Source organism: Mycobacterium sp. URHD0025 (genome assembly GCF_000426065.1).
Classification (GTDB): Bacteria; Actinomycetota; Actinomycetes; order Mycobacteriales; family Mycobacteriaceae; genus Mycobacterium.
The window spans coordinates 169402-400087 of the sequence record NZ_AUEQ01000009.1; the positions used below are offsets into that span (position 1 = coordinate 169402).

Here is a 230686-nt window from a genome sequence, read left to right on the forward strand (position 1 = left end):
GGCGGCCACACCGCGGCGGAGTGGGCCGAGCACTACTACGAGCGGTTGCGCGACAAGCCCCAGGATCTCCTGCTCTCCGATCCCGGACCCGAGGACATGTTCGACGATCGCGTCTACAAGCGCGGCGCACTGACCCTGCACGCGCTACGCACCCTGATCGGTGACCGCAATTTCTTTGCGCTGCTGCGGGATTGGACAGCCCGTCACCGGCACAGCACAGCGTTCACCGACGATTTCACCGGGCTGGCCGCCGGGTACACCGAGGAACCGCTGCAACCCCTGTGGCAGGCCTGGCTCTATTCGAAAGAGCTGCCGGACCTGTGACCGATGCCGGCGGCACTCCCGGGTTCGATGCTCTTCGCGCAAGCGGCTCATCGGCGTTCGATGCTCTTCGCGCAAGCGGCTCATCGGCCACAGGCCCGATCACGCGCAGCAGCGTCGTCCGCGTCGGGCTGGCCACGGCGATCAGCGCACTGTGCGGCTACGCCGTGCTGTACCTGGCCGCGCGTGACCTGGAGCCCGCCGGCTTCTCCGTGTTCAGCGTGTTCTGGGGCGCGTTCGGCCTGGTGACCGGTGCCGCCAACGGTCTGCTGCAGGAAGCCACCCGTGAGGTGCGCTCGTCTCGAAACCGGGATCTCAGCGGTGAGCCCACGACCCGTCCCATGCGGATCGCGGCCATGGTCGGCATCGTCGCGGCCTTGGTGATCGCAGCCAGCTCCCCGCTGTGGAGCCCACACGTGTTCGCCGAGTCCCGGGCACTGAGCGTGGTGCTGCTCAGCGTCGGGCTGGCCGGATTCTGCCTGCACGCCACCCTGCTCGGCATGCTCGCCGGCGTGAACCGCTGGACCGAGTACGGGGCCCTGATGGTCACCGATGCCGGAATCCGGGTGGCCGTCGCGGCAGCGACGTTCGTGCTCGGCTGGGGACTGGCCGGATTCCTGTGGGCCACCGTGGCCGGGGCGGTCGCGTGGTTGATCATGCTGATCGCCGCACCCGCGGCGCGGATGGCCGCCGGGCTGCTCACCTCGGGTAGTCCCGCGACGTTCTTGCGCGGAGCCGCGCACTCGATCGCCGCGGCAGGCGCCAGCGCGATCCTGGTGATGGGATTCCCCGTGCTGCTCAAGGCCACGTCGGGCGATCTGGGTGCGGCCGGCGGTGTGGTGATCCTGGCCGTCACGCTGACCCGGGCACCCCTGCTGGTTCCGCTCACCGCGATGCAGGGCAACCTGATCGCGCACTTCGTCGACCAGCGCGACAAACGGCTACGGGCGCTGCTGGCCCCGGCAGCCGCGGTGGCAGGGCTGGGCGCGGTGGGCGTGGCCGCGGCCGGACTGCTCGGCCCCTGGCTGCTGCGGGTGGGGTTCGGCGACGAGTACCGCGCCGGCGGTCCCCTGCTTGCCTGGCTGACGGCGGCCGCCGTCGCCATCGCAATGCTCACCCTGACCGGCGCCGCGACTGTGGCGGCCGCGCTGCACCGGGCCTACGCGCTGGGCTGGATCATGGCCACGGTCGCGGCGGTGGCGCTGCTGCTGCTTCCGGTGGGACTGGAAACCCGCACCATCGTCGCGCTGCTGTGCGGACCGCTGGTGGGCATCGCGGTTCACCTAGGTGCCCTGGCGCGTGCGAACCTTGCGTGAAACCGAGCGGCTCCGGCCGCGACATCTGGCCGGAGTGTAGTTTGGTGCCCATCGACATGCGCTTTCAGGACGTTTGGATCATCATCCCCGCCTTCAACGAGGCGAGCATCATCGGCGACGTCATCTCCGACGTGCGCTCGGTTTTCCCTAACGTGGTCTGTGTCGACGACGGCAGCCGTGACGGCACCGCCGAGATCGCGTTGCGGGCCGGCGCCTACGTCGTCCCCCATCCGGTGAATCTCGGTCAGGGAGCGGCGATCCAGACCGGCGTCGAATACGCGCGCAGCCGCCCCGGGGCCCGGGTGTTCGCCACCTTCGATGCCGACGGTCAGCATCAGGTCAAGGACGTCATCCGGATGATCGACCGGCTCGACACCGACGCCGCCGATCTCGTGGTGGGCACGCGGTTCGCCAACCCCGACGCCCACGCGGTCACCCACACCCCGCCGCTGAAGCGGATCATTCTGCGTGCCGCGGCATTCCTGAGCCCGCAGAGCCGCGCGCTCGGGCTCACCGATGCGCACAACGGCCTGCGGGTATTCGGCAAGAAGGTGGCCGATGAACTCAACCTCACAATGAGCGGCATGAGCCATGCCGGCGAGTTCATCTCGCTGGCTTACGAAAACCATTGGCGCGTGGTCGAAGAACCGGTCGAGATTCTCTACACCGAATATTCGAAGTCGAAGGGACAACCACTGCTCAACGGGGTGAACATCGTCTTCGACGGCTTGTTACGCAGGAGGCTGTCCCGATGAACTGGATTCAGGCGCTGTTGATCGTCGCGGTGCTGGTGCTGCTGGCGTACCTGCTGGGGTCGCGGCGGAGCGCACGGTCCAAGGCATGGGTGAAGGTCGGTTTCGTGCTGTTCGTCGCCGCCGGCATCTACGCGATCCTGCGCCCGGACGACACCACCGTGGTGGCCAACTGGCTCGGCGTGAAACGTGGCACGGACCTGATGGAGTACATGCTCATCATCGCGTTCGTGTTCGTCACTCTCTCGACATACCTGCGTCTCAAGGACATCGAGTTGCGCTACGCCAGGCTGGCCCGCGCGGTGGCGCTGCAGAACGTGCGGAGCCCCGAGGACGCCTAGCGGCTGAGGAGCGCCGCCAGCGCCGCGATCCTGGACTCTTCCAGCTCGGGCAGCGGCAGTACGCGCCGCACCATGGCGGCGCCGTCGAACGTGTTGATGACAATGGTCAGCAGCACGACGAACACCTCCTCGGGAATCTGATCAGCTCCCGGCGCGCTCTTGGCGGTTTCGTAGATGTTGTCGATGTACTCAGCCAGCACCGTCTGCAGTGGGCCCCGCAGCTTTTCGTCGGTGCGAGCCGCCATCATCAGTTCGTGCCACACGGTGTTCGTGTCACTGCCCGCGATGTCGCGCAGGATCGTCAGCACCGCCGGCAGCGGCGGCTGCTCGGCGGGGATCTGCGCTACAAGCTTGCCGCCCAACTCCAACTGACGGCGCGCCACCTCTTGTGCCGTGGCCGCCATGAAATCACTCATCGTCGGGAAGTGCCGGAACAGCGCACCGTCGGAAACCTTGGCCCGCTTGGCGATCACCGCCGCCGACGCCCGCGCATACCCGACCTCGATGATGGTGTCGATGGCGGCGTCGAGTAGTCGTGCGACAGTTTCCTCGCGGCGCTGCTGCTGGGTTCTGGCCATCTCAGACCGGTGTACGGTCCCGGTGCTCAGCACCGGCCCGGAGGTAGCGGCCCGATTTCACCGACTCGCCGTAGCCGTCGCGGAACTGGCCGTCGCGGAACACCACGGCACCGTTGACGGCCGTCGCCACGACGGCGTCGTCGCTGCGGTTGACCATGCGGCTCAGTCCGCCGTAGAACGCCACCGGCTCCTCGTGATAGGCCTCGACCGTGTCGTTGAGTCCGCCCGGATCGATCACCACGAAATCGGCCCGGTCGCCTTCACGCAGCGTGCCGGCCGGGACACCGAACCAGTCGGCCACCTCGGCGGTCAACCGGTGCACGGCGTGCTCGGTGGTCATGAACCCTCTGCCCGCCAACTGCGCGTCGCGCACCCGCTTGAGCAGCTTCACCGGGTAGTTGTAGAACGCCATATTGCGCAGGTGCGCACCGGCATCCGAGAAACCCATGTGCACCGACGGCTCCTTGGCGAGCTTGTCGAGGTACTTGGGCCGGTCGTTGGCGACGATGGTGGTCCATCTGACGTTCCGTTCCCCATTGTCCACGAGGACGTCGAGGAACGCGTCGAGCGGGTGGATGCCCCGCTCGTCGGCGATCTGGCCGAAGGACTTGCCGATCAGCGTCGCGTCGGGGCATTCGACAATGGTGGCGTCATGAAAATCGCGGTGCCACAAGGTGGGTCCGAGCACCCGCCGGTCGAACGACCTGCGGAACCGGCGGCGGTACTCGGGATCCGCGAGCAGCTTGTTGCGCTCGAATTGATCCTTGAGATGCAGGGCGGCGGTACCGGCACCGAACTCTTCGAAGACCGGCAGATCGATTCCGTCCGAATACAATTCGAACGGCACCGGAAGATGCTGGAAGCGCACCTTGGCACCGAGGACGCGGTTGAGCAGTCGGACGCCTGGCCCCAGCACACGCACTGCACCGGGCGAGGACTTGGCGTCGGCCGAGACCAGCAGGCTCATCCGGACGTCCCGGCGGCGGCCGAACCAGCCGCTGCTCTCCAGGAAGAAGTTCAGTGCCTCATGGATTTTGGCCACGTTCGGCGCGCTCTGCAGCATCCGTCCGCGCTTGCGCAGCACCTTGATCAGGCGCCGGCGCTCACGCCAGGTCGCGAATGTCGACGGCAATGCTCGCGACCGGAACCGGTCTCCGTCGAGCTTGTCGATGGCCGCGTCCATCCCGGACAGGCCGAGCATGCCCGCCATGAGCGCCTCGTCGAGGCGGGCCGCCATGGCTTCCAGTTCGGCGTCGGTCGGAGTGACCCCACGGGTGGTGGCGCGGTCGAGCCCCAGCACCGAGGCGCGCAGATCCGAATGCCCCAGCAGCGAAGCGATATTCGGGCCGAGTGGCAACTCGTCGATGGCTTCGATGTACTCTGCCGGGCCCGTCCATGTGCGGTGCTCTTGCAGGGCGCCCAGCACGAACTGACGCGGGACCGCCTCCACCCGGCTGAACAGGTCGGCAGCGTCCTCGGTGTCGGCGTAGACGGTGGACAGTGAGCACATGCCCAGCAGCACCGTGGTCACCCCGTGGCGCACCGACTCCCGCAGGCCCGGGTCGAGCAGGACCTCGGCGTCGTAGTGCGTGTGGACGTCGACGAAACCGGGCAGCACCCATTTTCCGCCGGCGTTGATGACGTCGGGACAGCCGGTCTCGTCGAGCGGTGTGGCCGACACCGTGGCCACCACCCCGTCGCGGATTCCCAGCGATCGGACTTGCGGCGGGGCGCCGGTGCCGTCGAACCACAGGCCGTTGCGAACGATGACGTCATAGGGCATGGCGCAACGCTAGACGAGAAAGTGAGTACTCACAATCTTTTAGCGAGGATTGGTCCTGAAGAATTCGACCGTCTTGGGGATACCCGCGGCCAGATCCACCTGCGGCCGCCAGCCCAGCACGTCCCGGGCCCGGCTGATGTCGAGCTGGGAACGACGCAGGTCACCGAGCCGCGGCGGGTGCATCTCCGGTTCGTCCGCGGCTCCGACGGCCAGGGCGATCGCGGTGTGCATCTCGCGGGTCGACGTCTCCACCCCGGTACCGACGTTGAACCGCTGGCCACCGCCGGCGGAGCCGGAGGCCTTCACGAACGCGTCCACCACGTCGTCGACGTACACATAATCGCGGGTGTCGCTGCCGTCGCCGAAGATCTTGGTTGGCCGCCCGGCCAGCAGCGCCTGGGCGAAGATCGCCACCACGCCGGCCTCACCGTGCGGGTCCTGACGCGGACCGTAGACATTGGCCGGGGCGATATGTGAGCAATCCAGGTCATAGAGATTGCGGAACATGTTGAAGTACACCTCGCCGGCCACCTTGCTGGCCGCATACGGCGACGCCGGATTCGTCGGCGCGTCTTCGCTCGTCGGATACGACGGCGGAGTCCCGTACACCGACCCACCCGAGGAGGTGTGCACCACCTTGCGTACGCCGGCCTGACGGGCCGCCTCGGCCAGCCGGACCACGCCCACCACATTCACCGTTGAGTCCCGCTGCGGATCGTCCACCGAACGCTTCACCGAAATCTGGGCGGCGAGGTGAAAGATCACCTCAGGCTGGGCCTCCTTGAGCAGGCCCAGCAGATCTGCGTCGACGATGTCGGCCTTGACGAACTCGAAATTGTCGTCGTTCTCGGCGTTGCTGAGGTTCTCTGCCCGCCCCGAGCTCAGGTCATCGAGCCCGACGACGCTGTGCCCGTCTGCCAGCAGCCGGTCGACCAGTGTCGATCCGATGAACCCTGCCGCTCCTGTCACCAGTGTTCGCACCGGCTCACCATACCGACGGCCGCCGGCGCCCCGCTGGGTCCGTACAGTCGGCAAGAGTGAACAAGGTCGCCCGCACAGCCGCTGCGCTGATCGCGCTGCATCTGGCGGTCCGGGCGATACTGGCCTTCGGCGGCTATTTCTACTGGGACGATCTGATCCTGATCGGCCGGGCCGGAACCCAGGATCTGCTGTCGCCGTCCTTCCTGTTCGACGACCACGACGGGCACGTGATGCCCGCGGCGTTCCTGGTGTCGGGCGCGATCACCCGCCTGGCACCGTTCTCCTGGGTACTGGCCGCGGTGAGCCTGGTGGTGATGCAGTTGCTGGCCTCGCTGGCGTTGCTGCGGGCCCTGTGGGTGATCCTCGGCTGGCGGCCGGTGCTGCTGGTGCCGCTGACCTTTGCGCTTTTCACCCCCCTGGCCCTACCCGGATTCGCGTGGTGGGCCGCGGCGCTGAACACGCTCCCGATGCAGGCCGCGCTGGCCTGGGTGGTTGGTGAGGCAGTGCTGCTCGTGCGCACGGGTAATCCCCGACACGCGGTTGTCGGTGTGCTCGTCTTTTTGGGCGGGCTGTTGTTCTTCGAGAAGGCCGCCGTGATTCCCTTCGTCGCGTTCGCGGTGGTGGCGCTGCTCGGATACGTGACAGGGACTTTTGGCGTGCGCGAGGTGTGGCGTCGCGGTCTTCGGCTGTGGGTCGGGTGTCTGGCCCTGACGGTGGCCTGGATCGGGGTGTACCTCGTCGTCGTCGATCAAAAGCGGTGGAGCTTCGACCTGGCGATGACCGGCGACCTGCTCAGCCGATCGTTCACCCACGGCATCGTGCCGGGGCTGGTCGGCGGCCCGTGGTCCTGGCAGCGCTGGGCCCCCGCCTCGCCGTGGGCCACACCTCCGCTCTCCGTGATGGTGCTGGGCTGGATCGCGCTTGCCGTCGCCATCGCGGTGGTGCTGGCGCGCAAGACCCGCATCTGGCCGGTGCTCATCGTGGCTCTGGGCTACGCGGTGGCGTGCCAGATCCCGATCTATCTGATGCGCTCGTCTCGGTTCACCGCGCTGGAGCTGGCACAGACGCTGCGCTACTTGCCGGATCTGGCGGTGGTACTGGCCCTGTTGGCGGCCGTGGGATTCTGTGCGCCGAACCGGGAATCATCTCGCCTGCTTTCGGCATCCCGGGCACGCACTGCCGTATGTGTCAGCGTGGCAGCGCTTTTCGTGGCCAGCAGCCTGTATTCGACGTTCACCTTCCTGAAGGTGTGGCAGGACAATCCCGTGCCCACCTACCTCAACAATGCCCGCGCATCGTTGGCATCCACCTCGTCGGCCGCGCCACTACTGGATCAAGAGGTCGATCCGCTGATCCTGCAGCGGGTGGCCGCGCCCGAGAACCTGGCCAGCCACATGTTCGCCCTGGCCAGGCCGCGGCCTGAGTTCGCCTCGGCCACAACCGATCTACGCATGTTCGACCGGACCGGCACGTTGGTCGACGCCAAGGTGACCTGGGTGCGCACCATCGTCGCAGGCCCCGCGCCGAAATGCGGATTCCTGGTGCAGCCCGACGAGCCCGTCGTCATGCCACTCGACGGGCCACTGCTGCCGGCCGACTGGACCGCCGAGATCAACTACCTCGCCAACAGCGACGGCTCCTTGATCATGGCCCTGGCCGAAGGACCCGAGGTGAAGGTGCCGGTGCGGCCCGGGCTCAACCGGGTTTTCGTCAGACTGCCCGGGGCCGGGCAGTCGATCGCGGTACGCGCCAATACCGCTGCGCTGTCGGTGTGCATCTCCCCCGGGCCCGTCGGATTCCTGGCACCGAGCTAGGTAAACCACTGGGATACTGAGGGGCAACTGCCGGGATCCTGTCGAGGGGGACGTTCTGTGAGCGCGCTTGATGGCTTCTATTCGACGTGGTCGAAAGCGCGGGCCACCTTCGGAGAAGGCACTCCGAGCGACGGCAGCCATTACGACGGCAGCAGCTCCCAGTTGCTGCGGATGAAGGGCATGATCGAGTCCGCCGCGCCGGACGACCGCTGGCAGGGCAAAGGGTCTGAGGCCTACGCCGCGGCGAACAAGGAACACGCCGGCGTCTACGAGAAGCTCGCTGAGCTCGACAAGAAGATGGCCGCCGAGGTCACCAACGCCGCCAACGTCGTGACCAGCGGGCGTAATCAACTCAACGCCACGAAGTCCTGGGTCGACAGCATGGTCGCCTCGCTACCGGCGACCAGCGCCCAGGACCGCGAGAACAAGCTGATCCCGATCGCCAATCAAGGCATCAGCCAGGTCAATACCACGGTCCAGAACGCCAACCGGGACATGTTCGCGATCGGTACCCGCGTGACCGGGATCAAGGGCGAGTACGACGGGCTGACGAACCAGAAGTTCGGGCGGGGCGAGGAGGAGGGCAACTCCCAGCAGGAAAAGCCCGACGATGACAAGAAAGCCGACGGTAAACCAGCCGAACCTGGCTCGAATCCAGGTGAGCCTGGCGGACCAGAGTTTGTCATCGGACCACCTACGAAACCCGATATCCCATGGGACGAAGACTTTGACTACAACTCCGCCGAACCCGGTTTGCAGGATTATCTGAAGCGGGCCGAATGGGAGGCAAAGCTCGCAGGCGGGAGGCTACTGCGGGGAGATCTCGATGACGCCACCCAGATGTACCGGCACTATTGGGATAACGACGGCAAGCCAATCGAATTCGACTACGAGGAAGCCTACCGTGAGGATCCAGGCATCCGCGCCAACGTGGATGATCAGGTCAGCCGAGCACAGCGCGGAGCCGAGGAACTGATCAGGGCAGGCAACACGTCGTTCTCGATGACCGGCGATCCGAATCCGACCAAGAACTATCCCACCACAGAAAACTGGCAGAAAGCGGTTGGCGGATACCAACAGTGGAGCAGCGCGGACGTCAAGGTCGAAGGCAACAAAGTCACGATGACTGTGACAGTGCACGCCGAGGACCACTACAACTTCAATCGAGGCCAATCAGACATCGGCACCGGAGCCTCCGACAACGAGAACGGTAGATTCACCGAACTGGGATGGGCCAGACCGTTCGACTCCCACGGGGAAGTCACCCGGACCGTCACCTGGGAATTGGGCAGTGCCCCAAGTGCTGACCAAGGGACCCAACCTCAATTCAATCCCGGACGCGAGGATCGTGCGGACGGCAGAGGTAGCCCAGGCGGCGTAAGACCGCCCGACAACAATCGCAACACCGGAGGAGTGACACTGCCGTGACGAATTTCCCTGGGGCGAGCAGGATAAGCGCAGTGACCTTGTCGCTGACTTTGGCCGTTGTCGCACTTTCAGCGTGTTCCCCCAGTTCGCATGATGGGCAACAGATGGAGAGAACCGTGACCGCTCCCGCCGCCAAAACCACGTCCAATCCCGTCCGGCATGAGCTAGAACCGCTGACCAAACGTTTCCCCGCGCTCGGGTCACCCGTCGCCGCAGCGTGGGTCAGCGGAGACATGGGTGATCCGGATGTTCCTGGGCCATCGTTGTACTGGATCGACAGCATCGTCGAGCTGACTCCGTCAGTCGCGGAGGATCTGAAGACGCGATACCGGCCGATACCGACTACAAACCAGCCCGACGTATGGGAAACGCTGAGGGCAGATCTGCCACACGGCGGGTTCCTTGCTAGCGACCAGCTCGACGTGGCATTCACCAGCACAAGAATCAAGTCAAAGGTGTACCTGGCTGCAGACGCGCCAGTTGTCGTCATCACCGCAACTGGAGAGTAGACAACCACCTATCGCCGAGGTGGTGGCAAGGCATCAGCAGAGAGGATCGGCGATCTGCCGCCTATCTCGACAGCGGTCGAGCACGCGCGCAATGCCATCGATCGATGTCTGATTCGCAGCGTCGAACCGCCTAGGCACGACGCTGCAGTCGCCGCCTCACGGTCCCACCAGTGCCAGGGGAATCACAGCCACGCCATCCGGGCGCCGATATGCGAACTGCCCGGTGTTCACCACGATCCGGTCCACCAACCGATCACCGATCTGACTCTTGAGCCAGTTGAGATGGCGTACGTCTTTGTCGTCGACTGTTGCCGCCAGCTTCACTTCGATCGCGATCACCCTCATCCCCGGCCCTTCAACGATCAGGTCGATCTCGTGGTCCCCGTTCTGAGTGCGCAGGTGACCCACAGTCGCCTCAGCAGCCTCCGCGTAGACTCGGATCGACTGTGCGACAAGGGATTCGAATAGTGATCCGAGCCAAGTGCCCGCAGGCCCCGGAGCGGTGGCCCCGCCGAGCAACGCGTCGACGTCGACGCCGGCCATTGCGGCGGCGAGTGCTGGATCTACAAGGTGATGCTTGGGCGTCTTCGTCAGCCGCTTGAGCGGAGTGAACGACGGCATCCACGGACTGACCGGATCGAGGATGAACAGTCGTTGCAGATGCTCTCGGTACTGCGCGACGGTCTGCCTGGCAGGCTTGTCAGACTCGCCTGGAGTGGCCGAGTCGAGGATCACGCTGTACGCGGCGTCCGTTGACGTCGCTGCCCCATATGCCGCGAGCCAAGCCCGGAGCGCGGCAGGTTGGCGCACCGCCATCCCATTGTCGGGGAGCTCGCGCTCAACGATCCGGCTCAAGTATCCGTTTAGTTGCGCTCGGCGGACTCGCGGAGGCAGATCTCGGATCCCCGGAAATCCGGAGCGGACGACCTCCTCGGCGTAGTCGGGCAGCGCGACGTCCGTCTGCCCCTCAACCGGCGTCTGGCTGCCGGTCAGAAGCGCACGCAGCGACACCGCAGGGCTGGTCAACCCACGTTCAGACAGGGACATTGGCCGCATGACCAAGCTGAGGATGCGGCCCGCACCGGAATGAATTCTGGCGCTCGCCGACGCCTGCGCCGATCCAGTCAGCAGAAATTTTCCGCCTTCAGATGACTGATCGACGCCGCGGCGAACTCGGTCCCATACCGACGGGAGTAGCTGCCACTCATCGATGAGAACCGGCGGGTCCAGCCGGTCAATAAGTCCGAGATCAGCTGCCAGTACAGATCGTTGCGAATCGTCATCCAAATTCAACGTCGACTTGGCACGCTGGGCCGCAGTCGCCGTCTTCCCCACTCCTTTGGCACCCTCGAGCGCGATTGCGCCTGCATGCGGGAAAAGGTCATCAAGAACCTGGTCAACTACCCGCGGCCGATACCCCACGGACTCAATCTAACAAATCGCAGCACCTCTAACTAACAAATCGCAGGATATCTACCTAACAGATCGCATCAACTGGTGCCGGACCTCAGAGCCAGCATCAGCGCACCCGTCGCCATTTCTGTTGGAGGCTGACGACCGATTCTGAGGCCGTGCCAAGCTGGCAGGCATGACAGACGTACGTGAACAGGGCCTGCGAGTCCTCCAGGAGATGGTTCCGCACCTGCCGGCAGGCGTCGTCGAGCCAGACGGATCATTCGGCGACGAGATGATGGCCATCGGAGTCGACAATGTCTTCGGTCGGCTGTGGAGCCGCGAAGGGCTGAGCCGGCGTGATCGCAGCCTGGTCACCATGGGCATTCTGATCGCCCTGCGGGCCACCGACGAGTTCGAGTCACACGTCAGGATCGGCCTGAGAAACGGCCTCACCGAGGACGAGATCGCCGAGGTCATCTACCACTCCAGCGGCTACGCCGGATTCCCCAACGCCAACACTGCGATGAAAGCGGCCAAAGGGGTACTCGACGGTTCGTGACCGCAGTAACCCATCACCGGACCACCGTCGACGGCATCGACACCTTCTACCGGGCGGCCGGCCCCGTCGACGCTCCGGCGTTACTACTCCCCCACGGCTACCCGGCCTCGTCTTACGTCTACCGCAACCTGATGGCGCGCCTGGGCGACCGCTGGCGGCTGATCGCGCCGGATCTACCCGGATTCGGTTACAGCGCAACGCCTTCACCCGACGACTTCGCATACACCTTCACCGCGTACAGCCGTTTCCTCCAGTCCTTCGTCGACGCCATGCACCTGAGCCGCTATGCGATCTGGTTGCACGACTACGGATCTCAATTCGGCTTCCAGCTCGCCATCGCCAAGCCGGAACGGGTTGCGGGCCTGGTCATCCAGAACGGTGACATCTACGAAGACGCCTTCGGCCCGAAGTACGACTTCCTCAAGGAATCCTGGAGCAATCCCGGGCCCGAGGCCCGACGCCAGATTGCCCAGCACGTCAGCTTGCACGGTTTCGAAACCGAGTTCCGCGGTGAGCTTCCCGAGGACGTCGCCGATCGGATCAGCCCCGACCTGTGGACACTGCACTGGTCGCTGATGTCCACACCTGAGCGAATCGCCAATCTGATCCGGCTATTGGAGGATCAACCCACGACCCTGGACTGGTTCGCCGACGAACAGGCCTACCTGCGTGAGCGCCAGCCGCCGACATTGATCGTCTGGGGTCCGCACGATGGCTACATGCCGGAGAAGTCGGCCCGCGCATATCTACGCGATCTGCCCGACGCAGCGATTCACCTGCTCGATGGCGGGCACTGGCTACTGGAAACCCACCTCGACGAGGTGGTTCCGTTGGTCGACGAGTTCCTGACCACCGTCCACGCCGATTGACGCAAAAAAAATGGAGCCACCCAGGGGAATCGAACCCCTGACCTATTCATTACGAGTGAATTGCTCTACCGACTGAGCTAGGGTGGCGCGCTCGGCGAACCGGGCGGCACGAGTCTACGGCAGCCATGCCCGAGCCTCCAAAGTGATCCCCGAGTCGCTACGTCCCGCCCTCCGGACGTCACCCACGCAGCGCCTGCCCGACAGTGGCCACCATGGCATCGACGGCGAACTTCGGCTTGACGTTGACCGCCAGAGCTTCGCGACATTCCAGCACGGCCTCGATACAGCGCAGCAGCCGGTCCGGTGGCACGTGAGCAGCCATGGCCTCGACTTTCTCGGCCATGTCCGGGTGATTCGCCGTGACACCGCCGGCGCCCGAGGAGACGAGCAGCGCATCACGGAAGTAGGTGGCCAGGTCGATCAGGGCCCGGTCCAGCGCATCGCGGGACGCCCGGGTCTGCCTCGATTTCTGCCGCCTCTCCAAGTCTTTCAGCGCTCCGGCGGTCCCACGGGTGGTCGCCGCGGTGCCTTTTCCGGTCCCGCCCGCGCCGAGAGCAGTCTTGAGCTCCTCGGTCTCGGTCTCGTTGCGTCCGACGGTCAACGCCAATGCCTCGGCCTCGGCGACGGCCACCATCTCCTCAGCCGCCGCGTAGGCCCGCGTCGGCGTCGCTGCGTCCCGGGCCAGCCCGAGCGCCCGTTTGCGACGCTCCCTGGCCTCGGGATCGGTCGCCAGCCGGCGGGCGCGACCCACATGCCCGCCGCTGACCGACGCCGCCCAGCGGGCGTCCGCCTCCGGCAGCCCGTCTCCGGAGATCAGGACGTCGGCGATCGCGTCCACCGATGGGGTGGTCAGCGCGACGTGCCGGCACCGCGAGCGCAATGTGATCGCGATGTCCTCGGGGTCCACCGACGGCGCACACAGCAGGAACACGGTCGACGGTGGCGGCTCCTCCACCACCTTGAGCAGCGCGTTGGCCGCGCCTTCGGTGAGCCGGTCGGCATCCTCGATCACGACGATCTGCCACCGTCCGGTCCCGGGGCGGCGCGACGCGATCTGGACGATCTCGCGCATGTCCTTGACCGCGATCGACAGCCCCTCGGGCACGATGCGGCGCACATCGGCATGGGTGCCGGCCATCGTCGTCGTGCACGCCCGGCACTGCCCGCACCCGGGAACCCCGTCAGAGGTGCACTGAAGGGCCGCCGCGAAACACAGCGCCGCCACCGAGCGCCCCGATCCGGGCGGGCCGGTGATCAACCAAGCATGTGTCATGGTGCCCACACTGGTGGCGCTGTGCCCCGAATCACTACGGGTGTCACCCCGGGCCGCCATCGCGGCCGCCACCAGCTCCTGTTCCACCGCGTGCTGGCCTACCAGCCGCGAAAAGACCCCGCTCATCGTCCCCAACAGTAGTGGTCAAGCCGACACAACCACGTCACAGCAGACGCTCAACGTCCCTGCGGCCCGATACGGTGAACAGGTGACCACGGAGCCCATACCGATCGCGCGAATCGGTGCATTCGCGCGGTGGGTGGCGCGTACCCCGTGGCCGGTGTTCACCCTCGGCATGCTTCAGGCCGACATCATCGGCGCGCTGTTCGTGCTGGGCTTCCTCCGCTTCGGTCTACCACCCGAAGACCGGATCCAGCTCCAGGATCTTCCGGTCGCCAACCTGGCGGTCTTCCTCGGCTACCTGTTCGTGTCGTTCACCGTCGGCGCCTACCTGGCCCTGCGGCTGCTGATCCCGGTGATCCGGTGGCAGCGCCGTGACACGCTGCTGGCCAAGTCCGATCCCGGCATCACCGAGCTCGCCCGCGTGCGAGCGCTGAAGATGCCGTTCTACCGCACCCTGATCAGCGTCACGAACTGGTTTCTGGGTTCCATCGTGTTCATCGTGGCCAGCTGGCCGGTCGCCAGTAAATCGGCTCCCGTGGTCCTGGTCGCCACGGCGCTGGGAGCGACCGCCACCGCGATCATCGGCTACCTGCAGTCCGAGCGCGTGTTGCGGCCGGTCGCGGTCGCCGCGCTGCGCGGCGGGGTGCCGGAGAACTTCCGCGCTCCCGGGGTGATCCTGCGCCAGGTGCTGACCTGGGTGCTCTCGACAGGTGTGCCGGTCCTGGCCATCGTGTTGGCCCTGGTGGCCAGCAAGTTCTCGATCCTCACCGCGTCCGCCGATCGGCTGATCACCCCGCTGTTGCTGCTGGCCATCGCGGCGCTGGTGATCGGGCTGGCCGGCACCCTGCTGGTGGCGATGTCGATCGCCGACCCGCTGCGTCAGCTGCGCTGGGCACTGGGCGAGGTGCAGCGCGGCAACTACAACGCGCACATGCAGATCTACGACGCCAGTGAGCTGGGCCTGCTGCAGGCCGGGTTCAACGACATGGTGCGTGAGCTGGCCGAGCGGCAACGGTTGCGTGACCTGTTCGGCCGGTACGTGGGTGAGGACGTGGCCCGGCGTGCCCTGGAGCGGGGCACCGAGCTGGGCGGTCAGGAACGCGACGTGGCGGTGCTGTTCGTGGACCTGGTGGGGTCGACGCATTTGGCGTCGACCATCCCGGCCGCCGAAGTGGTGAACCTGCTCAACGAGTTCTTCCGGGTCATCGTCGACACCGTGAACCGTCACGGTGGATTCGTCAACAAGTTCCAGGGTGACGCGGCGCTGGCCATCTTCGGCGCACCCATCGAGCATCCCGACGCCTCGGGCGGCGCGCTGGCCGCGTCCCGCGAACTGCACGACGAGCTGCTCAGCGTGCTGGGCACCGACACCGAGTTCGGTATCGGGGTCTCGGCCGGACGGGCGATCGCCGGCCACATCGGCGCTCAGGCCCGTTTCGAGTACACCGTGATCGGCGACCCCGTGAATGAGGCCGCCCGGCTCACCGAGCTCGCCAAGCTTGAGGAAGGCCACGTGCTGGCCTCGGCCATCGCGGTCAGCGGCGCGCTCGACGCCGAGGCGTTGTGCTGGGACGTCGGCGAGATCGTCGAGTTGCGTGGGCGCACCGTGCCCACCCAGTTGGCCCGCCCGGTGAACCTGGTGCTGCCGCGCCATCTGGAGCGCGAAACGCAGAGCGACGCCACGGGCTAGCCAAGTCGCCGAATGGCCACTTGATGCACGCCTTTTCGCGGATCGCGTGCCACAACTGGCCGCTCGGCGCAGAGGCTAGGCCTTCTTGGCGGCAGCCTTCTTCGCCGGGGCCTTCTTGGCAGCCTTCTTGGCCGGGGCTTTCTTCGCGGCCTTCTTGACCGGCCCGCGGGCGCGGCGGTCGGCCAGCAGCTCGGAGGCCCGCTCGTCGGTGATCGACTGGACGTCGTCACCCTTGCGCAGGCTGGCGTTGGTCTCACCATCGGTGACGTAGGGCCCGAAACGGCCGTCCTTGATCACCATCGGCTTGCCCGAGGCCGGGTCGGTGCCCAGTTCGCGCAGCGGCGGGGCCGCGGCGGCCTGGCGCCCACGACGCTTGGGCTCGGCGTAGATCTTGAGCGCCTCGTCGAGGGTGATGGTGAACATCTGCTCTTCGGTGGCCAGCGAACGAGAGTCGGTGCCGCGCTTGAGGTATGGGCCGTAACGGCCGTTCTGCGCGGTGATCTCCTCGTTGTTCGACGGATCGACACCGACAACGCGAGGCAGCGACAGCAGCTTGAGCGCGTCGTCGAGCGTCACCGTCTCCAGATCCATTGAGCGCAAGAGCGATCCGGTGCGAGGCTTCGGGCCGGTCGGCTTCTTGCCCTTCTTGGCTGTCGCCCCGGCATCCGGATCCTCGGGAGGTTCCGGGAGGATCTCGGTGACGTAGGGGCCGAATCGTCCGTCCTTGGCGACGATTTCGTGCCCGGTGGCCGGGTCGACGCCCAGCACCCGGCCCTCTTGTGGTGTGGCGAAGAGCTTTTCGGCCAGCTCCAGAGTCAGCTCGTCAGGAGTCAGCTCATCCTTGAGATTGGCGCGCTGCGGCTTGAGCTCCCCGGGATTATCCGGGTCGGCGATCATGCGCTCCAGGTACGGCCCGTTACGGCCCACCCGGACGACGATCGCGCGACCTTCGGCATCGCCGAAGAGCTTGATGGAGTTGACTTCTCGCGCGTCGATGCCCTCGAGATTTCCACCCACGAGGTGCTTGAGCCCACCGGCCCTGGCGATCGAGCCCTCGACGCCGTGATCACCACCGAAGTAGAAGTTGGACAGCCAGTTGGTGCGCTGCTCCTGACCGTTGGCGATCTCGTCGAGCTCGTCCTCCATGGCCGCGGTGAAGTCGTAGTCCACCAGCCGGCCGAAGTGCTGTTCGAGCAGTCCGACCACGGCGAAGGCGACCCAGGACGGCACCAGGGCGCTGCCCTTTTTGACCACGTAGCCGCGGTCCTGGATGGTCTTGATGATCGAGCTGTACGTCGACGGCCGTCCGATGCCCAGTTCTTCGAGAGACTTGATCAGCGAGGCCTCGGTGTAGCGGGCCGGCGGGCTGGTGGTGTGTCCATCAGCGGTCAGGTCGGCGGCGTCGACGCGCTGCCCCTGAGTCAGGTTCGGCAGACGGCTCTCGGCGTCGTCGGCTTCGCCGCCGGCCTGCTCGTCAAGACTCTCGACGTAGGCCTTGAGGAAGCCCGGGAACGTGATGGTGCGACCGGAGGCGTTGAACACGACCTGCTCGCCCGAACTGGCGGCACCGGCGATGCGCAGCGACAGCGTGGTGCCGCGCGCATCGGCCATCTGTGAGGCCACGGTGCGCTGCCAGATCAGCTCGTAGAGCCGGAACTCGTCGGTGTCGAGCTGCGCGTGCAGCTGGCCCGGGGTCTGGAACACGTCACCGGCAGGGCGGATGGCCTCGTGGGCCTCCTGGGCGTTCTTGACCTTGCGCGTGTACTGCCGCGGCGACGGATGCACGTACTCGTCGCCGTAGAGCTGCCTGGCCTGGTTGCGCGCGGCGTTGATCGCGGACTCCGACAGCGTCGTGGAGTCGGTACGCATGTAGGTGATGTAGCCGTTCTCGTACAACCGCTGCGCGATGCTCATGGTGCGCTCCGAGGAGAACCGCAGCTTGCGGGCGGCCTCCTGCTGCAGCGTCGACGTCATGAACGGCGCGTACGGGCGCCGGGTGTACGGCTTCTGCTCGACGGAGCTGACGGCCAGCTGGGCACCGCGCAGCCCGGCGGCCAGGGCACCTGCACTGGCCTCGTCGAGCACCAGCACCTCGTCGGGCTTCTTCAGCTGGCCCAGCGAGTCGAAATCGCGGCCTGCGGCAACGCGGCGGCCGTCGACGGTGTTGAGTTTGGCGGTGAACTTGGGCGGGGTGGCCTGCGGATCGGACACCGACGCGTCCAGCTCAGCGCTGACATCCCAGTACGCAGCGCTGCGGAACGCCATGCGCTCCCGCTCACGCTGCACGATGATGCGCGTGGCCACCGACTGCACGCGGCCCGCCGACAACTTCGGCGCGACCTTCTTCCACAGCACAGGCGAGACTTCGTAGCCGTAGAGCCGGTCGAGGATGCGGCGGGTTTCCTGCGCGTCGACCAGGGCGATGTCCAGGTCACGCGGGTTTTCGGCGGCGGCGCGGATGGCCGGTTCGGTGATCTCGTGGAACACCATCCGCCGGACCGGCACCTTGGGCTTCAGCGTCTCCAGCAGGTGCCAGGCGATCGCCTCGCCCTCGCGGTCACCGTCCGTCGCGAGGTAGAGCTCGTCAACGCCCTTGAGCAGGTCCTTCAGCTCCGTGACGGTGCTCTTCTTCTCGGGGCTGACGATGTAGAGCGGTTCGAAGTTGTCGTCGACATTGACCCCGAGGCGCGCCCACGGTTCGGATTTGTACTTGGCGGGCACGTCCGCGGCATTGCGCGGCAGGTCACGAATGTGTCCCCGCGAGGATTCGACCACATAATTGGAGCCCAGGTAGCCAGCGATCTTCCGCGCTTTTGTCGGCGACTCCACAATCACGAGTCGCCGGACGTTTCCCTTGCTACCGCTGCCGCTATCGCCAGCCAACTGTGCTTACGCTCCACTTCTATAGTTGCCGCGCCATGCCCGGCAACTGACAATTTCGCATTACGCGCGAGCCTACGCAAACCGGCTCTCCGCGTGGGCACCATTAAATACTGGGCCAATGCGCCAACGCCGCGCCCTCCCCCGGTGGTTCCCCGACGTTTTCCACCAGGCGTGACAGGCGTCGCCGCCCACCGATCCGCAGGGCCGGATGTGAACCTCTCGTACCGATCAGCGTCGGAGCGATTCCCACCCGCATCATGGCCGCGGCCAGCGCGGGATGGGTGTCGGGCGCATGTGGGTCGAGCCCCAGGAGATAGCGGTCGTCGGCTTCGGGTTCGCCGGCCGCCAAAGTCCAAGCCCGCAGCTCACGGGCCCCGGGAAGCCATCCGGGCGGCACTGTCTTGACCGCGCCCCTGGTCCATTCCCGCGCGATCAGCATCAGCTGCGGATCCGGTGCCGTACGCACCAGCGGATTGTTCTCGTCGGTCCGCGAGATCTCCGACACGAGCCCGGCCTCGCTGATCATCTCGGCCAAGCCCTGGGCTCGCCACATCTGGTCGACGACCACCGAGATCCGGGCCGCCTGCTGGCCCCCGTTACCCGACAGAACGATCTGTCCGGGTCCGGCGAGCACCCCGGTCAGGTCGGCCACCGCGGGCGGCACCGACTCGGCCGAGAAGAAGGACAGCTGGCTCACGAATCGACACTAGGCCAGCACAGGCCTCAAAAACGAGAACACCCCCGCGGTGTCCTATGCGGACTCACGCGAGGGTGTCTCGTTGGGTTTTGTGGCTCAGACGGCCCGAACACCCGTAGCCTGCGGCCCCTTGGGGCTCTGGCCGACCTCGAACTCAACCTTCTGGTTCTCCTCCAGGGTGCGGAAACCGCTGCCCTGGATTTCCGTGTAGTGGACAAACACGTCGGCAGAGCCGTCCTCCGGAGCAATGAAGCCGAAGCCCTTCTCCGCGTTGAACCACTTCACAGTTCCCTGTGGCATCTTTTGTTCTTTCCTTCTCTTTCAACCGGGTGCGGTCCACCGACTTCCGATGTACCGGGCCCGTTCCGACCGCCATACCAACGCGCGAGTCGTCGGAACTGACCCGACCTACAACCCTCGCAGGAACCGCGATCGCAACGACGATCCTGCGAGTGCGAGTACAAACACAGAAGCTGCGACCGTGATCAGTCAATCATGTTCGGGGCTCCCGCGACAGTCTCGAAACTCGGCGCGTGGTGAACAATTCGTTTACAAATCCGGGCCGACAACGGCGGGGTGGAGCGTAGGAGGGCGAGCGGTGCTGCATCAGGGGTCCGATTTCGGCCGTGAGCTGCTCGCTTGCGCTGTCGACGGCACTCCTTCCGGCGAAGATCCGCTACGCCATGTCGCGGATATACCGGCGCGGCAGGGCAAACCGCTGCAGTGGCCGCAGTGGGCCCATCCTGAGGTCGTCCGGGCGTTGACCGACCGGGGGATCGCCGCGCCGTGGTCGCACCAGCTCGCCGCCGCCGATCTGGCCCACGACGGGCGCCACGTGGTCGTGTCCACCGGAACCGCGTCGGGCAAGTCCCTCGCCTATCAGCTGCCGATCCTGACGGCGTTGGCCGAGGACCGGCAGGCTCGCGTGCTCTACCTGTCACCGACCAAGGCGCTGGGTCACGACCAGCTGCGCACGGCCCAGACCCTGACCGAGACGGTGGCCGCATTGCGCGACGTCGCGCCCGCGCCATACGACGGCGACAGCGCCACCGAGGTGCGCCGGTTCGCCAGGGAGCGCTCACGGTGGATCTTCTCCAATCCCGACATGATCCACCTGTCGCTGCTGCGCAACCATGCCCGATGGGCCGTGTTCCTGCGCCATCTCAAGTTCATCGTCGTCGACGAATGTCATTACTACCGTGGCATTTTCGGCTCCAACGTGGCCATGGTGCTGCGTCGGCTGCTCCGGCTGTGTGCCCGATACTCCCCCGACGGTTCGGGGCCGACGGTGATCTTCGCCAGCGCCACCACGGCATCACCCGCCGAGACCGCCGCCGAGCTGATCGGACAGACCGTCGCCGAGGTGACCGAGGACGGCTCCCCGCAAGGCGCACGCACGATCGCGCTGTGGGAGCCGGCTCTGCTGACCGACCTCATCGGCGAGAACGGCGCGCCGGTACGACGTTCGGCCGGCGCCGAGGCTGCGCGGGTGATGGCCGACCTGATGTCCGAAGGGGCACGCACCCTGACGTTCGTCCGGTCCCGGCGCGGCGCCGAACTCACCGCGCTGGGAACCCGGGCCCGGCTGGAGGAGACCGCCCCCGAGCTGGCCGATCAGGTGGCGTCCTACCGCGCCGGCTATCTCGCGGAGGACCGCCGGGAGCTGGAACACGCGCTGACCGACGGGCGGCTTCGCGGGCTGGCCACCACCAACGCTCTCGAACTCGGCATCGACATCGCCGGGTTGGACGCGGTGGTGCTGGCCGGCTTCCCCGGCACCGTCACCTCGTTCTGGCAGCAGGCCGGCCGGTCCGGCAGGCGCGGACAGGGCGCGCTCATCGTGTTGATCGCCCGCGACGATCCCCTGGACACCTACCTCGTGCACCATCCCGCGGCGCTGTTGGACAAACCGATCGAGCGCGTGGTGATCGACCCGACGAATCCGCATGTGCTCGGCCCGCAATTGCTCTGCGCCGCAGCCGAGCTGCCGCTCACCGAGGCCGAGGTCCGGCTGTGGAGCGCCGAGGCGGTGGCCGAGACTCTCGTCGACGACGGCTTGTTGCGCAAGCGCCCGGGCGGCTACTTCCCCGCTCCCGGGGTGGATCCGCACCCGGCCGTGGACATCCGTGGCTCCAGCGGTGGCCAGATCGCGATCCTGGAGGCCGAGACCGGCCGGATGCTGGGCAGCACGGGAGCGGGCCGAGCGGCAGCCACGCTGCATCCGGGTGCGGTGTATCTGCACCAGGGCGAGACCTACCTGGTCGACTCGCTGTCTTTCGAGGACGGTGTCGCATTCGTGTATGCCGCGGACCCCGGCTACAGCACGTTCGCCAGGGAACTCACCGACATATCGGTGACCGGACCCGGCGAGCGTAGGGAGTTCGGCCCGGTCACGGTGGGTCTGGTCCCGGTGTCGGTGACCAACACCGTGGTCGGCTACCTGCGCCGGCGCATCGACGGCGAGGTGATCGACTTCGTGGAGCTGGACATGCCGCCCAGCACGCTGGACACCATGGCGGTGATGTGCACCGTCACCCCGGAGTCGTTGCAGGACAACGGCATTGACTTACTCGCCGTGCCCGGGAGCCTGCACGCGGCAGAACACGCCGCGATCGGCCTGCTTCCGCTGGTGGCCAGCTGCGATCGGGGCGACATCGGCGGGGTCTCGACAGCCGTCGGGCCGGTGGACGGCCTGCCGTCGATCTTCGTCTACGACGGCTATCCGGGCGGTGCCGGTTTCGCCGACCGCGGATTCCGCAATCTGGGTACGTGGTGGGGCGCGACGGCCGATGCGATCGAGGCCTGCGAATGCCCGAACGGCTGCCCCTCCTGCGTGCAGTCACCGAAATGCGGAAACGGCAATGACCCGCTGGACAAATCGGGCGCGGTAAAAGTGCTCCGCCTGGTGCTCGGCGCGCTGAGTACTTCCTCAGCGATCCCCCGACCGCGTTGACGACCGACCCCTCGACGGCCGACTACGCGGATCGACAACTACGTGGCTGCATTCGGCCACGCCGAACACACAGACGTTGCGACGAACGGTCGGACAACGCGATCCGTTCCCAATCCCGGAGGCCGGGCGCAGTGGCAAATTACGTGAACTCACTCATGTTCGCAACCCGACAGACCCGACATGGGTAACCCGTGACCGCGATCCGCGGGCTTTAGCTACGGAATCCGTCGTCATCGAACGTGAAGGCCGCAACGGCCACGCCGGTAAAATGCCGCGCATGACCCACGACTGGCTGCTCGTGGAGACACTGGGTAGCGAGCCTGCGGTGGTCGCACGAGGTCTGCAGACGAAGAACCTCGTCCCGATCAGTGTGTTTCTGCGCCGAAATCCGCATCTGATGGCGATTCAGAGCGCGATCAGGGAAACGGTGCAGGCCGGCCAGGGTCTCAGCAGCATCACTCCGAAGAATGACCGCGTAATCCGCACCGAGGTGGTGCGGATGTCGGACGGACACATCCACGGGGTGCACGTCTGGATCGGACCGACCGATGCGGAGCCGCCGCAACGCCCCGTTCCGGGCCCACTGGTCTGGGATCTGACGACGGGCGTGGCCACCGATACCGCCGAATCCCTGCACAACAGCGGCATGAACCCCGAGACCGAAGCCACCCACGACCGGGCGTTCGCCGATGATCTGCCTGGCAGGGACCTCAACGGCAGTGAGGCGAAGGTCCTGGCCATGACACTCAAACCGGTGGTGGGCAGTACGTTGTGCACCACCTGGGATGTCACCGACCACAACGGAGAGCTCATCACCGTGGGCTTCGTTGCCCGAGTGACTCTCGAACCTCACGACGACGGCTCCGAGCGACTGATCTGCCGCGCGATGAACTGGCGCAGCGAACGTGAAAAAGCTGTGGTGCGCCCCGACAATCTGGCCCAACGCATCCTCGACGGACTCGCCCAGCCGGGTGTGCACCGCGCACTGGTCGGCCTCGACGACTGGAAACTGCTGAAATGGCTCGACGAACCCGCGCCATTCTTCGACTGGCGTAACCGCGACGGCGGGCAGGCCCGCATCCACCCGGCCGACGCCCGGCACATGGCCCGGATGACCGCGGATTTCACCGACGGTGTCACCACGGCCGTGTTGCGGATGCGCGCCGAGGACGGCGGCTGGCAACCCGTGCACATGACGATCAACCGCATCGAACTCGACGAGGACACGTTCGCCGGCCTCATCGCGCTGCGGCTGCCCACCGACGACGAGGTAGTCGCGGCAGACCTCGACTAGCGTCCCGCCCCGCCTACTCCTCGCTGTATCGAATCGTGTTCAGTTCTTCACCTCGAAGCTGGCGTCGGTTTTGTTGGTGACGTTGTCGCCCGCGGTGATTGTTGGATACCGCGAGGGTGTGAGGGCGCTGAGACAGGTCGGCACCGTCTCGATGACCGCGTCATAGTTGGGTTGGCAGAAGAACGGCAGTGACAGTCGGCGGCTTGCGGGTCCGGTGATGGTGGGGTTCTGCACGCGGTGCAGGGTCGAGATCCATTTGTCGTTGGTCCACCGCGCCATCAGGTCACCGATGTTGACGACGAACGAGTCGGGGATCGGCACCACGGGGATCCAGCTGTCGTCGAGATTCACCTCGAGCCCACCCACGGCGTCACGTTGATAGAGCAGGGTCAGGCTTCCGTAGTCGGTGTGCTCGCCGATGCGCAGTTGGCCGGGTTCGGGCTGCCGGTCAAGTGGCGGATAGTGATTGGCGAACAGGTTACTGATCGGCTTGTCGACTTTGTCGTCGAACCAATGCTCGTCGAGGCCGAGGGCCAGTGCAAAGAGTCGCATCACATCGAAGGCCAGGCAAGACATTTCGTAGTAGTAGCGCTCCCATGTGGCGCGGAACGCAGGGCTGTCCGGCCACAGGTTGTCATGGAAGTGTCCGTGTTGGCGGGCTCGGGTGAACCAGGCGTCACCCGTGGGGACATCAGGCAGGCCGATGGAGAAGAACTCGACCAAGTCAGCCGGGGTCATCTTGCCGCGGGTACGGGCCAGTGCCCTTGATTTCGGGGGCATGTAGCCCCGGCTGGTGCCCGGTTGAGCACGCACTGCGAGCTTTTCGGCGTCGCCGCATTCAAAGAACTCGGCGGTGACGTCGTACATGTCATCGAGCAACCGAGGTGAGACGCCGTGGTTGATCACCGCCAGGAATCCGACCTGGGAGTTGGCATCGTCGATCTGCCGGGCTACCCGTTGGCGGTCCTGGGTGCTGCCACGCGCTCGCCCGAGATCGATGAGCGGGACGGTGTCAGACATCAGTGTCTCCCTTTGCGCGGGTGATGGGCCATCCTGCCCGTTGCTTGGGACCGGCGGCGTAGGTCCGGATCTTGCTGGTAGTCAGCGACATTGCGACGAGATCTTCAGCGAGTGCGACGGCGCCCCCTCGCGGCCATGTTCCCCGAACCCTGCCATCACAACTGCGTCGACGAAGCTGTCGTAGTACACCTCGGGGGAATCGGGGGTCATCGGCGGTCATCGATAACCGTGTGTTGCAGTTCATCACCACGATCCGAGTCACGCCGGCACCACCTCGGTGCCGGATTCCGATTGGCGGGTCGACCAGGCGATGGGGACGTAGAACAACGTGGCCAGGATGGCGCCGATCGCCCATGAGAACGGTGCCCACACACCGAAGGTGGGAACCAGGGCCAGGATCGCCGCGACGACCGTGGCCGGAACCAGCGCGACCAGGGCTCTCGGATTGAACCCACGGGTGAAGTAGTACTTGCCGCCGGGATCCGCGCGGAAAAGATGGTCGACGTCGACGTGGCCGCGCCGGATGATCCAGTAGTCCGACATCAGCACGCCGAATAGCGGGCCGAGGAAGGCACCGAGTCCGCCGACGAAGTAGGCGATCGACTCGGGATTGTTGTACAGGTGCCACGGCAATGGCAGCACAGACAGCACGGCTGCGATGAGACCGCCTCGGAAGAAGTTGATGTGTTTGGGCGCCACATTCGAGAAGTCGTAGGCACAGGAGATGAAGTCGGCCACGATGTTGATACCGATCGTGGCGATCGTGAAGACCAGGGCGCCGAACAGGATTATCGCTGTGCTGTCGGTCTTTTCGATCAGTTTCACCGGGTCGGTGATGGCCTCACCGAATACGACGATGCTCGCGGACGTGACGGTAACCGCGACGATCGCGAACAGAACGAAGTTCACCGGCAGGCCGAAGAAGTTGCCGCGGGTGATGGCCCGCTTGTTCGGAGCGAGCCGGCCGAAGTCGGCGAAGTTGACGAGGAACGTGGCAAAGAACGACACGTTGAGCGCGATCGCGGCGAACATCTCGTAGGTGAGATCCCAGCCATGCGCCTGGTTTGGGCTCAGATCGAACGAAACATTGCCCCCAGCCTTGATGACCATCCAGATGGCAAGCGCGAACATAACCACCCACACCGCGGGGCCGGCCCAGTCCTGAAACCGGCGGACAGCATCCATGCCGTGGCGCACCACCAGAAGCTGGATCACCCACATCATGGCGAAGCAGATCCAGCCGAGAGCATGAAGCCCGAGAAAGGTTGGGTGCGTGAGAGGTTCAACAGCACCGTGCGCGATTCGCAGTGCGGCGATCTGCAGACCGGTGGAACCCAGGTAGGTCAGGATTCCGTAGTAGATGACGGCGATCGCTGCCCGGATCATGGCCGGGATGTTGGCGCCCCAGATTCCGAAACTTGAGCGCGCCAGGACCGGGAACGGCACACCGGTCCGTTGGCCGGCGATCCCACTCAGGTTCATCAGACCCCAGATGATCAAGACGCTGACCGTGAGTGCGATGAACACCTGGCCACCATTGAGGCCCATGAAGAACAACGATGCGGCGAATGTGTAGACGGTGATGCTGTGGATGTCCTGCATCCACATCGCAAAGAAGTTGTAGACACCCCAGTTCCGTTTCGTGACGGGCGCGAGATCCTCGTTGTGCAGGCGCGACGATCGCGAGACAGGAGGGAGAATGGGCAGCGGCGGATCCTGTAAAGGGCTTACGGACATCAGGTTTCACTTCCTGAGGGATAAAGCAGTCGAATGGGTCGCGCGGCACGATCGGGCGAGGTTCGAACCAGGCACGGGCGGTGCGGCGGGCACGGAGAAATGGTGGCGGGAGCACAGTCGGACAGCTGCGTAGCCGCTCGATGCTGATCGGTGTCCGCGCGGATGGTCGCCGGGCGTAGGACACACGGGTGGCGCGGTTAGCGGCCCTCGCGCTCTTTTGAGATCGACAGCAGCGCCAGCGGGACCCGCTGGGCCGAGATCGCCCGCAGGCACTCCTCAACCGTGAAGGTGATGCCCCACACCACCATCGCGAAAGAGATGCCACGGACAATCATCAGTCGTGCCGCTCCTATTTGAGGGTTCAAACGCCTCCGAGGCGAGGCATGGCCGCAAAATTAGCCGTCGCGTGCTACCGCCGTGTTACGCACTGCAACGCGCGCATGAAGAAATGCATGGCCGGTTCGGGTGCCTAACCAGCGGACTCCACCGGACCAAGGGGGCGGGGCCCATCCTGGGAATCACACGAATCACTGTGCGCCGAGCGATGCAGATCTTGCACCAACGCAACGTGATCCACCGCCGGCACACCGACTTCGCCACCTTTGCCGACCTCGACGACGTCGACTAGGTTTCCACCGGGCCGGCGCGCGCGGCCGCCCGAGCCGGGCCGACTCCCCACCGACCGAGCCGAACGGGAACCGAAACCTCGAGCACCACGTCGAGTCCCTCGATCCGGCAGTCCGCGACCACCGACCGCATTCGGGTCGCCACCTGGCCCGCCTGCCGGCACGCCGCATCCGGACCGGACACCACCGCGCCGGCCGCGCCCACGGCGGCCAGGTCCGCCGCGGCTTGGGCCCGGTGCCGGGCCGTCACCGCCGCGCCGAGGTAGGCGCCGCCGGCGGCGAACGCGATCACCATCGCGATCATGGCTGCGGCCACCAGCGTGGCCGACCCCCGCTCACCCGACGCCGGGTTCGGGAACCGCGGCGGCCTCCGCGGACACCGTGAGCCCCGGCAGCATCGTCGCCGCGCTGACCCGTACCACCACCAAACCGCCGTCCTGGCCGACGTGCACCACCGCGCCCGACGGGCCGACCCGGCGAGCGACTGCCGTCGCCGCCTCACCCTCGCCCCGGGCCGCAAGGCGGGCGGCTTCACGTGCGGCGTCGATGCAGCGGATCTGCATGCCGACCGCACTGATGCCGCCCACACACAACGCCAGAACAACCACCAGTGAGGCGATGGCAAAAGCCGCCTCGACCGTGACCGCGCCCCGGTCATCCAGACAGTCACCTAGATATTGGTGTTCAGTGCCCGGCTGATGATGTTGGTCAGTGCCGTCACGATCGAGTCCCCGGTGACCACTGTGTAGAGGATCGCCCCGAAGGCCGCCGCGGCAATGGTCCCGATTGCGTATTCGACCGTGGACATCCCTGATTCGTCGAGCATCAACAGCGCCGCCCTGGCGTACGCCCGCCGAATCATGTTTGCTGCCATGGTTGTTCCTCCCTTTGTGTTGCCTGTTCACAACAGACCTGAACCCAGCACGTCACCGGCCAGACCGGCGACCACAGGTATGACGCCCAGACACAGGAACGCCGGCAAGTAGCACAACCCGAGCGGACCGGCGACCAGGACCGAGGCGCGTTCCGCAACCGCGTCGGCCGAGGTGGCCGCGTCGTGACGGGTCTGTGCGGCAAGCTCGGCCACCCCCTCAGCCAGTGCACTACCCGAGGCGGCCGACCGGCGGGCCAGACGCAACAATGCCTCAGCGTTCTTGTCTTGGGGCACAGCGGCATTGCTTTCATGGCGACCGGACCAGGCCCTTGCTGGATCCGCACCGAGCGCCAGAAGTTCGGCGGCCCGGCGCAGCAGTGGCGCCAGTGCCGGTGGAGCCGCCGGGGCAACGGCCGCCGCCGCCGTCGACACCGCCAACCCGGCGGTCAGACAGGCGGCGAACAGATCGAAGGTCGATGCGGCCGCCATCGGGTCGTCGGTCTGTGGCAGCTGCAGGTTCGCCCGCCGCACCGGCGGGGGCGCGGCGCGGTTGCGGACGCGAGCCGGATCTGCGCCGATGAGCAGAGCGATGGCGAGAAGCACGGCCGCCCAGCTCATCTCAGTGCCCGTTCGGTGATCCGGTCCGACCACATCAGTCCGGCACAGGCGAGTAGGACTCCGACCACCAGAAACCATCCACCTGGGCCCGCAGCGCACAGGAACTCCAGGGGGCGCGCACCGATCAACTGGCCCAGCGCGATTCCCGCGACCGGCAGTCCGGCGAGCACCGCCGCCGTCGCCCGCGGGCCTGCCATCGCGGCGTCGACGTGGGAGGAAAAGCGTTCGCGCTCAACGATGTCTCGCTGCGCCGTGCGCATCAGGGTGGCTATCGAGAGTCCATACGCGTGGGCCAGGCGCCAACAGTCCGCGAGCCGGCGCCAGTGCGTCGGCAGGTGGGAGGCTGCCGCCGCGTCGTCCAGTCCGGCCGCGACGTCGGCGCCCAGGCGTGCCCGGGCAGCCACGGCACTCAGGCCCTGGTGAACCGGTCCGGACACCTCGTCGGCCGCGGTCGCGAAGGCGTTGACCGGATGGACACCGGTGCGCAGTTCCCCGACCAACACATCGAGGGCTGCCTGCAGCGCCGCGGATTCGCGTTGCCGCTGACGACGGGCAGCGCGGTGTCTGCGGCGTAGCGCCGCGGTGCCTACCACCAGTGCCACAGCCACAATGACCGTCACCGGTACCGCACAGGCCAGGGCCGCTCCCACCGCCACGGCGATCGGCGCTGTATGCACCCGCCGCCGGACCGGCGCATCCAACCGCCGCAACGCGGCTGTCCGCCGGGGTGTGGCCGGCCACAGCAGAAGGGCCGCTGCCAGCGCCAGTGCACTCGCGGTCACGACGGCAGCCGACGTTCGACCAGGGCGGTGAGAGTGTCTGCGCCACAACCCAACCCGGAGTCGGCATGCCAGGCCGTCACGACCTCCAGGTCACCTGCGACCGAGCGGCGCAGGACTGCGATCTCGGCCAGCCTGCGCCGCCCGGCACGGTCGCGCCCGACGTGTAGCAAGACCTGCACGGCCGCTGCGAGCTGACTGATCAGCGCGGCACGGTCCAGGCCGCCGAGCGCTCCGAGGGCCTCCAACCGGGCCGGTACCTCCGCGGGACTGTTGGCGTGCACGGTGCCGGCCCCACCGTCATGCCCGGTGTTCAGCGCAGCCAGCAGGTCGACCACCTCGGCCCCCCGAACCTCACCGACGACGATGCGGTCCGGACGCATTCGCAATGCCTGGCGGACCAAGTCGCGCACGGTCACCTCACCGACGCCTTCGACGTTGGCGGCACGAGCCACCAGCTTGACCAGATGTGGGTGCGGCGGGGCCAATTCTGCGGCGTCCTCGACACAGACGATGCGTTCATGGCCGGGGACGGCACCGAGCGCCGCGGCCAGCAGGGTGGTCTTACCGCAACCGGTCCCGCCCGAGATGAGAAACGCCAGCCGCGCTTCGATGACCGCGCACAGCAGGTCGGCAGCCTGTGGAGGGATCGCCCCGGATCTGGTGAGGGTTTCGAGATTCTGGGTGGCGGGCCGCAACACTCGCAGCGACAGACAGGTCCCCGCCGCAGCGATCGGCGGCAGTACCGCGTGCAGACGCACGGTGAACGGTCCGACGCCGGTGAGCTGACCGTCCACCCACGGCTGCGCCTCGTCGAGTCGGCGTCCCGCCAGCAGCGCCAACCGCTGCGCCAACCGGCGGACCGCGCCTTCGTCGGGGAAACGTACTGTGCTGCGGTGCAATCCGCTGCCGTCATCCACCCACACTGCATCGGGCCCCGTGACGAGCACATCGGTGGTGGTCGGCGCGCACAGCAGCGGTTCCAGGATTCCGGCACCGGTCAGTTCGGTCTCCAGCAGCCGCAGGTTGCTCAGTACCTCGGTGTCGCCGAGCAGGCCGCCGGACTCGGCCCGGATGGCCGCGGCGACCACGCCCGGGCTCAGCGGCGAAGATTCGGTGACCAGTCGCTCACGCACCCGGTCGATCAGCGAGGCGCTCATGCGGCCCCCGCCTCCTGCGCCGGGTGATCCGCCAGGACCGACAACACCCGCCGCGCCGCCGCGCCCAACGGGGATCGCGACCGGACCCGTAGCCCGCCGCGCTCCAAGACCTCGGCGATACCGGCCTGGGGGCGCATCGCGGCCAGCAGCGGCAGGTCCACTATGCGGGCGACCTCGGCTGCCCGCAGACCGCCGGGCGACGGGCCCCGCACCACCACACCCGCATTCGGGTTACAGGCCAGCACCCACGGCCGCGCGGCGGCCGCCGCGGTACACGAACGCACATCGGCTGGGGTCACCATGACCACCAGATCGGCTGCGTCCAAAGCTGTTTCGGCTGCTTCGGTGGCGCGCCGGGGCACGTCGCACACGACCGTCACGCCTCCGCGGCATCCCGCGTCGATGACTGCGCTCAGCGGTCCGGCCTCGATATCGGTGCCCGCACGCCCACTGGAGAGCACGCTGACTCCGTCACGGCAAGGCAACGCGTCACGCAGCGCCGGATAACCCAACCGTCCACCCTGCAGGGCCAGGTCAGGCCAACGCAGGCCGGCGAGGTCCTCACTGCCGGCCACCAGGTCGATGCCTCCGCTCCACGGGTCGGCCTCCACGAGCAACGAGGTGGGCGCCGTTTGTGCCAGCGCCACCGCGAACACCGACGCCCCGGCGCCGCCTCGTGCGCCCACCACGGCCACCACAGGACCTCGGCCGCCGTCATCCCGGGATGAGGCTTCGGACAGCGCCGCCACCAAATCGGCGTCTTGGGCGGGAAGTGTCACCACATGTTGCGCGCCGACGGAGATCGCGGCCTGCCAGTCATCCGGACGGGGGTCATCGTGGCCGATCAGGATCACCCGGGCACGACGGGGTAGGCCCCGGGCGGCGCATCGCTGCGCGGCCGGTGCATCGAGCAGCACCGCGGCCGCCGCCATCCAGGCCTTGCGCGAGGGTTCGTCGACGAGAACGAGTCCGACGCCGGCAGCGGCGGCGACCCGGGACACGTCATCACGCAGCAGTGGGTCGCCGATGAGCGCCAGCACAGTGCCGGCGGGGGTGATCGAGCTCTTCGAGACGGCCATATGCCCACCTTGCGGGCTACCGCAGGGCAGGCACCATCACCAATTCACGGATTGTGGATGAAGTCGGGCCTGTGGATCGATTCCGGACAGCAGAGCCGGGATGTGCGGCCGGAGGACAGACTGAAAATACGGTTCCGCAACCAATGGGGTTCGGTGGCCGAAGATTCTTGCCCCAGAAAAGGGACGACCCCCGCCAGGGGGGGAGGAGGCGGAGGTCGTCGTGTATCAGCCCCGGGGGGTCGGGCTGATACACCTCGGCATAAGCCGAGTAATGCTCACTATACACACGGAACTGCCAAAACACGCAAGAGACACTGCTGCCGGCTACCGACCGGGATTCCGGCATCCACGTCCGAAAGAATGTGTCGTGAACTGCCATTTTACGTCGCAGCTCGATTAACGGGACGCAGCTGCCTCTATGCTGGCGCTGTGACCGCTTCCGATGGGGCTGCCGGAGAATTGAGCGCACCGCAATCCGAGCCACTCACCCCACGGCCAGTACGCACCGCAGCCTTCTTCGACCTCGACAAGACCGTCATCGCCAAGTCCAGCACGCTTGCTTTCAGCAAACCGTTCTTCAATCAGGGTTTGCTGAATCGGCGGACGGTCCTCAAGTCGACATACGCCCAGTTTCTGTTCCTGATGTCGGGCGCCGACCACGACCAGATGGACCGCATGCGCAGCTACATCACCAACATGTGCACCGGCTGGGACGTCGAACAAGTCAAATCGATCGTCGGCGAAACCTTGCACGACATCGTCGACCCGCTGGTGTTCGCCGAAGCCGCCGAGCTGATCGCCGACCACAAGCTGTGCGGCCGGGACGTCGTGGTGGTGTCGGCTTCGGGCGAGGAGATCGTCGCGCCGATCGCCAGGGCACTCGGTGCCACCCACGCCATGGCCACCCGGATGGTGGTCGAAGAGGGGCGCTACACCGGAGAGATCGCGTTCTACTGCTACGGCGAGGGCAAGGTCGAGGCGATCCGCGCGCTGGCCGCGCGCGAGGGCTACGCCCTGGACCATTGCTACGCCTACTCGGATTCGGTGACCGACATCCCGATGCTCGAAAGTGTGGGCCATCCCACCGCGGTCAATCCGGACCGGGGGCTGCGCAAGGAGGCCGCGACCCGCGGCTGGCCGGTGCTGACCTTCACCAGGCCGGTGTCGTTGCGGGACCGCATTCCGGCGCCGTCAGGAGCCGCGGTCGCGACCACCGCGGCCGTCGGAATCAGCGCACTGGCAGCCGGCGCACTGACGTATTCGATGTTGCGCCGCTTCACTTCGTGACCTTCCGCGTGCAGTAGCTGAAAGCCCGGCGTAACGATCAGAAGTCGAGAGCATTTCACCCTTGCTGTGACCGTGGTCACGTAGTACAAAGGAACCACGGAAGCTTGGATGAGGCCAAGGTCTAGCCGGAAGAGAAGGCTAAATCTCCCGAACCGAGCTCCCTAGCACGGGTCCCGGAACCCACGCGGAGCACATGCCGCGGAATAGGCAAAAGTGTTGCGGGCCTGCGTGATTACGAGGAGCGGACGGCCACGACGGCCCTTTGGGTAGGGTTGCAGCCGAAGCGCATCGTAAGGACGCCGAGGCCACCCACGCGACCCACATTGGCACGCTTGGTAACCGGTATCCGTGCTAGCGGGCGACGAGCTGAGACATCGTTTCGGACCGTCGCCCGCTTTCGTTTGCTGAGACCACCGCGGCCGGTGAGTTCAACCCGCCGCCGACTGGGCGATCTGAAGCGCTTCCCGCGCGCCACCTTGCAGGGCCTCGCTACTGAGCAGCAGCCATGCGGTCAGACCGTCGGCCGTACCCGAGGCGAATCCCCGTGCGGCACCCCGGTACTCCCCCGACTTGCGCATCCAATGCACCTCGGGAACCCCGAGTCCGTGCGGGTCCAGCCCGCTGGCAATGGTGACCAGCCGCGAGACTGCGCGGGCCACCACACCGTCGGCCGTACCGAACGGAGCCAGGCTGAGTAGTTCGCCGTGGGCGACAGCGGCCAGCACGGGGGCGGGCACCTTGGAGCCGCCGACCAGAATGTCGGTCAACAGCTCGAGACGACGTCCGACGTCCGGGTCCGTGCGGGGCCGGCCCAGATGCTCGTCGTCGGTGAGGTCCGCGGCGGCCAGCGCGTGCAGGCGGGCCAGGGCCTGCATCGGAGCTCGCTGCCACACCCCGACCAGCGCGGTGGCCCCGCCTTCGAGAGCCTCGGCCACGCGGATGGCGCCGGCGGTCACCGGATCGGGTTCACCGTCGGCGGAGAGCTGGAGGGCACCGCCGTCGAGTACCGCCGAGGCCCGCGCGGCCCGCAGAGCGGCCTCGGCCGCGGTCTGCGGCCAACCGCGCAGATTGAATTTGTGTCGATGCGCCCGGCCCAGCGCCTCACGGGCCTCGTCGCTGGCCGCAGAAACACCGGGCAGATCGACCAGCGGTGCGAGTGGATCGGTCATACGCGAAACGCTAGCGGACCGCTGAACGCCATCTCGCCGACCGTTAGGCGCAGAACGGGCACCGCCCGGCAACCGCCTTGTGAGGTCCCAACGTCGCTGCAACCTTCGGTGACTAGGCTCACACCCATGTCAAACGCGCCAGCGACGTCTACTGATGTTCCGACAGCCTATCCGCCGCCTGCCGATTTCGCGGCCAACGCCAACGCGACGCGCGAGTTGTACGCCGAGGCCGAGAAGGACCGGCTCGCGTTCTGGGCCGCCCAGGCCGACCGGCTGACGTGGCAGACCCCGTTCAGCGAGGTGCTCGACTGGTCGCAGGCACCGTTCGCGAAGTGGTTCGTGGGCGGCAAGCTCAACGTCGCCTACAACTGCGTCGACCGTCACGTCGAGGCAGGCAACGGCGATCGGGTGGCGATCCACTGGGAGGGCGAGCCGGTCGGTGACGCCCGCGACATCACCTACGCCGAGCTCAAAGACGAGGTCAGCAAGGCGGCCAATGCGCTGACCGCGCTCGGGCTGACCGCCGGCGACCGCGTCGCCATCTACATGCCGATGGTGCCCGAGGCGATCGTGGCGATGCTGGCCTGTGCGCGCCTGGGCGCCATGCACAGCGTTGTCTTCGCGGGGTTCTCCGCTTCTGCTCTCAAGGCACGCGTCGAGGACGCCCAGGCCAAGCTCGTCATCACCACCGACGGCCAATACCGGCGCGGCAAGGCCGCCTCGCTCAAAGACGCCGTGGATGAAGCCGTCTCGGACCAGCCTTCGGTCGAGCACGTACTGGTGGTGCGCCGCACCGGTATTGACGTGAACTGGACCGAGGGCCGCGACCTGTGGTGGCACGAGACCGTCGACAAGGCGTCAACCGAGCACACCCCGCAAGCCTTCGACTCCGAGCAGCCGCTGTTTTTGCTGTACACCTCGGGAACCACGGGCAAGCCCAAGGGCATCGTGCACACCTCGGGCGGCTACCTCACCCAGGCGGCCTACACCCATTACAACGTCTTCGACCTCAAACCCGAGACTGACGTGTACTGGTGCACCGCCGACATCGGCTGGGTCACCGGTCACACCTACATCACCTACGGCCCGCTGGCCAACGGCGCCACCCAGGTGGTCTACGAGGGCACCCCCACCTCGCCGACCGAGCACCGCCACTTCGAGATCATCGAAAAGTACGGCGTGACAATCTATTACACCGCGCCCACGCTGATCCGCACCTTCATGAAGCTGGGCCGCCAAATTCCGTCCGCGCACAACCTGTCGAGCCTGCGGCTGCTGGGGTCGGTGGGCGAGCCGATCAACCCCGAAGCCTGGCGCTGGTACCGGGAAGTCATCGGCGCCAACAAGACTCCGATCGTGGACACCTGGTGGCAGACCGAGACCGGGGCGATCATGATCTCCCCGCTGCCCGGTGTCACCGCGGCCAAGCCCGGCTCGGCGATGACCCCGCTGCCCGGTATCTCGGCCAAGATCGTCGACGACGAGGGCAACCAGCTGGTACCCGGCGCCGACGAAGCCGAGCACGTCACCGGCTACCTGGTGCTGGACAAGCCGTGGCCGGCGATGCTGCGCGGCATCTGGGGCGACCCACAGCGGTTCAAAGACACCTACTGGTCGCGCTTTTCCGAACAGGGCTGGTACTTCGCCGGGGACGGCGCCCGCTACGACTCAGACGGCAACATCTGGGTCCTGGGCCGCATCGACGATGTCATGAACATCTCCGGGCACCGCATCTCGACCGCTGAGGTGGAATCGGCACTCGTCGGGCATTCCGGGGTGGCCGAGGCCGCTGTGGTCGGCGCGTCCGACGACACCACCGGACAGGCGATCTGCGCGTTCGTCATCCTCAAGGCCTCCGCGCACGGCGGGGCCGACACCATGATCGAGGAACTGCGCGCCCAGGTGGCCACCGAGATCTCCCCGATCGCCAAGCCCCGCGAGATCCACGTGGTCCCCGAGCTGCCCAAGACCCGCAGCGGCAAGATCATGCGCCGCCTGCTGCGCGATGTGGCCGAGGGCCGCGAACTCGGCGACACCTCGACCCTGGTCGACCCCAGCGTCTTCGAAGCCATCCGCGCAAGTAAGTAACTCCGCCGAGCAGACGCAGACTCGCACGAAAACCGGCCTGGCGGTGCGAGTCTGCGTCTGTTCGCGGTGATCAGGCGATCGGGACGAAACCCGTTCCCGGTCGGTTCTTGGCGGTGATGTCGGCCAGCTGGGTGTTGAACGACATCGTGACCGCCGGCGTGTGCAGGGGAACGAACTGCACCACGCAGGTGGGCAGATCGTCGGAGTAGGCGCCGTGGATCATGCCGACGAGCCGGTTGTTGACGGTGACCGGCGCGCCCGAGTCGCCGGGCTGTCCGCACACCTGGTTGACGATGGTGCCCGGATCTTTGCCCGGACCCCAGGTGACGCCACACGAATAGCCCGTTGTGCGGCCGAGCTTGCAGGCCACATCGCCGAACGCCGGATCCGGACCGAGCCCGTCGATCTGGAAGCCGTTCACGTTGCTGGTCGGAGTCACCTTCGCCGGATCGAACTGGATCACCGCGTAGTCCAGCCCGTCGTTGCCGGCCACCATCGTGCCCACGACGCCGGCGCTGTTGGCGCCTTCGGCCGACACCACAGCACCCGGACCACCGCAGTGGGCGGAGGTGAAACCGATGAGGCGGCCGGCGTTGTCATGTCCGATCGTGGTGAGCGTGCAGAACGACTCGCCGTTCACCACGATGCCCGAGCCGCCGCCCAACACCACCGGTGGATCGGCGTGGGCAAGCGCGGGCGTGAAGATCGCAGCGAGGGCGATGATCGGCGCGCCAATCAGCGACTGCCAGCGGTGCCTGCTCGTCAAGTGTCCTCCGATCGACGCGCCCGACCCGCGCAACTCAAGATTGCGGTCAGTCTACTAAGACCGTGATGTCGGCCGGGATCGTTAACGGCTTCGCCGCATGGCAACATGAACGCCATGAGCACAGGCGACCGCAGGGACGGCGTTCCGACGACGGTGACCTCGATTCCGCTCGTCGACCCGCATGCCCCCAAGCCGGATCCGTCGATCGGTGACCTGGTCAAAGATGCCACCGCGCAGGTTTCCACCCTGCTGCGCGCAGAGGTGGAGCTGGCCAAGGCGGAGATCACCCGGGATGTGAAGAAGGGCCTGACCGGCAGCGTGTTCTTCATCGCCGCGCTGGTGGTCCTGTTCTACTCGACCTTCTTTTTCTTCTTCTTCCTGGCCGAACTCCTCGACACCTGGCTCTGGCGTTGGGTGGCCTTCCTCATCGTGTTCGGCCTCATGGTGCTGACCACAGGGGCGCTGGCGCTGTTCGGCTTCCTGAAGGTGCGACGGATCAAGGGCCCGCAGCAGACCATCGAATCGGTCAAGGAGACACGCGAGGCGCTGACACCTGGCCATGACAAGGTCGCGGTGCCCGCTCTCCAGACCCGGCCTGCCACCGACCCGTCGGGCTGGTAGTGCCCCCACCCGACCCGTCGATCGTCAGGATCGAGGGGCCATGGCGGCATTTGCAGGTGCATGCCAATGGCATCCGCTTCCATGTCGTCGAGGGCGAGAGCTCGCAGCCCGACCATGTGACCGAGGGCGAGAGCTCGCAGCCCGACCATGCGATGGAGGGCGAGAGCTCGCAGCCCGACCGCCCGCTGGTCATCCTGTTGCACGGGTTCGGATCGTTCTGGTGGTCGTGGCGTCATCAACTGACCGGACTGACCGGCGCCCGGGTCGTGGCGGTCGACCTGCGCGGCTACGGCGACAGCGACAAACCACCGCGCGGTTACGACGGCTGGACACTGGCCGGGGATACCGCCGGGCTGGTTCGCGCGCTGGGACACAAATCAGCCACGCTCGTCGGGCACGCCGACGGCGGCCTGGTGTGCTGGGCGACGGCCGTGCTGCACCCGCGCGCGGTCGACGCGATCGCCCTGGTCAGCTCACCGCATCCGGTGGCGCTGCGGGCCTCGACCCTGACACGTCGTGACCAGGGCCGTGCCCTGTTGCCGTCGATGCTGCGCTACCAGCTGCCCGGGTGGCCCGAACACGCGTTGACCCGCCACGACGGCGCGGAGTTGGAGCATCTGGTCCGCAGCCGGGCCGGGGCCAATTGGCAGACCGGCCAAGATTTCTCCCGCACCATGGGTCATCTGCGTCAAGCCATCCAGATTCCGGGTGCCGCGCACTGCGCGCTCGAATACCAGCGGTGGGCGGTGCGCAGCCAGCTGCGCAGTGAGGGCCTGCGGTTCATGCGCTCGATGAAGCGCCCGATCAACGTGCCGGTGTTGCACATGCGCGGTGACGCCGACCCGTATGTCCTCGCCGACCCGGTGCGCCGGACCCAGCGCTATGCGCCGCACGGCCGCTACGTATCGATCGCGGGTGCCGGGCATTTCAGCCACGAGGAACAGCCCGAGGCGGTCAACGAGCAGCTGCGCCGGTTCCTGGCGCAGCTGCGTGCGAACTGATCAGGAGTTGATGCAGGTCCCGGTGGCGACCCGCTGGGTGTTGCCGATCTGGGCCAGCTGATGCTCGACTTCCTTGGCGGTCAGCACAAACCCGGTGTCGGCGTCGTCGACTGCCGCACCGAACACGACGCCGAGCACCTTGCCTGCCCGGTTGATCATCGGCCCGCCCGAATTGCCTTGCCGCACCGTGCCCCTGACCGTGTAGACCTCGCGGGTCACGGTAGTGCTCCGGTAGATGTCGGGCCCGTTGAGCTCGATGATCTCGCGCACGCGGGCCGGGGTGGCCAGGAAGTCACCGCCACCGGGGTAACCCATCACGACGGCGTCGGTGCCTTTGGGCGCCGGTTGGTCGGCGAACTGAAGCGGAGCGACCGGCAGGTTCGGGACGTCGAGGATGGAGATGTCGGCGTTGGGGTCATAGGACACCACGCCCGCGTCGTAGGTCTTGCCGTCGGCTTCGATGGTCACACTGTCGGCACCGGCGACCACGTGGGCATTGGACATCACCCTGTTGGGTGCGACGACGAATCCGCTGCCCTCCAGCACCTTCTGGCAACTGGGCGCGACACCGCGGATCTTGACGACGCTGGGCCGGCTGGTCGTCACGATGGGATCGGCGGCCAGCGAGGCGTCGGGGGCGTCGACGTTGACGATCGGGGTGCGGCCGAACGGTTCGAGCACGTCGGGCAGCCCGGAGGTGTCCAGCAGGGCCGACAACCGGTTCGGCACCGAACGCATCCAGGTCGGGGTGTACTTGTCCACCTCGGTCAGCACTCGTGAATTCTTCACGGCCGCAGCCAGATTCGGTTGGTCGGAGGAGGTCAGCAGGCTACCCAGCAGCCAGGAGGCGACGAGGACCGCGACCAGCATCAGGCTCACACCGACCGCGGAGTCCAACACGCGGAAGAACGGGTTGCGGATGGTGCCGCGCACGGCACGGCCCAGCACCACGCCGGCGATCTCACCGATCACCACGAGCGCGAGGATCAGGAACAGGGTGGCGAACAGCTTGGTGCGGTCACCGCTGACGTGCGGGATGACGTGCGGCGCCAGCAGCACACCGGCCACCGCACCGAGCACCACACCGATGAACGACAGCAGGGAGCCGAGCGCGCCGGAACGCCAGCCTGAGATGGCTGCGACGAACCCGATGCCGAGGATTGCGAAATCGAGCCAGACCGAGGGTGTCATCTATATCCACTTCAACATGGGGCTTCACCGTAACCGTTGTCATGCCCGACGAGGGCCATTGCGTCATCGAGTCCGCGGACATCCTCGGTGTTCCAGGGCTCGGCCCAGCCCGCGACGTCGAGGATCGCCGAGATGACTTGGCCGGTGAAACCCCACACCAGCATCTCGTTGAGCAGGAAAGCCGGTCCGGCGAACCGGCTGGTGTTGGCCTCGCGATAGACCATGAGCCGGTTCTCCGGGTTGACGAAGGCCCGCACGGGAACCCGCGCCACGACGGCAGTCTCGGATTCGTCGACGACGGCCACCGGCCCGGGATCGGGCGAATACGCCAGCACCGGGACCACATGGAAGCCCGATGGTGGGATGAACATCTTCTCCAGGGTGGCCAGCGGGTACAGCCGGTTGGTGTCGATGCCGGTCTCCTCCCACGCCTCCCGGAAGGCCGTGCCGACCGGTCCCTCGTCGCCGGGATCGGTGGCCCCGCCGGGGAACGCGGCCTGCCCGGCGTGGTGGCGCAGTGTCGAGGCGCGGACCGTCACCAGCAGATCGGCATCCTCGGGAAGGAGCGGGGCCGTGCCTTCGCGCGGTCCCGAGAACAGCACCAGTACCGCGGCATCGCGCAGCGCGCCGGCCTGGGCGGCTTGATGGTTGGCTTCGACGATGCCGGCCAGCACCTCCGGCGGAACCCGGCGACGGTACGCGTCCGGCACCCGGTCGAGGTTGTCCACCAGCGGCTTGAGCCAGGCCGGGGCGGCATCGGGGAACAGCCCGTCGCGCGTCGATCTCACTCCGGGTGCTCCTATCGGCTAGAGCGGATCTTCTCGTCGACCGCCGCCGCGATCTCGTCGGCGCTGACGAAGGAGCGGGGCAGGGTCCCGGCCACGCTACCGTCCGGGCGCAGTACCACCGTCGCAGGCATGACGTTGGGCACCTTGAGCGCGGCCGCGATCAGTCGCCGACCATCCTGCAACGTCGGCAGCCGCACTCCGAGTTCGGCGAGTCGGACCAATGCCGCCGTCTCGTTCTCGTCCTGGTGCACGGTCAGCACCAGCACGTCGGGCCCGACCCGTCGCTGGTATTCGGCCATCGCGGGCAGCTCGTCGGCGCATGGCCCGCACCAGTACGCCCACAGGTTGAGCACCACGGTCCGGCCCGCGAGTGCGGACGCCACGTCGACGGGCTTCCCGTCACCGGCGCAGTCCAGGGTGATGCCGCGCAGCGCTGCGGGTCCGGCGCCGTTGCCGGGTCCCGGACACGGCGGAAGATCGGCACGCGCCCGGGGGCCGGCCAGGGCCTCGGGGGTATCGGCGTCACGGTGATCGCGGGAGGTGGACTGGCCCGGGCCGGTCTGCGGTGCCGGCTCGTCGCGCAATTCCATCCAGAACGCGGTCCCAAGGGCCACCAGGACCACCAGCACCGCCACGGTCCAGCGGGCCGAAACGCTCACGGTGCGCCCGTCGCGGCGTTCACAACCCGGCCAGCGCCAGCAGATGCTCGGTTTCCGGGCCCTTGACCAACGCTGCAGCGGTCTCCGGATCGGTGGGTCCGAGCCCGAACGACGGACAATCCTTGGCCAGCACGCACACTCCGCACGCGGGCTTGCGGGCGTGGCAGACGCGGCGGCCGTGGAAGATCACCCGGTGGCTGAGCAAGGTCCACTCCTTGCGTTCGATGAGCTCACCGATCGCGTGCTCGACCTTGACCGGATCCTCCTCGCTGGTCCAGCGCCAGCGCCGCACGAGCCGCCCGAAGTGCGTGTCCACCGTGATGCCGGGGATGTCGAAGGCGTTACCGAGGATGACGTTTGCGGTCTTGCGGCCCACGCCGGGCAGGGTCACCAGGTCTTCGATGTTGTCGGGAACCTCGCCGTCGAATCGGGCCTCCAGCTCCTGGCCCAGCCGGATCAGCGAGTTGGCTTTGTTCCGGTAGAAACCGGTCGGCCGGATCAGCTCCTCCATCTCGGTGCGGTCGGCCTGCGCGTAGTCCAGCGCCGTGCGGTATTTGAGGAACAAGGCCGGTGTCGTCAGGTTCACCCGTTTGTCGGTGCTCTGCGCCGACAAGATGGTGGCCACGGCCAGCTCCAGGGGATTGGTGAAGTCCAGCTCGCAGTAGACGTGCGGGAACGCCCGTGCGAGTTCACGATTCATCCGTCGAGCCCGACGTACCAGCCCCAGGTGGGTTTCGGCGTCCCACTTCTTGGACCGGCTCGTTTTCCCTGTTGAGGCGGCAGCCGCAGTCACGCCAATCAGCGTACTGACGTCGTCGGACATTCTTCTGCGCGGACCGGTGATCATTCGTGACCCCACTGAGACCTGCGCCGTGTTAACTACTGCCTTGTGTCGTGGTTGCTGGTGGCGCTCACCCCGGGGTTGCTCATGCTGGCGGCGTTCGGGCTCGAGCGGCTCGAATCGGGTTTGGCCCGTGAGCCGGCCCCGCAGGCCGCCGTACCGCGGGTGAAGCCCCTGACCATCGACCTCGAGAGTGAGCGTTTGCCGACGCGCTACTACGAACCGCAGGCCATAAATACTGGGTTTCCTGCGTCTCGACCTGTCAATCGTGTGTAGCGTGGGCTAGTCGCGAAACCGCGTACCTCTAGACTGAGCAGGAAGTATCAGTAAGAGGACAACACACTTAATAGCTTAAGGGGCAACGTGGACGAGATCCTGGCCAGGGCCGGAATCTTCCAGGGCGTCGAACCGACCGCCGTATCGGCGCTGACGAAGCAGTTGCAGCCCGTCGACTTCCCGCGCGGGCATACAGTCTTCGCCGAGGGCGAGCCCGGCGACCGCCTGTACATCATCATTTCCGGCAAGGTGAAGATCGGCCGCCGTTCGCCGGACGGTCGCGAGAACCTGCTGACCATCATGGGTCCGTCGGACATGTTCGGCGAGCTGTCGATCTTCGACCCGGGGCCGCGTACCTCGAGCGCCACCACCATCACCGAGGTGCGCGCGGTGTCGATGGACCGTGACGCGCTGCGCGCGTGGATCGCCGACCGTCCCGAGATCGCCGAGCAGCTGCTGCGCGTGCTCGCGCGCCGTCTGCGCCGGACCAACAACAACCTGGCTGACCTCATCTTCACCGACGTCCCCGGCCGAGTGGCCAAGCAGCTGCTGCAGCTGGCCCAGCGGTTCGGGACGCAGGAGGGCGGGGCGCTGCGCGTCACGCACGACCTCACCCAGGAAGAGATCGCCCAGCTCGTCGGCGCGTCCCGCGAGACCGTCAACAAGGCACTGGCCGATTTCGCCCACCGCGGCTGGATCCGGCTGGAGGGCAAGAGCGTGTTGATCTCCGACAGCGAGCGGCTGGCACGGCGCGCCCGCTAGTTTTCCCGCCGAGCAGACACAAAACTGCCCCTTTTCACTGGAAAAGGGGCAGTTTTGTGTCTGGTCGCGCTACGAACGTAAGTAATCCAACTGGGCCTGCACGGACTTCTCGGCGGCGTCCCAGAGTTTCTGGTCGACATCGGTATAGACGTGCTCGACGACCGCGCGGGCCGAGGCGTCCTCGCCGAGGTCCCGTAGCGCTGCCCGGATCTGATCCAGCCGCTCCTCGCGGTGGGCCAGGTACATCGCCGTCACCGCTCGGAGATCGGGAAGCTCCGGTCCGTGTCCGGGAAGCACCGTGCGAGTGCCAAGGCCGTGCAATCGGCGCAGGGATTCCAGATAGTCACGAAGGCTGCCGTCCTCGGTGTCGATGACGGTGGTGCCGCGGCCCAGTACCGTGTCGGCGGTCAGCACAGCCCCTTGTCCGCTGTCGTCGTCGAGCACGAATGACAGTGAATCCACGGTGTGCCCGGGGGTGGCCATCACCTTGATCCGCAACCCGGCCGCGTCGATGACCTCGCCGTCGGTCAACGGGCCGCCGAGGCCGCGAAGGAAACCGCTGCCGACCGAACGGACGGTGGCACCGGTCAAGTCGACGAGCTTGTCGATCCCGCCGGTGTGGTCCTCGTGCTTGTGGCTGATCAGCACCAACGCGACGGTGCCCAGTTCGGCGACGCGCGCGATGTGGGCCTCATCGTCGGGCCCGGGGTCGACGACGACGATCTCGTCGCTGCCTCGGCCCCGCAGCACCCAGGTGTTGGTGCCCTCCAACGTCATCAGGCCGGGGTTGTCGCACAGGAGCACCGAGGCCGATTGGGTGACGGGCCGCAGCAGCCCGTAGGCCGGGTGCTGCAGACCGGGCCCAGCTGTCACGCGACCTCTACGGTGATTTCGACTTCGACCGGCGCGTTGCGCGGTAGTTCCGACACGCCGACGGCTGAACGCGCGTGAGCGCCCGCCTCGCCGAAGATCTCACCGAACAACTCGGAGGCGCCGTTGATGACGCCGGGCTGTCCGTTGAATCCGGGTGCGGAGGCGACGAACCCGACCACCTTGACGATCTTGACGACGGAGTCGACGCCGACGAGCGCGTGCACGGCGGCGAGCGCGTTGAGACCGCAGATCCGGGCGAGTTCATGACCCTGCTCGGGGCTGACCTCGGCGCCGACCTTGCCGGTGGCCTGCAGCTCGCCGGCCTGGATCGGCAACTGACCAGCGGTGTAGACCAGGTTGCCGGTCCGCACGGCGGGCACGTAGGCGGCCAACGGCGCCACCACGTCGGGCAGTTCGATGCCGAGCTCGGTCAGCCGCGCCGACCAGGTCCCCCGGTCGCCGCGCGCCTGCCCGGTGGCACCACTCATTTGGGCCGCTTCAGGTAGGCGACGTGCTGCTCGCCGGTCGGGCCGGGAAGCACCGAGACCAGCTCCCAGCCGTCCTGTCCCCACTGATCGAGAATCTGTTTGGTGGCATGGGTCAACAACGGCACCGTGGCGTACTCCCATTTGATCGCTTCGCTCACGCCGCCCACCTAGTTCCTTCGCTCATGGGCCGAGCTTATCGGTCGGACACCCAGGCTTGGTTAGCATGCACTGGTGGCAACCACTGAGAGCGGCGCCAAACATGTCGGCTGGCCGTCGCGCCTGACCAAGGCCCGACTGCATTTCGTGACGGGCAAGGGCGGCACCGGCAAGTCCACGGTCGCCGCGGCCCTGGCCCTGGCCCTGGCCGCCGGCGGCCGCAAGGTGCTGCTGGTCGAGGTCGAGGAGCGCCAGGGCATCGCGCAGCTGTTCGACGTGCCACCGCTGCCCTACGAGGAAGTCAAGGTCGCCACCGCCGACGGCGGCGGTCAGGTCAACGCCCTGGCGATCGACATCGAGGCCGCGTTCCTGGAATACCTCGACATGTTCTACAACCTCGGCCTGGCCGGCCGGGCGATGCGCCGCATCGGGGCCATCGAATTCGCCACCACCATCGCGCCCGGTCTGCGTGACGTGTTGCTCACGGGCAAGATCAAGGAGATCGTGACGCGCACCGCGAAGGACGCGAAGGGTAAGCGCGACGTTTACGACGCCGTGGTGGTGGATTCCCCTCCCACAGGCCGTATTCCGCGATTCCTGGACGTCACCAAGGCGGTCTCGGACCTGGCCAAGGGCGGGCCCGTGCACTCGCAGGCCGATGGTGTGGTCAAGCTCCTGCATTCGGAGCAGACGGCCATTCACCTGGTGACGCTGCTGGAGGCGTTGCCGATCCAGGAGACGCTGGAGGCCATCGACGAGCTCACCGAGATGGGTCTGCCGATCGGCAGCGTCATCGTCAACCGCAACATCCCGGCCTACCTGTCGGCCGAGGATCTCACCAAGGCCGCCGAGGGCGATCTCGACGCCGACGCGATCCGCGCAGGCCTGACCGAGGCTGGAATCACGTTGCCGGACAATGACTTCGCCGGTCTACTCACCGAGTCGATCCAGCATGCCACCCGGATCGCGGCCCGCGCCGAGAGCGCCGAGCTGCTCGACGCGATCGATGTCCCCCGCCTCGAGCTGCCCGCGCTGACCGACGGCGTCGATCTGGGCAGCCTGTACGAACTCGCAGAAGCACTCGAACAGCAGGGGGTCCGCTGACCATGAGCACCAAACCACCCGCGCTCGACATGCACGCCATCCTGTCCGACACCGCCAACCGCGTCGTGGTCTGTTGTGGCGCAGGCGGAGTGGGCAAGACCACCACCGCCGCCGCAATGGCGCTGCGGGCCGCCGAATACGGCCGGACCGTCGTCGTGCTGACCATCGACCCAGCCAAACGACTCGCCCAGGCGCTGGGCATCAAAGATCTCGGCAACACCCCGCAGCGTGTTCCGCTGGCCCCTGAGGTCACCGGTGAACTGCACGCGATGATGCTGGACATGCGCCGCACCTTCGACGAGATGGTGGTGCAGTACTCCGGATCCGACCGCGCCGACGCCATTCTGGAGAACCAGTTCTACCAAACGGTGGCGACCTCGCTGGCCGGTACGCAGGAGTACATGGCGATGGAGAAACTCGGCCAGCTGCTGGCCGAGGACAAGTGGGACCTTGTGGTGGTGGACACCCCACCGTCCCGCAACGCGCTGGACTTCCTCGACGCACCGAAACGGTTGGGCAGCTTCATGGACAGCCGGCTGTGGCGGATGCTGCTGGCGCCGGGCCGCGGGATCGGACGGTTGGTGACGGGTGCCGTCGGGCTGGCCATGAAGGCCCTGTCCACCGTGCTGGGTTCCCAAATGTTGTCCGATGCAGCAGGTTTCGTCCAGTCACTGGACGCCACATTCGGCGGATTCCGGGAGAAGGCCGACCGGACCTACGAATTGCTCAAGCGGCGCGGCACCCAGTTCGTGGTGGTTTCCGCGGCCGAGCCGGACGCCCTGCGTGAGGCTTCGTTCTTCGTCGACCGGTTGTCGAACGAGCACATGCCACTGGCCGGACTGATCCTGAACCGCACCCATCCGACGCTGTGCGATCTGCACGCCGACAAGGCCGAGGAAGCTGCTGACACGTTGGCGGCCGAGGACCCGGAATCGCTGACCGCGGGCGTGCTGCGCATCCACGCCGATCGGGCGAACACCGCCAAGCGTGAGGTGCGGCTGCTGTCCCGGTTCACCGGTGCCAATCCGCATGTGGCGATAGTGGGTGTGCCGTCGCTGCCGTTCGATGTATCCGATCTCGACGCGCTGCGTGCGATCGCCGATCAGATCACCGGAGAGGCGGCCGACGCCGCCTGACCGGCGTTCTCCAGATATCGGCGGATCTCGTTGCCCAGCAATCTCATCGCCGTCAAACACGCGTCGCGGTGGTCCTCACCCCAGGCCCAGTTGGCCAGGACCGCATAGCCGACCCGGCGTCCGCCTGCCGGGTGCCCGACATGTCCGATGTCGATGCGCGCATCGGAGATGGTGCCGGTCTTGTTCCAGAGTTCAAAGCCGGCGTCGGGCTCGGTGTGGGCCAGCGGGTCGAGGCCCAGCGCCCCCGCCACCATGGACAGATCGGTGTTGACGCTCAGCCATCGGCGCACCCGCTCGGACACCGCGGCACTGTGGATGTCGCCGGCGTGCAGACGTGCGACGAAATCGCACAGTTCGGCGGCACTGCCCGTCGAGAGGGTGAGCGGATCATCCTGGGATCGGTTCAGCCGCACCCGGTCTCGTAACCCGCTCATCGTGAATCCGAGGTCGCGAGTGGCGCGCTGCACCTCGTCGAGCCCGAGCCGGCGAAGCAGCATGTTGGTGGCCATGTTGTCGCTGACCGCACCGATCAACAGGCACAGGTCGTCGATCCGATGGTCCTGCTGCCGCAACAGGTAGAGGATGCCCGAATCCGCCACCTGATCCTCGGCGGTGGCGGCGACGACTTCACCCGGGTCCAGGGTCACGTCGTCGAACCGGCGTGCCACCTCGGCCAGTAAGAAGACCTTCCCCACACTGGCCGTCTTGAGCACGCGGTGTGGAGTGTGCTCCCACAATGTCTGGCCGGTGCTCAGGTCCGTGACACGCGCCGACCAGGTCGCCGATCCGGTCAGCCAGGACGATGCACCGACGAAGTAGTCGCTCATGCCCGTTCGTCGAGTTTCGCGACCTCACCGACTTCTGCGGCTTCGGTGACGTCACCGGTGACGGGCACTCGTCCGAACCGCTTGCGCAGGACGTAGGCCACCACGACCACGATGAGACTCAGCACGCTGGCCAACAGCTGCACGCGCTGATCGACGTCGAACAGCATGGCAAGCAGGACCAGTACGAAACACGCGATCACCACGATGGTCAGGTACGGGAAAAACCACATCTTCAGCCTCAGCTTGGATGGGTCTTCACGCTCGATGGCCCGGCGCACCCGCAGTTCGGAGACGCCGATCATCACGTACATGAAGATCGCGACCACGCCGCAGGAATTCACCAGGAACAGGAACAGGGAATCGGGGGCGATGTAGGCGAGCACCACGGAGATCCAGCCGATGACCGTGCTGGCCAACACGGCCCGGGTCGGTACGCCGCGGGAGTTGGTGCGCACCAACCACTCTGGTGCGTCGCCATGCGATGCCAGGACCCGCAGCATGCGGGAGGACGTGTAGATCGACGAGTTCAGCACGGAGAGCACCGCGGTGAGGATGACGAAGTTCATGATCGCGCCGGCACCGGGGATCTGCAGTTTGTCCAGGGCGGCCACGTACGGGCTGGACAGCACGGACGCGTCGTTCCACGGCAGGAGGCACACGACCAGGAAGATCGACCCGACGTAGAAGAGAATGATGCGCCAGATGACCCCGGTGGTGGCCCTGGCCACCGACTTCGCCGGCTCGGCGCTCTCCGCGGCGGCGATAGTGACGATTTCGGCTCCACCGAATGCGAAGATCACCACCACAACGGCGCCCAGGATCGCTCCGACGCCGTTGGGCGCGAAGCCGCCATGGGACACCAGGTTGCTCAGTCCGCTGGTGTCGCCGGGCCACAATCCCGTGACCCACAACAGGCCCAGCACGATGAAGGACACGATCGCGGCGACCTTGATTCCGGAGAACCAGAACTCGAATTCGCCGAACCAGCGCACCGAGATCAGGTTGGTCACGGTCATCACCGCCATCAACAGCATGGCCATGACCCACAGCGGCAAGCCGACCCAGACGGACAGAATCTTCGCCCCGGCAACGGCTTCCACCGCGATGATGATCACGTAGTAGTACCAGTACAACCAGCCCAGGGTGAAGCCGGCCCACGGCCCGATGCCCATCCGGGCGTAGTCGGCGAATGCACCGGTCCTCGGCTTTGCGACCACCATCTCGCCCAGCATGCGCAGGGTGCACAGCACCAGCGCGCCGGCCAGGACGTAGGACAGGATCGCGGCCGGGCCGGCGGTCTTGATCACCGCGCCGCTACCGACGAACAGCCCGGCGCCAATGGCCCCGCCGATCGCGATCATGGTCATGTGACGTGTTTTCAGCGACCTGGCCAGGCCGGAGCGCGGTTCGTCGCCGGAGGACAACTGGGATTTCGATTCGAGCATGTGGGCGGTCGCAATCAGTCGCAGGGGCGGATGGGCAGTGGCACGAGTGTGGGTTCGCCGGCCTCGGTCACGATCTGTTCGACCGTCTGGGCACGCCGGACCAGCGACCAGCGTCGGCCGCCGTCCGGATCGGTCTCCACCGCGTAAACCGCGGGGCGCGGTAATGCGTTGTAGGAGAAGTGGGTTGAGAAGTAGTAGCCGCCGGTATCCGGAACGGCCACCAGGTCACCCTGATGGACGAAAGGTAGTTCACGCCCGACGGCCAGCATGTCGCCGGTGAAGCAGGCCGGGCCGGCGATGTCCTGCCCCTGACGCTCCTGCGCCCGGCGCCGCCCGAGCGCGTCGTACACGTCGATCCTCAGCGGCCACTCCGCCGGCCCGAAGATCGTGCGAGTCGCCACCTGCACACCGGCATGGGTGATGGCGATCTGCCTGCCACCGGTGACCTTCGTGTACTCGACCCGCGCCACGATGGTGCCGGCTTTGGCCGTCAAGGCCCTACCGAACTCGGTGACCAAACCGTATGTGCCATCGAACAATTCCGGCACCGTGTCTTCCAGGACGACGCGGTGATCGGCGAAGGTCGGGGTGATGTCGTCGGAGCCGAAGTTGACGGGCAACCCGCCGCCGATGTCGATGCGGCGAACCTGCTGATGCCCGGCGCGGGCCGTGATCTCGGCGGCGAGATCGGTGATGAGCCGGACTCCTTCGGCAGCATGTTCGAGGCGCAGACCCTGCGAGCCGCTGTGCACGTGGAGCTGGGTCAGCCAGGGCCGGGCGGCGAACGCGGTGATGATCGCTTCCCGGTGGTCGGCCAGTCCGATTCCGAATTTGGATGTCGAGGTGGCCGTGCTCATGGCCCCGATGGCGCCGGCACCGGTCTGCGGATTCAGCCGCATGCCGATGACCGATCGATGCCCGCCCACCCGGGCGATGGCCTGGTCCACCCGCGCCAGTTCTTCGAAGTTGTCGACGTTGAACGAGATCCCGAGTTCCAGTGCCTGCCCGATCTCGGTCGTGGTCTTCGCCGGGGAGTCGAACACGATGCGCTCGGCGGGAAAGCCTGCGGCCAGCGCGAGTTCGAGTTCGCCGGGGCTGGCCACCTCGCAGCCGAATCCCGCCTCGGCGAACCGTGCCAGCACCGGCCGCAGCGTGATCGCCTTGGCCGCAATGGTGTGTAGCGCCGGCATCCCCGCCGGATAGGCCCGGGTCAACGACCGCATCAGCTCGTCGAGCGTGTCCAGGTCCATCACTCCGCACAACGGGTGCAGGTCGTCGATGAATCCCTGCCGGGCAACATCGGCGACCACCTGTTCGCGACGGCGCAGCAGTATGTCCGGAGTCGGCAGGGTATCCCTGGCCCGCGGAGGTGCATCAATCACAAGCTAAACCCTATGAATGCAGCGGTTGGTGGTGAGAGCCGTGCGGGCTGAGGAATTCCGCGCGCATCTTCGTCGGAATCGGAGGAAGTCCCCGAGACACCGATGGTGGTTTCTCCGAAATGCACTAACCGGATCCCGGATTGTTGTCGATATCGCCGAAAGCACGCCCGGCGCGCCGTTCCCACACCAGTAGCCCCAAGGATGCGCGGAGGCGGGCGGCCGGTGACTGCAGATCGATGTCGGAGACCACCCGGATCCGGTCCAGGCGGTACCGCAGCGAGTTGGCATGGATGCCCAATTCGCGGGCCGCTCCGCTCAGATTGCCCGGGTGGTCGAGGACGGCCGCGACGGTGTCGATGAACGCTGTGCCGTGGTCGGAGTCGTGCCGGCGAAGGGCTGCCAGCGGTTCGGTGATCGTGTCGGCCATCGGATCGAGCAGGTCGGCTGCCCGGACCAGGGTCAGCGCGTCCGGCACGTCGGCAGCGGTGAGCACGGGCCGCTGCCCGTGCGGCGGCTGCGCGGCGTTGAGTGCGGCTGCGTCGAGGACCTGTCGCGCGACGATCGCGGATTTCCGCAAGTAGGCGATGGCGTCGACGACGGGCCCGACGGCGACCGGACCGGCGTGGGCGCCCGAAACCCGTGTCATGTGCCTCGACAGGCTCTCAGCGAGATCCACCTCGGCCGACTCGTCGTCCAGCACCGGCAGCACGACGAGCAGATCGTCGCCGACCCGTGCGGTCCGGGCACCGGCCCGCAGGGCTTGGACGTGGAACATCAGCGAGCGGGACGCGGCGGTATCGGAGCCCAGCGCGACGACGGCATGTCTGCTGTCCGGCTGCAGTCCGAGCAACGCCGCCGGGACTCCGGGATCCACCCCACGCGACAACAGGTCGACCAGCGCCGACTCCTGGAGCCGGCGCTCGTATTGGTCCCGGTGGACTTCGCGCAGCATCATGGCGGCAGCGGTCTGGCGCACCTGCAGCAGCAGCTGTCGCAGTTCGTCGCGGTCCGTGTCGTCGTCCAACGCCGCCCAGATCGTGCCAAGCGTTTCGGTGCCGGATTTCATCGCGACCACCATGCGGGCCGGGTCGTCATCCTCGGCATTGCGCACGACGACGTCGTCGGACCGCCAGACAGCGGGCAGGAATCCGGTCGACATCAGCCGCTCGATCCGCCAGGCGGGTACCGCGCCACCCAGGATCGTCTGGTTTCGAATCGGGTCGACACCCGGCCCGATGACGGCATATGCCAGGACTCGGGAATCCAGGTCCTCGATCGTCACCGCGGCACCGGTCCGGCTGCTGATCCAACGGGCCAGGGCCTGCAAGTTGTCCACCTGCGGGGCGGGGCTGACGATGCGGCCCGCTCCGAGCAGCCTGATCAGGACGCGGAACAGCTCACTCCAGCCGACCCATGGGGACCGCCGGAACAGCCTGGTGGAGTGGCTGGGCAACATCGATATGTCGGTTGTCGCATCGGGTGGAAGCACAACGGCCGCAGCGGTTCCCACTTCATCGAGCAACGAGCCGAGCGCGAAGCGGTCCTCGACCCGCGTGCTGACCAGGACGACGGTGCCGCTGTAGTCCGCGGCGGTGCCGGGCTCGTGCAGAGCCACGTCGTTCAACAACGGATCGTCGCCGATTTCCGCCCCGGGCAGCGGCATCAACATGCCGGCGGCACCAGAAACCATCGCCGACAACGGAAGAACGCTGGCAGGCTCACTCACTGCTGCTGATTACCATGTGCCACAACCGAATACACTACCGTCGGCTGCACTTTGGCGCGCGGGGAGGAAAGCCCGCGCGGGGCATGGGGCCTAGACCGCGCTGCGGTGGTGCTTGCGCTGGGCGGCGAAGAACTCTGCCCAGGAGATGACTTCGGGATGCTGCTTGAGCAGCGCACGACGCTGACGTTCGGTCATTCCGCCCCACACTCCGAACTCGACGCGGTTGTCCAGTGCATCGGCACCACATTCGAGGATCACGGGGCAGTGCCTGCAGATCACCGCGGCTTTGCGTTGTGCAGCACCGCGGACGAACAACTCATCGGGATCGGCCTGACGGCACCTGGCCTGGGAAACCCAGGCGATCCGGGCTTCGCCCTCACCTCGCTGGACCAAGTTGGCGGCTGGGGCGGAAGCGTTCGTCTTGTCTGCGACAGTTCTTGTACCTGACACCAGCGATCCCTTCGTTCCAGCCATCTCCCCAGATGGCGGGCGTTGAACCTTCCGGTGTAGAACGCCGTTGCGATCTACGCCACATTGCGCCAGCCCGTGTTACCTGGATCGCACTGTGTGTCCAAGCTAGGTGGTCAGAGGGTATTTACGCAACAGTTTGCGAACCACTTTTTTGGGACGGCCGTGCCGTCTGACCGGTGTCCGCGCGCATTGCGGTATTTCTGCAGGCAAGCGCGATATGCCGCTACGCCCCGCTCGCGGGGAACCGGCCCCGGCGAGATAGCTACTCTGTACCCATGCCGGAGCCGCCGACACGACCGCCCGCGCAGCCTCCCCAAGCGGTCACCATCATCAAGCTCGCCTGGTGCTGCCTGCTGGCCAGCGTGCTCGCGGCCGCATTCATGTTCCCCGTCGTGGGCGGAATCGGCCTGATGTCGAACCGGGCCTCCGACGTGGTGGCCAATGGTTCGGCCGCCCTCGTGGACGGCGAGGTCCCCCAGGTCTCGACCATGGTCGACGCCAAGGGCAACACGATCGCCTGGCTGTATTCACAGCGCCGTTTCGAGGTGCCCAGCGATCAGATCGCCAACACCATGAAGCTCGCCCTCGTCTCGATCGAGGACAAGCGCTTCGCCGAGCACAACGGCGTGGACTGGCAGGGCACGCTGACCGGCCTGACCGGATACATGCGGGGAGATACCGATACCCGCGGCGGTTCGACGGTCGAGCAGCAGTATGTGAAGAACTATCAGCTGCTGGTCGTGGCCCAGACCGATGCCGAGCGCCGCGCCGCGATCGAGACCACACCGGCACGCAAATTGCGCGAGATCCGGATGGCGCTCACGCTGGACAAGACGTTCACCAAGCCCGAGATCCTGACCCGCTATCTGAACCTGGTCTCCTTCGGCAACGGCGCGTTCGGCGTTCAGGACGCCGCACAGACCTATTTCGGCGTCAACGCCTCTGAGCTCAACTGGCAGCAGGCCGCCCTGCTGGCCGGCATGGTGCAGTCCACCAGCGCGCTCAACCCCTACACCAATCCCGACGGTGCACTGGCCCGGCGGAACCTGGTGCTGGACACCATGATCGACAACATCCCGCAGGAGGCCGAGGCGCTGCGCGCGGCCAAGCAGCAGCCGCTGGGCATCCTGCCTCAACCCAACGAGCTGCCGCGCGGCTGCATCGCCGCCGGTGACCGCGCGTTCTTCTGTGATTACGCGCTGGAATACCTGGCCCGCGCCGGCCTGTCCAAAGAGCAGGTGGCCAAGGGCGGCTATCTGATCAAGACCACGCTGGATCCCGATGTGCAGGGTTCGGTGAAATCGGCGATCGACGGCATCGCCCGACCCGATGCCCCCGGCATCGCCAGCGTCATGAGCGTGGTCAAGCCGGGTAAGGAAACCCACCCGGTGCTGGCGATGGCCAGCAATCGCACGTATGGCCTGAACACCGATGCGGGCGAGACGATGCAACCGCAACCGTTCTCACTCGTCGGCGACGGCGCCGGATCGATCTTCAAGATCTTCACCACGGCCGCGGCCATGGACATGGGGATGGGCATCAACACCCAGCTGCCGGTGCCCGGGTTCTTCCAGGCCAAGGGGCTCGGCAGCAGCGACACCCCGGGGTGCCCGAAGGACACCTGGTGTGTGAAGAACGCCGGCGGTTACCGGGGCTCGATGAGTGTCACCGATGCCCTGGCCACCTCCCCGAATACCGCTTTCGCCAAGCTCATCTCGCAGATCGGCGTGCAGCGGTCGGTCGACATGGCGGTCAAACTGGGGCTGCGCTCCTACGCGCTGCCCGGTACGGCCCGCGATTACGACCCCGAGAGCAACGAGAGCCTGGCCGACTTCGTCAAACGGCAGAACATCGGCTCGTTCACGCTGGGGCCCATCGAGGTCAACGCACTCGAGTTGTCCAATGTGGCGGCGACGTTGGCCTCCGGCGGCACCTGGTGCCCGCCCAACCCGATCGCCCAGGTGCTCGACCGGCATGGCAATGAGGTGTCGGTGACCACCGAGACGTGCGATCAGGCGGTGCCCGAGGGCCTGGCCAACACCTTGGCCAATGCGATGAGCAAGGACGACCAGGCCGGCGGTACCGCGTCGGGGTCGGCCGGTTCGGTGGGCTGGGATCTGCCGATGTCGGGCAAGACCGGGACCACCGAGGCGCACCGCTCGTCGGGCTTTTTGGGTTTCACCAACCAGTACGCCGCGGCCAACTACATCTACGACGATTCCTCCACCCCCGGGGAGTTGTGCTCGTTCCCGCTGCGCCAGTGCGGGGACGGCGACCTGTTCGGCGGTAACGAGCCGGCCCGCACCTGGTTCACCGCACTGAAGCCGATCGCCAACAACTTCGGTCCGGTGGCCATGCCACCGACCGATCCGCGTTACGTCGACGGCGGCCCGGGCTCGGTGGTGCCCACCGTGACCGGACTGGACGAGACGGCCGCGCGCCAGCGGCTCAAGGAGTCCGGTTTCCAGGTGGCCGACGGCGCCGCCTCGGTCAACAGCAGCTCGCGCTACGGCACCGTCGTCGGCACCGCGCCGTCCGGGCAGACGATTCCCGGCTCGATCATCACGATCCAGGTCAGCAACGGAATCCCGCCGGCTCCGCCGCCGCCCCCGGTGGCGTTCCCGTTCCCGGGCGGGCCGCCGCCCGAGATCGGCCAGACTGTCGTCGAGATCCCGGGCCTGCCGCCGATCACCGTCCCGGTGCTCGGGCCGCCACCACCCCCGTGAGCATTGGTTCGCAGTAGGCTGGCGGGCATGTCAGTGAAGAAGGCAGCCGCCGTCACCGCCGGTTCGTTGGTAGCCGGGATCGGCTACGCGTCCCTGATCGAGCGCAACGCGTTCGTGCTGCGGGAAGCGACCATGCCGGTGCTGGCCCCGGGCTCCTCGCCCCTGCGCGTGCTGCATCTGTCGGATCTACACATGCGTCCCAACCAGCGCCGCAAGCAGGCCTGGTTGCGCGATCTGGCGCGCCTCGAACCCGACCTGGTGGTCAATACCGGCGACAATCTGGCGCATCCGAAGGCCGTGCCCGCGGTGGTGCAGTCGCTGAGTGAACTGCTGTCGGCACCTGGGCTGTTCGTGTTCGGCAGCAACGACTACTTCGCGCCGCGGCTGAAGAACCCGTTGAACTACCTGACCAACCCGGAGCATCGCTCGCATGGAGAGCCGCTGCCGTGGCAGGACCTGCGCGCGGCGTTCACCGAGCGCGGCTGGCTCGACATGACTCACATCCGCCGTGACGTCGAAGTGGCCGGGCTGCACATCGCGGTCGCCGGCGTCGACGATCCGCACCTCAAGCGCGACCGGTACGACACCATCGCCGGGCGGGCCAACGGCGCGGCCAACCTGACGCTGGGGCTGACTCACTCTCCCGAGCCCCGGGTGCTCGATCGTTTTGCCGCTGACGGTTACCAGCTGGTGCTGGCCGGGCACACCCACGGCGGGCAACTGTGCCTCCCGTTCTACGGCGCCCTCGTGACCAACTGCGAGCTTGACCGCTCGCGGGCCAAAGGCGCGTCCAAGTGGGGATCGCACATGCAGCTGCATGTGTCGGCGGGCATCGGCACGTCGCCGTTCGCGCCGATGCGGTTCTGCTGCCGTCCGGAGGCCACTCTGCTGACGCTCGTCGCGGCACCGACCGGCGGTGGGCATGTGGGGACCAGGGCCGGGCAATCCAGCCCGACCGTCTCGGCCCGGTGAGCCGGCCGGCCGGTACCGCGTCGCACCCCCGGCCACGTCGGTGGGTCGACAATGCGGTGCGGCTGATCGAGGCGGATTCTCGACGCAGCGCCGACACGCATCTGTTGCGCTACCCGCTGCCGACGGCCTGGACCGGCAGCCTCGGGCCGGACGTGGATGTGGCGCTGTATCTCAAGGACGAGTCCACCCACATCACCGGCAGCCTCAAGCACCGGCTGGCCCGTTCCCTGTTCCTGTACGGGTTGTGCAACGGCTGGATCGGTGAGGGCACCACGATCATCGAGGCGTCCTCGGGGTCCACGGCGGTGTCCGAGGCTTACTTCGCGGCCCTGCTGGGCCTGCCGTTCATCGCGGTGATGCCCGCCTCGACCAGTGGCTCGAAGATCGCGCTGATCGAAGCCCAAGGTGGCCGTTGCCATTTCGTGGCCCAGTCATCACAGGTGTATGCCGAGGCGCACCGGTTGGCCGAAGAGACCGGCGGGCACTATCTGGACCAGTTCACCAACGCCGAGCGGGCCACCGACTGGCGCGGCAACAACAACATCGCCGAGTCGATCTACGAGCAGATGCGGCTGGAACCCCATGCGGTCCCGGAGTGGATCGTGGTCGGAGCGGGCACCGGCGGCACCAGCGCGACGATCGGCCGCTACATCCGCTACCGCAGACACGCCACGCGGTTGTGTGTGGTCGATCCGGAGAATTCGGCGTTCTTCCCCGGCTACGAGCAGGGCCGCGACGACGTCGTCACCGGAGCGTCCTCACGTATCGAGGGCATCGGCAGGCCGCGGGTGGAGCCGTCGTTTCTGCCCGGCGTGGTCGATCGCATGATCGCCGTCCCCGACTCTGGGTCGGTGGCCGCGGCGCATCACGCCAGCCGGGTCCTCGGCCGCCGGGTCGGCCCGTCGACGGGAACCAATCTGTGGGGCGCGTTCGGCTTGCTGGCCGAGATGATCGCGCATGGCCGCAGCGGCTCGGTGGTGACCCTGCTGGCCGACAGCGGCGACCGCTACGCGGACACCTACTTCGACGCGGACTGGCTCAAGGCCCAGGGGCTGGACCTGTCGGAGTCCGCGGAGCTGCTCTCGGAATTCGAGCGTTCGGGCAGCTGGTCCTGATCCGTCTCGGCCGTCACGAACAGCCACAACGCTGCCAGGGCGAAGAAACCCAGGTAGATGAAGGCTCCCAAGACGGTCATGGATCCTATAACGCCGCCGACGGGTGAGTTCCTTCCCTTCCCGCGCCGCTGGTTCGCCGATTTCTACGCATGGGTCGCGATGCGCGGCCAACGACTCGCCGATTTCTACCTAGGGGTCGCCATCCAGGCGAAGCGCGACCCTGGGGTAGAAATCGGCGCACACACGACGGGCATCTGGGGCCAGCTGGGCGTTTGGCTTTCGAGGTACCCGGTGCGATACGCTGTCGGAGCTTCACGCGGGGTGTGGCGCAGCTTGGTAGCGCGCTTCGTTCGGGACGAAGAGGTCGTGGGTTCGAATCCCGCCACCCCGACAGTGCAAGCAAGGCCCAGACCAAAGTTATCCGGTCTGGGCCTTGCTTTTTATCGGGTCGGAACAGGCTCAGTCATGCGGATGGCCCTTTTTGCCGTGGCCCTTGCCATTCCCATGACCGTTGCCGTTGCCGCCCTGATCCCACTCGTCCTCGGGCAGGGTCGGCGTGAAAGTGGGCACGCTGCTGACGGCCGGCACAGTCGGCTCGACGCTGGTGGTGACCGGCGTGACGGGTGTGCGCTGCGGCGGCGGGTCGGAGATCAACAGGATGGCCGCCAGCGCCACACCGGCCAGAAGGCCCGCGGTCAGCAAGGCCATCCGCACGCGCGAACGCCGCGGCGGAGGTGGCGGTGGTGGTAGCTGCTGCGACGGGGGCAGCATCAGGGTCGGGGGCCGAGCCGGCGGCACAGGCGCCGGGTGGAGCGCGGCCCGCATCTGCGCGGCGTCGGCGAAGCGGTACGCCGGATCACGCGACATCGCCCGTTCCACGACGTGGATGAGAGCCGGATCGACGTCGGGGCGCAGTACCGCGATCGGCGTCAGCGGCTCTTCGAGCACCGCTCGCATGGTGGCCACCGGGGTCTCACGCTCGAACGGCAGCCGCCTGGTCAATGCCTCGTAACCGAGGACACCGAGCGCGTACAGATCGTCCGACGGCGAGGCCGGCTGGCCGGTGATCCGTTGGGGGCTCAGGTAATTCGCGGTACCGAAGACCATGCCGATGCGGGTGTGGGCGGCCCCGTCGGTCTTGGCGATCCCGAAGTCGGCGAGCTTGGCGGCGCCGGTTCTGGTGATCAGGACGTTGCCGGGCTTGATGTCGCGGTGCAGGATGCCCGCACCGTGGGCGGCGGTCAACGCAGCGAGCAGGTCGGTCAGTACCCAGCGCACGCGGTCGGCCGACAGCGGGCCGGCCGCGATCTCCTCGGCCAGAGTGGGGCCGGGCAGCCGTTCCATCACGATGTACGGCGTCCCGTCGTCCTCACCGCTGTCGTGCACCGCGACGATGTTCGGGTGGTTCAGTGCGGCGGCGGCCCGCGCCTCGTTCTCGAAGCGCCGACGCGTCACCTCGTCGGCGGCCAGCTCCGGATAGAGCAGTTTGACCGCGACCGGACGCGACAGTCTGGTGTCCCAGCCATCGTGCACCTCGGCCATGCCGCCGCGGCCGAGCACGCCGCGTAGCTCGTAGCGGCCGCCGAGCGCCGCCGTCATAGCGCTCCTCTCCGGTATGCGCGGTATGCGCCTGAATCCAAGTATCCCGCAGTGCCGTCGTGCGGCATGCTGGCACCATGCCCCGGTTCACGTTGGAACCCGCCGATGCCGATTTCTTCACGACGGCTCCGCATATCTTCACCTATCAGAAGCGCTTCGCCGCACCACCCGAAAAGGTGTGGGAATCATTGGTGTCCGATGAGTCCCTGGCCGCATGGGGGCCGTCGGTCACCAAGGTGAAGTGGTTGGCGCCGAGGCCCTTCGGTGTCGGGACCTCGCGTGAGGTGACGCTGACGCCCGGCGTGGTGCGGGTGCATGAGACGTTCTTCCGCTGGGAGGAGGGCCGGCGCTACTCGTTCACCGTCGATCACGCCAATATCCCGTCGCTGCGCCGGTTCGCCGAGGATTACCTGGTAGAGCCCGCCGGCGACGGGCAGACGCAGTTCACCTGGATCGTGGCCCTCGAACCGAAGCCGCTGTTCGCATGGCCGTTCAAGGGCTTGGCGCCGGTGGTGAAGGCGGCGTTCGGGCGACTCGCCTCCGACGGTCAGCGCTACTTCGCCGGGCAGGTGTGAGCGCGGTCCCAACCAAGCAGTTGATAGCCTCGGCCGATGGCCGCGCTGAGCTGGATCGCCCAACTGTTGCAGTTCGATCGCCACGGCGATGACTTCTGCATTCGCCAGCCGCGCCGAGGTGCGACCGAGCGGCTGTTCGGCGGCCTGATCGCGGCGCAGTCACTGGGGGTTGGCGGGGCGACCGTGGAGGACGGCAAGCTGCCACAGTCGCTGCACGCCTATTTCGTACGTGGTGGCCGATACAACGCCGACGTCGAGTTCCACGTCGACCGCACCCGCGATGGACGTGCATTCGCCACCCGGCACATCACAGCCAGCCAGGACGGGAAAGTGATCCTGGAGATGATGGCCTCGTTCCATCAGCCCGAGCCGGGCCTGGACTGGTCCCCCGATGCTGCGCCTGCGCTGGAATTCGACGCGGCCACCCCCAAGCTCGACGTCATGGACTTCGGGGACAAGTTCGATCTACGCACCATGTCCGACGACACCTCGGAGTTCGCCCTCCCTCCGTTCTGGATCCGCACGCAGGACGAGATCGAGGACGATCCACTGATCCGGGCGTGCACCCTGACGTTTCTGTCCGACCTCGGCCCGGTCCCGTCGGCACTACCTCCGACGGTGCCGCTGCGGTCGGACCTCGGCTTCGCCGCCAGCCTGGACCACTCGATCTGGTTCCATCGTCCCTTCGACCCTCACGGCTGGCACCGCTACGAGTTGCAGTCGGCGAACCACAACGATTCGCGTGGGCTGGCGCGCGGCTCGCTCTACGACGCCGCGGGTGCGCTGATCGCGAGCGTCAGCCAAGAAGCACTCTGGCGCATCTAGCCCGGCACGTTTGCAAGGCCGCCGGGGCGGGCAGTCGGTGGCATGAAGATCTCCGATGTCGCGTCCTGGCCGATCGAGATCGGTGCTGCCGTGCGGCACCGGCGACTGTTCCACCCGAGCGGCGTGCTGGCACGCGGCACCCTCGAGCGCACCGCGCCATCCGGTAGGGGGCTGCCGCTCTACTCGTGCGATGTCGTCGGCAGATTGTCGAAAGGGATCGGGACACCCGATTCCGTGCCGGACATCGCCGGCCTGGCTTGGCGGATGCCACCGCAACTGTCCGGCACTCCGTGGGATGTGCTGCTGGCCTCGACCCTGGCCGGCAATCGATTTGTGTTGTGGCCGGCCAATTCCTGGGCTGGGATCACGTTCTCGAGCGTGATGCCGCTGCGATTCGACGGTGCACTGTGGTGGCTGCGGGCTCGTCTGACCACCGAGTTCGACGGCGGCGGGCTCTGCCTCGACAGCGTGAACAGTCAGTTGGAACGTGGTGGAATCCGGTTCGACATCGAACAATCCCCCGCCACCGGCGAATTCGAGCCCTTGGCCCGGTTGTCGCTGCTCGAGAAACTGCCGCACGGCCGCGACGTCTCTTTCGATCCCGCGCTGCATGAGGCCGACGGTGTCCGCCTGGTGCCCAGTTGGCTGGCCGACGTTCGCCGCAGCGCGTACCACAGCAGCCGGGTCGGGCGTTCCGCTGAATAGCCTCGCGCGCGGCGCTCAGTCGGGCGGCTCCTGGCTGGTGCTCTCGGTGGTGTCGACGTCCGGGGTGTCCTCCGGCACGTTCTTGGCACGAGCCCGCTGTGCGGCATCGCCCTTGTCACCTTCGCCGCCGCGATCCTCCCGGTGCTCTCCGTCGTAGATCCCTTTACCCGTTGGCATCTAGCTGAGATACCCGCCGCCGTGGGTTTCAACCCGATGGCCAGGGGCATGTGCATCAACTCTGACGCACGCCGACGGCCGGTTCCCTGCCCGGGCACCGGCCGTCGGCTTTCAATCACGCAGTAGCGGTGTGTTGTTCATGGGTGAACGGCTTTTCGCCGTGCACGGCGGGGACGCCGTCGGGATTGTCCTCGGCACCGCGGTTCTTCCGGGCCTCGCTGCCGAGCCAGTCCTTCTCCGGCTTCTCGACGTACTGCCACTCCATGCCCTCGACCCACGGCCCCTGCCCCTCGTTCCAGGGCCCTCGCACGCTGCCGTGCCCGTTGGACATGTTGAACGCGACGTTCTGGAAGCGGTCGTCTCCCGGCAGCTGCCCGGGCGGGAAGTTCACCGGCAGGTCATTGAGCGCCGCGGTGAACTGCTGGAAGTGCGTGACCTCGCGGGTCATCAGGAACGTCAGGGTGTCCTGTACGCCGGGATCGTCGGTGAACTGCTTGAGATATTCGTAGACGATCTTGGCCCGCGATTCGGCGGCCAGATTGCTGCGCAGGTCCACCGACGGATCACCGTTCGAGTTGACGTACGAGCCGCTCCACGGCACCCCGGCGCAATTGCTCACGTCGGGGCCGCCGCCGGTCAGGGCGAAGTAGAGCGGGTTGGCCGCGACTCCGTGGATGATCTGGTCCCGGCCGTCCGTGCTGGCCACCGCCGGCATCCAGTCACAACGCTCGTTGGCGATCTTCAAGTCGTCATTGAGCCCGTCGAGCAGCATCGTGATCATCGAACCGACCATCTCGAGATGGGACAGCTCCTCGGTCGCGATGTCCATGAACAGGTCGTACATCTTCGGATTCTTCTCCCGCAGCACGAACGCCTGGGTGAAGTACTGCATGGCGGCCTTCAATTCGCCGTTGGCGCCGCCGAATTGCTCCTGCAGCAGCGTGGCGAAGCGCGGATCCGGTTCGGTGACCCGAACCTCGAATTGCAAATCCTTGTTGTGAACAAACATGCCGGGTACCTCCAGGGCTGATCGACGGCTAGGGATGCGAGCGGGTACCCGGCACCTACCGCCTCAAACTCCCTGCGGGGCCTAGAGACGCGCCTTGACCGCCGCCGACAACCGCGCGCCGTCGGCCTTCCCTGCCGCGATGGCCGTGGCGGCCTTCATCACCTGGCCCATCTGACGCATGCCCGGGCGCTCCCCGTTCTGTTCGGCGACCTGAGCGATGGCGGTATCGGCGACGTCGGCCAGTTCGGCGTCGGTCAGCGGAGTGGGCAGGTACTCGTCGATCACGCGGGCTTCGGCGTGCTCGCCGGCCGCGAGTTCCCCCCGGCCGTTCTGGGTGTAGATCTCCGCCGCCTCGCCGCGCTTCTTCGATTCGCGGGCCAGCACCGCGATCACCTCGGCGTCGGACAGCTCCCGGGCCTGCTTGCCCGAGACCTCCTCGCTCTGGATCGCGGCCAACACCATCCGCAGAGTTGCGGTGCGCAACTTGTCCTGCGACTTCATCGCACTGGTCAGATCCGCACGCAGCTTGTCCTTGAGCTCGGCCATAGCGTCAACCTACGCCGCGGTCACGGCTGGCCCACATGGAATTTCGCATCGACCGAGGCGGAGACCTCGATATCGGCGGGGGCGAATTCGAGTTGGGGCCCTCCGCTGCCGCCCGCGGGCGCCGCCAACGCCCGCACCATTCCCGGCCCGGACGGCCCCTCGGGGCTGCGCCCCAACATTCCGGCGTCTGCGATCGCCACGGGACGAACCTTTCCGAGGCCCAGGGCATCGGAGTAGCGCTGGGCCCGCGTCACCGCATCCTGCACGGCAGCGGTGTGCACCTGGCTCACCAGCTCGTCACGATGCTTGGCCGTCAGTGCCCATTCGATCCGCGACAGCGAGAACCCGACGGTGCCGGTGACGTGTTCACCGACCCACCGCGACAGCGCGGTGAAATCGCTGAATTTGACCTTGATGTCGACGGTGGCGTGGTGCACCAGCGGCAGCTGCTTGCCCTCCTTGTTCCATGGCCGGTTGGCCCAGGTGCGCACCCGGCCGGTGGACCACCAGGTGACCGGCCCCGAGTCGGGCTTGTGCAGCGGCGTGATCGAGGATTTCACCGCATCCAGATCACCGACGACCCGCTCGTACACCGGCTCGATGGCCGGCCCCTCATAGCCGAGCGTGGCGTGGACGGTCGCCCGTTCGGGCGGCTGGAAGGCGGAAAACGATCCGCGCACGATGATCTCGGTCGGCATGTCCCCACCGTAGTTGCTGAGCGGCGACCCGGGAGGACAGGATGGGGAGCATGACGAGCGCTCGGCCATACCTTGCTCACTTTTCGGCAGGGACCGTCATCCCGCTTCGTCCGCTGAGCCTGACCGACATCTTCAACGGCGCGGTTGCCTACATCCGCACCAACCCGAAGGCGACGCTGGGGCTGGCCACCGTGGTTGTCCTCGCCTCACAGATCGTCACGCTCGCACTGCAAATCGGGCCGCTGTCCGCGCTCGGCGAATTCGACCCCTCGCTGCAGGGCGAGGCGCCGTCATCGGGGACCATCGCGGCGTTCGCCGGTGGCGCGTTCACCGGCATCGTCGTCACGACACTGGCCTCGCTTCTGCTCAGCGGCATGCTGACGGTGGTGATCGGCAGGTCGGTGTTCGGTGCGGGCATCTCCGTCGGTGAGGCCTGGCAACGGCTGCGGAGCCGGTTGCCGGCGCTGATCGGGCTGACGGCGTTGCAGGCGCTGGCGTTCGTCGTCGTCGTCGCCGTCGTGGCGGTGGCGATCGCGGGCGCCGGCACCGTCGGCGGCGGCCTGGCCGCGTTCGCGGTAGGTGCGCCGTTGGTGCCGCTCGCCCTGATCGGGGTGCTCTACGTGTCGACGGTTCTGCTGTTCGCCCCGGCGGTGATCGTGTTGGAACACCTCGGCATCGTCGCGGCGGTCAAGCGCTCATTCAAGTTGGTGAACAAGGACTTCTGGCGGGTGTTCGGCATCTGGCTGCTGGCCACGATCGTGGCCGCGGTGATCGGCTGGGGTGTGGGTGCGCCGTTCAATGTGGCCGGAGAGATCATGTCGATGGCCGCCGACGGTCCCACGCTGCCGGCGCTGATCCTGAGCGCCGTCGGGTCCGCGATCGGACAGATCGTCACCGCACCGTTCAGCGCGGGAGTCGTGGTGTTGCTGTATGCCGATCGCCGGTTCCGGGCCGAGGCGTTCGATCTGATGCTGCAGACCGGCGCGACCGCCCCGGTGGAGACCACCGACCAACTGTGGCTGTCCCGGTACTTCTGAGGTGACGAGCATCGACATCGACCGTGACGCGGCGCACGACGCCGCGCAGAACGAACTGGCCAAGCCCATCTATCCCCGGGCTTCGCCGACCGATCAGATCGGCGAGTGGCTCAACGATCTGCTGTACCGGATCACCGCCGCCGGATCGAGGATCCCCGGCGGCTGGTTCACCATCTCGGTGCTGGTGATCCTCGTCGTGGTGGCCGTTGTGGTCGCGGTGCGGATCGCGCGTCGCGCGATGCGGACCTCCCGGACCACGGACCAGGCCCTGTTCGACAGCCAGGAGCTCAGCGCCGCGCAACACCGCTCGATCGCCGAACAATATGCCGCACAAGGTGATTGGTCGGCCGCGATCCGGCACCGGGTCCGCGCGCTGGCCCGTCACCTTGAAGAGACCGGGGTGCTCGCCGCGGTCCCGGGCCGCACCGCCACCGAACTCGCCCGCGACGCCGCGGCGGCCCTGCCCGGCTTGTCGGCTGAACTGTTCAGGGCGGCAACCATATTCAACGACGTCACCTATGGTGAACAGCCGGGCACCGAGTCCGCCTACCGCACGATCGCGGCCCTCGACGAGGTCCGCGCGCGATGAGCACCCGTTCGGTCAAGCCCCGTCTGCGCACCGCTCGCTGGGTGCTGCTGACATTCGCCGTCATCGTCGCGGTGGCGGTCCTCACGGTCTACCTCACCGCGCCGCGCCCAGGCGGGGCGATGGACCCGGAGTCGACGTCACCGGAGGGGACGCACGCGTTGGTCAGCCTGTTGCGCGATCACGGTGTCGAGGTGATCACCGCTGACGACGTCGACGAGGTGCGCCGCGCCGCCCGGCCCGGCACCCTGCTGGTGGTCGCGCAGACGATGTTCCTGGCCGGCGACGAGACCATCGACCGGCTGACCGAGGCCCCGGGCGATCTGCTGCTCGTGGCGCCCGCAGGCCACACCCGGGAGAAGCTCGCTTCGCAGGTCAGGCTCGACACGCCCACGGAGTTCGGCGGGAGCGAGCCGGATTGTGAACTGCCCGAGGCGAACCGGGCCGGCAGGACCCAGCTGGGTACCACCGATACCTATGCCGCTGCCGGGAGTACGCCGGTGATGCTCTGCTACGGCGGCGCGCTGGCCCGCTACCACGACGGGCCGCGCACCGTGACCGTGGTGGGAACGGGCGAGTTCATGACGAACTCACGTTTGCTCAAAGAGGGCAACGCCGCCTTGGCGATGAATCTGGCGGGCGCCGCGCCACGGGTGATCTGGTATGCACCACAGCATTTCGAGGCCAGCTCGAGCGGCGACAGCAAGTTGTCGGATCTGATCCCGCCGCAGATCCGGTGGATCGTCCTGCAACTGTGCCTGGTGGTGGCACTGCTGGCGGTGGCGCAGGCCCGCCGTCTCGGCCCCTTGGTCGCCGAATCGCTGCCCGTCGTGGTCCGCGCGTCGGAAACCGTCGAGGGACGTGGGCGGCTGTACCGCTCCCGACGGGCTCGTGACCGCGCCGCCGACGCGTTGCGCACCGCGGCGATCGGCCGGCTGTTGCCGCGGCTCGGTTTGAACGCCGCGGCGCCTCCGCAGGCCGTCGCGGCCGCCGTCGCCGCACGCTGCGGCACTGCCACGAACGCGGCCGGCCACATTCTGTTCGGCCCGCCGCCGGCCTCCGATGCCGAACTCGTCCATCTCGCACACCAACTCGACGACATCGAAAGGCAGGTCGCACACTCGTGACTCAGCCCCGCCCAGAAAACACCGGCCCAGACCCGGCCCGCGAAGCCCTGCTGGCCCTGCGCAACGAGATCGCCAAGGTGGTGGTCGGTCAGGACGCGGTGATCAGCGGTCTGGTGGTGGCGCTGCTGTGCCGAGGACACGTGCTGCTGGAGGGGGTGCCCGGCGTAGCCAAGACCCTGCTGGTGCGCACGCTGGCGGCGGCCCTGCAACTGGAGTTCAAGCGGGTGCAGTTCACGCCGGACCTGATGCCCGGCGACGTCACGGGCTCCCTGGTGTACGACGCACGGACCGCCGAGTTCGAATTCCGCTCCGGCCCGGTGTTCACCAATCTGCTGTTGGCCGATGAGATCAACCGGACACCTCCGAAAACCCAAGCGGCACTTCTGGAGGCCATGGAGGAGCGTCAGGTCAGCGTCGACGGCACGCCGCGTCCGCTACCCGACCCGTTCATCGTGGCGGCCACGCAGAATCCCATCGAGTACGAGGGCACCTACCAGCTTCCCGAGGCCCAGCTGGACCGCTTCCTGCTGAAGCTCACGGTGCCGCTGCCGCCACGGGATCAGGAGATCGCGATCCTGAGCCGGCACGCTCACGGTTTCGATCCGGGCGATCTGTCGGCGGTGCGGCCGGTGGCCGGCGCCGCCGAGCTGGCGGCCGGGCGCGACGCGGTGCGCAAGGTGCTGGCCGGTGACGAGGTGCTGGGCTACATCGTCGACATCGTCGGGGCCACCCGACATTCCCCGTCACTGCAGCTCGGCGTGTCCCCACGTGGCGCGACCGCGCTGCTGGCGACGTCACGGTCGTGGGCCTGGTTGTCGGGCCGCAATTACGTCACCCCCGATGACGTCAAGGCAATGGCCCGCTCGACGCTGCGGCACCGGGTGGCGCTGCGCCCGGAGGCCGAGCTGGAGGGCGCCACCGCCGACGGGGTGCTGGACGGCATCTTGGCCGCCGTTCCGGTACCGCGCTGATGGTTCTCACGGGTCGCGCCGGTCTGGTGGCACTGGTCTGTGTGCTGCCGATCGCGTTGGCCCCCTGGCCCGCAACCGCTTTCGCGGTGTTGGCACTCCTCTTGACCGCGGCCGTGGCCGCCGATGTCGCCCTGGCAGGCCGGGTCGGCGGGCTTCAGCTGACCCGCGGCGGTGAGTCCACCGCGCGGCTGGGTCAGACGGTCGACGCGGTGCTCACCGTCCACAACACGGGTCGCCGTCGGCTTTGCGGCGCGATTCGTGACGCCTGGCCGCCGAGCGCCTCGGCTCAGCCGCGCGCCCATCACGTGAATATCGCTGCCGGACAACATGTTTCTCTGGTCACGCGGTTGCATCCGGTACGCCGGGGCGACCAACGCTGCGAGCTGGTCACCGTGCGCTCGATCGGCCCGCTCGGGCTGGCCGGCCGGCAGCGTTCGCAGCGGCTGCCCGGACAGGTACGGGTGCTGCCGCCGTTCCTGTCCCGTAAGCATCTGCCGTCCCGGCTGGCGAGGTTGCGGCAGCTGGACGGCGCGATACCGGTGCTGATCCGTGGCCAGGGCACCGAATTCGACTCGCTGCGTGAATATGTGGTCGGTGACGATGTCCGCTCGATCGACTGGCGCGCCACGGCACGGCGGGCCGACGTGGTGGTGCGTACCTGGCGCCCGGAGCGCGACCGGCGGGTGGTGATCGTGCTCGACACCGGACGCACCTCGGCGGGCCGGGTCGGGGTCGATCCCACCTCGCTGGATCCTGGCGGCTGGCCGCGACTGGACTGGTCGATGGACGCGGCGCTGCTGTTGGCGGCCCTGGCCTCGCGGGCCGGAGACCATGTCGACTTCCTGGCCATCGACCGGGTGCCCCGCGCCGGGGTATGGGGCGCCTCGCGCACCGAACTGCTGGCCTCGATCGTCGCGGCGATGGCCCCGTTGCAGCCGGCACTGGTGGAATCCGATTCCACCGCAATGGTTTCGGCGGTGCTGCGTCGGGTGCGAGGCCGGGCACTGGTGGTGCTGCTGACCGATCTGAACGCCTCGGCCCTCGACGAGGGACTGATGGCGGTGCTGCCGCAACTGTCGGCACGTCATCAGGTGCTGCTGGCCGCGGTCGCCGATCCGCGGGTGGACCAGCTGGCGGGCGGTCGCTCCGACGCCGCGCACATCTATGACGCCGCCGCTGCCGAGCGGGCCCGCAATGACCGGCGGTCCATCGCGTCGCGGTTACGCGGACATGGTGTCGATGTGGTCGATGCCCGGCCGGAAGATCTGGCCCCGGCCCTGGCCGATCACTACCTGTCGATGAAGGCTGCGGGCAAGCTCTAGTTTTCTCCCCGCGACTCCTCCCCGCGAGCAGACGTAAAACTGCCCAATTTCAGGCAAAAGAGGGCAGGTTTGCGTCTGCTCGCGGGAGGAAGTCAGCCCGTGGGGACTACATCGGGCGCATCGTCGAGGTCGCCGCTCTCCCCCGCCCGCACGGCCTTGCGGCCGAAGTGGACCACATAGCCCAGGAAGACCAGTTCGGCGAAGACGCCGATACCGATCCGCGTCCACGTCGGCAGCGGCGACGGCGTCACCAGGGCCTCGATCAGGCCGGAGGCCAGGAGTACGACGGCCAGACCGATCGCCGCCGCGACCACCGCTCGGCCCTGTTCGGCCAGCACCTGCCCGCGGGGCCGGTCGCCGGGGGCGATCACGGTCCAGCCCAACCGCATCCCCACTGCCCCTGCCAGGAACACCGCGGTCAGCTCCAGTAGTCCGTGCGGCGTGATCAGGCCGAGGAACAGATCCCCCTTGCCTGCGCCGAACATCAGCCCGGCGTTCACACCGAGGTTCGCCGCGTTCTGAAACAGGACGTACGGGATGGGCAGCCCGAGCAGGATCGCGAAGGCGATGCACTGGGCGGCCACCCAGGAGTTGTTCACCCAGACCTGCAGCGCGAACGACCCGGCCGGGTGCTCGCTGTAGTAGGACTCGAAGTCGTGGTTGACCAATTCATCGATCTCACTGGGGGTTCCGATGGCCGCATGCACCTCGGGGTTGCCCGCTATCCACAGCGCCATTGCCACGGCGACGATGAAGAACGCCACCGCCGACCCCAGCCACCAGCGCCAGGACCGGTAGGCCACCACCGGAAACGACACGGTCCAGAACCGGACGAATTCCCGCCACAGCGGCGCATGGGCACCGGTGACCACGGCGCGGGCCCGCGCCACGAGCCCCGACAGCCGCCCGACCAGCACCGAATCCTGCGAGGCCGATCGCACCATCGACAGATGCGTGGAGACCCGTTGATAGAGGTCGACGAGCTCGTCGACCTCGGCACCGGTCAACCGTCGGCGTCGTTTTACCAACTGCTCCAACCGGTCCCAGGTGGGGCGATGGGCCATCACAAACGCATCGACATCCACCTGGCAAAGCGTAGTCGGTAGCGTGTGTCGGTATGGTTTGGCAGCCCGCGCCGGTGGTCACCGGGGACGCCGTGGTCCTCGACGTTGCGATCGCCCAATTGCCGGTGCGCACGCTGGCCGCCCTGATCGACATCGTGGTGATCGGCATCGCGTACGTGGTGGGCGTGGCGTTGTGGTCGATCACCCTGACCCGGTTCGACGAGGCGTTGTCGGCGGCGATCCTGATCATCTTCACGGTGCTGACCCTGGTGGGTTATCCGGTGGTGATGGAGACCGCGACGCGTGGCCGTTCGCTGGGCAAGATGGCGCTGGGTCTGCGGGTGGTGGCCGAGGACGGCGGCCCGGAACGGTTCCGCCAGGCCTTGTTCCGAGCGCTGGCCGGGTTCGTCGAGATCTGGATGCTCACGGGTGGGCCCGCGGTGATCTGCAGCCTGCTGTCGGCAAAGGGCAAGCGGCTCGGCGACATCTTCGCCGGCACCGTGGTGATCAGTGAGCGCGGACCCAAGCTGAATCCGCCTCCGGTCATGCCGCCCGCGCTCGCGTGGTGGGCCGCGTCGCTGGAGCTGTCGGGACTGGGCCCCGAGCAGGCGGAGTTGGCCAGGCAGTTCCTCTCCCGGTCGGCGCAACTCGATCCGCGGGTACGCCATGAGATGGGGTACCGAGTCTTCGGCGAGGTGGCCTCGCGCGTCTCGCCCCCGCCGCCGCCGGGCGCGCCGGCCGAGTACGTGCTGGCCGCCGTGCTGGCCGAGCGGCACCGTCGTGCGCTCGCCCGGCTGATGCCGCAGGCCCGCTCCGTGGCGTTCCCGCCTCCATATTCGAGCCCTCCGCCACCGCCCCCGACCAGCGGGTTCACTCCGCCGAGCTAGCGTGTGGGACATCACTGTCTCATTTTGACCCAATTGTGCTACATTTTGATTCATGACCGGATCGGTATCGACGCACAGCGGGCCGCGTGAGCGCACCCGCAAGGCGATTCTCGATGCCGCGATGACGGTCCTGGCCGACAATCCGTCGGCCTCGCTCAGCGATATCGCCACCGCAGCCGACGTCGGCCGCAGCACCGTGCACCGGTACTACCCCGAGCGCACCGAGCTGCTGCGCGCCCTGGCCCGGCACGTCCACGAGCTCAGTAACGCCGCGATCGACCGTGCCGATCCGACGCACGGCCCCGTCGATGCGGCGCTGCGCCGCGTGGTGGAAAGCCAGCTGGACCTGGGCCCCATCGTGATCTTCGTCTACAGCGAACCGACGATCCTGGCCGATCCCGAGCTGGCGGCCTACCTGGATACCGGGGACGAGGCGATCGTCGAGATACTCAACCGATCCTCGGTCGACAGGCCCGAATATCCCCCAGGATGGGCCCGGCGAGTGTTCTGGGCGCTGCTTGACGCCGGATATGAATCCGCCAAGCAGGACGGCACACCTCGCCATCAAATCGTCGACGCCATCATGACCAGCCTGACCGCGGGCACCATTGCGCTCCCGCGCGGCTGAAAACCTCTTTTCAAGCCTTTGGAGTCAATCCCATGTCCACCCATCTCGAAGGCAGCCAGTCGGTGACCTCAACACCCAAGCGATCGTGGGTCGCTCTGGCCGTGTTGATGTTGCCGGTGCTGCTGATCGCCATCGACAACACCGTCCTGGCCTTCGCCCTTCCGGCGATCGCCGAGGACTTCCGTCCCGCGGCCTCCACCCAGCTCTGGATCGTCGACGTCTACTCACTGGTGCTGGCCGCGTTGCTGGTCGCCATGGGCGGGCTCGGCGACCGGTTCGGCCGGCGCCGCCTGCTGCTCATCGGTGCCACCGGCTTCGCGATCGTCTCGGCCGCGGCGGCTTTCGCGCCGAGCGCGGCCTATCTGGTCGTCGCGCGTGCGGCGCTCGGCGTCTTCGGCGCGATGCTGATGCCGTCGACGCTGTCGCTGATCCGCAACATCTTCACCGAGACGTCGTCGCGCCGGCTCGCGATCGCCATCTGGGCCTCATGCTTCACCGCGGGCTCGACACTGGGGCCCATCGTCGGCGGCGCGCTGCTGCAGCATTTCCATTGGGGCTCGGTGTTTCTCGTGGCGGTGCCGATCCTGCTGCCCTTGCTGGTGCTCGGGCCGCGGCTGGTTCCGGAATCACGTGACCCGAACCCGGGTCCGCTGGATTTGACCGGTGTGGCGCTGTCGTTCACCGCGATGCTGCCGTTCGTGTGGGCGATCAAGACCGCGGCCCACGACGGCTTGTCGGGCAGCGTCGTCGCGGCATTCGCGATCGGCGTCGTGTCCGGGGTGCTGTTCGTGCGCCGGCAGAACCGCAGTGCCACACCGATGCTCGACATGGGCCTGTTCTCCTATGCGCCGTTCAGCGCGTCGATCTTGGCGAACTTCTTGTCGATCGTCGGCCTCATCGGGTTCATCTTCTTCATCTCGCAGCACCTGCAGCTTGTGCTCGGCCTCTCGCCGCTGGCGGCCGGTCTGGTGACGCTGCCGGGCGCGGTGGTGTCGATGATCGCCGGCCTGGCGGTGGTCAAGGCCGCCAAGAAGTTCGCGCCGGACACGCTGATGATCTTCGGCCTGGTGTTCGTCGCGGCCGGGTTCGGCTTGATCCTGGCCTTCCGTCACGACCTGTCGGTGGTCGCGGTGATCACGTCGTTCGTGGTACTGGAGCTGGGCGTCGGTGTCTCGCAGACGGTGTCCAACGACACCATCGTGGCATCCGTACCCGCCGCGAAATCCGGTGCGGCCTCGGCGGTGTCGGAGACCGCGTACGAGTTGGGCGCAGTGGTGGGCACCGCGACGCTGGGCACGATCTTCACGGCGTTCTACCGCAACAACATTCAGGTGCCGGCCGGGCTGACCCCCACGCAGGCCGCCGATGCCGGCGAAAGCATCGGCGGAGCGGTGTCGGTGGCCGCCGAGCTGCCCGCCAAGACCGCTGACCTGCTGATGGGTTCGGCCCGCACGGCATTCGATTCCGGCATCGCGCCGACGGCGATCATCGCGGCGACGCTGGCGCTGGCGGCAGCGGCGATCGTGGCGGCGGCGTTCCGCAGGCAGGCTCAGCGGAGTTGACGCCCGGTGGCCAGTTGTGACACGTGATCCGCGAGAATCCGTGCCACAACTGGCCGCTCGGCGCCGTGGCATTCAGCGGTGAGCCAGCCCGGCCAGCATCAGCACCGCACCGGCGAACCCGGTGACAGTGCGGACATGGTTCCACGCCGTCCAGGTGGTGAAGTAGGCCTGCCATTCGGCGGCCGCGTCGGCCAGGTCGATCTGGTCGAGGTGATTGTTGAGCGGCACGTTGAACGCCATGGTGATCACCATTCCGAGGACACCGAAGATCGCACCGGCCAGCAGATACCAACTGCCCGGCCGGCCGATCTGGACCACCGCGATCACACCGACGATCACCGACAGCAGCGCCGAGCCCAGCAGCAACAGCAGGAACGGCGCGTTGTTGTTCGCTTCGGCGTTCATGCCGCGCATGGCGGTGATCGCGGCGGCCGGCCCGGTGTGGTCGAGCCCGCGCATCACGAAGGTGGAGAACGCGTAGAAGATTCCGCCTGCGGCGGCACTGCCGAGGGAGGCGGCTGCGGTGAGGACGACGACGGGGCTCAGGTTCATACCTACAGTGAACCGATGCCCGGCCGGGCGCTCCATCGCCGACAGTCCTGATTCCATACGTGGGAGTCTTGACCGATGACAGCTGATTTCGACGCCCTGGTGGCCGAGGCCGACGCGGCACCGGTGGACGGCTGGGACTTTTCGTGGCTGCGGGGTCGGGCTACCGAAGCCCGGCCCACGTGGGGCTATCAGCGTTTGATGAGCCGGCGTTTGACGACCGTGTCCTCGGCTCTGGACATCCAGACCGGCGGCGGTGAGGTGCTCGCCGGTGCGGCCACGTTCCCACCGACCATGGCGGCCACCGAATCCTGGCCGCCCAACCTGGACCGTGCGACCCGGTTGCTGGGCCCGCGCGGAGTCGTCGTGGTCGCCGACCCTGACGAGCCGCCACTGCCCTTCGCCGATGCGGCGTTCGAGTTGGTCCTCAGCCGGCACCCGGCCACCGTGTGGTGGGACGAGATCGCGCGCGTGTTGGCTCCGGGCGGCGCCTATCTGGCCCAACATGTCGGACCGGCAAGTGTTTTCGAGTTGACCGAGTACTTTCTCGGACCACAGCCGCAGGCCCGCAGGGCGCGTGACCCAGAAACCGAGTCGGCCGCGGCACGGGCTGCCGGCCTCGACATCGTCGATCTGCGGGCCGAGCGGCTACGGGTGGAGTTCTTCGACATCGGCGCGGTGGTGTATTTCCTGCGCAAGGTCATCTGGATCGTGCCCGGCTTCAAAGTGGACACCTACCGCGACCGACTCGCGGCGCTGCACCGGCAGATCGTGGCCGACGGTTCGTTCGTCGCGCACTCGTCACGCCACCTTATCGAGGCGCGCAAACCGGGTTGAGCGTTACCCTACGGTCGTGGATGCCCTGGTCGGACTGCTCGACGGGGTACGCGCGCGGGGTGCGTTCGTGTTGCGGCTGCGCATGGATCCGCCCTGGTCTCTCGCCATCCGCGACGAAGCACCGTTGGCGCTGATCTGTCAGACCCGCGGTGACGCCGTCATCGTCGGCGCTCACAGCGGCACGTACCGGCTGGCTGCGGGTGACGTCGCGCTGACCCGCGGCACTGAAAACTACGTCTTCGCAGACGATCCGGGCACCCCGCCGAGCATCGTCATCCAGCCCGGGCAGCGTTGCACGACGCCGTCCGGGGAGGATCTGCACGTCGAGATGTCGCTGGGCCTGCGCAGCTGGGGCAACAGCGCGACCGGTTCATCGGAGTCGATCGTCTGTGCCTACGAGGGCCGCAGCGAGGTCAGTGCCCGCCTGCTCGACGCGCTGCCGACGGTGCTGGTGCTGCGAGCGGACGAGTGGGACACCCCGCTGATCGATCTGCTGTCCGCCGAGGCGGGCCACGACGGACCCGGTCAGGAGGCCTACCTCGACCGCCTGCTCGACCTACTGCTGATCGGGGTGCTGCGCACGTGGTTCGACCGCGACGGCAATGCCCCGCCGTGGTGGCAGGCCGAACAGGACCCTGTCGTCGGGCCTGCGCTGAAACTGATCTACAACAATCCGGCACATCCCTGGACAGTGGCCAATCTTGCTGCAGCCGTGGGATGTTCACGTGCAGTGTTCGCCCGCAGGTTCGCCGAGCAGGTCGGCGAGCCGCCGATCGCCTTCCTCACCGGCTGGCGGCTGGCGCTGGCGGCCGACCTCTTGCGGGGCAGTGAGGCCACGATCGCCGCCGTGGCCCGCCAGGTCGGCTACTCGACACCGTTCGCGTTGAGCAGCGCGTTCAAACGGTCCTACGGGGTCAGCCCGAACGAGCATAGGGCGGTGTGATCGCGAAAGTGACACTACGGTCGCGATTTGCGCCGGGCAACGACCCTACCGTCACTCTGGCGACGCAGCTGCAGGCCGATTGGCCCGGGCCGCCACCGCCCCGGCGATCGACGTGGTCGCGATGGTCAGCAGCGCGCCGAGCATCAGGGCCGCGGGCTCACCCGGTGCCAACAGGTGCTGCTCGGTCCCCAGTGTGGCGGCCGCGACCGGGACGCCGAGCTGGGCAGCTGAGAACACCGCGAGTGTCACCGGCTGGCCGAACAGCCGGCCCGCGCTGTGAGCGAGGATCGCGGCGAGGCCCAATGCCACGCCGAGCGCGATGAATTCGGGATGGTCACCGAGTTCGCGCACTTGCAGCGAGGCGCCGAGCCAGACGAAGAACAACGGGCCGAAGAACCCGTCGGTGATACCGAACAACTGCCTGGCCAGCCGGCGGGGCTCCCCGATCGCCGACACCACCAGGCCCAGCGCGAATCCGGCGAGCATGATCGAGACGTGGGTGGTCAACGCGACCGCCGAAAGTCCGAACAGGAAGATCAGGCTGAACCGAAGCTCGAGCGCGAACTTGTGCTTCGCCGAGTAGTGGTGCACGCGGCGACGCAGGCCCCGCGCATACCCGGCCCGCAAGACGAGGAAGAGCGCGCCCGCACAGCCCGCGATGGCCAGCGCCCCCATGGCGGCGCGGGGGGCCCGCTGGATGTCGATCACCAACGGCAGCAACACGATCGATGCGGTGTCGGCGATGGCGATCTGCGCGGTGACCGACAGCACGGGTGGTCCCTCCAGTCGTAGCCCGTCGATGACGGGCAGCGCCAGGGCTGCCGACGACGACGCCATCACCACGGCATACAGCGCCGCATGCCCGGTGCCGAACGCGCGCGCGATCACGACGCCGAGCACCGCGGCCAGCACACCGATGAAGACGGCCCGCAGCAGCGCCTTGGGGATCGCGGTACGCAGCGTCCTGTCGCGCACCGGGACATGGGTGCCGACGACAAACATCACCAGGGCGAAGCCGATGTTGGCCAGCAGGGTGAACGTCGGGTCACTGTGATCGACGATTCCGAACCCGGTTCTGCCGACGACGATCCCAGCGACCAGCTCACCGATCACCACGGGAACGCGCAACCGCGGCACGGTCGCCAGCGCCGGTCCGGCCAGGCCGATGACCGCGATCAGCGCCAGTGTGTCGAACCCGAACCCTGCCACCGGGTCACATTAGGCGCTGATCCAGTTCCCGTGGAACCCGTAGGGCACGCGGCGCGGCAGTTTGATGGTGGCGACCGGTTTTCCACCGAAGTCCGACGCGTCCAGGATCACGAGGTCGCTGCCGTCGCGTTCGGGGTCGTACACGTAGCCCAGGTACCACCCGTTGCTCTCGTCGGCCGGGCCCGCGCCGGGAATGAACACCGCCTCTCCTGGCCCGCCGGCGCCGAGTTCGTGTCGCATGCCGGCACCGGTGGTCAGGTCGTACCGCAGCCAAGAGTTACCGCCAACCGCAACGGCGTAGCGCGCGGGCAGGCCGGCCAGCCGGTCGTCGATGCGGGGGAACTCCACCCCGAGATCATCGAGCTGACGCTCGCGGACCGTCCCGGCCGCCAGGTCGATCCGCCACTCCCACAGCACGCCCTCGACATCGAAACCGCCGTCGTTGCGCCACAGCTCGGGATAGCGAACCGCCTGCAGCACAATCGAATTACCGTCGTCATGGGCGTTGGCAACATGGAACACGTAACACGGGTCGATGTCGAACCAGCGGATGGGCGCGTCGGGGTCGTCACGGCGCAGCACACCGAACCGGGCGCCGTAGTCATCGCTCCAGCGGTACGGCATATCTCCTTCGCGCTTTACCGCGATGTCCAGATCGAACACCACGGGCAGGTCCATGAAGATCACATGGCCCGCGGTCATCGCGAAGTCGTGCATCATGGTGTGCGCCTTGACATCCACCGGCCTGTTGATGGTCAGCTCACCGCTGGCGTCGGCGCGGTGATAGGTGACGTAGGGCTCGAAGATGCTGCCGTATCCGAAGAAGTGCAGCTCGCCGGTCGTCGGGCAGATCTTGGGGTGGGCGGTCATCGAGTCGACCAGTTTCCCGCCGAAGTCGTAGGCGCCCACGGTTTCCAGATCGTTGGTGATCTCGTAGGGCAGAGAGGATTCCACCAGAGCGAGCGTCTTGCCGGCGTGGTTGACGACGTGGGTGTTGGCGACGGCGGACCGCAGGTTCCGCGTGCCGTCGTCGTTGTACAGCGGGAAGTCCTTGACGAAGCTGTCGGTTCGGACCCAGCGGTTGCGATACCACTTGGCCGCGCCGTTCTCGATGCGGATGCCGTGGATCATCCCGTCCCCGGCGAACCAGTGCTCGGTCGCCTGGCGCGGGTTCGGCCCGTTGCGCAGGTACCAGCCGTCGAGTTCGGCGGGAATGGCGCCGTCGACAGGCAGGTCGTGTTCGGTGAGTTCGTCGGCAATGGGCGCGTAGTTGCCGCGCAGGAAGAAGTCGGTTTCGCCGATGGGCAGGGCTGAGGTCATGCACTCAACGGTGACATTCCACAACTGACATGTCAATAGTGGACGGTAGGCTGTCGGCATGAGTCTGCGCATGGCGGCACTTGGTTTGTTGGCACAGCACCCCGGCAGTGGGTACGACCTGCTCAAACGGTTCGAGAAATCGATGGCGAACGTCTGGCCCGCCACCCAGAGCCAGCTTTACGGCGAGCTCAACAAATTGGCCGGAGCGAGCCTGATCGAGGTGTCGGCGATCGGCCCGCGCGGCCGCAAGGAGTACCGCATCACCGACGCCGGCCGCACCGAACTGCAGCACTGGATCGCCCATCCCTCCGACGATCCCCCCGAGCGCAGCGCCGCCTTGCTGCGGGTTTTCCTACTGGGCGAATTACCCCGCGACCAGGCACGCGAGCACCTCATGACACTGGCCGCCCGCGCCGACGCCGAGATCGCGCGTCTCGAGGAACTCGATGCGTCGATCCCCTGGGCCGACACGGACGAGGACCTCTACGGGCACGCAGCCCTGGAGTACGGCCTGCGCTTGAACGCCATGCAGGCCGAGTGGGCACGCCGGCTCACGGAAACTCTCGACAACCGATAGGTTCCGATATATCGTTGACGCATCGGCAGCGCGATCAGGCGCTCCTCAACGACAACGAAGGATTCATCCAATGACCCACCCATTCAATTCACCAGGCGGCTTCGGTTTCGTACCTCTCGGACGCGAAGAAGCGCGCCTCATGTTCCACCAGGCCCGGGCCGCGCGCCGCGACATGCGCCACCAGATGCGCGCGCAGGCAGAAGCTGCCCGTGAGGGCGTCGACGCCACGTGCCAGACCGGATTCGGCTTCGACCCGCGCGGCGGGCGAGGACTCGGCTTCGGATTCGGGCCCGGTCCCCTCGGCGGCCCTCTCGGCGGACCGTTCGGCGGGCACCGCGGCCGTGGCGGGCGACGCGGACGGCGCGGCGATGTCCGTGCCGCCATCCTCACCCTGCTGACCGAACGGCCCATGCACGGCTATGAGATGACGCAGGAGATCGCGGCCCGCAGCAACAACCTGTGGAAGCCCAGCCCCGGCTCGGTGTACCCGACGCTGCAGCTGCTGGTCGACGAGGGACTGATCGTCCCGACCGAATCCGAGGGCAGCAAGAAGACTTTCGAGCTGACCGAAGAGGGCCGGCAGGCCGCGGCCCAGATCGAGACCCCGCCGTGGGCGCAGATCGCCGACGACGCCGATCCCGGTGCCGTCAACCTGCATGCGGCCGTCACGCAGTTGATGGCTGCCGTCGGCCAGTCCGCCTATGCCGGCGGTGAGGAGCAGCGGCAACGCATCCTCGACGTCGTCAACAACGCCCGCCGCGAGATCTACCAGATCCTCGGCGAGGAGTAGCAGCCCGTAGGCTGCCCTCGTGAGCAGCCTCGTCACAACCATCGCGCCGGCCGTCGTCGCAGTCCTGACCGCGGCCGGCGCGGTCATCGGACTCCAATTCCGCGATGTCGACGCCTACGAGCGTCGGCGCAATATCTGGCAGTGGCTTCTGGTCCTGCTCGCCGCGGCCGCGACGTTGGGCGCGATCGGCTCGGCCTCCGGCGTGGGAAGCCTCATCGAGGCCACCATCATGGCGGTGGTCGGAGTGGCCGCCGTCGTCCTCGCGCACGTGCTGTGGCGCCGGCGTGTTCCCGATGCCGAGCCCCGCAACGTGGCGATCGCGACGGCCGCGGCCGCCTGCGCGGTCCTGGTCATCGTCGGCATGACCGCGCTGACCTACACCGGGAACAAGGGCTGCCGTCAGGTCGATCCGCTGGTGCAGACCAGTCGCGCGAGCTCGGGCGCGCTCATGCCCACGATCGAAGCCAACCAAGGGCCGACGGTGGGCGACTTCACCGACTGGGCCAAGATCATCCGCGAGCAGGCCGATCAGGTGACCGACGGCGAGGTCGCGGCGCACGCGCACCGACTGGGTGAGCTCGCCGGACAGATCGCCGATTCCGTCCGGAGTAACGACAAGGCCCAGCACGCGTTGCTCGGCAAGCAGTACTACGACGAGCTCGGGGCGATCCTGAAGAAGTGCCAGATCCAGGTGACCCGCTAGATCTCCACCCAGTCCAGGGTGCGCGAAACAGCTTTGCGCCAACCGGCGTAACCGCCGGATCGCTGCTCGTCATCCCACTGCGCGCTCCACCGCTGGCCCTCCTGCCAATTGGCACGCAGGTCGTCTGCACCGTCCCAGAATCCGACGGCGAGCCCGGCCGCATAGGCCGCGCCCAGCGCAGTCGTCTCGGCCACCACGGGTTTGACCACGTCGACCCCCAGCACGTCGGCCTGGATCTGCATGCACAGCGCGTTGGCGGTGATACCGCCGTCGACTTTCAGAACCTCAAGGTGCACACCGGAATCGGCCTCCATGGCCTCCACCACGTCGCGGCTCTGATAGCAGATCGCCTCCAGCGTGGCGCGCGCCAGGTGGGCGTTGGTGTTGTACCGGGACAGCCCGACGATCACGCCTCTGGCGTCGGACCGCCAGTACGGCGCGAAGAGACCGGAGAACGCCGGCACGAAGTAGACGCCGCCGTTGTCGGCGACCTGTCTGGCCAGCGCCTCGCTCTGCGCCGCCCCGCTGATGATGCCGAGCTGATCCCGCAGCCACTGCACGGCCGAGCCCGTCACCGCGATCGAGCCTTCAAGTGCGTAAACCGGTTTCGCGTCACCGAATTGGTAGCACACCGTGGTGAGCAGTCCGTTTTCCGAACGCACGATCTTCTCGCCCGTGTTGAGCAACAGGAAATTGCCTGTGCCATAAGTGTTCTTGGCCTCGCCGGGTTCCAGACACACCTGGCCCACCATCGCGGCCTGCTGGTCGCCCAGGATTCCCGTCACCGGCACCTGCCCGGCCAGCGGGCCGTTGTCGCGGGTGACCCCGAACGAGGCGGGGTATGACGACGGCTTGATCTCGGGCATCATCTGCCGCGGAATGGAGAAGAACGACAACAGTTCGTCGTCCCAGTCCAGCGTTTCCAGGTTCATCAACATGGTGCGGCTGGCGTTGGTGACGTCGGTGACGTGCACGCCGCCGCGGTAACCACCGGTGAGATTCCAGGTCACCCATGTGTCGGACGTGCCGAAGATCGCGTCGCCGTTCTCCGCGTCGCGCCGTACCCCCTCGACGTTGTCGAGAATCCACTGAATCTTGCCGCCGGAGAAGTACGTCGCCGGCGGCAGCCCCGCCTTGCGCCGGATCACGTCACCGCGGCCGTCTCGGTCCAGCGCGGCGGCGATGCGATCGGTGCGGGTGTCCTGCCAGACGATGGCGTTGTGGTACGGGCGGCCGGTGTGGCGGTTCCACACCAGCGTGGTCTCCCGCTGGTTGGTGATGCCCAGTGCGGCAAGGTCGTCGGACACCAGGTTGGTGCTGTTCAGCGCGGTCATGATCGCCGAAGCGGTGCGCTCCCAGATCTCGACCGGGTTGTGTTCGACCCACCCGGCCTTGGGCAGGATCTGCTGATGCTCGAGCTGATGGCGCCCCACCTCGGCACCGGCGTGATCAAAGATCATGCACCGGGTACTGGTGGTGCCCTGGTCGATCGCAGCTACGAAGTCGGCCACTGTGCCCCTTTCCCGGGTCGCTGTCGCTTCTGCCCTCCGAAACGTCCATCATGGCTTACATGGCTCCCGACCCCCCAGATATCGACCGGATGCCACGGGGCGGGTTCCGCGCCTCGTGTTTGGACCGGCTGCTGGAGACCGACCGGTTGGAGTACCTCGACCGCGACGACGTCAGCGTTTCGGTCAAGCATCAGGTGATCGGGGCCCTGGACTGGACCGGACGGTTCTTCAAGAACCATCAGCGCTTCGCCGCGATCGCGCTCGATCTGGTCGCCGATGTGCCCGATCCACGAATCCTGGAGTTGGGTGCGGGCCACGGCGGGGTGTCGCGTCAACTGCTGGATGATCACCCGTCGGCGCGGGTCACCGTCACCGACGTCGACGCGGAATCGGTGGCCCGTATCGCCGCAAGCGATCTCGGCAGCCATCCCCGGGCCGAGGTCCGCCAGATGGACGCCACCGCCATCGACGCCGCCGACGGCAGTTACGACCTGGTCCTGTTCGCGCTCTCGTTCCACCACCTGCGCCCGGCGCAGGCCGCGCGGGTGTTCGCCGAGGGCACCCGGGTCGCCGACATCCTGCTGATCATCGACCTTCCCCGGCCGCCGGCTCCCCTGCACCTGTTGCGCCTGGCGACGATGCTGCCGGCGGCAGTCGTGCTTCCGTTCGCGCACGACGGCGTCATCAGCTCACTGCGCAGCTACAGCCCGTCGGCATTGCGGAGCCTGGCCCGTCATGCCGACCCGTCGATCGAGCTCACGCTGCGCAGCGGCCTGAACCTGCCTCAGATCGTCATCGCCAGGCGCGCACGGTGAATCGCGTCAGGCGCGCCGTTTGACCTGTGGTGCCACCGAGAAGAGGTCGGCGACGGTGGAGGCCAGTTCGAGGAAGGACTGCCGGGTGGCGCGGCTGAGGAAGCCGAGGTCCACCTCGGCGCCTTCGGCGAGGTGATCGTCGAACGGGATCACGTGCAGGGCGCGAACCCTGGGCAGGAAATGGTTCGACAGCTGCGCCATGTCGAGCCCCAATGCGCCCGGCCGCGACGCGCTGACCACGACGATCGCCTTCGGCACGAGATGTGAATAGCCATGGCGCTCAAGCCAATCCAGAGTCGCCAGGGCACTGCGCGCCGAATCGATGGCAGGCGACGCGACGATCACGATCGCATCCGCGGCATCGAGCACACCGGCCATCGCCGAGTGCACCAGTCCGGTACCGCAGTCGGTCAGGATGATGTTGTAGAAGCGCTGCAGCACGCTCAGCACGCCGCGATAGTCGTACTCCGAGAACGCCTCCGAGGTGGCCGGGTCCCGCTCGGACGCCAAGATCTCCAGACGGCTTGTGCTCTGGGAGGTATGGCGGCGGATGTCGGAGTAGCGCGATATGCCGTCGTCGAGAAGCACGTCGCGCACGGTGGAGCTGCATTCGTTGGGCCCGCGCTGGGCCAGCGTGCCGAAGTCGGGGTTGGCATCCACCGCGATCACCCGGTCGCCACGCGTGGCCGCCAGCGTGGCACCCAGCCCGATGGTGGTGGTGGTCTTGCCCACGCCGCCCTTCTGCGACAGCAGAGCGATGTTGAACGGACCGCCGACCACCGGCTGGTTGACCCGGTCGATGAGTGCCTTGTGGCTGGATTCCTGCTCGGACACCCCGGGGTTCAACCCTGTGGCCCGGTAGACGGCCTTGCGCCAGCCCGACTTTGGCGTGGCCGCGGTACGGACCAGACCGAGGTCGCCGTTGCTCGGCACCACCGACCGATGCTGCCCCTCGGACTGCATGGAGGTGAACGGAGTCTGCTCCGGCGGCCCGAGCGTGAGCCGCTCGTCATCGCTGTCGGTCATGGCTGCTTCCTTCCGTCAACTCGATGCCGTCATGCCGAGTACCTGCTTGAGTGCCGCCCGCATATCGGCCAATTCGATCCTCATCAGCTGCGTCTCATCGAGCTCCGACAGGTTCGCGCCGTGGATCTCGCTGAGCCGGTATTCGCGTTCTTCCTCGGCCGCTTCGATCACGTTGCGCACGAATCGGCCGTTGCCGGCCAGGTCGATGCCGGGCCGCAGTTGTCCCGTGGAGTCGAGCGCCTCGCTCTGGCACAGTGCGACACAGGAGCTGACGAGTTCGTCATAGGCGGCCTCGGACAGTTCGGAATCCCTGGTGCGGGCGACCAGCTTTCCGATGTCCCCGAGTTCGTGCGGACCGTAGGAACCGAAGCGGATCCGTTTGGTGAACCGCGACGCCAGACCGTCGTTGGAGGCCAGGAAGCGATCGATCTCTGCGTCGTAGCCGGCGATGATCACCACCAGGCGGTCGCGGTCGTTCTCCATGCGGGCCAGCAGGGTGTCGACCGCCTCACGGCCGAAGGCGTCGCCGCCGGACAGCCCGGTCTGGATCAGCGTGTAAGCCTCGTCGATGAACAGCACCCCGTCCATCGCCGAGTCGATCAGCGCGGTCGTCTTGATCGCGGTGCTACCCAGATGCTGGCCGACGAAGTCGTGCCGCTTGGCCTCCACGATGTTGGGTGTCCGCAGCAACCCGAGCCCGCAGTAGGTCTGCGCCACCACCCGGGCGATCGTGGTCTTGCCGGTTCCGGGCGGTCCGGTGAACGCCAGGTGCAGACTGCGCGCCGCGGAGCTCAGCCCCTTGTCCCCGCGGACCTTTGCCAGCATCGCCGCCGATTTCAGTTTCGCGACTTGGAGTTTGACCTCCGACAAGCCGATCTGCCGGTCCAGTTCCTCCTGCGCCGCCCTGAGGTATTCGTTGCCACGCTCGGACAGGTCGTCGGCCATGAGGTCTTCTGCCGACGGCACGCTGGCCGGATCCCAACGGTCGGAGCGCGAATCGATGATCTCCTTCGAGGTGATCACCAGGCGGTACTTCGGATCGGCCAACGCCGCGGCATTGGCCTCGAACCCGGGGTCCTCACTGTAGATCCGTTCGAAGATCACCCGGGCGTCCTGCTCTTCGCCCATCTCGCGCAGCGTCAGCCCCTTGCAGAACTCCGCTGCCCGCCGTGCTCCCGGAACGGGGCCCTCGATCGCGCGGTCCAGCCGCCGGATGCCCTCACCGAACAACCCCATCTGCGCGCATGCCGAACCGACCATCAGATCGGCGCCGGCGCCGATGTAGCTGTCGGTGAACGATCCCGACCTGCTCAGCGCGCTCAGCACGTCGGGCCAACGCTGCGTGGTGAAGTGCAGCACCCCACGGATATACGCACAGATCTCGCCGGTGTCGCCGTCCTGGGTGGTCGTGGCCTGTTCCAGTCTGTCGAGCACCTGCTCGGCCTCGTCGAAATCCTTGGCGCCGATCATGCTGGCCGCGTAGGCAAGCCACATCTCGGTCTTGGTGCTCAACGGATAGTCGAGGTACAGCCCGGTCTGGAAACGACCGCTCAGCGCCCGTTGCGGCAAGCCGAGTCGGCGCTGTTCACGGAACAACGAGAGTGTGCTGGTGCGGTACAGGTGGTAGATGACCTCGGGAGAGGTGTCACCGGTGGCCGCGCGCCCAAGCCACGCGTCGCACATATCGGGGTCGTACTCCGTGGCCCGGCGGAACGCCAGCGCCGCGTACTGCAGGTCGCGCTCGGTTTCCAAGCCGTCGATGGGGATGCCGAGCGACAGCACTCCGGCATCGAAAACCCGCTGCGCATCGGTGGATCCACTCATCGGAGGTGACACATCTCCTCACTGCACGGTCAGCCGCGATTCACGCGCCATCTCACCATTACGTCGCGCTTGAGCGCCGGACGGACGCCCGCGAGTGTACTAAGTTTGGCGGTCGGAGCACCTTGGTGCTGAAGAAAACAGTGCCGCAGCTCGGGTTCGAGGGAGGCCACGATGGCGCAGCCGGTGCAGTCGGCTGGCGGAACGATTTCGGTGCACACCACCGAACGCGGGCTGCCCGTCGCGTTACGCCTCGATCCGGTCGAGTTGAAGAAGCCGCCCGCCCAGCTGGCCGACGAGATCGTGGCGCTGTGCCGCTTGTCAGCGGCCCGCGCCCAGGTCGAACGCAGGCGCGAGCTGACCGAAAAGGGTTACAGCACAACGGTCATCGACCCGCTGCAGCTGGCGACCGAGGATGAGTTGGCCCGCGCCGAGGATGAGGTGCTCGGCGCGGAGGACGAGCTGCCGACCACCTGGGGCAGGTCGGTATGAGCGGTCTCGCCGACTCCCTCATCGGCCGCATCCGCAAGCAGCGTGACCTGGTGCAGGCCATGGATGAGCACTGCCAATCGATTTCGGCGCGCGTCACCAGCCGGGACGGGAATGTCAGTGCCGAGGTCGACGGCATGGGCGCCATGACCGGACTGTGGCTCGGGCCGGCCGCGCACAAGCTGGGTGCCGACGCCCTTGCCAAGCTCATCGTCGAAACCGCCGGTGCTGCGGCGCAGGTGGCGACGGCGCGCCAGCAGTTTCTGTCGCAGGAATTCGCTCAACGTCTGCAGGAGCTGAACCAGGCTCCTTTGACCCGTTGGGACGGGAGCGCTTTCGAACCTGAGCGGTGAGGGGCCACTGGGCAAACTACGTGCGCTCCGCCGCACCTGACCAATCGGTTGACCCCTGAGCTGCGAAGCCGTCCCCGCCATGGCCGCGCAATACCTACGTGAAGCGGTATTCCAGCAATTTTTGCTGTCGCGCTAATTACCAATACGAACGATCTACACGCATTATTTGCAGAAAATTCAGTTAGCTGCGGTCGGTCCGCACAGCTATAGTTTGTGGGTCTCGTGCCCACACAACGCCAGCTTCCAGCCGGAAAGGTATTAGCACGATGAGCGACATTTTCGCCGCGCAACCTTCAGGAATGGCTGCCTTTTCCGCCGCTAACGAGGCTGCCGCGTCGGCGATAACCACGGCCGGGTCCGCCGACTCAGCAGCGATGCTCATGTCGGCGGCAGCCGCACTCGGGCCCATCGGCGCTGTCTACCTCGCGGCATTCGGGCCAGCTCAAGCCAACAATCTGGCCGGTACGCTACTGGTCGGCGGGGTACACGCGGCCACCGGAGCCGCCACCGAATTGTCTCGCTCCGCCGTGCTGTCCAACGACAACTCCTAGGCCGGTCGCGCCATGCCAACAGTTTTGCCTCCCCAGCCGGTAACTCCGGTCGGTCAGCTAGCTCAGCAGGTTCCCGGCTACGACGCCACACCGGTCATCGCTGCTCAAGAACAGAATCTGCAAGATTTTCTGAATTTGCCAGTGCGACAAATTCTTGATCGTTTGGGTTTGCCACCAATTGGAGATCAAAAGCCGGGGGAAGAACCGCCGCCCGAGGGTCAACCCGAACAGCAGCCGCCCGCCAATCCCATGGATCCGAGCGCGTTGATCAGCCCGGTCACCGACGCGCTGAGCAGTCTGGGCAGCGGGTTGTTCGAAGGCGTCGATCCCACGACGATGCTGCAATCCATCTCCAAGATGTTCGACTCCACCGGCGGCTCGATGCAGAAGTCGGTCAGTTCGGCGGGCGATGCGTGGCAGGGCGCTTCGGGCACCGCCGCGGCCGCCAAGACCACCGCGGCGATTTCCGACGGCCAGGAGGTGGCTGCGCAGTCCGATGCGCTGAGCACGAGCTTGAACGCGGCTGCCGCCAACGTCGGCCAAGCCCGGGCGCGGCTGATCGCGATCATCACCGAGTTCGCCGCGACCATCGCGGCGATCGGACCCATGATCATCTTCCCGTGGGGCTGGGCGGCGGCAATTGCGGCCGCCAACAAGGCAATCGCCACCACCGCGGAAGTGATGACCGAACTGCAGACCTCACTGGCCACCCAGGCTGCCCAAGTCAGTGCGGCCGGTGCCCCGGTGGGCATCACCTCCGCCCCCGCGATGGGAGCCTCGTCGCTGGCCGACCTCGCGTCGCCGCTGATGTCGATGGCCACCAAAGGTGCCGAGGCCGGTGTGCAGGCCGGTACCGGTGCGGCCTCGGCGGCCAGTTCCGCCGCCGCGAATCCCGCCATCGATCCGGCCCTCGACCCCGCCGGGTCAGACCCCGCTGCGGCCGGTGGTGGCGCGGCGCTGGCTGCTGGAGCAGGAAAGGGTGGCGGGGGCGGCGGCGGAATCGGAGGCGGAGGCGGAACATTGGCCGCCCGCTCACTGCCGATGTCATCCATGCTCCAAGCTGAAACTGCCAGCGCCCCAGCACAGTCCGGGGCACCGCGAGTGGCCGGCGTCGGGTCGCCCGGGATGATGGGCGGCGCACCCATGGGTGCGATGGGCGCCGGACAGGGCGCGAACGCCTCGTCGAGCAACAACCACACGTCGGCGTCGTTTCTGCACACCACCGATCAAGGCAGCGAGATCGTCGGCGATCTCGGCACCGCGGCACCCCCGGTCCTCGGGGAGGCCGACCCGTATCAGACCCCGGACGTCGAACTCCGGATCTAGCCAGCCCGACAAGGAGAACCGTCATGGCCGACAACGCCGGCATGTCCATCCAGCCCGCAGAAGTCCAGGAGATCAGCCGTGAACTGGACGAGCTCGCCAACCGGGTGCAGCGGGTGATGACCGACGAGGCACCCAACCTCACGGTGACGCCGTCGGCCCGCGACGAGGTGTCTCAGCGAATCGCCCAGACGCTCAACGAGGTCCACACGTCGTTCGGTACCTCCACCGACCAAGGCGCCACCGAGATTCACGAGGTGGCGGCGACACTACGCGGCCACTCCTCCAACATCGCCGCCTCTGAGGACTTCGCCGGCTGACCAGACACCGCACCATCAGAGTTCTGTCGACGAGGGGAGGTTTCCGGGCGTGGGGTTCACCGACGTTGCGTGGGAGTCGCGCAGCACCGAGCAGCTGGCTCGCGACCTCACCGAAGGGCCCGGCCCGGCATCGGTCGGCGGTGCCGGCGCGGCCTGGATTCGGGTCGCCAACGAATTGGCAAATGTCTCTGCCGATTTCGACAAACTGGTGGCACGCTTGCGGACGGTCTGGGACAGCCAGGCTTCCACCGCGGCGGCCCAGCGCCTGGAAGAGTTCGGCAAGTGGTTGCAGGCCATCAGCCTGAGCGCGGCGGGCAATGGTCAGCGCGCTGAAGAAGCCGCGGTCGCCAACACGGTGGCGGTGCTGGCGATGCCCAGCGTGTCAGAGGCCATCGAGGCGAAGACCGCACAGGACATGATGGCGTCGCTGGCCGCGTACAACGGAGCCGTGCTGACCGGAACGTTCGCCGAGTTCGACGCGGCCGCCACCGCCGATCAGGCCAACGCCGCGGCAGTCATGCAGCAGTACGAGGAGGCAGCCGCTCCCCTGGCCCAGCCGTGGGAGCAGCCGCTGCCTCCGCAGGTGTCGAACGGCGGCGCGCTGAAAGCCGAACAGGGCGGCGAGGGCGCCGCAGGGGGTGGCGGCGGGTCGGCCGGTGGCGCGGCGGCGGTGCCACCGCCGCCGTTGATGCCCATGTTCGCACCGGGCGTCAAGTCGAGCAGTGACCCGAAGGGGTTGCAGAAGACCGGATTCTCGGGCACCGGCTCGTCCTCCGGCACCGGCATGGGCGGGACGCCCTACGCGCCGATGGGCGCCATGGGCCGCAACGACCAGCACCGTGATTACGAATCGGTACAACCCGCAGCGACGTTGGACGGGGCGGGTGAACCCGGCGCCGGGGTTTCCGACGCCGGGCAGGCGTGGTTACCCGCGGCACAGCAGAACGACGCACCGTTCACGGTGTCGAACGTCAGCTGGGGTCCCGATACCGCGGTGTTCGACGAACTCGCCGCACCCGAGGTGCCCGCGGGTGAGGGCTTCGCCGACGAACCGGAGCGCACGCTCGAGCAGGTGGACAACCGCTGGGTCACTCCCCCGGTGATCGGCGTCGACCGGGGACTGAGCCTATGACCGTATCCACGGGAGCGCCGCCGGCACCACAGTTCGTCCTCGCCGAGGACGAATTGCATGTCCTGGCAACGCGTCTCGGAGTCCAGGCGCTGCCACTGGTGCTGGATCTGCGCCCGCGACACCCTACCGAAACAGCACGGGCCGAAGCCGCCGACCGGGCCACCCAGAGCCTGGCCGAACGCGGCCTGATCGTGGCCGGGGAGGTCAGCGCCGAAGTCGCCGAATTGGTGCAGTCGCTGCAGCGGCCCGAGCGCGAGCTGGCGATGCGTTTGGTGACCCCCGACGGCCTGGCCCGCGTGACCGTCGTACGGTCTGGGACACAGTGCATTTCGGCCTGCCGAGTCGGCCGTGAGATCACCTTGCACATGGTCGCCGACGGCGCAGGCCTGCCCAGTGCCTCCCGGGCCCTGCTGCGTCAGCTCCCGGCCTCCGCAGCCGCCGAGATCAGCCCGGTGGGCGGGCCGCTCAGCGAGGTCAGCCAGGCATTGTCGGACACCCATGACGCCACGGTGTTGTCCGACCGCATCCGGGCGCTCGGAGCCGACGCCCGGTCCGCGATGATGCTGGGTTCGGCGTTGGCAGCCCGGCTGGCATTCGCCGAGATCGTCTACTACGCACTCGATGAGGATGCCGGCCGGATCTCGCGGTCCGCCGGCGCGGCCGGCGTCTTCTACACCAAACGTGGACGTCTCGTCGGCGCCCCCAGCGCCTCGCCCAGCGGCCAGTTGTGGACCACCCTGAAGCCGGGGTCGGACCACACGATCAAGCAGGCCATCGGCCAGCTTGTCGAGCTGTCCAGCTACAGATGGGGGGACCGCTAGATCCGCTCCGTGTTCACCAGCGAATTCTCAACCACCGTCCGGCGATTCACGCCGGGTATGACAAAGAGAGGTAAAGCATGACGCTTCATCTGACGCCTGCGGAAGCTCAGCAAAAGATCGAGAACATCGACAAACAGATGATGGATGTCCGGCGGCTGGCCACCCAGATCCTCGACCAGACCGAGGCGATGACGGCCAGTTCGTGGACGGGCGGCAAGGCGGCAAAGTTCCGCGGCATCATGACGCAGCACCACGAAGACTTCAACTACGTCATCAACAACCTGCAGCACATCGTCGACAAGGGAAAGTCAGACATCAACACCCTTGTCAGCCACGACGCCGACTAGACATCGAAAGGTTTGATCAATGGACACGGATAGCATTCGGTACCAGTACGGATCCAACTACGCGTCCCTGGACGACATTCAGGGTGCGACCAACAACGCGCAGGCGATGCGCGAAGAGGTAAGCCAGGTCTTCGCCGCCCTTCAGGGCGTGTACGAGGGCGAGGCCGCGGCGACACTGCACCAGAAGCAGGTTCAGATCCTGGAGCAGATGGACGCGATCCTCAACGAGATCACCCAGACCCGGTCCGGGGGCAATCAGTCGCAGGAAGACGCGGCGGCGCTCGACGCCCACCTCGCCGGCGGCTTCTAGGACGTGGTTTTGTTGGCGGGCTCGGTTGTCGGCTCCATCGCAACCGAGCCCGCTTGCTCGTCGCATATCCGCTGCCAGAAAGAAAGGGGCTCAACATGATTACTGACAAAGTGGCCCCGCTGCGCCACGACGTCGAGCCGTGGTTCATGAGCGGATTCGACTTCAGGTGCCTGTGTGAGGTGATAGGCCTCGATCGCCTTCCGTTTCCACTCGCGTATCGCAACAGCAAACAGCGGTACGAGGAAGAACTGGAGGCCGACAGACAGGTTGCGCTGGCGCGGCAGCGCGCCGGGATGACTGAGACGCGGCTACTCATACTCGACGCACTGCGCTCCCCGCTATTTCTGCTGCAGGGGTTCGGAGAGATCGAGGACGGCGCAGGGGCCAGGCTCTATCGTCTGTTCGGAGTGATCGGAGCGACGGGATACTGCGCGGTCATCACCCAGGATCCCAGTGCGCAGACGATCTTCGGCGACGACATCCAGATCATCGGGTGCGTGAACGTCGATTTTCCAAAGGTTGTTGTTGAGGCTTTGCCGGAGTACAAGCCCGGCCGTAGACCACGTAAAGACGGTCAGTTCGAGGACGAGACTCCCGCGCAGGTGCTGCGCGACTCGCGAATCACCGGTTCAATTCTGCTCTCCGGCTCCTCGGAATTCACCAGGGATTACACCCTGCGCAACGAGAACCATCTGACCCTGATCAACGTGGCTGACGACGGCGCGTACCTCGTGAACGAAGGCACCAGTTCGTTCCAGATCATTCCAGCCACCGTGCCTAACCTCCTGGCCGCCTTCAAGAAAATTGAGATTGCACAGCTCAGGGCCGTAGAAGATCGAATTGCCGCGGCAAGATCGGACCAAGAGTTCAATGGCATACCTTAGTGCGGTTTCGACGTATGTCCCCGGCGGCACAGACAGCCTCGGTCGGCCGACGCATCTCTCGACCTCGGCGACTGACATGCAGTCGGTTCACCAGATGGTGGAAGTCGCTGCGCGGCAGATCGATCCCGCCATGTTGTCAGCGGCGGCGGACAGCATGGCCGCTTCATTTCATTGCGGAACCCTCTATCAGGGCGAACACTTCTGGCCGATAACGAATTCACTCCAACAGGCGGTGCTGGGGAAGACCTCTGCCGGATCGGCAACAGAAATTCGGCAGTTCTGTTCTGGCGGCCTGTACGGCGTGATGCTCGCCGACGCGGTGCTGCAGGCGGGTTGGGCCGGCGACCACGCGATGGTGACTGGCGGTGACAGCCTCTTCTACTTCGACCGACACGAATATGCGGCCAGCCCGGCGACCGAGGGATCGCTGCTGGGCGACAGCGCATTCTGTGCAGTCTTGAACCGGCATGAAGGATTCGCCCAGATCGTTTCTACCGCGGCACGCTCGCACAATCCCTCGGCGGACATGATGCGGGCCCGAGTGGACCGAGGCGTCGACGACCCAACGTTTCCGACTCTGGCGGATTGGATTGCCCGATGGGAAGACTATCCGCGACGCGGCCCACGGACGTTGTCAGACAACGCGATGGATAGCTTCCGCATCGCCATCGACACCGTGACCGAGTGCTACGAACGCGTGGGCCTCACCCCGGAAGACATCGATTGGTTTGCCCCGTCTTTCATCGAGCCGCGACAGGTGACAGACGCACTCGCGAAGCACGCCCAACTCCAGCCGACGCCAGGCCTGCACGAATTCGCAGCACAGTTCGGGCATCTGACAGTCTCGGACTTCGGAGTGAATCTTGCCTATCTGATGAACCACGAGATCGCCAAGCCCGGCGATCTCGTGATGTTGTTCGCCGCCGGAAATTTCGTCAACTCGGCCGCGGTTCTGCTTCGAATCGTGAAGGAGGTGAAGCTGCCATTCAACACGTCGCCATCGGATTTCAGCACCACGCTAACGATCGCCGCAGAGGAGAACAATGACTAGTCCATTCAACGGCCTGGACGCCGCCACCGCTGACGGAAAACTCTACCTTCACCTCGAGCCGTCAGTCGTCGACGAACTCGAGAGAAACGCGTTCGATCCCTATGAACAGAAGTTGGACGCGATAGTCAAGAACGCCCTGGACGACACCACGGGCTACTTCGGAGCAAATGCGAACAACGACCTCGCGAAGGCCATGGAGAACGCCTTCAACGCCAAGGGAAAAGCGCTGACCGATTACGTCCGGGAGCAGCTGACCCAGACGCGCCAATTCGTGAAGACCGCACGTGACGCCGCGAATGCCCTGAAGGCACACGAGGCTGAATAGACATCGCAAGCAGGCTAGAAGGTAATACATAATGAGTGGCTTCGGGAATGAAATGGGCGCCATGTTCGGCGGCGAGATGACCAGCTCGTACACCCCTCGTTGGAACGAATCAGAGTGGAATACCCTGATGGGCGGGAGGCACCAGCCCGATAGTCAAGACGGCGAATTGAAAGATCAAACCGTCAATGCGATTCCCGATGTGTCCATCTCGAAGGAAACAACGCCACCGGATACCTCGAAGCTCGGCGAAATCAAGGGGCTGGATTCCGACCAAACTGTCGCGGATCAAGTGACGGCCGCGACCACCGGCGGCAAGAAAATCAACTGGGAGAGTTGGACCTTCAAAGAGCTTCGCGAAGAAGCGGCAGGGTTGAAGCTCAAGGAGATCGGAGATCTGGCGACGGCATGGACGACTCACGGGACCAACCTCAAGGAACATTCCGAGACCTTCAAGGACAAGGTCGGGAACGCGATAACCGGTAAGTGGTCCGGCGATAGCGCGACGGCGGCCGAAGCGGCATCCAAGCAAGTCACCAAGACTTCGATCTATGATTTCACGCCTTCGTCAGAGGAGATTTCCGACCGGCTCGGTGTACTCAAGGAAGCTTTCTCAACAGTTCAGGGAGACTTCCCGAAGTACGCGGACCACAAGCTGATCGACGACTTTGATACATACGACAAAAAGAAGCTCGATGACAAGGCGCACGAGTTCAATACGAAGTACCACTTCGATGAGGGAAATCACCTGAGGCTCGCCAACGGCCAGTACGTGGACGTGAACACCGCGGTCGACGAGAAGCACCGGATCGAACAATCGATCAGGGACTATCAGGACGCGGTACACCTCTTCAGCGGCACCTATCAGCCGGCTATCGAAGCGGTGGCACAGAACTTTCCCAACCTTCCTCCTTTACCCAACATGAAGTTCGAAGCTCCGACTGGGCCCGGTGGCCCGGGCGGGCCTGGTGGTACAACCCCATACACGCCGGGATCTGGCGGTGGCGGTGGCGGTCCGAAGATCGACACCCCGAAGTTCGACCCGTCGTCCATCGACAAGCCAAAGATCGACACCCCCAAGATCGACAAGCCGACCGGACTCGACCCCAATAAGCCTGGTGATCAAAACTCCACGACTGATCCCACCAAGGATGCCCTCGACAGCCTGACCGATCCGGTCAAGTCCGCGATCGACTCGGCCACCGGAGCTGCCAAGGATGCGGCCGGCCAGCTGGCCGATGCCATGAAGAACGCTGCCGGCCAAAACCCGCTGGGCCAGGGCCTCCAGGGTCCGCCCGAAGGTGTCCTCGGCCTCGGACCGCAAGGTCTCGGGGGCGCGGGAGCGGGCAAGGGCGCCGGTGGTGCAGGCGGCGGAGTCCCCTTGCGCGGCTTGCCAAGTGGCCTTCCGACCGGCACACCTGCGACCGCTGCGGCGAAAATGCCTGCCTCGGCGGCCGGCGCGGGAGCAGGCCTGGGCGCCGGGGCGGGCTCCCCCGGTGCGGGGGCCCCGGCCGCTGGCCAGCGCGCCGGTGATCAGAACGGCAAGGGGCACCAGGTCAACAAGGCGTTGCGCCGCAAGAAGAACGGCAAGGACGTCATCGGCGACGCCGAGGCGTCGGTGCCGGTAGTCGGCGCCGATGAGGAAGCCGCGCAGACCGAGAGCGTGCCGGTCGATCAGCCCGAATCTCGCCGCCGCATTCCGCAGCGCGGAACCACCTGGCAACCCGACTCGGCTGTGCAGCCCGGACCTGTGCGGCCCGCCCGTGGGTCGCAGGTCACGCCGGGTCGCTCGGAGTGACGGTCAGGGATTGTCCTGCTGTTCCAGGGCGTCGGCGGTGAGGTATAGGCCGTCGGCGTAGTAGTCGAGCAGGTCGGTCTTCGCGGTGATCGACCCGTCGACCCACTCCAGCTGCGCCTTATAGCCTTTGGCGCCGTCGGCGAACTGCTTGCCGATCTTGTCGTGCCCCCAGGCTTCGCCTTCACCGCTGAGCATCTGCATCAGCGCCGACTGCACGGCTTTCATATCGTTGCTGACCGAAGCGAGGTAGCGCGCAGTGCCGCGTAGCTCGGCCGGCGTGACGCCCAGCGGTACGGTCATCGCGCGCTCCTCACGGTGGGGTAGTCCCCGGGTTCTTCGTCGCCGTCTCCGTGTCGAACAGCCACCACCGTCGACAACAGATTCCTGATGTCGGGGGCTCCTTCGACGATGTCGGACAGCGAGGGCATCTGCTCCCGCCGCTGTGCCAGCGGGGCAAGCAATTGCGCCATCATCCGCTCGATGTCACGCGTCGCATCCTGGGCGGCGGCCGTGATGTACCCGCCGAGATCGCCGAGATCGTACTCATCCAAATAAGTTTCGCTGACCGCTGTGTGGATGACGATGCCGCGGGAGTCCACTGTCACCGTGACGGTGCCGTCGGCGCCGGTACCTGTCGCCGACAAAGCTGCCCGCTCCGCCTCTACAGCAGCCAGGTCCGCAAATTGCTCCTGCACGAGCGCGAGCGCATCGATGAGTTCATGCCGCGCCGTATCGTTGTCCATGCCTAGTCCCCATCCCCACCGCTCGCCGCCGCGGCTCCGCCGCCGTCCGCCGTCGACGCCCTGTTGCTGTGTGCCGCCGCTCGGCCCCGCACCCCACCGGTGACGGCAGTGGGCACCGAGCCGAGGACGGAAACAGGGTCGATCTCGCTGCCGGTGGCCAGTGCACCGGTGACCTTCTTCGACATGCCGGCGACGTATCCGACGGCCGCACCCTTGACCGCCGAATTGCCCAGTAGCCGCTGGCCGTAGATGCTGACCGTGCCCTGGGTGGCACCGCCGACGGAGTTGGCCAGCGCGACCACTCCCAGCCGGTCCCAATCGACACCGGTCTGATGCCCCTTGGACTGTTGGACCCCCTGGATGAACAGTTCCTGCCCCAGGGCTTCGGCCGCCTCGACGCCGGACTTCTTGATGATCCGGTGCACGGTGGTTTTCGTCATCGCCTTGCCCAGGTCGGTCATGACGTCCTTCATCAGCACGGCCACCATCCGGCGGATCGCGGCGGTGGTCGTCACCTCGATGAGCGGGATCTCGGCCGCCGATGCGCCGAATGTCACCGACGTCTGAGCCAGCGCCCACGAGATCTCGAACGCCGCGATGGCCAGGGAGGTCAAGATCTGCAGCTTGGTGTATTCGATGTTCTTGCCGGTACTCTCGGCGAGCTCACCGAGCGCCGCCATCGCATCGGCGAGTTTGTCGACCGTGGCATCACCGTCGAACAACATCGCGAACTGCTTGTCAGCGGCGCCGGCGGTCACTCCCTGCAGGACAGCACTGGTGCTGGCCCGCATCCGGTTCAGTTCGGGTATCAGATCTCTCAATTGTTCGGCACGATCGCCCCATTCACCGCCGATGCGGTACATGGCGTCCTCGTCACCTTTGGGCCATTGCGAGCCGACCAGGTAGGACACCCACTGTAAAGGGCCGGGAATCTGCAGGGTCACGCGATCCCCCATCGCCGAAAAGTTCCATGCAGCATCGCAATTCACGCTATTGCGCGTTACCGCACTCCGCCATTTCTGACGGCCTTGTTCGCCGAGAGTTCAGCTACTCGCCAGTTCTATGTCAGAAGGCCCGCCAAGCTGAGCTGGTTGGCGGCGGCGTAAATCTGTGCGTCCGGGCGGTCGGCGAAAATCGCCGCGACGTCGTCGACTGTGGCGGCGCGCTCGGTGGCGACCTCCAGCAGGGCCTGGCACCGATCGGTGGTTGCGGTCCCGGTCTGGCTCACCATCGCGGCCACGGTTGCCTCCGGCGTCCAGACGACCGGAATCGGGACGTCGAGCTCACCGGAGGTGTCAGTGGCACCGCGATACCACTGACCGTCGGCCCACCAGAAGCAGAAGCTCAGCAGTCCGTTGCGGTTTCGGGTGTTCAGCACCGAGTCGTTGACCCACGCGGGCGCTCCCCCGTAGAGATCGGGCAGCGGCCCGCCACCGTTGTAGGCGGCCTGCAGCAGCTCCGAATTCCATTTCCCGCCGGAGAGCACCGCGCGATCGCCCGGCAACAGGAACAACGTCGACCCGCTGCGGGCGTCGCTCTCGAACCAGGCGTAGCCGGGGTAAATACGAGGACCCCAGCCCGATCCGGTGCCGGTGTACGCCGCCGAGAGCACCGCCCAGCGCGCCAGCAGGTCGGGAAGCGGTGGGATCCGGTCGGTGGCAACGGGGGTGCGGCCGGCGGCCTGATCGGCGGCGGCGTCGGCGGCCGCCCGGGCGGCGTCGCGACCCTGCGCGTCGGGGCCGGCGGTGTAACCCGCGAGCCACACCGGCACCTGCGCGCGCGGATAGGCGTCGAGGTCGTTGCGGTAGTGCTCGGCCGCCACGATCTGGTCGTCCGGGAACGGCTCGTCGCCGTAGTCGTAGTCGACGGTCGTCTCACCACGGTTGTTGACGTTCAACAGCAGCCGCCACCACGGTCCGGCACTCATGCGGGCCGAGACCTCGCGTTGTTGGCGCACCAGGTCGGCGATCGACTGTGGGACCGGCACCAGGCCGGTGCGGTCCTGGGCCCAGAACTGCAGCTGGGCGATCTGCGATGTGACCGTGAAGGCGAACACCGCGGAGAATTCGTCCCATCCTTCCGGGCCGAGCTGAGCCAGCTGCTGCACGATCGAGTCGATGAGGCGAGACGCTTCCTCGGCGGTGGCGGCGTCGGCACCGCTCGGTGCGTCGCCCACTGGCGCGGGCGGCTCGTCGACGATGGTGAAGTCGGCGATCGCCGACGGGTCGTCGGCTGCCGCCAACCGGAACTGTCGCTCGAACTCGGCCATGAACGCCGCCTCGTCGGAGGCCGCGCCGCCCTGTTGCGCCGCACCGTTGGGCGCGGCAGCACCCTTCGGCGAGGCGGCACCATTGGGCGAGGCGGCACCGTTCGGGCTGCCTTCCCGTGCGGTGAACGCCTCGCGCGCCTGCTGCGGCGGGATCGACGACGACACCTCTTCGATGCGCCCGGAGTCACCCACCAGGAAGATGGACCGCCCGACCGGGATGTCCAGGAACGCCATCGGATCGCTGTCGTCGACCTCGACCGGTGCGTACACGCTCCAGCCCTTGTCGAACCGGTCAGCTGCCAGGCCTTCGGTCGGGTAGTCGAGGCCTCGGGACCTGATCCAGTCCGTGACCAACGAGATCGCCTGTGCCGCTTCCATTGCCCCCTACCTTCCCAGCTTCTGCTGTTCGGCTTCGATTTCGTCGGCCAGCGCCGAGCGCTCGGCCTGTTGGCGTGCCAGCAGCTCGGCGCTGAATGCCGCCCAGGCTGCGTCCTGTTCCGGCGTCATCTGAGCGTCGTGCACCTCGGACTCGACATCCGGGTGGTTCTCCAGGAACTGGTTGAACAGCGCACCCATCTCCCGGCTGTGCTTGCGGTTGAGCTCGATCCGTCGCGGGTCCATCTCTACTCCTCGTCACCCTCGTACAGTGCCAACTGGTCGAAAACCACCAGCGCCACCCGGTCCGGGTCATCCGTCGGGTGCACGCGCAGCGTGTGGTGTGGATTAGGCGCATCGTCGACGATGATCACGCTCTTTATCCCTGCCGGAAGATTCGCCGGCCAGTCGATCTCGTCGGTGGGTTCCTCGACGAGCACATGGGCACGCTTTCCGCGCAGGCCGGTCTGGTCGTACCGCAGCGGCGTGGGCTTCCGGCTGGTCATGTCGTGTCCTCTTCCTGATCCTGCGGACGGTCGTCGTCGGGTCCCCTCATGGGCGGCAGATCGGGCGGATTATCCGGGTCGATGCCGAGATCTGCGTTCACACTGCCACGGCTGCGGGTGGAGCTGGCAACGATGGCCTCGTAGATCTCGTCCCCGACGCGTCCCTTGGCGCGGTTTCGTTCCACAAGCTCGTCGAAGGTCGGATTCGGTTCGTTCTCGTTGAGCCAGTCGGCCATCGCCCGGTCCGCCATCAGGGAACGGGTCCAGCTGCGGATGGTCGCCCTCATCCCGTACATCGTCCTGGCCCGTTCCTCGGCGCCGATCCCGTCGCGCAGGAGTTGGTCCCGCAGCTCCCGCATCCGCAGCTCGTAGGTGGTGTAGATGGTGCGGGTCTCCTCGTCGGACAACGTCCCCGCCGCGTAGTGGCTGTGCGTGGCGCCGTCGATGACGGCTTGGTAGACGTCGTCTCCGCTGAGTCCCTTGCCCTCGTACCGGGCGACCAGATCCTCGAACGTCGGAGCACTCTCGTGGGCCGACAGCCACTCGGCCGCCGGGCGGTTCTCCATCAGTTCCCGGGTCCAGGCCCGCAGCGAGCTGCGCAGGCCCGCCAGGGTCCGGGCGCGGTCCTCGATACTGACACCGTCACTGATCATCTGTTCGTCGAGGGCCCGCATTCCGAGTTCGAACTGTGAATACACCGCACCGGTTTCGATGTCGGAGAGGCTGCCAGGGGCCATGCGGCTGTGGGTGGAGGTGTCGACGATCGCGTCATAGATCGCATCCCCGGTCAGACCGCGCTCCGCGTTGCGCGCGACCAGATCCTCGAACGTCGGGTTGGTTGTGTTGCGCAACAAGAACTCCGCCGCGTCCCGGTTGCTCATGAGCCCGTATGCCCACGACCGCAACGCGTTCCGGGCATCAGAAAGCTGTCTGGCACGTTCCTCGGCGCTGACGCCGTCCCGCGTCAGTTCTTCGTTGAGCTCACGCAGTGCGCTCTCTCCGTCGCTGAAGGCCGCGATGGCCTGCCCCTCGGACAAGGTGCCGGGTACGTGCTGCGGGAGTCCCAGCGGTGCGAGCGGGTCGGTCGGCAGATACTTCACCAAGTCGATCGAGGTGTTCTCAAGCAGGCGCTGTCCCAGATCAGGTTCTTCCTCGGTGGCAAGGACCGCCAGGTCGACAGGCTCGGGAAACCTCGGATGACCGATTTCCAGCCGCTCCATCATGTCGTCGAGCTCAACCTCACCCTCGGCACTCACCTGCTCCCTGAGATCCTGAGCGCGCATTTTGATCTGGTCCAAGGCGGCTTGCAGGTGGTAGAGATCGGTCCCCCAGGTGAAACCGCGCCGTGCCCACGCGTTGCTGCCCTGCCAATCCGAGGTCAGCTCGATCCGGTCGACACCGGAACGCACGTAGAAGCGCTCGAGCTCAGCCGAGAGCGCCTTGGAGAATCCCTGACCACGGTGCCTCGGGTCGGTGATGGCCATCAGGCCGTGGTGGACGACGAGGTTGCCGTCATCGTCACGGTGGAACACCCGGTCGAGCGACCCGATGTCTCTGTTGCCGTGCAGGATTACCCCGGCGAGCGCGACCTGGTCGCTGCCCGGGACCGCCTCGGCTTCGAACTCGACCCGGTACGGCCCATACACACCCGACAGGTCCTCGGCGAGCTGTTGGGCGCGCTGTGGATCGGGGTTGTCCACCAGTTCTGACAGCGGTTCGGCGTAACGGGTGTCGACCTCGCGGGTGCTGGACCGTTCATCTCGGTATTGCTGTTGCCTGCGAACGAATTCCGGATCACCCGGTAGGCCCCGGACGTCGCCGACGGCATCTGCGGCGACCAGTTGCAGTGGCACGTCGGCGAGCGGGTCGACGGCGTTGCCGTTGGCATCGAGGAAGCCGACCGCGGTGCGGTCCACCGCGACCTCGCCCCAATGTGGTGGCCAGCCGGCTCGCTCGCCGGTGCGCCGGTCGATCAGATAGATGTCGCCACCGTCGTTGACGGCGAGGTAGGCATGGCCGCCTTGGCGCATGCCGGCCCAGCGTGACGCCATGACTGCCGACGATCCCGGGCCGAGCTCCCGCAGGTGGTGGGCCACTTCCGCATAGGACGCGAACTGAGCACCGGAGTCCACGGCTTCGAACAGCGACCGCGCCGCGACCCCGGTTGGCGACACGTGCGCCGTGATCCGGAACTCACGTCCGTATCTCTGTGACAGCACATCAGCGACCCCATAGGCACAGTTGTCGGCGGGATCGGCGACAGGCGGCGCGACATCGTCGAGTTGCACGGAACGCATCGCCGCCGGGTCCAGGACCTTCGCCGCCCGATCAGCACTGGTGACGAGGGTGCGGTGCGCCTCGAATCGGATGTGCTCGTTGTGCCCGACGATCACCCGGCCGAAATTGGCGAGGGACTCGTTACGTACGCCGGCGTCCTTGTCGACGAACGTGCTGTAGAAGTTGTGGATGTCGTAGTCGCCGCCCCTGGTCATCAGACTCAATGGGAATTCTGACGTGATGCGCTGCGCACCAAAGAAATCCATCGTGGGATCGACACCGTAGCCGTCCCGGAAGTCGCCTCGTTGGCCGGGCGCGGTGCCCCCGTGATGCGTGAACGGGTCGGTCGAAGCCGTCGCCACGTAGACGTCGACGCCCGGACCGAACTCACCGGCGTGGTTCATCGGCCCCAGCCCGGGAGATCCGTACAGGGTTATCGTGCGGATCTCCCCGTCCAGGCGTGCACCCTCGCCGGCATGGCCGGCGACGGTCGACCCCTGGCAGTGTCCGAACACGTGGTTGTTGCCGAACCTGATACCGCCTTCCGACCACGCGTTGCGCCCGGCGTTGAACGCTCGGATGTCGTTGAAGAGCACATCGCCACCGGTTCGACCGCCGTCATCGAGCATCGTGTCGTAGCCGATCCAGGTCATCGAGGACACGGCCGCGGTCGGGTTTTCCAGCAGCGCGGACGTGGCGTGGTTGAGGGCGGTCCCCATGCCTGGGCCCAGTTTCTGGATGGTCATGCCGCGGCCGGGGATATTCCACACCACCGACTCCGCGAGATACGGGTCGACACCGAAGCTGACGACGGCCATCCCCGCGCCGTGGAATGCGACGGTGTCGAGCCTCAACAGGTACGGTCCATCGACACCCACCCGCTGGGCCGCCGCAGCCCCCCGTTCCAGCGCGGCCTCAATACTGTTGATTTTCAGTAATTCCAGATGTTTTTCGTAGCCCAAGCGGATATCGCTGTTGAGTTTGGCCTGCAACCCGTCGCGGTAATTCAGCCAATCGTGCAGTACTCGGATATTGGCCTCATGGCGGGCGAGTGGCGGGACACCTTCGGCGTTGCCGATCTGCACCGGATATGCCGCGATCAAGGCTTGCCGCTGATCTGCGCTCAACCCTTTCCACCACGTTGCGTTGGCCCGCGCTGTCTCGACCGCTGTATCCGGATCACCGACGGAGCCCACCAGGTCGGCGACACCCACGGCTGGAATCCGTTGTCCCAAGGCCTCGTCGGCGAGTTGAGCCGGTGACGGGGGGTCGGCCGGCAAGCCTTTGACATCACCTACGGCGTCGGCGGTGCCGAGCCTGAGCGGGACATCGTGCAGCGGGTTCACCGGATCGCCGTTGGCGTCGAGGTAGCCGACCGCGGTGCGGTCGACCGCTCCCTGGCCCCAGAGCGGCGGCCATCCCGTTCGCTCTCCGGTCGTCGGATCGATCAGGTAGATCTCGCCGCCGTCGTTGACCGCAAGATAGGCATGTCCGCCACTGCGCCCGCCCGTCCAGCGCGAGGTCAACACCGCCGACGAGCCGTCACCGAGTCGGCGCAGAGACGCTTCCACCTGGTCATAGGCGGCGAAGCGCGACGAGGATCCGATGGCTTCGTACAGCGCCCGCGCCGGCACACCGGTCCGGGTGGGTTCGACTTCGACCCGGAAAGGGCGCCCGTATCGTTCCGACAACTTGTCGGCCACTCCGTGCGCACAGTTTTGCGCGGATGCCTGTGTGTCGGCGACGGCAGGGCTCGGCAGGTACTTCACAAAGTGAACCGAGGTGTTGTCCAGCAACTTTCGGCCCAGCTCGGGTTCCTCCGCCGTGGCGAGGATCGCAAGGTCGATCGGTTCGGGTAGCCGCGGGTGACCGACTTCGAGCCGCGTCACGATGTCGTCGAGAACCGCCTGAGCCTCGGTACCCACATGTGCGCGCAATCGCAGCGCGGCGTCTTTGATCTCATTGAGGGACTGATCGAGGTGATAGAGATCGGTGGACCAGGTGAATCCGCGGCGCGCCCACGCGTTGCTGCCCTGCCATTTGGACACCAATTCGATGCGATCGACACCGGAGCGCACGTAGTACTGCTCCAACTCCGAGGTGAGCGCTTTCGAGAAGTCCCGTCCGCGGTATTCCTTGTTTTCGATCCTGATGATGGTGTTCTCGACCACGAGGTTGCCGTCCTCGTCGCGGGAGAACTGCCGCGACAGGTAACCGATCTCCGTGTCCCCGCTGCGAATCAGTCCGTACAAGGTGAAGCGTTCGCCGCCGACGATCCGCTCGGGCGAGAACTCGACGTGGTACGGCCCATACCGCCCCGACAGGTCCTCGGCGAGTTGGCGGACATCTTCTCGGTCAAAGCTGTCGACCACTTCCCGCAGCTGCTCGGCGTAGCGGGTGTCGGCCTGTCGGGTTGCTGGGTCCTGTGACCGGTATTCCCGTTGCTGCTGAGCGAAATCCGACTCACCGGGGTGGCCCTGGACGTCACCGACGGAATCGACGGCCTCAACATCGAGGTACCTGACGGCATGCCAATTGGTGTTGGTGAGCAGCTTCTGGCCCAAATCGGGGTGACCCGGGGCGGTGAGGCGCGCCAGGTCGAGGGGTTCTGGCAGGCGTGGGTGATCTGGTTCCAGGCGCTGGATCACCTCGTCGAGAACGGCCTGCGCCTCGGGACTGGCCTGCGCCCGCAGCTTCTGAGCCGAGTTTCTGATGCTGTTCAGTGAATCCCGCAGTTTCGCTGAGTCCGGCGCCCAGCTGAAACCCCAACTGGCCCAGGCATATGCACCGTCCCAGGCGGCTTCCATCTCGATTCGGTCGACACCCGAGCGCGCATAGAGGGGTTCCAATTGCTTGGCCAGGGCCTTGGAGAATCCCTTGCCTCGATGGGATGCACTGGTGATCTCGATCATCCCGTGCTCGGCTACCAGATTGCCCGCGGCGTCGCGGTGGTACGACCAGTAGATCATCCCGATCTGCTTACCGGCGCTCAGTATGTTACCGGCGATACCCGTGGCCTCGTCCGGAACCCGCTGCAGCTCAACGCGGAACGGACCGTAGACGCCGGAGAGATCGGCCGCCAGCTGGTGTACTCGCTGTGGATCGGACGCATTGTCCACCACGTCGCCCACCGGTTCGGCGTAGCGGCTGTCCACCGCCCTGTCGGCCGGATCCTGTGCCCGGTACTGACGTTGCCTGTCCAGGAAGTCGCCGTCGTCCGGATGTCCCTCGACGTCCCCCACCGCGTCCGCTGGGGAACCTGCGATCTCATCGACGTACCTGATGCCGTACCAGGTTGCGCGGCGCAGCAATTCGCGGCCGAGCTGAGGATGGCCCTCGGCGGTGAGATTCGCGAGGTCCGCGGGTTCGGGCAATCGGGGATGACCCGGCTCCAACCGCCCGATGACCTCTTCGAGAACCGCCCGGGCCTCGGGGGTGACCGACCTCAGCAGCCGCTGTGCGGCAGCCTTGACCGAGTCGAGGGATTCCTGCAGTTCATCGGGACGTAGATCCCAGCTGAATCCCCGCCGGGCCGATGCGTAGGCGCCGTCCCAAACAGCCAGCAACTCGATGCGGTCGACTCCGGAACGCGTGTAGTACACGTCGAACGCGGACAGGAACGCCTTGGAAAAGCCCTTGCCCCGGAAGGCCTCGTCCTCGATCGTCATCTCGTTGTGGTGGGCGACGAGCTTTCCGCTCTCGTCGCGGATGAAGATCCGGTCGATTTCGCCGATTCGCGTATCGCCGCTGAAGATTTCGCCCTTGAGCTGCAGTGCGTTCGGCAGCGCTTCCCCGCTGAACTGCACGCGGTAGGGCCCGTACACACCCGACAGATCGTCAGCGAGTCGCTGAGCCCGACCCTGATCCATCGACTCGCTGATCACGTCGCCCAGGGGTTCGGCGTGGAGGATGCCCTGCGCGTCGCCGACCGCCTCGGCGCCGAGGTACTTGACGCCACTCCAGTACGTATCGGTCAACAGGTCACGGCCCAGATGGGGTTCCTGTTTCGTGGCCAGTGCCGCCAGGTCGATGGGTTCCGGTAGGTCGGGCCGGCTCGGATCGAGCCGCCGCATGACGTCGTCGAGGAGCGCCTGCGCCTCGGAACTAACCTGACCACGCAGTCGGAGAGCGGAATTTCTGACGTTGTCGACCGATGCCCGCAACTTCGCCGGATCGGGATTCCAGCTGAAACCTTGACGGGCCCAGGTGTAGCCGCCGTCCTGCTCGGTGCGCAGCTCGATCCGGTCGACTCCGGAGATCGCGTAGTACTGCTCCAGCTGTGCAACCAGCGCCTTGGCGAAGCCCTTGCCGCGGAAGGCCTTGTTCGGGATGTCCACCACGTTCTGGTGAGCGACCAAGTTGCCGTCGCGGTCACGAACGTAGGTCTGCTGGGTGAAGCCGATCTCTTCGTCACCGCTGATGATCGCACCGCCGATGATGATCTCACCGGTGCGTTCGTCGGCAACGGCCCGGAACATCTCGACCCGGTACGGGCCGTAGACCCCGGAAAGATCCGCGGCCAGTTGCTGCACCTGATCCGTGTCGAAGCTGTCGATGATCTGGCCCAGCGGTTGGGCGTACATCGAGTCGACCCGCCGCGTGGTGGGGTCCTGGGCTCGGTACTCCTGTTGCCTCGTCAGGAAGTCACCGGCTGCTGGATGGCCCTTGACGTCGCCGACGCTGTCGGCGGCGTGCAGCGAGATCTGCTGGGGCGCATCGCCCATCCGGTTGAGCGGGTCGCCGTTCTCGTCGAGGTAGCCGACGGCGGTGCGGTCCACCGCGTTTTCGCCCCAGTGCGGCGGCCACGGCGAGTACTGCCTCGTGCGTGGGTCGTAGAGCTGCACCCGCCGGCCATCGGTGACGGCGAGGTAGGCGTGCCCGCCCTGACGGCCACCGTCGGCCGCCCAGCGCGACACCACGATTGCCGACGATCCGGCGGGCCTGACCAGCAGTTCGGTCTCGATGTCGGCATAGGTCGCGAACTGGGAGGCCGAGTCCGCGGCCCGGAACAGTGCCCAGGCCGGTACCCCCGTACTCGAGGGGGCAACGGAAAGGTCGAAACGGCCGGGATAGATCCTCGACAACTCGCCGGCCACGCCGTAGGCACAGTTGTCGACGGCGGCGCGCGAAGCAGAGTCGCGCCCGAACAGGTTCTGCAGCCACCCTTTCAGACCGGTCCGGGCCGGAGCCACCGATGTCGGGTCCAGGTATTTGACGTAGTGCACGCCGTTGCGACCGTGCACGGCGCCGGTTCCGTCGAGCAGGCGCTGACCGAGGTCCGGTTCTGCGGTCGTGGCCAGATTCGCCAGGTCGATGGGCTCCGGCAGTCGCGGATTGCTCGGATCCAGCTGTTGTACAACCTGATCCAGAAGATCCTTGCCTTCGTCGCTGACGGTCTCACGTAGCTCGCGGGCCGACTGCTTCACCCGGTCGAGCGATTCCTGGATCTGCACGGACCTGGGATCCCAGGCGTAACCTCTTCTGGCCCAGGCGAAGCCGCCCTTGTCGTGGGTGGTCAGCTCGATACGGTCGATACCCGAGCGCACGTAAAAGCGCTCCAGCTCGGAGGTGAGGGCCTTGGAGAACCCTTTGCCGCGCAGGTTCTCATCCGTAATGACCAGGCCGGTGTGGGCGGCTACCAGGGTGCCGTCAGGATCCCGGTTGAACTCTCGCTGAATGGTGCCGATCTTTTTGTCGCCGTCGAAGATGTCCCCACTCAGCAGGACCACGTCAGTGAGGTTCTCGTCGACCTTCAGCTGAATCCGATAGGGCCCGTACCGGCCGGACAGGTCCTGCGCGAGCTGGCGGCCCCGCGCGTGATCGGCGGCGTTGTCGGCCACGTCACCCAGCGGTTCGGCGTAGCGCGTGTCCACGAGACGGGTGGCCGGATCCTGGGCGCGATACTCGGCCTGGCGCGCAAGGAACTCCGGATCAGTCTGTGGGCCTTGCACATTGCCGACGGCATCGGCGGCGTCGAGCTGCAGCGGCACATCGACGGTCATCGGCCCGACCGGATCGCCGTTGGTCTGCAGATAGCCGACGGCGGTCTGCGCTACGGCGTTTTGCCCCCAGTGTGGTGGCCATGGCGAGTACTTGCGGGTGTGCGGATCGTAAAGCTGAACCTGGCCGTCGACCTTGACGGCCAGATAGGCGTGCCCACCCTGCCGCCCGCCTGCCCACTGCGACGTCAGTACGGCCACCCGCAGCGACGGATCACCCAGCAGTGTCGCTTCGACCTCGTCGTACGTCGCGAACCGCGCGTCGGCGCCGACCGCCCGGAACAGCGCGCGCGCCGGCACACCGCGTCGCGACGGGCTGACATCGAGCCCGAAGCTCCGGCCGAACAACGAGGACAACTCTTCGCTGACGGTGACGGCGCAGTTGGGCGGCCGACGCCACAGCGCGTTCCAGAAACGCCTGCCGCCCACACGATCCCCGGCGGGTTCGACCGTGCGCAGCACCGGCGCGTGCCGACTCCGGCCCAGCTCGATGCGGTGCTGCTCTGTCGTGACCGCATCTGTGCGCCCGGCAGCAACGCGACCGAGATTCGTCGTCGCTTCCGTGTTCAGGAAATAGGTGTGATGGGTGCCGCCCGTGAGCAGACGATTCATCGACACCGACGGTTCGGCGGTGACGCGCACGGCACCAAAGGAATCCATGGCCGGGTCGGTGCCGAGACCGATGCCGAAGACCCGTCCGTTGGAGCCCGAGGTACGTCCGCCCAACGCGGTGATCACATCTCGTGACGAGGAGGCGACGAACACGTTGTCGGCGCCGATGCCGAACTCGCCGGCGGTACGCACCGGGCCCGCACCCGGCGAGCCGACCAGGGATACGGTGCGGACGTGGCCGGCGAATCTCCCGTTCTGCCCGGCGTATCCGGCGGTGGTCGATCCGTATGAGTAACCGAAGACGTGGTTGCCGGTGAAGTGGCTGCCGTCGCCGGCGAGCGTGTCCCGGGCAGCATTGAATGCCGTGATGTCGCTGTAGAGGATGTCACCGCCGGTGCGGGCCATGCCGTGCCCGGCGGCGCGCAGAGTGCTCCAGCCGCTAGGCGCGTCGTATCCGATCCAGGCGATCGAGGCCGCGGACTGGCCCGGGTTCTCGTGTTGAACGGCCTGCAGGTGATGCAGTGCGGAGGTGGTGTTGAATCCGAGCAGCGTGTCCACCGTGCTGCCGACACCCGGTACGTGCCAGGACACCGAATCCGCGGTGTACGGGTCGGCGCCGTAGCTGAGCACGGCGCGTCCGTCGCCGCCGAACTCTGTGGGGTCGAAGGCCAGCAGCAACGGACCGTCCACCCCGGCCCGTTCGGCATCGACCGCCGCCTTGCGTAGCGCGAGGTCGAGTTTGTCCATCCGGCGCAACAACTTCCGCTCAGCGCCGGTCAGCCGCTCCCCGCGGTCAGCCTTCGACCGGACGGCATCCGCCTGATCGCGCATCTGCTGCAGCACATTGCGGTTCGCACTGTCACGATCAGTCGCGCGGATCCCCTCGGCGTTGCCGATGTCCTGCGGGTACGTCTCGATGAGCGCGCTGCGCTGCTCGTCGGTCAGCCCCGACCACCAGCGGGCATTGTTGGTCGCCCTTGCCGCCGCTTCCTCGGCCGGCCCCATCGGGTTGCGGAGTTCATCGGGCCGCACCGGCGGTATCCGCCGCGACAAGGCGTCGTCGGCGAGCTGCCGAACCGCTTCATTGGCAGCGGGTTCCGTCGGGATGACCGCACTTCCGGGGTCTTCCCGACCGGCCTGTTCCCCCATCAGCGTGCCGGTCCGGCCTGGGTGATCGGTCGCGACCCAGTCCACGCCGAGGTCGCGGGCGAACTGCACGTCGGCTTCGTTGTTGACCGTCCAGCAGTAGGTGGCCAGTCCCCGCGCGGCCGCCGCTCCGACGAGTTCGGGATTGTTGCGCAGGGTTTCGATGGACGGACCGATCGCGCTCGCGCCGACCACGCCGGCCAGATACCGGGCGGATGCTCCCAGAAGCACCGTGGGGACATTCGGTGCGGCCATGCGGACCCGCAACAGGGCGTCGGGGTAGAACGAGATCACCGCGGCCTTGACCAACTGGTCGGGGCCCGGGTTCGCCAGCCCGTGCCGTTCCAGCGCCGCGACCACTTCGCGCTCGAGCTTCAAGCCCTGCTGCGCAGGATGTTTGGTCTCGATGAACAAGGTCACCGGCTGGTCTGCGTCCTGGGCGAGTTGGATGAACTCGTCCAGGGTCAGGATGCCGTGCCCGTCGAAGTCGAGTGCCTGCAACTCGGCCAGCGTCATGTCGCCGACGCGGCCGGTTCCGTTCGATGTGCGGTCCACGGTCTTGTCGTGGATGAGCACCAGCTCACCGTCCTTGGTGAGCCGGACATCGCATTCCAGGGCGTCCGCGCCCTGCCGCAGCGCTTCGGTGTACGCGGCCCGCGTCTGCTCGGGGAAGTCGTGAGAAGCTCCCCGGTGGGCAACCACGTGGGCGCCGGATTCGGCCGAAACCGCCAGCGGATTGACGCGCGCGGTGGCCGAGGCCGAGGACTGCGCATGGGTGACAACGTGATTACCGGTGAACGGCCCCGGCTCCCCCAATGATTGACGGGTCGCGTGGAAGGCGGCCAGGTCCCGGTGCAGCGCACCGGTGTCGCCGATCCAGGCGATGGCCGCCGAGTCCTGCGCTCCGGTCGAGGTGTGCAGCCCGTCGAGCGCGCGGACGGTCACCGTGCCCAGCTGTTCGATCGACCCTCGAGCGGTGTGCCAGGTCACGCTGGAGGCGTGGTGCGGGTCGGCGCCGAAACTGATGACTGCGTGGCCATTGCCGTTGAAGGCCGAGGTGTCCAGGGTGAGCACCAGCGGCGGGTTGAGGCCGGCCCGAGCCGCATCGGCGTCGGCTTTCCGCACCGCGAGATCGAGCCGGTCGATACGTTCCAGGAACGCACGTTCTTCGCGGCTGACGGGGCTGAACTGATCGAGCTTTGTCCGGATATGGTCGGCGCGGTCTCGGTAGTGCTGCAGTACAGCGCGATTCGCGGTATCACGCTCGGCGGCCGGCAGACCGTCGGTGTTCCCGTGAGCCAGCCCATCGGGGAGGCCCTGTACCCGGCCGATGGCGGCTGCCGCGAACTGGTTGTACCACCGCCCCTTGACGAACGGGTCGCCGTTACCACGCAGGTAGCCGACGGCGGTCTGGGTGACTGCGTCCTGCCCCCAGTGCGGCGGCCATCCCGAATACTGCCGGGTGTGCGGGTCGAACAGGTACACCTGACCGTCGATGTGGACCGCCATGTATGCGTGCCCGACGGGCTGGTTTCCGCTCCAGCGTGAGGCCAGCACCGCCATCGAGCCCGAGGGCCTGCTCAGCAGGGTCTGCTCGATCTCCGCGTACGTCGCGAAATCGGCGGCGGTTCCGAATGCCCGGAACATCGCCCGCGCGGATGTCCCGCGTCGCGAGGGGGCAGCGTCGAGCTGAATGTCTCGCCCGGTCCGCGTCGACACTTCTTGCGCCAGGACCTGGGCACAGTCGTTGCCCCGGGTCCATCGGGGCACGCGGTTCCGGTTGTGTGTGTCGGTCGGGTGCATGACGCCGGGGTCGTCGTCCAGGCGCATGACCGGTCGGCCGGCCGCGGGTTCTATGGTGCGGGAACCATTTTCGTCGACGGTGCGGTGCAACTCCGCGTGAACGTCGTTGTGGTTCCCGGCGGCGATACGGCCGAAGTTGGTCAGTGACTCGGTGCGGACCGCGTGTTGCGGGGTGACCAGCCACTGGCGGGTCCCCGGACCGTCGGTTTCCAGGTAATCGAAGTAGGCATTGTGGGTCGTCAGGGTGTCTTTACGGTCCATCGACGCCGGGAACTCGGCACTGACGCGTTGTGCACCAAAGGTATCCATCGCCGGATCGGTGCCGAGACCGATCCCGAGCCGACCCTGCGAATCCGAGGTGCGCCCGCCCAGTCCGGTGACGAAGTCCCGCGACGACGAGGCGACGAACACGTTGCGAGTGTCGATCCCGAAGTCACTGGCGCTCCGCAGCGGACCGGCACCCGGCGAACCGACCAACGTCACCGTGGTGATGTGCCGCGCCAGCCTGCCGTTTGCCCCGGCGTATGCCGTGGTCGTCGAACCGTACGAATGGCCGAACACGTGGTTGCCAGTGAAGTGGCTACCGTCACCGGCCAATGCGTCGTGCACCGCGTTGAACGTGCTGATGTCGGTGTAGAGCATCTCACCGCCGGCGCGGGCCAGACCCGGCCGGGCCACCCGCGCGGAAGCTGAATCGTTCGGGGCGTCATATCCCAGCCAGGCGATCGAGGCTGATGACAGCGAGGGGTTCTCGGCGCGCACCGACTGCTGGATGTTCAACGCGCAGTGCATGATGTAGTCGAGCTTGTCCAGTTGTGAACCGAGGCCGGGTACATACCAGGACACCGAATCCGCCGTGTACGGGTCGGCTCCGAAACTCACCAGCGCGCGTCCGTCGCCTCCGAACGCCCCCGGGTCCAGCGCCAGCAAGAGCGGGTGGCCTTGACCGGCCTGCGCAGACGCCACTTCCGCTCGCTGCATGGCATTTTCGAGTCGGTTGACCCTGCGCACGAAGTCCAGTTCGCGATCGCTGATCTTTTCCCCGGCGTCGATCCTGGCCTGCACGGCCGCGGCCCGCTCGGCATATTGGCGCAGCATCTCCCGGTTGGCGGCGTCGCGAACGGCGGAGGGGATGCCTTCGGCGTTGCCGATCTGGTGCGGATACTCCTGAAGCAACGCTTGCTGTTGCTCCTCCGACAATCCCGCCCACCATGCGGCGTTGTTGCGGGCCCTCGCCACCGCTTGCGATTCCCTGCCCAGGGGATGCACCAGGTCGTCGACGGCCAGCGGTGGAACCCTCTGGTCCAGCGCCTCGGCCGCCACCAAACGCGCCTCGGACGGCTCGATCTCACCGGCGCGCCACCGCGGATTCCACCGCCGTCGCGGACCATCGTGCTCAACCTGGGTGTCGTCGTCCAGTCGCAGCGGCCGTCCGACAGCCGGATCCACCGTGCGCCCGTCGACAACCCGGCGATACTTCTCGAGGTGCAGCGTGTCCGTGCGGCCGGCGGCGATCCGCCCGAAATTGGCCAGCGACTCGGTACGCACCGGCGGACCGTCGCCCTCACTCACATGGTGGTGGTAGCTCTTGTGCGTCCCGAACGTGCTGCGGCTGTCCATCGAGGCTGGGAACTCGGAGGTGACGCGGACCGCCCCGAATTCGTCCATCGCCGGATCCATACCCAGCCCGCGGCCGGCGAAGCGACCGTTCTGCTCCGCTCTGCGCCCGCCGAACCCGGTGACCGGATCCCGCGATGACGACGCGACGAACACGTTGCCGTCCTCGAGCCCGAACTGGCTGGCATGGTGCATCGGGCCGGCACCCGGGGAACCCAACAACGTCACGGTGCGGATGTCGTGCTTCAGACGGCCACCACGGCCCGCGTAGCTCACGGTGGTCGAACCATAGGAGTGGCCGAAGATGTGATTGCCGTTGAACCGGCTGCCGTCACCGGCCACGGTGTCGCGCGCGACATTGAAGGCGCGAATATCGGAGTAGAGGATCTCGGCACCGGCCCGCGCCAATGCCGGGCTCAGCACCCGCCCACTGGCCATGCCGTTCGGTGCGTCATAGCCGATCCAGGCGATGGATGTCGCTGCCAGCGTCGGATTTTCGCGCACCGTCGACTGCACGTGGTTCAGCGCATTGCGCATGTTGCCTTCGAGCTTGTCGACCGTGGTCGCGAACCCGGGTACCAACCACGACACCGAATCCGCCTGGTAGGGATCGGCACCGAAACTCACGACCGCCCGGCCGTCACCACCGAACTCGAACGGGTCCAGCGAGAGCACCATCGGGCCACCGACGCCGGCCTGTGCCGCATTCGCCGCGGCTGCCTGCAACGCGAGGTCGAGACGATTGACCCGCAACAGATTGGCCAGTTCGTTCTTCCCCGGTCGCACACCACGGTCGATCATCGACTGCACGTGTTCTTGGAAACGTTGGATCGCAAGGCGATTGGCGGCGTCGCGGGCCACCGGCGGGATACCTTCCGCGTTGCCGATCCGCGACGGATATGTATCGATCAACGCCTGCCGCTGCGCATCGGTCAGCCCCGACCACCACTGCGCGTTGTCGCGCGCCCTGGCTTCGGCGTCGGATGCTACCCCTAGCGGATTGACCACGTCGGCGGCCCCCGCGGGCGGAATGCGCTGTGCGAGTGCCGCATCCGCCACTGCCTTGGCTGCCGCGTGCGGTGTCTGGCTACTGCTCGAGGTCCAGTTGGGTTCGGCGACGGCGTGCTGCGGGTCGACCTCGATGTCGGCATCGCGCCACCGCGGGTTCCACCAGTTGCGGCCCTGGTTGTCGCTCCGATTCGCTGCCGGTTCCACAGTTGCTCTGCGGGTCCCGAACAGGCGTCCCGGCCGCTCCTGCATGGAGCGGTGAGTTTCGAGGTCGAGCCGGTCTGTGTGCCCGGAGGCGATGCGGCCCAGGTTCGCCAGTGATTCGGAGGGGACCGCGTTCGCCGGAGTGACCAGCCACTGCCGGGTGCCCGGACCGTCGGTCTCCTGGAAGTCGAAGTACGCGTTGTGGGTGGCGGTGGTGTCCTTGCGGTCCATCGACGCCGGGAACTCGGCGCGCACTCGCTGCGCGCCGAAGGTGTCCATCGCCGGGTCGGTGCCCAGGCCCCGGCCCAACCGGCCGTGCGAATCCGGTGTGCGCCCACCTAGTCCTGTGACGAAATCCCGTGAGGACGACGCCACGAACACGTTGCGAGGGTCGATCCCGAAGTCACTGGCCTGGTGCAACGGCCCGGCCCCGGGCGAACCGAGCAGCGTGATGGTGCTGACGTGCTCTGCCAGCCGGCCACCCCGGCCCGCGTAGCAGGTGGTGGTCGATCCGTACGAATGCCCGAAGAGGTGATTGCCGGTGAACTGGCTACCGTCAGCGGCGAAAGCGTTACGCGCGGCGTTGAAGGCGCTGATGTCGGCATGCAGGATATCGCCGCCGGCCTCGGCCAAAGCTGTACTGCCCACCCGGACTGTCCCCGAGTCGTTCGGTGCGTCGTAGCCCAGCCAGGCGATCGAGGCCGCCGACAGAGATGGGTTCTCGGTACGCGTCGACTGCAGGATGTTCAGCGCGCAGTGCATGAGGTAGTCGAGTTTGTTGATCTGTGCCCCCATGCCGGGCACATACCAGGACACCGAATCCGCCACGTACGGGTCGGCGCCGAAGCTCACCAGCACGCGTCCGTCGCCACCGAACGCCGGTGGGTCGAACGCGAGGATCAACGGCTCCCCCACGCCGGCCTGCTGGGCGGCCGCATGCGCCCTCTGCAGGGCGTTCTCCAGACGGTTCACCCGCAGCAGGAAATCGAGCTGGGTGTCACTGGGGCGGGTACCGGCATCGATCTGAGCCTGGATACCGGCGGCCTGGTCCAGATAGCGTTGCAGCACATCACGATTGGCCACATTGCGATCGGCGGCGGGGATACCTTCCGCATTGCCGATCTGATACGGGTACGCCGTTATCAGATCGGTGCGCTGCTGCTCGCTGAGCCCCGACCACCAGGCCGCGTTGGCCTCGGCCCGGGCCACCGCCTGCGGCTCGTCGCCCAGCGGGGTGACCAGCTCGTTGATCGCCACCGGCGGGATCCGTTGCCCCAGAGCCTGATCCGCTGCCACTTGCACTGCCGAGGGCTCGACCTCGCCCGGATGCCACCGTGGGTTCCAGCGTCGCGGCTCACCTGGCTGGTCCGTTTGGTTGTCACCGTCGAGCTGCAACGGCCGGCCGGCGGCCGGCTCGACGGTGCGCCCGTCGACGACAGTGCGATGCCCTTCCAGGTGCAGTCTCTCTGGATGTCCGGCGGCGATCCGGCCGAAGTTCGCCAATGATTCCGTGCGTACCCGTGGATCGGCATCGCCGTCCATGTACCGGTAGTAGCTTCGATGAGTCCCGACACTGCCGCCGTCGTTCATCGATGCCGGGAACTGGGCGGTGATCCGGACCGCCTCAAATTCCTTCATCGCCGGATCCATACCGAGCCCGCGTCCGGCGAATCGACCATCCTGACCGGGCACGCGCCCGCCCAGCCCGGTGACCGGGTCCAGCGACGAAGACGCGACGAACACGTTGTGGTTGCCGATCCCGAACTCACTGGCATTGAGCATCGGACCCGCACCTGGCGAGCCCAGCAGCGTCACCGTGCGGATGTCGTCGGCCAGCCGTCCGTTGCGTCCCGCATAGCTCGCGGTGGTCGAACCGTAGGAGTGCGCGAAGATGTGGTTGTCACGGAAATGGCTGCCGTCGCCCGCCGCGGTGTCGCGCGCCGCGTTGAATGCCCGGATATCGCTGTACAGGATCTCGGCGCCCTGGCGCGCGAGTCCCGGGCTGACAACTCGACCGGTCGCCGCACCATTGGGAGCGTCATAGCCGATCCAGGCGATCGACGTCGCCGCCAGTGTCGGATTCTCTTGGAGCGTCGACTGCAGGTGGTTCAGCGCATTGCGCATGTTCCCTTCGAGCTTGTCGATCGTCGTCGCGAATCCCGGCACCAACCACGACACCGAATCGGCCTGGTAAGGATCCGCGCCGAAGCTCACGACCGCCCGGCCATCGCCACCGAACGCAGGTGGATCGAACGCCAAGACGAGCGGCGCATCGAGACCGGCGTCCGTCGCTTCGCGACCCATGGTCTGCAGGGCGGTGTTCAGCCGGTTCATGCGCAGCAGGTGATTCTTCTCCTGCTTGGTCAGCTTCTCGCCGCGACTGAGCTTGTGCTGCACATGTTCCCTGGCGAGCCGCAGGGCGGTGCGGTTCGCCAGGTCGCGGGTCGCCGGCGGTATGCCCTCGGAGTTTCCGATGTGGGCCGGGTAGGTGTTGACGAGAGCATCGCGCTGTTCCTCGGACAGACCCGCCCACCACAGCGCATTCGTCTCGGCACGGGTTCTGGCATCCTCGGCCACGCCCAACGGATTGACCAGGTCCTGGGCACCGACAGCTGGATCCCGCTGTGCCAGCGCTTCATCCGCGATCTCACGGGTGCTCTGAACCGTTGGTGGTGTCGGCTCGACAGCCGGAACATCGGTCTCGGAAGCCGGTTCGAGTTGTGGGTGGGTTTCCGGATTCGCTCCGAAAGCTTCCGCCCAGGGGTCGATGCCGAGGCTGAGCTCGGCGATCGGCGTTCGCCCGGCCAGCACTGCCGGGACGTCCCGCGACGAGGCGGCGACGTAGACGTTGTCGGCGCCGATCCCGAACTCGGCGGCGCGGCGCACCGGTCCGGCTCCCGGGGAGTCGGTGAGGGTGACGGTGCGAATATCGTTGGCCAGCCGCCCATCTCGACCCGCGTAGCTGACGGCGGTCGTGCCGTAACCGTGAGCAAAGACGTGGTTGTCGCTGAAGTGGCTACCGTCAGCTGCCACGGTGTCGCGGGCCGCGTTGAAGCCCCGGATGTCGCTGTAGAGGATGGCACCGCCCTCACGGGCGGACCCGTGCCCGGCCACCCGCCAGCCGCTCCAGCCACTGGGCGCGTCATAGCCGAGCCATGCGATCGAGGCCACCGACTGCCCGGGGTTCGCCTGGAGCGTGGCCTGCAGATGGTTGAGTGCGCCGTCCATGCACGCGCCGATCCGATCGATCGTCGTGCCTTGGCCGGGCACGTGCCACGACACCGATTCCGCCACATACGGATCGGCACCGAAACTGACGACCGCGCGTCCGTGGCCACCGAACTCCGATGCGTCGAAGGCCAACAGCATCGGAGCGCCGACACCGGCGGCCTCCGCGCGGGCTTGCGCGTCGGTGAACGAACTGTGGATTCGATCGAGCCGGGCGAGCATCTTGTTCTGGGCGCGGGTGAGCCGGTGACCATCGTCGCGCCACGACGCCAGCTGCTTGCGTTGGGCTTCCAGCAGTTGAGTGTTCGCCTCATGCCGGGCTGCCGGCGGGATGCCCTCCGCGTTGCCGATGTGCTGCGGATGCACGTCGATCAGGGCACGCTGCTCCGGTCCGCTCAGTCCGTTCCACCAGGCCGCGTTGGCGCGTGCCCGCGCGTCGGCCGACTCCATCAACCCCAGCGGGTTTCGCAGGTCACCGGCGTCGACCGGAGGTACGCGTTTCGCGAGCGCCTCGTCGGCGATCTGGCTCTGCGGTGTGACGTCGCGCCACTGCTCGCCCGGCGTCTGATCGCCAGTGCCCTGTACGTCACCCACCGCGATCGCGGCGTCGAGATCGTCGGGCCGGGCTCCCAGCTGATCCACCGGATTGCCTTGCGCGTCAAGATAACCGACGGCGGTCACCGACACCGCGCTCTCACCCCACGACGGCGGCCAACCCTTGAGCTTGCCCCGATGCAACAGATGCACGTCTTCACCGTCGAAGACCGCCACATAGGCGTGCCCACCGTGGCGCTGTCCGTCGCCCGCCCAGGCCGACGTGATGACCGCGGCCGAACCGGGCGCCATACCTCGCAGCCTGGCTTCGATCTCGGCGTAGGTGGCGAAGTCGGCCCGCGACCCGACGGCCTCATACAGGGCCCTCGCGGGCATTCCGGTGGACGTCGGCTCCCCGTCGACCTGGTACTGCTTGCCGAAATGCGATGACAGATCATCAGCGGCGTCGAGTACGCAATTCTGGTCGCCGTGGGTCGGGCCACCGGCGTCGTCGACCTCTGCCACGGTGGTGAGAGCGGCGTCGTCGCCGCTGGCCTGCTCGGTGTCCTGTTTCGTGTTCTGGGCGGTCTGCTGAATCCGCGCGGCCGGTACGCCCCCGGCCTGTGAATCCAGCCCGGAGGGCTGCGCGGTCGGAGGTGCTTGCCTCGACTCCGGAGGCTTCGAATCGGCCTTTACCGCAGCCGGTTTGGTGGCTTGATCGGGTGTCGGGAACGTGGTGGTGGGTGTGGTGGTCCCCGTCGCGGAGGTGGCCGGTGAGGTGTTCGGCGATACCGTCGTGGTGGGCGAGGGCTGGGCAGCGACGACCGCCGGGCCTGGCTGCTCGGGGGCTTGCGGTGCGTGGGCCTGCTGCGGCTGCGCCGGATCAGCCGGTGCCTGGGCGGCGTCTGTTACCTCGGGTGCAGCATGCGCGCCTTCGACGTGCTGTGCGCCTTGTACATCCTGGTTGCCGTCGATGTCCTGGTTGCCGTCGACCGAACCCGCATCCACTGACACCGGTTCGGCAGCGACCGCTGCCTGCGGCACGTCCGTCGTCGACGCGTGCGCCGGCGGGTTGGCGACGTCTTGGTCCGGGCTGAGCGTGGCCGTGTGTGTCGGCTCGTCCGAGGGGACGTCGGTTGTATCGCTGTTGTCGGACTGCGGGTTCGACGAGTGCTGCTGGTCATCCCGGTCGGAGGGTGGATGCTCGCCCTCGGCTTCGGTATCGGTGTCGGTCTCGGCGTCGGCTCTGTCGGATGCTTCGTCGGATTCGTGATCCGTGGACTCGTCGACCGCACCCTCACGTTCGCCGTTTCGGGACGTGGACTTCGAATCCGACTGCGGTGTCGTGTTGTTCGACTGATTGTTGTTCCCGCGTCCCAAACCCGCCTTGGTCGCCGCAGGCGACTGCCCGGAAGAGTCGTTCTGCGGGGTCCGGCCGCTGTCGGTCTTTCCCTCGTCGTCGCTGTCCTGGCGGCCGGTGTCGAGTTCGCCCTCCGGATTCTCGCCCCGCAAACCGATATTCGGTGCCTCGGGACCCGGAAGCCCAGCCGGACCGGTGTGATCGGTCTGCTGCCCCCCATGGCTTCTGCCGAGACCCTTCATACCGCCGAGGCTGGTGCTGGTCGAACTGGCGAGGATCGACAACGTGTCGAATTCGCCACCGACGGACAGGGTGCCGGCCACGTTCCCCGACACCCCGGCGGTGAACATCGTCACCGCTCCCTTGGCCCCCGCCGTTATCCGGTTGCGAGAGACATGCCCCATCCCGTGCATGAGCGGAACAGCGGTCGCCCCGCCCGCTCCACCACCGACCATGGAGGAAACAGCGGTCTGCTTGAACCGGTCCCACCGGTAACCGGCATGTCCCTTGTTGGCCTGGATTCCCTGGACGATTCCTTCTTGAAGAAGGCCCTGCCCCAGCTCTTCGAAGGATTCCTGCACGGCTTCGTGCAGGAGCCTCTTCATCATCGTCTTGGTCAGCAGTTCGGCCATCTTCTGGCCGATCCGCCGAATCGCCCACGCCACAAGCGCACGTATCCACGCGATGGTCGTCGTTTCGATGACCGGGATGGCCGCCGTCGACGCCCCGAGCGTTGGGCTCGACATGGCCAGGCTGTACGAGATCTCGGCAGCGGCGAGAGCCAGTCCGACGATGATCGACAGCTTGCTGTATTCGATCTCGGAGCTGAAATTGGTGGCGCCCTCGCCCATTCCAGAAATGCCCTGGGCGAGTTTGTCCACGGTGTAGTCACCGTCGAACAGCATGGCGAACTGCTTCTCGGCCGCCTCGGCGGTATCCCCGAACAGGACCGACATCGTATCTCCGCGGACCCTGCTGAGGTCCGGGATGAGCTCCTGCAGCGCTTCGGCCGCAGCTTGATAATGCTCGCCGATCCGGCGGGTGCGGGTTTCACTGCCCTGCGGCCACTCGCCGCCCGCGAGGTATGACACCCATTGGAGTTCGGGCGGGATCTCGATGTCCATAAGCGAATAGGTGCGGCAACCGGCCTACGCGGCGCGCCACCCCATGGGGCTGACCGCTAGGCCTGATCGTTTTGCTCGAAGGAGTCCGCAGAGCCCTTCAAACCGTCCGAGTAGTAATCGAGCAGTTCGGTTTTGACCGCCACGGAGCCGTCGACCCAATCCTTTTGCGCCAGATACCCTTCGCCGCCCTTCGCGAACCCGTCACCCATCTTGTCGTCCCCCCACGCGGCACCTTCGGACGCCAGGTTGGCATGCAGGGAGGACAGCACGTTCTTCATCCTGACGCTGACATCATTCAGGTCCTTCGAGGTTGCGCGCAGCTCAGAAGGTCCGACACCGAGCTCGTCAGCCATCGGTTCAGCTCCTCACGGTGGGGAAGGCGGATTCGTCCGTGTCGTCGTCTTCAGGTTCGCGCGCCGGGGCCACCGCGGCCTCGGCGCCGTATACGGACCTGGTCAGGTCACGCAGATCGGGCGCACTGTCGACGATGTCCGACAGCGACGGCATCATCCGGCGGCGCTCGTCGATCGGCACCATCAGGGCAGCCGCCCGCTGCGCCACGATGTGCGCAGCGGACTGCGCGGCAGAGGTGACGTGGGCGCCGAGTTCCTCGAGGTCGTACTCGTCGAGGTACGCCTCGTCGATCGTGGTCTCGATGACATGGCCGCGGGCATCGACCGTTACCTGGACCAAGCCATCGGCCGCGTCAGCGGTCGCGGTCAGCTGTTGCTGCTCGCGCTGTACCGCCGCGATATCGGCCATCTGCTCTTGGACCAGGGCAAGTACCTCGGTCATCTGATGCCGGAGGGCATCGTTGCTCATTCGGGCAAGTGTTCCAGATTCACCCAGGCGCTGCCAGGCAGTTAACCGAATCTGATTTGAGATTCCCATGTTTGAGCGGGCGCACAACACACCGGCGCGAAATTGCCATTGTCGCAATGCTGCTCGCACGTCAATTTGCCGACGATGTCGAGATAGCGGAAGCCAACTGGATAGTCCCGTCCAGCAGCCGGTAGCTCACCCGCTCCGCGTCCGGGCGAGAAATATTTGCCTCGGTGGTGGCGCGGGCCGGTCAGCGGTACTGCGGCGCACCCCGCAACCGGGGAAACTTCTCGGCAACGGCCGCAGCCAATTCCAGATACGCTTGGAGCGTCGCCGGGTCCAGCAGGTCGAAATCGACGTCGGCACCCTCGGCCAGATGCGGATCGAACGGGATCATGTGTACCGAACGGCACCGCGCCTCGAAGTGCTCGTAGACCTTGTCCAGTTTGAGCTTCGCCGATCCGGGCCGCGAGGCGCTGAGCACCACATGCGCTTCGCGGACCAACGCGGAATGCCCGTGCTGCATCAACCAGTCCAGCGTCGCCGATGCGCTCCGGGCCGCATCGATCGCCGGTGAACTGACCAGCACGATCGCATGCGCCAGATCGAGCACACCCGCCATGGCGGAATGCATGATGCCGGTACCGCAGTCGGTGAGGATGATGTTGTAGTAACGCCGCAGGATGCTGACGGTGCGGCGATAGTCGGATTCGCCGAACACTTCCGAAACCGCCGGTTCCTGCTCGCTGGCCAGAACTTCCAGCCGGCTGCCCGCCATCCGCGTGTGACTGCGCACGTCGGCGTAGCGCTCGATGTCGGGATCCGACAGCAGGTCGCGCACAGTGGACTGACTCGACGCGTCGCGCACCCGCTCGGCCAGTGTCCCGCGATCCGGGTTGGCGTCCACCGCGATCACCCGGTCGTGGCGCATCATCGCCAGGGCCGAGCCCAATCCCAGTGTGGTCGTGGTCTTTCCGACACCGCCCTTGATCGACAGCACCGCGATCCGGAAGTCGCCGGCGATCGGCTGACGGATCTGCGCCAGCAGGTCGTCCCGCTCACGCTCCCTCCGTGACTCACCGGGATTCACGCGGCCCGCACTGGCCAGATGCACAGCCCGGCGCCATCCCGAGTGAGGTGCGTTACGGGCACGGTTGATGATTCCGGCGTCGTCGAGCGAGGGCGGCACCGGGGAGTACTGCGGCGGCGGGGCCCCGCCCGCCTGCGGCGGCAGCGGAGGCAGCAAGCCGGGTGGCGGGATGAACCCCGGCGGCGGCAACGGCAGTGGAGGCAGCGGTGGTGGAGGAGGCGGCGGTGGTGCGGGCCTCGCCGCCGCCGGAGGCGGCACATGACCCGCCGCCGGCATATGACCCGCAGCCTCCGGCGGCAGGGCATGCCTCGGCGCCTCGGGCGGCGGTACTGGTCTCGGCTCCTCGGAATGCAGGGGCGGGATCGGGATCAAACCCGTCGGCGCTTCCGGACGCTCGGCAACCGGTGGCGCGGGCTCGGGCTGCGGCTCGGCGCTGCGCTGTTCGTCCAGGTCGAATCGTTCGGCGAATTCCCTCGACCCGATCGGGCTGTGCATCTGCCACGGGGGCGGGGCAAGCCGGCGGACCGGCGGGTCAGGGGCAGGGTCGGGCGCCGCTTGTACGGGTTCCGGGGGCTCTACCGGTGCGGGTGCAGGAGGCGGCGACACCGCGAAGGCGTCGGTCGTTTCATCGGCGGGCGATGTGGCGGTATGGGCCTGCCGGGCCGTGCGTTGCGCCGCAATCTGTTCCAGCAAGGCGGCGGCCCGGGCCTCCACCTCGTCCAATTCACCAGGAGCCAAGTCGTCGAGCGAGGTGTGCTCACCGATCGGCTGATTCTCGTCCGGCATCTTCCCCCTAACTCACCTGGTGCGCCGCCGGGCAGCAGCCACCGCCACCGCCGCCACCATCAACGCAAGACACGCCGCGGTGACGGTGAAGACGATCCTGCGCGCCCGCACATTACCCGCATCAGGTTGCGGCGGGCCTGCGATCGGTGAAGCAGCCGTGACGTCGCGCTCGGCGGCCCCCGGTGGGAGCTGGTAGGTCAGTGCGGCGACTGGGTCCACGACTCCGTAACCCGTGGCCTGGTTGGGTCCATTCCCCGGGGTGCGTGCCGTCCGTTCGACCAGATCCTTGACCTCACCGGCGGTCAGGCCGGGGTAGCGCGACCTGATCAACGCCACCAGGCCCGACACGAACGGCGCTGCGAAGCTCGTGCCGTTCAGTGGTGCCAGCCCCTGCTGGCCCAGCTGTGCGTTGCTCAGACCGGGTCCGGCGGCGTCCAGTGACGTGACCCGCTCACCCGGTGCCGCCACCGCCACCCACGGACCGTGCAGGCTGAAGTCGGCCGGGGTGGCCGACGTGGTGACGGCGCCGACGGTCAGCACGTAATCGGCGAACCAGGCCGGGCTGGCGATGGTGCTGACACTGTTCCAGCCGTTGTGCAGCGGCTGATTCGGATCGTTCATGTTGTTCTGCGCCTTGCACATGCTCTGGGAGTTGAAGTTGCCCGCGGCAGCCACCACCACGACATTGCGTTCGTAGGCGTACCGCACCGCACGCCCCAACTCCCTGTCGTCCATTCCCGCCGACACGGGTGCGCAGGCCACCTCCGACAAGTTGATCACCGTGGCCCCGAGGTCCACCGCCCGGGCGATCGCCAGCGCCAGCGTGTGGGTGTTGCCGTATCCGATCGATGTCGCGTTGGGATCGTCGTTCTGGCCGCTGCTGGTGCCCGCGACGCTGAAGGCGCCGCTGTTCTGCCGGATCGACAGGATCGTGGCCTCGGGGGCCACCCCGGCGAAGCTGTCGCCGTCGGCCGGAACCGCGCCGATGATGCCGGCGACCAGGGTGCCATGCGCGTCGCAGTCGACCAGGCCGTCGCTGTTCGACACATAGTCGCCGCCCGGCTCGAGCGCCGGGAGCCGCGGATGGCGGTTCACGCCGGTGTCGATCACCGCCACCTTCTGCCCGGCGCCGCGCGAAAAGCGCCATGCCCTGCGGTATTCGAGCATGGCCTCGGCGCTCGTCTGCTTGGTGAAATCGGTGCCGGGCAGCACGCCGGTGGGGATACCGCAGATCGACTTCTGTTCGGTCGGCTGTGCCGGGGCCACCGGCCCGCTGGGCGGCGGCCCGGGTTCGACGACGGGCGGCGTCACGGCACCGGCCGGCGGCGCGCCGAAGCCGGACAACGCGACGGTGAGAACGACGGTCACCACCGCCGCGGACCGCCGGGGGCTCATCAGCCGTCCAGCCGTTCGTACAGTCCGAGCGGCCACAGAGCAAGCGGGATCACCGCGGCGACGGCCGCATAGTCGAGATACGCCACGGCCACATACACGGAGGCCATGCGCAGCTTTCGGCTGTCTCGGCCGACCACACGGACCACCCCGGCGACGGCCAGCACCGCCAGCACGACAACCCCGGTGAGCTGCAATGGCCACACCCCGGCCTGGGATTGCACACAGGTGACCAGCACGAGCGCCACAGCCGGCACGGCAAGCGCGGCGCGTTCGGGCCAGGTCGCGGCCCGGCGGCTGCGCAATGCCGGCACCGCAGCGCAGATCAGTGCGAAAGCGAAGGCGGCCCACCCTGTGTCGGTGCGCATCAGCGCCGTGGCGCTGATCAGCGCGGCCGTGGCGGCACCGGCCAGCAGGCCGGAGCGGGTCAGCACCGCCGAGTGCACCCGGTCCCACACCTGTTCCGCACTCGGCATGGGTGTGCCCGGCTGCGGCTGCACGGCCGACGTGGTGAACGGGTCGTCCGCCCGCGAGGCGCCCGCGGAAGCCGTCGGGTACTGGTCCAGCCGCGCCGTCAGCGCCGGCACCGCCAGGCAAGCGAACACCGCGACCACCGCGGCCAGGGTGGCCACGACTGCGACCGGCACACCCAGCGCCCGGGCACCGAACGCCACCGCTCCGAAAGACAGCAGCACCTCGGCGGTCACGTAGGTCCAATGGCCGGCACCGATCACGCGGTGACAGAAGACGGTGAGCCCCAACAGTATTGCGGACGCCGCGGCGAGGCCGACCGCACCGTGTGGGGCCGCCGCGACCCAACCTGCCGCGGTGCCGATGGCGATCACCGGCGGACCGGCCGCCGCGGCGATGTCGGCCCGGCCCAGGAACCGGCGCACGAATGCCGCACCGGCGATCAACACGGCAAGCGTCAGCGTCGCGGCGATCATGATCGTCGGCCGGTGCGCCGACAACGCGGGGGCCAGCAGGAGCACCACCCACACTGCCGAGCAGAGCCACAATCCTGTGAAGGCCATCGTTCGCGCCGCGGTGGCACTCCAGGCCGCGTACGACGCCCGGTTCAGCCGGGCCGCGGCATCCACCACATCGTCGTACAGCGTGGGTGGCGACAACGCGCGGCGAGCCGAGAGGCGCAGCAGCTCACCGTTTTCCACCCCGGCCTCGCGCAGGGTCCGGTCGGGTGCCAGCGCACCGGACCGGTCTTGGCGACTGAGCTCCCAGAAGGTCCGCCGCTCGTCGCGGTCGGCCATGTCGTCACTGCGCTCGTCGTCGCGGGACTTGATCAGCCGGGCCAGCTCTGGAAGGAAGGCCGCCACCGGGACGTCGGCCGGGAGCGCGACATCGAGTTGGGTGCGCCCGCCCACCACCGACACCCGGATCGCCTCGGGCGCAGCGGACACCACGTGGACCGCGCGAAGCTCCTCGACCCCGGTCACAGGTCGGGCATCCTCGACAGTTGCACCACACCGCTGCGGGTGCTCCGCGAAACCAGCATGCCGCGGCCCGGAGGCATCGCGCTGGCCTTGTAACCGCCGAACAGACCGCCCTCGTCTTTGCTGCCGCTCATCACCAAACCGTTGCAGGACAGGTCTTTCAGGCGGCCGACGATCGGGTCCATCATCGCCCGCCCGGCACCGCCGCTGCGCCGGGTGACCACGACGCGCAGCCCGATGTCACGCGCCTGTGGCAGAAACTCCACCAGCGGGCCGAGCGGATGGCTCAGGGAACCACCGGGGATCAGGTCGTAGTCGTCGATCATCACGAACAGGTCCGGACCCGACCACCAGGATCGTTCCTTGAGCTGCTGCTGAGTGATGTCGTTGGGTGGCAGGCGATCTCTGAGGGCACCGGCCAGTGCCGTCATCAGATCCGTACACGACTGCGGGGCCGTGGCATAGCCGCCGAGGTATTCGTCGGGGACGACGCCGAGCATCGAGCGACGGAAATCGACCAGGATGATCTTGGCCTCGAGCGGGCTGGCGTTCTCCATCACACCGGCCGCGATGTTGCGCAACAGACCGGTCTTTCCGCATTCGGTGTCGGCGAACGCCACCAGGTGCGGCTGGGAGTCGAAATCCAGGATCACCGGCGCCAGCTCTTCCTCGTTGATGCCGATCGCGATTCGTGACTTGCTGAGTTGACCGGCATCGCGGGCCACCCGTACGACATCGTCGCGGTTGACGTCGTGCGGCAACATCCGCACCTTCGGCGCCTCGCGGTCCTGGTAGTGGGCGCGTACCGCCTCGACGGCTCCGGCGACCCCGGCAGGCAGATCCTCCACGGTCGAGCTGGAGTCCAGCCGCGGCAATCCGATCAGGATGTGCAGCCGCTCGGAATTGATGCCCCGGCCTGGCCGACCGATCGGCACCAGTTCGGCGGACCGGCGCGCCACCTCGCTGTCGATCGGGTCGCCGAGCCGGAGCTCGACGCGGGTGCCGAGCATGTCCTTGACCGCAGGCCGGATCTCCATCCAGCGCGAGGCGGTGATCGCCACGTGCACACCGTAGGACAGACCCTGGATGGCCAGGGACTGGATCACCGGGTCGAGCTGCTCGAAATCGCTCTTGATCGACGCCCAGCCGTCGACCACCAGCACCACATCGCCGAAGTTGTCCTGGCTCAACGGATCCAGCGCCGCCTCGGCCGGCGGCAGGCCGGCCAGCAGGGCCTTGCGCTGACGGAAGTCGCGCATCGACTCGATACCGAGGTCGCGGAACAGTTGCTCCCGGCTCCGCAGCACGCCGGCGACCTCGGCAACGGTGCGCCGGATGGCGTCGGCGTCCATCCGGCCGGCCACGCCGCCGACGTGCGGCAGCTTCGCCAGGCTGGTCAGGGTGCCGCCGCCGAAGTCCAAGCAGTAGAACTGCAACTGCTCGGGAGTGTGGGTGGCGGCGGCGGACAGGATCAGGGTGCGCAGCGCGGTGGACTTGCCCGATTGCGGCCCGCCGACCACGGCCACGTTGCCCTGGGCGCCGGACAGGTCGACCATCAGCACATCGCGGCGCTGATCGTAGGGCCGGTCCACCACACCCATCGGCATCCACAGCCGGCCGTTGAGGTTCTGCGGCGACGACCAATCCGATTCCGGCAGAAGCTCGTTCACCGCGGGGCTGTCGTCCAGCGGCGGCAGCCACACCTCGTGAGCCGGCCTGCCGTGACCGCGCAGCCTGCTGACCACCATGTCGAGCAACGTGGTCTTGCTAGGCCCGGAACTCGCCCTTTCCGGCTCGGCCTCCGGAACATCGTGCGGCAACGACACTCTCGCGGGCACCGGATCCTTCTTGACCGGGGTCGCGGTGAACAGCTTGGGCGCCAGCGCCCCCAACTGCGTCACCCGCCCGGTGCGCGCCGAGACGCGCGGCTTGACGTACTCACCGGACACGTAGCACGCGTTGAACCGGATCGGTTCGGAAGCATCGCATTTCAGGAATGCCGAACCGGGAACGCTGGGCAGGTGATAGGCGTCGGGTACGCCAAGCACGCTGCGTGACTCACCGGCCGAGAACGTCTTGAGACCGATCCGGTAGGACAGGTGCGAGTCCAGGCCGCGCAGCTTTCCCTCTTCGAGTCGCTGTGAGGCCAGCAGCAGGTGCATGTGCAGGGAGCGGCCCAGCCGGCCGATCATCACGAACAGCTCGGCGAAATCGGGTTTCTGCGAGAGCAGTTCGGAGAACTCGTCGACGACGATGAACAGTGCGGGCAGCGGTTCGAGGTCCGCGCCTGCCGCGCGGGCGCGCTCGTATTCGGTGACGTTCGGGAAGTTTCCCGCGGAGCGCAACAGCTCCTGGCGCCGGTTCATCTCGCCCGCCAGCGCGTCGCGCATGCGGTCCACCATGGTCAGCTCGTCTTCGAGGTTGGTGATGATGGCCGCGATGTGGGCGATACCGTCCAGCCCCAAAAACGTGGCCCCGCCCTTGAAGTCGACCAGGACCAGGTTGAGCTGCTCGGGTGAGTGCGAGGTGATCATCGACAACACCAGGGTGCGCAGGAATTCCGACTTGCCCGATCCGGTGGCGCCGATGCACAGCCCGTGCGGGCCCATGCCACCCTCGGCGGCCTCCTTGATGTCGAGCTCGATGGGCTGACCGTTCGGGGTGATACCGATCGGCACCCGCAACCGCTCCCGCGGGGACCGCTGCCGCCATATCTGTTCGGGCACGATGCCCGCGGCGTCGGGGATCTTCAACAGCGCCATCAGGCCCGGGTCGACCGCCCTCGAATCGGCTTCCAGGCTGACGATGTGCGCGGCGTTCGCCGGGCGGTAGCGTCCGATCCGCCGGGCCGTGGTCTCGGCCTCGGGGATCGTGATCGTGTCCGGGGTGGCGAAGCGTTCGACACCCACCGCGGTGCGGGCCGCCACATCGTCGCCCTCGACGACCAGTTGCAGGCTGCGACGGGCCGATGCGCCGGCGCGCAGACCGTTGAGGTCCAGCAGCGTCACACTGTCCAGCCCGGCATCGGTGATCAACTGCTCGTCGCCGGTGACGAATCCGTCGTCCAGCACGACGACCAGTTGTTTGAGGCCCTGCGTCGGTTGGGCGTTGCGGGTGAACCGGCCGCGTTCGGCCAGCTCCGCGGCGAGCGCGGTCTCCATCAGCTCGAGCGTGGGGAACAGCAGCCGCATCGAACCCATGCCGTCGCGGGTCGACGCATGCTGCGCGTGCGGCAGCCATTTGACCCAGCTCCAGTTCTCACCGTCGGGGTTGGCCGTGACGATCGCCACCTGCACGTGGTCAGGGCCGTGAAAGGTGCACAGTTCCAGCACCATCGACCGCACCAGCTGCTGCGCGAGCTTGCGTTCCCCTTCGAACGTGATGGTGGGGAACGCGCGCAGCGACACCGCGGTCGGCAGTGCGTGCACCACCGAATGGGTCTTGACGAACCTGCGCAGTGCGACCGTCGAGACCGGTTCCAGATCCTCGGGCGGCCCGGTCTCGGGGGCCATCAACCGGGTCGCCAACCGGTGGGTCCCGATCCCGACGCGGATGTGGCAGTAATCCGCGTCGCTGGGCCGCCGCTCCCACATGCGCCGCGTGCCCACCACATCGCTCAGCGCCCGTGGATCGGGGTGGCTCCATTCCAGTGCCGTCCGTTGTTCGGCGCCGGTGGTGTCGGCTTCCTCGCGAAGATTGGCCAGATAACTGAAGTAGTCCTTGCGTTCCTCGTTGAGCTCGGCGGCGGCTTTGCCCGTGCGGTTCCCGCCGCCCATGAACATGCCGACCATCGACATGATCATCATCATCGGGAAGAGCAGGAACATCGGGCTTCTGGCCATGTCCCGGCCGCCGACCGTGACCATCAGCGCGATCATGCCGATCACCGCGACGAGCATCACGAACGGCATCAGACGCATCATCAGGTTGCCCGGAATGGCCCGTGGCACCTCGGGCGGTGGGGCCAGGTTGACCTCGCCTCCGGGCATCCGAGGCGGCGCCACCCGAAGGCGGCGGACGAACCCCTGCGTACTCAACCTTCCCTCCCCGGGAGCTGCTGGAGCCGGATGCTGGGTATTGTTCGTGTCGAGCAATCCCATTGCGCAGGAGGCCGACTGGATTGTGACCCTACCGCCCTCGTCAGCACGGCTCGAGTCAAGGCTTGAGTCGGAGCTTGATCCAGAAGCCGAACCCGAGCTGAGCCGCTTGACCCTGGTGGTCGGCGAGCTGAACATCGACGTCGGGCTGCCCGCACACGTCAGCATCGCCCAATACATGCCCGATGTCATCGATATCGCTAATGAGCAGATCACCGCACAGGACGCGATCATCGAGTTCGACGCCGCCGATGGGCGGTGGACACTGGCCCCACTCGGCGGCGAGCCGATCGCCCCGCACCTGTCCCTCGGTGAAGCAGGTGTCCACGACGGCGACCTGCTGATGATCCGTGCGGTGGGCCAGCCGGTCAGCCCACTGCTGTTCGATGACGTCGACGACACGAGCGCCACAGCCGCCGGGCCCGGCGCCGTCCGGAGCTGGCTCACGGCCAACGCCGACGCATTGGCGGGCTTCGGTGTCACCGCGGCCGCCGCCGTCACGCTGGCCGGCGTCCTGACACGTTGGGCCGCGGTGCCGGCTGTGCCGGCGGCAGTGCTGGTCCTCGGCGTGATGGGAGTGCTGCTGGCCTGTCTGGTGGCGCACCGCGCTTCGGCGGGCACGGCGCCCGCCTGGATCGTCGCGGTGTCGACGCCGTTGGTTTTCGCGGGCTCGCTGTACCTGGTGCCCGATGGTTCCGGCGCCACATCGCTGCCGATGGCGTTCGCCCTTGCCGCGTTCGGCGCACTGCTGGTGCTCCTCGTCTCGGGCAGCGGATCGGCCGTGTACACGGCGATCATCGCGATGTGCGCTTTCGGCGGCGTCAGTTCGACGGCGATGTTGCTGTGGCAGCCGCCCATCCGTTCCGTGGGCGCTTTGCTCGCGACGGTTGCCGTTATCGTCGTCTACCTTGCCCCGCGGGTGACCATCGGGCTGTCGAAGTTGCCGATCCCGCGGGTGCCGACGGCCGGTGAACCACTCGACGACATCGAGACCCAGGGCGGCACCACCGTCGAGGGCGTGAACGCGATCGGCAAACAGATCATCCCCACCGAGGAAGATCTGATCAGCCGGGTGCGGCGGGCCAATCAGCACCTCACCGGGATACTGGTCGCGGCGGCCGTCGCGGCCCTGGCCGGTTGTTACCTCGCAGTGGATGTCACAAATGGCTTCTACTGGCAGGGCACTGTTTTCGCCCTCATGGTGGCGACGGTGCTGTGTCTGCGCGGACGCGGCCATCACGACCTGGTGCAGTCGGCGACGCTCATCGGCAGCGGGCTGACCATCGCCGTCGCCGTCATCCTCAAGACCGCGGTGTACGTCGAGAGCTGGGAGGTCCGCTCGTTCGTCCTACTGCTCGCCCTGATGGTGCTGATCCTGGCGTGCGGACTCGTCGCACCGCTGCGCGAGTTCTCCCCGGTGATGCGGCGTCAGGTCGAGATACTCGAATACCTCGCCGTGGGATCGCTTTTCCCGCTGTGCTTCTGGATCATCCGGGTCTACGCGTTCTTCCGCGAGATGCGCCTGTAGGCACCGCGGCTCACCGCTCGCCCGTCGACACCTTGCTGCTGTCGGGGTCGGCGGCCATGCCGTCATGGGCGACCAGAGCCGCCTCCTGGGACAGCTCCGGCCCGGGCGGCAACAGCGACAGCACCGGCCACGGCGCCCACTGCGGGGCGTTGGCCGGGCCGTCGGGAACCTTCACGCCGCTGACGCCGAGCACGTCGGCGGTCGGCTGATCCTTGATGTGGTAGCGCACTCCGGTGTCGGAGACGTAGAACAGCTGCCCTGTCGAGCGGCTGTCCGGATCATTACCGGTGGCCTGCACGAACTCACCGGCTCCCGGTGTCAGATACACCGAGTCCGCTCCCGACCCGCTGCCGTCGGCACTGGCCAGCCGAACCATCTGCGCCCCTTCGGCGGTGGGCAGCCGGTGCCCGACCAGCAGCTGCACGTCGGCGCGAGCATCGGTGTTGGACCGCTGCCAACCCATACACACCACGCGGTCCGGGTTCGGCGGCACGATCCGCGGCGACACCAGCGGGTAGTGGTCGATCGGCAGCCGGTGAACCGTCGGCACCTCGGCCAGGGTCGCGGGCGCGATCTCGGCGATCTGCCCGGTGGCCACCTCGCCGGATGCGCTGTACCGGATGATGTCCGCGGTCGCCTGGGTGACGGGCTGCAGCCCTTCGCGCAGCACGACATAGAGCTGCTCACCGCGGGAGTCGACGGACTTGACGATCGCGCCGACGGGATGGTCGGGTCCGAGCGGGCCGGGCTCACCCGAACCCTGGATCAGCACCGGCGTGATCGGGTCGACCAGCGGGAATGTGTTGAGCAGGGACGACGACATGGGCCGGGTGGCCGCGCCCTGGAGGTGAAGTCCGTTGACCAGGACCGGATCCGACACGTCGATCGGGGCCCGCACACCGCGGTAGACCAGATAGGTGGTGCCACCGGTTTCCGTGAGGATCGCCTCGGCGGAATCGACCGGGCGGATGCTGTCGTCGAGCACCGGATCGTTGGCCAGCACCGTCGTCTGCAGACTGGGTGTGCCGGTGGTCTCGGTGACCCCCGGCATCAGCAGGTTGTCGCAGACGGTCCACGACGACATTCCCAGGTCGTCGCCGCGGTTGATACTGGCCGGCGCGCCGACGATGCCGACCATGGGCCCGCGCGGTACGGCGTCGAGGAACTTGTCGTCAACCTGTTTGGGGCTGTCGGTCTTGCCCGTGATCAGCCTTGCCGACGCGAGATTGAGCACGGGGTGGATCTGGTCACCGATCCGGACGTACGGGGCACCGCTCGATTTGCTCAGCACGATCTGGGCATCGCCGATGTTGGGGGCCGGCTTGAAGAACGCCATCACGGCGGACGCCCCCGTGATCAGGACGGCGATCACCATCCCCACGATCAGGGCCCGCATCTGGCCGCGCATCGGATCGTGGATCATCCGCGAATCGCCCCGGATGAGCGCGTGCTCAAGGCGACGGATCAGGAAACGGTAGCCGTTCACCTGTGCGCGAGTGGTAACTTGCGCTGGCATGCGTAGGGTATAGCACGTCCGCACCACCTCGACATGAATCCTTGAGAGCGGCTACTGAAATGCGATGCGTCCATTGGCTTTCGCAGCAAAGCTGACGACAGCCGGCGAAACCGGCCCGCAGCGGCTGGTCCCCCTGCTCGACCTGGTTGTCCTGCAAATACTGGTGTGGGCGGGCATCGTCGTCGCTCAGCAACTGCACCGGCCCGGCTGGCAGGGCGCAGTCGCGGGCCTCATGGTGGGACTGCTGGTGGCTGCCCCGGTCGTCAGGGGAACGACGGCCCCCCGGGCGCTGGCGCTGCGCGGGAGGTATCTGCGCAACCGACGGCGGCGCACGCGCAAGCGCGCAGGCAAGACCGGGCCCGGTCCACTACCCGCCGAACCGTTCGACGTTCCGACCGCCGACGGATTGCAGATCGGATTCCGTTGGAACGGCACGACTTTGCTGTCCTTGCTGCGTATCGACGAAAATCCCAGGGCTCTGACGGTTTTGGAGCCGGGGGTCACGGTTTCCGGCGAGATGGTTCCCGTGCAGGCCCTGTTGGACTGTCTGCGCCAGTTCGACATCACGCTCGAGTCCATCGACATCATCAGCCAGGGCGCCCGCTCGGCCGGTCACACCGACGTCGCGGCCGTCTATGACTCCGTGTTGGGGCCGCTGCCCGCGATCGCCCAGCGCACCGTGTGGATTGCCGTGCGGTTCAACCCGTCACGGTGCGCAGAGGCGGTCCGGCGCCGCGGCGGCGACCGCGACGGCATCCTGCGGGCCGCCACCACCGCGACGCGGCGCGTCGCCAACCGGCTGGCCGAAGCGGGCCTGCAGCCCCAGTTCCTCTCCGCGAGCGGCATCGCGGCAGCCACCAATCAGCTCAGCGACGGCGTCAATCTCGGGAGCGTGGAAGAGACGTGGGAGGACTGCCGCGAAGGCCACTTCCGGCTGTCCAGTTTCGCCGTGCAGCCGGACATGCTGACCACGGCGGGCCTCGGACTGTTGTGGACAGTGCCCAGCTACTCCACCACGGTGTGCCTGTCACTGCGTGAGGCCCCCGATCACGGCGGCGAACAGGATCTGGTCCAGGTCCGCGGATTGGTCCGCTTCGACAGCGACGTACGCGTACCCACCCAGCTGCGCGGCCTGACCCCGTTGCACGGTCAGCAGTTTTCGGCTCTGGCGGCCACGCTGCCGATCCCGGCGGTTCCCGGGGCCGGCCGGCTCGCGCACTGGGCGTCGGGTCTTCGCGGCGACGCGCTGAGTGAGCTGGCGCTGCCCGCGTCGGGCTGTGGTCAGGTGATCGGTGCGGACCAGGAGGGACGCGCGGTGGCGCTGCCGGTGTTCGGCCCGCAGATCCGGCGGGTGGCGATCATCGGCACGCTGCACCTGGCCCAGCAAGTGGTGCTGCGCGCGCTCGCGTTGGGCGCCCGGGTGCTGGTGCACAGCAGGCGGCCGGCGTTCTGGCGTGACATGGTCGACGTCGTCGGCCGTCATGATCTGCTGTGGGTTGCGGACTTCAACCGGCGCGCCATCCAGGCCGGCGCGGAGCGCAATTACACCGTCGAGATGTTCGACGGTGTTCCCGAGCAGTCGGTCCGGATCGGCGTCACCACCATGGTGCTCGCACCGCCCAATACAGCGGCCTCTGATAACGCCGACGTCGTGCTGGACCTGATCTCACTGGAACATGACACCGTCAAGGTCAGCACCCAGGCCGGCTCGGCGGTGGTCACGATGGTCGCCACCGATGACGAGATGCGCTATCTGAGAGCATCCGCGAACAGCACTGACTGATGTGAAGGAGTGATCGTGGTCAATCCGCTTCATCGCAACCTGTCGATCGCAGTGGTGGTGCTGGGCCTGGCCGCCTACTGCGTGAGCTTCGGCCCGGCCGCCGATGGCGGTGGCAATGACTGGCACGTCAGATTCGCCGTACTGGCGGCCCTGGTATCGGCAATCGGCCTGCTGCCCAAGCAGACTGCCGGACCGTGGCTCCCCGCAGTCCTGGCCGCCGCGGGTTTTCTCGACGCCCTGTCGAGCGTCCTGAGCTCTGCCTCGGGCGCCTCGGGATGGGTGCTGACCACCGTCGCGGTGCTCACCGGACTACAGGCCGTGGCGGCCGCCGTGGCGTGGTGGCAGGCACCGGAGACGCCGACGGCGGCCACTGCCGCCGGCGGATATGAGGCCTACCTCGACTACTACAACCAGGCCGTGCAGCAGTACTACCAACAAGGCGCGGTGGCACAACCGGATTCGGCGCAGCGCAGCGGTTACGGCCAGGCCTATGCCCAGGCCTACACCCAGTCGCAAGCCCAGGCGCCGGCCACCGGTGCGGCCGCGCGGGTCACTCAGCAAGCGCCCCAGTACGGCGACTATGCCGATCTGCTTTCGCCACAACATGATTACGGCCAGGCCACCGCCACGGCTCCCGCCCAGCCCGGCGCGATCGTGCCCCCGCCGGGGCGAGCCGGGGCAGGCACTGCCCAGTCACCGGTACCGCATGTGCCGCAGCGCGCCGACGAGTCAGCGCGGCCGGGTGAGCCGATGTAGCAGCCAGGCGAACGGCACCGTGACCGCCAGCGTCACGATCCACAACACGGTGGCAGAACCGGTGTAGACGTTCCAGCCCAGCACGAACTCCATGACCAGGTCCATGGCGACCACGTGCAGCAGGAAGATCTCGTAGGAGATCTCGCCGAGGGCGACCATCGGCCTGCTGCCCATCACCCGCGCGTAGAGACCGTCACCGCCCAGCGCCAGCGGTGCCACCACGAGTGCCGCGATGAGCGCATAGAACAGCGTTTTGGCCACGTCTTCGGTGAGGCCGAGGGCGGGTGCGGTGATGGTGCCCGCAATCGGGGTCGAGACCACCAGGTAGCAGGCCAGCGCCAGCGGCAACGCCGCCATCGCGTAGCAGCGCACACCCATCCTCGCCAGTACGGCCAGAATCATCCCGGCGACGAACCAGACCAGGTAGTGCGGCAGCCAGGCGCCGCCCGCCACCGGCAGCCAGTCGGTCTTGTGCAGCAACACCAGCCACACCGGGCTGACCGCGGCCAGGACGGTCAGCCCGGTCAACAGCAGTACGGGCCGAAACTGCTTGCGGCACAAGACCACCAACAACAGATAGGTCAGCAGCGGCAGGATCGCGTAGAACGCCACCTCCACCGCCAGACTCCACATCTGGGTCAGGCCCTGGTGCAGATAGGCCGTGAAGTAGTTGTCGCTGTAGATCTGGGTCAGGGTCAGGTTGCGCAGCAGGCCCGCCCAGGTGTGCCCGGGATTCGGTTGCACGGGACGAAGTTCATAGATGCCGTAGACGACGAGGACCGTGACGGCATAGGCGGGCATGATGCGACGGAACCGGTTTCGCGCATAGCGTCCGGTGCTCGGCGCGTCGGTGCCCGTCGCCGCCGCCCGCACCCAGGGACGGAACAGCAGCAGCCCGGACAGCACGAAGAAGATCGCCACCCCGACCTCCAGCCGCGCGCTCATCAGGCCCAGGTAACCCTGCGAGAGCAGGCCGGTGCCGTACGCCGCATGCGTTCCCATCACGGTCATCGCGGCCACCGCGCGCACTCCGGTGAGCGCGGCGACGCGATCGGCGTGCGAGACCTGTTCCAGACCGCCCTGCTCGGTCTCGCTCGACGACGTCACCGGGCCAGTATGCGACCGAGCCCTCCCGGCCGAGTTCGATGACCCGGTCGCCGAGTCCACGAACGCGACGAATATGCGCATTCAGTTGCGCGGACCCGGCTCGGCGTTGTTGCATCGCGGTGTGGGTGAAGAGGTCAGCAACACCGAGTTCAGCCGCGCGCACCGGCAGGAATACCGGCGCAAGGTGCAGCTGTGCCTGGACGTGTTCGAAACCATGCTCGCGCAGTCGAGTTTCGAGTTCGAGCGTCCGCTGACCGGCATGGAGATCGAATGCAACCTCGTCGACAACGACTATCAGCCCGCGATGACCAACCGGGAGGTACTGGCGTCCATCGCGGATCCGGCCTATCAGACCGAATTGGGCGCCTACAACATCGAATTCAACGTCCCGCCGCGGCCGTTGCCCGGGCGCTCCGCGCTGGAGCTCGAGAATGAGGTGAGGCTCAGCCTCAACGCCGCCGAGATCAAGGCCAACGAGGACGGCGCGCACATCGTGATGGTGGGCATCCTGCCGACGCTGATGCCGGAGCATCTCTCGGACGGCTGGATGAGCGAGTCGACCCGGTACCAGGCACTCAACGATTCGATCTTCACCGCCCGCGGTGAGGACATGCCCATCGACATTTCCGGGCCGGAGCGTCTGAGCCTGCAATCGGCTTCGATTGCTCCGGAGTCCGCATGCACCAGCATGCAGTTGCACCTGCAGGTATCCCCCGCCGACTTCGCCCGCAACTGGAACGCCGCCCAGGTGCTCGCCGGCCCGCAGCTCGCGGTGGGCGCCAATTCGCCGTACTTCTTCGGTCATCAGCTGTGGGCCGAAACCCGCATCGAGCTGTTCACCCAGTCCACCGACACCCGTCCCGATGAGCTCAAGGCCCAGGGGGTGCGGCCACGGGTCTGGTTCGGCGAGCGCTGGATCACCTCGATCTTCGATCTGTTCGAGGAGAACGTGCGGTATTTCCCGTCACTGCTGCCCGAGCTGTCCGATGAGGATCCCGTCGCCGAACTCGCCGCGGGCCGGGCGCCACAGCTGGCCGAGCTGCGACTGCACAACGGGACCATCTACCGGTGGAACCGCCCGGTATACGACGTGGTCGAAGTGAACGGGGTCGGTGTCCCTCACCTCCGCGTGGAGAACCGGGTGCTGCCGGCCGGGCCGACGGTGGTGGACATGCTGGCCAATGCCGCGTTCTATTACGGGCTGCTGCGGACGCTGTCCGAGGAAGACCGGCCGCTGTGGACCAAGATGAGCTTCGCCGCGGCCCACCACAACTTCGTCGAGGGCGCCCAGCACGGTATGGACGCCCGGCTGTACTGGCCCGGTCTGGGCGAGGTGACGCCCGATGAGTTGGTGCTGCGTCAGCTGCTGCCGATGGCGCACGACGGGCTGCGCCGCTGGGGTGTGGCAGGGGAAGTGTGCGACCGATATCTGGGGGTCATCGAAGGTCGCGCGAAGACGGGACGAACCGGTGCGACCTGGCAGGTGGCAACCGTGCAGAAGCTGCAATCGCGGGGCTTGACCAGACCCAAGGCGTTGGCCGAGATGTTGCGACGATATGTGCAGCTGATGCACAGCAACGAGCCCGTCCACACGTGGGACTGACACGCGTACGTTGGAATCATGTCATCTGAACAGGTTCTGGACTGGGACGGCGCCTACAAGGGAGACGCGGGTTTCGAAGGTCCGCCACCGTGGAACATCGGTGAACCGCAGCCCGAGTTGGCGGCCCTGCACCGGGCCGGGAAATTCCGCAGCGACGTGCTCGACGCGGGCTGCGGGCACGCCGAATTGTCATTGACACTCGCTTCGGACGGCTACACCGTCGTCGGTCTGGACCTGAGTCCGACGGCGATCGCCGCAGCCAACAACGCCGCCCAGGTGCGGGGGCTGTCGACGGCCAGCTTCGCGCAGGCCGACATCACCTCGTTCACCGGTTACGACGGCCGGTTCAACACCGTGGTGGACTCGACCTTGTTCCACTCGCTGCCCGTCGAGGGCCGTGACGGCTACCTGAAGTCCATCCATCGGGCCTCCGCACCCGGCGCGAACTACTACGTGCTGGTGTTCGCCAAGGGCGCGTTCCCGGCCGAGTTGGAGACCAAGCCCAACGAGGTGTCGGAGGACGAGCTGCGGGCGGCGGTGTCGAAGTACTGGGAGGTCGACGACATCCGCCCGGCGTTCATCCACGCCAATGCCGTCGCGATGCCGGCTGATGTGCCGTTCGAATTGCCGGCGCACGACTACGACGACAAGGGCCGCATCAAGTTCCCGGCGTTCCTGCTCACTGCGCACAAGGCGGACTGACCCCTCAGAATGCTGGATCCTCCGGGTCCGGTGGCCGCGGCACAGGCGCGGCTGCCGGCCCGGCAGTAGTTCCTCTGGTTCGAATGAAACACACCCGGGTGCCGAATCGATTTGGCACCCGCCATGCGCGTCCGTATCCTGGTCGAATTCCTCGTATTCACCGGAGAAGGGACCCGTGTGACGACTCCGACCACCCTCGCACGAGACGCGGAACCGTTCTCCCCCGAAACGGTCGATGCCCGGGTGTCCTCCGTAGCCGCCAGCCTCAGGGCTCGGGTGTCCGAGCGCATCGCGAACATCGCTCTGCCCGTTGATGATCCATCGACCGTCATCGACGCCCTGTCAGGCGGGAAGCACCTGCGCGCCCGAACCCTTTTCCTCGTGGCGCACTCTTTCGGCACGCCCGATCCAGGGTTCGCCGCGGAAGCCGCCGTCGCTCTCGAGTTGCTCCACACCGCGTCGCTCGTCCACGACGACATCATCGACGGATCTCTGTTCCGCCGGGGACTGCCGTCACTGCACTCCGCCGCGGACGAGGCCACCGCGATCCTCATCGCAGATCTGCTCATCGCCGTCTCGTTCGAAACCGCAGCAGGCCTCGGCGAGCGCGCCGTCACCCCGCTCGCTCGTGCCTTCGGACAGCTCTGCCAGGGCCAGCTTCTCGAACCGGCGCTCGAATGGGGTGAGGAAGCCGGGCCCGAAATCAAGAATTACGCGACGCTCAAGACAGGCGCTCTCTTCGGAGCGGCCTTCGAGCTCGGTGCCATGGCAGCGTCCTGCGACCCCGCGCTCCAGGATCGCTTCCGAGAGTCGGGGCAGCGGCTCGGTCTCGCATTCCAACTCACCGACGACCTGCTCGATGTCAGAGACGACGCCCTGAACCTCGGCAAGGATCAGGGGGCCGATCTTCGCAACGGAGTTCCGACGCTGCCGTTGTGGAGTGCTTATCGTCATCTCGCCGATCTGGGTGAGACTCGTTCGGCCTCAGACCCATCGCTGCGCGACGTCCTGGCCGGCGAAGCGGGTTCGGATCGCACGTTGCGTTGCACCAAGAAGCGAATCGGCGGGCTGGTCGAGGAATTTCGGACGTTGCTGCCCCCGGCACAGCGACCCGAGACGCTCGACCTCACGGTGAAAACCGTCCTGGCCGATCTCGACCAATTCTCGAGCAAGGATTGCGGGTCCGACGTTCCGTGAAGCCCCGCCGTATCACCATCAAGGACGTCGCGCATGAAGCCGGCGTCTCCGTCGCCACAGCGTCAGAGTCGTTGAACGGAAAGGGACGCGTCGCCGCGGCCACCCGGCAGAACGTCATCGATGTCGCGAATCGGCTGGGGTACACGGCAAACCGGATCGCCAAGAGCCTGAATGCGGGCAGGACCGGCTCGCTCGTACTGACGGTCTCCCCCATGGCCGTCCAGTCGTCGACCACCGATCTGCAACCCGAATGGGACATCGAGTACTACTTCAGAGTCCTCAACGGGGCGAGCGCCGAGGCCTTCCAGCGAGGGTTCCTTCTGTCGATGCTCCCCTCCCACTTGTCCTCGGAGGCGTTCCTCTCGGCAGCTGACGGCCTCATCGTCGTCGACCCGAGCGATGACGATGAGCTGCTCGCACAAGTCGCTCGCACCGGCTTGGCCTGCGCCACGATCGGCCGGAACTCCGGCGAGTTCAGCTGGGTGGACAACGACTTCTCCACGGGCACGATGACGGCTCTGGCTCATCTGAACGCGGTTCGCAGTTCGCGCACGGCGCTGTTCCTGAGCGAGACGAGTTCTTCCTATGTGCGAGACGAGCTCTCGGCGTATCTCGATTGGTGTTCGACCGTCTCACTCGACCCGATCATCATCCGCTCGCCCGGTCCCCGTGTGGACGAGGCCGAACCGGTGATCCGGGCCGCGCTCGCCTCGCCGGATCGCCGTTTCGACGCAGTGCTGGCCACGCTCGACACCCTCGCATTCGCGACCGAGCGCAGCGCGCACATGCTGAAGCTGTCCGTCCCCGAAGATCTTCAGGTGGTCAGTCTCACGGACAGCCGCTACCTCGACTACGGCCTGCAGAAACCGATCACCGCACTCGATCTCCACCCCGTTCGGCTGGGCCAGGTCGCAGTCGAACTGCTTGTTGCGACGCTCGACGGGGAGACCGGGCGCCGGCGCGAGCTCGTGGACACATCGCTGACCGTCCGAGAGTCGACGCTCGCGGATTGACGGCTCCTCACACGGTCTCCGCGCTGGCGCTGTAGCTTCGCGGTGTCTCGAAGCCAGGCTCGCGCTCCGTTTCGTCGTCGGCCGACTCGTCACGCTCGAAGAGCACGATCGTCTGCCCCGTCGAAGCCGCGTGCAATCTCCTTCGATGCACCCAGTTCTCCACGACGACGCCGAGCAGTCCGACCGCCAGAGCCCCGATGATCGTCGACCAGTCGCTGGCCCAGCCACCGCCGGTCTCTCGCGGCCACGCCACGTTGGTGATCTGAAATACCAGCCACACAAGCGCAATCCAGCCAACGACGCGGCCCGCGCGCCCCAGGAAGAGGTCGGGCTCGTCTCTCCACTGACCGCGGACTCGCGCGATGGCCATGCCGAGGATCGGAAACAGGAACGAGATGAAGAAGCCCACCGAGGAGAAGGAGATCAGCGCCATCTGAATGCCCTCGCTCTGGAACGGGATGAAGAGCAGCACCGCGATGATCGCTGTGACGATCACCGCGTTCCGCGGCAGCCCGGTCGATCCGGAAAGGCTCGTGAGGGTACGGGCGAACGGCAGCTCGCCGTTGCGCGCTGTCGCCCAGACGATTCGAGAAACCGTGATCTGAATCGTCATGAGGCTCGCGGCGAATGCGATGACGAAAAGCGCAAGGACACCGCGGAACATCGGCGCGGGAAGTGCGCCGGCCATGATGGTGACGGCCGGATCCGCGGCGTTCTCGGGGTTCCTCAAGAAGTCCTCGCTCGGCACCGCGAGAGTGAACGCGAGCGTGCTGAACACCACGATGCTCATGATGGCGAAGAACGAGACCACCATCGCACGGGGCACGGCCCGCTTGGGGCGCTTGACTTCCTCGGCGATCGAGCTCGCACTCTCGAAGCCGATCGCGAAGTAACTCGAGAATGCGATGGCCATCACGAGCGGCGCCGAGAACAGCACCCCCTGGTGTTCGGGAAGTGTTGCCGGTGACAGGTACTCGAGGCCCTGATGGCGCTCGAACACGAGCAGCCAGATCGCCACCCCGACCGACCCGACCGCCTCGGCGACGATCACCGCGACCACGAGAATCTTGATGAAGACACGCCCAGCGAGATTCACCAGCGTGCTGAACGCGAGTATCGCGACCGCCAACCACGTGACGAGCCCGTGATCGACACCCGACAGACCGACGATGGGCGGGATCAGCACCGCCCCGGCGTAAGCGACTGCGGGAAGCGTGATCAGCAGTGTCCAGATGTAGGTCCACGACGCGAACCAACCGTAGCGAGATCCCAGAAGCCGACGAGACCACTGATAGATACCACCGGAGTCCGCCCACTTCGAGGCGAGCACGCCCAGCGTGAGCACTACGACGAACTGGCCGGCATAGAGGATGAGGCCGCCCCAGATGAACGCAGGCCCCGACGTTGCCAGCCCGACGCCGAGAACGCTGTAGACAGCAACGATCGGCGAGACGAACGCGAATGCGACGGACAGAGCGGAAAAGGTGGTGAACTCTCTTTTCATCACCATCGGCGCCTCGGCCATAGTGCTCCCTTGATCCACTGGGTGAGGAGGTGTAGCGGCGCTCACACTACGATGGCCGAAACGTTTTGACAAGACGAGTTAACCTGCCTTTTACGGCCGGATTGTTGGTCGAAACGATTCGAGAAACCCCGGCCCACCCGCCCGTCATGGATACTGGAGAGCATTATGAAGCCGCCAAAAACTCTGCGCCTCAGCGTGATTCAGGAAGCGCCCAGGTCACGGGATCTCGAACGCAACTTCTCCCGTGTCGAAGAGGGTATTGCCGCAGCAGGCGGAACAGACCTGGTGGTCTTCCCTGAGCTCTTTCTGCCTGGATACCAAACGACCGCCCTCGACGAGATCGCACTGCGGCTTGACGACCCCCGAATCACCGGACTCGCGGACCGCTGCCGTTCCACGGACACAGCCCTGCTGGCCGGATTCGTCGAACACGGCCCGGGTGGCTTTTTCGATGCCTACCTCGCCATCGACCGAGACGGCACGATCAAGGATCCCATTCGCAAAACGCACCTGTTCGGGACCGAACGCGAGGCGTTCCTCAGTGGTGACACACTCCAACCGGTCACCCTCTGCGACACCACGATCGGCGTCCTGAACTGCTTCGAGCTCGAGTTCCCCGAGGTGTCCCGCACCCTCGTCCTCCGCGGGGCCGGCCTTCTCGTGGCGGGGTCGGCGAACATGCATCCCTACGAGCGCGATCACGTCATCGCCAGCGCCTCTCGCGCTCTGGAGAATCGGGTCCCGCTGGCTTACGCGAACCGGGTCGGCGACGAGTCCGGGCACAGCTTTTGCGGATCGAGCCGGATCATCGACCGGGACGGCTCCGTGCTCGCCGCGCTCAACACCGTTGAGACCGGCAGCGTGACTGCCGAGGTGGAGGTCGGTATGCACAGCGAAGGCGTGGTCGACATGCTCGGTCAGCGCCGCCCCGAGCTCTACGAGTCGTAGAGGGAATCAGCGCTCACACACGTGTGCGGGCCCGGGCTCGCTCAGCCCGGACCCGCACACGTTCACATCGGGTCAGCCGACCTTTACCGGCGTGCGGGGCGCCCCCGCGTGGAATGCGAGTGCTTCCAGCACAACACGAGCGGCGATCAGCTGCGTCCGGGTCGAATGATCGTGCGCCGGAAGCGCCTCCGCGACGTCGATCCCGATCAACCCGGCCGACGAGATGCCCCGAATGATCTCCAGTGCCTCGCGCATGGTCATACCGCCCGGCGTCGGAGCGCAGGTTCCCGGCGCGTAGGCGGCGTCGAGCGCATCGACGTCGAAGGTCAGGTAGAAGCCCTCCTCGCCGACCCGCTCAAGGATCTGATCGATCACCCATGCCACACCGTGCTCCCAGATGTCCTCCAACCAGATGACACGGATGCCGTGGTCCCGGCAGTACTTCAACTCGGTCTTCGGGTTCATCCATCCACTGATGCCGACGAGCACCATCTTCGACGGGTCGTAGCCGTTGTCGACGGCGCGGGTGATGGTGCAGCAATGGTTCAGCTCTTCACCTCCGACATGCGGTGCAGCGTCGAGGTGCGTGTCGAACTGCACCCATCCCGGGCTCGTGCCCGGTCGTCTCGCGGCTTTGCCGACCGGAATGCTCACCGAATGGTCGCCGCCGAAGACCACGGGAATCGCTCCGCCCGCGACGATCTCGGCGATGTCGGCCTCTACCCGCTCGAAGGTCTTCACGGTGTTGCCGAGAGCGACTTTGCAGTCTCCACCGTCGGCCAGCGGCAGCTTCGCGAAGAGGTCGAAGTCGTAGGTCGCCTGGAAGTTCGTGAACTGGACCGAGGTCTCGCGGATCGCACGAGGGCCGTAGTTCGCCCCGCTCCGGCTGATCGTCGTCGCGTCGAACGGAAATCCGTAGACGACCGCCTTCGTTCCAGACGCCCTGATCACTTCGCGGTCGAGCTCGATACTCGGCACACCCATAAAAGTTCCGCTGTGGCCACCGTGCAGCAGCCCGCTCCACATCGTTTCGTCGAATGAGCCGGCGGTCACTTCACTCATGGTTACCTCACTTCACTTAACGCGAGCAGACGCTCGCACCTGGACTGGCGAACCGTCTGGGAGAGCCATCACCCCTGGCAACAGTTGCCGAAACGATTCGGCACCGACCGTAGCATCGGTTTCCACCGACGTCCAGGGCACGCTTGGCCCACAGCTGAGCAGCGTCGTGCCCCCAATGGAGCGAGCGTGCATCGAGGAACTGCGTCAGCGACTTACCGCCGCAGACGACACGTCGACTACGGAGCGTCGCGCAACACCCCGGCGAATTGCTCCAGGTCCTCGTCGGTGGTGTCGACATGCGGTGAAATTCGCAGCACCGGCTTGGTCATCTCGAACGGTGCGCGCGCCAGTTCGCATGCGGTGGTGACGATTCGGCGCTCGGCGATCAACCAAGCCCGCACTGCGGTCGGATCGGCACCATCGGTGGGTTCGAGTGTGGTGATCGCGGTCGGTTCATCCACAGGCTCCACGACCCGCCAACCCGGCACTCTGTCCAGAACCTCCCGCGCGGTGCGGCCCACCTCCGCGAGCGTGTCCTGGACCAAATCCGGTCCGGCCGCCAGGTGTTCGCCCAGGGCAACCGAGTAACCGATGCGCGTCGCGGCGTTGTGTTCACCGTGCTCGAAGCTCTGCAGCACCGTCACCGGCAGGTCCCACTCGGCGGGTGGCAGCCGCCGTCGCAGCCGGGCAGCCAGTTGCGGCCCCACTGCCAGGAAGCCCACGCCACGCGGGCCGGCCAACCATTTGCGCGACGACGAGTAGATCGCATCGGCGCCGACGTTGCAGTCCAGGTGCCCGAACGCCTGTGCGGCGTCGACCACGATCGGGACACCGGCCTCGCGGCACACCGCGACCATCTCGGTCAGAGGCTGGGCCACCCCGCGATGGCTGGCCAGTGCCGTGAAATGCACCAGCGCAGGCGGATCCGAGGCCAGCATGCGGGCCGCCTCATCGATGACGACCCGGCCATCCCCGTCAACCGGCAGGGCGCGCGTCCGAAAACCGTTGGCGGCCATGACTGCCAGGTTGGGCCCGAACTCGCCCGGCACACAGGCCAGCGTCCGCTCCCCCGGCCAACTGCCGAGCAGCAGATCGAGGGAATGGTTGGAGCCGGACGTATACACGACGTCGGACGCCTCGAGTCCGGTCAGTGCGGCGACCGCGGCCCGCCCGGCCTCCAGCACAGGGCCGGCTGCTTCCGCGGCCACGTATCCGCCGACTTCGGCTTCATGGCGCGAGTGCGCGGCGACGGCGTCGATTACCGCGAGACTCTGCCGCGAACACGCACCGCTGTCGAAATGCAGCCCCGCGGCTTTGGGGCGGGCATCGGCCCATTGCTGCGCGAGGTTCACTTCACCGCCAGGGAGACACCGAAGTCGCCGGCTTCATCGGTCCACCAGTGAGTTTGCCGCAGACCGGCTTTCGCGAGCTCCTCGGCCACGCCATCAGCCCGGAATTTGCACGACACCTCGGTCAGCATCTCCTCACCGGCGCCGAACGCGACGTCGAGATCCAGGCCGGCGATCCTGACCTGCTGCGGCGCCTCCGCCCGCAACCACATCTCGATCCGTTCCTCGTCGGCATTCCATTTCGCCACATGCTCGAACGCGTCGAGGTCGAAATCGGCATCGAGTTCGCGATTCACCACCGACAAGACATTGCGGTTGAACGCGGCGGTGACACCCGCGCCGTCGTCGTAGGCGCGAACCAACCGGCCGACATCCTTGACCAGATCGGTACCCAGAAGCACACTGTCGCCGGGCTGCAGGGTATCCGCCAGAGACCCGAGGAAATCCGCGCGCGGACCAGGCGTGAGATTGCCGATGGTCGAGCCGAGGAACGCCACCAAGCGGCGTCCCACCGATGGAATCTTGCCGAGGTGCTCCTCGAAATCCCCACATACCGCGTCGATTTCGATGCCCGGATATTCGCGGGCGATGGCGTCGCCCGCGGCGCGCAGTACACCGGCGTCGACGTCGAACGGGATGAACCGGCGTAACTGCCCGCCGTCGCGCATCGCGTCGAGCAGCATCCTGGTCTTCTCCGACGTGCCGCTGCCCAGTTCGACGAGCGTGTCGGCGTCGGCGGCAGCGATGATCTCGGCCGAACGGTCCCGCAAGATCCGCGCCTCGGTCCGGGTCGGGTAGTACTCGGGCAGCCTGGTGATCTGATCGAACAGGTCACTGCCGACCGAATCGTAGAACCACTTGGGCGGCAACATCTTCGGCGACTGGGACAGACCCTCGCGCACATCGCGGCGCAGTGCGGTGGCAGCGGAGTCGGCCGCCAGGTAGTTGGACAGGGTGAGCGTCATACCGAACCTTTCAGAGGGGTGAGCTCGACGTCGGAGCCGGCCACGGTGACCAGATGCCGGTCCGGAATATCGGCCCAGCCGGGATCGTCGTCGTAGGGTTCGCTGGCGAGCACGACACCGTCCGGCAGTCGCAGCATCGACAGGGTATCCCCCCAGGTGGTGGCCACCAGGCGAGAGCCGTTGGCGGCCAAGATGTTCAACCGGGCATTCGGATCCAGGGCGCCCACCTCGGCGATGGTGTCGCCCAACACGTCCATGCCACGCTGAAAGACCAGCGCGGCCAGTAACGCACTGTCCACAGTGGATTCGGCGACGGCACTCAACGGCAGCACAGCGCGGTCCACCACACCGTTATGCGACAACAGCCACCGACCATCGGTGAACGGCGCCGACGCCGACGGTTCGATCGGCATTCCGATGGTCGCCGAGCGTACCGCCGCGACCACGCACTCACTGCTCAGCGCCGGTGCCACCGAGGCGAACGAGGCGTCGCCCCACAGAGGCTTGTCGCTGCGCCACCGACGCGGTATCCCGCCGTCGAAAAAGCCTGCGCCCCAACCGTCGGCGTTCATGAGTCCGTGCTTCTGCCGGCGCGGCGCGTAGGACTGCACCAACAGGCCCTGCGGCGGGTCCAACACCAGCGAGGCGACGGATCGCGGCGCACCGAGCCAGCCCAGATGCCGGCACATCAGGTGACGTCCCAAGCCAGCCGCACGCCGGAGAAGATCTGACGCCGAATCGGATGGTCCCAGTTACGGAAGCTGGGCCTCAGAATGTTCGCGGATACCGCCCACGAGCCGCCGCGCAGGATCCGATAGTCACCGTCGAAGAACGGCTCGGTGTAGCGGTCGTACACCATCGGGGTGAAGCCGGGCCACGGCCGCAGCGGTGAAGAGGTCCACTCCCAGACATCGCCCAACATCTGCTCGACGCCGTAGGCCGACGCCCCGGCCGGATAGGCGCCCACCGGAGCGGGCCGACGTGCGTCACCCCCGAGGTTGGCCAGCGCTTCTGTGGGTTCGGTTGCGCCCCAGGGGAATCGGCGCCGGACACCGGACGCCGGATCCCAGGCGCAGGCTTTCTCCCATTCGACCTCGGTCGGCAGCCGGGCCCCTGCCCAGGCGGCGTAGGCCTCAGCTTCGAAGAAGCTGACGTGCTGGACCGGTTCGTCGGCCGGGATGGTCTCGACGTGGCCGAACCGCGTGCGGGTGCCGTCCGGCCCCCAGAACTCGGGCGCGGTCAGGCCCGCCTCCTGGCGATGCGCCCAACCACGCTCGGACCACCACCGAGACTGCTGATAGCCACCGTCATCGACGAACTGGCGCCATTCACCATTGGTGACCGGTACCCGCCCGATATAGAAGGACGCCACGTCCACCTCGTGCGCCGGACGCTCGTTGTCCAGCGAGTGCGGTTCGGTGAGTTCGTCCACGCCGAGCACGAACGGGCCGCCCGGGATCAGTACCGAGGTGCCGGCCAGCCCAGGCCGGCCGGCGGGTAGTGGACCGCCACGATCGAGCAGGGGTGGCCCGGAGCGCAGGTTCAGCGCCTGCAGCATGGTCTCGTCGTGCTGGTTCTCGTGGCTGATCACGAGCCCGAAGTTGAATCCCGGATCATCGGGATCGAGTGAGTCGAGGGCATCGAGCGCGCGCGACCTCACCGTCGCGCAGTAGGTGCGCGCGTCGGTCGGCGGCATCAGCGGAAGCGCGACGCGGCTGGCGCGCGAATGCACGAAAGCGTCGTAGAGCCGGTCCACCTCGGGATCGAGCAGGCCGGGACGGTCCGGATTGCCCGCACGCAGCAGCCACAGCTCCTCCTGCTGACCGATGTGGGCGAGATCCCAGACGAGCGGGCTCATCAACGGGCTGTACTGGCGGTGCAGTTCGGCATCGTCGAAATCGACCAGGCGCAGGGTACGTTCCCGCGCCCGGGTGAGCTGCTCCGCCAGCGTCTCGCGTGTGGTCAAAGCTCGCCCTTCACCAGTTGGCCCATCGCGGAAGCGATTCCATGACCCACCACCTGGTCGGCGAAATCGTCGGCCGGGCAGCGTCCCTCCTCGACCGAACGCATCAACAGCGCCATCGATTCCGTCAGCCCTGCCGGAGCCCTCTCCGCCGCGGCAGAAACGCATGTGATGGCCGCGTTCTGCAGCCGCCGATCGGTGAGCCCCGTCTGCGCCGCGCGATCCCACGCCGTGGCGACCGGGGCCGTCGCCTCGGTGGCGATGGCGGCGGCCCCCGGATCGTCGAGCAACGTGGTCAACACGAACACCACCGCGGGCCACAAGGCATCGGGCACGCTGTCGAGGTAACGGATCTCCAGCCAGCGTCGGGGCCGCACCGGCGGGAACAGCGTGGTGAGGTGGTACTCGAGGTCGGCTTCGGTGGGGCGGCGGCCGCCGAGCACTGCGCGCCCGTCGGCCCAGTCCGCGAACGGAACCCAGTTGGTCACGGGGACGGCATCGGGAGTGTTGACGAGCATTACCGGCGCCCTCAGCGCATACCGGGCCCAGTCGGTGGCCGGATCGTCGCTGTCGGCGCCCAGGATCGGCCCGCAGCGCGCGGAATCCAGCTGCCCCCATACGCGCTGCCGCGATGACTTCCAGCCGGTGAACCGCCCGCCCAGCATCGGCGAATTCGCGGTGATGGCGATCATCATCGGACCCAGGGCGTGTGCCAGGCGTACCCGCTGCGCCCAGCCCTCGCGCGGACCGGCGTCCAGGTTGACCTGAACCGAGGCGGTGGACGTCATCATGGCCGCACCCGCTTCGGCTGATCCACTGGCTGCGAAGAACTCCTCCATCGCCTGGTAGCGGGGCCCCGGGTTCACCCGCCGGGTGGGCCGCACCGGATCGGCGCCCAGCAGCACGAGGTCCAGACCGCGGCGTTCGAACTCCGCACGCAGCACCGCCCGATCGGCCAGCAGCGCGGTGATCGCGGCTGAGGGTCCCTCGGTCGGCGGGCCGGACAGCTCGACCGCGCCTCCGGGTTCGACAGTGATGCGGCTGCCACCGGGCAGTGCGGGCACCGAGGCGATGATTTCGGCGAGTTCTTCCCAGCCCGGGCGCCGAAACGGATCGTCGAGATCGAAACAGTGCGCCTCGATTTCCAGGCCCACCTGCCCGACGGGCCCATCATGCAGGCAGCGCGCTCCGATGAATGCCGCCGCGTGTTCGGCACTGGTGAACTCGACGGGAAGCGGCCGGGCCGCATCGGCCCTGACGGGTACGGCCAAAGTAACCACCCCTCCCGGTCCTCACCGGTGTCAGACCATTCGGTTGTGTTCCATCATCCAGATAGCACCGACATGTTCTACTGCCCCAGCGTGTTCTGCATCGCCCCGGCCAGGACGTTGACCGCCGGACCGGCGTTGCCGGACTGGCACACCTTGGCTTGCAGCAGCACGTTTTCCCGTTTGCGGGTGGTGTTGAAACAGCGGCGGTCCGTACCGGCCTCTTGTTTCACCCAGTCGGCGTTGGTGTCGCTCGCCGCGCCGCCGGTGAACGTCCACACCTGCGTGACGAAGTTGTCCAGGTGCATCGCGGTGGTCTGGCCCGAGCAGCCGTTGGTGCGGTCCACCACCCGATGGAACGCGCGATCCGCCGCCTCCGGGTTGGCGAACACGCCGACGGCCTGCTTGACGTAATGGGCCTGGTCGTCGGCCGCGGTCTGGGTGGTGGCTCCGTTGAACGAGGCGAGATCCGGGTCGCCGTACACCTCGGGCAGGCCGATGTCGGCCCAGTTGTTGCACACCGGGTTCTCGACCGAGAAAGCCTGGAAAGGGTTGGTGAACTGGGATTCCCATGTCATCGGGGCGCCGATGATGTTGCCCACCGAGCCTTTGGGCATGACGGCATAGGACACGACACCAGGATCCGAGGGGCGCGCACCGACAGGTGCGGCCAATGCCAGTGCGAGACCGGCCAGCCCGAAACCGACAGTCAGGGCACGCATGGCCTCGATCATGCCAGTCAGTGCACCGTCCGCGTGCAATAGGTCCGCGCCGGCGACGGGTACGGCCACGCGTAGTGCCCCGTGTCGGCGGGACAGGCCGAACCGTCGCGCACATCCAGTCGTTGCGTCACCTGCACCATCACCCCCGGGCGGCGTTCGGTACGCGCGGTGCAGTCGGCCAGCTCCACCATGCCCGCGGGCATCCCGAGCTCGTAGCAGTGATTGGCGACCAGGTTGGGCACCAGGCACAGCCGTGCGGTCGACGGATCGGCCATATCGGCCGGCAGGTGCTGATATTCGGCGCTCGGGCAGGTCCCGGCGCCATCCGCGACGGCACCGACGGTGTAGCTGGGGTCGACGGTGCAGGACACCTTGGCAGCCCGGGTCACGTCCGGGTTATCGGGTGTGGCGGCCGGGACGCTCACACAATCGCCGACCGCGAAGACCATGGCCGCGCCGCGCTCGGGCTCGGGATCGGTGCCCGTGCCGCAGCCGGCGGCCAGCACCGGCACTGCGAGCAGCGTGGCAACCAGAAGCCGATTGCGGGTCATGGTTAGCGAGAATCTCACGATTCCGGGTACTACAACCAGTGCTTGGAATTACCGGTCCGAAAAGCCAGGCGCCCCGGCCACAAGGGGAAGGTGGCCGGGGCGTCGTTGGGCTGCAGAGTGGTCTATCCGGGAGCGGAAGTCCGGCAATCCGCGCAGACTCCCCAGAACACGACCTCGGCTTCGTCAACCGCGAAGCCGGCCAGGTCAGAGGGCTCGAGGCACGGGGTCTGGCCCACGGCGCAATCGACATCGGCAACCACACCGCACACCCGGCAGACCAGGTGGTGATGGTTGTCGCCGGCGCGGGTCTCGTAGCGGGCCGACGAGCCGGCGGGTTCGATTCGACGAACCAGACCTGCATTGACGCAGGCCCGCAGGACGTCGTACACCGCCTGGGTCGACACCGCGCCGAGACTTTCGCGGGCCAGCCCGGCCACATCGTCCGCAGTCGAGTGCGGATGCTCGGCCAGCGCCTGGAGAACCGCGACCCGCGGTGCGGTCACGCGCAGCCCGGCAGCCCGCAACAGGGCCTTGGGGTCGTGTTCATGCACCGTGGTCACGGCTCTAGTATGCGCGCTCTTTGGAGTCAGTCCAAAAAGGCGGGCTGTGATTATGGTCGCGCAGGCGGTGCCGGTGTAGGCGAGGTCTCAGGGCGTTCCGGCCCGTTCCCTGGGCCATTCCCTGGGCCGTTGCCCGGGCCGGGCCCCCAGCCGGGACCTTCGGGCCCTCCCGGACCGAACGAGCCGGGGCCACCCGGGCCGAACGGCGGCATCATGCCGTGCGGCGGTCCCATCCGTCCCGGACCGCCATCCGGTCCGCCGCGGTGGAACACCATCATGCCGCCGCGGTCATGGCCGCCGCGGTGGTGATGTCCGTCGCCGCCGGCATGCGCGCCGAGGAAGAAACCGGTGCCGAAAACCACCGCGACGATGAATACGACGCCGGCGGCGATGCCCACCCAGGCGAGCGCTTGCATCAAGCGGCTCGGCTTGTTCTCGACGGGCTGGGCGGGTGGGGCGACCACGGTTGCCGGCGCTGTTGCGACGGGCTCCGATGCGGCCACTGGTTCGGTCGCAGGATCGGGGGGTGTTTCAGTCATGACACGAGCATGCGAGCACTGCTGAGGTGCCGATCAAGAATTGGCTGTGAATCAGCTTTGAAACGCCCGGGAGGCTAGTGCCCGGCGCAAATCCACGCCGCCGTTTTCCACGCCTCGGCTGCTCGCACGCGGGCAGCACAGCCCTGCGGCAGAAAGCGGCGTGCGACATGCCCAGGGATCTACTGCTCCCAGGGCTTGAACGGGTTCACCGCGTACTGGATCACGCGGTAGGGGGTGCCGCCTCGAGCCATGGTGTTCCACTGGCTGATGAAGACCCGCACCTGATCCAGCGTCGATCCCGGTGAGATGTAACCGCCATACGGTTGGGCCAGCTGATTGACCTCCGGGGGAGGCAACGTGTCGACCGGGTCCGGCCAGGCACTGGCGAACACCACCGTGGTCACGGGCGCGGTCCCCAGGCCGGTGGGGTCGTAGGCGACGCGCATCTCCATGTTCCCGTTGGTGGCGTTGAAGTACGACAGCACGGGCTTGCCGTCGATCTGCCGGATGCTCATCTCCCCCACCCGGTCGGGGAACAACGGCGTCGGGGGCTTGCCCCAACCACCCGCCGACGACCAGCCCTGCCAGCCGGCCCGGTCGGTGAAGGTCTTCGGGTTGGCCCGGTACAGGAACGGCGAGCCGCTGCGATCGAAGTTGTTGGCCAGGATGTACACCCACCCGCCTGGTGAATCCGGCGTCGGGACCGGGTCGTAGTAACCGGTGATCTGCGTCTGGGCCCCGCCCTGATACTTGGCATCGCGCACCGAACCGGGCACGGTGGGCCAATTGGGCCGAGCCGCATCGGCTTTTACCAACCGGGAGCTCTGCGGCACCAGATCCTTGGTGGTGGTGACCATCATGTAGTTCTCGCGATTTATGGATATCACCCCGGCGGGCAATTGCGACGAACCGGCCGGCGCCGCGTCCGCCAGCAGCGGCTTGTCCACACCGGTCACACCCCGGTAGCGGACGCCGCCGGCATCTTCGATCGAATCGGCATCGACGTGCAGGGCCACCGGCGAATGCCACCCGCCGAAGCCCACGGCCTGCCCGGCGAAGCTGTCACCGCAGACCTGGAGCACCCGGCTCGGAAACTCCATGAACTCACACAGGTCGGTGGCGCCGATACCGTAATCACGCGTGGGAGTACCGGTTCCGGCACTCGGCCCGATCCGCAACACCTGGCCCGGAACCAGCGGCGGCACCACCGGATCACCGAAGCCGAAGTCCGGGTCCGCACCCGCCGCCGGCACCGCCGAAATGGCATTCCAGCAGAGAAAAGCCGAGAGAACGCCTGCTGGAATGCGATTTCGGCGCAAGGTGTTTAGAGCTCGGCGGCCAGCAGTTCGGCGATTTGGATCGTGTTCAGAGCGGCGCCCTTTCGCAGGTTGTCGCCCGAAACGAACAGGGCAAGGCCACGCCCGTCGGCCACACCCGGATCCTGCCGGATCCGGCCGACCAAAGACTCGTCGACACCGGCGGCGGCCAGCGGGGTCGGCACGTCGACCAGCTTCACGCCGGGGGCGGCAGCCAGGATTTCCTGGGCCCGCTCGACCGAAAGTGGCTGGGCGAACTCGGCATTGATCGACAGCGAGTGCCCGGTGAACACCGGAACCCGCACGCAGGTACCGCTCACCAGAAGTTCGGGGATGCCCAGGATCTTGCGGCTCTCGTTGCGCAGCTTCTGGTCCTCGTCGGTCTCGCCGGAGCCGTCATCAACGAGTGCGCCAGCGAGCGGAATAACGTTGAACGCAATGGGCGCAACGTATTTCACCGGCTGCGGGAACTGCAGAGCCGAGCCGTCATGCACCAACTGCTCGGCACCGTCGACCACGGCGCGCGTCTGCGATGCGAGCTCCTCGACACCGGCCAGTCCACTGCCCGACACGGCCTGGTAGCTCGACACGATCAGGCGGGTCAGCCCGGCTTCCTCGTGCAGCGGCTTGAGCACCGGCATGGCGGCCATGGTGGTGCAGTTCGGGTTGGCGATGATGCCTTTGGGTCGAAGCCCCGCGTCACGCGTGAAGTTGACCTCGCTGACCACCAGCGGCACGTCGGGGTCCTTGCGCCAGGCCGACGAGTTGTCGACGACGACGGCGCCGGCCGCGGCGAACCGCGGGGCCTGCACGCGCGACATCGTCGCGCCCGCGGAGAACAGCGCGATGTCCAGCCCGGACGGATCGGCCGTCTCGCTGTTCTCGACCTCGATCTCCTGGCCCCGGAAGGTCAGCTTCTTACCCTCGGAGCGGGCCGAGGCGAAGAACCGGACCGAGCTCGCCGGGAAGTTGCGCTGCTCCAGCAGGGTGCGCATGACCTGGCCGACCTGGCCGGTCGCACCGACAACGCCAATCGAAACCATCTCTCAGCGCCCCGTTCCGCCGTAGACCACGGCCTCGTCTTCGCCGCCGAGGTCAAAGGCCTCATGCAGCGCGCGCACAGCGGTGTCCAACTCCGTGTCCTTGACCAGGACCGAGATCCGGATCTCGGACGTCGAGATCAGGTCGATGTTCACGCCGACCTCGGCCAGCGCCTCACAGAATTTCGCAGTGACACCCGGGTGCGACCGCATGCCCGCGCCGACCAGCGACACCTTGCCGATGTGATCGTCATACAGCACCTGGCTGAACCCGATCTCGTCCTTGAGGGCCGTCAGTTTCTCCACGGCCGTCGGGCCGTTGTCCATCGGGCAGGTGAAGGTGATGTCGGTCCTGCCGTCCTCCACCTTCGAAATGTTCTGCAGCACCATGTCGATGTTCACGTCGGCATCGGCGACCGCGCGGAACACCTGGGCGGCGTAGCCCGGCACGTCGGGCAGGCCGACGACGGTGACCTTGGCCTCCCCGCGGTCGTGGGCTACTCCGGTCAGCAGGGCGTCTTCCATGGCGATGTCCTCGATCGATCCTTTGACGATGGTGCCGGGCTTGTCCGTGTACGACGAACGAACGTGAATCGGCACGTTGTACCGGCGGGCGTATTCGACGCAGCGCAGCATCAGCACCTTGGCGCCGCACGCGGCCATCTCGAGCATCTCCTCGAAGGAGACGGTGTCGAGGTGGCGGGCATTGGGCACGATGCGCGGGTCGGCGGTGAAGATGCCGTCGACGTCGGTGTAGATCTCGCAGACGTCGGCCTTGAGCGCGGCTGCCAGCGCGACCGCGGTGGTGTCGGAGCCGCCGCGGCCCATGGTGGTGACGTCCTTGCTGTCCTGGCTGACGCCCTGGAACCCGGCGACCAGCACGATGACGCCCTCGTCCAGCGCATCGCGCAGGCGGCCGGGGGTGACATCGATGATCTTGGCGTTGCCGTGGATGCCGGTGGTGACAATGCCGGCCTGCGATCCGGTGAACGAGCGGGCCTGCGCACCGAGGGACTCGATGGCCATCGCGACCAGGGCATTGGAGATGCGCTCGCCCGCGGTGAGCAGCATGTCCATCTCGCGCGCCGGCGGCGCCGGGGAGACCTGACGGGCCAGGTCAAGCAGGTCGTCGGTGGTGTCGCCCATCGCGGAGACCACGACGACGACGTCGTTGCCGGCCTTCTTCGTCTCGACGATGCGCTCGGCCACGCGACGGATCCGATCGGCATCCGATACCGAGGATCCGCCGTACTTCTGTACGACGAGCGCCACTGTCTAACCCTTCAGAACGCTGGGAATGAGTCCCAAACAGGATAAGGGAGACGCGCACGCGATTTTCCCCGCCGGTAGCTTGGCTGACGTGCCTGACACGCCGAACAGCCGCCTGGCCAGCACCAGCGTGCCGATCCACCCCGATCTCGCGGCCCGCTGGAGCCCCCGGGCGTTCGATCCCGAGGCCACCATCACCGCTGACCAGCTCACCGCGCTGCTCGAAGCGGCACGCTGGGCCGCCAGCTGGGGCCATCGCGAGCCGGTGCGGCTTGTCGTAGGCACGAGAAGCGATGAGACCTTCGTTACATTGACCGGCCTGCTCAAGCGCGGCAACAGCTATGCGCACGCGGCCTCGGCGCTGATCCTGGTGTGCGCCGACGAAGGAGCAGACGAGCGCACTGCTCTTTACGCGGCGGTCGATGCCGGAGCGGCGATCGCTCAGCTGACCGTGGAGGCGGTGTCGCGCGGACTCGTCGTCCATCCGATGGCAGGCTTCGATGTCGACGGGGCCCGGGCAGCGTTCGGCATCCCCGACGGCGTGCGCCCGCTCGCAGTGGTCGCCGTGGGCTCGCTGGGCCAACCTACGGACGAGGCGATCGCCGAACGCGACAGCCGGCCCCGCGAGCGGCTACCACTGGAGCAGATCGCATTTGGTGGGCATTGGGGAATCCCGCTCAGCTGACAAATTCCGCCTCGATTGACGCTACCGTTGATGCCATGGCGGAGCACATCGATTTGTTGCTCGACGCGCGGCATATCAACCAGAGCGGAATCGGTACGTATATCCGAACCGAATTGCCGAACGTACAAAAGACGCTGGCCCAACAAGGACTTTCGCTCGGGGTGCTTGTCGATAAGGGCAAGGAACCGCCGTTGGACGACGGCACGATCGTCACATTCGCAGATCCTTCGAACGCAGCGATGTACTCAACGCGTGAGCAGCAGGTGTGGCGGCATGCCCTGAAAAGCCTTCGGCCCACGGCGCTGTGGCTGCCGCACTACCCTTTTCCGTTTGCCATTCTCGGCCGCGGCAACAGCCACACGAAACTATTTGTCACGATTCACGACATCTTGCACCTGCAGCCGCAGAACGTCTCCGGCAAGAATTTCGCTTACCGCGCTTACGCGCGCGCGATGGTCTCCATGGATGCACGGAGGTGCAGCAAGATCTTCACGCCGTCACAGGCAACCGCGAAGGCGTTGGCCGAGGTATCGCCGAAAGCGCAGACGGTCGTGACGCCGATCCCGGTTGGACAAGCCTGGCTCACCCCGTCGGACGCTGCGTTGAACCCCGTTGAAGGCAGGTACATCCTCTTCGTCGGCAATGCCAAATGGCACAAGAACCTTCCTGTCCTGTTCGAGGCGTTTCGAGAGATCGCCTCGGAGATCCCACAAAAGCTGGTGATCGCCGGCGCAGGTGAGTCAGTCCGAAACTTCGACGAGCGCCTTGCGGGCTACGCGACCGAGCTGGCCGACCGGGTTCAGATGATCGGGAGATTGGAGTTCGAAACGCTACGGGCGATGGTCGCAGGCGCAGATCTATTGGTAATGCCTTCCCTTTACGAGGGTGCTGGGCTACCACCGCTCGAGGCGATGGCATCCCACACAGCCGTTCTGGCGTCGAGTATCCCTTCGTTGCGGGAAACTTGTGGCGATGGCGCCGAGTACTTCGACCCCTACGACTACCGAACGCTGGCTGAGCTTCTCCGCACATACTGCCGCGACGACACCGCCAGGTCAGGTTTGGTCGAACGGGGGTGGGCTCACGTGAACAGCAGGCAGTGTCAGATCAAGCCCACCACCGCGGCGGAAACCATCTGCGCAGAACTTCTCGGGGCGGGTCGGTGACCATCTCCAGGCGATCTGTTTTTTCGGTACTGCCAGCGCTGACAGCAATGGCGGGTTTGGCACCGAAGGCGTCGGCCATGCGGTCCGTCGTGAACGTCCGTGACCATGGCGCCAAAGGTGACGGATACACCGATGATTCGACCGCAATCCAGGCCGCTGTCCGGGCAGTGCGACCGGGCACTGTCTTGCACTTCCCGAAAGGGAGCTACCGGTTCGCGGAGCCGAATCCCGATGGTGCGGCTGCCATTGCCATCTCCGCAGTCTCCAACCTGGAGATCAAATTCGATACCGGTGCCGAGCTCCTCATGGACAACCTGGACGACAAGGGCATGGGATCAGGCCACGCAATCCTGATACAGGGTCCGGCGTCGCACATCGCTCTGAGCAACGTAAAAATTCGTTGGGCGACAAAGGCGCCCCGGTCGATGGGCGACGGCATCCGAATCGTCGGATACCCCACCGACAGCACGCCGCCAATTGGCTGGACCGGTCCGCCTGCTCCGGTCGACAATGTCCGGATCTCCCACTGCGAGGTCCGGTCCAGCCCGCAGGCAGGTGTCATCCTCATGGCGGTCTCCGACGTCAGCGTCACCGACCTGCGGGTCCACGACACGGCTGCCGACGGTTTGCATTTCAACGCGTGCCGCCGGGGACATGTCAACGGCTACACGGTCACCGACAATGGGGACGACGGTCTGGCACTGGTCACCTACTATTCCGATCAGCCGGCATACGACAGCGCTGCACAGACGTTTGCTTTCCCTGGCCTCACCGCGTGGTCCAATACCGATTTCACGATCGAAAATGTCACCGTTTCCGGCGGACGCGCCAACGGCGTTCGGTTCGCCGGCGCCAACGGCGTCGAACTCCGCGGCCTGACCGTTCGGGGAAAGATTTCTGGAGCCGGAGTCGTGGTGGACTCAAGTGCAGAGATCGACTCCGGCGCCGAATGGCAGTACGTGGCTTCCCGCGGCCTGCGACTGGAGGGAGTCACGATCGCCGACTGCGAGATGGGCGTACAGGTATTGGCACGGCCGGGGTCTGGCGGTGACAGCCGATTCACCGAGTTCGGCATTTCCGTCGTCGACGCGAGCGTCCACAATTGCAGCAATTGGGCCGTGCGGGCCGAGTCGCTTACCGACCAATCGATCACCGGCTTCCGGCTGACCGACTGTGTCGTGGACGCTACGTCCACCAGCGGCGGCAACGGCGGAATCGGCCTGGACCACACCCGAGGCATCAGTTTCGGCAAGATCTCGGTCACGCACTCTCAGCCGATTGTCACCTTCAGCGCGAACGACACGAGCAATCTGTCGATCTCCGCGCTGCTGCTATCGATCAGCCGGGGCGGTCAATCCGAGGACGCTCCGACGCCGAGCGCGATCTTCGACAATTGCGAAGGCGCCATCCATACGATGCACGTGAGTTGGCCAGGGGCGCCCGCGTCATGGACGCCGGTGCAGATCAAGAAACAAGCCAATGTTGTCGACCGGGCAGTTCCGGCACAGCCCGTCGCCATCCGGAAACTCTTGGTGCATCCGACCACCGTGGTCAACCACGTGCGCACGACCTAGGTCGTCCCCACGACCCCTGACGGAGAGGAAACACATGGCACAACAGACCATCCGCAAAGCCGTCATTCCCGCGGCCGGCATCGGTTCACGCCTGCTGCCGCTGACCAAGGCCATCCCCAAGGAGATGTTGCCGGTCGGCGACAAGCCCGTCATCGAACATACGGTGCGAGAGCTGATCAACTCCGGCATCACCGACATCACCATCGTGGTCTCCGGTGAAAAGACATTGATACAGGAACACTTTCGCCCGAACGCGACGCTCAGGGACCAGCTGCGAAGAGACGGAAAAGACGCATACGCCGATGCCGTCGAAGAGGTTGGGCAGCTGTCCGCCCGCGGCCACATCACCTACCTCCATCAGCACGGTCCGTACGGCAACGGCACCCCAGTGCTCAACGCCTCACGCTCATTCGGCGATGAGCCGGTGCTCGTGCTCTGGCCCGACGATGTGTTCGTCGCCGAGGTGCCCCGCGCACAGCAGCTGATCCGGGCCTACGAACAGACGGCATCCCCCGTGTTGGCGTTGATGCCGATGGCTCCCGAGGATTCACGCCGGTACGGCGTGCCGGTCATCAAAGAGGATCTGGACGACGGGCTGCTGCGGATCACCGGCATCGTCGAAAAGCCGCAGCCGAACGAGGCTCCGTCCGACTACGCCGCAATCGGTGGCTACGTCATCACGCCCGGCGTCATCGACGAACTACGCGAGCAGACCAAACGCTGGTACGAGGGCGACCAGACCGGGGAGATCTACCTGACCGACGCCATCAACGCGTACGCCAAGGACCGTGCCGTCTACGGCCAAGTGATCCAGGGACATTGGTGCGATACCGGCAATCCCGCCGACTATCTGGTCGCGCAGTTCGCTTTCGCGTTGGCCCATCCCGAATACGGCCCGGTCCTACGCGATCTGGCGACGCAACTCGACGGACCGCTGCTGCACACGATCGCACACGAAATCGGAGGGGACCGGTGATGTCGGACAGCAGAATCGCCATTGTCCACGAGCGCTTCACCGAGATCGCTGGGTCCGAGCATGTAGTCGAACAACTAGCGCTGCAATGGCCTGATGCTGAAATCTTCGCCGCGATCACCAAACCGGGCAGCATCCCGGACGGCATCACCAGGCCTCCGCACGCAACGTGGCTGAACTTCGGCTACCGCCTTCTCGGACAACGCTCGTATGCGCCGCTCGCGCCGCTGATTCCGGCAGCTTTCCGCCACATGGACCTGCACGACTTCGACGTCGTGGTGGTGAGCCATCATGCCTTTGCCACTCAAGCGGTGTTCGCAACGGATGCTCCGGTCATCGCCTACGTGCACAGCCCGGCTCGGTGGGCATGGGAACCCTCCATGCGCGCCCAAGAAGCAGGCGGGCGGGCCGGCGCGGCCGCCCTCGCAGTTCTGGGTCGCATAGCCAAGAGAGGCGAAAGTGCGGCCGCACCGAAGTTGCGCCACATCGTCGCCAATTCGACGGCGGTAGCCCAGCGAATCAGCCAATGGTGGAACCGTGATTCGACGGTGGTTCACCCACCTGTCGACACCGAAGGGTTTACCCCGGACCCGTCGGTCGAACGCGAGGACTTCTTCCTCCTCGCCGGGAGGCTGGTGCCGTACAAACGGCCGGACCTTGCGATCGCCGCGGCAACCCGAGCCGGCGCGCGGCTCGTGGTCGCGGGAGACGGGCGATCGATGAAGCAGTGCCAAGACCTTGCGGGTCCCAACGTGACGTTCCTCGGCAGAGTCCCACACGACCAGTTGCTCAGCTTGCACCGCCGGGCGCGCGCATTGCTCATGCCGGGTATCGAAGACTTCGGGATCGTGCCCGTCGAGTCGATGGCGACCGGCACTCCCGTGATCGCACTCGGAGCGGGGGGCGCACTCGACAGCGTCGTCCCGGAGTCCACTGGGACGCTTGTCACTCCGGGTGGTGATCACGAAGTCATCGACGGATTCGTCTCGGCCATGAAGACTTTCGATTCTTCGGCGTACGACGGCGCTCACATCCGAGAGTGGGCAGAAGGATTCTCGGAGGCCAACTTCCGGGCGAAGATGCAAAAAGTTCTGGACGAAGCGCTGGGTTGACGTTTCCGACTTCGGGCGTCGAGTGAGCGGCGCCAAGCCCTAGCCGACGCCCAGATGATTGGTGACCGAGGCCGGTGTCACCGTCAGCGCCTCTACCGCCAACGAATGCGCCTCGAACGTCTCCATGGTGAGCTGAACCGGAATCCATGACGCCGGTGCCTGCGGCCAACTGACGTCCATCGAGGTGATCCTCCCCTCGCAGTCGTCGAAGTACGCACACGGTATCGAGAGGTCCTCCGGTTGGGTCGGCTGGGTAACCGACAGCTTCAGAGAGTCGACGGCCAGGCCGTGTGTGTTCTCCGCGAGGAATACGACAGCCAGTCGGGAATGGGTAACCGACACCCCGTCGAGGGTCAGCCCGCGCGTATTGCCCAGCCCCACACCACCATTGCCCTCGGACACCGATATCGCGCCCACGGTACATGCGGAGAGTCCAAATCCGGTGACTGGTTGTGCCGTCAGTGATTCCACCCGTACCGCCCAGTTGGTGCAATTGCGAATATCCACGTTGCCCGCCGTCACGTCGAAATCTGTGAACCGGCCGTCCGCGCCGGGACCCGGGCGCGCGAGCAACTGGATGCCCATCTCACAGCCGGAAACCGAGATATCTTCCAGGCGCACGCGGCGAGACGCCACATGCTGCCACTCGCTTTCCGCGGTGATCTCTGCCGTCGAGTCGATCATGACACCTGCCCCGCTTCGCTTCTCAGTCACGTTCAGCTTGCGGAGCTGCACTCGATTGGCGCCCGAGAGTCGAACGCCGTTGGCCCGCCCGCCGGAAATCTTGACATCCGTGATCTCGAAATCGGCGTTCGACCAATCCGTCAGTTCCGGGAACGCGAAGGTCTGCTCATCCCTCTTGAAGAGAGGCAGATCGGAATACTCGGTTACCAGCGCGAGTCCGTCGTCCCCGTTGTCGGTTACGGTCAGTCGCTGGATGCGCGCGCGTCGGCACGCGTTGACATGCAGTCCATCGGCCGCTGTGTCATGCACCTGCACGTCGGTCATATCGATTCCGAACACACCGATGAGGATTACCCCCGCCTGCGGACTGGATCGGATCTCGCAACCAGACACGACCACATCGCTGACTGGTGCCGGCTCTCCACTCCAGCCGCGAGGTGGGTTGTCAAGCACAGTCGGATAGCCGATGATCCTGATCCCGTCGCCCAGTGAGCGCGGCGGCCGGGATGGCCACCGAATCTTCACATTGCGTAGTGCGATGCGCGAAGCCGGACCGGTGATCAGGATTCCATGGCTGGTCCCAGTGCCGTCGACCTCATCGAGGTTGTCCATGACCAGTTCCGCACCACTGTCGAATTCGATGGCTACATCGGAGATTCCGGTAATCGAAATCGCGGCCATGCCGGGCGGGTTCTGCTCGGCGAACCTGTACTTCCCGTTCGGGAAGTACAGGGTGTCGCCCGACCTCAGCGCTCGGACCGCGGCCTGGATTCCCGCTGAGTCGTCGGTCTCACCATTCCCGGTTGCGCCGTAGTCGCGCACGTTTACCGAACGCAGCCTCGCGTGCGGCGCACATCCCGCCAGTACCGCCAGCGCCGCCGCAGACAGTACCGATCTTCGCGGGATACTCACCGTTACGCACCGAGCGAGGTATCGGCGAGAGCTCTCGCATCCAGACCTGTTCTCCGCTTCGACGTGAACGGCCACCGGGCTGCCAGTACCGCGCATCCCACCGTCGCCATCAACAGGAAGATGACGAAGCCGTAGCTCACGATCTGGATGCGCCAGACTTCCGAGAAACAGTAGGCCAGAATGCCGCCGGAGGCCGCGACGACTGGGCTGTAGCGGACGATCTTGGCGAGTAGGAATCCGCACAACCCGTAGAGAATGAATGTGTAATACCAGCCCCAGGCTCCGAAATCAGAGTACGTATCGGCGAAGACTGAATTTGTGAAGAAGCTCGACCCGAAAGATGCCGAGTAGCCGTAGACCTCGGCGCCCTTCCAGCTGTTGTCCTTGGTCACCTTGTTGAACTGGAGGAACGTCGGTTCGATCGCGTTGACGGAATCAACCGGATCACCGTCCTTTTCCCAGTTCCCCAGCATGATCGCGCCAGAAGCCCCGAGCTGCACTTGGGCCGGAACGGAAAGGTATGCGCCCATCTGAAAGAAGTTCATGGCCACGGGGCTCGTGACACCAACATCGCGATAGTAGTTGGCATTACGAAAGTAATTGAGCACAGCAAGAAGCGAGAATCCGACCAGCAGGATGGCGGCGATCGCCATCCATCGGCGGCGCCGGGCACCGGGCTTGCGCGACGGGACCGCCGTCTTCGCCCAGATGACAAGGTAGACAACAGTCGCCATCAACAACGACAGCCTGCTGGAGATCACCGCATTGAAGAACAACAGGAGCACACCGGCCACCATCAACGGCCAACCGATGATTCTCTTTCTCCACAGGTAGACCCCCAGTGGAGCGGCGAGGATCGTCGCGTAACGCAGTGTCCCGATGCCCGCAGATTGAGAGATCGACTGGCTGAACGCATTTGCTTGTTGAGAGCCGAGGGCACCGAGGATCGAGGTGGCACTCGCAATCTGGACGTAGGTGTAGCCGACGCCGACAGTGGCGATGGCTGCGATGAGCAGAAAGTATCGCTTCTCGAATTGCGGAGTGGCCGTCATCGTCATCAGCTTCGGCGACGGCGGACCTCCAGCGGAACCGAACCTCCAGCCCACAGTCGCCACCGCGACCATGACTGCATACCAGATCAGCAGCAGGACGATGCCTTTCGGCTCGACCGGCGACGGGTCGGGCCATCCCGCCAGTTTCTCGAATGGTCCGCTCCGAAACTCGCGGTTTCGCCAAGCGGCCAAGGCTGCCCACGCGCCGAAAGACATCGCGACGGGGCCGAGAATGAACAAGGCCGGGGTGAACCACCTCGGCATCGGCGCTCGTTCACTACTGGGCACCATCGCCACCGTTGGCCGAGCGACGGCCGATTCGTAGCTTGCGTGCAGCAGCATCGACGACACCCTCGAAATCAGGGATATATCTACGCGCCACCACGCGGTACAAGATCCCGGTGAAGATCTCGGCGATCACGAACGCCAGGAATATCGCGATCGTGGAATGCCATATGAACAGGAAGGCCAAGCCGATGGCCAGGTACACCACGGTGCTGACTGCGCGCACCCAGAAGACCACAGTGGTCTCGCCTGCTTTGCGCAACGCGGCGAACGGCACGGTGGACAGCAACATCAGGCCCTTCCACACACAGGCCAACAGCAATGCCACCACCCCGACATTGCTCCAGGCCGGCCCGAAGACGAGCCGACCGAACCCACCGAATGCCGCTACGAGAACTGCCACCAAACCGGCAACGAAGATCACGCCGACGATCGCGGCCTCACGCTTGTTCGCATGGGAGAGCAAGCGATATCTGCCGTACGAAATGATCGGCTCCAACGCGCCCGAAACCGTTGAGATCACTCGGAAAGCCACCGAGGCCGCCGGTCCCATCGCGTACAACACAGCCGACGTGAGTGCCGGTACGACGCTACCCACCACCGCTGTTTCGGCGGTGACCCAACTCGCCTTGGCGAGATCGGGGGGAAGACCCGAGCGGCCGAAAGGCGTCCGCGGCAGGTAGCGCATCAATATGGCGACGAGCGCACCCAGCGCCAGTATCCGAACACTGTGACCGCTGTGCTGCACAGCCAGGACGAGCGCGCACACACCAGAGACGATCAAGACCATCGAGGCCACGGCTTCGCGCTTCCACCTGCCACTGACCATGCCGATCGAGCGGCCTACCAGCATTCCGGTCATCAGCCCGATTGCGCTGACCATCAAAACCGCGTGCGGCGCGACGGCTGGGCCGAAGATCAGCAAGGCCGCCGAGACCACACTCAACAAGGCAATCCATAGCGGTAGGCAGAAGTTCTGATCCGCACCGGGAGTGGCAAGTCGACCTTCGATGATGAATGCGTTGATCAACTGGGCGACATAGACGCCGACCGTAAGCGCGAGCGCCAGAAAACCCTGCACCTCGATCGGAGCAATCCGGGCATACACGGCAATGAATATCGCCGGGAAGATGTTCAGCCCCAAGCCGGCGATGACCTGCACCACCGCGTGTAACGCCTTGCTTTCAGACAATGACGTCTTTCGTCGAATTCTCACTGCCAGACGCGGACATGCCTTCATTGTCTACATGCGGTCGCGATTTCCGACCGGAGTTCCGCGTGAATTTCCACCATGGCATCGAGGTGAAGGCCGCGTTCAGAGGTGCTGCACTCGCCGCGCAGGCCGAACTCACGATATGAATCTGCTCCGCGGTGTCATAGCCGACCCGACATACCACGACAAGGTCGGTGGCCGATGCGATCGCCTCTGGGATCGAACCCGTGTCACCTATCGCGCCGGCCTTCACGATCACCGTCGTTTCAGGATCGGGTCGGGTGATCGGTTCGTTTACAACGTGGACCGGGCCGTGTTCAGCAGCAGCCAATTCCAGCAGCGCTGCGACAGTCGATGTTCCCGAGCCGACCGAGGCTCCGACGAGCACGATCGTCCTGCGCACCTCGGGCGCGCCCAATTGCGCATACAGTTTGCGGCCGAGGATGACCTGCTCATCGCCCCAGGCCGGCCGGGGCGGCTGTGGCAGATCGATCACCGGAATGAGGGTGCGGTCGAAGGCGTCGGTGATGACGGAAGCCCCCGAGGCAACGGACAGGCGTCCGGACCGCTTACGACGCGCCATCAGAATCAACGGCACGAGTGCGCCACCCAAGAACCCGCCCAGAACCGCTCCTATGGTCGCTCGATGGGAACTCACATAGTCGGTCATCGGCGGCTGCAGGACCGCCACCTTGCTCGACTGCGCGGCCTGCAGTCGGATTCGGTCACGCAGGGCCTGTATCGCTGCGCCTCCCGGACCGTCAGCAGTCTGCTGCCACTGACCGAGGGCGGGCAGGATGACCTGCAACTGCCGATCGGTTCGCTCGGCGAGTTGCTGCCCGTACAGATCGATGGTCATCTGCACGGCACGGATCGCGTCATCGCGCGACGGCGCCGTATTGCTGACGGACACCACGGACGATTGACCGTCCTGTACCACCTTCAGTTTGGGCGGTTTGGCTTTGCCGAGTTTTGCGGCGACAGCCTGGCCGAATCCATCGCCGGACAGATACGCCACCTCACCGGCGACATACCGCCCGGTGTTGTCCTGAGTTTGGGGCGTGGTTTGGCTCGCTCCGCCCGCGATGGCCACCAGGTCCGGCGGTTCGACGATGCGCACGAGCGCGGTCGCTGTCGTGTCCGCCGCCATCGCGCTGAAGAGAACCCCACCGAGCGCTGCGCCGACACAGAGACCGACGAGTGCGCCGGCGAGCAACTGAGTGAGCCAGTTGCGCGTCTCAACCTTCTTCACGGCCGCCAGAGCGGTCTCCGAGGTCCCTGGATTCGCAGTCAATGGAAACGTTCACCGTCCTTTGCTGAACACAGCGGAAGCAAAGCTGTCAGCCAGGACTCCGCGCCCCAGAACAGTGCTCGCCCTACACCAGCGGCCAGCAGTTTCCCACACCGCCGACCGACCGACACCTGCGCCCAAGGGTACCGTCACCAGCCTTTGCGGTTCAATTATTAGCCACTAGCAAACGCGTCAATATGCGCCCTTGCGTTTGAGAACAGCGCCGACTGTGCGCCAGATGATCACGAGATCCCCGACGACGGACCAGTTACCGGCATATGACACATCGAGCCGCACGCGATCTTTGTCCTCCAGGTCCGACCGCCCCGACACCTGCCACAAACCAGTCATACCGGGTTTGACGTGTTCGCGGTGCTCAATGAAGGCTGCATCCGATCCCGCTTCTCCGACAGCCAGCGGACGGGGCCCGACGATGCTCATCGACCCACCGAGGACGTTGAACAGCTGTGGCAACTCGTCGATGCTCGTGGCACGGAGAAATTTCCCGACCCTCGTCACGCACGAGTCGGAGGTTCGTTTGTGGAAAATACTGCCGTGCCGGTGACTTTCCGGCTGAGCTGTCTTGTCCGTATCCACGTACATGCTGCGCAACTTGATGATTTTGAACGGCTTGCCATTCATGCCCACCCGTTGCTGCTTGTAGAACACCGGGCCCCGGTCATCGAGTTTGATGGCCAACCCGGCGAGCGCGATCACCGGGAGCGCCACGACGAGTCCACAAGTGGCCAAGACAAGATCCAGTATTCGTTTGGTGATAACCGATACTTTGTCGTGGGTAGGCGCATCGATCACGAATAGAGGCAAATTCTCCAGTGGTCGCAGTTGCAGCCGGTGGGTAGCCACCTCGGTCAATCCCGGGACGACGATGAGTTCGGTGTTGATCGCCTGCATCCGCCACGCCAGGAACTTCACCTTTTCGGGCCCCATGTGCTCGGAATAGACCGCGGCGAGAGCATCGGCTCCCGCAGACTGTACGGCGGCCTCGATCTCACCATCTTCGGTGAAGCCGAGAATGGGAACGGCCCCGGTGGGCAGTTCCACCATCTGCCCGATCTGGTTTCCTCCATCAGGCGTGCACAGGCCGACAAGCTGATAACCGGCGCTCGGCGACCGCGCAAAATACTCGGACAACGTACGCGCCGCGTCAATATGGCCCAGCGCCACGACGCGCGAAATGTATGTACCCCGCTTCCTCCGTCGACGCACGTCGGCCCGCAGCAGACTCCGGGTCACGAAAAGGCCGATCAATCCGAGGCCGAATGTGACACCGAATTGGATGCGCGAGATCGGCATGTCGAGAAAGATCTCGACAGCCGCCGCAAGGGCATATGTCCAACCTGTTGCCACCGCAACCCGGCGATACTCCTCTGCCTGCCGGCCCACCAATGACAGATCACGTGTATGGGTGTATTCGAGGGCGATGAGCCAACCGAGGTAGATGCCGACCGCAAAGGCCGTGGCGGTGGTGAAGCTGGCGAAGTGATGATAGGCCAGCGAGGTTCCGACACGTTCGGCGACGACGACGGCCACCGCCAGCACCAGCGCATCCACTACCACCACACGACGGTGATATGCGGATCTCCACCTGTGCGCTTGTGCCCGCGCCTTCGCAGGCTCGACGTCCGGACTGCCGAAAGTGGTCGCCTTGACCTTGGACGATGTGGTCAGATGCTCATTCATCGGCGGTCCACCAGACGTTGGGTCGGGACGAAAACTGCGCATGAGATGTGGCCATCTTCCTCACCCGCCACATTACGTCTCGTGATTATGGCGCGTAAGTATTTACTCGACAACGATTTCGGATGCCGAACATCCGGTCGAAGCCAACCACTTCGCCGGCTACTCGCGCGTATAGTCCGACGCCAGTGTAGGTTTCCGCAAACTGGGGTCCGAAAGTGGAGAATCGTGAATCCGGTCCGTACACCGTCCTCGCCCAATTCGGATTACCTGTCGCGTGTCCGCCGAACTGTCCGTCTGATATTCGCGCTACTCGTAACCGCGAGTGCGCTCGCCGCACCGGCGACCGCAGATACCGAATCCGATCCCGTGACACTGTCATGGCCATCCCTCGGCCTGCCACGCACGGTCAACCTCAACGCACCCAACAGCAATCAGGATTTCAACGTGCCTGTCCCGAGCGGACTCAGCGCGACCCGGTTACACGGGCTGATTCACTCACCGGTGAATCTGGGCGCCGGCTACCTCGAGGTCTCCGACCCGAACGGGGGATTCCTGGGAGCGGTGAATTTGCCTCCGGTGGCTGCGAACCAGGCCGTCACGCCCTTCACTGTTGATATTTCGGCTGCCCGCCTTCGAGGTTCGGCGATTGGACTGTCGTTCACCGTGCGCCAGGTGGATGGCACCGGCCAGATCTGTGGGCCCATGCAACAGCTCCGGATAACCGATCTCGATGTCGACTTCACTGGTACCGAACCGGCGCCCGCGACGGTCGGAACGTTCTTCCCACCTGTACTCCAACGAGTCACGATCTACGCGCCCAATGACGCCGACTCTTCCGAGCAGCAAGCGGTTCTCACGTTGGCGTCCGCTTTGGCTCGGGAATACGCGCCACAGCCGCTGGGGGTTACCGTCACCGGCCAGCCCCGCGGCGCTTACCCTCCGCCTGCCGGCCGGTTCACCCGTGCGGTTGTCGTCGAACGTGGACCCGCCGGCATCACTGTCACCAATGCCGGTACCCCGGGAACATTTCTCCGGTTATCGGGCCGGGGGGATGAACTGACCGCACAGACATCGTTGGTCGTCAACGAACTGCAGGCACTGGCCCAGGTGGACACCGCCAGGGTTTACCAAGCAGGCAGCCGAACCACGCCCAGCGGTGACACCATGACATTCGAGGACTTGGGAATGAAGGGCCGGGCGGAGGTGCTCCGGTCCTCAGACATGTCGGTCAGCACCGACCGTGCCGCACTAGGGTCCGGTCGAATCGAGAGCGCACGAGTGCATCTGCTCGCCGATTACACTCCCGTGGCCAAGGAAGACGCTGCTACGGCAATGGTGCGTGCCAACGGTGTCGTGGTGCACACCCAGGCCCTCGATCAGACCGGCCGAGTTGATGCCACTTTCGAGCTGCCGAAACAGGCTCTCACTCAACAGGTTTCGCTCGACTTTGCCCTGACCTACACGCCACGTCAGCTGTGCGGACCGATGATCGCGCCGCTCACTTTCCAGGTTGACCCTCGGTCGAGCATCACCGTCGAACGCGGGGGGCCGGCACACGGTGGATTCAGCGCCTTGCCATCAGAGTTCAGCCCGAAGTTCTACGTCGCGCTGGACGGAACCAACCCGAACCAACTCAGCTACGCCACAAGGGTCCTCGCCGACATTGCACGACAGACGAAGACGCAACTGCTGCCGCAGGTTGTTGACGTCAAGGCCGCCGCCGATGCCTCCGAGGCCGCTCTGATCGTGGCAAATGCGAACTCCCTCAAGCAAACTACCTTGAGCCCGCCGCTGGGCGGCACCGGATCGGCAATCACTGTCGAACTGCCGACACAATTGCGCACGGAAATCGTGCGGGGCCTCGGGTCGATCCAGGTTTTCGCGGACGAGCCACGCGACCGGACCGTCGCGGTGATCACGACCACCGACGCGTGGACACTCGTGGATCCGCTGATTGACTACCTCGACCGGCCGGATATCGGCTGGTCACAGCTGAACGGCGACGTGCTGGCCGCCGGCGCGGCGGGAGTGCCGGTCAACGTGTCCATTCGCGACAATGACAATGCGACCGAGCCGGCACAATCCGGAAGTCGCAGCAACGCGGTGAAGGCCGCCGGTGGCATAGCGCTCGCCGTGTTGGTGGCGGTTGCCGGGACCATATGGTGGCGTCGCAAGAAGAGGAGATCCATTGATGCGTAGCGGTTTGATACTGCTCTCGACCGCCGCGGTGGTACTCGCTGGCTGCGGATCGCCCTCTACGCCCGATTCGAACTCCGAGGGTGAGGAGGCACCCCATAACCTCAGCTCCCTACCACTGACCAACGTTGTCGATTCTGTGCGCAACGCCGCCGCATCGATGGACATCGTCACTCACATCTCCCGCTCGGGCATCGATGACACTCAATCCGTGGTGACAACTTCGGTTTTCGTCCCGAAGGGCGACGCTCCGGAGGGCGGATTCCCGATCGTCGCGCTGTCCAACCGAACTACCGGCATTGCACCGGAATGTGCGCCGTCCCTTTCACCCACGCTCCTCGGCCTCGCACCAACCATCGAGGCTTTGTTGAAGGCACAATATGTGGTGGCGGTTCCGGACTTCCAGGGTCTGGGCAAGCCTTCCGGCGAGGACGACGGCAACCGATACAACCCGTATCTGGATTCGACCACAGCCGGGTACAACATGGTTGACGCGGTCCAGGCCGCCCATGTCGCGGTGCCACAGTCGTCGGCGTCCTGGCTACCCGTCGGGATCGGAGAGGGCGGACAAGCCGCTTGGGCCGCCAATGAGCTCGCCGACAATTACTCCTACGAACTCGAACTCGCCGGTTCAGTTAGCATTTCGCCGATCTCCGACATCGACGGACTCTTGGACGCCGCGAAGAACGCCACGTTGAGTAACGAGCAGAAGGTGATGCTCGCGAGGTTCCTTGCCGGACTGGAAGCCGCGTACCCCGACGAGGTCGACCTCGACAAGTTTCGCCGCGGTGCCGCCCAACAGCAGTGGGACGCACTTCTGGGCTGCCAGACCGATCCCACCGCGCAGCAGGTCGCCGGACAGATCCCGGCCACCGACCTGCAACCGGCCGACGCAGATGCTGTATCTACGCTGCAGGGTTTCCTGTCCAAGGCCACCCTGCCGCAGGGGCCGACTCGAGCGCCGATGCTCGTGGTCTACGGCGACAGCGACCCTTTCGGCCCAGGTGCATGGACCGACACCGCGCTCGACGCGGCGTGCAAGTTGGGCGATACCATCACGATCCGGAAAGACCCACAGCCGCAGCCTGACTCGGCCGAGACGTTGACCTGGATCGGTGACCGATTCAAATCGGAGCCCGCCCCGAACGATTGTGAGGGCCGAACCAAATGAACCTGTCCCTGACCAACGGCTTGATCCCGATAGCCCTCCAACTGCTTGCCCTGATCGCGATCGTGGTGGCGATCGGACGAGGACGGCCTCGCGAGTGGATGCGGCGCTGGCTGCTCGCGGCCGTGCTCGTCGGCGTGGGCCTGGCCGCGGCAGCGCGACTGTTCGTCCGGGAGCAAGGCTGGTCCGCCGAGGCCATCTCATTCGGCACGGTGTTCTGGACGGCGCTCTTCGGATTCGCCGTGACGGTACTGATCGCCGGCTGGCGCAGCAGCGAATGGTGGCGCCGGCTGGTGTCCGCGCTGTCGGTGGTGATGGTGGTCGTGTGCGGATTGGCCGCCCTCAATACGGCGACCGGCTACTTCCCCACAGTTCGAGCCTTTTGGCTCCGGGTGACTCAAACAGAGCCCGAACAGTGGATCGATGAATCTCAGCTCGCAGCCCTGCAGCAGTCCGGCGAGATCCCGACCCGGGGCACCGTGGTGCGGGTGAACATTCCCGCCGATGCATCAGGTTTCGCGCACCGCACCGAAGTGGTGTATCTGCCGCCGGCCTGGTTCGCCAGCAATCCGCCACCGCAGTTGCCCACCGTGATCATGATGGGCGGCGAGTTCAACCATCCCAATGACTGGCTGCAGTCGACCAGCGCACTGGAGACACTTGACGACTTCGCCGCGCTGCATCACGGAAACGCGCCCGTGTTCGTATTTCCGGATATTTCGGGCAAGTTCAGCAATGACACCGAATGCGTCGACGGCACCCGCGGTAATGCCGCGGCACATCTGACCAAAGATGTCGTGCCGTACATGATCGCGCGCTTCGGAGTAAGCCCGAAGGCCGACAACTGGGCATTGTCGGGCTGGTCCTCGGGCGCCACCTGCTCGCTGACCACCGCCGTCCGCAATCCCGACATGTTCAGCGCCTTCGTCTGGCTCGACGGGACTCTCGGGCCCAATGCGGGAACCAAGGACCAAACCGTTGCCAGGCTTTTCGGCGGCGATGAGCAGGCCTGGGCAGCGTTCGACCCCAAGACGGTGATCACCCGACACGGTCCGTACGACGACATGGCCGCCTGGCTCGCGGTTGCCGATGACACACCGACCGTGCACCGCGAGCCCGGCACCACTCCACCCTCCGACGACGCCATCGCCGACTGGGATACGTTCTCGGAGGAACACGCTCCCAATGCCAACAAGCTCTGCGCACTGCTGAGCGGCTACAACATCGAATGTTCGGTGGTGGGCTACAAGGGCACGCACGATTTCCAGTCGGCTGGTGCGGCCTTCGCTGATTCCCTGCCCTGGTTGGCCTGGCGGCTGCACACGCCGTACGTGCGGGAGCGGGCCCTGCCCGGGGCGGACGAGAAGTAGCGGTCCGCTACTTCCACAGCGCCTCGAGTGAGCTGACCGACTGGCCGAGCGCTCGCGCGCTCAGCGCTCGCAGTGCGCGCCGCTCGACCACCTCGAAACTCGCCCCGACATGCTCGTGCAGAGCAGTGCGGCCCGCCTCGAACTGGCCGTCGAGTAGGAGGTCGACGATCTGGAGATGTTCGTCGATGGTGGCGATCACCCGTTCCTCGGTGACGAAGTCATACATCCGGATCAGCCTGATGCGCCGGTTGACGTTGTCGAGTGTGGCGACCATCGCCTGGTTGCCGGACGCCGCACACAGTGCGAGATGGAAAGACTCGTCGCGCAACACCATGTCGCCGTCCGATGGCGGCGGGCTGGCTTTCAGCTCCAGCCACTCCGCGCGCAATGAAGCGAGACGCTCACTGGCGTAGTGCAGTTCGTCAGTCTCCAGGATCCGGGTGATCCCCCGGAGCTCAATGGTGATGCGCAGTTCATAGAGGTCGCGCACGCCCGGGATGTCCAACGCCACCGGGTAGTACCCATCGGGTCGGCGTTCGAGCATGCCGTCCGCGTGCAGCCGGACCATTGCCTCACGCAGCGGGGTCCGGCTGACATTGAGCGTCTCGCACAGTTGTGACTCGACCAGCCGGGTGCGATGGTCGATATCGCCGGCCATGAGCAACTTTGCGAGATCTAGGTAGACCCGGTCGCGCAGAGAGACCGGTTCCTCCACCCGCGCGGGGATCACTGCAGGCCCTTCAGCGCGGCCACCACATCGGAGCTGGTGGCGTGCGCCCCGAAAACTCCGCCTTGCATGGTGATCATGTTCAGTGCTGCAACATGATTCGTGTAGTCGGTGGCACCGGTCGCATCGGATACCACGAGGCATTCATAACCACGGTCGTTGGCGTCCCGCATCGTGGTGTGCACGCACACATCGGTGGTGATGCCGGTGAAGATGATGTGGCTGATGCCGCGGCTGCGCAATATCAGATCGAGGTCGGTCGCGTAGAAGCTGCCCTTCCCTGGTTTGTCGATGACGGGTTCGGATGGCAGGGGCGCCATCTCAGGGACCAGTTCCCAACCCGGTTCACCGCGGGTCAAGATCCGCCCGCACGGCCCGGTCGAACCGATCTCGGCTCCGATCTGCGCCGAGCGCCAGCGTTTGTTGGCAGGCAGATCGGACAGGTCGGGGCGATGGCCCTCGCGGGTGTGGATGATGAACAGTCCGGCCGCACGCGCGGCGGCCAGAACTTCCTGCGCGGGACCGAGCGGCGTACGGACAAGAGACAGGTCGTAACCCATCGTGTCGACGTATCCGCCTTCACCGCAGAAGTCGACCTGCCAGTCGATGTTGATCAACGCCGTTCTTTCGGCGGAGATATCTCCGTCATACGGCCAGACGTAGGGGTTGGCCGCGATCCTCGTGCTCATACAGTTTCTCCGACCAGGACAGGTTCGGCCGTGCGCACCGGCAGGTACGCCAGGGCAGTGAAGGCCAGCCCGCCGACGACCATCGCGACCACGGCATCCGACAGCTGGGGCGCGTAATAGTGCGTCAGGAGTGCACCTCCCGCACCGATTCCCCACGCCGCGAACGGTTTCCACGCGAGTGTCGCGGCGGCCCGGCGGTGGGCGAACACCAGCTGGTCGAGAATGAGCACGACCCCGATGGGCGGCACGAGGACGCCGAGGATGTTGAGCCAGGTCGCGAAGTAAGACCAGATGCCGGCGACGGCGGCAACGGTGCCCACGACGCCGAGCACGATCGTCAACTGCCGCATGGTCTTTCCGGTGATGTTTCCGAACCCGACGGCACCGTTGTAGAGGCAGTGCGCACACACGCTACCGAGGTTGACGAACACGAAGACGATCGCCAGCGGCACGAGGATGCCTCCCGCGCTGACCAGGACGTGCAGGAAATCACCGCCCGCGGTATCCGCCGCAGCGGGCGCCCCCAACGCGACGACGAGCGCTCCGACAAGCTGAGCGATCAGGTAAGCGACCGGGAATGCGGCGAACGCGGCCAACGCACCTTCCTTGCCGGTACGGGCCCATCGGGTGAAATCGGCTGTCATGGTGCCGGAATCGGCGAAGCATGCGAACACCATCGTGACCGCAACCCCGAAGCTGAATGCTCCTGCCCCTGCACCGCCGTCGTAGGACAGTGCCGAGCCGATACCGCCGTCGGCCGCCGCCAGCACCACGGCGACGACGCCCAGCGGGATGAACAACGCCGAGGCCACCACACCGATCCACGAGATCGCCCGGATGCCGACGAATGTGAGCGCCACGAACAAGACGCCGGCCAGCAGCGTGATCCACGGCGCGCTCCATCCCATCGAGAGGTGCAACGTGGAACCCACCATGCCGGTCTGGAACGCGAACCAGCCGATCACCAGCGCCGAAAGGAATGCCGACACAATTCGAAACCCCTTGGAACCGAAGGTGTCCGCAGCCGTGAGGGCGAAGTTCTTGCCGGAGCGGCCGGCCAGGTAGCTCAGCGTGCCCACATACGCCATGAGGATGAGGTCGCCCACCAGGATCGCGGCCATGCCGGTCGTGAAGCCCAGGTTGTAGACGACGATGCCGGCGAACACGGCCGAGGTCATGATCATCGGGAAACCCACCCAGACCGCCGACACCGCGAACAGCGATTTACGCGCGGACAGTGGGACAGGTTCGTTCTCGTATTCCTCGCCGAGGGCGGATGGCGCTGTATCCATGGCTGTATACGGTGCGGTATACGGATTTCTCCGGCGTTTCAGCGCATAAAGCTCCGGTTACGAGGTCCTCACCGCTGGCTCGGCGACGTTAACGACACCGCAACACGGCACGCCGGTCCACGTAACAGAAACATCATCTACTGCCGGTGATCGGCCCGTCCGGGCCGCCACCCCCAGGAGATGTTGATGGATACAGGAACCACGGCGTTCATGCTGTGTTGCATCATCGGCCTAACGCTGATGATTCCCGGCCTTGCCCTGTTCTACGGCGGCATGGTCTCGGTCAAGAGCTCGACGAACATGATGATGATGACGTTCGGCGCCGTCGCCCTGGTCGGCGTGCTGTGGGTGCTGTTCGGTTTCTCGATGGCATTCGGGACGTCCTACGGTGACCTCGGATTGCTCGGCAACATCACGGAGTTCGCCGGCATGAAGAATTTGGTCGAGCCCATGACCTCGGTCGCCGGCCTACCCGTCAGCTTGTTCTCGCTGTTCCAGGCGTTGTTCGCAGCGATCACCGTGGCGCTGATCTCCGGCGCGGTCGCCGACCGGATGAAGTTCGGGGCCTGGATGATCTTCGCCGGGGTGTGGGCGGTGCTGGTGTACTTCCCTGTCGCGCACTGGGTTTTCGCCTTTGACAAGACGTTCTCGGACGACTCGGTCGGCGGCTGGATCGCCAACAAACTGCATGCGATCGACTTCGCCGGCGGCACCGCGGTGCACATCAACGCCGGTGCGGCCGCCCTGGCCGTGGCCATCGTCCTCGGCAAGTCGGCTATGTTCGGCCAGCTGCGCAAGCCGCACAACGTCCCGCTGACCCTGCTGGGCGCCGGCATGCTGTGGGCCGGTTGGTACGCCTTCAACGGTGGATCCGCCCTGGCCGCAGGCAATTCCGCGGCCATCGTCATGGTGACCACCTTTGTCGCCACCTGCGCGGCCACCCTGGCCTGGATCGGTGTCGAAAAGCTCAAGACCGGCCATGTCAGCGGAGTCGGCGCCGCGTCCGGCGCCATTGCCGGCTTGGTCGCCATCACGCCGGCCTGCGGTGCGGTGACTCCCGTCGGGGCCATCATCCTGGGCGCCATCGCCGGGGCGGTCTGCATCCTCGCTGTCGGCCTCAAGGAGAAGCTCGGCTACGACGACTCCCTGGATGTGGTGGGTGTCCACCTGGTCGGCGGCGTGATCGGCACTCTGCTGATCGGCTTCCTGGCCAGCGACACCATGCCAAGCAAGGTCAGCGGTCTGTTCTACGGCGGCGGTCTCGACCAGCTGTGGAAGCAGGCGATCGCCGCCGGCGCAGTGGCCGGCTACTCGTTTGCGGTCGCATTCGCCATCGCCTTCGTGATCAAGAAGACCATGGGTATCCGGATCTCTCCCGAAGAAGAAGAGAAGGGTATCGACACCGCGTTCCACCGGGATTCGGCTTACGAGCTCGAATTCGCCTGACAGTCAATCTAATTCCCCGGCCCGGCTGCCGTGGGCCGCTATCACGGCAGCCGGTGACCGGGGATTCCTCGACTTGCCGATGTTTCCTACAGTGATACGGTGATTCTCGCCAAGAGACGAAAGTGCTGGTGCTATGCCCTCCGATCTCGCCACCCTCGCCGAACAATCCGGCACCAAGTTCATCCTCGCGCTGTTCGTAGACCTGCGCGGAAAGCCCTGCGCCAAACTGGTTCCCGTTGAATCGGTCGAACTCCTCGCCACCGACGGCGTCGGGTTCGCCGGCTACGCCGTCGGCGCCATGGGTCAGGAGCCCAAAGACCCCGACCTGATCGCGATCCCCGATCCGGCGTCGTTCACCCCCATACCGTTCATCAAAGAAGGCCTGGCCCTGGTGCACTGCGACCCCCATGTCCAGGGCACACCATGGCCGTATGCGCCGCGGGTGATCCTCAAGGGACTCATCCAGCGCGCCGCCGACGCCGGATACGAACCCTGGGTGGGCGCCGAGGTCGAGTATTTCCTGTTGCGGCGCAACAACGATGGCATGCTGGCCACAGCTGACGCGGCCGACACCGCCGCCCAACCCTGTTACGACGCGCGCGGCGTCACCCGCATGTACGACCACCTGACCGCGATCTCCACCGCCATGAACACCCTCGGGTGGTCCAACTACGCCAACGACCACGAGGACGGCAACGGGCAGTTCGAGCAGAACTTCGAGTTCTCCGACGCGCTGACCACCGCCGACCGCGTGATCACGCTGCGCTACCTCTTGTCGATGATCGCCGCCGAACGTGACATGGTGGCCACCTTCATGCCCAAGCCGTTCAGCGATCGCACGGGCAGCGGCCTGCATCTGCACGTGTCGCTCACCAGCGGTGGAAACCCGGTGTTCCCGGCAGGATCCGACGAGGCAGACCCACACGGCCTCGGCCTGTCCGAGACGGCATACGCCTTCATCGGCGGCATCCTCGACCACGCGTGTGCGCTGCAGTCGGTCGTCGCTCCGACGGTCAACTCCTACAAGCGAACCGGCGCCACCTCAACCGCGTCCGGAGCGTCGTGGGCCCCTCGCAAGCCCAGCTACGGCGGCAACGACCGTACCCACTACATCCGCGTGCCCGACAGTCAACGCATCGAGTTGCGCGGCGGTGACGGCTCGGCCAATCCGTACCTCGCGATCGCCGCGGCGCTGGGCGCCGGCCTCGACGGCGTCAAACGCAGCCTCGATCCCGGAGCCGTGGGCGCCCAGGGACCGGCGGCACTGCCACCCACGCTGCTGCACGCGGTCGAATCACTTGAGGTCGATCCAGTCGTCACAGGCGTGCTCGATGTCGCGGGCGACGGCGTCGCCTCCTACTTCGCCGACGTCAAACGCGCGGAGTTCTTCGCCTATCACGGCACCGTGTCGCCGTGGGAGGTCGACCAGTATCTGACGGCTTTCTAGCCGAATCGCTTTCAGGAGAACGGAGAAGACATGTGCGGGATCGTGGGATTGCACCTGCGTACACCGGAGCTGTATCCGCGGCTGGGCGAGTTGCTCGCCGCGATGCTGGGCGAGATGTCCGACCGCGGCGCGGATTCGGCGGGAGTCGCGGTCTACGGAGACCCGGAGTGGTCGCCGTACGGACAGGGTTGCGTCTCGGTGACCGACATCGCCGAGGTACCGGCCCTGGGCCCGGACGTGGAAGTGGTGCAGGTTGATTCGACGTACCTCCTGTCGGCCGACATGGAATCCGAGGAGCTGTTGGATCTGGTCCGGGCGGCCTACCCGACGGCGTTGATCTCGGGCTTCGGAGCCGATCTGGCGGTGCTCAAGGGCGTCGGCCATCCACGCACGCTCACCGACGCCTGGGGACTGGACAAGGCGTCGGGCTGGCAAGGCGTCGGACACACCCGAATGGCCACCGAATCGGCCGTCACCCCATCGGGCTGCCATCCCTATACCGTCGGTCCCGGACAGTGCCTGGTGCACAACGGATCTTTCGCCAACCACGCCTCCATCCGTCGCGACCTACGCCGGGCCGGTGTGGTGTTCGACAGCGAGAACGACACCGAGGTGGGCGCGCGGTTCGTGGCAGAACAGCTGGCGGCCGGCCGCGATGTGGCGACCGCGCTCAAGGAACTGTGCGCCACCTTTGACGGCTTCTACACCCTGCTGGTCTCCGATCACGACTCGTTCGCGGTGGTGCGCGACGCCATCGCCTGCAAGCCTGCCGTGATCGCCGAAACCGCCGATTGGGTGGCCATGGCCAGCGAGTACCGCGCGCTGGCCGGGTTGCCGGGGGTCGAGCACGCACGCATTTGGGAACCGGAACCGGAGGTGGTCTACGCATGGACACGTTGATACGGCGGGCAGGAGCGCAGCGACCGGGGAATCTGTCGCGGTTCGATTTACGCACAACGCCTTTGCGCGAGGTGAATGCGGCGCTGCACGAGCCGGGTGTCGAGGGCGACTACGTCATCGCCCATCCCGACGGCGCACACAACGTGGCCGTCGGCCTCAACGCGCCGGTGCGCGTCACCATCGAGGGCCATGTCGGCTACTACGCCGCGGGAATGAATCAGCTGGCCGAAGTCACGATCAACGGCAACGCCGGAACCGGGGTGGCGGAGAACATGATGAGCGGCGCGGTGCGCGTCACCGGCAACGCCTCGCAGTCGGCGGGAGCCACCGCGCACGGTGGCCTGCTGGTCATCCAGGGCGACGCGGCTGCGCGGTGTGGCATCTCGATGAAGGGCGTCGACATCGTGGTGGGCGGCAGCATCGGCCACATGAGCGCGTTCATGGCGCAAGCCGGCCGGCTGGTGGTCCGCGGCGACGCCGGGGAGGCCCTGGGCGACTCGATCTACGAGGCACGGATCTACGTGCGCGGCGAGGTGGCCTCCCTTGGCGCGGACTGCATCGCCAAACCCATGCGCCCCGAGCACCATGCCGAACTCGCGGAGCTGTTGGAAGCCAGTGGATTCCGGGACGACGACACCGCGGCCTACACCCGCTACGGCTCGGCCAGGAGCCTCTACCACTTCCACGTCGACAATGCGAGTGCCTACTGATGACCAACCTTCGCGAATCCGCCACCTTCGATCGGTCCACCATCGCCGACATCCAGCGTGCCGCCGAGACCGGGATCTATGACATCCGCGGCTGGGGAGCCAAGCGACGGCTACCTCATTTCGACGACCTGTTGTTCCTCGGCGCCTCGATGTCGCGCTACCCGCTGGAGGGCTACCGCGAACGCTGCGGCACCGACGTGGTGCTCGGCGACCGGCATGCCAAACATCCCCTGCACCTGGATATCCCGGTCACCATTGCCGGGATGAGCTTCGGCGCGCTGTCCGGGCCCGCCAAGGAGGCTCTGGGCCGCGGGGCCAGCGAGGCAGGCACTTCGACCACCACCGGCGACGGCGGCATGACACCCGAGGAGCGCGGGCAGAGCAAGCACCTGGTGTACCAGTACCTGCCCTCGCGCTACGGGATGAATCCCGACGATCTGCGCAAGGCGGACGCCATCGAGGTGGTGCTCGGCCAGGGCGCCAAACCCGGCGGCGGCGGAATGCTGTTGGGTCAGAAGATCTCCCCTCGGGTCGCCCAGATGCGGACCCTGCCGGAGGGCATCGATCAGCGCAGTGCGTGCCGGCACCCGGACTGGACCGGCCCCGACGATCTCACCATCAAGATCAACGAACTGCGGGAGATCACCGACTGGGAGAAGCCGATCTACGTCAAGGTCGGGGCCACCCGCACGTACTACGACGTCAAGCTGGCCGTGCATGCCGGAGCCGACGTGGTGGTGGTCGACGGCATGCAGGGCGGCACGGCCGCCACCCAGGAGGTGTTCATCGAACACGTCGGCATCCCGACCCTGGCAGCGATCCCGCAGGCGGTGCAGGCGTTGCAGGAACTGGGAGTGCATCGGACCGGGGCGAGCGGAGCTTGCGGAGCGACGGGAAATGGCGGAGTGCAGTTGATCGTGAGCGGTGGCATCCGCTCCGGCGCCGACGTCGCCAAGGCACTGGCACTGGGCGCCGATGCCGTGGCGATCGGCACCGCCGCGTTGATCGCTCTGGGCGACAACCATCCCCGCTACGCCGCCGAGTACGAAAAGCTCGGCAGCGCAGCCGGTTTCTACGATGACTTCCAGGACGGGCGCGACCCTGCCGGCATCACCACGCAGGACCCGGAACTGGCGGCCCGATTCGATCCGATCGAGGGCGGCCGGCGGCTGGCCAACTATCTACGGGTGCTGACCATGGAGGCTCAGACCATCGCCCGGGCCTGCGGGAAAGCACACGTGTGCCACCTGGAACCCGAGGATCTGGTGGCGATCACCATCGAGGCCGCGGCGATGGCCAGAGTTCCGCTGGCCGGCACGAACTGGATACCGGGCTCGTGAACGCCGACGTCGTCATCGTCGGCGGCGGCCTGGAAGGGGCCGCCGCGGCCTGGGCTCTGAGTCAGCGAGGCGTCACCAATGTGACTGTCCTGGAACGTAATACCGTCGGCTCGGGCATGACCGGGAAATCCAGCGGTATCGTGCGTTGCCACTACGGGGTGAGCTCGCTGGCGGCGATGGCCACCGTCGGCCTCGCGGTCTTCGAAGGCGCTGAGCAGTACTTCGGGACCGACATCGGGTTCCGGCAGACCGGCTATGTCGTCGGCGTCGGGGAACGCAACGTCGACAACCTGCGCAAGAGCCTGGCCACCCAACGCGAGGTCGGCGTGCAGACCGAGGAGATCGACGCCGTCGAGGTGGCCAAGCTGTGGCCGTGGGCGGATCTGGAACCGTTCGCGGCTTTCGGCTGGGAGGCCCGCGGCGGCTACGGCGACGCCTACCAGACCGCGCAGGCGTTCGCGGTGACGGCCAGGGCAGCTGGGGTACGAATCCACCAGGGCGCCAACGTGACCGGGCTGCTGATCGACGGGGATCGGGTCACCGGTGTCACATTGGCCGACGGCACGCGGGTGTCGGCTGGCAGCGTCGTCGTCGCGACCGGAGTGTGGACCGGTCCGTTCCTGGCGCCCTATGGCATCGACGTCCCGATCCACGTGCACCGGGAACAGATCGTGACGATCAAACCCGGGGTGGACACGGGTCCGGTGCCCGTCTTCTCCGATCTGGTCTCGCTGCAATACATTCGGCCCGAGCCCAACGGAGAACTGCTGTTCGGGAACTCCGATCTGGCCGAGTTGGAGCTTGCCGACCCCGACGACTACCTGAACCGGGCCACCGACGGCTTCATCGATCTGACCGTCGACAAGGTGGGCACCCGATTTCCCGGTTTCCCCGACGCGGCAATCGCCGGCAGCTACGCCGGCTGCTACGACGTCACCCCGGACTGGAACCCCGTCATCTCCCGCACCGGCATCGACGGCCTGCTGGTGGCGGCCGGATTCAGCGGGCACGGCTTCAAGATCGCCCCGGCGGTCGGCGGGCTCATCGCCGACCTGGTGATCGACGGCCACAGCCGCGACCCGCGGATACCCGAGTCGGATTTCCGCCTGACCCGGTTCGCGGAGGACAATTTGCTCAAGAGCCGGTACCCGTACGTGGGTGCCGGGGAGATGCGATAGACCGGGGGGCGGATCGCGCATGAGGGACAGCAAGAAGCCGCAGGCGGATCGCGCATGAGGGACAGCAAGAAGCCGCAGGCGGATTGCGCATGAGTGACGTTCCGCTGATCCGAAACGTCGGCACGGCCCGCGAGCGCGATCCGCACGCCCCTGTCGAGGACCTCGAATTCGAGGCGGCGATCGGGCGCAATGTGCGTCAACTGCGCCAGCAGCACGGGCTGACCGTCGCGGACATGGCCACCAGGGTGGGCATCTCCAAGGCGATGCTCTCCAAGATCGAGAACGCCCAGACCTCGTGCAGCCTGTCCACCCTGGCCCTACTTGCCAAGGGGCTCGACGTTCCGGTGACCAGCCTGTTCCGCGGGGCCGACGTCGAACGTCCGGCCGCATTCGTCAAAGCGGGCACCGGTCCGGAGATCGTGCGCAACGGCACCAAGCAGGGGCACGAATACCAGCTGCTCAGCTCGCTGCGCGGCGAGCACAAGCGTCTGGAATGCCTGCACGTCACGCTGACCGAGAAGAGTCAGACGTACCCGCTGTTCCAGCATCCGGGCACCGAGTTCATCTACATGCTCTCCGGCGTCATGGACTACAGCCACAGCCGCTCGGTCTATCGGCTGCAGCCGGGCGACTCCCTGCAGATCGACGGGGAAGGCGCTCACGGACCGGTTGACCTGATCGAACTGCCGATCCGGTTCCTGTCGGTGATCGCCTTCCCCGATTCCCAGGTGTGAGTCAACTTCCCGGGATTACTCGTAGATGCTGAGGATCCGCTGCGGGCCATGGTGGTTGTGCCAGCCGGGCTTCATGCCGGGAGCCGGGGTGGCATAGGTGTCGGGGCTGTAGAGGTTGCCCGGGCCCTGCGGCTCCTGAGCGGCGGCCGTTCCGGCCAGGCCCAGCGCGACGGCGCCGAGGAAACCTGCGGACAGGACGGGCAGTGCCAGGGCCTTGGTGAATTTGGTCATGTTCGTGAATCCTTTTGTCTTGGTTGCTATTTCGTATTGCTTGGCGGCCTGTTCGACCACTGAGACAAGAATGCGGCCTGGACGGCTGCCGGTCTGTCCGGCAATCGGGCGATGAGGCTGGTGAAGATGTGTTCCCCCGATCGGAGGAACCGCACGTCAACCGCGAGTTTTGGCCTGGGATTGAGGCGGAGTACAGTTGACCGCGTGCAGCGGGTGCTCCTTCTCGGACGCCGCGACGGGGTCTGATCAGACCGGCTTCCCGTCGCGGGTTTTCGCGATGCGCCGGTCGGGTCCCCCTTCAACTCCCGGAGCAAAACCATGACCACCCCCGACATCTCTGCAGATGCCTTCAGTTCGGTGCGCGCGATCAACACGCCGGCCGGTGCACCCAACCCCGGCCAGCCCGTCTGGAATACCCAGCGCGGCTCATCCATGCCGGTCAGCCGCTACCGCAGCTTCGCCGAAGAAGTCCCCGGCGGCAGCCCGGCATTCGCCCCGGCTCCCGTTCCGTTCGACCGCACGTGGCCGGACCGCGTCATCGACAAGGCGCCGATGTGGTGCGCGGTCGACCTGCGTGACGGCAATCAGGCCCTGATCGACCCGATGAGCCCGGCGCGCAAGCGCCGCATGTTCGACCTGCTGGTCCGGATGGGCTACAAGGAGATCGAGGTCGGCTTCCCGTCGGCCAGCCAGACCGACTACGACTTCGTCCGCGAGATCATCGAGGACGGGGCGATTCCCGACGACGTCACCATCCAGGTGCTGACCCAGTGCCGCCCCGAGCTGATCGAGCGCACCTTCGAGGCGTGTGCCGGAGCTCCACAGGCGATCGTGCACTTCTACAACTCGACGTCGATCCTGCAGCGCCGCGTGGTGTTCCGCGCGGACCGCGACGCCGTCAAGAAGATCGCCACGGACGGCGCCGAGCTGTGCGTCGAGGAGGCCAAGAAATACCCGCAGACGCGGTGGCGCTTCGAATACTCCCCCGAGTCGTACACGGGCACCGAGCTGGAGTACGCCGTCGAGGTGTGCAACGCCGTGGCCGACATCGTCAAGCCGACGCCCGAGTGGCCGCTGATCGTCAACCTGCCTGCGACCGTCGAGATGGCCACCCCGAACGTCTACGCCGATTCGATCGAGTGGATGAGCCGGCACCTGACCCCGCGCGACTCGATCATCCTGAGCCTGCACCCCCACAACGACCGCGGAACCGGTGTTGCCGCAGCCGAATTGGGCTACCAGGCCGGTGCCGACCGGATCGAGGGCTGCCTGTTCGGCAACGGCGAGCGCACCGGCAACGTCTGCCTGGTGACGCTGGGGCTGAACATGTTCAGCCGCGGCGTCGACCCGCAGATCGACTTCTCCAACATCGACGAGATCCGTCGCACGGTCGAGTACTGCAACCAGCTGCCCGTGCACGAACGTCACCCCTACGGCGGTGACCTGGTCTACACCGCATTCTCCGGCAGCCACCAGGACGCCATCAACAAGGGCCTGGACCAGATGAAGGTGGATGCGGATGCCGCCGACACCGATGTCGATGATCTCCTGTGGCAAGTTCCCTACCTGCCGATCGACCCCAAGGACGTCGGCCGCACGTACGAAGCCGTGATCCGGGTGAACTCGCAGTCCGGCAAGGGCGGCGTGGCCTACATCATGAAAGCCGACCACGGTCTGTCGCTGCCGCGGCGGCTGCAGATCGAGTTCAGCCAGGCCATCCAGGCGATCACCGATGGCGAGGGCGGCGAGGTTTCACCCAAGGAGATCTGGGGCGCGTTCTCCGAGGAGTACCTGGCCCCGATCACGCCGCTGGAGCGCATCCGGCAGAAGGTGGACGCCTCCGAAGAAGATGGTGGTACCGACACCATCACCGCGATCGTCAAGATCGACGGTGTCGAGCGCGAGATCATCGGTGCGGGCAACGGCCCGCTGGCGGCGTTCGTCGACGCCCTCGGCGCCATCGGCTATGACATCAACGTGCTGGACTACTCCGAGCACGCCATGTCCTCGGGCGAAGAAGCGCAGGCCGCGGCCTATGTCGAGGCGTCGATCGGCGGCAGGACCGTGTGGGGCGTCGGCATCGCCACGTCGATCACAACTGCATCACTTCGCGCAGTCGTATCTGCCGTCAACCGCGCCGCGCGTGCTTAGCTGACGTCGGCGTAGATCACTGCGCCGACGCCAACTGCAAGGAGCAGTCCATGGACTGGGGTTCGACATGGGATTTCCTGTGGCATTTCCTGATCATCTTCGCCTGGATCGCGTACCTGCTGGTGCTGTTCCAGATCCTGACAGACCTGTTCTGGCGTGATCACAAGACCTCCGGCTGGGTCAAAGCCGTGTGGGTGATCTTCCTGATCCTGTTGCCGTGGCTGACCGCGCTGGTCTACCTCATCGCTCGCGGCCAGGGCATGTCCGAGCGCGCTCAGGCGGCGGCACTGGCGGCCAAGCAGGAAACCGACGACTACATCAAGCAGGCGGCGGGCCGGTCCCCGGCACAGGAGATCGCCGACGCCAAGGCACTGCTGGACGCGGGCACGATCACCCAGGCCGAGTTCGACGGGTTGAAGGCGAAGGCTCTGGGCTGACGGTGCCGAGTCAGAACAGCGTGTACTGATCGCTCTCGGCGGCGGTGTCGTGGAACTCCTCGATGTTCGCACCACCGAGGACATGGGCCAGCAGGCCCATGAACGTCTCGTCGTCGAGGAGCGGTACACCCGCCTCCACGGCCTGGTAGCCCTTGCCCTGATCGGGTGCGGGTTCGTTGCAGATCACCAACGACGTCTGCTGGTCAACCAGGTCCGTGTAGGCCAGCCCGGCGTGCAGGATGCGCTCGATGAGCTCCTCGTGGGTGCGCGCCACCTCTGCCGACAACGCCACCCGCATGCCCTGCACCAGTGGTCGGCCCGCCACGTAGATGCCAGGGTTGGCGTAATCGCACGGCAGCCGCGAGGCCAGCATCTTCAACGGCCGCAGCTCCTCATGGGTGATGTGCCCATTGGGCCAGCGGCGCCGGCTCACCTCCCGCAGCGGCAGCCAGACCTTGCGGTCGCGGGCCCGGGCCAATGTCGGTTTGAGGATCTGCGCCAGCACCAGCGCGTCGTCGAGCGCGTCGTGCGGCTTCATCTGGCTGACGCCCCAATGCGCCGCCAGGGTCTCCAGGCGCAGATTGTCGGTGCCCAGCGCCAGCCGACGGGCCAGCTCCACGGTGCACATGACGCTGTCGACCGGCAGCTCGGCCCCCACCAGCTCGGCCTCGGCGGCCAGGAAGCTGTAATCGAAGCCCACGTTGTGGGCCACCAGGGTGCGTCCCCGCAGGATGTCGCTCACGTCGCCGACGACGTCGCCGAAGGTCGGCTGGCCTTCCAACATCTCGGCCGTCAGCCCATGCACATGGGTCGGCCCCGGATCCACCCCCGGATTCAGCAAGGTGGCCACGCTGCGCTCGACGTTGCCGTCATCCCCGACCGCCAAGGCGGCGACGCTGACGATGCGTGCCTGCCCTGGCCGGAACCCGGTGGTCTCCACGTCCACGACGGCCCAGCCCGCGCCCGGCTCGGATGCCGGCCTGCCCCACGCGCTGCTCATATTCGTCAGGATGGCACGCGAGCCCGACAGAGTCCGATTGACGCGCCGCGTCGCCTCGCTCGGCAGCCCAGCGTGTCGTGCCCCTAAAATCGCCGGAATGCTGACCCTTCGCGGGCGCGCCGCACTGGCCGCCGGATCCACCGCGCGCTGGGCGTCGCGGGTCACCGGCCGCGGCGCGGGCGCGATGATCGGCGGCCTGGTGGCGATGACACTGGACCGCTCGATCCTGCGTCAACTTGGCCAGGACCGCCGCAGCGTCGTCGTGACCGGCACGAATGGCAAGTCGACCACCACTCGGATGACTGCGGCCGCACTGGCCACGTTGGGCCCGGTGGCCAGTAACTCCGAGGGCGCCAACATGGACGCCGGCCTGGTGGCGGCACTGGCCGGGGCTCGCGATGCGACGCTGGCGGCCCTGGAAGTCGACGAGATGCACGTCCCGCATGTCTTGGACGCAGTTGATGCCGCGGTGGTCGTTTTGCTGAACCTGTCCCGTGACCAGCTGGACCGGGTCGGTGAGATCAACCACATCGAACGGACCCTGCGCGGCGGGCTGGCGCGTCATCGCGACGCGGTGATCGTGGCCAACTGCGACGACGTACTGATGACCTCGGCCGCCTACGACAGCCCGAATGTGGTGTGGGTGGCCGCCGGCGGCAGCTGGGCGGGCGACTCGGTGAGCTGTCCACGGTCCGGCGAGATCATCGAGCGCAACGGGCGGGACTGGTACTCGACCGGAACCGACTTCAAGCGTCCCGCCCCGCAGTGGTGGTTCGACGACACCCACATCTATGGACCCGACGGCCTGGTGCTGCCCATGACGCTGGCCCTGCCGGGCGCAGTCAACCGCGGTAACGCCACCCAGGCGGTCGCGGCCGCCGTCGCGCTCGGCGCAGACCCTGCCGCCGCGGTGGCGGCGGTTTCCGGCGTCGACGAGGTCGCCGGGCGGTACCGCACGGTGCAGATCGGCTCCCACACCGCGCGGATCCTGCTGGCCAAAAACCCGGCCGGCTGGCAAGAGGCGCTGTCGATGGTGGACAAGCACGGCGCCGGGGTGGTCATCTCCGTCAACGGGCAGGTGCCCGACGGGGAGGATCTGTCGTGGTTGTGGGATGTTCGGTTCGAGCACTTTGACGACACTCAAGTGGTGGCCGCCGGGGAGCGCGGGACCGATCTCGCGGTGCGGCTCGGGTACGCGGGCGTCGAGCATTCGCTGGTGCACGACACCGTCGCGGCCATCGAGTCCTGCCCACCCGGACATGTCGAGGTGATCGCCAACTACACCGCGTTCCTGCAACTGAATCGGCGGATCTCATGAGTGCAGGTGCGCACGCGAGGAGCAATTCAACGGTCAGCATCGGACTGGTGCTGCCCGACGTGATGGGCACCTACGGAGACAGCGGCAATGCAGTGGTTCTGCGAAAACGGTTGCAGTTGCGCGGGATTGACGCCGAGATCGTGGAGATCACGCTGGGCGACCCGGTACCGTCGTCGCTCGATCTGTACACGCTGGGCGGCGCCGAGGATTACGCGCAACGGCTGGCCACCAAGCACCTGATCCGGTATCCCGGTCTGCAGCAGGCAGTTTCACGAGGTGCGCCGGTGCTCGCGATCTGCGCGGCCATCCAGGTGCTGGGGCACTGGTACGAGACCTCGGCCGGCGAGCGGGTCGAAGGCGTCGGGCTGCTCGACGTCACCACATCGCCGCAGGAGTCCCGGACCATCGGCGAGGTGGCGTCACGGCCCATGCTCGACGGACTCACCCAGCCGTTGACCGGATTCGAAAATCACCGTGGCGGAACAGTTCTGGGGTCGGAAGCGCGACCACTGGCCGCCGTCACCAAGGGCGCGGGCAATCGGGCGGGCGACGGCTACGACGGTGCGGTTCAAGGCAGCGTGGTCGCGACCTACCTGCACGGGCCGTGTCTGGCCCGCAACCCGGAGCTGGCCGACCATCTGCTCTCGCGGGTGGTGGGAGAGCTTCCGCCACTGCAGCTGCCCGAGGTGGACATGCTGCGTCGCGAACGCCTGGCTGCCCCGCGCCGGGTCTAGTCGCCACCCCTTCTCCGCCGAAACGGCATTCCGGCAGGGACTTACTCGAACTTCTCCTGCCGGAATGCCGTTTCGGCGGTAGTCAGGATGCGAAGACGTCGACTGCCTTGGCGATATGTGCGGCGGCGTCGACGAGAATCGGTTCGCCATGGCCGAATCCGGCGCGCTGCGCGCCCGTGGCGGCCAGCCTCTCTACGGACCGGGAGAGTTCGGAGCGGTCGGAGTTGAAGACGCCGAAGATCACCTGTCCGTTGAATTCGGCCACCACGTCACCGGTGAGGACCGCATCGGCGGCAGGCAGATGCAGCGCGATGCTGCCGGGCGTGTGGCCGGGCACGGCGATCACCTGGGCGCCGCCGGCGAAGTCGAGAACGTCGCCATCGGCGACCACCCGGTCCACTCGGCATGCGGGGCCATGCGGAGAGGCGTCGAATTCAGGGCGCAGATTGCGTTCTGTGTCAGTCAACACGGGCAGCGGGCCGGATTCGTCGCCGCGGACATAGCTCGCGTCACCTTTGCCTGCGATCACCTCCACGTCGGACCAATCCGCGATCTCGGCGGCAGCACCACTGTGGTCCTCATGGAAGTGGGTGAGCACGATGCGCTTGACGTGGATACGCCGCAGCCCCAGATCGGCGAGCGCGTCGGCGATCAATCCCGCACTGTCCGGCCAGCCGGTGTCGATCAACGTCACACCGTCGGACTCGGTCCACAGATAGCTGTTCAGCAGGTGCGCCTGGCCGCCGGGGATGCGCAGCCGGTACAGCGAATCCGCCATCTGGAGTAGATCGGGCATGTCTCGACGCTACCGGCGCCCACCCCACCCGAGCCGTCGCTCCGCGCTGTGTTGACGTCAACGTCAAGTTTTCTCGACAAATCTTTACGGTGCGTTCGCGAATCGGACAAAATCGACAGCTGTGTAAAAGCTGTGATTGCCGGCCAGGGACGGTTAACGACGTGACCCCAACCCGCCTGAGGGGCGTCAGTTGCCCTCATCACACCCCATCCGCAAACTGACCCGCATCACATTTAGCCAAAGCTACCGGCCGGTATGGTCCAGCCACTAGACCATTAATCGCAGCGCTGGCTAACTAGTGACAGCGACCGACACACAGGGCGCTCCTCGGTCCGCGATGCGTCCCCCGATTCAGACCTAGACGACCGCATGTTTGCTATACCGCCCACAGCCTGTTCGTAGGGTTAGCCGATAGCAAACTCACACCCCTATCCAACGCCCGTTCTCGCGTCTCATTATGTGGACTAACGATGGATTTGACGTCGACTTATGTGTTCAATCTGTCCTTACTCTCAAGTAGATATCAGCTCCCCTCGGGGAGTAAGCAAAGGAATAAGTCCATGCAAACCGCTGTTCGCTCATATTTCACCGCCGGGGTGGCCCTGGCCGGCGCGGGCGTCATCGCCGTCAGCCCGGTCATGCCAACCCCAACTGACATCCAGCTGCCCGCAGTTCACGCGTCGTCCGCTGCGGTGACACTGTCCGCTCTCACGAATCCCGTAGATGCTTGGGCGCAGACCCTGTCGAACGCCGGTGCCAACCTGCAGGCGCTCGGCGAGCAACTGCTGGCCAGTGACTTCCCGATCCTGCGGACCGTCATCAGCAATCAGATCGGCAACGCGACGGTCGTCGGCAACGCCCTTCAGACCTATGCCGACAACCTCACGACCACGCTCCAGGGACTACCCGAGGCGCTGCAGACGGCGTCGGACCTGATCTCTCAGGGCGAGATCACCTCGGCCTTGGACGGGCTGACGCTCAGCCTGCTTCCGGCGGTACTCGGTCTGCTCGATCTGACGAACAACAGTTGGTCCGCGGTCAACACGACGGCGCAAAACTTCGTGAACGTGATCAAACAGGTGCCGAACATCGTGACCGCGGTGGCGCTGCCGGCCGCCTTCCCGATCTTGTCCGTGGTGAACGGATTGGCCGCAACCGCCGAAGAAGTGGTCAAGGCTGTCAACGCCGGAGATGCGGAGGGCGCCGCCAGCGCACTCATCAACGCACCGGCGACCCTCACGGATGCATTCCTCAACGGCAAGGGCACGATTCTGGGGATCATCCCCGTCGCGGGGCTGTTGTCGCCGTCATCCCCGCTCGGCGCGCTGGGAAGTGGACCCATCGCATCGCTGCTCGATCTGCCCAAAACCATTGCGGGGGTACTCGACCCGAATCCGCAGGCACCGGCCCCCTCGTCTGTGACAGCCACCTCCGCCAAACTGAGCAGTTCCACCGTCCACGCGTTGACCAGCGGTCCCTCCGCGCGGAGCGTCACACTCAGTGTTCCGGCTTCCGGTACCGCAGCGGACGCGGCCGAGGCTGCTGAGACCGTTCCGGCGAAGGGCGCGAACACCACCGAGCCCGCCGTGGCAAAGCCGGCCGAGGAGGCACCTGCCGAATCCATCAGCGGCGCAACCGGTTCGAGCGCGGACGCGGCGGCAGGCACCGGCTCCGCGGCCCCTGAGGACGTCGTCTCCCCCGCGACCCCGAAGGCCTCCGCAACCAAGAAGGTCGCGACGAAGAGCCCGGCGAAGCAGATCCGCGACAACATCAAGAAGGCGGCCCAGCGGATCGCCGGGAAATCCGACAAGAGCTCCAGCACTGCCGGCAGCTCAACCAGCTCGGAGAGCTCGGGCAGCTCGGCAGGCAGCGGACACTCCGGCACCGCCAAGCCGAGCCACAAGAGCGGTGGCGGCCACAACGAGTAGCCACTGATCTCAATTCCGCCGAAACCGCATTCCAGCAGACCGTTACTCGAACTTTCTCTGCTGGAATGCGGTTTCGCGGCGTTTGGGGGAGGTCAGGCCATGGCGCGGCGGCCGGCCAACGCCCGGCCCAGGGTGAGCTCGTCGGCGAACTCCAGGTCACCGCCCATTGGCAGGCCCGAGGCGATGCGAGTGACGGTGAGGCCCGGGATGTCGCGCAGCATCCGCACGAGATAGGTGGCCGTGGCCTCGCCCTCGGTGTTCGGATCGGTCGCGATGATCACCTCGGCCACATCGACGCCGTCGACGCGTTCCCCGATGCGGTTGAGCAGTTCCCGAATACGCAGCTGGTCCGGGCCGACGCCGGACAACGGGTCCAGCGCCCCGCCCAGCACGTGGTAGCGACCGCGGAATTCACGGGTGCGCTCGACGGCCTGTACGTCCTTGGGCTCTTCGACCACGCACACCAAAGAGGCGTCGCGGCGGGGGTCCTTACAGATCCGGCAGCGTTCCTCATCGGAGACGTTGCCGCACACCGCACAGAATGTGACGCCATCGCGGACGCGGCCCAGCACCGCGGTCAGCCGATCGATGTCCGGCGGTTCGACGCTCAGCAGATGAAAGGCGATCCGCTGGGCGCTCTTGGGCCCGATGCCGGGCAGCTTGCCGAGCTCGTCGATCAGATCCTGTACCGGGCCTTCGAACACTTAAAGCCCCGGAAGTCCGAAACCGCCGAGCCCGCCGGCGAGCGGGCCCAGGCGGCTCTGCGCCAGCGTGGTCACCTGATTGGACGCATCGGCGAGCGCACCGACGATGAGGTCCTGCAGGGTCTCGACGTCTTCGGGATCGACGACCTTGGGATCGATCGCCACCGCGACCACCTCCCCGCTGCCCTTCACCGTGACCTGCACGAGCCCACCACCGGCCTGTCCGTGCACCTCGGAATTGGCCAGCGCCTCCTGCGCCTCCATGAGCTGCTGCTGTACCTGCTGGGCCTGGGCCAGCAGGGCCGACATGTCGGGCGTGCCTCCGGGTTGCATGAGTGGTCCCCTTGCCGTGTTGGTTGCGTCTTGGTCTCGACTTGGTTGCTCTCGCCTGTCGGCGGCGATTCGGACTTTCAGCCTAGTCGGCGCGCGGGCTAGCGTGGCGCCCGTGCGAGTCCCAGCCTGCGTGCGTGTCGGCACCGCGATGGTCAGCAGCGTTATTGTCGCCGCAGCCATCCCGGCGATCGTCGACGCTCCTCACGCCACCGCTGCCCCGAACGTCGCCGGCATGATCGTCTTCCTCGATCCCGGCCATAACGGCGCCAACGACGCGTCGATCAGCCGCCAGGTGCCGACGGGCCGCGGCGGTACCAAGGACTGCCAGGCCAGCGGCACCTCCACCGAGGACGGATATCCGGAGCACACCTTCACCTGGGACACCACGCTGCGGGTGCGGGCCATCCTGAACCAGATGGGTGTCCGGACGGCCATGTCGCGCGGCAACGACAACGCGCTGGGCCCCTGCGTCGACGAGCGGGCCTCGATGGCCAACGCCCTGCGGCCCAACGCCATCGTGTCCATCCACGCCGACGGTGGCCCGGCCAACGGCCGCGGTTTCCACGTGCTGTACTCGTCGCCCCCGCTGAACAACGTGCAGGCCGGGCCTTCGGTGCAGTTCGCCAAGACCATGCGCGATCAGCTGTCCGCCTCGGGTATCCCGCCGGCCACCTACATCGGTTCGGGTGGCCTGGACGCCCGCTCGGACATCGCCGGGCTCAACCTGGCGCAGTTCCCGTCGATCCTCGTCGAGTGCGGCAACATGAAGAACCCGGTCGACTCCAGCCTGATGAAGACCCCGGACGGCCAGCAGAAGTACGCCGAGGCGATCGCCCGGGGCGTCGTGGCCTATCTGGGCTCGCAGACCCCGACCCCGGCGCGCTAGCTAGCTCTCGACTTCCTTCTTGAGGTTGGCCAGCAACTCGTCCTGGATCTTGCGCAGGCCCAGCGGCGCGAAGGTCTTCTCGAAGAAACCCTTGATCCCGCCGGCGCCGGTCCAGCTGGTCTTGAGGTTGACCGACGAACCGGTGCCCGCCGGGGCCACGGTCCAGTTGGTCACCAGGCTGGAGTTGGCGTCCTTCTCGATCACCGTGTGGCCGGCCACATCCACCGACGCCTTGATGTCACGCACCCGGGACTCGGTCGCCTGCAGCTTCCAGGCGGCCACGGTGCCCGCGCCCTGACCACCCTCGAGCACCTGGTAGTCGCGGTAGTGCGAGGAGAGGATCTTCGGGCGCACGGTCTGGTAGTCCGCGATCGCGGCGAACACAGCGGCCGGCTCGGCGTTGATCAGAACCGTGCTGACCGCACTGACCTGTCCCATGACTGAAACTCCTTCAACTCGTGTCTGCGGTCGCATCGTCGGCAACCTCCGACTAGCGTATATGTGTGTCTGTTGTTGCGACCGACGCACAAGCTGTCCATGCCATGGGCGTGCAGCGCCTGTTGGACAGCTACCGCGCCATACCGCCCAATTCGACCGTGCGGCTTGCGAAGCCCACGTCGAACCTCTTCCGTGCGCGCGCTCGCAGCGATGTCAAAGGCCTGGACGTGTCGGGGCTCACCAATGTGATCGCCGTCGACACCGACGCCCGCACCGCCGACGTGGCAGGCATGTGCACCTATGAGGATCTGGTGGCCGCGACGCTGCCGCACGGCCTCGCCCCGCTGGTGGTGCCGCAACTCAAGACCATCACGCTGGGTGGCGCGGTCACCGGGCTCGGTATCGAGTCGACGTCGTTCCGCAACGGTCTGCCGCACGAATCGGTGCTGGAGATGGACATTCTCACCGGAACGGGCGAGATCGTCACCGCCTCACAGCAACAGCACGCCGACCTGTTTCGCACCTTTCCCAATTCTTATGGCACGCTTGGCTACTCCACCCGGTTGCGGATCGAGCTGGAGCCCGTCACGCCTTTTGTCGCGTTGCGCCACCTGCGTTTTCATTCTCTGACCGAACTCGTCGCGGCGATGGACCGGATCATCGAAACCGGTGGGCTCGACGGCGAACCGGTCGATTACCTCGACGGCGTGGTGTTCAGCGCCGACGAAAGCTACCTGTGCGTCGGTTTCAAGACGACGACGCCGGGCCCCGTCAGCGATTACACCGGCCAGCAGATCTATTACCGGTCGATCCAGCATGCCCACGGCGAAAAACATGACCGACTGACCATCCACGACTATCTGTGGCGGTGGGACACCGACTGGTTCTGGTGTTCGCGGGCTTTCGGCGCGCAGAACCCCACCATCCGGCGGTTCTGGCCGCGCCGGCTCCGCCGCAGCAGCTTCTACTGGAAACTGGTCGGCTACGACCAGCGGTTCAACATCGCCGACCGGATCGAGAAACATCACGGCCGTCCGCCCCGCGAGCGGGTGGTGCAGGACATCGAGGTGCCCGTAGAGCATTGCGAGCACTTCCTCACCTGGTTTCTGCAGAACGTGCCGATCGAGCCGATCTGGTTGTGCCCGCTGCGGTTACGTGAGGACGAACGCAATAGTGCGGGCTGGCCCCTGTACCCGCTTCGCGCCCACCACACGTACGTCAACATCGGGTTCTGGTCCTCGGTGCCCGTCGGCCCGGTCGAGGGCCACACCAACAAGCTGATCGAGACCAAGGTCAGCGAGCTCGACGGACACAAGTCCCTCTATTCCGATTCCTACTACCAGCGGGAGGATTTCGACGCGCTCTACGGCGGCGAGACCTACAAGACCGTCAAGAAGTCCTACGACCCCGATTCGCGTTTGTTCGACCTGTATTCGAAAGCCGTCCTGCGCCGATGAACGGAGAACAGCGATGACAACCTTCAAAGAACACCCGACGCACGCAGGGGATCACAAGCTCAGCCTGGCCGAGATCCTGGAGATCTTCGCCTCGGGCTCGCAGCCGCTGAAATTCACCGCCTATGACGGCAGTACGTCCGGTCCCAGCGATGCCGCGCTCGGCCTGGACCTCAAGACCCCGCGCGGCACGACGTACCTGGCAACCGCGCCCGGGGATCTGGGCCTGGCCCGCGCCTACGTGTCCGGCGATCTGGAATTGCACGGGGTACATCCCGGCGACCCGTACCCGCTGCTGTGCGCGCTGGCGGAGAAGATGGCGTTCAAACGTCCCTCCGCACGGGTGCTGGCCAACATCGTCCGGTCCATCGGTATCGAGCATTTCAAGCCCATCGCGCCGCCACCCCAGGAGGCACTGCCGCGGTGGAGGCGAGTGGTAGAGGGCTTACGACACAGCAAGACTCGTGACGCCGAGGCAATCCATCATCACTACGACGTGTCGAACACCTTCTACGAATGGGTGCTGGGGCCGTCGATGACCTACACCTGCGCGTGCTATCCGGATGCCGATGCCAGCCTGGAAGAGGCGCAGGACAACAAATACCGCCTGGTGTTCGAGAAGCTGCGGCTGCAGCCCGGCGACCGGCTGCTCGATGTGGGCTGCGGGTGGGGCGGCATGGTCCGCTACGCCGCACGCCACGGCGTCCACGCGCTCGGGGTGACCCTGTCGGTGGAGCAGGCCCGGTGGGCGCAGGAGGCCATCGCCAAGGAGGGTCTGAGCGATCTGGCCGAGGTGCGCCACGGCGACTACCGCGACATCGTCGAAACCGGGTTCGACGCGGTGTCCTCGATCGGCCTGACCGAGCACATCGGCGTACACAACTACCCGTCATACTTCGGTTTCCTGAAGTCGAGGATGCGTCCGGGCGGCCTCCTGCTCAACCACTGCATCACCCGCCACGACAACCGAAGTGGCGCGGCCGCCGGAGGATTCATCGACCGCTACGTGTTCCCGGACGGAGAACTGACGGGCTCGGGTCGCATCATCGCCGAGGTGCAGGATGTCGGCCTCGAGGTCATGCACGAGGAGAACCTGCGCAACCACTACGCGATGACCCTGCGTGACTGGTGCGCCAACCTCGTCGAGCACTGGGACGAGGCGGTTGCCGAGGTGGGACTGCCCACGGCCAAGGTCTGGGGCCTGTACATGGCCGGCTCCCGACTGGGCTTCGAGACGAATGTGGTTCAGCTACACCAGGTTCTGGCCGTCAAGCTCGATGACCGCGGTGACGACGGCGGCCTGCCGCTGCGGCCGTGGTGGGTTCCCTAGGACGAGCGCCGACCGCTGAATCGCCAGCTGCCACACCAGCACCGCGCAGGCTTCGTGTAGGCGATTTGTAGACGTGATATCACCGGCGATACCACGTTTCGTGATCGACCACGTTCCTCGCCTCGTCGAGATTGCACGCAGGGTCGTGAATTCGCCCCTACGACACCCTCAGTGCAATCTCGACACCGCTAACTCTCGATCTTTCGCGCACCCAGTTCGTTCTGCAGCAGCTCGAGCGCGACCTCTTCGGGATCGCGACGCGGCCCGGCCTCACTCTGCGAAGCCTCGGCGAGCATCTCTTCCTCCTCGTCCTCCGGGGACGGCGGGGGCTCGGGGTCTGGCACCGGATCGGGTTCGGGAATGACACGGCCCGGCCGGCTTGGCACCCGTGGCGGAGGCTTGGCCGCGCGCGGCGGGGGTGGCGGCGCCGCCTCGGCGGTGCCGACCTCACACCGGATCTGCCAGTCCACCCCGAGCGCATCCTTCAACGCATCCCGGATCACGTCGGCATTGCGGGACTCGGTCAGCCGCTTGGCCAGCGGTGGCGATTCATGGGACAGCACAAGGGTTTTGTCCTCGACGGCCCGCACGATCGCGCCTGACAACATCACCTCGGTGGTACGACTGCGCTCACGCACCTTCTCGCGCACCGTCGTCCACATCGAGCGCACGGCGGCAGCGTTGGGCTCGCCGCCGGGGGTAACCGTTGGCTGCACCGCCTCGGGCTCGGGTTCCGGTGCGGGCTCGGGTTCGAAGTCTGGCTCGGGCGGCAATGGCGCGGGCTCCGGCTCAGGCTCGGGCTCCGGAGTGGGTGGCGGCGGGGCAGGTGCCGCGACCGGTTCCGGTGCAGGCGCCGGTGGCGGCGCAGCTTGCGGCGCGGGAGCGGGAGTGGGAGGAGCTTCCGTGGCGGCGGGCGCAGGCGGGGCGGCGGGAGCGGGTGTGGGAGGGGCTTCCGTGGGGGCAGGAGCCGGGGACTCCGCGGGCGCAGGACTGGTCTGGCTGCGACGAACAAACGTCTTGGCCGGCTCGGTCGAACCGACGGCCGAAGCCGATGACGACGACGCCTCACCGGCCGGGATCGACAGGTCCAGCCTGGTCTCGATGCGTTCGATGCGCTGCAACATCGCCGACTCGGTGTCGTGCGCCGAGGGCAGCAGCAACCGGGCACACACGACTTCGAGCAGCAGCCGCGGCGCCGTCGCGCCCCGCATCTCGCCGAGGCCTGCGTGCACCACCTCGGCATAGCGGGTCAACGTCGCCGCGCCCAACTTGGCAGCCTGCTCACGCATCCGTTCCAGCACGTCCGCCGGCGCGTCCACGACACCGCGGGTGACCGCGTCGGGAACGGCCTGCAGCACGATCAAGTCGCGGAAGCGTTCCAGCAGATCGTTGGCGAAGCGCCGCGGATCGTGACCCGCGTCGATCACCGACTCCACGGCACCGAACAACGCGGCCGCATCTCCGGCCGCCAACGCTTCGACCGCATCGTCGATGAGCGCCATGTCGGTGGCACCGAGCAGGGCCAGCGCGCGCTGGTAGGTGATGTGGTTGCCGTCGGCGCCCTGCTCGGACCCGGCCAGCAGCTGATCGAGCACCGAGAGTGTGTCGCGCGGTGAACCGCCGCCGGCCCGGATGACCAGCGGGTACACCGCGGCGTCGACGTTGACGTTCTCCTCGGCGCAGATGCGCTCGAGCAGCGGCCGCATGGTGCGCGGCGCCAGCAGCCGGAACGGATAGTGGTGCGTGCGCGACCGGATGGTCGGCAGCACCTTCTCCGGTTCGGTGGTGGCGAACACGAAGATCAGATGCTCAGGTGGCTCTTCGACGATCTTGAGCAGCGCATTGAAACCGGCTGTGGTGACCATGTGCGCTTCATCGATGATGAAGATGCGGTACCGCGACTGGGCCGGCGCGTAGAACGCGCGGTCACGCAATTCACGGGTGTCGTCAACACCGCCGTGGCTGGCCGCGTCGAGTTCGGTGACGTCAAGGTTGCCCGGGCCGTTGGGCGCCAGCGCGACGCACGAATCGCACACTCCGCAGGGTGTGGGCGTGGGGCCCTGCTCACAGTTGAGCGAACGGGCCAGGATGCGCGCCGAGGATGTCTTGCCGCAGCCGCGTGGCCCTGAGAACAAATATGCGTGATTGATCCGGCCCGCGGTCAGGGCAGTAGATAGCGGCTCGGTGACATGTTCCTGGCCAACGACTTCCGCGAAGGTTGCCGGCCGGTATTTGCGGTAAAGAGCCACGGGAGAAGGCTACCTACCGGTCCCGACTAGTCGCCCAGCAGTGACTCGGTGGCCGCCAGCAGGGCACAGGTGGCCAGTCCGTCGATCGCCTCGCGCACATCGGGCAGGGACGGGAACGTCGGCGCGATGCGGATGTTCTTGTCCTCGGGGTCCTTGCGGTACGGGAAGGCCGAACCCGCCTCGGTGACCGCGATGCCCGCGTCCTTGGCCAGCGCGACGGTGCGTTTGGCGGTACCGGGCCACACGTCCATGCTCACGAAGTAGCCACCCTTGGGATCGGTCCACGACGCGATCTTCGACTCACCCAGCCGCTCCTCGAGGATCTCGGCCACCAGGGCGAACTTGGGGGCGATCAACTGGCGGTGGCGCTGCATCTGCAGCCGCACGCCGTCGGCGTCACCGAAGAAGCGGCTGTGCCGCAGCTGGTTGACCTTGTCCGGCCCGATCGACTTCTTGCCCGCGTGCTGCAGGTACCAGGCGATGTTGCCCAGCGAGCCGCCCAGGAAGCTCACGCCCGCCCCGGCGAAGGTGATCTTCGAGGTCGAGGCGAACACCAACGGACGGTTCGGGTTGCCGGCCGCCTCGGCCAGCCCCAGCACATCCACCTGACGGATGAACTCGTCGGTCAGAGTGTGAACAGCGTAGGCGTTGTCCCACATCAACCGGAAATCGCTTGCCGCCGTACGCATTTGGACGAGGCGCCGGACGACCTCCCAGGAGAAGGTGACCCCCGTCGGGTTGCTGTACACCGGAACACACCACATGCCCTTGATCGCCGGGTCGGCGGCGACGAGCTCCTCGATCAGGTCGACGTCGGGTCCGTCCTCGCGCATCGGCACCGGGATCATCTCGATTCCCAGGGACTCGGTGATGGCGAAATGCCGGTCATAGCCGGGCGACGGGCAGAGGAACTTCACGACGGGCTCTCGAACCCAGGGGCGCACCGAATCCACGCCACCGTGCAACAGCGAGAACACGATGACGTCGTGCATCATCTCCAGGCTCGCGTTGTTCCCGGCGATGAGGTTCTGCACCGGGATGCCGAGCAGCTCGCCGAAGATCTCCCGCAGCTCGGGCAGACCGTGCAGGCCGCCGTAATTACGGGTATCGGTGCCTTCGCGATCGCGGTAGGAGTCCGCTTCCGAGCCGGGCAGGCTCAGCAGCGCATTGGACAGATCCAGCTGCTCGGGAGCCGGCTTACCGCGGGTCAGATCCAGGCTCAGCTTCTTGGCCTGCAGCTCTGCGTAGTTGCGCTGTTGGGCTTCGTGCTGCGCGAGCAGATCGTCGCGGCCGAGAGACAGGAACGACACCGCGCGCCTTTCACAGATGCTGAATGAGATTGAACGTAAGGGGACCCCGCGCACCCGCCAGAGCCCATTGACCCTTGCTGCCTTCCGGCCCTGGGGGAGTTCACAGGATGGACGCCGCGCGGGGTCCACAGCGAGTGTAATACCCGCCCCGTCCCCGGCGTTTACGGGACTGGTTCAGGCGTCGGCTACGATTGCCGACGGAGGATTCGCCTAGTGGCCTATGGCGCTCGCCTGGAACGCGGGTTGGGTTAACAGCCCTCAGGGGTTCAAATCCCCTATCCTCCGCGCTCGGGTCCGGGGTGCGACCTGCTGAATCAACCCTGATCAGCGGTTCGCACCCCGGCCCAATTAAGTACCGAGGAGGAGTATGGGCCGCACCGTCGCGGTGATCTGGCACGTGTCGTTTTCGATCGTGGCCGCCGGCCTGTTCTTCTTTTTCGTCCTTCCGCGCTGGCCCGAACTCATGGGTCAGACCTCGCCGACGCTCGGGCTGATCCTGCGCATCGTCACCGGGGCACTGATCGGCCTCGCGGCCCTGCCGGTGGTCTTCACTCTGCAGCGGACCAAGCGTCCCGAGCTGTCCACCCCGGAGCTGGCGCTGCGGTTGCGGACCGCCTCGATCTCCCTGCACGTGCTGGCCGCAGTACTGATCGTCGGTACCGCGGTCTCCGAGATCTGGTTGTCGCTCGACAGCTTCGGGCCGTGGCTGTTCGGCGTCTACGGCGCCGCCGCCGCGATCGCCCTCCTCGGCATTTTCGCCTTCTACCTGGCCTTTGCCGCAGAGCTTCCGCCCCCGCCGCCCAAGCCGCTCAAGGTCCGCGAGAAGGCCGAACGCCGCGGACGCAAGAAGAAGAAGGCCGCCGAGGCCGAAGAGGCCGAGGCAACCGAAGCGACCACAGAGGTTGCGGAAACCGAGGATGCGAAGGCTGCCGACGCGGCAGACGAAGCCGGCGAGGAGACCGCGGCCGAAGAGACCGAAGCCGAGGCTGAATCCGACGCGGACGAAGCCGAGGACGAGACTGAAGCCGAGTCTGACGAGGGCAAGTCCCTTCGCAACCGGCGGCCGTCGAGCAAGAGCGGGATCACGCGGCGAGGCCGGCGTTCACGCGGCGAAGTAGCCACCGAAGACTGACGGACGCCAATCGCGTCGACATCGGGTATTTATCCAGCCAAGATGGGTACATGAGCAAAGTGGGCTCACATCCGTTCAGAACCATCGTCGTGGCTGCACTGACCGCTGCGGCTGCCGTCGTGGTGCCGTCAGCGCCGGCCGTTGCCGCGCCCGGTGACCCGGAGACGGTGGCCGCCCAGGTCGAGCCCTCGGTCGCGCGGATCGACACCGTTGTCGACTACCAGCAGGCTTACGGCATCGGCACCGGCATCGTGCTGTCTCCCAGCGGTGAGGTGCTGACCAACTATCACGTCGTCCAGGGCGCGAACACGATCAGCGCCACGGTCGGCGGCCAGCGCTTCCCCGCCGACCTGGTCGGCTACGACCGGCAGAACGACATCGCCGTGCTGCAGCTGCACGGCGCGGCCGGCCTGCCTCCCGCACCGATCGGTGATTCGGCCGCATTGGCACCGGGCCATCCCGTCGTCGCACTCGGTAACGCCGGCGGCAGTGGCTCTCCTCTGACCCGCGAGGTCGGGACCGTCAGCGCGTTCAACCGGACCGTCAACGCCGAGGACGAGCTGACCGGCACCAGTGACGAGATCAACGGACTGTTCGAGTTCGCCGCACCGGTACGCGCCGGCGATTCCGGCGGCCCGGTGGTCAACGATGCGGGTCAGGTCGTCGGTATGACGACGGCCGCTTCGGTGAACTTCCGAATGGGCCCGGGCGGCAAGGGATTCGCGATCCCGATCAACAATGCGATGGCCGTCGCCGGACAGATCCGCGCCCGTAACCCGTCGGGCACGGTGCACATCGGACCGCCGACCATGCTCGGCGTCGGAGTACGTACCGCGCAGCGCCAGAGCCGCGGCGTGATCGTCCAGGACGTCATCCCGGGCGGCCCCGCAGAAGCGGCCGGCCTGGTCCCGGGGGATCTACTCACCAACATCGACGACACCCCGCTGGATTCGGCCCGGACCCTGACGCTGGTTCTGGATCGGCATTATCCGGGCGATGTCATCGGCTTGACCTGGCTGGACCAGGCCGGTCAACCGCGCACCGGCAAGGCCACGCTGGCTGCCGGGCCGTAATCCGTGGTCACACTGGACCGCCTGATCAACGTCCTGGGCGGCTACGGGGTGCGGCTGCGCGCCCCGGCACCCGGATCGGCCCCGCGCTCCACCGAGCTGCGCAGCGTCGTGATGCACGAACCCGGGCAGGTCATCGGTGACGTTTTGCTGGCGGTCGGGGCCACCTCGGTCGCCGAAGCCGTGCGGTGGGCCGCGGCAGCACGCGCCGTGGTGGTGCTGGTTCGCGGCCCTGACGTTCCCGACGACGACGAGCCGGTGGTCGACGATCGCATCGCGGTGATGACCGTGGAGCCGGAAGTCTCCTGGAGCGAGTTGGCGGCGGTGGTCTACGGCGTCGTGCTCGAGGGCCGCGAGACCGAATCCGGGCGCGGTCCAACCGATTTGTTCGCACTGGCCGACAGCCTCGCCGACGCGGTGGGCGGCTCGGTCACCATCGAGGACCGGCGCAGCGCGGTCCTGGCGTACTCGCGCCTGCAACAGCACGCCGATCCGGCCCGCGCCGAGACGATCCTGAGCCGCGGGGCGCCGGAACGGCTCCGCACCCTGTTCGAGGCTCGCGGCGTGTTCCGGCACCTGGCCGAGTCCGATGAGCCCATGTTCGTCGAAGGCGACGACGAGCGCGGCTTGACCGGGCGCATGGTGGTGGCCGCGCGAGCCGGCCGAGAACTGCTCGGCTCGATCTGGGTGACGTGCGCGGAACCGTTGCCCGATGCGCGCCGGGCCGCGCTGGCCGACGGCGCCCGCATGGTGGCGCTGCACCTACTGCGCTCCCGGGCCAGCGCCGATCTGGAACGTCAGGTGGAGTCGGAGCTCGTCATCCGTCTGCTCGAGGGCGCCGCCGACGCCACCACGGCGGCCAGCAGGCTGGGCCTGCCGCAGACGCCGCTGCGGGTGATCGCGCTGCGGGCCCAGACCGGCGACGAGCGGCATGCCGCGCTGCTGCTGGCGTTCGAGCGGGCGACCGCGGGCTTCGGCTGGTCACGCCCCGGCCGCAGCGCCCTGGCCGGCAACACCGTCTACACCGTGCTTCCCGGCGCCGAGGCCGAAGCCGCGAGCGGTTGGGTGACGGGGTTACGCGCCGCGCTGCCCGAGCGCGTGACCGTACTGGCCGGGATCAGCGGCCCTGCCACCGCCGCTGAACTGGCGCTGGCCCGCAGTGAGGCCGACGAATGCCTGGCCCTGCACGAGGTGCGGCGCGAGGGTCCGGCGCCGGTCTACGACGAGGCGTGGGACGAGATCCTGCTGCAGCGCCTGCGGATCGCGGCCCGCTCCGGCCGAGCCCCGCAGCGCGGCCCGGTCGCCGAGTTGCGGGCCCACGATCAGGCTCATGGCACGCAGTATGCAGGCACGCTGCGGGCCTGGTTGGAGGCCCAGGGCGATCTGGCCGGTGCCGGACGAGCCCTCGGCGTCCACGAGAACACCGTGCGCTACCGGCTGCGCAAGATGATCGACCTGACCCAGCTCGACCTGGCCGACCCGCGCAAGCGGCTGGCGATGATGATCGAACTCGCCGCGACCGAGGAATCGCCCTAGCGAATTGTCGTGGGCCGACAATCGCCGCACCTGTGATTGTCGGAATGCTGCAAACCAGGAGGGTCTGATCAGGCCCACCATGGGTGCATGAATGGGGTCGAGCGCATTGACGGCGGACCGCGGTCAGCGGTGGTCGTGGGTGCAGGCATTGTCGGCCTGTCCACGGCATGGTTTCTTCAGGAGCGCGGGGTCGAGGTCACCGTGGTCGACCGCCGCGGGGTGGCCGCGGGTGCATCGTGGGGCAATGCCGGCTGGGTTTCGCCGACGCTGACCATCCCACTCAACGATCCAGCGGTGCTGCGGTATGGCCTGCGGTCGCTGTTCGACGCGTCCGCGCCGCTGCACATCCCGCTGTCCCCGGGTCCCCGACTGTTGGCGTTCCTGGCCCGGTTCGCGCTGAACTGCCGGATGTCGACGTGGACGAGGGCCGCCAAAGCCAACGTGCCACTCAACGAGGAGTGCCTGGAGGCCTACGACGTACTGACCGCCAACGGGGTGGCGGTGCCCACCACCGACGGACCGATCACCGCCCTGTTCGAAACCACCCATCAGGCCGAACATCTGATGACCGAACTACGCCGGATGGCCGCTGTCGGGCAGACCGTCACGGTCACCGGCCTGTCCGGTGCCGCGCTGCGTGAGCACGTTCCCCTGGCGTCGGCGGCGATCACCGCAGGCATCAGCGTCGAGGGCCAGCGCTTCGTCGACCCGGGCCGGTTCGTGCAGGCACTCGGCGATGCCGTCGTCGCCAGAGGCGCGGAATTGGTCATCGGCGAGGTCACCGATGTTCGCGCCGAGGGAGCGACGGTAACCGTGGATCTGGCGGACCGCTCCCTGACGGCGGACACCGCGGTGATCGCCACCGGGGCGTGGCTGTCGAAGCTCGCCAAGCCGTGGGTCCGTACACCCGTGCAGGCCGGACGTGGTTACTCGTTCACCGTGCCGGTGCACCGGCCGATCCTGGGCCCCATCTACCTGCCCGACGCCCGCGTCGCGTGCACGCCGTACGCGGGCGGACTGCGGGTGGCCGGAACCATGGAGTTCCGCTCCCCCGACGATCCGCTGCAACCGCCGCGAGTCGACGCCATCATCGCCTCCGCTGCCCCACTGCTCGACGATGTGGACTGGGACGCCCGCACCGACGTGTGGGTGGGCCCGCGACCGGTCACCCCGGACGGGAGACCGCTGATCGGTGAAGTGGCACAAGGGATTTACGTGGCGGGCGGTCACGGCATGTGGGGCCTGGCCCACGGCCCCGTGACCGGCCGGCTGCTGGCCGAATACATCACCACCGGAAAGCAACCCGAAGTCCTACGGGAATTCGACCCGCTGCGCTGACAATTCACGACTTCGCCCTGACGGGCCGACAAGCCGTCAGGGGCGGCGCGCGAGCCCGCCCCTGACGGCAGCCGCATCACCGGAAGGAAAGCACAATGACTGTGAGCCAACGTGTTTGGTTATCCCCACAGGCCCATGAACGCCTGCAGGCCGAGCTGTCGACGCTGCGCGACTTGATCTCAGGTGAAGCGGCCGAGGATTCCGACGAGAACCAGGTGGCCGTCCAGCGGGCCCGCCAGACCCGCATCCAGCAGATCCACGATCTGCTGCTCAATGCCGTCATCGGTGAGGATCCGCCCGACGACGGTGTGGCCGAACCGGGCATGGTGTTGACGGTGCGCTATGACCAGACCGATGAGACCGAGACATTCCTGCTGGGCATCCGCGGCGCCGAGTACGGCGATCTGGAGGTCTATTCGGTGAACTCACCGCTGGGCGAGGCCATCGTCGGCGCGCGCCCCGGCGAGCAGCGCCACTATCCGGTGCCCAGCGGGGAGGCCGTGCCGGTCACGCTGATCAGCGCGGTGCCGTTCGGGATGCATGAGGTACGCGCCTTAACCTGAGGGGATGGCAGGTGAACGCAAGGGCACGCCCGGCAGCTTGACCGCCGACGACTGGATCCAGGCCGGGTATGCCTTGCTTGCCTCCGACGGGATGCGGGCGCTGAAGATCGAGCGGCTCTGCGAACAGATCGGCGCCACCCGGGGCAGCTTCTACTGGCACTTCACCGACATGAAGGGCTACCGGGCCGCCCTGGTGGCGTCGTGGAATGCGTTTCTGGAACAGGACCGCCGCGCGCTGGCCGAACTTGAGGATGTGCCCCCGCGCGAACGCCTGTCGCGAATGATGAAGCAATTGCTCAGCCCACAGCACTGGACCTTGGAACGCGCGATGCGCGAGTGGGCGAGGTCCGACGACATCGCCGCGGCCAACGTGCGCGCGGCCGATCACCGGGTCCTGGTCGCCGTCACCAAGGCCTACATCGACTACGGGTTCGCCCCCGAGGACGCGAGTCTGCGGGGTCAGGCCACCTTCGCCACGGGCATCGGGGCGCTGCATCTCATGGACTCGGCCGACGCGCTGACCGCCGCCGACCGCTACGAACGTTTTCTGGACCTGATGCTGACGCGTTGACTCCTGGCTCTCAGCCCAGGTCGGCGTCGATGATCGTGGAGAACAGGCGCTCGAACAGCTCGGTCAATTGGCCGGTATCGCATTCGGTCAAGCCTGGGCTGCGCATCACCCGGCGCATCAGAAGGACACCACTGACCAACGACAACATCGCGTCGGTGCGGAGCCGCCGGCCGGGCTCGGCGAGCTGGCGGCCCAACCGCCGGCCGACGTGGCGCGCGATCGCGTCACGCACGATGTCGACGGCGACGGGATTCGAGACAGAGCGGAGCATGATCAGGAACGGCTCCAGCGGATCGGCGTCCGGGTCGGAGCGCTCGACCAGCGCGGTCGCCATATCGCGTGCGAGAGTGTCTGGTTGCTCGCCGACGATCGCCGGTGGCGCGAACGAGGTTTCGACCGCCTCGGCGAACAGCTGCTCTTTGGACCCGAAGTAACGGTTCACCAGCATCGCGGTGACCCCGGCGCCTCGCGCGATCTCTCGAACGCCGACACCGTCATAGCCGGACAGCGCGAAGTGGCGGATGGCCGATTGCAGGATCGCTTCGCGGGTGTCCGCAGCATTGCGTGGTCGTGTGGAACCCATGCCGAGAACGCTAGGGAATATCCGCGCGCAAGTCTACGTCTGTATACCTATCGGATGTATACAGACGTAGACATGGAGCGGGTCATGGATCTCGGTTTGTCGGGTAAGCGCGCACTGGTCACCGGATCGAGCACCGGGCTCGGTCAGGCCATCGCTGAAACGCTTGCGGCGGAGGGTGCGTCCGTCGTCGTCCACGGACGCGACGCATCGCGCACCAAGGCCGTCGCCGACGGCATTCGAGCCGGCGGCGGCGACGCGGTCTCCGTCACCGGGGACCTGACCACCGACGACGGTGCCGACGCCGTCGCCGCCACCGCAGGTGACATCGACATCCTCGTCAACAACGCCGGGTACTACGACGGGCTCGGATGGTCCGAACTCACGGCCGACTCATGGGCACAGATCTATCAGGCCAATGTCGTATCCGGGGTGCGCATGATCGAGCGCCTCGTGCCCGGGATGCGCCAGCGCGGGTGGGGCCGCGTCATTCAGATCGGTGGCGGGCTGGCGATCCAGCCGGTCGCGATGCAACCGCACTACAACGCAACCCTCGCCGCCCGACACAACCTCACCGTGTCGCTGGCCCGGGAACTCGCCGGCACGGGCGTCACCTCGAACACCGTCGCGCCAGGAGCCATGCTGACCGAACCTGTACGGGATATGGCCATCCGCGCCGCAGCCGCACATGGGTGGGGCTCGACGTGGGATGACATCGAGAGGGCTGCCGCGACCGAATGGTTTCCCAACGACATCGGCCGCTTCGGCAGGCCGGACGAAATCGCCTCCGCAGTCGCATTTTTGGCCAGCATGCATGCCGGCTACATCAGCGGTACCGATCTGCGCGTCGACGGCGGAACGGTCCGCAGCGTCGCCTGAACAGTTAGTCCACCCAGATATGTCAACCGAAAGTAGGTAACCGCAATGTCGTACGTGTTTCTGGTATCAGGCGCATCCCGAGGTCTGGGCCGCGCCGTCGTCGAGGCCGCGCTGGGCGCGGGGCACCGCGTTGTCGCCGGAGTCCGCTCCCCCTCTGCCCTGGCCGACCTTGCCGAGCAGGAGCCGGATCGCCTCGCCGTTGTCGAACTCGACGTGACGGACGACGCCCAGGTCCACGCGGCCGTGGCCACCGCGGTCGAGCAGTTCGGCCGACTCGACGTACTGGTCAACAACGCGGGCTACGCGAACATGGCCGCCATCGAGGACTTCGACTTCGACGACTTCCGTGCCCAGATCGACGCCAACTTCTTCGGCGTCGTACGGCTGACCCAAGCCGCGTTGCCCGTGATGCGCGCCCAGCGCTCCGGCCACATCGTCCAGATCTCATCAGTGGGCGGGCGACTCGTGCGCGCCGGCCTGGGCGCCTACCAGTCCGCCAAGTGGGCAGTCACCGGATTCTCCGGCGTGCTCGCAAAGGAAGTCGAGCCTCTCGGAATCAAGGTCACCGTGCTCGAACCCGGTGGTATGCGCACTGATTGGGCCGGACCGTCGATGCGGGTCGCCTCGGTCCGCGAGGAGTACGCCGGCACCGTCGGTGCGTCGATCGCCCAGAGCACACCGGAAAACCTCGGTGCCAGCGATCCCGCCAAGGTGGCCGAACTGGTCCTCACCATCGCCGAGATGAGTGATCCCCCAGAGCGATTGCTCGTCGGACCCGATGCCTATCGCTACGCCACCGCCGCCGGACGCGACCTGCTCGCCGACGACGAGAAGTGGGAGTCCCTCAGCCTTTCCACCGCGGCCGATGACGTCACCGCCGATCAGGTCGACCCGCTGGGAGCCACCGGCTGATCAGGGCTTCCGGTTGCCGTCCTCGTCCCAGTTCTCGGCAACCTTCTTGCTGGGCTGCACCCGGGGCGGCTCACCCGGCATCTTCGGGTAGCTCGGCGGGTACGGAAGATCCCCGAGACCACGCTCCTCGTCGGCGGCCACCAGGTCGAGCAGCGGCTGCAGCGACTGCTTCGTCGACTCGATGCCTGCCCACGGATCTTCGCGTCCGGCAAGGAAATCCGGCACAGTGGCGATGGTGTAGTCGTCAGGATTGGCCGTACGGAGCTCTTTCCAGGTCAACGGCGTCGACACCGTCGCGATGGGGGTTTTGCGGGCCGAGTACGCCGAGGCGAACGTGCGGTCACGGGCGTTCTGGTTGTAATCGATGAACAGCCGCTCGCCCCGCTCTTCCTTCCACCACGACGTGGTGACCGCATCGGGCGCGCGGCGTTCGACCTCGCGGGCCAGTGCGATGCCGGCCCGTCTGACCTCGATGAAATCCCAGTCAGTCTTGATCCGGAGGAAGACATGTACCCCACGGCCGCCCGAGGTCTTCGGGTAGCCGACCAGACCCAATTCGTCGAGCAACGGCTTGAGCACATCGCACGCGACCGCGGCGGCCTCGGCGAACCCGGTGCCCGGTTGCGGGTCCAGATCGATACGCAGCTCATCGGGATGCTCGGTGTCCGGGCACCGAACCTGCCAGGGGTGCAATGTGATGGTGCCCATCTGGGCGGCCCATGCGATGGCTGCCGGGTGGGTCACCTTGAGGGCGTCGGCGGTGCGCCCGGACGGGAAGGTGACGACGCAGGTCTCCAGATAGTCAGGGTGCTTCTGCGGCACCCGCTTCTGGTAGATCTCCTCGCCCTCGATGCCGTCGGGGAACCGCTGCAAATGGGTGGGCCGGTCCTTCAACAGCGCGACCATGCGGTCGGCGACACTGAGGTAGTACTCCATCAACTTGCCCTTGGTGCCGCCACTACCCAGCTTCGGGTAGTACACCTTGTCGGGGTTGGTGAATCGGACCTTGATCCCGTCGACGTCGAGTTCGGTTGCTCCTCCAGCTTTTTCAGCCATCTCAACTGTCTCCCTCAAGGACGTCGTACAGGTCGTAGTTCAACGGCACGTCGAGTTGGTCGAAGGTGCAGCTCGAGGGTTCCCGGTCGGGCCGCCAGCGCAGGAACTTCACCGCGTGCCGAAACCTCCTCCCGTGCACCGTGTTGCCCTCCATCTGGTCATACGCCACCTCGCATACCCGCTCGGGACGCACCGGAATCCACCGCTTGTCGGCCGCCGAGTTCCAGCGGCTCGGGTCGCCATCACGGACTTCATCGCCCTCACGCAGCGGCTCCAGATCAGCAAGCAGCTTGAGCCGGTCCTTGACGCTGAACGACGCCGCTCCCCCGACCATCTGCAGCTCACCGTCGGCCCGGTAGAGCCCGAGCAGGATCGAGCCGACGCCCTCACCGCTCTTGTGGATGCGGTAACCGATGGCCACACAGTCGGCGTCGCGATGATGCTTGACCTTGACCATCTCCCGCTTGCCCGGCAGGTAGGGCCCGTCGAGCTTCTTGGCGATCACGCCGTCGAGCCCGGCCCCCTCGAAGGTCCGCAACCACTGCGCCCCGAGTTCGGGATCGGTGGTGGTTCGCGTGACGTGACACCACTGCGTCGCCTTGACGGCGTCGATCAATGCTTCACGGCGGACCCGGAAAGGGTCGTCGAGCAGTGAGCGGTCGCCGGTGGCCAGCGCGTCGAATCCGATGAAATGCGCCGGAGTCTGCTCGGCGAGCATGCGCACCCGAGACTCCGCGGGATGGATCCGCTGCGACAACGACTCCCAGTCGAGCCGGACCCTGCCGTCGACCTGGCGTGGGACCACCACTTCACCGTCGAGGACACAGCGGCCGGCGAGCCCGTCACGCAGCGCGTCCAGCAGCTCGGGAAAATAGCGCCCGAGTTCCTTGCCACTGCGTGATTGCAGCACCACCTCGTCGCCGTCACGGAAGGCCAGGGCGCGGAATCCGTCCCATTTCGGCTCGTACGACCACACCCCGGCCTCGTCGGGCACTTTCACCTGGGCTTTGGCGAGCATCGGTTCGATCGGCGGCACTACGGGTAGGTCCACGGGCTCCATCCTGGTTCATCGGGGTGACATGGATCTAGACCGCCGCGCCGCCGCCAACTCATCGCCCCGACCAGTTATCTCCCGTACGTGAGCCTCATACGCGTAAGCGTTCGCCGATCGGCTTGTCCATCTGTGCACGCACCGCGCGGGTCATGTCATCGGCCAGCACCTCGTCGGCGCCGGACTCGATGCCGTCGAGCACCTGACGGACCACGTCGGCGGGGTCTGACTTCGGAGCGTCCGCGAACGCGGCCATATCGGTGTCCACCAGGCCGACGTAGACGCCGACCACCTGCACGCCGCGCGACCCGAGTTCAAGTCGCATGGAGTCGGTGGCGCTCCACATCGCGGCCTTCGACACCCCGTAGCTCGCACCGATGGGCATCCATGCGAGCACGGACGCGACGTTGACGATCGCACCGGATCTTTCCGCGATCCGGTCGGCGAACGCGGATGCCATCGCCAACGGGCCGAACAGGTTCGTCTCCATCTCTTCGCGCAGACCGGAGCTGTTCGCGTCAAGGACCGAGGCTCCGCGGACGATGCCGGCGTTGTTGATCAGCAGGCTGACGTCGGACGCCACTTCGGCTGCCCTTGCGACGGATGCCGCGTCGGTGACATCGAGCTGAAGCGCGACGACTCGCGGATCTTCGACCTCGATCGCCCGCGGATCACGGGCGGCCGCATACACTTTCGCCACTCCGCGGTCCAGGAGCTGCGCGACGTATTCGCGTCCCATGCCCCGGTTGGCTCCGGTGACCAGAACTGTCTGCTCGGCAAGCGCGGTCATGCGATCGTCGCTCCCAGGAACTCGAGCGCTTCGGGGACGAACCGCTCATGGGCCTGGAAGATGCCGCCGTGCCCCGCATCGGGGTAGATGCGCAGCGTCGCATTGGGCAGGCGTCGAACCAGGTCGTAGGAGTTGACCGTCGGCACCATGCGGTCGTCATCACCGTTGGCCACCAGGACGGGCTGACGGATGGTCGAGAGGTCCGCCGGCTTCTCGAGGCCCCACGCATGAATCGCCTTGAGCTGCGTCCGGAAAGCTCCGAGTGCCATCGCCTTGTCCCGATCGTTCGTACGTTCCTTCAATCGCTTGATGAACGCCTTGGCCTCGGACTTGCCGTGTCCCGTTCGGGTGAAGAACAGAAGCTCTTTGGGATCCTTGAAGGTGGCGAATGCGTGGAGCGTGTCGAGGTAGGTCAGTCTCGTCACGTTGACGATGCCCTCACCTCCCGCGGGGCCCGTCCCCGCGAGGATGGCTTTCCGCACCAGCGCGGGCTCTCGTTGCGCGATCACTTGCGAGACCATTCCGCCGAGGGAGAACCCGAGAAGATCGACCTGCTCGAGTCCGAGCGCACGGATGAATGCCACGGCGTCGTCCGCCATGGCCTCGACGGTGTCCGGTGTCTTGCCCCCGGAACCACCGACGCCGCGATTGTCGAAGGTGATCACGCGATGCTTGGCCGCGATGCCGTCGACAACCCTCGGGTCCCAGTTGTCGAGATTGGCGGCCAGGTGATTGAGGAAGATCACGGGCACGCCGGTATCGATGCCGAGCTCCCGGTAGACGAATCGGGTTCCGCCCACGGAGACCGATTTCGTCGGCGCGTTTTTGTACGACGTGCCGCCCCAGTGGGTGCTTCGTTTGCTTGTCATGATTAATCCCTTTCCTATGACGTGGTCGCCGCGGCCAGCACCGCGTCGTTGACCGCGGTGGGCGTGATGGCGACGACGGCCTTCTGGGTGCGACTGATGATGTCCAGCAGATAGCGACGCTTGGGGCGCCTGGATGTCAGCGCGTGATCAACAGCCTTGGTGACCCGCTTGGGGTCGGCTGCCAGTTTTTGCATACGTCCCAACAACTTCCGGCTGCCGGCGAGGTGCGACGCGTACAGCCGGCGGTGCTCGTCACTGAGTTGTTTGGTCATGTGGTCGTAGTCACCGAGCACGTCGGCCCACATGTCGGTCCGGATCGGTCCCGGCTCGATGAGTGACACCGGAATCCGCCACGGACGCAACTCCATCCGAAGCGCGTCGGCCAGGGATTCGATCGCGTACTTCGACGCGGTGTAGGCGCCGGTCCCCGGTGTGGTGATCAACCCGCTGACCGAGGACATGAACACCACCCGGCCGCGGGCGGCGCGAATATTCGGTAGCACGGCCTGGGTCACGGCGATCTGCGAGATGACATTGACGTTGAGCTGTTGCGTCAGATCATCAAGGGACAGCCCCTCGACCGGTCCGTTGACGATGATGCCCGCGTTGTTGACGACGCCGTTCAGTTCGGCTGGTAGCTGATCGGGAAGCGCCGCGATCGCGGATCTGTCGGTGATGTCGAGCGCGATCGCGTGCACATTGGGCAAGCGATCGAGGCTGTGCAGGGCGGCATCGGACCGAGCAGTGGCATACACGTCCCAACCTCGGCGGCTCATGTGCTCGGCGATCGCCAGACCGATGCCCCGGCCCGCGCCGGTAACGAGTACGGAGGGCATGTCACACCGCCTTCGCCGAAAGGCGCCGCTGCCAGGCGAGCAGAATCGGCACGCCGACGGTCTCGAGGGCGATTGCCCCCAGCGCGACGGGGTGCGGACGCCCGCGCTGTTGCCATGACCCCAGCCGCGCAACGCCTCCCAGCGCTATGGTCGCTGCCGCGAATGACACGGCCGGCGACTTGTCGATATGACGGAGTTGAGACCAGATCACCGGCCCGACAGCGAATTTGAACACATTGGCATACCGCAGAGAACTGTCCACTGTCGGACTCACCTCGGGTGAGCCGCCCGGCACTCCTTGCGCGCCTCGCAGAATCTCACCGGTTGCGCTCGCCACAGGTACCGCCGCGAGCACACCCAACGTCCATTGCAGTCGTCGCCTGCTGTCCCATTGGTGCACCATGCCGAGCTCCTAATATACCGATCGGTGTACTTGCTGATCGGTGACGCTACACGCCTTTGCCCGCGATGTAAACCTATCGGTATACTCGGACCATGACCGGTCGCGGCGCCCGACAGCGCATCCTCAACACCGCCATCGACCTGTTCTACCGTGAAGGCATCAATGCCACCGGCGTCGAGCGGCTCGCCAGCGAAGCCTCGGTCTCCAAACGAACTCTCTACCAACATTTTCCGAGCAAGGCCGCCGTCGTAGAGGAATACCTGCGGTGCATCCAGCAAGGTGTCGGAGATCCCATCCACCCCGGACCCGACGCGTCGAACAGCACACCACGAGAGCGCATTCTCGCGCTGTTCGCCACCCCGTCCCCGGATGGGCAGATGCGCGGGTGCCCCTTCCACAACGCGGCGGTCGAAGCTGCCGAGGCGATGCCGGAAATTCAAGACATCGTCCACGAACACAAGCGCAACTACATCAAGGGCCTGATCAGGCTGGCTCGCCAGGCCGGTGCCAGCAACCCCACCCTGCTGGGCAATCAACTCGCGCTTCTCTACGAAGGCGCAGCCGCACTGTCAACCTCCCTCGACGACCCGTCCTGCTGGACACATGCGCGTAAGGCGGCCACGACACTGCTGGATCAAGCGGTGCGCTGACCAGGTGGAAGGTGCTGGGCGATCAACTCTTTGAGATGCCGGGCCACCTGCGTCAGCGGCTTGGTCGACTCCGTGGCGCGGGAAAGGATGATCGCCCCTTCGAGCGCCGCCACGACAGTCGTCGACAACGATTGCGCCGCAGCGCGACCGATGCCGTCCTCGATCAGTCTGTCGGCCAGTAGCTGACCCCACTCCGCGAACACCTCGGCGGCGGTACCGGCGGCCTCGGGAGCTTCGCCACGACTGAACGCCGCCGCCACGATGGGGCAGCCGCCCTCGAAGTCCGTGCTGACCAGCATCTCGCTCCACACGCGGGTAAACGCCCCGATCGGATCCCGCTGCGCGATACATTCGCGCAGCACAGCGGTCAGTTCATCTCCCGCGGCACGCGTCGCCGCGGCGACCAGCTCGGACTTGCCACCCGGAAAATTCAGGTAGATCGATCGTCGCGTCACGCCGCTTTCGGACAGGATCTCCGCGATCCCAGTGCCGGCCACACCTTGCTTCTGCATGAGTGTGGCCGTGGCCGACATCAGACGTTCCCGCGCTCGCATGGCTTGCACTATACCATTCGGTGTACTACCGTCGCGTTTGCCAGTAGACCGATTGGTATACCTCGCAGGTCTCTGGCCAACTTCGCCGAAGGAAAGAGATGACTGTGCACCTCCAGGTCGAGGACCGCGGCACCACCATGATCGTGCGGGTCGACGGCGGCCCGCACAGCTTGTTCGGAGTCGAGATCGCCAACGAGCTCGACGAATTGGTCGCTCGCGTCGACCGTGATCCAACCGTCCACGCCGTCGTGTTCACCGGGGCACGCCCTGGCCGGTTCGTCAGCCACGCCGACGTCCGGTGGCTGCAAGAAGGCGGAGCGGTGAAACCGAAACTGGGCCGACGCGGCGCCTCGGCCGCCCTTCGGCTTGCCAGAGCCATCGACCGTGCCGGTGTCCCGGGCCAGGTCGTGGACAGAACTCCGCTGAGCGGCGCCGGCCAGCTCGACCGGCTGCACGCGACGTTCATGAAGATGAATGCCAGCGGCGTCATCTTCGTTGCGGCGCTGAACGGTTCGGCGCTGGGCCTGGGAGCGGAATTCGCGTGGGCATGCGACCTGCGCGTCATGGCCGACGGTGACTACTTCATCGGCCAGCCGGAGGTCCTCCTCGGCATCATGCCGGGCGGTGGTGGCTCCCAACGGCTCACGCGCCTGATCGGCACCCACAAGTCATTGGTCGCGATCCTCGAGGGCAAGCCGTTCACACCTGCGCAGGCGCTGGCCAATGGCGCCGTCGACGATGTCGTCGCACCTGACGAGTTGGTCACGCGGGCGACCGAGCTGGCCGAGCACTTCGGGAAGCGGACGAAGGCGTCGGTCGAGGGCATCAAGCGGGCGGTCTACTTCGGCGGCTCGATGTCACTGGCAGAAGGTCTGCACGTCGAGCGGACCGAGTTCTTCCCCACCGATCAGTCGGAGACCGGCCAGGAGCTGATGGTGCAGTACCTCGCGGATACCGACGCCACCGGCGAGTTGCCTCTCTACCACCCCGACACCTATGCAGAAGCGCTCGCATCGGGCCGGGTGCCCGCGGTCGGTGCGGCCGACAGGGCGGTGAAGAAGTGAGCGCCGCACAGCCTTTCACCCGTCACGACGTATCGTTCGCTTCCGGCGATGACACCTGTGCCGCGTGGCTTTACCTGCCCACCGGAGTGACGTCACCGCCCGTGGTCATTCTCGGGCACGGTCTCGGCGCGACACGCGAGATGCGGCTGGACGCCTTCGCCGAACGGTTTGCGCAAGCCGGGATCGCCGCCTTGGCGTTCACCTACCGCCACTTCGGCGACAGCAGCGGTCAGCCTCGTCAGCTTCTGTCGATCAAGCGACAGCTCGCCGACTGGGATGCCGCCATCGCCTGGGTGAAGAATCGTCGCGGCGTCGACGGTTCCCGCATCGCGGTCTGGGGCAGCTCCTTCGGCGGTGGGCACGCCATCACGGTCGCCTCGCGCCATCCAGAGCTCAAAGCGGCGGTGGCTCAATGCCCGTTCACCGACGGCTTGGCCTCCGCGCTCGCGCTGGGCCCCACCGAATCTCTGAAGGTGTTGCCGTTGGTCGCACGAGACTACGTTGCCATGGTCTTGCGCAGGCCGCCCGCGATGATCCCGCTTGCCGGCCCCCCGCGCACCGTGGCCCTCATGAACGCCCCGGACGCGCTTCCCGGTTACCTGGCGTTACTACCACCCGACATGACCTTCCGGAATGAGGTGGCGGCACGGGTCGCACCGACGATCGCGACCTACCGACCCGGCCGTTCGGCGAAGAACATCACGTTTCCAATCCTGTTCTGCGTCAGCAACACCGACAGTGTGACGCCGCCTGCCCAAACCCTGCGGTACGCGCACACCGCGCCCAGGGGCGAGATCAAACGTTACGACGCCGGCCATTTCGACTTCTATCTCAGCGCGCCCTTCGAAGCACTGGTGCGCGATCAGGTCGAATTCCTCACTCGCCATCTACATCCGGCGAATGCCACCCTTTCCTGAAAGGAACATCCGTATGACTTCCCTGCACGACCCGCTGACGCTACCGTGCGGCCAGGTACTGCCCAATCGAATCATGAAGGCCGCGTTGAGCGAAGGGCTCGGCGACAAGCACAACGCTCCCGACGAGCGTCTGGAGCGGCTCTACACGAGCTGGAGCCACGGCGGCTACGGTCTGATCGTCACCGGCAACGTGATGGTCGACCGCACTCAGCTCGGCGAGCCGGGCAATGTCGTCATCGAGGACGAGCGCAACCTGGATGCGCTGTCACGATGGGCCAAGACCACCAAGGACGCCGGCGTTCCGATCTGGGTTCAGCTCAACCACCCAGGGCGGCAGTCGAACCCGCTCGCACTCGGCCACACGCCGGTGGCACCCAGCCCGGTGGCCCTCAACTTCCCCGGTGCGACCACGCCGCGTGAGCTGACACCTGGCGAGATCGAAGCCATCATCGAACGTTTCGCGAACGCGGCGGCGGTATGCGAGACGGCGGGTTTCGACGGCGTGCAGATCCACGGCGCGCACGGCTACCTGGTCGCTCAGTTTCTGTCGCCGTTGTCGAACAAGCGCGACGACGAATGGGGTGGTGACCCGGAACGCCGGATGCGCTTCGTGCTCGAGGTCGTGCGCCGGATTCGCTCACGCGTTTCGCCTGGCTTCGCGGTGGGGATCAAACTCAACTCGGCCGACTTCCAGCGTGGCGGGTTCACCGAAGATGAATCACGCTTGGTGGTGGCGGCGTTGGCACGTGAGGGTCTCGACCTGATCGAAGTCAGCGGCGGCAGCTATGAGCAGCCCGCCATGATGGGCAAGGCCGCCGAGAGCACTCGCAAGCGCGAGGCCTACTTCCTCGAGTACGCCCGCACGGTCCGCGGCCTTGCCGGCGACATCCCGCTGGCCGTCACAGGTGGCTTCCGTTCGCGAGCCGCGATGGCAGAGGCGGTCGATTCCGGTGAGTGCGACGTCATCGGTCTGGGCCGGCCCACCGCCACCACGCCCGACGCCGCAGATGTGGTGTTGGCCGGCCGCGCCGAGACACTGGCTTCACACTCATTGCGCGCCGGAATGCGCGGTGTCCTCGGCCGGTTCGTCGACCTGAAGTCCCTCGACGGCATTCTCGAACTCTCCTGGCACACAGACCAATTGCACCGGGTCGGCGACGGCCTGACACCCGACCTCAACCGCGGGCGCATCGCCACCATGCTTGCGATGCTGCGCCGCAACGGCACTGTGTCGCTCGGTCGCAAGCGTGGTCTTTGACGTGGAGCGCTATTCGCTGTCCGACAAGGTCGTGCTGATCACCGGAGCCGGCCGCGGGCTTGGTGAAGCCACCGCCGTTGCGCTTGCTGGTCGAGGGGCTCAAGTCGTGCTGGCGGACGTGAATCTGCCCGCAGTGCAGCAGGTCGCGCGGACGCTGCCGAACGGTCGTGTTCTGGCGTTGGAATGCGATGTCACCCAGCTGGATTCCGTCCAGGAGGCCGCACGGCGAGCCCGCGAAGAATTCGGGCGCATCGACGTCGTGATCGCCAACGCCGGCGTTCTCGGGCGTGGCGGCACCCTCCGCACGCTCACCCCAGACCAGGTGGGTGCCGTCATGTCCGTCAACGTGGCCGGAGTCGTCAATACCGTGGCAGCCACCCTGGAATCCGTGATCCGCAGCCGCGGGCAGATCGTGCTGGTGAGTTCGGTGTTCGCCTACATCAACGGGGCGGGAGCCATCCCGTACGCGATGAGCAAGGCCGCGATCGAGCAGCTCGGCCGCGGGCTTCGTGTCGAGTTGGCCTGCCACGGAGCATCGGCGATGACGGCGTATTTTTCTCTCATCGAGACCGACATGATCCGCCAGGGCGTCGATGCCGATCCGCATGTGTCGGCCCTGCTGTCGGCGATGCCCAAGTTCGTCCTCAAGCGAATCCAGCCGCAGGCCGCAGCGGCCGCGATCGCGGACGGGCTCCAGAGGCGGCAATCGTCCATCACGGTTCCTGGACGCTGGAGACCCGTCGCCGCCCTTCGAGGCGTAGCCGGACCGATTGTCGACGCGAAACTCGCACGAGACGCCGCCGTGCGGCGAGCGCTTACGCAACTCGAGAGTCGCTCGCCGGTGTAATCGGCCGATACACCCGCCGTCACGGAATACTGGTCCCCATGCGGTTACCCGTGATGCCGCCCGTCTCGCCCATGCTGGCCAAGCCGGCGACGGCGATCCCACCGGACGCGTCCTACGAACCCAAGTGGGACGGCTTCCGGGCGTTGGTGTTCCGCGACGGTGACGAAGTCGAGCTGGGCAGCCGCAACGAGCGCCCGATGACGCGGTATTTCCCCGAACTCGTCGAGGCGGCCAAGGCCGAGCTCCCACCCAGATGCGTGGTCGACGGTGAGATCGTCCTGCCCACCGACGGCGGCCTGGATTTCGAGGCCCTGCAACTGCGTCTGCACCCGGCGGCGTCTCGAGTACGTCTACTGGCCGAACAGACACCCGCGTGCTTCATCGCGTTCGACCTGCTGGCACTCGGTGACGACGACCTCACGGGCCGACCGTTCAGTGAGCGTCGTGCCGCCCTGGTGGATGCGCTGGGTTCGGGTCCGTCGTTCCACGTCACCCCGGCGACCACCGATCTGCCGACCGCGCGGCGCTGGTTCGACGAGTTCGAGGGAGCCGGGCTCGACGGGCTGATCGCCAAGCCGCTCACCCTCACCTACCAGCCCGACAAACGGGTCATGGTGAAGATCAAGCACCAGCGGACCGCCGACTGCGTGGTCGCGGGCTATCGCCTGCACAAGTCGGGCCCTGACGCGATCGGATCGCTACTGCTCGGGCTGTACACCGATGACGGTGAGCTGGCCTCCGTCGGCGTCATCGGCGCCTTCCCGATGGCGCGACGCCGTGCCCTCTTCGCCGAATTGCAGCCTTTGGTAACCAGTTTCGAGAACCACCCGTGGAACTGGGCCGCACAGGTGGCGGCCGATCCGGACCTCGCGCGGAGATACGGCGGCGGCTCACGCTGGAACGCCGGTAAGGATCTGTCGTTCGTACCGCTGCGGCCCGAACGGGTTGTCGAGGTTCGCTACGACCACATGGAGGGCCGTCGGTTCCGCCACACCGCCCAGTTCAACCGCTGGCGGCCCGACCGCGACCCGCGCTCGTGCACCTACGCCCAATTGGAACAACCGGTCACCTTCCGGCTCGACGACATCGTTCCGGGCCTGGGCCGCCGCTAGGAGTGATCCGGCGGCTGCAGCCAGGTGGCGATATTGCGGACGTAATCCTTGAACACCCCCAGTCGCGACGGATCGGCACGTATCTGCCAGCCAGGCCGATCGGTGACGAACGACGGCGCGCCACTGTCCAGATCCCAGTTGTAATCGGCGAAGTGGTGGAACGTCGACTCGGCCACGGCCCGGCCCATCGGCCTGCCCTCCGGCGTGCGCTCACCGTCCAGCGCCACCGCGAGATTGAATTCCCTGCCCGTGGCAGTGCTGCGCCCGCGGACCACCACCGTCGCGAACGGCACTCGCGCCGACACCAATCCCTCGTGAGGGTGGGCCGGGAACCACTCGATGCGCCCACTGGCGGTCCGGCTGGTGCGCAGCAGCTGGTGCACCGGCTCGTCGGCCAACACCGGCTGGTAGTCGCCGTTGGCGCCCGAGTGGTAGTTGGGCCACGAGATGTGGGGATTGTCCTGGTCGTCGCACCGTGACACCGCGTCCAGGCCCGCATCGTGAAACTCGTTGACCTGCCCCAACGAGCCAAGTCCAAGCAGGCAGCTGCCCAGATCCTGGTGGTCACGCGCGGTGAGCACCCCACCTCCGAGTCCGCGGAACCTGCCGATCGCCGCACACTCGTCAGGTGTCAGACCGTTGCCGACGTCGACCGCCATCAACCACAGCTGGTCGAAACCGAGCTCATCGAGATGGCTGAGCACCGGATCCTGCGCACCATGATCAACCCGGTTACGCGCCAGCACCTCGTGTCCATCCGCGCGAAGCTCGGCGGCCAGCATCGAGAACCGGCTGACATCCCAATCGTCGGGACTCTCCGTGATCGTGGTCTGCAGCAGGATCGTCGCCATTCGATGAGCCTGGCGGCTGCACTGAGGTTTGGGACCCTTGAAAACCCGTGGTCTGGTGTCGCGCATGGGCCGTTTGGCGGCCCGGAACTTGTCGTACCCCTCTGCGATGATGATCTTATGTCCTCGGCCGCAGCGTCTTTCACCCCGCAGGTGAATCCTGTGCGGCGGATCGAGGTGTTGTTCGGGGAATTGGAGCAGCTGTGCGGTCAACGCAACGCGATCGACGGCCGCATCGTGGAAATCGTCGCCGAACTGGACCGCGACGAACTGTGCGGGAACACCGGTGCCCGCTCGATGAAAGCACTGGTCGCCTGGAAAACCGGGGCCAGCCCCCGCAACGCCGAAACCACCGTGGCCATCGCCCGCCGCATCGACGCATTCCCCCGCTGCACCCAAGCCCTACGCGACGGACGCCTGTCGCTGGATCAGGTCGGAGTGATCGCCGAGAAAGCCGCCGACGGCTCCGATGCCCACTACGCCCAGTTGGCCAGCGTGGCCACCGTCAACCAACTACGCACCGCCGTCAAACTCGAACCCCGCCCCGACTCCACACCACAACCCGAACCGCCCCGGTCGTTCACCCGCACCGAAACCGACGACTACACCACCTACACGATTCGGCTACCCCGCCTGGAAGCCGCCAAGTTCGACGCCGGCCTGCGCGCACATCACGACGGACTGGTCGCCGACTGGAAACACCACCACGACACCGGCGCTGAGGGTCCCGACGAGCAGGCACCACCGTTTCCCAACCATGTCGACGCGTTCATGAGTCTCATCGAAGCCGGCTGGGACGCTGAGGCGGCACGTCGCCCCCACGGCCAGCACACCACCGTCATCGTGCACCTCAACCTCGACAAGGACGGCGGCACCCCGGTCGCCTCGCTACACCTGGGTCCGCTGCTCACCGACGAAGAACGCCAATACCTGCTCTGCGAGGCCACCTTCGAAGCCTGGTTCCAACGCCACGGCCAACCCCTCGGCGCCGCCCGCACCACCCGCCAGATCAGCCGCCGGCTGCGCCGCGCCCTGGAGCACCGCGACCACTGCTGCGTGGTCCCCGGCTGCGGGGCCACCCGCGGCCTACACGCCCACCACCTGGTGCACTGGGAAAACGGCGGTACCACCGAACTGCACAACCTCGTCCTGGTGTGCCCCTATCATTAGCGGTTGGCCGAACTACACTCGGGGTATGTCAGCGATCTTCACGGCCCCTGGCCGCACCGTCCGCGCAGGCTGCTACCTGCGCATCAGCTCCGACCCCCGCGACAAACGTGCCGGTGTCACCCGCCAGCGCGAGGACACCGCCGTGCTGTGCGAGGTGAACGGCTGGACCCCGGTCGACGTGTACGCCGACAACGACAAGAGCGCCACCAGCGGCGGTCCCAGGCCCGAGTGGGACCGGCTGCTGGCCGACGTGAAGGGCGGTCGGCTCGACGGGATCGTCGTGTGGAATCAGGACCGGGGCTGGCGCACCATGGCCGACCTTGAGTCGCTGCGCCCGGTGCTGCAGCCGCGCGGTGTCTTGCTGGCCACCACCAACATCGGCGTGATCGACTTCGCCAACGCCGACGACGTGTTCCGCGCCCAGGTGTCGACCGCGATCAGTGAGATGGAGGTCGCCAAGATGAGAGTCCGTATGCGCCGGGCCGCGCGCCAGAAGGCCGAGCTGGGAATGCCCAAGTGGCGCAAAGCGTTCGGGTATCTACCCTACACCGGCACCAAGGAGGCCGACACCGGGGTGCGCGAACCCGACCCGATGACCGCACCCCTGGTGCTCGCCGCCTACAAGATGGTGCTCAACGGGTGCTCGATGGTGGATATCGCGCGGATGTTCAACGACGCCGAAGCTTTCGGGCTGACAGGCAAGCCGTGGACACACAGCACCGTGTCGTTGTTCCTGCGCAAAGCCCGCAACGCTGGGCTGCGCGAACACAACGGCGAGGTTGTCGGCCCCGGCACCTGGCCCGCCCTGGTGCCCGAAAACACTTGGCGCTCAGTGCAAACCATCCTCAACGCCGACAGCCGCAAACCCGGGACGAAAGCCATCCGCCGACACCTGCTGACCGGCCTGCTGAACTGCGAACGCTGCGGGCACCACTTGTCCGGCCAATGGGTGATCCGCGCCACGGGCAACGCCCCGGGCAGGCCCAAGGCCGGGGAGACCAAGCCGCTGAAGACGAATCGTGAACGCTCGATCACCTACTCCTGTGCGGGATGTCGCGGTGTGTCCATCCGCGCGCGGCACATCGAGCCGCTGACCTTCGAGCTGGTCGCCGGGAGGCTGGCCAAACCGGATGCCGTGGACCTGCTGAAGGCCCCCGAGTTCGATGAGGAAAAGGCCGAGCGCCTGCGCACCGAGCGCCAGACCTTGTTGGCCCGGCGCGGTGAGATCGCCGACGAGCGCGCCGACGGCCTGCTCGACAAGGCCGCCTATCACCGGATGATCGACCGCATCGACCGCAAGGTCGAGGCCATCGACGCCGAGCAAGTCGACAGCGACAAGGCCCGAATCTTCGACGGATTGCCCTTGGGCACACCGCAAGTCAGGGAGGCCGTCGAGGAGCTGAGCCCCGACCGCTACCGGGCCGTCATCGAAGTGCTGCTGAACCTGACCATCAAGCCGGTCGGGCGCAGCCACCGGCCCAGCGCCACCGAGCGATTCGACCCCGAGCGCGTCGGGGTGGTGTGGCGGTGAACGCCCCCGCCATCATCGAGGTGTTCTGCGAAGGCCCACCGGGCGCCCGCCACGAGCGCCGTGTCCTGCGCCGGTACGCCCGCCAGGAGGCTGACCCGCCGCAGTGGTGGCCAATGCCGTCACACGCCGCGCTGCGCCAGGAGACGGCCCACGGGCCTTTCGCTCCGGCTAGGTGGTCGCGGATACATCGGCGCATCGGGTTCCGCTGCCGGGACTGCCGTGTGGACCTGAAGCACACCCTCGACCGCGACTACGACCGCGACTACCCGCCGCTGTCGGCGGTGCTGGAGGAACTGCGGGCCAACGGTATCGCCCAGGTGCCGGTGAGGAATCTCGACACCGTGGTGGCCTGGAAGTAAAAGGGCGCGACACGCCGGGCAGCCGCCGCTGCGGGCTGTAGCATTGTCTCCCGACTGGGCCACCCGGGCAGCCCGACAGTTTCCGGGGACCGCCTCTCATGCGGAGGGATGTTTTCCGCATGCCTGGAGGCATCCGAAGTGCCCGTCGAGAGTGTCCGCTCTTACCACGCCCGCGTTGCCGGGCTCACGCGGGCGATCAAGGCCGGTGAACGTCCCGCTGACAGTCCCGAACTGGACAACGCCAAGCGCGACCTCAACGCCGCCCGCATCGCCGCGTTCATCGAACGCCAACTCGCTCAAGCGCCGCCGCTGACCCAGGCCCAGCGCGACCAGCTGGCGGAGCTGCTCAAGCCGGTGCGCCGAGGTGGTGGCGACGATGCCGCCTGACGAAAAAGTCGGCCCCCCAGGGCAGCCCACCCTGGAGGGAACCGACACCTACGCAACACCGGCCACCACGACCTGCGTCCCTGTCGAGTCTAGGTGTGAGACCGGCGACGGGGCCGCTGTCCACATCACCGAAGGCGGCGAAGCGCATGCCGCCCGATAACGAAAACGGCACCGCCTTCAACCCCTTCAACCCCCGCGCGTTTCGCCGCAGCCTGCGCCGCGCCGGAATCACCGCCACCCAGTACCGGGTGGCCGTGGAGTTGTGCGAGTACGCCAGCCAGGACAGGTCGGTGGTGTGGCCGTCGGTCGCCGTGCTGGCCGAGGATTGCGAACTGGGCCGTAGCACCGTGATCCGCATCCTGGGCCAGCTTGAGTCGCACGGCATCATCACATGCGACGGCGGGCGCAAGGGTGGCCGTGGTTGCTCGACCCGGTGGCGCCTGATCGCAAAGGGTGTCACCAGTGAGACCCTTTCGGACCTAAAGGGTCTCACCAGCGGGACCCTTTCTGACGCGAAAAGGGTCCCGCTGGAGACGAAAAGGGTCCCGCTGGAGGCCCAAAAGGGTCCCGCCAGCGAGACCCGAAGTAGTAAAGAAGAAGGGAAGAAGGGGGGAAGGGTGGCTGACGCCACCCCCACCACCCCCCCGCCTCGCGTTTCACGCGATAGCGAACCAGAGGTTTGCTGCCCGGAGCACGAACCGCCCGGCGTCGAGAACTGCACAGCCTGCGAGCGTGCCTGGCGCAAGCATGAGGCCTGGGAAGACGTGCACCCGCAATCGTGGGCCGAGTTCGCCGAAGAACTGTTACCCGACTTCCGCCCGGAGTGGATAGCTCAGGGACCGCCCAAGTTCTGCGACCGTGACCACGGCGTAAGCGCGGCCTGTGGCACCTGCCGAGACCTACGCCTGATGCGTGAGGAATGGGACAAACGCCGCGCACAGTGGAAAGTGGACTGCAACGACTGGCGGAAGGCGATTGACGGCTGCGGCAGATGCAACAGCTACGGTCGCGTCTGGGTCGGAGACGATCCCGACCCGTGGTGGTGCGACCACGGTTACGGGCCTGACCCGCAGCTCGATTATTTCGGGACGGTGTCATCGGTGCCGCCGGACACCTGCGAGTCGGTGTCGAACGTCGGAAACGGCGGCTTCGGTGTCCGCTACGGGACGGGATCGCCGTGATCGCCGAACTGTTGCGCGACCTGGCCCGCGCCGTACCCCATCTCCCCGGCGCAGCCTGCCGGGGACAGCAGGCCGTGATGGATGTCGCCGACGGGCGCGACCGGGCCGCCATCGCTGCGGCCCAACAGGTCTGCGCCGGGTGCCCGGTGTTGCCGGAGTGCCAGGCCTGGATCGGCAGCGTCCCGAGGGCGCGGCAGCCCAGTGGTGTGGTCGCCGGAAGGTTCCTCGCACCGCCGAGAGTGAAACGGCTGCGCGACCATCCACCCCGACCGCCCACCAAAGCCGACCGCGCCACCCGCTGGCTCGCCGACTACTTCCAGCGCCACGGCCCGGTCATCTCCACCCAGGTGCGCGCCGACGCCCAGCGCGCGGGCTTCGACATCTCCACTCTGGCCACCGCCCGGCACCGTCTCGGCGTCGAGGTCGAACGGATCACCGGCCAGCACGGCGGCCAACGACTCTGGACCCTGCCCAACTCCCCCGTGCTCGGAAATGCCGAACACGTTCGGTATTTGCCGCCCATCAACACCAACATCGGAAGGAAACCCATGCACGACAACGACATCGAACCGATCACCCTGCCCCCCGACACCATCACCATCGCCGCCACGAGCCTCGACTACGTCTACCGGTACATCAACGGCCAGGACGTCATCGGCCTGCTCGTCGGCAGCGACCGCGTCGGCACCACCGAAACACTGCTCACCCCCGAAGGCGCGCAACACATCGCGGCGCACTTCACCGCGATGTGCGCCGACCTCGACCGGCTGCGCGCCGAATGGAAGGCCACCCATCATGACTGACGGCCCCGCACTGGGCGCTGAGAGCGCCGCAGACAGCCCAGAAGCACCCCCCGCGACGCAGCACACCCGGCGCAAGCCCATCCGCTACAACGCGGCCACAGCGACGCCACGCCTGCAGCGCGCCGCTGCCGACCCCGGCCCCGAGGCCGCCCACCTCGACCACCTCGACAACACCGAGGCCCCACCGCCCGGCGACGACGCGGGCACTGACACCGACGACGGCCCACACCCGAACCAGAGTTCCGGGACCGAAACGCAGGACACGGGGGGCGAATTCACCGACGCGTTTCGGCCCACCCAGGAAACCGACGACGACGGCGGCTTCACGCCGGAGGAGTACGCAGCACTGGCCGCCGAGACGATCCAGGAAGCTGACGAAGACACCGAACCCGCGCAGAGTGTCCGTGAGGCCCGCTACCGCGTGCGACTGCGCGCCGCCGAGAAGGTAATCAGCAGACAGAACGAAGTCATAGAAACGTTTCAGCGCAACGAGATTCAGCGTCTCGCAGCAGGCCGGCTGGCCGACCCCGCCGACCTCTTCGTTGATCACACCGTCTCCGATTGCCTCGATGCGTCGGACGCGGTCGACCCGGCGAAAGTCGACGCCGTGGTCGACAGGCTCATCGCCAGTCACCCGCACTGGCAGCGTCCCCGTGAACGGTACGCCGGGCCGCTGCACTCCGGTGCCAGCGAGCGCCCCACCCCCGGCGGCAGCTGGAGGGACGCCTTTGCGCCTCGGGCGGAGTAACATTCCACCCCAAGAGCACACAGGCACCCCGCCCAGGGTGTGGTGAGCCACCTCCAAGCGAGGGACGGCAAACGGCGAGTCGCCAGCCGCGAATAAGCACCATTCATTCGCGCTGGCTTCTCGCTGCGCCCTCCACGGACGGGTTGAACCCCAATGGCGTTCACAATCCAAACACCAAACAGCGCCGCCGCCTGGCGACCAGACCACTTTGAATTCGCCCCTGACGATGTCGTCGGTGAGGCCGCGATCATCCAAACATCCACCCGCGCAGGAGAAATCCAGGGCGACGCACCTAGTGTTCGGGTGGCGTTCGTCACCGACGACGAAGCTGAAAACGTTGACGAAGCGGGGACCTTCAGCGAAGCGCAGCCCGAGCTGTCAGAAGCCCTCATCTGGACTACGAAAATAGGTGAGTTGCTTCGCATTTCGAGGGAGCAGTATTTGCAGCCGTCGACGCCTGACCAATTGGCCCAGAGCTGCGCCCGCGCCATCATCCGCAAGGCCGACCAGAACTACCTGACGCAGGCCGCTCCCGTCGCGCCGGATAACGCCCCAGCCGCCGGGCTACTCAACTGGCCCGGCATTGTCGACGGCGGCGCTGTGTCCGAAAACCTCGACGCTCTAATCGATTTGATTGCCGAGCTCGAGATTAACCTCGCCACACCGAGCCATATCATCCTGGGGCCGCTGGGCTGGGCGGAGGCACGGAAATGGAAGACAGCACTCAACTACAACTCAAATCTGTTGGGCGCTGGCACAACTGACGCGACGCCGATGATGCTGTCGTTGCCTGTCACTGTCAACAAATCAATCACTGACTACTCTGGCCTAGTGGTCGATCAGCGCGCGGTTGTAAGTGCTTATGGCACAGTAAGCGTCGCGACATCGATGGACCGCTACTTTGATTCCGATTCAGTGGCACTCAAGAGCCACTGGAGGACAGGGCACACGGTGCCTAGGCCAGATCGGTTGGGCCGGTTCACTGTTGCGCCAGCAGGCTCATAGACCGGTGGTCGGCGGTGTTGGTTCTGAAACCTCAAGGTAACCCCAATGGTTCCCAGTTCCTGGCGATAGCACCGCCGACCATCGCCCACCCGGCAAAGCGCGCCGCCGCCGACGACGCCCCCCCAGCCGGGGTACCCCCACGACCGGCCACGCAGCGCCGCTCTGCATAGCGCCTGGGGCCGGATTCGACGCGCGGGAGCTACTCAGAGGGACAATGCAGTGATGAGCGAATCGACACATCAGACCGCTGGTCAGCTACTCCGCGCCAGCTTCGACGCCGCCCTGGCGCGTGTCGGCCAGGAGACCGGGCGGGTGCTGGAGTGGGACGAGTCCGAGCAGGTCGCCCTGGCCGCCGCGATGCGCGCCGCCGACCGTTCCGCCGAGCTGACCCAGCTCTACGACGCCGAGCGCGCGGGCAAAGCACGCGCCACCTGCCTCACCCGGTTCTCCGCCGAGATCCGGCTGTGCGACAAGCAGGTGATCGACATGATCGCCCGCATCAACGCCGATGTCGGCCAGCACGTTCCGTCGCCGCAGCATTCGCGCGCGGCACATGCCCGCAATGCCGCCCGCTGGCAGCCCAGCGGCAACGGTCGCCCCGGTCGACACGGTAGCGCCGTGGAGCGTGCGTAAATGGCCCGCGACACCAGGTGTTTCACCGCTGCCGCTGGCCATTCTGAGCTGTACGCGATGCTGGCGCGGCGGGAGGAGCTGGCCGCCCGCAACGGTGGCCGCGTGGAAACCGCCTCGGGGCAGGTGTACGACGGCAGCCCCGAGCGGCTGGCCCGGTTCCAGCAAGGCCTGCCGGTGAGCCTGCGCGCCTGGGATGTGCCCGAGGCCGTGCGCGCGGAGGTGCCCAAGCGGGTCGTTGGCTGCCGCCGGGCGGTGGTCTGGCCGGACGGGGCGGTGGAGATTCGTGGCGCGACCGCCGATGAGTTGCTGGCCGATCTTGACCTCTGAAACGGCGCAGGTAGCCGCCGTCATTGCGGTGTATATACAGTGTTGCCAACGGGTTTCGTGGTTCCTTAACTTCGCCATAGTGGACAAACCCGGTGCCGATGCGACCTAGCATCGTCTCCGTGGTTGCAAAGACCGGTAAGGCCACCGAGGCGCGGATAGCCGAGCTGTATCGAAACGGTCAGGCCATCGATGCGATAGCCGAGGCCATCGGAGTGAATCGGTCCACGGTCTGGAGGATCGTCAAGAGCTGGGTGGCCGCAGGTGAGCTGAAGCTGCGCGAGGAGCGCGTCCTCTGTGACGACGAGGTGATCAGGCTGCGGTTGGCGGGCATGCCGGGCGGTGCCATCGCTGAGAAGCTCGGATTCAGCAAGAGTCACGTCCACAAGGCCATCACCCGCCTGGTGGCCGAGGGTCGTCTCGACCGTGTCGATGTCCGCAATGACGAGATCGCGAGGAGGAAGCTCGAAGCTCCCGATACGCCGCCCATCGTCCGAATGTTGCTGTCGTATCGCCTTCCCGGCGAGAACCTGGACTCACTGACAGTCCTAACCGGCAAGCTCGACCCCTATCGCATCGACACCCCCGAGAAGACGAAGGCGGCCCACTGGCTGCGTGACGCTATCGCCGATCTGGACGCCCGACGCGGCGACCGGCGGGTGTGGTGGAACCGTGGTCTGCACTACGCTCTACTGGGCCGCATCAAGCCCGACGGCAGTCCCTACGTCAACACCGAGGCCGACTGGCTGTGGTTGGAAACGATGGCATCGAAGGCAGCTCGCTGGAGCGGCCTGGTGGGGTTCGAACGCATCGATGACCGCAAGAACAACCCGCCGACCATCCGGCTAGCCGAGGAGATCGACCCGACCCCGCAGACGGGGCACGCGCTGGATGCCGTCGATGACTTGAGGCCCTCGGCGTGGCTGGACGACTTCGCGGCGCTCCAGCCGTACCGGATTGCGTTAGTCGCCGAGAAGTCTTCTGCCGGTGATGTTTTGGGGCCGCTGTCGATACGCTACCGCACCGACCTGTTCCTCCCTGACGGCGAGATGACCGACACGATGATCCACCGGATGGCGCAGGCCGCCGACGACGACGGGCGTCCGCTCATAGTCCTCTACTTCAGTGATGCCGACCCGTCGGGCTATCAGATGCCGATCTCAGTGTCACGAAAGTTACAGGCGCTCAACGATATCGAGTTCCCCTTTCTGGAGTTCAGGGTGGTGCAGGCAGCGATGCTGCCCGAGCAGGTGCGCGACTACGCGGAGCGCGGCGACCCACTGCCCGAGACGCCGCTGAAGGAAGGCGAGAAACGGGCCGACGCGTGGACCGAGATGTTCGGCATCCTGCAGACCGAGCTGGATTCCCTGACGTCGTTGCGGCCTGATGACTTCGAAC

203 protein-coding genes, 3 tRNA genes, 1 other RNA gene and 5 pseudogenes (2 of these 212 running past the window's edge) are annotated in these 230686 nt (G+C 66.6%); 111 read left to right on the forward strand and 101 right to left on the reverse strand.

The window, feature by feature from the left end:
• The 4 genes from H977_RS0113500 to H977_RS0113515 all read left to right on the forward strand — a co-directional run.
• Positions 1-324, forward strand: partial view of a M1 family metallopeptidase gene (locus tag H977_RS0113500; RefSeq protein WP_029108377.1) — the end only. Its footprint begins 1014 nt before the window's first position; 324 of the gene's 1338 nt are visible here — the last part of the coding sequence; its start codon lies beyond the left edge, outside the window; it ends in the stop codon at positions 322-324.
• Between the two features lie 98 nt (positions 325-422).
• Positions 423-1637, forward strand: coding sequence for an MATE family efflux transporter (locus H977_RS0113505; protein WP_029108378.1), 1215 nt, complete (start codon positions 423-425; stop codon positions 1635-1637).
• Positions 1638-1693: 56 nt separating this feature from the next.
• Positions 1694-2392, forward strand: coding sequence for a polyprenyl-phospho-N-acetylgalactosaminyl synthase PpgS (ppgS, locus tag H977_RS0113510; RefSeq protein ID WP_029108379.1), 699 nt, complete (start codon positions 1694-1696; stop codon positions 2390-2392).
• Positions 2389-2730 (forward strand): DUF2304 domain-containing protein, encoded by a 342-nt coding sequence (locus H977_RS0113515; protein WP_029108380.1) that lies wholly within the window; start codon positions 2389-2391, stop codon positions 2728-2730. Before ppgS ends, H977_RS0113515 begins: the two co-directional genes overlap by 4 nt.
• On the opposite strand, the gene H977_RS0113520 is transcribed toward H977_RS0113515, so the two are convergent.
• Genes H977_RS0113520 through H977_RS0113530 form a run of 3 tightly spaced genes read right to left on the reverse strand, consistent with a single transcriptional unit; the run spans position 2727 to position 6072 of the window.
• Positions 2727-3308 (reverse strand): TetR/AcrR family transcriptional regulator, encoded by a 582-nt coding sequence (locus tag H977_RS0113520; protein ID WP_029108381.1) that lies wholly within the window; start codon positions 3306-3308, stop codon positions 2727-2729. The two genes, H977_RS0113515 and H977_RS0113520, sit on opposite strands and share 4 nt — an antisense overlap.
• Position 3309: 1 nt before the next feature.
• Positions 3310-5091 (reverse strand): N-acyl-D-amino-acid deacylase family protein, encoded by a 1782-nt coding sequence (locus H977_RS0113525; protein WP_029108382.1) that lies wholly within the window; start codon positions 5089-5091, stop codon positions 3310-3312.
• Positions 5092-5130: 39 nt separating this feature from the next.
• The gene (locus H977_RS0113530; RefSeq protein WP_029108383.1) at positions 5131-6072 is read right to left on the reverse strand and encodes a GDP-mannose 4,6-dehydratase; all 942 of its coding nucleotides are present in this window, start codon (positions 6070-6072) and stop codon (positions 5131-5133) included.
• A 56-nt stretch (positions 6073-6128) separates the two neighbouring features.
• On the opposite strand from H977_RS0113530, the gene H977_RS0113535 reads away from it, so the two are divergent.
• The 3 genes from H977_RS0113535 (at position 6129) to H977_RS0113550 (ending at position 9823) form a co-directional block, all read left to right on the forward strand.
• The gene (locus H977_RS0113535) at positions 6129-7886 is read left to right on the forward strand and encodes a hypothetical protein (RefSeq protein ID WP_029108384.1); all 1758 of its coding nucleotides are present in this window, start codon (positions 6129-6131) and stop codon (positions 7884-7886) included.
• Positions 7887-7943: 57 nt separating this feature from the next.
• Entirely contained in the window at positions 7944-9314 is a 1371-nt protein-coding gene (locus H977_RS35615) for an EspA/EspE family type VII secretion system effector (RefSeq protein ID WP_196808235.1), read from the forward strand.
• A gap of 116 nt (positions 9315-9430) precedes the next feature.
• The gene (locus H977_RS0113550; protein ID WP_155946631.1) at positions 9431-9823 is read left to right on the forward strand and encodes a hypothetical protein; all 393 of its coding nucleotides are present in this window, start codon (positions 9431-9433) and stop codon (positions 9821-9823) included.
• A 156-nt stretch (positions 9824-9979) separates the two neighbouring features.
• On the opposite strand, the gene H977_RS0113555 is transcribed toward H977_RS0113550, so the two are convergent.
• Entirely contained in the window at positions 9980-11245 is a 1266-nt protein-coding gene (locus tag H977_RS0113555; RefSeq protein WP_029108386.1) for an ATP-binding protein, read from the reverse strand.
• Between the two features lie 166 nt (positions 11246-11411).
• Between H977_RS0113555 and H977_RS0113560 the strand changes: the two genes are divergently transcribed.
• A complete protein-coding gene (locus H977_RS0113560) occupies positions 11412-11777 on the forward strand; it encodes a carboxymuconolactone decarboxylase family protein (protein WP_029108387.1) in 366 nt (121 codons plus the stop codon).
• Positions 11774-12646 carry an alpha/beta fold hydrolase gene (locus H977_RS0113565; protein ID WP_029108388.1) on the forward strand — a complete coding sequence of 291 codons (873 nt, stop codon included), beginning with the start codon at positions 11774-11776 and terminating at the stop codon, positions 12644-12646. Before H977_RS0113560 ends, H977_RS0113565 begins: the two co-directional genes overlap by 4 nt.
• A gap of 11 nt (positions 12647-12657) precedes the next feature.
• Here the strand turns inward: H977_RS0113565 and H977_RS0113570 are convergent.
• Positions 12658-12733: transfer RNA gene (locus H977_RS0113570), tRNA-Thr, on the reverse strand.
• A 91-nt stretch (positions 12734-12824) separates the two neighbouring features.
• Positions 12825-14045, reverse strand: coding sequence for a DNA polymerase III subunit delta' (locus H977_RS0113575; RefSeq protein ID WP_029108389.1), 1221 nt, complete (start codon positions 14043-14045; stop codon positions 12825-12827).
• 82 nt (positions 14046-14127) lie between these two features.
• On the opposite strand from H977_RS0113575, the gene H977_RS0113580 reads away from it, so the two are divergent.
• On the forward strand, positions 14128-15732 hold the full coding sequence (locus H977_RS0113580; RefSeq protein ID WP_029108390.1) for an adenylate/guanylate cyclase domain-containing protein: 1605 nt from the start codon (positions 14128-14130) through the stop codon (positions 15730-15732).
• A gap of 75 nt (positions 15733-15807) precedes the next feature.
• On the opposite strand, the gene topA is transcribed toward H977_RS0113580, so the two are convergent.
• The 3 genes from topA to H977_RS0113595 form a co-directional block, all read right to left on the reverse strand.
• Positions 15808-18615 carry a type I DNA topoisomerase gene (gene topA, locus H977_RS0113585; RefSeq protein ID WP_029108391.1) on the reverse strand — a complete coding sequence of 936 codons (2808 nt, stop codon included), beginning with the start codon at positions 18613-18615 and terminating at the stop codon, positions 15808-15810.
• Between the two features lie 103 nt (positions 18616-18718).
• Complete coding sequence (locus H977_RS0113590; protein WP_029108392.1) at positions 18719-19312, reverse strand: hypothetical protein; 594 nt, start codon at positions 19310-19312, stop codon at positions 18719-18721.
• A 96-nt stretch (positions 19313-19408) separates the two neighbouring features.
• Positions 19409-19612: a cold-shock protein gene (locus tag H977_RS0113595; protein ID WP_006243848.1), complete on the reverse strand. Its 204-nt coding sequence runs from the start codon at positions 19610-19612 to the stop codon at positions 19409-19411.
• 301 nt (positions 19613-19913) lie between these two features.
• Here H977_RS0113595 and H977_RS0113600 point away from each other — a divergent pair, with 301 nt between their 5' ends.
• Both H977_RS0113600 and H977_RS0113605 read left to right on the forward strand, forming a co-directional pair.
• Positions 19914-22265 carry a DEAD/DEAH box helicase gene (locus H977_RS0113600; RefSeq protein ID WP_502691171.1) on the forward strand — a complete coding sequence of 784 codons (2352 nt, stop codon included), beginning with the start codon at positions 19914-19916 and terminating at the stop codon, positions 22263-22265.
• Between the two features lie 277 nt (positions 22266-22542).
• Positions 22543-23559: a PAS domain-containing protein gene (locus tag H977_RS0113605; RefSeq protein ID WP_029108394.1), complete on the forward strand. Its 1017-nt coding sequence runs from the start codon at positions 22543-22545 to the stop codon at positions 23557-23559.
• Between the two features lie 39 nt (positions 23560-23598).
• Here H977_RS0113605 and H977_RS0113610 read toward each other — a convergent pair whose 3' ends face one another.
• The 11 genes and pseudogenes from H977_RS0113610 to ssd form a co-directional block, all read right to left on the reverse strand.
• Complete coding sequence (locus H977_RS0113610; RefSeq protein WP_029108395.1) at positions 23599-24579, reverse strand: isopenicillin N synthase family dioxygenase; 981 nt, start codon at positions 24577-24579, stop codon at positions 23599-23601.
• 81 nt (positions 24580-24660) lie between these two features.
• Positions 24661-24789: a hypothetical protein gene (locus H977_RS36055; protein ID WP_286162638.1), complete on the reverse strand. Its 129-nt coding sequence runs from the start codon at positions 24787-24789 to the stop codon at positions 24661-24663.
• 48 nt (positions 24790-24837) lie between these two features.
• Entirely contained in the window at positions 24838-26316 is a 1479-nt protein-coding gene (locus H977_RS33050) for an NCS1 family nucleobase:cation symporter-1 (RefSeq protein WP_081681711.1), read from the reverse strand.
• Between the two features lie 197 nt (positions 26317-26513).
• Positions 26514-26651: a hypothetical protein gene (locus H977_RS35280; RefSeq protein ID WP_155946632.1), complete on the reverse strand. Its 138-nt coding sequence runs from the start codon at positions 26649-26651 to the stop codon at positions 26514-26516.
• Positions 26652-26940: 289 nt separating this feature from the next.
• A pseudogene (locus H977_RS35820) lies at positions 26941-27267 on the reverse strand (Rv3654c family TadE-like protein); the annotation flags it as partial.
• 10 nt (positions 27268-27277) lie between these two features.
• Entirely contained in the window at positions 27278-27604 is a 327-nt protein-coding gene (locus H977_RS35825; protein WP_081681734.1) for a TadE family type IV pilus minor pilin, read from the reverse strand.
• 8 nt (positions 27605-27612) lie between these two features.
• Positions 27613-27816, reverse strand: a complete 204-nt coding sequence (locus H977_RS0113645) for a DUF4244 domain-containing protein (RefSeq protein WP_029108398.1) — start codon at positions 27814-27816, stop codon at positions 27613-27615.
• A gap of 27 nt (positions 27817-27843) precedes the next feature.
• Positions 27844-28434, reverse strand: coding sequence for a type II secretion system F family protein (locus tag H977_RS0113650; RefSeq protein WP_029108399.1), 591 nt, complete (start codon positions 28432-28434; stop codon positions 27844-27846).
• The gene (locus H977_RS0113655; protein WP_029108400.1) at positions 28431-29216 is read right to left on the reverse strand and encodes a type II secretion system F family protein; all 786 of its coding nucleotides are present in this window, start codon (positions 29214-29216) and stop codon (positions 28431-28433) included. The genes H977_RS0113650 and H977_RS0113655 overlap by 4 nt, the downstream gene beginning before the upstream one ends.
• Entirely contained in the window at positions 29213-30373 is a 1161-nt protein-coding gene (locus H977_RS0113660; RefSeq protein ID WP_029108401.1) for a TadA family conjugal transfer-associated ATPase, read from the reverse strand. The genes H977_RS0113655 and H977_RS0113660 overlap by 4 nt, the downstream gene beginning before the upstream one ends.
• Positions 30370-31452 (reverse strand): septum site-determining protein Ssd, encoded by a 1083-nt coding sequence (gene ssd / locus H977_RS0113665; RefSeq protein WP_051288833.1) that lies wholly within the window; start codon positions 31450-31452, stop codon positions 30370-30372. Before ssd ends, H977_RS0113660 begins: the two co-directional genes overlap by 4 nt.
• 429 nt (positions 31453-31881) lie before the next feature.
• Between ssd and H977_RS0113670 the strand changes: the two genes are divergently transcribed.
• Entirely contained in the window at positions 31882-32739 is an 858-nt protein-coding gene (locus H977_RS0113670; protein ID WP_029108403.1) for an HAD-IB family hydrolase, read from the forward strand.
• Between the two features lie 428 nt (positions 32740-33167).
• Here H977_RS0113670 and H977_RS0113675 read toward each other — a convergent pair whose 3' ends face one another.
• On the reverse strand, positions 33168-33908 hold the full coding sequence (locus H977_RS0113675; protein WP_029108404.1) for a Fic family protein: 741 nt from the start codon (positions 33906-33908) through the stop codon (positions 33168-33170).
• Positions 33909-34034: 126 nt separating this feature from the next.
• Between H977_RS0113675 and acs the strand changes: the two genes are divergently transcribed.
• Positions 34035-35996 (forward strand): acetate--CoA ligase, encoded by a 1962-nt coding sequence (gene acs, locus H977_RS0113680; protein ID WP_029108405.1) that lies wholly within the window; start codon positions 34035-34037, stop codon positions 35994-35996.
• A gap of 70 nt (positions 35997-36066) precedes the next feature.
• On the opposite strand, the gene H977_RS0113685 is transcribed toward acs, so the two are convergent.
• Positions 36067-36735, reverse strand: coding sequence for a S1 family serine peptidase (locus H977_RS0113685; protein WP_051288869.1), 669 nt, complete (start codon positions 36733-36735; stop codon positions 36067-36069).
• Positions 36736-36876: 141 nt separating this feature from the next.
• Here H977_RS0113685 and H977_RS0113690 point away from each other — a divergent pair, with 141 nt between their 5' ends.
• Both H977_RS0113690 and H977_RS0113695 read left to right on the forward strand, forming a co-directional pair.
• Positions 36877-37383, forward strand: coding sequence for a phage holin family protein (locus tag H977_RS0113690; RefSeq protein WP_029108407.1), 507 nt, complete (start codon positions 36877-36879; stop codon positions 37381-37383).
• Positions 37383-38384 (forward strand): alpha/beta fold hydrolase, encoded by a 1002-nt coding sequence (locus tag H977_RS0113695; protein ID WP_029108408.1) that lies wholly within the window; start codon positions 37383-37385, stop codon positions 38382-38384. Before H977_RS0113690 ends, H977_RS0113695 begins: the two co-directional genes overlap by 1 nt.
• On the opposite strand, the gene marP is transcribed toward H977_RS0113695, so the two are convergent.
• The 4 genes from marP to nth are packed head-to-tail and all read right to left on the reverse strand — an operon-like array spanning position 38385 to position 41722.
• On the reverse strand, positions 38385-39575 hold the full coding sequence (gene marP / locus H977_RS0113700) for an acid resistance serine protease MarP (RefSeq protein ID WP_029108409.1): 1191 nt from the start codon (positions 39573-39575) through the stop codon (positions 38385-38387).
• A gap of 11 nt (positions 39576-39586) precedes the next feature.
• Positions 39587-40363, reverse strand: coding sequence for an NUDIX hydrolase (locus tag H977_RS0113705; protein WP_029108410.1), 777 nt, complete (start codon positions 40361-40363; stop codon positions 39587-39589).
• An 11-nt stretch (positions 40364-40374) separates the two neighbouring features.
• Positions 40375-41022 carry a TlpA family protein disulfide reductase gene (locus H977_RS0113710; protein WP_029108411.1) on the reverse strand — a complete coding sequence of 216 codons (648 nt, stop codon included), beginning with the start codon at positions 41020-41022 and terminating at the stop codon, positions 40375-40377.
• Between the two features lie 19 nt (positions 41023-41041).
• Positions 41042-41722 carry an endonuclease III gene (gene nth, locus H977_RS0113715; protein WP_029108412.1) on the reverse strand — a complete coding sequence of 227 codons (681 nt, stop codon included), beginning with the start codon at positions 41720-41722 and terminating at the stop codon, positions 41042-41044.
• A 189-nt stretch (positions 41723-41911) separates the two neighbouring features.
• Between nth and H977_RS36235 the strand changes: the two are divergent.
• Both H977_RS36235 and crp read left to right on the forward strand, forming a co-directional pair.
• Positions 41912-42005 (forward strand): annotated as a pseudogene (locus H977_RS36235) (hypothetical protein); the annotation flags it as partial.
• Between the two features lie 221 nt (positions 42006-42226).
• The gene (gene crp / locus H977_RS0113725; protein WP_003883807.1) at positions 42227-42901 is read left to right on the forward strand and encodes a cAMP-activated global transcriptional regulator CRP; all 675 of its coding nucleotides are present in this window, start codon (positions 42227-42229) and stop codon (positions 42899-42901) included.
• A 69-nt stretch (positions 42902-42970) separates the two neighbouring features.
• Here the strand turns inward: crp and H977_RS0113730 are convergent, their stop codons facing one another.
• Genes H977_RS0113730 through sp36 form a run of 3 tightly spaced genes read right to left on the reverse strand, consistent with a single transcriptional unit; the run spans position 42971 to position 44420 of the window.
• The gene (locus tag H977_RS0113730) at positions 42971-43774 is read right to left on the reverse strand and encodes an MBL fold metallo-hydrolase (protein WP_029108414.1); all 804 of its coding nucleotides are present in this window, start codon (positions 43772-43774) and stop codon (positions 42971-42973) included.
• Positions 43771-44262 (reverse strand): RidA family protein, encoded by a 492-nt coding sequence (locus H977_RS0113735; RefSeq protein ID WP_029108415.1) that lies wholly within the window; start codon positions 44260-44262, stop codon positions 43771-43773. The genes H977_RS0113730 and H977_RS0113735 overlap by 4 nt, the downstream gene beginning before the upstream one ends.
• Complete coding sequence (gene sp36, locus H977_RS35285) at positions 44259-44420, reverse strand: Sp36 family protein (protein ID WP_155946634.1); 162 nt, start codon at positions 44418-44420, stop codon at positions 44259-44261. The genes H977_RS0113735 and sp36 overlap by 4 nt, the downstream gene beginning before the upstream one ends.
• A 70-nt stretch (positions 44421-44490) precedes the next feature.
• On the opposite strand from sp36, the gene bagA reads away from it, so the two are divergent.
• Positions 44491-45522: an ATPase BagA gene (bagA, locus tag H977_RS0113745; RefSeq protein WP_196808248.1), complete on the forward strand. Its 1032-nt coding sequence runs from the start codon at positions 44491-44493 to the stop codon at positions 45520-45522.
• Positions 45523-45524: 2 nt separating this feature from the next.
• A complete protein-coding gene (gene bagB / locus H977_RS0113750) occupies positions 45525-46658 on the forward strand; it encodes an ATPase BagB (RefSeq protein ID WP_029108417.1) in 1134 nt (377 codons plus the stop codon).
• On the opposite strand, the gene H977_RS33055 is transcribed toward bagB, so the two are convergent.
• The 5 genes from H977_RS33055 to H977_RS0113775 form a co-directional block, all read right to left on the reverse strand.
• Entirely contained in the window at positions 46625-47485 is an 861-nt protein-coding gene (locus H977_RS33055) for a serine hydrolase (protein WP_051288834.1), read from the reverse strand. The two genes, bagB and H977_RS33055, sit on opposite strands and share 34 nt — an antisense overlap.
• The gene (locus H977_RS0113760) at positions 47482-48930 is read right to left on the reverse strand and encodes an amino acid permease (protein WP_029108418.1); all 1449 of its coding nucleotides are present in this window, start codon (positions 48928-48930) and stop codon (positions 47482-47484) included. Before H977_RS0113760 ends, H977_RS33055 begins: the two co-directional genes overlap by 4 nt.
• A gap of 14 nt (positions 48931-48944) precedes the next feature.
• Entirely contained in the window at positions 48945-50312 is a 1368-nt protein-coding gene (locus H977_RS0113765; RefSeq protein ID WP_029108419.1) for a type III PLP-dependent enzyme domain-containing protein, read from the reverse strand.
• 124 nt (positions 50313-50436) lie between these two features.
• Positions 50437-52038, reverse strand: coding sequence for a PucR family transcriptional regulator (locus H977_RS33060; protein WP_051288835.1), 1602 nt, complete (start codon positions 52036-52038; stop codon positions 50437-50439).
• Between the two features lie 90 nt (positions 52039-52128).
• The gene (locus H977_RS0113775) at positions 52129-52431 is read right to left on the reverse strand and encodes a WhiB family transcriptional regulator (RefSeq protein ID WP_155946658.1); all 303 of its coding nucleotides are present in this window, start codon (positions 52429-52431) and stop codon (positions 52129-52131) included.
• Between the two features lie 353 nt (positions 52432-52784).
• Here H977_RS0113775 and ponA2 point away from each other — a divergent pair, with 353 nt between their 5' ends.
• The 4 genes from ponA2 to H977_RS0113795 all read left to right on the forward strand — a co-directional run bounded on the left by ponA2 (position 52785) and on the right by H977_RS0113795 (position 57713).
• A complete protein-coding gene (gene ponA2, locus H977_RS0113780) occupies positions 52785-55235 on the forward strand; it encodes a transglycosylase/D,D-transpeptidase PonA2 (RefSeq protein WP_029108421.1) in 2451 nt (816 codons plus the stop codon).
• A 27-nt stretch (positions 55236-55262) separates the two neighbouring features.
• A complete protein-coding gene (locus H977_RS0113785; protein WP_036475907.1) occupies positions 55263-56207 on the forward strand; it encodes a metallophosphoesterase in 945 nt (314 codons plus the stop codon).
• Complete coding sequence (cds1, locus tag H977_RS0113790; RefSeq protein ID WP_029108423.1) at positions 56204-57322, forward strand: L-cysteine desulfhydrase Cds1; 1119 nt, start codon at positions 56204-56206, stop codon at positions 57320-57322. Before H977_RS0113785 ends, cds1 begins: the two co-directional genes overlap by 4 nt.
• 317 nt (positions 57323-57639) lie before the next feature.
• Positions 57640-57713: transfer RNA gene (locus H977_RS0113795), tRNA-Pro, on the forward strand.
• 68 nt (positions 57714-57781) lie between these two features.
• Here the strand turns inward: H977_RS0113795 and H977_RS0113800 are convergent.
• Positions 57782-58921: a serine/threonine-protein kinase gene (locus H977_RS0113800; RefSeq protein ID WP_029108424.1), complete on the reverse strand. Its 1140-nt coding sequence runs from the start codon at positions 58919-58921 to the stop codon at positions 57782-57784.
• Positions 58922-58998: 77 nt separating this feature from the next.
• Here H977_RS0113800 and H977_RS0113805 point away from each other — a divergent pair, with 77 nt between their 5' ends.
• Genes H977_RS0113805 through H977_RS0113815 form a run of 3 tightly spaced genes read left to right on the forward strand, consistent with a single transcriptional unit; the run spans position 58999 to position 61026 of the window.
• Positions 58999-59496, forward strand: a complete 498-nt coding sequence (locus H977_RS0113805) for an SRPBCC family protein (RefSeq protein ID WP_029108425.1) — start codon at positions 58999-59001, stop codon at positions 59494-59496.
• Positions 59497-59532: 36 nt separating this feature from the next.
• Complete coding sequence (locus H977_RS0113810; RefSeq protein ID WP_029108426.1) at positions 59533-60321, forward strand: acyl-CoA thioesterase; 789 nt, start codon at positions 59533-59535, stop codon at positions 60319-60321.
• Between the two features lie 42 nt (positions 60322-60363).
• Positions 60364-61026, forward strand: a complete 663-nt coding sequence (locus H977_RS0113815; protein WP_029108427.1) for a hypothetical protein — start codon at positions 60364-60366, stop codon at positions 61024-61026.
• A 15-nt stretch (positions 61027-61041) separates the two neighbouring features.
• On the opposite strand, the gene H977_RS35625 is transcribed toward H977_RS0113815, so the two are convergent.
• The 4 genes from H977_RS35625 to H977_RS0113835 all read right to left on the reverse strand — a co-directional run bounded on the left by H977_RS35625 (position 61042) and on the right by H977_RS0113835 (position 63456).
• Positions 61042-61203, reverse strand: coding sequence for a hypothetical protein (locus tag H977_RS35625; protein WP_196808236.1), 162 nt, complete (start codon positions 61201-61203; stop codon positions 61042-61044).
• Positions 61204-61318: 115 nt separating this feature from the next.
• Positions 61319-62212: a manganese catalase family protein gene (locus H977_RS0113825; protein ID WP_029108428.1), complete on the reverse strand. Its 894-nt coding sequence runs from the start codon at positions 62210-62212 to the stop codon at positions 61319-61321.
• An 81-nt stretch (positions 62213-62293) separates the two neighbouring features.
• A complete protein-coding gene (locus H977_RS0113830; protein ID WP_029108429.1) occupies positions 62294-62758 on the reverse strand; it encodes a GatB/YqeY domain-containing protein in 465 nt (154 codons plus the stop codon).
• 20 nt (positions 62759-62778) lie between these two features.
• Entirely contained in the window at positions 62779-63456 is a 678-nt protein-coding gene (locus H977_RS0113835; RefSeq protein ID WP_029108430.1) for an SIMPL domain-containing protein, read from the reverse strand.
• Between the two features lie 50 nt (positions 63457-63506).
• On the opposite strand from H977_RS0113835, the gene H977_RS33065 reads away from it, so the two are divergent.
• From H977_RS33065 to H977_RS0113860, 5 genes are read left to right on the forward strand one after another with little or no spacing between them, the layout of a single operon-like run.
• Entirely contained in the window at positions 63507-64493 is a 987-nt protein-coding gene (locus H977_RS33065) for a DUF7847 domain-containing protein (RefSeq protein ID WP_051288836.1), read from the forward strand.
• Between the two features lies 1 nt (position 64494).
• Positions 64495-65082, forward strand: coding sequence for a DUF4129 domain-containing protein (locus tag H977_RS33070; protein ID WP_036475911.1), 588 nt, complete (start codon positions 64495-64497; stop codon positions 65080-65082).
• On the forward strand, positions 65079-66206 hold the full coding sequence (locus tag H977_RS0113850; RefSeq protein ID WP_029108431.1) for a DUF4350 domain-containing protein: 1128 nt from the start codon (positions 65079-65081) through the stop codon (positions 66204-66206). The genes H977_RS33070 and H977_RS0113850 overlap by 4 nt, the downstream gene beginning before the upstream one ends.
• Positions 66203-67177, forward strand: a complete 975-nt coding sequence (locus tag H977_RS0113855; RefSeq protein ID WP_036475914.1) for an AAA family ATPase — start codon at positions 66203-66205, stop codon at positions 67175-67177. Before H977_RS0113850 ends, H977_RS0113855 begins: the two co-directional genes overlap by 4 nt.
• Entirely contained in the window at positions 67177-68499 is a 1323-nt protein-coding gene (locus H977_RS0113860) for a DUF58 domain-containing protein (protein WP_029108433.1), read from the forward strand. The genes H977_RS0113855 and H977_RS0113860 overlap by 1 nt, the downstream gene beginning before the upstream one ends.
• A gap of 92 nt (positions 68500-68591) precedes the next feature.
• On the opposite strand, the gene H977_RS0113865 is transcribed toward H977_RS0113860, so the two are convergent.
• Positions 68592-69584 carry a stage II sporulation protein M gene (locus tag H977_RS0113865; protein WP_029108434.1) on the reverse strand — a complete coding sequence of 331 codons (993 nt, stop codon included), beginning with the start codon at positions 69582-69584 and terminating at the stop codon, positions 68592-68594.
• Between the two features lie 32 nt (positions 69585-69616).
• Here H977_RS0113865 and H977_RS0113870 point away from each other — a divergent pair, with 32 nt between their 5' ends.
• Genes H977_RS0113870 through lfrA form a run of 3 tightly spaced genes read left to right on the forward strand, consistent with a single transcriptional unit; the run spans position 69617 to position 72640 of the window.
• A complete protein-coding gene (locus tag H977_RS0113870) occupies positions 69617-70450 on the forward strand; it encodes an RDD family protein (protein ID WP_029108435.1) in 834 nt (277 codons plus the stop codon).
• A gap of 52 nt (positions 70451-70502) precedes the next feature.
• Positions 70503-71078, forward strand: coding sequence for a TetR/AcrR family transcriptional regulator (locus H977_RS0113875; RefSeq protein ID WP_029108436.1), 576 nt, complete (start codon positions 70503-70505; stop codon positions 71076-71078).
• Between the two features lie 32 nt (positions 71079-71110).
• Positions 71111-72640: an efflux MFS transporter LfrA gene (gene lfrA, locus H977_RS0113880; protein WP_029108437.1), complete on the forward strand. Its 1530-nt coding sequence runs from the start codon at positions 71111-71113 to the stop codon at positions 72638-72640.
• Positions 72641-72712: 72 nt separating this feature from the next.
• Here the strand turns inward: lfrA and H977_RS0113885 are convergent, their stop codons facing one another.
• Positions 72713-73192 carry an anthrone oxygenase family protein gene (locus H977_RS0113885; protein WP_029108438.1) on the reverse strand — a complete coding sequence of 160 codons (480 nt, stop codon included), beginning with the start codon at positions 73190-73192 and terminating at the stop codon, positions 72713-72715.
• Positions 73193-73267: 75 nt separating this feature from the next.
• Here H977_RS0113885 and H977_RS0113890 point away from each other — a divergent pair, with 75 nt between their 5' ends.
• Positions 73268-74026, forward strand: coding sequence for a methyltransferase domain-containing protein (locus tag H977_RS0113890; protein WP_029108439.1), 759 nt, complete (start codon positions 73268-73270; stop codon positions 74024-74026).
• Positions 74027-74042: 16 nt separating this feature from the next.
• Complete coding sequence (locus tag H977_RS0113895; protein ID WP_029108440.1) at positions 74043-74969, forward strand: AraC family transcriptional regulator; 927 nt, start codon at positions 74043-74045, stop codon at positions 74967-74969.
• 51 nt (positions 74970-75020) lie between these two features.
• Here H977_RS0113895 and H977_RS0113900 read toward each other — a convergent pair whose 3' ends face one another.
• Positions 75021-76178, reverse strand: coding sequence for a cation:proton antiporter (locus H977_RS0113900; RefSeq protein ID WP_029108441.1), 1158 nt, complete (start codon positions 76176-76178; stop codon positions 75021-75023).
• Between the two features lie 9 nt (positions 76179-76187).
• The gene (locus H977_RS0113905; RefSeq protein ID WP_029108442.1) at positions 76188-77498 is read right to left on the reverse strand and encodes a carotenoid oxygenase family protein; all 1311 of its coding nucleotides are present in this window, start codon (positions 77496-77498) and stop codon (positions 76188-76190) included.
• A 58-nt stretch (positions 77499-77556) separates the two neighbouring features.
• Between H977_RS0113905 and H977_RS0113910 the strand changes: the two genes are divergently transcribed.
• The 3 genes from H977_RS0113910 (at position 77557) to H977_RS0113920 (ending at position 79568) form a co-directional block, all read left to right on the forward strand.
• Complete coding sequence (locus tag H977_RS0113910; protein ID WP_029108443.1) at positions 77557-78075, forward strand: PadR family transcriptional regulator; 519 nt, start codon at positions 77557-77559, stop codon at positions 78073-78075.
• 70 nt (positions 78076-78145) lie between these two features.
• Entirely contained in the window at positions 78146-78865 is a 720-nt protein-coding gene (locus H977_RS0113915) for a PadR family transcriptional regulator (RefSeq protein WP_029108444.1), read from the forward strand.
• A gap of 19 nt (positions 78866-78884) precedes the next feature.
• On the forward strand, positions 78885-79568 hold the full coding sequence (locus H977_RS0113920; RefSeq protein ID WP_029108445.1) for a hypothetical protein: 684 nt from the start codon (positions 78885-78887) through the stop codon (positions 79566-79568).
• On the opposite strand, the gene glpK is transcribed toward H977_RS0113920, so the two are convergent.
• Positions 79565-81028, reverse strand: a complete 1464-nt coding sequence (gene glpK / locus H977_RS0113925) for a glycerol kinase GlpK (protein ID WP_231395960.1) — start codon at positions 81026-81028, stop codon at positions 79565-79567. The two genes, H977_RS0113920 and glpK, sit on opposite strands and share 4 nt — an antisense overlap.
• Before the next feature lie 101 nt (positions 81029-81129).
• Between glpK and H977_RS0113930 the strand changes: the two genes are divergently transcribed.
• A complete protein-coding gene (locus H977_RS0113930; RefSeq protein WP_029108447.1) occupies positions 81130-81894 on the forward strand; it encodes a class I SAM-dependent methyltransferase in 765 nt (254 codons plus the stop codon).
• Between the two features lie 6 nt (positions 81895-81900).
• Here H977_RS0113930 and H977_RS0113935 read toward each other — a convergent pair.
• Both H977_RS0113935 and eccA read right to left on the reverse strand, forming a co-directional pair.
• Positions 81901-82881 (reverse strand): annotated as a pseudogene (locus H977_RS0113935) (MinD/ParA family ATP-binding protein); the annotation flags it as partial.
• 54 nt (positions 82882-82935) lie between these two features.
• Positions 82936-84744: a type VII secretion AAA-ATPase EccA gene (gene eccA, locus H977_RS0113940; RefSeq protein ID WP_029108449.1), complete on the reverse strand. Its 1809-nt coding sequence runs from the start codon at positions 84742-84744 to the stop codon at positions 82936-82938.
• A 171-nt stretch (positions 84745-84915) separates the two neighbouring features.
• Here eccA and H977_RS0113945 point away from each other — a divergent pair, with 171 nt between their 5' ends.
• The 13 genes from H977_RS0113945 to H977_RS35290 all read left to right on the forward strand — a co-directional run bounded on the left by H977_RS0113945 (position 84916) and on the right by H977_RS35290 (position 94442).
• Entirely contained in the window at positions 84916-85233 is a 318-nt protein-coding gene (locus H977_RS0113945; protein ID WP_029108450.1) for a hypothetical protein, read from the forward strand.
• Positions 85230-85583: a YbaB/EbfC family nucleoid-associated protein gene (locus H977_RS33075; protein WP_036475919.1), complete on the forward strand. Its 354-nt coding sequence runs from the start codon at positions 85230-85232 to the stop codon at positions 85581-85583. Before H977_RS0113945 ends, H977_RS33075 begins: the two co-directional genes overlap by 4 nt.
• Positions 85584-85882: 299 nt before the next feature.
• A complete protein-coding gene (locus tag H977_RS0113955; RefSeq protein WP_231395949.1) occupies positions 85883-86134 on the forward strand; it encodes a hypothetical protein in 252 nt (83 codons plus the stop codon).
• A gap of 168 nt (positions 86135-86302) precedes the next feature.
• Positions 86303-87460: a hypothetical protein gene (locus H977_RS0113965; RefSeq protein WP_155946635.1), complete on the forward strand. Its 1158-nt coding sequence runs from the start codon at positions 86303-86305 to the stop codon at positions 87458-87460.
• A 23-nt stretch (positions 87461-87483) separates the two neighbouring features.
• Positions 87484-87777 carry a PE family protein gene (locus H977_RS33080; RefSeq protein ID WP_036475920.1) on the forward strand — a complete coding sequence of 98 codons (294 nt, stop codon included), beginning with the start codon at positions 87484-87486 and terminating at the stop codon, positions 87775-87777.
• Between the two features lie 49 nt (positions 87778-87826).
• Positions 87827-88909 carry a PPE domain-containing protein gene (locus H977_RS0113975; RefSeq protein WP_029108453.1) on the forward strand — a complete coding sequence of 361 codons (1083 nt, stop codon included), beginning with the start codon at positions 87827-87829 and terminating at the stop codon, positions 88907-88909.
• Entirely contained in the window at positions 88906-89730 is an 825-nt protein-coding gene (locus tag H977_RS0113980) for an ESX secretion-associated protein EspG (RefSeq protein ID WP_029108454.1), read from the forward strand. The genes H977_RS0113975 and H977_RS0113980 overlap by 4 nt, the downstream gene beginning before the upstream one ends.
• A gap of 77 nt (positions 89731-89807) precedes the next feature.
• On the forward strand, positions 89808-90077 hold the full coding sequence (locus tag H977_RS0113985) for a WXG100 family type VII secretion target (RefSeq protein ID WP_029108455.1): 270 nt from the start codon (positions 89808-89810) through the stop codon (positions 90075-90077).
• A 19-nt stretch (positions 90078-90096) separates the two neighbouring features.
• A complete protein-coding gene (locus H977_RS0113990; protein ID WP_029108456.1) occupies positions 90097-90387 on the forward strand; it encodes a hypothetical protein in 291 nt (96 codons plus the stop codon).
• Positions 90388-90482: 95 nt separating this feature from the next.
• Positions 90483-91271: a hypothetical protein gene (locus H977_RS0114000; protein WP_155946636.1), complete on the forward strand. Its 789-nt coding sequence runs from the start codon at positions 90483-90485 to the stop codon at positions 91269-91271.
• A gap of 94 nt (positions 91272-91365) precedes the next feature.
• Positions 91366-92322, forward strand: a complete 957-nt coding sequence (locus H977_RS0114005; RefSeq protein ID WP_196808237.1) for a 3-oxoacyl-[acyl-carrier-protein] synthase III C-terminal domain-containing protein — start codon at positions 91366-91368, stop codon at positions 92320-92322.
• Positions 92315-92647, forward strand: coding sequence for a hypothetical protein (locus H977_RS0114010; protein ID WP_029108459.1), 333 nt, complete (start codon positions 92315-92317; stop codon positions 92645-92647). Before H977_RS0114005 ends, H977_RS0114010 begins: the two co-directional genes overlap by 8 nt.
• 31 nt (positions 92648-92678) lie before the next feature.
• Positions 92679-94442 (forward strand): hypothetical protein, encoded by a 1764-nt coding sequence (locus H977_RS35290; RefSeq protein WP_155946637.1) that lies wholly within the window; start codon positions 92679-92681, stop codon positions 94440-94442.
• Positions 94443-94445: 3 nt separating this feature from the next.
• Here the strand turns inward: H977_RS35290 and H977_RS0114020 are convergent, their stop codons facing one another.
• From H977_RS0114020 to H977_RS0114085, 13 genes and pseudogenes are all read right to left on the reverse strand, one after another.
• Positions 94446-94742, reverse strand: coding sequence for a WXG100 family type VII secretion target (locus H977_RS0114020; protein WP_029108460.1), 297 nt, complete (start codon positions 94740-94742; stop codon positions 94446-94448).
• Positions 94739-95185, reverse strand: a complete 447-nt coding sequence (locus H977_RS33090) for a YbaB/EbfC family nucleoid-associated protein (protein WP_051288838.1) — start codon at positions 95183-95185, stop codon at positions 94739-94741. Before H977_RS33090 ends, H977_RS0114020 begins: the two co-directional genes overlap by 4 nt.
• 2 nt (positions 95186-95187) lie before the next feature.
• Positions 95188-96141 carry a WXG100-like domain-containing protein gene (locus H977_RS0114030; protein ID WP_029108461.1) on the reverse strand — a complete coding sequence of 318 codons (954 nt, stop codon included), beginning with the start codon at positions 96139-96141 and terminating at the stop codon, positions 95188-95190.
• Between the two features lie 104 nt (positions 96142-96245).
• Positions 96246-97832 carry a hypothetical protein gene (locus tag H977_RS35830; RefSeq protein ID WP_051288839.1) on the reverse strand — a complete coding sequence of 529 codons (1587 nt, stop codon included), beginning with the start codon at positions 97830-97832 and terminating at the stop codon, positions 96246-96248.
• A 6-nt stretch (positions 97833-97838) separates the two neighbouring features.
• Entirely contained in the window at positions 97839-98075 is a 237-nt protein-coding gene (locus H977_RS34440) for an NADPH-dependent FMN reductase family protein (RefSeq protein ID WP_029108462.1), read from the reverse strand.
• Between the two features lie 2 nt (positions 98076-98077).
• Positions 98078-98335, reverse strand: coding sequence for a DUF7161 family protein (locus H977_RS33100; protein WP_036475921.1), 258 nt, complete (start codon positions 98333-98335; stop codon positions 98078-98080).
• Complete coding sequence (locus H977_RS36135) at positions 98332-119247, reverse strand: alpha/beta hydrolase (protein WP_036475922.1); 20916 nt, start codon at positions 119245-119247, stop codon at positions 98332-98334. Before H977_RS36135 ends, H977_RS33100 begins: the two co-directional genes overlap by 4 nt.
• 56 nt (positions 119248-119303) lie before the next feature.
• A complete protein-coding gene (locus H977_RS0114060) occupies positions 119304-119600 on the reverse strand; it encodes a WXG100 family type VII secretion target (protein WP_029108463.1) in 297 nt (98 codons plus the stop codon).
• A gap of 4 nt (positions 119601-119604) precedes the next feature.
• Entirely contained in the window at positions 119605-120069 is a 465-nt protein-coding gene (locus H977_RS33110; RefSeq protein WP_051288840.1) for a YbaB/EbfC family nucleoid-associated protein, read from the reverse strand.
• A 250-nt stretch (positions 120070-120319) separates the two neighbouring features.
• Positions 120320-121741 (reverse strand): annotated as a pseudogene (locus H977_RS0114070) (MinD/ParA family ATP-binding protein); the annotation flags it as partial.
• A gap of 216 nt (positions 121742-121957) precedes the next feature.
• Entirely contained in the window at positions 121958-123340 is a 1383-nt protein-coding gene (gene mycP / locus H977_RS0114075) for a type VII secretion-associated serine protease mycosin (RefSeq protein WP_029108465.1), read from the reverse strand.
• Positions 123340-124791 (reverse strand): type VII secretion integral membrane protein EccD, encoded by a 1452-nt coding sequence (gene eccD / locus H977_RS0114080; protein ID WP_051288841.1) that lies wholly within the window; start codon positions 124789-124791, stop codon positions 123340-123342. Before eccD (H977_RS0114080) ends, mycP begins: the two co-directional genes overlap by 1 nt.
• Positions 124788-128825 carry a type VII secretion protein EccC gene (locus H977_RS0114085; RefSeq protein ID WP_029108467.1) on the reverse strand — a complete coding sequence of 1346 codons (4038 nt, stop codon included), beginning with the start codon at positions 128823-128825 and terminating at the stop codon, positions 124788-124790. Before H977_RS0114085 ends, eccD (H977_RS0114080) begins: the two co-directional genes overlap by 4 nt.
• Before the next feature lie 169 nt (positions 128826-128994).
• On the opposite strand from H977_RS0114085, the gene eccD (H977_RS0114090) reads away from it, so the two are divergent.
• Positions 128995-130413: a type VII secretion integral membrane protein EccD gene (eccD, locus tag H977_RS0114090; protein WP_353588041.1), complete on the forward strand. Its 1419-nt coding sequence runs from the start codon at positions 128995-128997 to the stop codon at positions 130411-130413.
• Between the two features lie 10 nt (positions 130414-130423).
• Here eccD (H977_RS0114090) and eccB read toward each other — a convergent pair whose 3' ends face one another.
• A complete protein-coding gene (gene eccB / locus H977_RS0114095) occupies positions 130424-131929 on the reverse strand; it encodes a type VII secretion protein EccB (protein WP_029108469.1) in 1506 nt (501 codons plus the stop codon).
• A 64-nt stretch (positions 131930-131993) separates the two neighbouring features.
• On the opposite strand from eccB, the gene eccE reads away from it, so the two are divergent.
• The gene (eccE, locus tag H977_RS0114100) at positions 131994-133712 is read left to right on the forward strand and encodes a type VII secretion protein EccE (protein WP_051288842.1); all 1719 of its coding nucleotides are present in this window, start codon (positions 131994-131996) and stop codon (positions 133710-133712) included.
• Between the two features lie 15 nt (positions 133713-133727).
• Positions 133728-134468, forward strand: coding sequence for a DUF5336 domain-containing protein (locus H977_RS34445; RefSeq protein ID WP_155946638.1), 741 nt, complete (start codon positions 133728-133730; stop codon positions 134466-134468).
• Here the strand turns inward: H977_RS34445 and H977_RS0114110 are convergent.
• Entirely contained in the window at positions 134442-135575 is a 1134-nt protein-coding gene (locus H977_RS0114110) for an acyltransferase family protein (RefSeq protein WP_029108472.1), read from the reverse strand. The genes H977_RS34445 and H977_RS0114110 overlap by 27 nt on opposite strands.
• 121 nt (positions 135576-135696) lie before the next feature.
• Here H977_RS0114110 and H977_RS0114115 point away from each other — a divergent pair, with 121 nt between their 5' ends.
• The 4 genes from H977_RS0114115 (at position 135697) to H977_RS0114130 (ending at position 140090) form a co-directional block, all read left to right on the forward strand.
• Positions 135697-137178 (forward strand): glutamate-cysteine ligase family protein, encoded by a 1482-nt coding sequence (locus H977_RS0114115; protein WP_029108473.1) that lies wholly within the window; start codon positions 135697-135699, stop codon positions 137176-137178.
• An 18-nt stretch (positions 137179-137196) separates the two neighbouring features.
• On the forward strand, positions 137197-137880 hold the full coding sequence (locus tag H977_RS0114120) for a class I SAM-dependent methyltransferase (protein ID WP_029108474.1): 684 nt from the start codon (positions 137197-137199) through the stop codon (positions 137878-137880).
• Positions 137881-138057: 177 nt separating this feature from the next.
• The gene (locus tag H977_RS34450; protein ID WP_196808238.1) at positions 138058-139077 is read left to right on the forward strand and encodes a polyprenyl synthetase family protein; all 1020 of its coding nucleotides are present in this window, start codon (positions 138058-138060) and stop codon (positions 139075-139077) included.
• Positions 139074-140090, forward strand: coding sequence for a LacI family DNA-binding transcriptional regulator (locus tag H977_RS0114130; RefSeq protein ID WP_029108475.1), 1017 nt, complete (start codon positions 139074-139076; stop codon positions 140088-140090). Before H977_RS34450 ends, H977_RS0114130 begins: the two co-directional genes overlap by 4 nt.
• A 7-nt stretch (positions 140091-140097) precedes the next feature.
• Here the strand turns inward: H977_RS0114130 and H977_RS33125 are convergent, their stop codons facing one another.
• Positions 140098-141615, reverse strand: coding sequence for an APC family permease (locus H977_RS33125; RefSeq protein ID WP_051288844.1), 1518 nt, complete (start codon positions 141613-141615; stop codon positions 140098-140100).
• A gap of 165 nt (positions 141616-141780) precedes the next feature.
• Between H977_RS33125 and H977_RS33130 the strand changes: the two genes are divergently transcribed.
• Complete coding sequence (locus H977_RS33130) at positions 141781-142563, forward strand: carbon-nitrogen hydrolase family protein (RefSeq protein WP_081681717.1); 783 nt, start codon at positions 141781-141783, stop codon at positions 142561-142563.
• Between the two features lie 72 nt (positions 142564-142635).
• Here H977_RS33130 and speB read toward each other — a convergent pair whose 3' ends face one another.
• The 13 genes from speB to H977_RS0114205 form a co-directional block, all read right to left on the reverse strand.
• On the reverse strand, positions 142636-143625 hold the full coding sequence (gene speB / locus H977_RS33135) for an agmatinase (protein WP_081681718.1): 990 nt from the start codon (positions 143623-143625) through the stop codon (positions 142636-142638).
• 236 nt (positions 143626-143861) lie between these two features.
• A complete protein-coding gene (gene egtE, locus H977_RS0114150; RefSeq protein WP_029108476.1) occupies positions 143862-144977 on the reverse strand; it encodes an ergothioneine biosynthesis PLP-dependent enzyme EgtE in 1116 nt (371 codons plus the stop codon).
• Positions 144974-145939, reverse strand: coding sequence for an L-histidine N(alpha)-methyltransferase (gene egtD / locus H977_RS0114155; protein ID WP_029108477.1), 966 nt, complete (start codon positions 145937-145939; stop codon positions 144974-144976). The genes egtE and egtD overlap by 4 nt, the downstream gene beginning before the upstream one ends.
• Complete coding sequence (gene egtC, locus H977_RS0114160; RefSeq protein WP_029108478.1) at positions 145936-146628, reverse strand: ergothioneine biosynthesis protein EgtC; 693 nt, start codon at positions 146626-146628, stop codon at positions 145936-145938. The genes egtD and egtC overlap by 4 nt, the downstream gene beginning before the upstream one ends.
• Positions 146628-147905: an ergothioneine biosynthesis protein EgtB gene (gene egtB, locus H977_RS0114165; protein WP_029108479.1), complete on the reverse strand. Its 1278-nt coding sequence runs from the start codon at positions 147903-147905 to the stop codon at positions 146628-146630. The genes egtC and egtB overlap by 1 nt, the downstream gene beginning before the upstream one ends.
• On the reverse strand, positions 147902-149173 hold the full coding sequence (egtA, locus tag H977_RS0114170) for an ergothioneine biosynthesis glutamate--cysteine ligase EgtA (protein WP_029108480.1): 1272 nt from the start codon (positions 149171-149173) through the stop codon (positions 147902-147904). The genes egtB and egtA overlap by 4 nt, the downstream gene beginning before the upstream one ends.
• A 77-nt stretch (positions 149174-149250) precedes the next feature.
• Positions 149251-149892 (reverse strand): sensor domain-containing protein, encoded by a 642-nt coding sequence (locus H977_RS0114175; protein WP_196808239.1) that lies wholly within the window; start codon positions 149890-149892, stop codon positions 149251-149253.
• A 17-nt stretch (positions 149893-149909) separates the two neighbouring features.
• Positions 149910-150443 (reverse strand): hypothetical protein, encoded by a 534-nt coding sequence (locus H977_RS0114180; protein ID WP_029108482.1) that lies wholly within the window; start codon positions 150441-150443, stop codon positions 149910-149912.
• Positions 150444-150565: 122 nt separating this feature from the next.
• On the reverse strand, positions 150566-151003 hold the full coding sequence (locus H977_RS0114185; protein WP_029108483.1) for a Fur family transcriptional regulator: 438 nt from the start codon (positions 151001-151003) through the stop codon (positions 150566-150568).
• Between the two features lie 50 nt (positions 151004-151053).
• Positions 151054-151542, reverse strand: coding sequence for a hypothetical protein (locus H977_RS0114190; RefSeq protein WP_029108484.1), 489 nt, complete (start codon positions 151540-151542; stop codon positions 151054-151056).
• A gap of 179 nt (positions 151543-151721) precedes the next feature.
• Positions 151722-152804, reverse strand: a complete 1083-nt coding sequence (locus tag H977_RS0114195; protein WP_231395963.1) for a DUF4185 domain-containing protein — start codon at positions 152802-152804, stop codon at positions 151722-151724.
• 62 nt (positions 152805-152866) lie between these two features.
• Positions 152867-153901: an aspartate-semialdehyde dehydrogenase gene (locus H977_RS0114200; protein ID WP_029108486.1), complete on the reverse strand. Its 1035-nt coding sequence runs from the start codon at positions 153899-153901 to the stop codon at positions 152867-152869.
• Between the two features lie 3 nt (positions 153902-153904).
• Positions 153905-155170, reverse strand: a complete 1266-nt coding sequence (locus tag H977_RS0114205) for an aspartate kinase (protein ID WP_029108487.1) — start codon at positions 155168-155170, stop codon at positions 153905-153907.
• An 88-nt stretch (positions 155171-155258) separates the two neighbouring features.
• Between H977_RS0114205 and H977_RS0114210 the strand changes: the two genes are divergently transcribed.
• The 5 genes from H977_RS0114210 (at position 155259) to H977_RS0114230 (ending at position 160677) form a co-directional block, all read left to right on the forward strand.
• Positions 155259-155852 carry a nitroreductase family protein gene (locus H977_RS0114210; protein ID WP_029108488.1) on the forward strand — a complete coding sequence of 198 codons (594 nt, stop codon included), beginning with the start codon at positions 155259-155261 and terminating at the stop codon, positions 155850-155852.
• A 35-nt stretch (positions 155853-155887) separates the two neighbouring features.
• Positions 155888-157018, forward strand: a complete 1131-nt coding sequence (locus tag H977_RS0114215; protein ID WP_029108489.1) for a glycosyltransferase family 4 protein — start codon at positions 155888-155890, stop codon at positions 157016-157018.
• 77 nt (positions 157019-157095) lie between these two features.
• On the forward strand, positions 157096-158592 hold the full coding sequence (locus tag H977_RS33140; RefSeq protein WP_196808241.1) for a glycosyl hydrolase family 28-related protein: 1497 nt from the start codon (positions 157096-157098) through the stop codon (positions 158590-158592).
• A 34-nt stretch (positions 158593-158626) separates the two neighbouring features.
• Entirely contained in the window at positions 158627-159568 is a 942-nt protein-coding gene (locus H977_RS0114225; RefSeq protein ID WP_029108490.1) for a UTP--glucose-1-phosphate uridylyltransferase, read from the forward strand.
• Positions 159568-160677, forward strand: a complete 1110-nt coding sequence (locus H977_RS0114230) for a glycosyltransferase (RefSeq protein WP_029108491.1) — start codon at positions 159568-159570, stop codon at positions 160675-160677. Before H977_RS0114225 ends, H977_RS0114230 begins: the two co-directional genes overlap by 1 nt.
• 39 nt (positions 160678-160716) lie before the next feature.
• Here H977_RS0114230 and H977_RS33145 read toward each other — a convergent pair whose 3' ends face one another.
• From H977_RS33145 to H977_RS33165, 5 genes are all read right to left on the reverse strand, one after another.
• Positions 160717-162273 (reverse strand): glycosyl hydrolase family 28-related protein, encoded by a 1557-nt coding sequence (locus tag H977_RS33145; RefSeq protein ID WP_196808242.1) that lies wholly within the window; start codon positions 162271-162273, stop codon positions 160717-160719.
• Positions 162274-162275: 2 nt separating this feature from the next.
• Positions 162276-163589, reverse strand: a complete 1314-nt coding sequence (locus tag H977_RS33150; protein WP_196808243.1) for an O-antigen polymerase — start codon at positions 163587-163589, stop codon at positions 162276-162278.
• 13 nt (positions 163590-163602) lie between these two features.
• Complete coding sequence (locus H977_RS33155; RefSeq protein WP_155946640.1) at positions 163603-164802, reverse strand: MATE family efflux transporter; 1200 nt, start codon at positions 164800-164802, stop codon at positions 163603-163605.
• Complete coding sequence (locus H977_RS33160) at positions 164795-166117, reverse strand: hypothetical protein (protein WP_155946641.1); 1323 nt, start codon at positions 166115-166117, stop codon at positions 164795-164797. Before H977_RS33160 ends, H977_RS33155 begins: the two co-directional genes overlap by 8 nt.
• Positions 166118-166306: 189 nt before the next feature.
• Positions 166307-167815, reverse strand: coding sequence for a sugar transferase (locus H977_RS33165; RefSeq protein ID WP_036475923.1), 1509 nt, complete (start codon positions 167813-167815; stop codon positions 166307-166309).
• An 87-nt stretch (positions 167816-167902) separates the two neighbouring features.
• Between H977_RS33165 and H977_RS0114260 the strand changes: the two genes are divergently transcribed.
• From H977_RS0114260 to H977_RS33175, 3 genes are read left to right on the forward strand one after another with little or no spacing between them, the layout of a single operon-like run.
• Positions 167903-170014: a hypothetical protein gene (locus tag H977_RS0114260; RefSeq protein WP_231395964.1), complete on the forward strand. Its 2112-nt coding sequence runs from the start codon at positions 167903-167905 to the stop codon at positions 170012-170014.
• A complete protein-coding gene (locus H977_RS33170) occupies positions 170007-171182 on the forward strand; it encodes a lipase family protein (protein ID WP_081681721.1) in 1176 nt (391 codons plus the stop codon). Before H977_RS0114260 ends, H977_RS33170 begins: the two co-directional genes overlap by 8 nt.
• Positions 171179-172549, forward strand: a complete 1371-nt coding sequence (locus H977_RS33175) for an alpha/beta hydrolase (protein WP_036475924.1) — start codon at positions 171179-171181, stop codon at positions 172547-172549. The genes H977_RS33170 and H977_RS33175 overlap by 4 nt, the downstream gene beginning before the upstream one ends.
• A gap of 7 nt (positions 172550-172556) precedes the next feature.
• Here the strand turns inward: H977_RS33175 and H977_RS0114275 are convergent, their stop codons facing one another.
• From H977_RS0114275 to H977_RS0114285, 3 genes are read right to left on the reverse strand one after another with little or no spacing between them, the layout of a single operon-like run.
• On the reverse strand, positions 172557-173279 hold the full coding sequence (locus H977_RS0114275; RefSeq protein WP_029108493.1) for a GntR family transcriptional regulator: 723 nt from the start codon (positions 173277-173279) through the stop codon (positions 172557-172559).
• Complete coding sequence (gene biuH, locus H977_RS0114280) at positions 173276-173965, reverse strand: biuret amidohydrolase (protein WP_029108494.1); 690 nt, start codon at positions 173963-173965, stop codon at positions 173276-173278. The genes H977_RS0114275 and biuH overlap by 4 nt, the downstream gene beginning before the upstream one ends.
• On the reverse strand, positions 173962-175257 hold the full coding sequence (locus H977_RS0114285) for a cytosine permease (protein WP_029108495.1): 1296 nt from the start codon (positions 175255-175257) through the stop codon (positions 173962-173964). Before H977_RS0114285 ends, biuH begins: the two co-directional genes overlap by 4 nt.
• 186 nt (positions 175258-175443) lie before the next feature.
• Between H977_RS0114285 and H977_RS0114290 the strand changes: the two genes are divergently transcribed.
• The 7 genes from H977_RS0114290 (at position 175444) to H977_RS0114320 (ending at position 183012) form a co-directional block, all read left to right on the forward strand.
• A complete protein-coding gene (locus H977_RS0114290; protein ID WP_029108496.1) occupies positions 175444-176703 on the forward strand; it encodes an ammonium transporter in 1260 nt (419 codons plus the stop codon).
• A 133-nt stretch (positions 176704-176836) separates the two neighbouring features.
• Positions 176837-178150 (forward strand): type III glutamate--ammonia ligase, encoded by a 1314-nt coding sequence (glnT, locus tag H977_RS0114295; protein ID WP_029108497.1) that lies wholly within the window; start codon positions 176837-176839, stop codon positions 178148-178150.
• 30 nt (positions 178151-178180) lie between these two features.
• On the forward strand, positions 178181-179050 hold the full coding sequence (locus tag H977_RS0114300; protein ID WP_029108498.1) for a class II glutamine amidotransferase domain-containing protein: 870 nt from the start codon (positions 178181-178183) through the stop codon (positions 179048-179050).
• Positions 179038-179760 carry a GltB/FmdC/FwdC-like GXGXG domain-containing protein gene (locus tag H977_RS0114305; RefSeq protein ID WP_051288851.1) on the forward strand — a complete coding sequence of 241 codons (723 nt, stop codon included), beginning with the start codon at positions 179038-179040 and terminating at the stop codon, positions 179758-179760. Before H977_RS0114300 ends, H977_RS0114305 begins: the two co-directional genes overlap by 13 nt.
• Entirely contained in the window at positions 179760-181100 is a 1341-nt protein-coding gene (locus tag H977_RS0114310) for an FMN-binding glutamate synthase family protein (RefSeq protein ID WP_029108500.1), read from the forward strand. The genes H977_RS0114305 and H977_RS0114310 overlap by 1 nt, the downstream gene beginning before the upstream one ends.
• On the forward strand, positions 181097-182278 hold the full coding sequence (locus tag H977_RS0114315) for an NAD(P)/FAD-dependent oxidoreductase (RefSeq protein ID WP_036475928.1): 1182 nt from the start codon (positions 181097-181099) through the stop codon (positions 182276-182278). The genes H977_RS0114310 and H977_RS0114315 overlap by 4 nt, the downstream gene beginning before the upstream one ends.
• Before the next feature lie 89 nt (positions 182279-182367).
• A complete protein-coding gene (locus H977_RS0114320; RefSeq protein WP_029108502.1) occupies positions 182368-183012 on the forward strand; it encodes a helix-turn-helix domain-containing protein in 645 nt (214 codons plus the stop codon).
• Between the two features lie 15 nt (positions 183013-183027).
• On the opposite strand, the gene H977_RS0114325 is transcribed toward H977_RS0114320, so the two are convergent.
• Complete coding sequence (locus H977_RS0114325) at positions 183028-183243, reverse strand: hypothetical protein (protein WP_029108503.1); 216 nt, start codon at positions 183241-183243, stop codon at positions 183028-183030.
• 318 nt (positions 183244-183561) lie between these two features.
• On the opposite strand from H977_RS0114325, the gene leuA reads away from it, so the two are divergent.
• On the forward strand, positions 183562-185394 hold the full coding sequence (leuA, locus tag H977_RS0114330) for a 2-isopropylmalate synthase (RefSeq protein ID WP_029108504.1): 1833 nt from the start codon (positions 183562-183564) through the stop codon (positions 185392-185394).
• 50 nt (positions 185395-185444) lie between these two features.
• A complete protein-coding gene (locus H977_RS0114335; protein WP_029108505.1) occupies positions 185445-185831 on the forward strand; it encodes an SHOCT domain-containing protein in 387 nt (128 codons plus the stop codon).
• A 10-nt stretch (positions 185832-185841) separates the two neighbouring features.
• Here the strand turns inward: H977_RS0114335 and H977_RS0114340 are convergent, their stop codons facing one another.
• The gene (locus H977_RS0114340; RefSeq protein ID WP_029108506.1) at positions 185842-186831 is read right to left on the reverse strand and encodes a DEDDh family exonuclease; all 990 of its coding nucleotides are present in this window, start codon (positions 186829-186831) and stop codon (positions 185842-185844) included.
• A gap of 97 nt (positions 186832-186928) precedes the next feature.
• Here H977_RS0114340 and H977_RS0114345 point away from each other — a divergent pair, with 97 nt between their 5' ends.
• Together H977_RS0114345 and H977_RS0114350 are read left to right on the forward strand one after the other, a co-directional pair.
• Positions 186929-188149 (forward strand): Mur ligase family protein, encoded by a 1221-nt coding sequence (locus H977_RS0114345; protein ID WP_029108507.1) that lies wholly within the window; start codon positions 186929-186931, stop codon positions 188147-188149.
• Positions 188146-188883 carry a type 1 glutamine amidotransferase gene (locus H977_RS0114350; RefSeq protein WP_036475931.1) on the forward strand — a complete coding sequence of 246 codons (738 nt, stop codon included), beginning with the start codon at positions 188146-188148 and terminating at the stop codon, positions 188881-188883. The genes H977_RS0114345 and H977_RS0114350 overlap by 4 nt, the downstream gene beginning before the upstream one ends.
• 82 nt (positions 188884-188965) lie before the next feature.
• Here H977_RS0114350 and H977_RS0114355 read toward each other — a convergent pair whose 3' ends face one another.
• The gene (locus H977_RS0114355; protein WP_029108509.1) at positions 188966-189679 is read right to left on the reverse strand and encodes an MBL fold metallo-hydrolase; all 714 of its coding nucleotides are present in this window, start codon (positions 189677-189679) and stop codon (positions 188966-188968) included.
• A gap of 560 nt (positions 189680-190239) precedes the next feature.
• On the opposite strand from H977_RS0114355, the gene H977_RS0114360 reads away from it, so the two are divergent.
• A complete protein-coding gene (locus H977_RS0114360; RefSeq protein WP_155946642.1) occupies positions 190240-191607 on the forward strand; it encodes a hypothetical protein in 1368 nt (455 codons plus the stop codon).
• A gap of 92 nt (positions 191608-191699) precedes the next feature.
• Here H977_RS0114360 and recR read toward each other — a convergent pair whose 3' ends face one another.
• Together recR and H977_RS0114370 are read right to left on the reverse strand one after the other, a co-directional pair.
• A complete protein-coding gene (recR, locus tag H977_RS0114365) occupies positions 191700-192311 on the reverse strand; it encodes a recombination mediator RecR (RefSeq protein WP_029108511.1) in 612 nt (203 codons plus the stop codon).
• The gene (locus tag H977_RS0114370) at positions 192312-192644 is read right to left on the reverse strand and encodes a YbaB/EbfC family nucleoid-associated protein (protein ID WP_029108512.1); all 333 of its coding nucleotides are present in this window, start codon (positions 192642-192644) and stop codon (positions 192312-192314) included.
• Between the two features lie 148 nt (positions 192645-192792).
• Here H977_RS0114370 and H977_RS0114375 point away from each other — a divergent pair, with 148 nt between their 5' ends.
• Positions 192793-193530, forward strand: coding sequence for an Rv3717 family N-acetylmuramoyl-L-alanine amidase (locus H977_RS0114375; RefSeq protein WP_029108513.1), 738 nt, complete (start codon positions 192793-192795; stop codon positions 193528-193530).
• On the opposite strand, the gene H977_RS0114380 is transcribed toward H977_RS0114375, so the two are convergent.
• The gene (locus H977_RS0114380) at positions 193531-193968 is read right to left on the reverse strand and encodes an SRPBCC family protein (RefSeq protein WP_029108514.1); all 438 of its coding nucleotides are present in this window, start codon (positions 193966-193968) and stop codon (positions 193531-193533) included. It lies immediately after the preceding gene.
• Positions 193969-194033: 65 nt separating this feature from the next.
• Between H977_RS0114380 and H977_RS0114385 the strand changes: the two genes are divergently transcribed.
• Both H977_RS0114385 and H977_RS0114390 read left to right on the forward strand, forming a co-directional pair.
• A complete protein-coding gene (locus tag H977_RS0114385; protein WP_029108515.1) occupies positions 194034-195425 on the forward strand; it encodes an FAD-binding oxidoreductase in 1392 nt (463 codons plus the stop codon).
• 13 nt (positions 195426-195438) lie between these two features.
• The gene (locus H977_RS0114390) at positions 195439-196752 is read left to right on the forward strand and encodes a class I SAM-dependent methyltransferase (RefSeq protein ID WP_029108516.1); all 1314 of its coding nucleotides are present in this window, start codon (positions 195439-195441) and stop codon (positions 196750-196752) included.
• Between the two features lie 188 nt (positions 196753-196940).
• On the opposite strand, the gene H977_RS0114395 is transcribed toward H977_RS0114390, so the two are convergent.
• The 3 genes from H977_RS0114395 to ffs all read right to left on the reverse strand — a co-directional run bounded on the left by H977_RS0114395 (position 196941) and on the right by ffs (position 200441).
• Positions 196941-199001: a DNA polymerase III subunits gamma/tau gene (locus H977_RS0114395; RefSeq protein ID WP_029108517.1), complete on the reverse strand. Its 2061-nt coding sequence runs from the start codon at positions 198999-199001 to the stop codon at positions 196941-196943.
• A gap of 26 nt (positions 199002-199027) precedes the next feature.
• Positions 199028-200311, reverse strand: a complete 1284-nt coding sequence (locus H977_RS0114400) for an aspartate aminotransferase type Ic (protein ID WP_029108518.1) — start codon at positions 200309-200311, stop codon at positions 199028-199030.
• A 35-nt stretch (positions 200312-200346) separates the two neighbouring features.
• An RNA gene (ffs, locus tag H977_RS34860) (signal recognition particle sRNA small type) lies at positions 200347-200441 on the reverse strand.
• A gap of 69 nt (positions 200442-200510) precedes the next feature.
• Here ffs and H977_RS0114405 point away from each other — a divergent pair.
• The 7 genes from H977_RS0114405 to H977_RS0114435 all read left to right on the forward strand — a co-directional run bounded on the left by H977_RS0114405 (position 200511) and on the right by H977_RS0114435 (position 206521).
• Positions 200511-200596, forward strand: a tRNA-Ser gene (locus H977_RS0114405).
• Positions 200597-200678: 82 nt separating this feature from the next.
• Positions 200679-201443 (forward strand): lipid uptake coordinator LucA, encoded by a 765-nt coding sequence (gene lucA, locus H977_RS0114410; protein ID WP_029108519.1) that lies wholly within the window; start codon positions 200679-200681, stop codon positions 201441-201443.
• Between the two features lie 50 nt (positions 201444-201493).
• Positions 201494-202516, forward strand: coding sequence for a S1C family serine protease (locus H977_RS0114415; RefSeq protein ID WP_029108520.1), 1023 nt, complete (start codon positions 201494-201496; stop codon positions 202514-202516).
• 3 nt (positions 202517-202519) lie between these two features.
• Positions 202520-204049 (forward strand): PucR family transcriptional regulator, encoded by a 1530-nt coding sequence (locus tag H977_RS0114420; RefSeq protein ID WP_029108521.1) that lies wholly within the window; start codon positions 202520-202522, stop codon positions 204047-204049.
• An 87-nt stretch (positions 204050-204136) separates the two neighbouring features.
• Complete coding sequence (locus tag H977_RS0114425; protein WP_029108522.1) at positions 204137-205387, forward strand: NAD(P)/FAD-dependent oxidoreductase; 1251 nt, start codon at positions 204137-204139, stop codon at positions 205385-205387.
• A gap of 95 nt (positions 205388-205482) precedes the next feature.
• Positions 205483-205950, forward strand: coding sequence for a GreA/GreB family elongation factor (locus tag H977_RS0114430; RefSeq protein WP_029108523.1), 468 nt, complete (start codon positions 205483-205485; stop codon positions 205948-205950).
• Between the two features lie 4 nt (positions 205951-205954).
• On the forward strand, positions 205955-206521 hold the full coding sequence (locus H977_RS0114435) for a TetR/AcrR family transcriptional regulator (RefSeq protein WP_036475933.1): 567 nt from the start codon (positions 205955-205957) through the stop codon (positions 206519-206521).
• Positions 206522-206531: 10 nt separating this feature from the next.
• Here H977_RS0114435 and H977_RS0114440 read toward each other — a convergent pair whose 3' ends face one another.
• The gene (locus tag H977_RS0114440; RefSeq protein WP_029108525.1) at positions 206532-207104 is read right to left on the reverse strand and encodes a TetR/AcrR family transcriptional regulator; all 573 of its coding nucleotides are present in this window, start codon (positions 207102-207104) and stop codon (positions 206532-206534) included.
• A gap of 54 nt (positions 207105-207158) precedes the next feature.
• On the opposite strand from H977_RS0114440, the gene H977_RS0114445 reads away from it, so the two are divergent.
• Both H977_RS0114445 and H977_RS0114450 read left to right on the forward strand, forming a co-directional pair.
• Positions 207159-207980 (forward strand): SDR family NAD(P)-dependent oxidoreductase, encoded by an 822-nt coding sequence (locus H977_RS0114445; RefSeq protein WP_231395950.1) that lies wholly within the window; start codon positions 207159-207161, stop codon positions 207978-207980.
• A 45-nt stretch (positions 207981-208025) separates the two neighbouring features.
• Positions 208026-208892, forward strand: coding sequence for an SDR family NAD(P)-dependent oxidoreductase (locus H977_RS0114450; RefSeq protein ID WP_029108527.1), 867 nt, complete (start codon positions 208026-208028; stop codon positions 208890-208892).
• On the opposite strand, the gene ligD is transcribed toward H977_RS0114450, so the two are convergent.
• The 6 genes from ligD to H977_RS0114480 all read right to left on the reverse strand — a co-directional run bounded on the left by ligD (position 208893) and on the right by H977_RS0114480 (position 213897).
• Positions 208893-209948 (reverse strand): non-homologous end-joining DNA ligase, encoded by a 1056-nt coding sequence (gene ligD / locus H977_RS0114455; protein ID WP_029108528.1) that lies wholly within the window; start codon positions 209946-209948, stop codon positions 208893-208895. It abuts the gene before it with no gap.
• A gap of 1 nt (position 209949) precedes the next feature.
• A complete protein-coding gene (locus H977_RS0114460; protein WP_029108529.1) occupies positions 209950-211008 on the reverse strand; it encodes an ATP-dependent DNA ligase in 1059 nt (352 codons plus the stop codon).
• An 85-nt stretch (positions 211009-211093) separates the two neighbouring features.
• Positions 211094-211789: an SDR family oxidoreductase gene (locus H977_RS0114465; RefSeq protein WP_029108530.1), complete on the reverse strand. Its 696-nt coding sequence runs from the start codon at positions 211787-211789 to the stop codon at positions 211094-211096.
• A complete protein-coding gene (locus H977_RS0114470; protein ID WP_029108531.1) occupies positions 211786-212658 on the reverse strand; it encodes an alpha/beta fold hydrolase in 873 nt (290 codons plus the stop codon). Before H977_RS0114470 ends, H977_RS0114465 begins: the two co-directional genes overlap by 4 nt.
• Before the next feature lie 14 nt (positions 212659-212672).
• Complete coding sequence (locus H977_RS0114475; protein WP_029108532.1) at positions 212673-213494, reverse strand: SDR family oxidoreductase; 822 nt, start codon at positions 213492-213494, stop codon at positions 212673-212675.
• Between the two features lies 1 nt (position 213495).
• A complete protein-coding gene (locus H977_RS0114480; RefSeq protein ID WP_081681723.1) occupies positions 213496-213897 on the reverse strand; it encodes a DUF4345 domain-containing protein in 402 nt (133 codons plus the stop codon).
• A gap of 92 nt (positions 213898-213989) precedes the next feature.
• Here H977_RS0114480 and H977_RS0114485 point away from each other — a divergent pair, with 92 nt between their 5' ends.
• Entirely contained in the window at positions 213990-214547 is a 558-nt protein-coding gene (locus H977_RS0114485; RefSeq protein WP_029108534.1) for a TetR/AcrR family transcriptional regulator, read from the forward strand.
• On the opposite strand, the gene H977_RS0114490 is transcribed toward H977_RS0114485, so the two are convergent.
• The gene (locus tag H977_RS0114490; RefSeq protein WP_029108535.1) at positions 214532-215101 is read right to left on the reverse strand and encodes a TetR/AcrR family transcriptional regulator; all 570 of its coding nucleotides are present in this window, start codon (positions 215099-215101) and stop codon (positions 214532-214534) included. The two genes, H977_RS0114485 and H977_RS0114490, sit on opposite strands and share 16 nt — an antisense overlap.
• Positions 215102-215199: 98 nt before the next feature.
• Between H977_RS0114490 and H977_RS0114495 the strand changes: the two genes are divergently transcribed.
• From H977_RS0114495 to H977_RS0114515, 5 genes are read left to right on the forward strand one after another with little or no spacing between them, the layout of a single operon-like run.
• The gene (locus H977_RS0114495) at positions 215200-216165 is read left to right on the forward strand and encodes an enoyl-CoA hydratase/isomerase family protein (RefSeq protein WP_029108536.1); all 966 of its coding nucleotides are present in this window, start codon (positions 215200-215202) and stop codon (positions 216163-216165) included.
• Positions 216162-217082: an alpha/beta hydrolase gene (locus H977_RS0114500; protein ID WP_029108537.1), complete on the forward strand. Its 921-nt coding sequence runs from the start codon at positions 216162-216164 to the stop codon at positions 217080-217082. The genes H977_RS0114495 and H977_RS0114500 overlap by 4 nt, the downstream gene beginning before the upstream one ends.
• Before the next feature lie 13 nt (positions 217083-217095).
• Positions 217096-218340 carry an NADH:flavin oxidoreductase/NADH oxidase family protein gene (locus H977_RS0114505; protein ID WP_029108538.1) on the forward strand — a complete coding sequence of 415 codons (1245 nt, stop codon included), beginning with the start codon at positions 217096-217098 and terminating at the stop codon, positions 218338-218340.
• Entirely contained in the window at positions 218330-219187 is an 858-nt protein-coding gene (locus tag H977_RS0114510) for an SDR family NAD(P)-dependent oxidoreductase (RefSeq protein ID WP_029108539.1), read from the forward strand. The genes H977_RS0114505 and H977_RS0114510 overlap by 11 nt, the downstream gene beginning before the upstream one ends.
• Positions 219188-219225: 38 nt before the next feature.
• A complete protein-coding gene (locus H977_RS0114515; RefSeq protein ID WP_029108540.1) occupies positions 219226-220299 on the forward strand; it encodes an ATP-dependent DNA ligase in 1074 nt (357 codons plus the stop codon).
• Here H977_RS0114515 and H977_RS0114520 read toward each other — a convergent pair.
• Positions 220296-221150 (reverse strand): hypothetical protein, encoded by an 855-nt coding sequence (locus tag H977_RS0114520; RefSeq protein WP_029108541.1) that lies wholly within the window; start codon positions 221148-221150, stop codon positions 220296-220298. The genes H977_RS0114515 and H977_RS0114520 overlap by 4 nt on opposite strands.
• A 117-nt stretch (positions 221151-221267) precedes the next feature.
• On the opposite strand from H977_RS0114520, the pseudogene H977_RS33180 reads away from it, so the two are divergent.
• The 11 genes and pseudogenes from H977_RS33180 to H977_RS33190 all read left to right on the forward strand — a co-directional run.
• Positions 221268-222314 (forward strand): annotated as a pseudogene (locus tag H977_RS33180) (HNH endonuclease signature motif containing protein); the annotation flags it as partial.
• A gap of 28 nt (positions 222315-222342) precedes the next feature.
• Complete coding sequence (locus H977_RS0114530; protein WP_029108542.1) at positions 222343-223848, forward strand: recombinase family protein; 1506 nt, start codon at positions 222343-222345, stop codon at positions 223846-223848.
• Positions 223845-224207: a hypothetical protein gene (locus H977_RS0114535; protein ID WP_155946644.1), complete on the forward strand. Its 363-nt coding sequence runs from the start codon at positions 223845-223847 to the stop codon at positions 224205-224207. The genes H977_RS0114530 and H977_RS0114535 overlap by 4 nt, the downstream gene beginning before the upstream one ends.
• 138 nt (positions 224208-224345) lie before the next feature.
• Positions 224346-224594 carry a hypothetical protein gene (locus H977_RS0114540; RefSeq protein WP_029108544.1) on the forward strand — a complete coding sequence of 83 codons (249 nt, stop codon included), beginning with the start codon at positions 224346-224348 and terminating at the stop codon, positions 224592-224594.
• A gap of 146 nt (positions 224595-224740) precedes the next feature.
• Entirely contained in the window at positions 224741-225775 is a 1035-nt protein-coding gene (locus tag H977_RS0114545) for a helix-turn-helix domain-containing protein (protein ID WP_029108545.1), read from the forward strand.
• Positions 225772-226578: a WhiB family transcriptional regulator gene (locus tag H977_RS35305; protein ID WP_051288853.1), complete on the forward strand. Its 807-nt coding sequence runs from the start codon at positions 225772-225774 to the stop codon at positions 226576-226578. Before H977_RS0114545 ends, H977_RS35305 begins: the two co-directional genes overlap by 4 nt.
• Positions 226571-227326 (forward strand): hypothetical protein, encoded by a 756-nt coding sequence (locus H977_RS0114555; protein WP_029108546.1) that lies wholly within the window; start codon positions 226571-226573, stop codon positions 227324-227326. The genes H977_RS35305 and H977_RS0114555 overlap by 8 nt, the downstream gene beginning before the upstream one ends.
• Positions 227327-227479: 153 nt before the next feature.
• Positions 227480-228331, forward strand: coding sequence for a phage major capsid protein (locus H977_RS0114560; protein WP_029108547.1), 852 nt, complete (start codon positions 227480-227482; stop codon positions 228329-228331).
• A 222-nt stretch (positions 228332-228553) separates the two neighbouring features.
• Positions 228554-228964: a hypothetical protein gene (locus H977_RS0114565; protein ID WP_029108548.1), complete on the forward strand. Its 411-nt coding sequence runs from the start codon at positions 228554-228556 to the stop codon at positions 228962-228964.
• On the forward strand, positions 228965-229291 hold the full coding sequence (locus H977_RS0114570; protein ID WP_029108549.1) for a hypothetical protein: 327 nt from the start codon (positions 228965-228967) through the stop codon (positions 229289-229291).
• Positions 229292-229410: 119 nt separating this feature from the next.
• Positions 229411-230686: the 5' portion of a helix-turn-helix domain-containing protein gene (locus H977_RS33190; RefSeq protein WP_051288854.1), read on the forward strand. The gene runs 356 nt beyond the window's last position; the window shows 1276 of its 1632 coding nt (coding positions 1-1276); the start codon lies at positions 229411-229413; its stop codon lies off the right edge, out of view.

Bases quoted from the DNA above. Each gene is read 5' to 3' on its own strand.
- H977_RS0114570 (WP_029108549.1), top strand. From the start codon at position 228,965: ATGGCCCGCGACACCAGGTGTTTCACCGCTGCCGCTGGCCATTCTGAG.
- H977_RS0114450 (WP_029108527.1), top strand. From the start codon at position 208,026: ATGTCGTACGTGTTTCTGGTATCAGGCGCATCCCGAGGTCTGGGCCGC.
- H977_RS0114530 (WP_029108542.1), top strand. From the start codon at position 222,343: ATGTCAGCGATCTTCACGGCCCCTGGCCGCACCGTCCGCGCAGGCTGC.
- H977_RS33055 (WP_051288834.1), bottom strand. From the start codon at position 47,485: ATGAGCGACTACTTCGTCGGTGCATCGTCCTGGCTGACCGGATCGGCG.
- H977_RS0114320 (WP_029108502.1), top strand. From the start codon at position 182,368: ATGAGTGACGTTCCGCTGATCCGAAACGTCGGCACGGCCCGCGAGCGC.
- H977_RS0114290 (WP_029108496.1), top strand. From the start codon at position 175,444: ATGGATACAGGAACCACGGCGTTCATGCTGTGTTGCATCATCGGCCTA.
- mycP (WP_029108465.1), bottom strand. From the start codon at position 123,340: ATGAGCCCCCGGCGGTCCGCGGCGGTGGTGACCGTCGTTCTCACCGTC.
- H977_RS0114180 (WP_029108482.1), bottom strand. From the start codon at position 150,443: ATGACCCGCAATCGGCTTCTGGTTGCCACGCTGCTCGCAGTGCCGGTG.
- H977_RS0113575 (WP_029108389.1), bottom strand. From the start codon at position 14,045: ATGAGCGGGGTCTTTTCGCGGCTGGTAGGCCAGCACGCGGTGGAACAG.
- marP (WP_029108409.1), bottom strand. From the start codon at position 39,575: ATGACACCCTCGGTCTGGCTCGATTTCGCAATCCTCGGCATCGGGTTC.
- H977_RS33065 (WP_051288836.1), top strand. From the start codon at position 63,507: ATGACGAGCGCTCGGCCATACCTTGCTCACTTTTCGGCAGGGACCGTC.
- H977_RS0113980 (WP_029108454.1), top strand. From the start codon at position 88,906: ATGACCGTATCCACGGGAGCGCCGCCGGCACCACAGTTCGTCCTCGCC.
- H977_RS0113605 (WP_029108394.1), top strand. From the start codon at position 22,543: ATGACCCACGACTGGCTGCTCGTGGAGACACTGGGTAGCGAGCCTGCG.
- H977_RS0114215 (WP_029108489.1), top strand. From the start codon at position 155,888: ATGGCGGAGCACATCGATTTGTTGCTCGACGCGCGGCATATCAACCAG.
- H977_RS0113610 (WP_029108395.1), bottom strand. From the start codon at position 24,579: ATGTCTGACACCGTCCCGCTCATCGATCTCGGGCGAGCGCGTGGCAGC.
- H977_RS0113875 (WP_029108436.1), top strand. From the start codon at position 70,503: ATGACCGGATCGGTATCGACGCACAGCGGGCCGCGTGAGCGCACCCGC.
- H977_RS35625 (WP_196808236.1), bottom strand. From the start codon at position 61,203: ATGCCAACGGGTAAAGGGATCTACGACGGAGAGCACCGGGAGGATCGC.
- H977_RS0114030 (WP_029108461.1), bottom strand. From the start codon at position 96,141: ATGGGGGATCGCGTGACCCTGCAGATTCCCGGCCCTTTACAGTGGGTG.
- H977_RS0114480 (WP_081681723.1), bottom strand. From the start codon at position 213,897: ATGGTGCACCAATGGGACAGCAGGCGACGACTGCAATGGACGTTGGGT.
- H977_RS35280 (WP_155946632.1), bottom strand. From the start codon at position 26,651: ATGATTGTCCGTGGCATCTCTTTCGCGATGGTGGTGTGGGGCATCACC.
- H977_RS0113760 (WP_029108418.1), bottom strand. From the start codon at position 48,930: ATGCTCGAATCGAAATCCCAGTTGTCCTCCGGCGACGAACCGCGCTCC.
- H977_RS0114345 (WP_029108507.1), top strand. From the start codon at position 186,929: ATGCTGACCCTTCGCGGGCGCGCCGCACTGGCCGCCGGATCCACCGCG.
- H977_RS0113520 (WP_029108381.1), bottom strand. From the start codon at position 3,308: ATGGCCAGAACCCAGCAGCAGCGCCGCGAGGAAACTGTCGCACGACTA.
- leuA (WP_029108504.1), top strand. From the start codon at position 183,562: ATGACCACCCCCGACATCTCTGCAGATGCCTTCAGTTCGGTGCGCGCG.
- H977_RS0113890 (WP_029108439.1), top strand. From the start codon at position 73,268: ATGACAGCTGATTTCGACGCCCTGGTGGCCGAGGCCGACGCGGCACCG.
- H977_RS0114300 (WP_029108498.1), top strand. From the start codon at position 178,181: ATGTGCGGGATCGTGGGATTGCACCTGCGTACACCGGAGCTGTATCCG.
- H977_RS34440 (WP_029108462.1), bottom strand. From the start codon at position 98,075: ATGGACCCGCGACGGATCGAGCTCAACCGCAAGCACAGCCGGGAGATG.
- H977_RS0114060 (WP_029108463.1), bottom strand. From the start codon at position 119,600: ATGGCTGACGAGCTCGGTGTCGGACCTTCTGAGCTGCGCGCAACCTCG.
- H977_RS33075 (WP_036475919.1), top strand. From the start codon at position 85,230: ATGAGCGGTCTCGCCGACTCCCTCATCGGCCGCATCCGCAAGCAGCGT.
- H977_RS0113910 (WP_029108443.1), top strand. From the start codon at position 77,557: ATGAGTCTGCGCATGGCGGCACTTGGTTTGTTGGCACAGCACCCCGGC.
- H977_RS0114390 (WP_029108516.1), top strand. From the start codon at position 195,439: ATGACAACCTTCAAAGAACACCCGACGCACGCAGGGGATCACAAGCTC.
- H977_RS0114230 (WP_029108491.1), top strand. From the start codon at position 159,568: ATGTCGGACAGCAGAATCGCCATTGTCCACGAGCGCTTCACCGAGATC.
- H977_RS0114545 (WP_029108545.1), top strand. From the start codon at position 224,741: ATGCCGCCCGATAACGAAAACGGCACCGCCTTCAACCCCTTCAACCCC.
- H977_RS0114490 (WP_029108535.1), bottom strand. From the start codon at position 215,101: ATGCGAGCGCGGGAACGTCTGATGTCGGCCACGGCCACACTCATGCAG.
- H977_RS0113515 (WP_029108380.1), top strand. From the start codon at position 2,389: ATGAACTGGATTCAGGCGCTGTTGATCGTCGCGGTGCTGGTGCTGCTG.
- H977_RS33125 (WP_051288844.1), bottom strand. From the start codon at position 141,615: ATGGCCGAGGCGCCGATGGTGATGAAAAGAGAGTTCACCACCTTTTCC.
- H977_RS0113825 (WP_029108428.1), bottom strand. From the start codon at position 62,212: ATGTTTGTTCACAACAAGGATTTGCAATTCGAGGTTCGGGTCACCGAA.
- H977_RS36055 (WP_286162638.1), bottom strand. From the start codon at position 24,789: ATGACCCCCGATTCCCCCGAGGTGTACTACGACAGCTTCGTCGACGCA.
- H977_RS0113690 (WP_029108407.1), top strand. From the start codon at position 36,877: ATGAGCACAGGCGACCGCAGGGACGGCGTTCCGACGACGGTGACCTCG.
- H977_RS33080 (WP_036475920.1), top strand. From the start codon at position 87,484: ATGGCCGACAACGCCGGCATGTCCATCCAGCCCGCAGAAGTCCAGGAG.
- H977_RS33110 (WP_051288840.1), bottom strand. From the start codon at position 120,069: ATGAGCAACGATGCCCTCCGGCATCAGATGACCGAGGTACTTGCCCTG.
- H977_RS0114355 (WP_029108509.1), bottom strand. From the start codon at position 189,679: ATGCCCGATCTACTCCAGATGGCGGATTCGCTGTACCGGCTGCGCATC.
- H977_RS0114305 (WP_051288851.1), top strand. From the start codon at position 179,038: ATGGACACGTTGATACGGCGGGCAGGAGCGCAGCGACCGGGGAATCTG.
- H977_RS0114010 (WP_029108459.1), top strand. From the start codon at position 92,315: ATGACTAGTCCATTCAACGGCCTGGACGCCGCCACCGCTGACGGAAAA.
- lfrA (WP_029108437.1), top strand. From the start codon at position 71,111: ATGTCCACCCATCTCGAAGGCAGCCAGTCGGTGACCTCAACACCCAAG.
- acs (WP_029108405.1), top strand. From the start codon at position 34,035: ATGTCAAACGCGCCAGCGACGTCTACTGATGTTCCGACAGCCTATCCG.
- H977_RS0114520 (WP_029108541.1), bottom strand. From the start codon at position 221,150: ATGGCGACGATCCTGCTGCAGACCACGATCACGGAGAGTCCCGACGAT.
- ligD (WP_029108528.1), bottom strand. From the start codon at position 209,948: ATGGCTGAAAAAGCTGGAGGAGCAACCGAACTCGACGTCGACGGGATC.
- H977_RS0113850 (WP_029108431.1), top strand. From the start codon at position 65,079: ATGAGCACCCGTTCGGTCAAGCCCCGTCTGCGCACCGCTCGCTGGGTG.
- H977_RS0114350 (WP_036475931.1), top strand. From the start codon at position 188,146: ATGAGTGCAGGTGCGCACGCGAGGAGCAATTCAACGGTCAGCATCGGA.
- H977_RS0114370 (WP_029108512.1), bottom strand. From the start codon at position 192,644: ATGCAACCCGGAGGCACGCCCGACATGTCGGCCCTGCTGGCCCAGGCC.
- H977_RS0114260 (WP_231395964.1), top strand. From the start codon at position 167,903: ATGGCGCGTAAGTATTTACTCGACAACGATTTCGGATGCCGAACATCC.
- H977_RS0114495 (WP_029108536.1), top strand. From the start codon at position 215,200: ATGACTGTGCACCTCCAGGTCGAGGACCGCGGCACCACCATGATCGTG.
- H977_RS33150 (WP_196808243.1), bottom strand. From the start codon at position 163,589: ATGCCGAGGTGGTTCACCCCGGCCTTGTTCATTCTCGGCCCCGTCGCG.
- H977_RS0114485 (WP_029108534.1), top strand. From the start codon at position 213,990: ATGACCGGTCGCGGCGCCCGACAGCGCATCCTCAACACCGCCATCGAC.
- bagB (WP_029108417.1), top strand. From the start codon at position 45,525: ATGAGCACCAAACCACCCGCGCTCGACATGCACGCCATCCTGTCCGAC.
- egtD (WP_029108477.1), bottom strand. From the start codon at position 145,939: ATGACGCTCACCCTGTCCAACTACCTGGCGGCCGACTCCGCTGCCACC.
- H977_RS0114475 (WP_029108532.1), bottom strand. From the start codon at position 213,494: ATGCCCTCCGTACTCGTTACCGGCGCGGGCCGGGGCATCGGTCTGGCG.
- H977_RS33170 (WP_081681721.1), top strand. From the start codon at position 170,007: ATGCGTAGCGGTTTGATACTGCTCTCGACCGCCGCGGTGGTACTCGCT.
- H977_RS36135 (WP_036475922.1), bottom strand. From the start codon at position 119,247: ATGGACATCGAGATCCCGCCCGAACTCCAATGGGTGTCATACCTCGCG.
- H977_RS0114445 (WP_231395950.1), top strand. From the start codon at position 207,159: ATGTATACAGACGTAGACATGGAGCGGGTCATGGATCTCGGTTTGTCG.
- ssd (WP_051288833.1), bottom strand. From the start codon at position 31,452: ATGGCCGTCTCGAAGAGCTCGATCACCCCCGCCGGCACTGTGCTGGCG.
- H977_RS0113860 (WP_029108433.1), top strand. From the start codon at position 67,177: ATGGTTCTCACGGGTCGCGCCGGTCTGGTGGCACTGGTCTGTGTGCTG.
- H977_RS0114435 (WP_036475933.1), top strand. From the start codon at position 205,955: ATGGCAGGTGAACGCAAGGGCACGCCCGGCAGCTTGACCGCCGACGAC.
- H977_RS33130 (WP_081681717.1), top strand. From the start codon at position 141,781: ATGAAGCCGCCAAAAACTCTGCGCCTCAGCGTGATTCAGGAAGCGCCC.
- H977_RS33050 (WP_081681711.1), bottom strand. From the start codon at position 26,316: ATGTCCGTAAGCCCTTTACAGGATCCGCCGCTGCCCATTCTCCCTCCT.
- H977_RS0113810 (WP_029108426.1), top strand. From the start codon at position 59,533: ATGGCCGCGCTGAGCTGGATCGCCCAACTGTTGCAGTTCGATCGCCAC.
- H977_RS0114555 (WP_029108546.1), top strand. From the start codon at position 226,571: ATGACTGACGGCCCCGCACTGGGCGCTGAGAGCGCCGCAGACAGCCCA.
- H977_RS0113805 (WP_029108425.1), top strand. From the start codon at position 58,999: ATGCCCCGGTTCACGTTGGAACCCGCCGATGCCGATTTCTTCACGACG.
- H977_RS0114200 (WP_029108486.1), bottom strand. From the start codon at position 153,901: ATGGTTTCGATTGGCGTTGTCGGTGCGACCGGCCAGGTCGGCCAGGTC.
- H977_RS0114505 (WP_029108538.1), top strand. From the start codon at position 217,096: ATGACTTCCCTGCACGACCCGCTGACGCTACCGTGCGGCCAGGTACTG.
- H977_RS0114325 (WP_029108503.1), bottom strand. From the start codon at position 183,243: ATGACCAAATTCACCAAGGCCCTGGCACTGCCCGTCCTGTCCGCAGGT.
- H977_RS0113675 (WP_029108404.1), bottom strand. From the start codon at position 33,908: ATGACCGATCCACTCGCACCGCTGGTCGATCTGCCCGGTGTTTCTGCG.
- H977_RS0114005 (WP_196808237.1), top strand. From the start codon at position 91,366: ATGGTGGAAGTCGCTGCGCGGCAGATCGATCCCGCCATGTTGTCAGCG.
- H977_RS35290 (WP_155946637.1), top strand. From the start codon at position 92,679: ATGAGTGGCTTCGGGAATGAAATGGGCGCCATGTTCGGCGGCGAGATG.
- H977_RS0114020 (WP_029108460.1), bottom strand. From the start codon at position 94,742: ATGACCGTACCGCTGGGCGTCACGCCGGCCGAGCTACGCGGCACTGCG.
- H977_RS0113800 (WP_029108424.1), bottom strand. From the start codon at position 58,921: ATGACGGCGGCGCTCGGCGGCCGCTACGAGCTACGCGGCGTGCTCGGC.
- lucA (WP_029108519.1), top strand. From the start codon at position 200,679: ATGGGCCGCACCGTCGCGGTGATCTGGCACGTGTCGTTTTCGATCGTG.
- glpK (WP_231395960.1), bottom strand. From the start codon at position 81,028: ATGATCTTTGATCACGCCGGTGCCGAGGTGGGGCGCCATCAGCTCGAG.
- H977_RS0114380 (WP_029108514.1), bottom strand. From the start codon at position 193,968: ATGGGACAGGTCAGTGCGGTCAGCACGGTTCTGATCAACGCCGAGCCG.
- H977_RS0114565 (WP_029108548.1), top strand. From the start codon at position 228,554: ATGAGCGAATCGACACATCAGACCGCTGGTCAGCTACTCCGCGCCAGC.
- H977_RS0113945 (WP_029108450.1), top strand. From the start codon at position 84,916: ATGGCGCAGCCGGTGCAGTCGGCTGGCGGAACGATTTCGGTGCACACC.
- nth (WP_029108412.1), bottom strand. From the start codon at position 41,722: ATGAATCGTGAACTCGCACGGGCGTTCCCGCACGTCTACTGCGAGCTG.
- biuH (WP_029108494.1), bottom strand. From the start codon at position 173,965: ATGAGCACGAGGATCGCGGCCAACCCCTACGTCTGGCCGTATGACGGA.
- H977_RS0114285 (WP_029108495.1), bottom strand. From the start codon at position 175,257: ATGGATACAGCGCCATCCGCCCTCGGCGAGGAATACGAGAACGAACCT.
- H977_RS0114225 (WP_029108490.1), top strand. From the start codon at position 158,627: ATGGCACAACAGACCATCCGCAAAGCCGTCATTCCCGCGGCCGGCATC.
- H977_RS0113560 (WP_029108387.1), top strand. From the start codon at position 11,412: ATGACAGACGTACGTGAACAGGGCCTGCGAGTCCTCCAGGAGATGGTT.
- eccE (WP_051288842.1), top strand. From the start codon at position 131,994: ATGCGTCCATTGGCTTTCGCAGCAAAGCTGACGACAGCCGGCGAAACC.
- H977_RS0114560 (WP_029108547.1), top strand. From the start codon at position 227,480: ATGGCGTTCACAATCCAAACACCAAACAGCGCCGCCGCCTGGCGACCA.
- H977_RS0113905 (WP_029108442.1), bottom strand. From the start codon at position 77,498: ATGACCTCAGCCCTGCCCATCGGCGAAACCGACTTCTTCCTGCGCGGC.
- H977_RS0114375 (WP_029108513.1), top strand. From the start codon at position 192,793: ATGGTCAGCAGCGTTATTGTCGCCGCAGCCATCCCGGCGATCGTCGAC.
- H977_RS0113660 (WP_029108401.1), bottom strand. From the start codon at position 30,373: ATGAGCGCCTCGCTGATCGACCGGGTGCGTGAGCGACTGGTCACCGAA.
- H977_RS0114470 (WP_029108531.1), bottom strand. From the start codon at position 212,658: ATGACAAGCAAACGAAGCACCCACTGGGGCGGCACGTCGTACAAAAAC.
- H977_RS33175 (WP_036475924.1), top strand. From the start codon at position 171,179: ATGAACCTGTCCCTGACCAACGGCTTGATCCCGATAGCCCTCCAACTG.
- H977_RS33140 (WP_196808241.1), top strand. From the start codon at position 157,096: ATGCGGTCCGTCGTGAACGTCCGTGACCATGGCGCCAAAGGTGACGGA.
- H977_RS0113990 (WP_029108456.1), top strand. From the start codon at position 90,097: ATGGACACGGATAGCATTCGGTACCAGTACGGATCCAACTACGCGTCC.
- H977_RS0114175 (WP_196808239.1), bottom strand. From the start codon at position 149,892: ATGCGTGCCCTGACTGTCGGTTTCGGGCTGGCCGGTCTCGCACTGGCA.
- H977_RS0113870 (WP_029108435.1), top strand. From the start codon at position 69,617: ATGGTTTGGCAGCCCGCGCCGGTGGTCACCGGGGACGCCGTGGTCCTC.
- speB (WP_081681718.1), bottom strand. From the start codon at position 143,625: ATGAGTGAAGTGACCGCCGGCTCATTCGACGAAACGATGTGGAGCGGG.
- H977_RS0114425 (WP_029108522.1), top strand. From the start codon at position 204,137: ATGAATGGGGTCGAGCGCATTGACGGCGGACCGCGGTCAGCGGTGGTC.
- H977_RS0113835 (WP_029108430.1), bottom strand. From the start codon at position 63,456: ATGCCGACCGAGATCATCGTGCGCGGATCGTTTTCCGCCTTCCAGCCG.
- H977_RS0114515 (WP_029108540.1), top strand. From the start codon at position 219,226: ATGCGGTTACCCGTGATGCCGCCCGTCTCGCCCATGCTGGCCAAGCCG.
- H977_RS0114460 (WP_029108529.1), bottom strand. From the start codon at position 211,008: ATGGAGCCCGTGGACCTACCCGTAGTGCCGCCGATCGAACCGATGCTC.
- H977_RS0113955 (WP_231395949.1), top strand. From the start codon at position 85,883: ATGGCTGCCTTTTCCGCCGCTAACGAGGCTGCCGCGTCGGCGATAACC.
- H977_RS0113595 (WP_006243848.1), bottom strand. From the start codon at position 19,612: ATGCCACAGGGAACTGTGAAGTGGTTCAACGCGGAGAAGGGCTTCGGC.
- eccA (WP_029108449.1), bottom strand. From the start codon at position 84,744: ATGAGTGGATCCACCGATGCGCAGCGGGTTTTCGATGCCGGAGTGCTG.
- H977_RS0114415 (WP_029108520.1), top strand. From the start codon at position 201,494: ATGAGCAAAGTGGGCTCACATCCGTTCAGAACCATCGTCGTGGCTGCA.
- H977_RS33090 (WP_051288838.1), bottom strand. From the start codon at position 95,185: ATGGACAACGATACGGCGCGGCATGAACTCATCGATGCGCTCGCGCTC.
- H977_RS0114120 (WP_029108474.1), top strand. From the start codon at position 137,197: ATGTCATCTGAACAGGTTCTGGACTGGGACGGCGCCTACAAGGGAGAC.
- H977_RS0113645 (WP_029108398.1), bottom strand. From the start codon at position 27,816: ATGGCAGCAAACATGATTCGGCGGGCGTACGCCAGGGCGGCGCTGTTG.
- H977_RS0114310 (WP_029108500.1), top strand. From the start codon at position 179,760: ATGACCAACCTTCGCGAATCCGCCACCTTCGATCGGTCCACCATCGCC.
- H977_RS0114340 (WP_029108506.1), bottom strand. From the start codon at position 186,831: ATGAGCAGCGCGTGGGGCAGGCCGGCATCCGAGCCGGGCGCGGGCTGG.
- H977_RS0114190 (WP_029108484.1), bottom strand. From the start codon at position 151,542: ATGACTGAAACACCCCCCGATCCTGCGACCGAACCAGTGGCCGCATCG.
- H977_RS0113985 (WP_029108455.1), top strand. From the start codon at position 89,808: ATGACGCTTCATCTGACGCCTGCGGAAGCTCAGCAAAAGATCGAGAAC.
- H977_RS0113885 (WP_029108438.1), bottom strand. From the start codon at position 73,192: ATGAACCTGAGCCCCGTCGTCGTCCTCACCGCAGCCGCCTCCCTCGGC.
- ponA2 (WP_029108421.1), top strand. From the start codon at position 52,785: ATGCCGGAGCCGCCGACACGACCGCCCGCGCAGCCTCCCCAAGCGGTC.
- H977_RS0114440 (WP_029108525.1), bottom strand. From the start codon at position 207,104: ATGGGTTCCACACGACCACGCAATGCTGCGGACACCCGCGAAGCGATC.
- H977_RS0113735 (WP_029108415.1), bottom strand. From the start codon at position 44,262: ATGAGTGGTGCCACCGGGCAGGCGCGCGGCGACCGGGGGACCTGGTCG.
- ppgS (WP_029108379.1), top strand. From the start codon at position 1,694: ATGCGCTTTCAGGACGTTTGGATCATCATCCCCGCCTTCAACGAGGCG.
- H977_RS0114465 (WP_029108530.1), bottom strand. From the start codon at position 211,789: ATGACCGCGCTTGCCGAGCAGACAGTTCTGGTCACCGGAGCCAACCGG.
- H977_RS0114335 (WP_029108505.1), top strand. From the start codon at position 185,445: ATGGACTGGGGTTCGACATGGGATTTCCTGTGGCATTTCCTGATCATC.
- H977_RS33165 (WP_036475923.1), bottom strand. From the start codon at position 167,815: ATGAATGAGCATCTGACCACATCGTCCAAGGTCAAGGCGACCACTTTC.
- H977_RS33100 (WP_036475921.1), bottom strand. From the start codon at position 98,335: ATGACCAGCCGGAAGCCCACGCCGCTGCGGTACGACCAGACCGGCCTG.
- H977_RS0113815 (WP_029108427.1), top strand. From the start codon at position 60,364: ATGAAGATCTCCGATGTCGCGTCCTGGCCGATCGAGATCGGTGCTGCC.
- H977_RS0113785 (WP_036475907.1), top strand. From the start codon at position 55,263: ATGTCAGTGAAGAAGGCAGCCGCCGTCACCGCCGGTTCGTTGGTAGCC.
- H977_RS0113650 (WP_029108399.1), bottom strand. From the start codon at position 28,434: ATGAGCTGGGCGGCCGTGCTTCTCGCCATCGCTCTGCTCATCGGCGCA.
- H977_RS0114430 (WP_029108523.1), top strand. From the start codon at position 205,483: ATGACTGTGAGCCAACGTGTTTGGTTATCCCCACAGGCCCATGAACGC.
- H977_RS0113930 (WP_029108447.1), top strand. From the start codon at position 81,130: ATGGCTTACATGGCTCCCGACCCCCCAGATATCGACCGGATGCCACGG.
- H977_RS35830 (WP_051288839.1), bottom strand. From the start codon at position 97,832: ATGGAAGCGGCACAGGCGATCTCGTTGGTCACGGACTGGATCAGGTCC.
- H977_RS0114360 (WP_155946642.1), top strand. From the start codon at position 190,240: ATGCAAACCGCTGTTCGCTCATATTTCACCGCCGGGGTGGCCCTGGCC.
- H977_RS0113525 (WP_029108382.1), bottom strand. From the start codon at position 5,091: ATGCCCTATGACGTCATCGTTCGCAACGGCCTGTGGTTCGACGGCACC.
- egtC (WP_029108478.1), bottom strand. From the start codon at position 146,628: ATGTGCCGGCATCTGGGCTGGCTCGGTGCGCCGCGATCCGTCGCCTCG.
- H977_RS0113915 (WP_029108444.1), top strand. From the start codon at position 78,146: ATGACCCACCCATTCAATTCACCAGGCGGCTTCGGTTTCGTACCTCTC.
- H977_RS0114000 (WP_155946636.1), top strand. From the start codon at position 90,483: ATGATTACTGACAAAGTGGCCCCGCTGCGCCACGACGTCGAGCCGTGG.
- H977_RS0113830 (WP_029108429.1), bottom strand. From the start codon at position 62,758: ATGGCCGAGCTCAAGGACAAGCTGCGTGCGGATCTGACCAGTGCGATG.
- glnT (WP_029108497.1), top strand. From the start codon at position 176,837: ATGCCCTCCGATCTCGCCACCCTCGCCGAACAATCCGGCACCAAGTTC.
- eccB (WP_029108469.1), bottom strand. From the start codon at position 131,929: ATGCCAGCGCAAGTTACCACTCGCGCACAGGTGAACGGCTACCGTTTC.